Origin of the sequence: Peribacillus sp. FSL E2-0159 (assembly GCF_038643155.1) — a bacterium.
Taxonomy (GTDB): Bacteria; Bacillota; Bacilli; order Bacillales; family DSM-1321; genus Peribacillus; species Peribacillus simplex.
The window spans coordinates 5,453,620-5,684,305 of record NZ_CP152053.1; the positions used below are offsets into that span (position 1 = coordinate 5,453,620).

212 protein-coding genes, 1 tRNA gene, 1 pseudogene and 1 riboswitch (2 of these 215 running past the window's edge) are annotated in these 230,686 nt (G+C 41.7%); of the genes and pseudogenes, 39 read left to right on the forward strand and 175 right to left on the reverse strand.

What is annotated here, in order from left to right:
• The 4 genes from smpB to secG form a co-directional block, all read right to left on the reverse strand.
• Nucleotides 1-283, reverse strand: the 5' portion of a protein-coding gene (gene smpB / locus NYE63_RS26745; RefSeq protein ID WP_057912049.1) for an SsrA-binding protein SmpB. Its footprint begins 185 nt before the window's first position; 283 of the gene's 468 nt are visible here — the first part of the coding sequence; its start codon is at nucleotides 281-283; its stop codon lies off the left edge, out of view.
• 67 nt (nucleotides 284-350) lie between these two features.
• On the reverse strand, nucleotides 351-2,708 hold the full coding sequence (rnr, locus tag NYE63_RS26750) for a ribonuclease R (protein WP_342603440.1): 2,358 nt from the start codon (nucleotides 2,706-2,708) through the stop codon (nucleotides 351-353).
• A 33-nt stretch (nucleotides 2,709-2,741) separates the two neighbouring features.
• Nucleotides 2,742-3,488 carry a carboxylesterase gene (locus tag NYE63_RS26755; RefSeq protein WP_342603441.1) on the reverse strand — a complete coding sequence of 249 codons (747 nt, stop codon included), beginning with the start codon at nucleotides 3,486-3,488 and terminating at the stop codon, nucleotides 2,742-2,744.
• A gap of 140 nt (nucleotides 3,489-3,628) precedes the next feature.
• On the reverse strand, nucleotides 3,629-3,862 hold the full coding sequence (secG, locus tag NYE63_RS26760; protein ID WP_063233970.1) for a preprotein translocase subunit SecG: 234 nt from the start codon (nucleotides 3,860-3,862) through the stop codon (nucleotides 3,629-3,631).
• 176 nt (nucleotides 3,863-4,038) lie between these two features.
• On the opposite strand from secG, the gene NYE63_RS26765 reads away from it, so the two are divergent.
• Entirely contained in the window at nucleotides 4,039-4,581 is a 543-nt protein-coding gene (locus NYE63_RS26765) for a hypothetical protein (protein WP_342603442.1), read from the forward strand.
• A gap of 54 nt (nucleotides 4,582-4,635) precedes the next feature.
• Nucleotides 4,636-5,460 carry a M15 family metallopeptidase gene (locus NYE63_RS26770; RefSeq protein ID WP_342603443.1) on the forward strand — a complete coding sequence of 275 codons (825 nt, stop codon included), beginning with the start codon at nucleotides 4,636-4,638 and terminating at the stop codon, nucleotides 5,458-5,460.
• 235 nt (nucleotides 5,461-5,695) lie between these two features.
• On the opposite strand, the gene eno is transcribed toward NYE63_RS26770, so the two are convergent.
• The 9 genes from eno to NYE63_RS26815 form a co-directional block, all read right to left on the reverse strand.
• Complete coding sequence (gene eno, locus NYE63_RS26775) at nucleotides 5,696-6,991, reverse strand: phosphopyruvate hydratase (protein WP_063574712.1); 1,296 nt, start codon at nucleotides 6,989-6,991, stop codon at nucleotides 5,696-5,698.
• Nucleotides 6,992-7,021: 30 nt separating this feature from the next.
• Nucleotides 7,022-8,557 (reverse strand): 2,3-bisphosphoglycerate-independent phosphoglycerate mutase, encoded by a 1,536-nt coding sequence (gene gpmI, locus NYE63_RS26780; protein WP_342603444.1) that lies wholly within the window; start codon nucleotides 8,555-8,557, stop codon nucleotides 7,022-7,024.
• Complete coding sequence (gene tpiA / locus NYE63_RS26785) at nucleotides 8,550-9,311, reverse strand: triose-phosphate isomerase (protein ID WP_342603445.1); 762 nt, start codon at nucleotides 9,309-9,311, stop codon at nucleotides 8,550-8,552. Before tpiA ends, gpmI begins: the two co-directional genes overlap by 8 nt.
• Before the next feature lie 46 nt (nucleotides 9,312-9,357).
• Nucleotides 9,358-10,542, reverse strand: a complete 1,185-nt coding sequence (locus tag NYE63_RS26790; RefSeq protein ID WP_342603446.1) for a phosphoglycerate kinase — start codon at nucleotides 10,540-10,542, stop codon at nucleotides 9,358-9,360.
• A 248-nt stretch (nucleotides 10,543-10,790) separates the two neighbouring features.
• A complete protein-coding gene (gap, locus tag NYE63_RS26795; RefSeq protein ID WP_133351126.1) occupies nucleotides 10,791-11,798 on the reverse strand; it encodes a type I glyceraldehyde-3-phosphate dehydrogenase in 1,008 nt (335 codons plus the stop codon).
• Nucleotides 11,799-11,830: 32 nt separating this feature from the next.
• Complete coding sequence (locus tag NYE63_RS26800) at nucleotides 11,831-12,865, reverse strand: sugar-binding domain-containing protein (protein WP_063233961.1); 1,035 nt, start codon at nucleotides 12,863-12,865, stop codon at nucleotides 11,831-11,833.
• Nucleotides 12,866-13,004: 139 nt separating this feature from the next.
• Nucleotides 13,005-13,247, reverse strand: a complete 243-nt coding sequence (locus tag NYE63_RS26805) for a glutaredoxin family protein (RefSeq protein WP_101223716.1) — start codon at nucleotides 13,245-13,247, stop codon at nucleotides 13,005-13,007.
• 14 nt (nucleotides 13,248-13,261) lie between these two features.
• On the reverse strand, nucleotides 13,262-14,599 hold the full coding sequence (rpoN, locus tag NYE63_RS26810; RefSeq protein WP_342603447.1) for an RNA polymerase factor sigma-54: 1,338 nt from the start codon (nucleotides 14,597-14,599) through the stop codon (nucleotides 13,262-13,264).
• Nucleotides 14,600-14,916: 317 nt separating this feature from the next.
• Nucleotides 14,917-14,988, reverse strand: a tRNA-Arg gene (locus NYE63_RS26815).
• Between the two features lie 289 nt (nucleotides 14,989-15,277).
• On the opposite strand from NYE63_RS26815, the gene clpP reads away from it, so the two are divergent.
• Entirely contained in the window at nucleotides 15,278-15,886 is a 609-nt protein-coding gene (clpP, locus tag NYE63_RS26820) for an ATP-dependent Clp endopeptidase proteolytic subunit ClpP (RefSeq protein WP_063233960.1), read from the forward strand.
• Between the two features lie 97 nt (nucleotides 15,887-15,983).
• On the opposite strand, the gene NYE63_RS26825 is transcribed toward clpP, so the two are convergent.
• The 15 genes from NYE63_RS26825 to NYE63_RS26895 all read right to left on the reverse strand — a co-directional run bounded on the left by NYE63_RS26825 (nucleotide 15,984) and on the right by NYE63_RS26895 (nucleotide 29,876).
• Nucleotides 15,984-16,241: an HPr family phosphocarrier protein gene (locus tag NYE63_RS26825; RefSeq protein ID WP_048688029.1), complete on the reverse strand. Its 258-nt coding sequence runs from the start codon at nucleotides 16,239-16,241 to the stop codon at nucleotides 15,984-15,986.
• Nucleotides 16,242-16,261: 20 nt separating this feature from the next.
• Nucleotides 16,262-17,215 carry a DNA-binding protein WhiA gene (gene whiA, locus NYE63_RS26830; protein ID WP_063574708.1) on the reverse strand — a complete coding sequence of 318 codons (954 nt, stop codon included), beginning with the start codon at nucleotides 17,213-17,215 and terminating at the stop codon, nucleotides 16,262-16,264.
• Nucleotides 17,216-17,282: 67 nt separating this feature from the next.
• On the reverse strand, nucleotides 17,283-18,269 hold the full coding sequence (locus tag NYE63_RS26835) for a YvcK family protein (protein WP_342603448.1): 987 nt from the start codon (nucleotides 18,267-18,269) through the stop codon (nucleotides 17,283-17,285).
• On the reverse strand, nucleotides 18,244-19,158 hold the full coding sequence (gene rapZ, locus NYE63_RS26840; RefSeq protein WP_342603449.1) for an RNase adapter RapZ: 915 nt from the start codon (nucleotides 19,156-19,158) through the stop codon (nucleotides 18,244-18,246). The genes NYE63_RS26835 and rapZ overlap by 26 nt, the downstream gene beginning before the upstream one ends.
• 45 nt (nucleotides 19,159-19,203) lie before the next feature.
• Nucleotides 19,204-19,662 (reverse strand): 8-oxo-dGTP diphosphatase, encoded by a 459-nt coding sequence (locus tag NYE63_RS26845; RefSeq protein ID WP_063233957.1) that lies wholly within the window; start codon nucleotides 19,660-19,662, stop codon nucleotides 19,204-19,206.
• A gap of 557 nt (nucleotides 19,663-20,219) precedes the next feature.
• Complete coding sequence (gene trxB / locus NYE63_RS26850; RefSeq protein ID WP_063233956.1) at nucleotides 20,220-21,167, reverse strand: thioredoxin-disulfide reductase; 948 nt, start codon at nucleotides 21,165-21,167, stop codon at nucleotides 20,220-20,222.
• Nucleotides 21,168-21,270: 103 nt separating this feature from the next.
• Nucleotides 21,271-22,773: a tetratricopeptide repeat protein gene (locus NYE63_RS26855; protein ID WP_342603450.1), complete on the reverse strand. Its 1,503-nt coding sequence runs from the start codon at nucleotides 22,771-22,773 to the stop codon at nucleotides 21,271-21,273.
• A 526-nt stretch (nucleotides 22,774-23,299) separates the two neighbouring features.
• Nucleotides 23,300-23,956, reverse strand: a complete 657-nt coding sequence (gene hisIE / locus NYE63_RS26860; protein WP_342603451.1) for a bifunctional phosphoribosyl-AMP cyclohydrolase/phosphoribosyl-ATP diphosphatase HisIE — start codon at nucleotides 23,954-23,956, stop codon at nucleotides 23,300-23,302.
• Entirely contained in the window at nucleotides 23,953-24,711 is a 759-nt protein-coding gene (gene hisF / locus NYE63_RS26865) for an imidazole glycerol phosphate synthase subunit HisF (protein ID WP_063233953.1), read from the reverse strand. The genes hisIE and hisF overlap by 4 nt, the downstream gene beginning before the upstream one ends.
• On the reverse strand, nucleotides 24,712-25,446 hold the full coding sequence (gene hisA, locus NYE63_RS26870; RefSeq protein WP_144478118.1) for a 1-(5-phosphoribosyl)-5-[(5-phosphoribosylamino)methylideneamino]imidazole-4-carboxamide isomerase: 735 nt from the start codon (nucleotides 25,444-25,446) through the stop codon (nucleotides 24,712-24,714). It lies immediately after the preceding gene.
• Entirely contained in the window at nucleotides 25,443-26,075 is a 633-nt protein-coding gene (hisH, locus tag NYE63_RS26875; RefSeq protein ID WP_342603452.1) for an imidazole glycerol phosphate synthase subunit HisH, read from the reverse strand. Before hisH ends, hisA begins: the two co-directional genes overlap by 4 nt.
• On the reverse strand, nucleotides 26,076-26,663 hold the full coding sequence (hisB, locus tag NYE63_RS26880) for an imidazoleglycerol-phosphate dehydratase HisB (RefSeq protein WP_342603453.1): 588 nt from the start codon (nucleotides 26,661-26,663) through the stop codon (nucleotides 26,076-26,078). It lies immediately after the preceding gene.
• Nucleotides 26,664-26,756: 93 nt separating this feature from the next.
• Nucleotides 26,757-28,043: a histidinol dehydrogenase gene (gene hisD, locus NYE63_RS26885; RefSeq protein ID WP_342603454.1), complete on the reverse strand. Its 1,287-nt coding sequence runs from the start codon at nucleotides 28,041-28,043 to the stop codon at nucleotides 26,757-26,759.
• Nucleotides 28,044-28,069: 26 nt separating this feature from the next.
• Nucleotides 28,070-28,699 carry an ATP phosphoribosyltransferase gene (gene hisG, locus NYE63_RS26890; protein ID WP_342603455.1) on the reverse strand — a complete coding sequence of 210 codons (630 nt, stop codon included), beginning with the start codon at nucleotides 28,697-28,699 and terminating at the stop codon, nucleotides 28,070-28,072.
• Complete coding sequence (locus NYE63_RS26895; RefSeq protein WP_342603456.1) at nucleotides 28,692-29,876, reverse strand: ATP phosphoribosyltransferase regulatory subunit; 1,185 nt, start codon at nucleotides 29,874-29,876, stop codon at nucleotides 28,692-28,694. Before NYE63_RS26895 ends, hisG begins: the two co-directional genes overlap by 8 nt.
• A 493-nt stretch (nucleotides 29,877-30,369) precedes the next feature.
• Between NYE63_RS26895 and NYE63_RS26900 the strand changes: the two genes are divergently transcribed.
• From NYE63_RS26900 to NYE63_RS26910, 3 genes are all read left to right on the forward strand, one after another.
• The gene (locus NYE63_RS26900; RefSeq protein WP_342603457.1) at nucleotides 30,370-31,428 is read left to right on the forward strand and encodes a processed acidic surface protein; all 1,059 of its coding nucleotides are present in this window, start codon (nucleotides 30,370-30,372) and stop codon (nucleotides 31,426-31,428) included.
• Nucleotide 31,429: 1 nt separating this feature from the next.
• The gene (locus tag NYE63_RS26905) at nucleotides 31,430-32,068 is read left to right on the forward strand and encodes a class D sortase (RefSeq protein ID WP_342603458.1); all 639 of its coding nucleotides are present in this window, start codon (nucleotides 31,430-31,432) and stop codon (nucleotides 32,066-32,068) included.
• A gap of 70 nt (nucleotides 32,069-32,138) precedes the next feature.
• A complete protein-coding gene (locus NYE63_RS26910) occupies nucleotides 32,139-32,282 on the forward strand; it encodes a hypothetical protein (protein ID WP_342603459.1) in 144 nt (47 codons plus the stop codon).
• Nucleotides 32,283-32,317: 35 nt separating this feature from the next.
• Here NYE63_RS26910 and NYE63_RS26915 read toward each other — a convergent pair whose 3' ends face one another.
• From NYE63_RS26915 to NYE63_RS26960, 10 genes are all read right to left on the reverse strand, one after another.
• Nucleotides 32,318-32,836, reverse strand: a complete 519-nt coding sequence (locus NYE63_RS26915) for an acyltransferase (RefSeq protein WP_063233944.1) — start codon at nucleotides 32,834-32,836, stop codon at nucleotides 32,318-32,320.
• On the reverse strand, nucleotides 32,833-33,501 hold the full coding sequence (ppaX, locus tag NYE63_RS26920; RefSeq protein ID WP_342603460.1) for a pyrophosphatase PpaX: 669 nt from the start codon (nucleotides 33,499-33,501) through the stop codon (nucleotides 32,833-32,835). The genes NYE63_RS26915 and ppaX overlap by 4 nt, the downstream gene beginning before the upstream one ends.
• Nucleotides 33,491-34,435: a nucleoside recognition domain-containing protein gene (locus NYE63_RS26925; protein ID WP_063233942.1), complete on the reverse strand. Its 945-nt coding sequence runs from the start codon at nucleotides 34,433-34,435 to the stop codon at nucleotides 33,491-33,493. The genes ppaX and NYE63_RS26925 overlap by 11 nt, the downstream gene beginning before the upstream one ends.
• Before the next feature lie 27 nt (nucleotides 34,436-34,462).
• Nucleotides 34,463-35,275: a prolipoprotein diacylglyceryl transferase gene (gene lgt, locus NYE63_RS26930; protein ID WP_342603461.1), complete on the reverse strand. Its 813-nt coding sequence runs from the start codon at nucleotides 35,273-35,275 to the stop codon at nucleotides 34,463-34,465.
• Nucleotides 35,276-35,301: 26 nt separating this feature from the next.
• Nucleotides 35,302-36,237 (reverse strand): HPr(Ser) kinase/phosphatase, encoded by a 936-nt coding sequence (hprK, locus tag NYE63_RS26935; protein WP_063233940.1) that lies wholly within the window; start codon nucleotides 36,235-36,237, stop codon nucleotides 35,302-35,304.
• A gap of 357 nt (nucleotides 36,238-36,594) precedes the next feature.
• On the reverse strand, nucleotides 36,595-37,695 hold the full coding sequence (locus NYE63_RS26940) for a DUF4097 domain-containing protein (protein ID WP_342603462.1): 1,101 nt from the start codon (nucleotides 37,693-37,695) through the stop codon (nucleotides 36,595-36,597).
• Between the two features lie 771 nt (nucleotides 37,696-38,466).
• On the reverse strand, nucleotides 38,467-41,346 hold the full coding sequence (uvrA, locus tag NYE63_RS26945; protein ID WP_342603463.1) for an excinuclease ABC subunit UvrA: 2,880 nt from the start codon (nucleotides 41,344-41,346) through the stop codon (nucleotides 38,467-38,469).
• Between the two features lie 6 nt (nucleotides 41,347-41,352).
• Nucleotides 41,353-43,338 (reverse strand): excinuclease ABC subunit UvrB, encoded by a 1,986-nt coding sequence (gene uvrB / locus NYE63_RS26950; RefSeq protein ID WP_342603464.1) that lies wholly within the window; start codon nucleotides 43,336-43,338, stop codon nucleotides 41,353-41,355.
• 218 nt (nucleotides 43,339-43,556) lie between these two features.
• Nucleotides 43,557-43,787 carry a CsbA family protein gene (locus tag NYE63_RS26955; RefSeq protein WP_034309928.1) on the reverse strand — a complete coding sequence of 77 codons (231 nt, stop codon included), beginning with the start codon at nucleotides 43,785-43,787 and terminating at the stop codon, nucleotides 43,557-43,559.
• A gap of 190 nt (nucleotides 43,788-43,977) precedes the next feature.
• A complete protein-coding gene (locus NYE63_RS26960) occupies nucleotides 43,978-45,585 on the reverse strand; it encodes a catalase (protein ID WP_342603465.1) in 1,608 nt (535 codons plus the stop codon).
• A gap of 261 nt (nucleotides 45,586-45,846) precedes the next feature.
• Here NYE63_RS26960 and NYE63_RS26965 point away from each other — a divergent pair, with 261 nt between their 5' ends.
• Nucleotides 45,847-48,036 (forward strand): MMPL family transporter, encoded by a 2,190-nt coding sequence (locus NYE63_RS26965; RefSeq protein WP_342605877.1) that lies wholly within the window; start codon nucleotides 45,847-45,849, stop codon nucleotides 48,034-48,036.
• Between the two features lie 468 nt (nucleotides 48,037-48,504).
• Entirely contained in the window at nucleotides 48,505-49,038 is a 534-nt protein-coding gene (locus NYE63_RS26970; protein WP_305158498.1) for a YceI family protein, read from the forward strand.
• 56 nt (nucleotides 49,039-49,094) lie between these two features.
• Here the strand turns inward: NYE63_RS26970 and NYE63_RS26975 are convergent, their stop codons facing one another.
• Complete coding sequence (locus NYE63_RS26975) at nucleotides 49,095-50,150, reverse strand: iron ABC transporter permease (protein WP_342603466.1); 1,056 nt, start codon at nucleotides 50,148-50,150, stop codon at nucleotides 49,095-49,097.
• A complete protein-coding gene (locus NYE63_RS26980) occupies nucleotides 50,147-51,151 on the reverse strand; it encodes an iron ABC transporter permease (protein ID WP_342603467.1) in 1,005 nt (334 codons plus the stop codon). The genes NYE63_RS26975 and NYE63_RS26980 overlap by 4 nt, the downstream gene beginning before the upstream one ends.
• A 59-nt stretch (nucleotides 51,152-51,210) precedes the next feature.
• Here NYE63_RS26980 and NYE63_RS26985 point away from each other — a divergent pair, with 59 nt between their 5' ends.
• Together NYE63_RS26985 and NYE63_RS26990 are read left to right on the forward strand one after the other, a co-directional pair.
• Nucleotides 51,211-51,339: a hypothetical protein gene (locus NYE63_RS26985; protein WP_339201110.1), complete on the forward strand. Its 129-nt coding sequence runs from the start codon at nucleotides 51,211-51,213 to the stop codon at nucleotides 51,337-51,339.
• Nucleotides 51,332-52,321, forward strand: a complete 990-nt coding sequence (locus NYE63_RS26990; RefSeq protein ID WP_342603468.1) for an iron-siderophore ABC transporter substrate-binding protein — start codon at nucleotides 51,332-51,334, stop codon at nucleotides 52,319-52,321. The genes NYE63_RS26985 and NYE63_RS26990 overlap by 8 nt, the downstream gene beginning before the upstream one ends.
• A gap of 88 nt (nucleotides 52,322-52,409) precedes the next feature.
• On the opposite strand, the gene NYE63_RS26995 is transcribed toward NYE63_RS26990, so the two are convergent.
• The 9 genes from NYE63_RS26995 to secA (NYE63_RS27035) form a co-directional block, all read right to left on the reverse strand.
• Entirely contained in the window at nucleotides 52,410-53,603 is a 1,194-nt protein-coding gene (locus NYE63_RS26995) for a PDZ domain-containing protein (protein ID WP_342603469.1), read from the reverse strand.
• A gap of 215 nt (nucleotides 53,604-53,818) precedes the next feature.
• Nucleotides 53,819-55,243 (reverse strand): S41 family peptidase, encoded by a 1,425-nt coding sequence (locus NYE63_RS27000; RefSeq protein ID WP_342603470.1) that lies wholly within the window; start codon nucleotides 55,241-55,243, stop codon nucleotides 53,819-53,821.
• 142 nt (nucleotides 55,244-55,385) lie between these two features.
• On the reverse strand, nucleotides 55,386-56,777 hold the full coding sequence (locus NYE63_RS27005; RefSeq protein WP_342603471.1) for a peptidoglycan DD-metalloendopeptidase family protein: 1,392 nt from the start codon (nucleotides 56,775-56,777) through the stop codon (nucleotides 55,386-55,388).
• Nucleotides 56,778-56,872: 95 nt separating this feature from the next.
• Nucleotides 56,873-57,766: a permease-like cell division protein FtsX gene (gene ftsX / locus NYE63_RS27010; RefSeq protein ID WP_342603472.1), complete on the reverse strand. Its 894-nt coding sequence runs from the start codon at nucleotides 57,764-57,766 to the stop codon at nucleotides 56,873-56,875.
• Nucleotides 57,756-58,442 (reverse strand): cell division ATP-binding protein FtsE, encoded by a 687-nt coding sequence (gene ftsE / locus NYE63_RS27015; protein ID WP_076368273.1) that lies wholly within the window; start codon nucleotides 58,440-58,442, stop codon nucleotides 57,756-57,758. Before ftsE ends, ftsX begins: the two co-directional genes overlap by 11 nt.
• Before the next feature lie 292 nt (nucleotides 58,443-58,734).
• Nucleotides 58,735-59,076, reverse strand: coding sequence for a cytochrome c551 (gene cccB, locus NYE63_RS27020; RefSeq protein ID WP_342603473.1), 342 nt, complete (start codon nucleotides 59,074-59,076; stop codon nucleotides 58,735-58,737).
• 48 nt (nucleotides 59,077-59,124) lie between these two features.
• Nucleotides 59,125-59,988, reverse strand: a complete 864-nt coding sequence (locus tag NYE63_RS27025; protein ID WP_342603474.1) for a YitT family protein — start codon at nucleotides 59,986-59,988, stop codon at nucleotides 59,125-59,127.
• 152 nt (nucleotides 59,989-60,140) lie between these two features.
• Nucleotides 60,141-61,239, reverse strand: a protein-coding gene (gene prfB, locus NYE63_RS27030; protein ID WP_251426756.1) for a peptide chain release factor 2 whose coding sequence is annotated in 2 segments (ribosomal slippage) — nucleotides 60,141-61,175 and nucleotides 61,177-61,239 — 1,098 coding nt in all. Because the reading frame shifts where the segments join, the coding sequence is not laid out codon by codon here.
• Nucleotides 61,240-61,437: 198 nt separating this feature from the next.
• The gene (gene secA / locus NYE63_RS27035) at nucleotides 61,438-63,951 is read right to left on the reverse strand and encodes a preprotein translocase subunit SecA (RefSeq protein WP_342603475.1); all 2,514 of its coding nucleotides are present in this window, start codon (nucleotides 63,949-63,951) and stop codon (nucleotides 61,438-61,440) included.
• Between the two features lie 419 nt (nucleotides 63,952-64,370).
• Here secA (NYE63_RS27035) and NYE63_RS27040 point away from each other — a divergent pair, with 419 nt between their 5' ends.
• The gene (locus NYE63_RS27040; protein ID WP_063233922.1) at nucleotides 64,371-64,694 is read left to right on the forward strand and encodes a helix-turn-helix domain-containing protein; all 324 of its coding nucleotides are present in this window, start codon (nucleotides 64,371-64,373) and stop codon (nucleotides 64,692-64,694) included.
• 146 nt (nucleotides 64,695-64,840) lie between these two features.
• Here the strand turns inward: NYE63_RS27040 and NYE63_RS27045 are convergent, their stop codons facing one another.
• The 20 genes from NYE63_RS27045 to NYE63_RS27140 form a co-directional block, all read right to left on the reverse strand.
• Nucleotides 64,841-64,981: an anti-repressor SinI family protein gene (locus NYE63_RS27045; RefSeq protein WP_342603476.1), complete on the reverse strand. Its 141-nt coding sequence runs from the start codon at nucleotides 64,979-64,981 to the stop codon at nucleotides 64,841-64,843.
• Between the two features lie 31 nt (nucleotides 64,982-65,012).
• Nucleotides 65,013-65,098: riboswitch (cyclic di-GMP riboswitch) on the reverse strand.
• Nucleotides 65,099-65,755: 657 nt separating this feature from the next.
• Nucleotides 65,756-66,313 (reverse strand): ribosome-associated translation inhibitor RaiA, encoded by a 558-nt coding sequence (gene raiA, locus NYE63_RS27050; RefSeq protein WP_063233921.1) that lies wholly within the window; start codon nucleotides 66,311-66,313, stop codon nucleotides 65,756-65,758.
• 252 nt (nucleotides 66,314-66,565) lie between these two features.
• The gene (locus NYE63_RS27055; RefSeq protein WP_342603477.1) at nucleotides 66,566-66,910 is read right to left on the reverse strand and encodes a flagellar protein FliT; all 345 of its coding nucleotides are present in this window, start codon (nucleotides 66,908-66,910) and stop codon (nucleotides 66,566-66,568) included.
• On the reverse strand, nucleotides 66,910-67,311 hold the full coding sequence (gene fliS / locus NYE63_RS27060; protein ID WP_342603478.1) for a flagellar export chaperone FliS: 402 nt from the start codon (nucleotides 67,309-67,311) through the stop codon (nucleotides 66,910-66,912). The genes NYE63_RS27055 and fliS overlap by 1 nt, the downstream gene beginning before the upstream one ends.
• Nucleotides 67,312-67,335: 24 nt before the next feature.
• Nucleotides 67,336-68,844 (reverse strand): flagellar hook-associated protein 2, encoded by a 1,509-nt coding sequence (locus tag NYE63_RS27065; RefSeq protein WP_342605878.1) that lies wholly within the window; start codon nucleotides 68,842-68,844, stop codon nucleotides 67,336-67,338.
• A 17-nt stretch (nucleotides 68,845-68,861) separates the two neighbouring features.
• A complete protein-coding gene (flaG, locus tag NYE63_RS27070; RefSeq protein ID WP_342603479.1) occupies nucleotides 68,862-69,224 on the reverse strand; it encodes a flagellar protein FlaG in 363 nt (120 codons plus the stop codon).
• Between the two features lie 762 nt (nucleotides 69,225-69,986).
• Entirely contained in the window at nucleotides 69,987-71,210 is a 1,224-nt protein-coding gene (locus NYE63_RS27075) for a flagellin (protein WP_342603480.1), read from the reverse strand.
• Nucleotides 71,211-71,347: 137 nt separating this feature from the next.
• Nucleotides 71,348-71,581 carry a carbon storage regulator CsrA gene (gene csrA, locus NYE63_RS27080; protein ID WP_342603481.1) on the reverse strand — a complete coding sequence of 78 codons (234 nt, stop codon included), beginning with the start codon at nucleotides 71,579-71,581 and terminating at the stop codon, nucleotides 71,348-71,350.
• A complete protein-coding gene (fliW, locus tag NYE63_RS27085; RefSeq protein WP_342603482.1) occupies nucleotides 71,581-72,024 on the reverse strand; it encodes a flagellar assembly protein FliW in 444 nt (147 codons plus the stop codon). The genes csrA and fliW overlap by 1 nt, the downstream gene beginning before the upstream one ends.
• Before the next feature lie 11 nt (nucleotides 72,025-72,035).
• Nucleotides 72,036-72,611, reverse strand: coding sequence for a DUF6470 family protein (locus tag NYE63_RS27090; protein WP_342603483.1), 576 nt, complete (start codon nucleotides 72,609-72,611; stop codon nucleotides 72,036-72,038).
• 44 nt (nucleotides 72,612-72,655) lie between these two features.
• Nucleotides 72,656-73,534 carry a flagellar hook-associated protein FlgL gene (gene flgL, locus NYE63_RS27095; protein WP_342603484.1) on the reverse strand — a complete coding sequence of 293 codons (879 nt, stop codon included), beginning with the start codon at nucleotides 73,532-73,534 and terminating at the stop codon, nucleotides 72,656-72,658.
• 15 nt (nucleotides 73,535-73,549) lie between these two features.
• Nucleotides 73,550-75,109, reverse strand: a complete 1,560-nt coding sequence (gene flgK / locus NYE63_RS27100) for a flagellar hook-associated protein FlgK (protein ID WP_342603485.1) — start codon at nucleotides 75,107-75,109, stop codon at nucleotides 73,550-73,552.
• Nucleotides 75,110-75,139: 30 nt separating this feature from the next.
• Nucleotides 75,140-75,628 (reverse strand): flagellar protein FlgN, encoded by a 489-nt coding sequence (locus tag NYE63_RS27105; RefSeq protein ID WP_342603486.1) that lies wholly within the window; start codon nucleotides 75,626-75,628, stop codon nucleotides 75,140-75,142.
• A gap of 75 nt (nucleotides 75,629-75,703) precedes the next feature.
• A complete protein-coding gene (flgM, locus tag NYE63_RS27110) occupies nucleotides 75,704-75,967 on the reverse strand; it encodes a flagellar biosynthesis anti-sigma factor FlgM (protein ID WP_342603487.1) in 264 nt (87 codons plus the stop codon).
• 219 nt (nucleotides 75,968-76,186) lie between these two features.
• Nucleotides 76,187-76,651, reverse strand: a complete 465-nt coding sequence (locus NYE63_RS27115) for a TIGR03826 family flagellar region protein (protein ID WP_342605879.1) — start codon at nucleotides 76,649-76,651, stop codon at nucleotides 76,187-76,189.
• A gap of 47 nt (nucleotides 76,652-76,698) precedes the next feature.
• The gene (locus NYE63_RS27120) at nucleotides 76,699-77,391 is read right to left on the reverse strand and encodes a ComF family protein (protein WP_342603488.1); all 693 of its coding nucleotides are present in this window, start codon (nucleotides 77,389-77,391) and stop codon (nucleotides 76,699-76,701) included.
• Complete coding sequence (locus tag NYE63_RS27125; protein ID WP_342605880.1) at nucleotides 77,384-78,775, reverse strand: DEAD/DEAH box helicase; 1,392 nt, start codon at nucleotides 78,773-78,775, stop codon at nucleotides 77,384-77,386. Before NYE63_RS27125 ends, NYE63_RS27120 begins: the two co-directional genes overlap by 8 nt.
• Before the next feature lie 123 nt (nucleotides 78,776-78,898).
• Complete coding sequence (locus NYE63_RS27130; protein ID WP_342603489.1) at nucleotides 78,899-79,741, reverse strand: DegV family protein; 843 nt, start codon at nucleotides 79,739-79,741, stop codon at nucleotides 78,899-78,901.
• A gap of 202 nt (nucleotides 79,742-79,943) precedes the next feature.
• Complete coding sequence (locus NYE63_RS27135; protein ID WP_101223770.1) at nucleotides 79,944-80,627, reverse strand: response regulator transcription factor; 684 nt, start codon at nucleotides 80,625-80,627, stop codon at nucleotides 79,944-79,946.
• A 47-nt stretch (nucleotides 80,628-80,674) separates the two neighbouring features.
• Nucleotides 80,675-81,817 (reverse strand): sensor histidine kinase, encoded by a 1,143-nt coding sequence (locus tag NYE63_RS27140; protein ID WP_342603490.1) that lies wholly within the window; start codon nucleotides 81,815-81,817, stop codon nucleotides 80,675-80,677.
• Nucleotides 81,818-82,433: 616 nt separating this feature from the next.
• Here NYE63_RS27140 and NYE63_RS27145 point away from each other — a divergent pair.
• Entirely contained in the window at nucleotides 82,434-83,069 is a 636-nt protein-coding gene (locus NYE63_RS27145) for a YigZ family protein (RefSeq protein ID WP_342603491.1), read from the forward strand.
• Between the two features lie 178 nt (nucleotides 83,070-83,247).
• A complete protein-coding gene (locus tag NYE63_RS27150) occupies nucleotides 83,248-84,270 on the forward strand; it encodes an LCP family protein (RefSeq protein ID WP_342603492.1) in 1,023 nt (340 codons plus the stop codon).
• A 221-nt stretch (nucleotides 84,271-84,491) separates the two neighbouring features.
• Here the strand turns inward: NYE63_RS27150 and NYE63_RS27155 are convergent, their stop codons facing one another.
• The 3 genes from NYE63_RS27155 to NYE63_RS27165 form a co-directional block, all read right to left on the reverse strand.
• Nucleotides 84,492-85,595, reverse strand: a complete 1,104-nt coding sequence (locus NYE63_RS27155) for an MraY family glycosyltransferase (RefSeq protein WP_342603493.1) — start codon at nucleotides 85,593-85,595, stop codon at nucleotides 84,492-84,494.
• A 76-nt stretch (nucleotides 85,596-85,671) separates the two neighbouring features.
• Entirely contained in the window at nucleotides 85,672-86,775 is a 1,104-nt protein-coding gene (locus NYE63_RS27160; protein WP_342603494.1) for a glycosyltransferase family 4 protein, read from the reverse strand.
• An 18-nt stretch (nucleotides 86,776-86,793) separates the two neighbouring features.
• A complete protein-coding gene (locus NYE63_RS27165; RefSeq protein ID WP_342603495.1) occupies nucleotides 86,794-87,537 on the reverse strand; it encodes a WecB/TagA/CpsF family glycosyltransferase in 744 nt (247 codons plus the stop codon).
• Nucleotides 87,538-87,648: 111 nt separating this feature from the next.
• Between NYE63_RS27165 and NYE63_RS27170 the strand changes: the two genes are divergently transcribed.
• The 3 genes from NYE63_RS27170 to NYE63_RS27180 are packed head-to-tail and all read left to right on the forward strand — an operon-like array spanning nucleotide 87,649 to nucleotide 91,801.
• A complete protein-coding gene (locus NYE63_RS27170; protein ID WP_342603496.1) occupies nucleotides 87,649-89,079 on the forward strand; it encodes an O-antigen ligase family protein in 1,431 nt (476 codons plus the stop codon).
• Between the two features lie 4 nt (nucleotides 89,080-89,083).
• A complete protein-coding gene (murJ, locus tag NYE63_RS27175) occupies nucleotides 89,084-90,610 on the forward strand; it encodes a murein biosynthesis integral membrane protein MurJ (RefSeq protein ID WP_342603497.1) in 1,527 nt (508 codons plus the stop codon).
• A gap of 24 nt (nucleotides 90,611-90,634) precedes the next feature.
• The gene (locus tag NYE63_RS27180; RefSeq protein WP_342603498.1) at nucleotides 90,635-91,801 is read left to right on the forward strand and encodes a glycosyltransferase family 4 protein; all 1,167 of its coding nucleotides are present in this window, start codon (nucleotides 90,635-90,637) and stop codon (nucleotides 91,799-91,801) included.
• Between the two features lie 38 nt (nucleotides 91,802-91,839).
• Here the strand turns inward: NYE63_RS27180 and tagH are convergent, their stop codons facing one another.
• From tagH to NYE63_RS27205, 5 genes and pseudogenes are all read right to left on the reverse strand, one after another.
• Complete coding sequence (gene tagH, locus NYE63_RS27185; protein WP_063235696.1) at nucleotides 91,840-92,637, reverse strand: teichoic acids export ABC transporter ATP-binding subunit TagH; 798 nt, start codon at nucleotides 92,635-92,637, stop codon at nucleotides 91,840-91,842.
• 17 nt (nucleotides 92,638-92,654) lie between these two features.
• Nucleotides 92,655-93,452, reverse strand: coding sequence for an ABC transporter permease (locus NYE63_RS27190; RefSeq protein ID WP_342603499.1), 798 nt, complete (start codon nucleotides 93,450-93,452; stop codon nucleotides 92,655-92,657).
• 3 nt (nucleotides 93,453-93,455) lie between these two features.
• A pseudogene (locus tag NYE63_RS27195) lies at nucleotides 93,456-94,646 on the reverse strand (CDP-glycerol glycerophosphotransferase family protein); the annotation flags it as partial.
• A gap of 154 nt (nucleotides 94,647-94,800) precedes the next feature.
• Nucleotides 94,801-96,339 (reverse strand): glycosyltransferase family 2 protein, encoded by a 1,539-nt coding sequence (locus NYE63_RS27200; protein ID WP_342603500.1) that lies wholly within the window; start codon nucleotides 96,337-96,339, stop codon nucleotides 94,801-94,803.
• A 96-nt stretch (nucleotides 96,340-96,435) separates the two neighbouring features.
• Complete coding sequence (locus NYE63_RS27205) at nucleotides 96,436-99,765, reverse strand: CDP-glycerol glycerophosphotransferase family protein (RefSeq protein ID WP_342603501.1); 3,330 nt, start codon at nucleotides 99,763-99,765, stop codon at nucleotides 96,436-96,438.
• 966 nt (nucleotides 99,766-100,731) lie between these two features.
• On the opposite strand from NYE63_RS27205, the gene tagD reads away from it, so the two are divergent.
• The 4 genes from tagD (at nucleotide 100,732) to NYE63_RS27225 (ending at nucleotide 104,836) form a co-directional block, all read left to right on the forward strand.
• On the forward strand, nucleotides 100,732-101,130 hold the full coding sequence (gene tagD, locus NYE63_RS27210) for a glycerol-3-phosphate cytidylyltransferase (protein WP_034315711.1): 399 nt from the start codon (nucleotides 100,732-100,734) through the stop codon (nucleotides 101,128-101,130).
• Entirely contained in the window at nucleotides 101,123-102,286 is a 1,164-nt protein-coding gene (locus tag NYE63_RS27215; RefSeq protein WP_342603502.1) for a CDP-glycerol glycerophosphotransferase family protein, read from the forward strand. The genes tagD and NYE63_RS27215 overlap by 8 nt, the downstream gene beginning before the upstream one ends.
• A gap of 294 nt (nucleotides 102,287-102,580) precedes the next feature.
• Nucleotides 102,581-103,621, forward strand: a complete 1,041-nt coding sequence (locus tag NYE63_RS27220; RefSeq protein ID WP_342603503.1) for a LysM peptidoglycan-binding domain-containing protein — start codon at nucleotides 102,581-102,583, stop codon at nucleotides 103,619-103,621.
• A gap of 288 nt (nucleotides 103,622-103,909) precedes the next feature.
• Entirely contained in the window at nucleotides 103,910-104,836 is a 927-nt protein-coding gene (locus NYE63_RS27225) for an LCP family protein (protein WP_342603504.1), read from the forward strand.
• A 48-nt stretch (nucleotides 104,837-104,884) separates the two neighbouring features.
• Here NYE63_RS27225 and NYE63_RS27230 read toward each other — a convergent pair whose 3' ends face one another.
• The 3 genes from NYE63_RS27230 to secA (NYE63_RS27240) form a co-directional block, all read right to left on the reverse strand.
• On the reverse strand, nucleotides 104,885-106,651 hold the full coding sequence (locus tag NYE63_RS27230) for an LTA synthase family protein (RefSeq protein WP_342603505.1): 1,767 nt from the start codon (nucleotides 106,649-106,651) through the stop codon (nucleotides 104,885-104,887).
• Between the two features lie 242 nt (nucleotides 106,652-106,893).
• Entirely contained in the window at nucleotides 106,894-107,355 is a 462-nt protein-coding gene (locus NYE63_RS27235) for an SLAP domain-containing protein (RefSeq protein ID WP_342603506.1), read from the reverse strand.
• The gene (gene secA, locus NYE63_RS27240; RefSeq protein ID WP_342603507.1) at nucleotides 107,352-109,733 is read right to left on the reverse strand and encodes a preprotein translocase subunit SecA; all 2,382 of its coding nucleotides are present in this window, start codon (nucleotides 109,731-109,733) and stop codon (nucleotides 107,352-107,354) included. The genes NYE63_RS27235 and secA (NYE63_RS27240) overlap by 4 nt, the downstream gene beginning before the upstream one ends.
• Nucleotides 109,734-109,993: 260 nt before the next feature.
• Between secA (NYE63_RS27240) and NYE63_RS27245 the strand changes: the two genes are divergently transcribed.
• The gene (locus NYE63_RS27245) at nucleotides 109,994-111,427 is read left to right on the forward strand and encodes an alkaline phosphatase (RefSeq protein ID WP_342603508.1); all 1,434 of its coding nucleotides are present in this window, start codon (nucleotides 109,994-109,996) and stop codon (nucleotides 111,425-111,427) included.
• A gap of 239 nt (nucleotides 111,428-111,666) precedes the next feature.
• Here NYE63_RS27245 and NYE63_RS27250 read toward each other — a convergent pair whose 3' ends face one another.
• The 3 genes from NYE63_RS27250 to NYE63_RS27260 form a co-directional block, all read right to left on the reverse strand.
• Nucleotides 111,667-113,733 carry a SpoIID/LytB domain-containing protein gene (locus NYE63_RS27250; protein ID WP_342603509.1) on the reverse strand — a complete coding sequence of 689 codons (2,067 nt, stop codon included), beginning with the start codon at nucleotides 113,731-113,733 and terminating at the stop codon, nucleotides 111,667-111,669.
• A gap of 350 nt (nucleotides 113,734-114,083) precedes the next feature.
• Nucleotides 114,084-116,090: a penicillin-binding transpeptidase domain-containing protein gene (locus NYE63_RS27255; RefSeq protein WP_342603510.1), complete on the reverse strand. Its 2,007-nt coding sequence runs from the start codon at nucleotides 116,088-116,090 to the stop codon at nucleotides 114,084-114,086.
• A 392-nt stretch (nucleotides 116,091-116,482) separates the two neighbouring features.
• A complete protein-coding gene (locus NYE63_RS27260; RefSeq protein WP_342603511.1) occupies nucleotides 116,483-117,919 on the reverse strand; it encodes a hypothetical protein in 1,437 nt (478 codons plus the stop codon).
• A 460-nt stretch (nucleotides 117,920-118,379) separates the two neighbouring features.
• Between NYE63_RS27260 and NYE63_RS27265 the strand changes: the two genes are divergently transcribed.
• Nucleotides 118,380-118,523, forward strand: a complete 144-nt coding sequence (locus NYE63_RS27265) for a hypothetical protein (RefSeq protein ID WP_342603512.1) — start codon at nucleotides 118,380-118,382, stop codon at nucleotides 118,521-118,523.
• 28 nt (nucleotides 118,524-118,551) lie between these two features.
• Here the strand turns inward: NYE63_RS27265 and NYE63_RS27270 are convergent, their stop codons facing one another.
• Nucleotides 118,552-118,869, reverse strand: a complete 318-nt coding sequence (locus NYE63_RS27270) for a hypothetical protein (RefSeq protein ID WP_342603513.1) — start codon at nucleotides 118,867-118,869, stop codon at nucleotides 118,552-118,554.
• A 542-nt stretch (nucleotides 118,870-119,411) separates the two neighbouring features.
• Between NYE63_RS27270 and NYE63_RS27275 the strand changes: the two genes are divergently transcribed.
• From NYE63_RS27275 to NYE63_RS27285, 3 genes are all read left to right on the forward strand, one after another.
• The gene (locus NYE63_RS27275) at nucleotides 119,412-120,305 is read left to right on the forward strand and encodes a helix-turn-helix domain-containing protein (RefSeq protein ID WP_342603514.1); all 894 of its coding nucleotides are present in this window, start codon (nucleotides 119,412-119,414) and stop codon (nucleotides 120,303-120,305) included.
• A 536-nt stretch (nucleotides 120,306-120,841) separates the two neighbouring features.
• Nucleotides 120,842-122,467: a hypothetical protein gene (locus NYE63_RS27280; protein WP_342603515.1), complete on the forward strand. Its 1,626-nt coding sequence runs from the start codon at nucleotides 120,842-120,844 to the stop codon at nucleotides 122,465-122,467.
• Nucleotides 122,460-125,432: a DEAD/DEAH box helicase gene (locus tag NYE63_RS27285; RefSeq protein ID WP_342603516.1), complete on the forward strand. Its 2,973-nt coding sequence runs from the start codon at nucleotides 122,460-122,462 to the stop codon at nucleotides 125,430-125,432. The genes NYE63_RS27280 and NYE63_RS27285 overlap by 8 nt, the downstream gene beginning before the upstream one ends.
• Before the next feature lie 156 nt (nucleotides 125,433-125,588).
• On the opposite strand, the gene NYE63_RS27290 is transcribed toward NYE63_RS27285, so the two are convergent.
• The gene (locus tag NYE63_RS27290; RefSeq protein WP_342603517.1) at nucleotides 125,589-126,197 is read right to left on the reverse strand and encodes a LysE family transporter; all 609 of its coding nucleotides are present in this window, start codon (nucleotides 126,195-126,197) and stop codon (nucleotides 125,589-125,591) included.
• Nucleotides 126,198-126,319: 122 nt separating this feature from the next.
• Here NYE63_RS27290 and NYE63_RS27295 point away from each other — a divergent pair, with 122 nt between their 5' ends.
• Nucleotides 126,320-127,765 carry a PLP-dependent aminotransferase family protein gene (locus tag NYE63_RS27295; RefSeq protein ID WP_342603518.1) on the forward strand — a complete coding sequence of 482 codons (1,446 nt, stop codon included), beginning with the start codon at nucleotides 126,320-126,322 and terminating at the stop codon, nucleotides 127,763-127,765.
• Between the two features lie 144 nt (nucleotides 127,766-127,909).
• Here the strand turns inward: NYE63_RS27295 and NYE63_RS27300 are convergent, their stop codons facing one another.
• The 8 genes from NYE63_RS27300 to ssb all read right to left on the reverse strand — a co-directional run bounded on the left by NYE63_RS27300 (nucleotide 127,910) and on the right by ssb (nucleotide 139,381).
• Complete coding sequence (locus NYE63_RS27300) at nucleotides 127,910-128,326, reverse strand: hypothetical protein (protein WP_342603519.1); 417 nt, start codon at nucleotides 128,324-128,326, stop codon at nucleotides 127,910-127,912.
• 554 nt (nucleotides 128,327-128,880) lie between these two features.
• Entirely contained in the window at nucleotides 128,881-132,618 is a 3,738-nt protein-coding gene (locus NYE63_RS27305; protein ID WP_342603520.1) for a S8 family serine peptidase, read from the reverse strand.
• 205 nt (nucleotides 132,619-132,823) lie between these two features.
• Nucleotides 132,824-133,726: an ABC transporter permease gene (locus tag NYE63_RS27310; RefSeq protein WP_063235671.1), complete on the reverse strand. Its 903-nt coding sequence runs from the start codon at nucleotides 133,724-133,726 to the stop codon at nucleotides 132,824-132,826.
• Nucleotides 133,727-133,738: 12 nt separating this feature from the next.
• Nucleotides 133,739-134,743, reverse strand: a complete 1,005-nt coding sequence (locus NYE63_RS27315; RefSeq protein WP_148358361.1) for an ABC transporter permease — start codon at nucleotides 134,741-134,743, stop codon at nucleotides 133,739-133,741.
• Nucleotides 134,744-134,858: 115 nt separating this feature from the next.
• Nucleotides 134,859-136,475 carry an ABC transporter substrate-binding protein gene (locus NYE63_RS27320; RefSeq protein WP_342603521.1) on the reverse strand — a complete coding sequence of 539 codons (1,617 nt, stop codon included), beginning with the start codon at nucleotides 136,473-136,475 and terminating at the stop codon, nucleotides 134,859-134,861.
• A 42-nt stretch (nucleotides 136,476-136,517) separates the two neighbouring features.
• Nucleotides 136,518-137,486 carry a dipeptide ABC transporter ATP-binding protein gene (locus NYE63_RS27325; protein WP_342603522.1) on the reverse strand — a complete coding sequence of 323 codons (969 nt, stop codon included), beginning with the start codon at nucleotides 137,484-137,486 and terminating at the stop codon, nucleotides 136,518-136,520.
• Nucleotides 137,467-138,471, reverse strand: a complete 1,005-nt coding sequence (locus NYE63_RS27330; RefSeq protein ID WP_342603523.1) for an ABC transporter ATP-binding protein — start codon at nucleotides 138,469-138,471, stop codon at nucleotides 137,467-137,469. The genes NYE63_RS27325 and NYE63_RS27330 overlap by 20 nt, the downstream gene beginning before the upstream one ends.
• A 547-nt stretch (nucleotides 138,472-139,018) precedes the next feature.
• Complete coding sequence (gene ssb / locus NYE63_RS27335) at nucleotides 139,019-139,381, reverse strand: single-stranded DNA-binding protein (protein ID WP_342603524.1); 363 nt, start codon at nucleotides 139,379-139,381, stop codon at nucleotides 139,019-139,021.
• 358 nt (nucleotides 139,382-139,739) lie between these two features.
• On the opposite strand from ssb, the gene NYE63_RS27340 reads away from it, so the two are divergent.
• The gene (locus NYE63_RS27340; RefSeq protein WP_342603525.1) at nucleotides 139,740-140,174 is read left to right on the forward strand and encodes a YwpF family protein; all 435 of its coding nucleotides are present in this window, start codon (nucleotides 139,740-139,742) and stop codon (nucleotides 140,172-140,174) included.
• 116 nt (nucleotides 140,175-140,290) lie between these two features.
• Here NYE63_RS27340 and NYE63_RS27345 read toward each other — a convergent pair whose 3' ends face one another.
• The 8 genes from NYE63_RS27345 to NYE63_RS27380 form a co-directional block, all read right to left on the reverse strand.
• Nucleotides 140,291-140,581, reverse strand: coding sequence for a hypothetical protein (locus NYE63_RS27345; RefSeq protein ID WP_342603526.1), 291 nt, complete (start codon nucleotides 140,579-140,581; stop codon nucleotides 140,291-140,293).
• Between the two features lie 310 nt (nucleotides 140,582-140,891).
• Entirely contained in the window at nucleotides 140,892-141,320 is a 429-nt protein-coding gene (fabZ, locus tag NYE63_RS27350) for a 3-hydroxyacyl-ACP dehydratase FabZ (protein ID WP_034315755.1), read from the reverse strand.
• 127 nt (nucleotides 141,321-141,447) lie between these two features.
• Complete coding sequence (locus tag NYE63_RS27355; RefSeq protein WP_342603527.1) at nucleotides 141,448-141,702, reverse strand: DNA-directed RNA polymerase subunit beta; 255 nt, start codon at nucleotides 141,700-141,702, stop codon at nucleotides 141,448-141,450.
• 168 nt (nucleotides 141,703-141,870) lie between these two features.
• Entirely contained in the window at nucleotides 141,871-142,713 is an 843-nt protein-coding gene (locus NYE63_RS27360; protein WP_342603528.1) for a flagellar hook-basal body protein, read from the reverse strand.
• A 52-nt stretch (nucleotides 142,714-142,765) separates the two neighbouring features.
• Nucleotides 142,766-143,605 carry a flagellar hook-basal body protein gene (locus NYE63_RS27365; protein WP_342603529.1) on the reverse strand — a complete coding sequence of 280 codons (840 nt, stop codon included), beginning with the start codon at nucleotides 143,603-143,605 and terminating at the stop codon, nucleotides 142,766-142,768.
• Nucleotides 143,606-143,884: 279 nt separating this feature from the next.
• Entirely contained in the window at nucleotides 143,885-144,886 is a 1,002-nt protein-coding gene (locus NYE63_RS27370) for a rod shape-determining protein (RefSeq protein WP_214744185.1), read from the reverse strand.
• A 308-nt stretch (nucleotides 144,887-145,194) separates the two neighbouring features.
• A complete protein-coding gene (gene spoIIID, locus NYE63_RS27375; protein ID WP_034315767.1) occupies nucleotides 145,195-145,467 on the reverse strand; it encodes a sporulation transcriptional regulator SpoIIID in 273 nt (90 codons plus the stop codon).
• A gap of 435 nt (nucleotides 145,468-145,902) precedes the next feature.
• Entirely contained in the window at nucleotides 145,903-146,841 is a 939-nt protein-coding gene (locus NYE63_RS27380) for a peptidoglycan DD-metalloendopeptidase family protein (RefSeq protein WP_342603530.1), read from the reverse strand.
• A 152-nt stretch (nucleotides 146,842-146,993) separates the two neighbouring features.
• On the opposite strand from NYE63_RS27380, the gene NYE63_RS27385 reads away from it, so the two are divergent.
• Nucleotides 146,994-147,419: a VanZ family protein gene (locus tag NYE63_RS27385; protein WP_342603531.1), complete on the forward strand. Its 426-nt coding sequence runs from the start codon at nucleotides 146,994-146,996 to the stop codon at nucleotides 147,417-147,419.
• A 20-nt stretch (nucleotides 147,420-147,439) separates the two neighbouring features.
• Here the strand turns inward: NYE63_RS27385 and spoIID are convergent, their stop codons facing one another.
• From spoIID to NYE63_RS27615, 46 genes are all read right to left on the reverse strand, one after another.
• Entirely contained in the window at nucleotides 147,440-148,477 is a 1,038-nt protein-coding gene (spoIID, locus tag NYE63_RS27390; RefSeq protein WP_342603532.1) for a stage II sporulation protein D, read from the reverse strand.
• 203 nt (nucleotides 148,478-148,680) lie between these two features.
• A complete protein-coding gene (gene murA / locus NYE63_RS27395; RefSeq protein WP_034315774.1) occupies nucleotides 148,681-149,982 on the reverse strand; it encodes a UDP-N-acetylglucosamine 1-carboxyvinyltransferase in 1,302 nt (433 codons plus the stop codon).
• A 32-nt stretch (nucleotides 149,983-150,014) separates the two neighbouring features.
• Nucleotides 150,015-150,764 carry a YwmB family TATA-box binding protein gene (locus NYE63_RS27400; RefSeq protein WP_342603533.1) on the reverse strand — a complete coding sequence of 250 codons (750 nt, stop codon included), beginning with the start codon at nucleotides 150,762-150,764 and terminating at the stop codon, nucleotides 150,015-150,017.
• Between the two features lie 157 nt (nucleotides 150,765-150,921).
• Nucleotides 150,922-151,164 (reverse strand): DUF1146 family protein, encoded by a 243-nt coding sequence (locus NYE63_RS27405; RefSeq protein WP_192207241.1) that lies wholly within the window; start codon nucleotides 151,162-151,164, stop codon nucleotides 150,922-150,924.
• Between the two features lie 149 nt (nucleotides 151,165-151,313).
• Entirely contained in the window at nucleotides 151,314-152,840 is a 1,527-nt protein-coding gene (nuoN, locus tag NYE63_RS27410) for an NADH-quinone oxidoreductase subunit NuoN (RefSeq protein WP_342603534.1), read from the reverse strand.
• A 3-nt stretch (nucleotides 152,841-152,843) separates the two neighbouring features.
• Nucleotides 152,844-154,367 carry an NADH-quinone oxidoreductase subunit M gene (locus NYE63_RS27415; RefSeq protein ID WP_342603535.1) on the reverse strand — a complete coding sequence of 508 codons (1,524 nt, stop codon included), beginning with the start codon at nucleotides 154,365-154,367 and terminating at the stop codon, nucleotides 152,844-152,846.
• Nucleotides 154,364-156,238 (reverse strand): NADH-quinone oxidoreductase subunit L, encoded by a 1,875-nt coding sequence (nuoL, locus tag NYE63_RS27420; RefSeq protein ID WP_342603536.1) that lies wholly within the window; start codon nucleotides 156,236-156,238, stop codon nucleotides 154,364-154,366. Before nuoL ends, NYE63_RS27415 begins: the two co-directional genes overlap by 4 nt.
• 34 nt (nucleotides 156,239-156,272) lie before the next feature.
• Nucleotides 156,273-156,587, reverse strand: a complete 315-nt coding sequence (gene nuoK, locus NYE63_RS27425) for an NADH-quinone oxidoreductase subunit NuoK (protein ID WP_063236468.1) — start codon at nucleotides 156,585-156,587, stop codon at nucleotides 156,273-156,275.
• A complete protein-coding gene (locus NYE63_RS27430; RefSeq protein WP_342603537.1) occupies nucleotides 156,584-157,102 on the reverse strand; it encodes an NADH-quinone oxidoreductase subunit J in 519 nt (172 codons plus the stop codon). Before NYE63_RS27430 ends, nuoK begins: the two co-directional genes overlap by 4 nt.
• Entirely contained in the window at nucleotides 157,099-157,518 is a 420-nt protein-coding gene (nuoI, locus tag NYE63_RS27435) for an NADH-quinone oxidoreductase subunit NuoI (RefSeq protein ID WP_048685828.1), read from the reverse strand. Before nuoI ends, NYE63_RS27430 begins: the two co-directional genes overlap by 4 nt.
• A gap of 33 nt (nucleotides 157,519-157,551) precedes the next feature.
• Nucleotides 157,552-158,559, reverse strand: a complete 1,008-nt coding sequence (gene nuoH / locus NYE63_RS27440; protein ID WP_063236467.1) for an NADH-quinone oxidoreductase subunit NuoH — start codon at nucleotides 158,557-158,559, stop codon at nucleotides 157,552-157,554.
• Nucleotides 158,560-159,657, reverse strand: coding sequence for an NADH-quinone oxidoreductase subunit D (locus tag NYE63_RS27445; protein WP_048685832.1), 1,098 nt, complete (start codon nucleotides 159,655-159,657; stop codon nucleotides 158,560-158,562).
• A gap of 5 nt (nucleotides 159,658-159,662) precedes the next feature.
• Nucleotides 159,663-160,922 (reverse strand): NADH-quinone oxidoreductase subunit C, encoded by a 1,260-nt coding sequence (locus NYE63_RS27450; protein WP_342603538.1) that lies wholly within the window; start codon nucleotides 160,920-160,922, stop codon nucleotides 159,663-159,665.
• Nucleotides 160,923-161,399, reverse strand: coding sequence for an NADH-quinone oxidoreductase subunit B (locus NYE63_RS27455; protein ID WP_170946902.1), 477 nt, complete (start codon nucleotides 161,397-161,399; stop codon nucleotides 160,923-160,925). It abuts the gene before it with no gap.
• A 26-nt stretch (nucleotides 161,400-161,425) separates the two neighbouring features.
• Complete coding sequence (locus NYE63_RS27460) at nucleotides 161,426-161,800, reverse strand: NADH-quinone oxidoreductase subunit A (protein WP_342603539.1); 375 nt, start codon at nucleotides 161,798-161,800, stop codon at nucleotides 161,426-161,428.
• A 339-nt stretch (nucleotides 161,801-162,139) separates the two neighbouring features.
• Complete coding sequence (locus NYE63_RS27465; protein ID WP_342603540.1) at nucleotides 162,140-162,541, reverse strand: F0F1 ATP synthase subunit epsilon; 402 nt, start codon at nucleotides 162,539-162,541, stop codon at nucleotides 162,140-162,142.
• Nucleotides 162,542-162,566: 25 nt separating this feature from the next.
• Nucleotides 162,567-163,964 (reverse strand): F0F1 ATP synthase subunit beta, encoded by a 1,398-nt coding sequence (gene atpD / locus NYE63_RS27470; protein WP_342603541.1) that lies wholly within the window; start codon nucleotides 163,962-163,964, stop codon nucleotides 162,567-162,569.
• Between the two features lie 88 nt (nucleotides 163,965-164,052).
• Entirely contained in the window at nucleotides 164,053-164,913 is an 861-nt protein-coding gene (locus NYE63_RS27475) for a F0F1 ATP synthase subunit gamma (RefSeq protein WP_328113892.1), read from the reverse strand.
• Between the two features lie 37 nt (nucleotides 164,914-164,950).
• On the reverse strand, nucleotides 164,951-166,459 hold the full coding sequence (gene atpA, locus NYE63_RS27480; RefSeq protein WP_063234151.1) for a F0F1 ATP synthase subunit alpha: 1,509 nt from the start codon (nucleotides 166,457-166,459) through the stop codon (nucleotides 164,951-164,953).
• Nucleotides 166,460-166,483: 24 nt separating this feature from the next.
• A complete protein-coding gene (locus NYE63_RS27485; protein WP_342603542.1) occupies nucleotides 166,484-167,020 on the reverse strand; it encodes a F0F1 ATP synthase subunit delta in 537 nt (178 codons plus the stop codon).
• A complete protein-coding gene (atpF, locus tag NYE63_RS27490) occupies nucleotides 167,017-167,535 on the reverse strand; it encodes a F0F1 ATP synthase subunit B (protein ID WP_342603543.1) in 519 nt (172 codons plus the stop codon). The genes NYE63_RS27485 and atpF overlap by 4 nt, the downstream gene beginning before the upstream one ends.
• A gap of 150 nt (nucleotides 167,536-167,685) precedes the next feature.
• Complete coding sequence (gene atpE / locus NYE63_RS27495) at nucleotides 167,686-167,910, reverse strand: F0F1 ATP synthase subunit C (protein WP_034315818.1); 225 nt, start codon at nucleotides 167,908-167,910, stop codon at nucleotides 167,686-167,688.
• A 72-nt stretch (nucleotides 167,911-167,982) separates the two neighbouring features.
• Nucleotides 167,983-168,699, reverse strand: a complete 717-nt coding sequence (gene atpB, locus NYE63_RS27500; RefSeq protein ID WP_342603544.1) for a F0F1 ATP synthase subunit A — start codon at nucleotides 168,697-168,699, stop codon at nucleotides 167,983-167,985.
• 22 nt (nucleotides 168,700-168,721) lie between these two features.
• Complete coding sequence (locus NYE63_RS27505) at nucleotides 168,722-169,090, reverse strand: ATP synthase subunit I (RefSeq protein WP_342603545.1); 369 nt, start codon at nucleotides 169,088-169,090, stop codon at nucleotides 168,722-168,724.
• 286 nt (nucleotides 169,091-169,376) lie between these two features.
• A complete protein-coding gene (locus tag NYE63_RS27510) occupies nucleotides 169,377-171,605 on the reverse strand; it encodes a S8 family serine peptidase (RefSeq protein WP_342603546.1) in 2,229 nt (742 codons plus the stop codon).
• Between the two features lie 84 nt (nucleotides 171,606-171,689).
• Complete coding sequence (gene wecB / locus NYE63_RS27515; RefSeq protein WP_342603547.1) at nucleotides 171,690-172,832, reverse strand: UDP-N-acetylglucosamine 2-epimerase (non-hydrolyzing); 1,143 nt, start codon at nucleotides 172,830-172,832, stop codon at nucleotides 171,690-171,692.
• A gap of 23 nt (nucleotides 172,833-172,855) precedes the next feature.
• Complete coding sequence (upp, locus tag NYE63_RS27520) at nucleotides 172,856-173,485, reverse strand: uracil phosphoribosyltransferase (protein WP_034315825.1); 630 nt, start codon at nucleotides 173,483-173,485, stop codon at nucleotides 172,856-172,858.
• 236 nt (nucleotides 173,486-173,721) lie between these two features.
• Nucleotides 173,722-174,963 (reverse strand): serine hydroxymethyltransferase, encoded by a 1,242-nt coding sequence (gene glyA, locus NYE63_RS27525; RefSeq protein ID WP_063234158.1) that lies wholly within the window; start codon nucleotides 174,961-174,963, stop codon nucleotides 173,722-173,724.
• 373 nt (nucleotides 174,964-175,336) lie between these two features.
• Nucleotides 175,337-175,930, reverse strand: coding sequence for a TIGR01440 family protein (locus NYE63_RS27530; protein WP_342603548.1), 594 nt, complete (start codon nucleotides 175,928-175,930; stop codon nucleotides 175,337-175,339).
• An 82-nt stretch (nucleotides 175,931-176,012) separates the two neighbouring features.
• Nucleotides 176,013-176,459 (reverse strand): ribose 5-phosphate isomerase B, encoded by a 447-nt coding sequence (gene rpiB, locus NYE63_RS27535; protein ID WP_034315832.1) that lies wholly within the window; start codon nucleotides 176,457-176,459, stop codon nucleotides 176,013-176,015.
• A 47-nt stretch (nucleotides 176,460-176,506) separates the two neighbouring features.
• On the reverse strand, nucleotides 176,507-176,737 hold the full coding sequence (locus NYE63_RS27540; protein WP_342603549.1) for a hypothetical protein: 231 nt from the start codon (nucleotides 176,735-176,737) through the stop codon (nucleotides 176,507-176,509).
• Nucleotides 176,738-176,828: 91 nt separating this feature from the next.
• Entirely contained in the window at nucleotides 176,829-177,272 is a 444-nt protein-coding gene (locus NYE63_RS27545; RefSeq protein ID WP_342603550.1) for a low molecular weight protein arginine phosphatase, read from the reverse strand.
• A 145-nt stretch (nucleotides 177,273-177,417) separates the two neighbouring features.
• Nucleotides 177,418-177,984, reverse strand: coding sequence for a manganese efflux pump (locus NYE63_RS27550; protein ID WP_342603551.1), 567 nt, complete (start codon nucleotides 177,982-177,984; stop codon nucleotides 177,418-177,420).
• A 74-nt stretch (nucleotides 177,985-178,058) separates the two neighbouring features.
• Complete coding sequence (locus NYE63_RS27555; RefSeq protein WP_342603552.1) at nucleotides 178,059-179,108, reverse strand: L-threonylcarbamoyladenylate synthase; 1,050 nt, start codon at nucleotides 179,106-179,108, stop codon at nucleotides 178,059-178,061.
• A 289-nt stretch (nucleotides 179,109-179,397) separates the two neighbouring features.
• Nucleotides 179,398-180,333 carry a stage II sporulation protein R gene (spoIIR, locus tag NYE63_RS27560; RefSeq protein WP_342603553.1) on the reverse strand — a complete coding sequence of 312 codons (936 nt, stop codon included), beginning with the start codon at nucleotides 180,331-180,333 and terminating at the stop codon, nucleotides 179,398-179,400.
• A gap of 151 nt (nucleotides 180,334-180,484) precedes the next feature.
• Nucleotides 180,485-181,354, reverse strand: coding sequence for a peptide chain release factor N(5)-glutamine methyltransferase (gene prmC / locus NYE63_RS27565; protein ID WP_342603554.1), 870 nt, complete (start codon nucleotides 181,352-181,354; stop codon nucleotides 180,485-180,487).
• Nucleotides 181,347-182,417 (reverse strand): peptide chain release factor 1, encoded by a 1,071-nt coding sequence (gene prfA / locus NYE63_RS27570; RefSeq protein ID WP_342603555.1) that lies wholly within the window; start codon nucleotides 182,415-182,417, stop codon nucleotides 181,347-181,349. The genes prmC and prfA overlap by 8 nt, the downstream gene beginning before the upstream one ends.
• Before the next feature lie 160 nt (nucleotides 182,418-182,577).
• The gene (locus NYE63_RS27575) at nucleotides 182,578-183,033 is read right to left on the reverse strand and encodes a hypothetical protein (protein WP_342603556.1); all 456 of its coding nucleotides are present in this window, start codon (nucleotides 183,031-183,033) and stop codon (nucleotides 182,578-182,580) included.
• 208 nt (nucleotides 183,034-183,241) lie between these two features.
• Nucleotides 183,242-183,847 carry a thymidine kinase gene (locus NYE63_RS27580; RefSeq protein ID WP_342603557.1) on the reverse strand — a complete coding sequence of 202 codons (606 nt, stop codon included), beginning with the start codon at nucleotides 183,845-183,847 and terminating at the stop codon, nucleotides 183,242-183,244.
• A 139-nt stretch (nucleotides 183,848-183,986) separates the two neighbouring features.
• Complete coding sequence (rpmE, locus tag NYE63_RS27585) at nucleotides 183,987-184,187, reverse strand: 50S ribosomal protein L31 (RefSeq protein ID WP_034315847.1); 201 nt, start codon at nucleotides 184,185-184,187, stop codon at nucleotides 183,987-183,989.
• A 150-nt stretch (nucleotides 184,188-184,337) separates the two neighbouring features.
• A complete protein-coding gene (gene rho / locus NYE63_RS27590) occupies nucleotides 184,338-185,627 on the reverse strand; it encodes a transcription termination factor Rho (protein WP_063234168.1) in 1,290 nt (429 codons plus the stop codon).
• A 318-nt stretch (nucleotides 185,628-185,945) separates the two neighbouring features.
• Nucleotides 185,946-186,908, reverse strand: coding sequence for a class II fructose-bisphosphatase (gene glpX / locus NYE63_RS27595; protein WP_342603558.1), 963 nt, complete (start codon nucleotides 186,906-186,908; stop codon nucleotides 185,946-185,948).
• Between the two features lie 99 nt (nucleotides 186,909-187,007).
• Nucleotides 187,008-188,291 carry a UDP-N-acetylglucosamine 1-carboxyvinyltransferase gene (locus NYE63_RS27600; protein WP_342603559.1) on the reverse strand — a complete coding sequence of 428 codons (1,284 nt, stop codon included), beginning with the start codon at nucleotides 188,289-188,291 and terminating at the stop codon, nucleotides 187,008-187,010.
• A 209-nt stretch (nucleotides 188,292-188,500) separates the two neighbouring features.
• On the reverse strand, nucleotides 188,501-189,151 hold the full coding sequence (fsa, locus tag NYE63_RS27605; RefSeq protein ID WP_063234171.1) for a fructose-6-phosphate aldolase: 651 nt from the start codon (nucleotides 189,149-189,151) through the stop codon (nucleotides 188,501-188,503).
• 154 nt (nucleotides 189,152-189,305) lie between these two features.
• Nucleotides 189,306-190,163, reverse strand: coding sequence for a class II fructose-bisphosphate aldolase (locus NYE63_RS27610; protein WP_342603560.1), 858 nt, complete (start codon nucleotides 190,161-190,163; stop codon nucleotides 189,306-189,308).
• A 246-nt stretch (nucleotides 190,164-190,409) separates the two neighbouring features.
• Complete coding sequence (locus NYE63_RS27615) at nucleotides 190,410-190,781, reverse strand: response regulator (RefSeq protein ID WP_034315860.1); 372 nt, start codon at nucleotides 190,779-190,781, stop codon at nucleotides 190,410-190,412.
• A gap of 315 nt (nucleotides 190,782-191,096) precedes the next feature.
• Between NYE63_RS27615 and NYE63_RS27620 the strand changes: the two genes are divergently transcribed.
• On the forward strand, nucleotides 191,097-191,627 hold the full coding sequence (locus NYE63_RS27620; protein ID WP_342603561.1) for a DUF2529 domain-containing protein: 531 nt from the start codon (nucleotides 191,097-191,099) through the stop codon (nucleotides 191,625-191,627).
• 338 nt (nucleotides 191,628-191,965) lie between these two features.
• Here the strand turns inward: NYE63_RS27620 and NYE63_RS27625 are convergent, their stop codons facing one another.
• The 10 genes from NYE63_RS27625 to NYE63_RS27670 form a co-directional block, all read right to left on the reverse strand.
• A complete protein-coding gene (locus tag NYE63_RS27625; protein WP_342603562.1) occupies nucleotides 191,966-193,573 on the reverse strand; it encodes a CTP synthase in 1,608 nt (535 codons plus the stop codon).
• Between the two features lie 412 nt (nucleotides 193,574-193,985).
• A complete protein-coding gene (rpoE, locus tag NYE63_RS27630) occupies nucleotides 193,986-194,576 on the reverse strand; it encodes a DNA-directed RNA polymerase subunit delta (RefSeq protein ID WP_342603563.1) in 591 nt (196 codons plus the stop codon).
• A 212-nt stretch (nucleotides 194,577-194,788) separates the two neighbouring features.
• Nucleotides 194,789-194,950, reverse strand: coding sequence for a hypothetical protein (locus NYE63_RS27635; protein WP_155726484.1), 162 nt, complete (start codon nucleotides 194,948-194,950; stop codon nucleotides 194,789-194,791).
• Nucleotides 194,951-195,088: 138 nt separating this feature from the next.
• A complete protein-coding gene (gene icmF, locus NYE63_RS27640; protein ID WP_342603564.1) occupies nucleotides 195,089-198,355 on the reverse strand; it encodes a fused isobutyryl-CoA mutase/GTPase IcmF in 3,267 nt (1,088 codons plus the stop codon).
• 30 nt (nucleotides 198,356-198,385) lie between these two features.
• Nucleotides 198,386-199,018 (reverse strand): TetR/AcrR family transcriptional regulator, encoded by a 633-nt coding sequence (locus NYE63_RS27645; protein ID WP_342603565.1) that lies wholly within the window; start codon nucleotides 199,016-199,018, stop codon nucleotides 198,386-198,388.
• 115 nt (nucleotides 199,019-199,133) lie between these two features.
• Nucleotides 199,134-200,273: an acyl-CoA dehydrogenase gene (locus tag NYE63_RS27650; protein ID WP_230159190.1), complete on the reverse strand. Its 1,140-nt coding sequence runs from the start codon at nucleotides 200,271-200,273 to the stop codon at nucleotides 199,134-199,136.
• A 27-nt stretch (nucleotides 200,274-200,300) separates the two neighbouring features.
• Complete coding sequence (locus tag NYE63_RS27655) at nucleotides 200,301-201,437, reverse strand: acyl-CoA dehydrogenase (RefSeq protein ID WP_342603566.1); 1,137 nt, start codon at nucleotides 201,435-201,437, stop codon at nucleotides 200,301-200,303.
• A 34-nt stretch (nucleotides 201,438-201,471) separates the two neighbouring features.
• A complete protein-coding gene (locus NYE63_RS27660) occupies nucleotides 201,472-202,323 on the reverse strand; it encodes a 3-hydroxybutyryl-CoA dehydrogenase (RefSeq protein WP_342603567.1) in 852 nt (283 codons plus the stop codon).
• Nucleotides 202,324-202,354: 31 nt separating this feature from the next.
• Nucleotides 202,355-203,545 (reverse strand): acetyl-CoA C-acetyltransferase, encoded by a 1,191-nt coding sequence (locus NYE63_RS27665; RefSeq protein WP_342603568.1) that lies wholly within the window; start codon nucleotides 203,543-203,545, stop codon nucleotides 202,355-202,357.
• 201 nt (nucleotides 203,546-203,746) lie between these two features.
• Nucleotides 203,747-205,876, reverse strand: a complete 2,130-nt coding sequence (locus tag NYE63_RS27670) for a (Fe-S)-binding protein (RefSeq protein ID WP_342605881.1) — start codon at nucleotides 205,874-205,876, stop codon at nucleotides 203,747-203,749.
• A gap of 269 nt (nucleotides 205,877-206,145) precedes the next feature.
• On the opposite strand from NYE63_RS27670, the gene cls reads away from it, so the two are divergent.
• Together cls and uvsE are read left to right on the forward strand one after the other, a co-directional pair.
• The gene (gene cls / locus NYE63_RS27675; protein ID WP_342603569.1) at nucleotides 206,146-207,348 is read left to right on the forward strand and encodes a cardiolipin synthase; all 1,203 of its coding nucleotides are present in this window, start codon (nucleotides 206,146-206,148) and stop codon (nucleotides 207,346-207,348) included.
• A 28-nt stretch (nucleotides 207,349-207,376) separates the two neighbouring features.
• Nucleotides 207,377-208,330 (forward strand): UV DNA damage repair endonuclease UvsE, encoded by a 954-nt coding sequence (gene uvsE, locus NYE63_RS27680; RefSeq protein ID WP_342603570.1) that lies wholly within the window; start codon nucleotides 207,377-207,379, stop codon nucleotides 208,328-208,330.
• A gap of 48 nt (nucleotides 208,331-208,378) precedes the next feature.
• Here the strand turns inward: uvsE and argS are convergent, their stop codons facing one another.
• From argS to speE, 4 genes are all read right to left on the reverse strand, one after another.
• A complete protein-coding gene (gene argS / locus NYE63_RS27685; protein ID WP_342603571.1) occupies nucleotides 208,379-210,049 on the reverse strand; it encodes an arginine--tRNA ligase in 1,671 nt (556 codons plus the stop codon).
• Between the two features lie 3 nt (nucleotides 210,050-210,052).
• Entirely contained in the window at nucleotides 210,053-210,493 is a 441-nt protein-coding gene (locus NYE63_RS27690; protein ID WP_342603572.1) for a DUF1934 domain-containing protein, read from the reverse strand.
• A 276-nt stretch (nucleotides 210,494-210,769) separates the two neighbouring features.
• The gene (gene speB, locus NYE63_RS27695; protein ID WP_342603573.1) at nucleotides 210,770-211,648 is read right to left on the reverse strand and encodes an agmatinase; all 879 of its coding nucleotides are present in this window, start codon (nucleotides 211,646-211,648) and stop codon (nucleotides 210,770-210,772) included.
• Between the two features lie 14 nt (nucleotides 211,649-211,662).
• Complete coding sequence (speE, locus tag NYE63_RS27700; RefSeq protein ID WP_053348438.1) at nucleotides 211,663-212,490, reverse strand: spermidine synthase; 828 nt, start codon at nucleotides 212,488-212,490, stop codon at nucleotides 211,663-211,665.
• A 207-nt stretch (nucleotides 212,491-212,697) separates the two neighbouring features.
• Here speE and NYE63_RS27705 point away from each other — a divergent pair, with 207 nt between their 5' ends.
• Nucleotides 212,698-214,767 carry a PBP1A family penicillin-binding protein gene (locus NYE63_RS27705; RefSeq protein WP_342603574.1) on the forward strand — a complete coding sequence of 690 codons (2,070 nt, stop codon included), beginning with the start codon at nucleotides 212,698-212,700 and terminating at the stop codon, nucleotides 214,765-214,767.
• A gap of 150 nt (nucleotides 214,768-214,917) precedes the next feature.
• On the opposite strand, the gene NYE63_RS27710 is transcribed toward NYE63_RS27705, so the two are convergent.
• Both NYE63_RS27710 and NYE63_RS27715 read right to left on the reverse strand, forming a co-directional pair.
• The gene (locus NYE63_RS27710; RefSeq protein WP_342603575.1) at nucleotides 214,918-215,427 is read right to left on the reverse strand and encodes a YwhD family protein; all 510 of its coding nucleotides are present in this window, start codon (nucleotides 215,425-215,427) and stop codon (nucleotides 214,918-214,920) included.
• Nucleotides 215,428-215,468: 41 nt separating this feature from the next.
• Nucleotides 215,469-216,143 carry a site-2 protease family protein gene (locus NYE63_RS27715; protein WP_342603576.1) on the reverse strand — a complete coding sequence of 225 codons (675 nt, stop codon included), beginning with the start codon at nucleotides 216,141-216,143 and terminating at the stop codon, nucleotides 215,469-215,471.
• A gap of 141 nt (nucleotides 216,144-216,284) precedes the next feature.
• On the opposite strand from NYE63_RS27715, the gene NYE63_RS27720 reads away from it, so the two are divergent.
• On the forward strand, nucleotides 216,285-216,470 hold the full coding sequence (locus NYE63_RS27720) for a 2-hydroxymuconate tautomerase (protein ID WP_034315897.1): 186 nt from the start codon (nucleotides 216,285-216,287) through the stop codon (nucleotides 216,468-216,470).
• 29 nt (nucleotides 216,471-216,499) lie between these two features.
• On the opposite strand, the gene NYE63_RS27725 is transcribed toward NYE63_RS27720, so the two are convergent.
• The 3 genes from NYE63_RS27725 to NYE63_RS27735 form a co-directional block, all read right to left on the reverse strand.
• The gene (locus NYE63_RS27725; protein ID WP_034315899.1) at nucleotides 216,500-217,009 is read right to left on the reverse strand and encodes a hypothetical protein; all 510 of its coding nucleotides are present in this window, start codon (nucleotides 217,007-217,009) and stop codon (nucleotides 216,500-216,502) included.
• Nucleotides 217,010-217,041: 32 nt separating this feature from the next.
• Entirely contained in the window at nucleotides 217,042-218,349 is a 1,308-nt protein-coding gene (locus tag NYE63_RS27730) for an HD domain-containing protein (RefSeq protein WP_342603577.1), read from the reverse strand.
• Between the two features lie 236 nt (nucleotides 218,350-218,585).
• Complete coding sequence (locus tag NYE63_RS27735) at nucleotides 218,586-218,807, reverse strand: DUF1450 domain-containing protein (protein WP_048683566.1); 222 nt, start codon at nucleotides 218,805-218,807, stop codon at nucleotides 218,586-218,588.
• Nucleotides 218,808-219,098: 291 nt separating this feature from the next.
• Here NYE63_RS27735 and NYE63_RS27740 point away from each other — a divergent pair, with 291 nt between their 5' ends.
• The gene (locus NYE63_RS27740) at nucleotides 219,099-219,845 is read left to right on the forward strand and encodes an RsfA family transcriptional regulator (RefSeq protein ID WP_342603578.1); all 747 of its coding nucleotides are present in this window, start codon (nucleotides 219,099-219,101) and stop codon (nucleotides 219,843-219,845) included.
• 240 nt (nucleotides 219,846-220,085) lie between these two features.
• Here the strand turns inward: NYE63_RS27740 and NYE63_RS27745 are convergent, their stop codons facing one another.
• Together NYE63_RS27745 and pta are read right to left on the reverse strand one after the other, a co-directional pair.
• Entirely contained in the window at nucleotides 220,086-220,934 is an 849-nt protein-coding gene (locus NYE63_RS27745; RefSeq protein ID WP_342603579.1) for a lipoate--protein ligase family protein, read from the reverse strand.
• A gap of 34 nt (nucleotides 220,935-220,968) precedes the next feature.
• Nucleotides 220,969-221,955, reverse strand: coding sequence for a phosphate acetyltransferase (gene pta, locus NYE63_RS27750; RefSeq protein WP_342603580.1), 987 nt, complete (start codon nucleotides 221,953-221,955; stop codon nucleotides 220,969-220,971).
• A 257-nt stretch (nucleotides 221,956-222,212) separates the two neighbouring features.
• Here pta and hemQ point away from each other — a divergent pair, with 257 nt between their 5' ends.
• Nucleotides 222,213-222,962: a hydrogen peroxide-dependent heme synthase gene (gene hemQ / locus NYE63_RS27755; protein WP_063234194.1), complete on the forward strand. Its 750-nt coding sequence runs from the start codon at nucleotides 222,213-222,215 to the stop codon at nucleotides 222,960-222,962.
• Between the two features lie 414 nt (nucleotides 222,963-223,376).
• The gene (gene gerQ / locus NYE63_RS27760) at nucleotides 223,377-223,892 is read left to right on the forward strand and encodes a spore coat protein GerQ (RefSeq protein ID WP_342603581.1); all 516 of its coding nucleotides are present in this window, start codon (nucleotides 223,377-223,379) and stop codon (nucleotides 223,890-223,892) included.
• A gap of 74 nt (nucleotides 223,893-223,966) precedes the next feature.
• Here gerQ and NYE63_RS27765 read toward each other — a convergent pair whose 3' ends face one another.
• The 3 genes from NYE63_RS27765 to NYE63_RS27775 all read right to left on the reverse strand — a co-directional run bounded on the left by NYE63_RS27765 (nucleotide 223,967) and on the right by NYE63_RS27775 (nucleotide 225,568).
• Nucleotides 223,967-224,335 carry a DUF423 domain-containing protein gene (locus NYE63_RS27765; protein ID WP_098370223.1) on the reverse strand — a complete coding sequence of 123 codons (369 nt, stop codon included), beginning with the start codon at nucleotides 224,333-224,335 and terminating at the stop codon, nucleotides 223,967-223,969.
• A gap of 23 nt (nucleotides 224,336-224,358) precedes the next feature.
• A complete protein-coding gene (locus tag NYE63_RS27770; protein WP_076368544.1) occupies nucleotides 224,359-224,616 on the reverse strand; it encodes a YwdI family protein in 258 nt (85 codons plus the stop codon).
• A 271-nt stretch (nucleotides 224,617-224,887) separates the two neighbouring features.
• Nucleotides 224,888-225,568, reverse strand: a complete 681-nt coding sequence (locus NYE63_RS27775; protein WP_342603582.1) for a uracil-DNA glycosylase — start codon at nucleotides 225,566-225,568, stop codon at nucleotides 224,888-224,890.
• A 150-nt stretch (nucleotides 225,569-225,718) separates the two neighbouring features.
• Between NYE63_RS27775 and NYE63_RS27780 the strand changes: the two genes are divergently transcribed.
• Nucleotides 225,719-227,152, forward strand: coding sequence for a phospholipase D family protein (locus NYE63_RS27780; RefSeq protein ID WP_342603583.1), 1,434 nt, complete (start codon nucleotides 225,719-225,721; stop codon nucleotides 227,150-227,152).
• Between the two features lie 136 nt (nucleotides 227,153-227,288).
• On the forward strand, nucleotides 227,289-227,636 hold the full coding sequence (locus NYE63_RS27785; protein WP_063234200.1) for a general stress protein: 348 nt from the start codon (nucleotides 227,289-227,291) through the stop codon (nucleotides 227,634-227,636).
• Nucleotides 227,637-227,711: 75 nt separating this feature from the next.
• Here NYE63_RS27785 and NYE63_RS27790 read toward each other — a convergent pair whose 3' ends face one another.
• From NYE63_RS27790 to NYE63_RS27805, 4 genes are read right to left on the reverse strand one after another with little or no spacing between them, the layout of a single operon-like run.
• Nucleotides 227,712-228,731 (reverse strand): MoeB/ThiF family adenylyltransferase, encoded by a 1,020-nt coding sequence (locus tag NYE63_RS27790; protein ID WP_342603584.1) that lies wholly within the window; start codon nucleotides 228,729-228,731, stop codon nucleotides 227,712-227,714.
• 24 nt (nucleotides 228,732-228,755) lie between these two features.
• Nucleotides 228,756-228,989 carry a molybdopterin converting factor subunit 1 gene (moaD, locus tag NYE63_RS27795; RefSeq protein WP_342603585.1) on the reverse strand — a complete coding sequence of 78 codons (234 nt, stop codon included), beginning with the start codon at nucleotides 228,987-228,989 and terminating at the stop codon, nucleotides 228,756-228,758.
• Nucleotides 228,982-229,446: a molybdenum cofactor biosynthesis protein MoaE gene (locus NYE63_RS27800; protein ID WP_063234203.1), complete on the reverse strand. Its 465-nt coding sequence runs from the start codon at nucleotides 229,444-229,446 to the stop codon at nucleotides 228,982-228,984. The genes moaD and NYE63_RS27800 overlap by 8 nt, the downstream gene beginning before the upstream one ends.
• Nucleotides 229,436-230,071, reverse strand: a complete 636-nt coding sequence (locus NYE63_RS27805) for a molybdenum cofactor guanylyltransferase (RefSeq protein WP_342603586.1) — start codon at nucleotides 230,069-230,071, stop codon at nucleotides 229,436-229,438. The genes NYE63_RS27800 and NYE63_RS27805 overlap by 11 nt, the downstream gene beginning before the upstream one ends.
• A gap of 369 nt (nucleotides 230,072-230,440) precedes the next feature.
• On the opposite strand from NYE63_RS27805, the gene pdxK reads away from it, so the two are divergent.
• On the forward strand, nucleotides 230,441-230,686 hold the 5' portion of the coding sequence (gene pdxK, locus NYE63_RS27810) for a pyridoxine/pyridoxal/pyridoxamine kinase (RefSeq protein ID WP_342603587.1). It continues 582 nt past the right edge of the window; only the first 246 of its 828 coding nucleotides appear in the window; the start codon lies at nucleotides 230,441-230,443; its stop codon lies beyond the right edge, outside the window.

Genomic DNA, 230,686 nt, shown 5'->3' on the forward strand with positions numbered 1-230,686 from the left:
TCAGTTTACTGATTTCTTTTTTATGCAAAAGAAGCTTCCGTGTCCGCAACGGGTCATGGTTAAACTGGTTTCCTTGCTCATACGGGCTGACATGCATATTATGAAGATAAATTTCACCATTTTCTATTTTAGCAAAGGCATCCTTCAAATTCACTCGGGCCGCACGGATTGCTTTGATTTCGGTCCCTTTTAAAACGATTCCCGCTTCAAACGTTTGTTCAATAAAAAAATCATGATAAGCTTTTTTATTTTGTGCTAGTTGTTTACCTGAGCCTTTTGGCATCTAACTCTCCCCTTTTTAACATCCAATCGCGGCGAGAGAATGAAATGATCATCCCCCGCCTCAATCTTTATCTCTTTTTTGGTTTTCTCTTGCGCTTGGCTGCTGGCGCATTTTCAAAGAATTTTTTCTTCTTTTTAGGTTTTCTCTCAGAAGAAGGCTTATCTCCATTACGGCCGCCGCCTTTTCCTTCGTTACGTCCTCCATTGCCGCCTCGGCCGCGTTTACGTTCACCTGAATTGGCTTTGAATATTTTCTTCTCGCCAGATGGACGCGGACGGCTTACCTTCATGCCGATAATTTCAAAATCAATGGCGCGTTCCTCTTTATTGACGTTGGAAACACGTACGTCGATTTCATCGCCAATCCGGAACACATTACCTGTCCGTTCCCCGATCATTGCAAGCTGACGCTCATCGAAGCGATAATAATCATCCGTCATGAAGCTGACATGGACAAGCCCTTCAATCGTGTTCGGCAATTCTACAAACATCCCGAAATTCGTAACCGAACCAATGATCCCGGTATATTCTTCGCCGATTTTATCAAGCATATATTCCGCTTTCTTCAGATCATCCGTTTCCCGTTCAGCATCTACTGAGCGACGTTCACGTTTCGATGTATGATCGGCAATCTCAGGTAAAATGGCATTCCATTTCTCCTTCGTAGCTTCATCGAGTTTACCTTCCACCAAGTAGGTCCTGATCAACCTGTGTACGATTAAATCCGGGTATCGGCGAATCGGCGATGTGAAATGTGTATAAAATTCAGCTGATAATCCAAAGTGGCCTAAGCTCTCAGGATCATATTTCGCTTGTTGCATGGAACGAAGCATAACGGTTGATATGACCGTTTCTTCCGGTTTGCCGGCAACCGCCTCAATGATTTCCTGTAACGCCTTAGGATGAACGTCATTGGCCGATCCACGTACAATATAACCGAAATTCGTAATGAATTCGAAGAAACGCTGTAGTTTTTCCGGCTTGGGATCTTCATGAATACGGTAAATGAACGGAACCTTAAGACGGTGGAAGTGCTCAGCAACGGTTTCATTGGCCGCAAGCATGAACTCTTCAATCAGCTTTTCCGCAACAGACCTTTCACGTAAAACCACATCAGTCGGATGGCCCTCTTCATCAACGATAACTCTCGCTTCATTGAAATCAAAGTCGATCGCACCGCGGTTCATCCGGTTCTTGCGAAGGATGGCTGCTAACTTCTCCATGTCCTGGAACATCGGCACCAACGCTTCATAGCGTTCGAGCTGTTCTTCATCCTTATCCACAAGGATTTTGTTCACATTGCCATATGTCATACGTTCTGTCGTCTTAATGACACTTTCAAAAATCTCATGGTTGACGACTTGACCATCCGGCGTGATTTCCATTTCACATGATAGTGTAAAACGGTCGACTTGTGGATTCAAGGAACAAATGCCATTCGATAAACGATGCGGGATCATTGGAATGACCCTGTCCACCAAATAAACGCTCGTCCCTCTTTCCAAAGCTTCCTTATCGATTGGCGATCCTTCCGTCACATAATGGCTGACATCAGCAATATGAACACCCAGCTTGTAATTGCCATTTTCAAGTTTAGAAACAGTGACCGCATCATCCAGGTCCTTTGCATCAGCTCCATCAATCGTGACCAAAACGTCATTGCGCAAATCCCTGCGATTGCCAATTTCACTTTCTTGAATAGTATCCGAAACGGCATTGGCTTGCTCCATGACGTCATCCGGGAACTCCATCGGCAAACCATATTTATGGATCACTGAAAGAATATCTACACCCGGATCATTTTTATGCCCAAGAATCTCAATGACTTCACCTTCAGCACTTACGCGTCCTTCAGGATAAGAAGTAAGCTTGACGACAACCTTATGGCCCTCTACCGCTCCATGTGAAGCATGCTGTGGAATGAAAATATCGTTTGCGATCTTTTTATCATCAGGAATGACGAAACCAAAACTTTTACTTTCGGAGTATGTACCTACCACTTGTGTAATTCCGCGTTCAAGTATTCTGATGACCGTGCCTTCTTGCCTTGAGCCGGATGTTTCCGAAGATACTCGTACCATGACGACATCCCCATGCATCGCTGTGCCCGTTTCATTTGGCGGAATGAAAATATCGTCCATTCCTGGGTTATCTTCAGGTGTCACAAAGGCGAATCCCTTTGCATGTCCCGTTAATTTACCGCGGAACAAATTCATTTTTTGCGGCAGGCCGTAACGATTGCTCCTCGTTCTGACCACCAACCCCTTTTCTTCCATCTTTACTAAAGCCTTAACAAAATTCTTGAAATCCGCCGAGTCTTCGATTTTCAAAGCCTCTTCCAGTTCTTGTACCGTTAGCGGCTTATACGCTTCATCGGTCATGTACGTCAGAAGCTTATTAATATGTTCTTGAATGTTATCTTCCATGAAAACCCTCCTATTCAGGGTATGATAAATTTGTTATTCGGACCAATCCAGACTTTCTAAAAATTCCAATACATCTTCATGCAACTGGTTTTTTTCTTTATCAAGAGTTATGACATGACCGGATTCTTCATACCACTTGATTTTTTTGACCGGTGATTCAATGGCGTCAATAATAATATCGGCACTTTTTGGATTGATAACATCATCATGCCGACCCTGCACGACAAATGTCGGCGCGTAAATAAGGTCGACGTGCTCTCGTACATCCGTTATCAATTCCTGAAGGGCTTTCAATGTATTCATGGGTTTATCGGCAAGGAGGTCCATTTCAAGCTCTATTTGCTCTTGAGTTTTCCCTTCATACTTCTTAAATTCTCTGGCGTACTCCAATACTCCTTTAAACATCATTTCTTCACTTTTGATATACATAGGCGCACACATTGATACGATACCCTTTATAGGTACAGTGTAACCTAATTTAAGAGAAAATACGCCTCCTAATGAGAGTCCGGCAACAGCAATTTCTTCATGGCCTTTGCTTTTCAGAAAATCGTAGGCCATCATGACATCTTTCCACCAATCTTCCGGGCCCGTTTTCACCAGCTCCTCTGGCGGAACGCCATGTCCTTTATAGTGCGGGGCATGGCAGGTGTATCCCTGTTTCTCCAAATAACGGCCAAGCATCCGTACATCCGCCGAATTCCCCGTAAATCCATGTAAAAGTAAGACAGCTCTTTTTCCGCCTTCAAAAGTAAAGGGCTGCTGCAGCTTGATTTTCATGACTTTATGCTCCTTTATCAGTAAATAGAATTAAAAAAATTCCTATCCTATAATTAAGTACTAAAATCACTATATCTATTCATGCAACTATTGTGCAAAGAAAAAAGCCTAGCTATTTAGCTAGACTCATTTTTGATCCATTACACATCAAAGAATGCAACAAGTAAAGTTAAAGCAAAGAATAAAATCGCCAATACTATCGTTGCGCGATGTAAAACCAGGTCCAAACCGCGTGCCTTTTGCTTTCCGAATAGCTGCTCAGCACCGCCGGCAATCGCACCTGATAAACCTGCACTCTTACCTGATTGAAGCAATACCGTCACGATGAGGGCGATACTGACAATCACTAAAAGCGTTATGAGAAATGCATGCATGCAATTACACCTCCTGAAGAACCAATAAACAATTACTTTAACTTTACCACACCCACTAAATATCCACAATCTTTGTTATGCTATGATGGTAGGAATTCCTAAATATCCATAGTCATTTATTTCTTTTTGGAACAAAGTTTGAGATAATTTGCATAAATTGAGAAAGAGGTGTCAACATGTTTAAGTCCATACTTCGGATTCTTGATCTCCTGACCATCCTATTCTCGGCGGTTGCCGGCTATTCTTTATGGACAGGCGGAAGCAATCTTATCAGTGTCCTATTAATCATCCTATCACCGCTTTTATTGCTGTTGGCAAAGTATCACGGAAATCGATACTTATTATTTGCTGCATATATCACGACAACCGTTTATTTTACTGCTATTATTTATAATGGACTTTCCAATAGCGGTATCGACTTTTTCCAATCCAGCTTCCATGTCCTCCTGATCGGGGCAGCAGCCGCCTTGCTGAGCATCATAGCAGCGGTCATTGGTTTTGGGACCAATACTCTTACGATTCTTTGGTTATCGCTGCACGCCCTTGTCACATTCGAGACATTCAGGATGTCGTCAGGTTTCCTTTCGAACTTTTGGTCTGATCCCGTCGTGGAAACCGCAATCCGCAATGATTATCCTTTTTTGTTGATGGTCGTCTGGATTGGCTTATTTCTTGATAAATATCAAAGTGAGTTAACAAGGGATTACTTATCACGATAATTTTTAAAACTACTTTTATTGGAAATCTTATATTAAAAGCAAGGGGCCTTTCATATGTTAAAACCTATATTTGCAGCAACTGCTCTATCATCTTTCATTCTATTGTCCGGATGCTCATTCGACCAATCAAACGAGGATAAAAAAGAGCCAAAAGAAGAACAGCCGAGCTCCCAGGATACGGAGACAGAAACTGGTGAGAATAATGATTCAAAAGAAACGGCCCAACGCCAGGTGGAAGTTGATGAAACGGCTGAACCCGCACAGGCTGGCCTTCAGACGTTAGCCAACCCGGAAAGCATACCTGTACTCGTCAATAAACAATACAGCCTGCCGGAAGATTACAAACCTGATGACCTTGTCTATCCAAAAGTGGATTTCATCTTTCAAGATAAAATTGAAAAAAGAATGATGCGAAAAGAGGCGGGAGAAGCGCTTGAAGAGATGTTCCAAGCTGCCGAAAACGAAAACATGCACTTTGCCGGAGTTTCCGCTTACCGTTCACATCAAACGCAAATTGCTGTCTTTAACAACTATGTGGCTAAAGACGGGGAAGAAAAAGCGAGAACCTACAGTGCAATGCCTGGGACAAGCGAGCATGAAACGGGTCTAGCGATTGACGTCACGACCCATGATGGTGCATGTGCAGCCCAAGATTGCTTCGGTGACACGAATGAAGCGGCCTGGCTTGCTGAACACGCCCATGAATACGGATTTATCATCCGCTACCCGGAAGGCAAGGAAAACATCACAGGCTATAAATACGAACCATGGCACATCCGCTATGTCGGTGTCGATGCCGCAACTGAAATCTTTGGAGCGAAGATTACATTAGAAGAATACTATAATGCCGTACCAGTGGAAGCTGTGTCGAATAAATAACAAAAAGGTGCCCGGATGCGGCACCTTTTTGTTATGAAACGGTATTAATCAAACGTTTGATTAATACTATTTACCAACCCTGAACCAAGCTCAGATTAGTGACTGGACGAATTCTCGCTAACTTTATAAGCATAAAAAAACCTCCTATTCAATGTGGATTGCCACATTGAATAGGAGGGGAAAAGAAATTACTGTGCTGAATCCATCTTCTCGTCAGAAGCGTAATCCAAAATAATTACTTCTTCAAGTTATAGAAAGATTTCAAGCCGCCATATACAGCCAAGTCACCAAGCTGGTCTTCGATGCGAAGAAGTTGGTTGTATTTAGCGATACGGTCTGTACGGGACATTGAACCCGTTTTGATTTGTCCTGCGTTTGTTGCAACGGCGATATCAGCGATCGTTGCATCTTCCGTTTCACCGGAACGGTGGGAAACGACTGCAGTGTAGCCTGCGCGTTTAGCCATTTCGATTGCATCAAACGTTTCAGTCAGTGTACCAATTTGGTTCACTTTGATCAGGATGGAGTTACCGATGCCTTTTTCGATGCCTTCAGCCAATTTTTTCGTGTTCGTTACGAAAAGATCGTCACCAACAAGTTGAACTTTAGAACCGATGCGTTCCGTTAAAAGTTTGTGGCCATCCCAGTCATTTTCATCCAGGCCGTCTTCGATGGAGAGAATAGGGAATTCATTCACTAGCTCTTCATAGAAAGCAACCATTTCTTCGGATGTAACACCATTGCGGCCTTCGCCTGCAAGATCATATTTGCCTGTTTCTTTGTTATAGAATTCGGATGAAGCTACGTCCATGCCAAGGTAGATATCTTCGCCTGCTTTGTAGCCAGCTTTTTCAATTGCCTCGATAATGACTTGCAGTGCTTCACGGTTTGAACCAAGGTTTGGCGCAAAACCGCCTTCATCGCCGACTGCCGTGTTCAAGCCTTTGGCAGAAAGGACAGATTTCAATGCATGGAATACTTCAGCACCCATACGAACTGCTTCTTTGAAGCTAGGAGCACCTACAGGAAGAATCATGAATTCCTGGAAGTCAACATTGTTATCGGCATGTGATCCGCCGTTAATGATGTTCATCATTGGAGTTGGAAGTTGTTTCGCATTGAACCCTCCAAGATAACGATACAATGGTAAACCTGAAAATTCCGCAGCAGCATGGGCAGCAGCCATTGATACTCCAAGGATTGCATTAGCTCCCAAGTTGCCTTTGTTTTCAGTGCCATCCAATTCAATCATAGTAAGGTCAAGCCCTGCTTGGTTCGTTACATCCAAACCGATGACAGCTTCAGCAATGATATCATTTACATTATCGACTGCTTTTTGTACCCCTTTACCCAGGTAGCGAGATTTATCTCCGTCACGAAGCTCAACAGCTTCGTGTTCTCCTGTTGAAGCACCTGATGGTACGATTGCACGTCCGAAGTATCCGGACTCTGTTTGGATTTCTACTTCTATTGTTGGATTACCACGGGAATCTAGCACTTCGCGTGCATATACATGTTCGATGTACGGCATTATAAATCTCTCCTTTTCCTATTCACAATTTTATTTAGATAATAGGGATTTCCCTGTCATTTCAACAGGTTTTTCGACTCCAAGCAAATCAAGCATCGTTGGAGCTAAATCGCCTAGAATACCACCTGTTCTTAATGTTACCTGATTTTTAGTGATAATGACAGGAACGGGATTCGTAGTATGGGCTGTCATGGGATTGCCTTCAAGCGTTACGACTTCATCAGCGTTCCCATGGTCAGCGGTAATGATTGCTGTACCGCCTTTTGAGACGATTAAATCGACAATCCTGCCTAAGCATTCATCCACTGTTTCAATCGCTTTAATGGTAGGCTCAAGCATCCCTGAATGACCAACCATGTCCGGGTTGGCAAAATTCAAGAGAATGGCATCAAAACGGTCAGCCTCAATTTGTTCCACCAATGCATCCGTTACTTCATAAGCACTCATTTCCGGTTGTAAATCATATGTAGCGACTTTCGGAGAATTAATTAAAATCCTCTCTTCACCAGGAAACTTCTCTTCACGTCCGCCGCTCATGAAAAACGTCACATGAGGATATTTTTCAGTTTCAGCGATACGAAGCTGGGTAAGCTGGTTTTGGGAAAGTACTTCCCCTAATGTATTATCAAGATTTGTCGGATTAAATGCAACATATCCGTCAACTGTTTCTGAAAAATGTGTCAAACAGACAAAATGGAGATGCTTCGGATGTCCAGGGCCGCGGTCAAATGAGCGAAAATCCTCATTCGTGAACGTATTGGAAATCTGGATCGCACGGTCTGGACGGAAGTTATAAAAGATTACGGCATCATCATCTTTAATCGTTGCCACCGGTTTACCGTCTTCCGCCGTTATAACTGAAGGTATCACGAACTCGTCAAAAATACCATGTTCGTACGAATCCTCGACACATTCCATCGCAGAAGAGTAAGCAGGGCCATCACCATACACCATCGAACGATAGGATTTCTCCACACGTTCCCAGCGCTTATCACGGTCCATCGAATAATACCTTCCGGATATGGTCGCAAACTGACCAACACCGATTTCCTTCATTTTCGCTTCGGCTTCCTTAATATACCCCTGCGCCGTTTTCGGTCCAACATCTCGGCCATCTAAAAACGCATGTACATATACATTTTTAACTCCTTCTTTAGCGGCCAATTTCAGCAGGGCATACATATGATCAATATGACTGTGCACGCCGCCATCTGAAAGAAGACCGAAAAGATGAAGGTCCGTGCCTTTTTTCTTGGTATGGCTCATGGCATCGATCAAGGTTTGGTTTTGTGCAAACTCGCCTTCACGGATAGCCAGGTTCACACGGGTCAGACTTTGATAAACGATCCGCCCTGCCCCGATATTCAAATGCCCCACTTCTGAGTTCCCCATTTGACCGGCAGGCAAACCGACCGCTTCCCCGCTTGCAGTTAAATGGGAATGAGGATACTGTTCCCAATAACGGTCAAAGTTCGGTTTTTTCGCATGAAAAACAGCATTTCCTTTTTCTTCGTTACGGCAGCCAAAACCGTCTAAGATGATAAGTGCCACAGGCGACTTACTCATAGTGACCAGCCTCCAGCAATTGTAAAAATGAATCGGTTTTCAAGCTTGCACCGCCAACCAACGCACCATCTATATCAGGTTGTGCCATGTACTCTTTAATATTCTCAGGTTTTACACTGCCACCGTACTGAATGCGGATGGCTGCAGCTGCTTCATTTGAAAATTTGTCGGCAACAACTGAGCGGATATGCGAACAAACTTCATTCGCATCTTGAGCAGATGACGATTTCCCTGTTCCAATCGCCCAAATCGGCTCATAAGCAATAACGGCTTGTTTCAATTGATCGTCAGATAATCCTGCCAGGCCTTTTTCAATCTGGCTGCCTACGAAATCATTCGTTTCGCCAGCTTCCCTTTGCTCAAGTGTTTCACCGCAGCAAACGATCGGGGTCAACCCGTGGGCAAAAGCGGCATGAGCTTTTTTATTAACGGCTTCATCCGTTTCGTTGAACATTTCCCGGCGTTCAGAATGACCAAGTATGACGTAGGATACACCAAGATCAGCCAATGAGATTGGGCTGATTTCTCCTGTGAAAGCACCACTTTCTTCAAAGTGCATGTTCTGCGCCCCGATTTTCACATCGGTTCCTTTTGCTGCTTGAACCAGCTGATCCAAAAATAAAGCTGGAGCACATACAACCGTATCAATTACATCTTGCTTCGGAATCAAATTGCTCACTTCTTCTAAAAAGGCAGTCGCTTCAGATAGTGTTTTATTCATTTTCCAGTTTCCTGCAATAATCGGTTTACGCATTTGGTTTCTCATCCCTTCTAAAGTTGAAATATGTAACGGATTGATCTTATTTATCGTTCAAGGCCACAACGCCAGGCAACTCTTTGCCTTCCATGAACTCAAGAGATGCACCGCCGCCAGTTGAAATATGGGACATCTTTTCAGCCAGGCCAAACTTTTCTGCAGCTGCGGCTGAATCCCCTCCGCCTACAATGCTGTACGTATCTTTTGCTTCCGCCAAGGCTCTAGCAACCGTTCTCGTTCCATTCGCAAATTTATCGAACTCGAATACTCCCATTGGTCCATTCCAAATCACTAGCTTAGAACTTTTGATTACATCCGCAAATAAATCACTTGTTTTTGGACCGATATCAAGAGCCATTTTATCATGTGGAATAGCATCGATATCGACATTCTCTGCCTCTGCATCAGGTGAAAATTCAGCCGTTACGACTGCATCAATAGGCAAATGGAGTTTTACGCCTTTTTCTTTTGCACTTTCGATGAAAGATTTGGCCAATTCTATTTTGTCTTCTTCCAATAAAGAATTACCGATTTCATGACCTTGCGCTTTAATGAATGTATAACCCAGACCACCACCAATGATCAAGTGATCGACTTTTTCTAAAAGGTTTTCGATAACGCCTATCTTATCCTTTACTTTTGCTCCGCCAATTATAGCTGTAAAAGGACGTTCTGGGTTGAATAGAGCTTTTCCTAGTACAGAAAGTTCTTTTTCCATCAGCAATCCGGCAACAGCTGGGAGATGGTGTGCTATTCCTTCAGTTGAAGCATGTGCACGATGCGCAGCTCCGAATGCATCGTTAACATAAACATCAGCCAGTGCAGCAAATGACTTCGCCAATTCTTGATCGTTCTTCTCTTCTCCTGGATAGAAACGAACGTTTTCCAACAACAAGATCTCGCCATTTTGCATGTTATCAATGATTGATTGAACGCCCTCACCGTAAGCTTCTTCTGCCTTTTGCACATCTTTGCCACTAAGCTCGCTTAGTCGTTCCGCAACAGGTGCTAAACGTAATTCTTCAACTACTTGTCCTTTAGGACGGCCAAGGTGGCTGGCTAAGATGACTTTAGCGCCTTGTTCTGTCAGATAGGAAATCGTCGGCAGTGCAGCTTTGATTCTCGTATCATCCGAAATCTTTCCGTCCTGCATCGGCACGTTGAAATCAACACGGCAAAATACGCGTTTCCCCTTTAATTCAATATCTCTAATCGACTTTTTATTCATAATCCAAGAACCCCCTTAGATATTGTTATCATATTTTTGATTCTTTTAGTCAAAAAGGGAGAGGGTAAATTTCCCAACTCCCCTTTTCTCTTTTTCATTATAGTCGGTTTCCAAGAAATTATCCAAAAACAAGAAATGTAAACGCTTGACTGATTAATGACTTACTAATAATATCATCTTCTGCCAAGTTTTTTTAGAGGTGTGATAAAAAAAACCTCACCTTGGTGAGGTTTTTTTTATTATTATAATTACAATCCTTTTTTAGCCAAATAGTCGATTAAATCAACAACACGGCTAGAATATCCTGTTTCATTATCATACCAAGATAATACTTTAACCATGTTTCCTTCCATTACCATTGTGGAAAGAGCATCAATTGTAGATGATGATGGGTTACCGTTATAGTCAGTTGATACTAGCGGAAGTTCGCTGTACTCAAGAATTCCTTTTAATTCGCCTTCAGAAGCCTTTTTGAATGCTGCATTAACTTCTTCAACTGTTGTGTCTTTTTCAAGCTCTGCAACAAGGTCAACTACAGACACGTTTGGAGTAGGTACGCGCATTGCCATACCATTCAATTTCCCTTTAAGTTCAGGAAGAACAAGTGCAACAGCTTTTGCTGCCCCAGTTGTTGTAGGTATGATATTCTCGGCAGCTGCACGTGCACGGCGGTAATCTTTATGAGGCAAATCAAGGATTTGCTGATCATTTGTATATGAGTGAACAGTAGTCATCATACCGCGTTTGATTCCGAATTGTTCATGAAGCACTTTAGCAAATGGAGCCAAGCAGTTCGTTGTACAAGAAGCATTAGAGATTACATGGTGGTTTGCTGCATCATATTTGTCTTCGTTTACACCCATGACAATTGTGATATCTTCATCAGATGCAGGAGCAGAGATGATTACTTTTTTCGCGCCAGCTTCTAAATGCTTAGCTGCATCTGCACGTTTTGTGAAACGTCCTGTAGATTCTACAACTACTTCTACTCCTAGTTCACCCCATGCTAATTGTGCAGGATCACGTTCAGCCAATACTTTGACTTTATGACCATCAACAACAAGGTAATCTCCATCTACTGATACTTTTTCATTAAGAGATCCATGAATTGTATCGTATTGAAGAAGGTGCGCTAACATATTAGCATCAGTTAAGTCGTTAATAGCAACAATCTCTACCCCAGGATTACTCAATGCTGCACGAAATACATTACGTCCAATACGTCCAAAACCATTAATACCAACTTTTACTGCCATGAAAAATTCCTCCTTTTAAGTTCGCAAATATATTAAGGGGTGTAATTCCCCTGAATTAACTCTTGTGCAGCCGCTTCATCCGTGATCAACACTGTTGATGAAGGTGCGCCTTTCATGTAGGAACGGATAGCCTTTGCTTTAGTTTTACCACCTGCCACAGTTATCACTCGCTTTTCAGGGCTAAGATCATCTAACTGGATGCCGACTGTCAAAACTTTATGAACAACTTTGCCGTTTTCATCGTAATAATAACCGAATGCCTCTCCTACAGCATTTCCATCTAACAGCTTCTTTAACATTTCTGGCGAAGAATTTCTTCTCTCTGCCATCGCCATGGCATCACCGATTCCATGAATGATCATATCAGCAGATTTGATTTGGGAAATCACTTCTTTAATTGCAGGTTCCTTCTGAAATGAAGCATAAACCTCACCGCTTAATTGATCGGGTACATATAACACTCTGTATGAGGCTTGTGCCTTCTGTGCCATTTTTTCGACAATCGTATTGGCCTGATTCTGCACTGCTTCACCAATTCCCCCGCGGGCCGGGACAAATGTCAATTTCTTCGACGCTTCATCAGGTGACAGCGAATCAGCCACTTCGGCCATTGTCGATCCGCCAGTAACCGCAATGATATTCTTTGAGTTCCATTCTCGTTTCATACGGTTTGCACAAGCTTTACCCAATTCTTTTTTCACCCATGGGGTCTCATCACAATTTCCTGAGACAATAATGACTTCATCCACTTGTAACAAATCCTGCAATTGCCGTTCCATTATGTCTATACCCATTACTTCACGCATTATTCCTTCTAACTTATCCAGGATTTCAATCCCTTCATCAGTCAGCGTCATGCCAGAGCTGAATATGTTAACCAGGTTCTGACTTTTCAGAAAATCAACCTCGCCTCTAAGCGTCCGCTCTGTCAAATTAAGGCTCACGGACAGACTGCGCCTTCCAACCGGCTGCATCATTTTGATATAACGCAGGATATCATATCTTTTTTGCATAACCATAAGGAAATCTGGTAATAATTTTCTTTGTACCTCGAGTAATGTACGCATATTTAAAACTCCTAAAAAGTTAAGTTGGACATTTAACGTCCCACGTAGTCATTTTCTGTCCCACTTAAAACAAAAAAATATTCCTGCTACATATTTTATTCTAGCAGGAACGGAATGTTTCTTCAAATGATTTGAAAAATTATTTTTCCAAAAGCCTATTTAGAGCTGATTTATCAACGTTTCCGAATTGAACGATATCATCTTTCCATTCTACTACAGGAATCATCAGCCCGAATTTCTCAAGCAAATCATCATCGGTATGGATATCGATTTCCTTATAGCCTATGCCTGACTCCTCTTTCACTTCTTCTAATACCTGCTTGGCTTTATCACATAACGGGCATTTATCCCTACTATATAAAACAAACGCATTTGATTCCAAACCACTCATCCTTTTCAATCATATCTTTTTCGTTTCGATGAAGAAGGGATCCCTAATTGTTCCCGGTATTTCGCAACGGTACGGCGGGCCAGGATAATTCCATGCTCCTCTTTCAACCGTTCTGCCAGGTCTTGATCCGAAAGCGGCTTTTGTTTATTTTCCCCATTGATGGCTGCCTGTAGGCTCTTTTTTGCTTGCATGCCAGACATATCCTCATCAAGGCCGACTGACTGTAAAGAAGTAGTGAAAAACACCCGCATCTCTATCGTGCCAAATGGTGTCTGCACGTATTTACCTTTAACCGCCCGGCTTACTGTGGACTCATGTATACCAAGTTCGTCAGCGACTTCTTTCATCGTCATCGGCTTCAAATAGTTCAGGCCATGATGAAAGCACGCCGGCTGTTTATCGACGATGCACTGAATGACCCTCAATATAGTTTCTTTCCTCTGTTGAATCCCTCTGGAGATCCATTGGTATTCCTGCCACTTATCCTGGATAAACCGTTGAACACCCTGATCCTTATGGCTCTTCATTCGGTTTAAATACCCTTTATCCACATTAAGATTGGGAGTGTTACCATCATAATTCCCGACTAGAAGCATACCATCCCGAACTTCCACGACCACATCCGGCACTATATAAGAAGGTTTTTCCTGAAAAAAGAGTGAAGCCGGACGCGGGTTCAATGTCTGGACATAATCAAATACTTCTTGAATCTCCTTCATTGTAACGCCGATTTTCTTACTTAAGTCTTTCCAGCGCTTTTCAGCAAAACCGAGGAAATGGTTTTCTATGATCGATTCTGCCAGCAGATTCACCCCTTCTGCTTTCACCTGAAGCAAAAGGCACTCTTGAAGATTTCTCGCTCCAATTCCATGAGGCTCGAGTTGCTGTAAAATTGAGAGGCTTTCCTCCAAAACGTCCGAAGATATGCCTGGGATACATATATCATCCAGCTGCGTTCTCAAGTAACCGTTTTCATCAAGGTTATGAATTAATAGCAGCATTGCCTTCTGCTGCTCACCGGAAAGCAGCTGGTGATTCACCTGGGACATGATATGCTGTTCAAGCGATATTGTATCTTCACTGATCTGTTCAATCCAATAGTTGGCATCATACGTATTCTTAAGGGTCCGTTTACCCTTTTTCCGGTCAAAGGTTGGCTGAAATAAAGCAGATGTTGGCTGATCTATGGACAGTAATGGATTCTCCACCATTTTATTTTCTAAAAAAGCCGATAGCTCCTGCGAGGAGTATTGCAGCAATGTAATAGCTTGCATAAGCTCCTGTGTCATTGCCATCTTTAATGTTTGCTGTTGAAAAAGTCCCGCTTTCATATTCATACTCATCGATTCATCCCTCCCCCACTCCATTTTACATTATCAGGAGAAAATTCTACACAAAAACCCATGAAAACGCTTACGTTTTTTTCTGAATAGTTTATTTGTTTTTAAATACTATATGTTAGAAATGCAAATTTAACAACTACTTTTATTGAAAAATCACCTTTTTTTAATAGTGTGGGCGAATATTTTCAAGACAGGACTGACATTCCAGAATTCGATGAAATATTACAGAAACCGAGTAAATTCACCAAAAATCTTAGGAACACTCTTAAAATTGACCAATAAAAAATCCCCCGCTTTATTAAGCAGAAGATTGGTAATGCCCTCGGCAGGAATCGAACCTGCATTTCAAGCTTCGGAGGCTTGCGTTCTATCCGTTGCACTACGAGGGCGTAATAGAAAATATTTTTTCAACAGACTTCATTATATGATAGAATCCCCTCCTTTGCAAGGGTTATCAGGTTTAAAACTTCTTCTTTTGGGTATTATGGGTAATGTGGAAATTCATCCCTGCGCGGCATAATATATAAAGTAATCTATCAGGAAGGAGCCATAGCCAGAAAATTGTCGAACAAATTATCCATTATAGGGTTTGTTTTGTTTGACCTAAATTGACCAAAAAGTGTATCATACATACATAAAGAATTTAAATGATTCTCTTAATCGAAGGAGGAAATGAACATGAATTTAATTCCTACAGTTATCGAACAAACAAGTCGTGGGGAGCGTGCCTACGATATTTACTCCCGTTTATTAAAAGACCGGATCATTATGCTAGGAAGTGCAATTGACGATAATGTTTCCAACTCCATTGTTGCTCAATTACTATTTTTAGAAGCGGAAAATCCTGAAAAAGATATCACTCTATACATCAACAGCCCTGGTGGAAGCATCACTTCCGGTATGGCCATTTACGATACTATGCAATATATCAAACCTAATGTATCCACAGTATGCATCGGTATGGCCGCTTCCATGGGTGCTTTCCTATTGGCCGCTGGCGAAAAAGGCAAACGTTATGCGTTGCCAAACAGTGAAGTCATGATTCACCAACCACTTGGAGGAGCTCAAGGTCAAGCTACAGAAATTGAAATTGCTGCCCGCCGTATCCTTCACTTGAAAGATAAACTTAATCAAATTTTAGCAGAACGTACTGGTCAACCTATTGAAGTCCTTCAAAGAGATACGGAACGTGATAACTTCATGACTTCCGAAAGAGCTCTTGAATATGGCTTGATTGACAAAGTCATCACGCGCAGCATCCTTGATGATAAAAAAGACTCTAAATAATCATGCAACAAAAGGCTCCGGAGTTCGCATTAAGCGACCTCCGGAGCCTTTTTTACATCATAAAAGAAAAGGATGCACTTTTAGGCATCCTTTTCTTTTAACCCTCTTGCTGAACGAACTCTTCCAATGCCTCTAACGCTTCTTTTTCATCGCGTCCTTCGACGATTAACTTCACGGACACGCCAGAACTGATGGCAAGGCTCATTAATCCCATTATACTTTTTGCATTCACTTTCTTTCCTTCTTTTTCAAGAAAAACGTCTGAATGAAAGCGGTTAGCTTCTTGTACAAAAAGAGCTGCCGGCCGCGCTTGCAAACCCGTTTTCAATTTTACCTCAACTTGTTTTTCCACCATCTTGATCTCCCCTGTTAGCTTTATTTTTTCGCAGCAATAGCCTCTCCCCCACGGAGCCTGTCAGCTATTTCATCAATCTTTCGTAATCGGTGATTAATCCCGGACTTACTGATGGTTCCCCCGGATACCATTTCCCCAAGTTCCTTTAAGGTTATATCCTGAAACGCTATCCTAAGCTCCGCAATTTCCCGAAGCTTATCCGGTAAAATGCTCAGTCCCACCGTATCCTCGATATAATGGATATTTTCAACCTGGCGCAATGAGGCCCCGATCGTTTTGTTCAAATTGGCTGTTTCACAATTCACAAGCCGATTCACTGAATTACGCATATCACGGACAATCCGTACATCCTCGAACCTTAATAAAGCTGAATGGGCACCAACTATACTTAAAAACTCGGCAATCTTTTCGGCTTCTTTCAAATAAATGATGTACCCTTTCTTGCGTTCAAGCGTCTTGGCCTTCAAGCCAAACTTATTCATTAGCTCACAAAGGGCATCATTGTGCTCTTTATAAAGTGAGAAAATCTCAAGGTGATAGGAAGACGTTTCCGGATTATTTACCGACCCCCCCGCAAGAAATGCACCTCTTAGGTATGAACGCTTACAGCATTTCTTCCCTACAATGGTATCGGATATTTCATGGAGAATTTCAAAGCCATCTCCTAAAATTTCCAAATCGGTTAAAACCCGCTGCCCTCCGGATGACATCCTGACAATATACACATTATTCTTTTTAAGCTTCATCTTTTTACGGACCAACAGCTCGACCTGGACCTCATAACTTTTTTTCAGCAGCGTATAAATCCTTCTGGCAATCGCAGCATTCTCAGTTTGAATATCCACAACAAGCTTCCGATTAGAAAATGAAAGGGATCCGTTCATCCGGATAAGCGCACACAATTCCGCTTTACCGCAGCAATCCTTTCCCTCTAATGTAGTAAGCTCTTTTTTCGTTTCTGAAGCAAAAGACATCCATTTCACCCCCAATCGAACGCAGGTAATCTATTTTTATCAATCAAAAAACCGTCCCCGCTTATATCTACGGAACTATGTGGCTTTTTGTTTCATTTACAAGCATATTATAAAGCAAATCCGCCACTTTTTTTGTGTCATGGCGTATTACATTCCCTTCATAGCTAAAAATGCGTTCCTGTATGATTTCAAGCCCCATACGTTTTAAACTTTCCACATCATACATGACCGGTTTGGCATATTCAGCTTGATAGCGTTGCTGAATCTCGGTTGGTATTTCCTCATTATTAACAAGTATCCTGTCAATATATGCATTTCCCATATGGTCATATATCGCTTTTATATGATCGCTCGCACTATAATCCAGCGTCTCGCCGGCTTGTGTCATCAAATTGCAAATGTACACCTTCTTAGCCTTGGAACGGCCAACCTCTTCTCCTAAACCAGGGACAAGTAAGTTAGGCAGAATGCTAGTATATAGGCTTCCTGGACCTATGACAATAAGATCAGCCTGCTTGATTTCCTGGAGAGTTTCACTAAGCGGCTTTATATGATGAGGAGACAGAAATACTTTTTTTATTTTCTTTCCTGAGAAGGGGATCTTGGATTCTCCTGTAACAATCGTTCCGTCATCCATCTCCGCATGGAGAACCACACTTTGATTGGCAGCCGGAAGCACTTTACCGCGGACATTAAGAAATTTACTCATTTCCTGGATCGCATGGACGAAATCCCCGGTCAACGAGGTCATTGCCGCCAGTATCAAATTCCCCAGCGAATGCCCGGACAACTCATTTTTACTCTGAAAGCGATGTTGAAACATTTGTTCAACAAGGGGCTCTACATCCGATAACGCAGCCAGCACGTTACGAATATCACCCGGAGCGGGAATATCCATATCCTCGCGAAGGCGGCCTGAACTTCCACCATCATCAGCTACCGTTACGATTGCCGTTATATCCACCGGATGCTTCTTTAACCCTCTCAACAAAACGGGAAGGCCGGTTCCCCCTCCAATGATCACAACCTTAGGTTGTTTCTTTTTTACTAACATCTGCTTTCCCCTTACTTTTATCGATATCGCGATGTGATACTTGAACCCTGTAATCCTTTTTGAAGTGGTTTGAAATATACTCCGTCAATGCTACAGATCGGTGCTGCCCGCCTGTACACCCTATCGCAACAACAAGCTGTGCTTTTCCTTCACGTTTATAATATGGAAGCATGAAGGCAAGCAGATCTGTCACTTTTTCCAAGAACTTTTGCGTCTCACTCCATTTTAAAACGTAACTCGACACTTCCTGTTCCAAGCCAGTCCTTGGCCTCATATGGTCAATATAATATGGATTTGGCAGGAAACGCACATCAAACACAAGGTCGGCATCTATGGGCAGGCCATGCTTGAACCCGAAGGACATGACATTGACTGTAAAACCTACACTTTTATCGGCAGAAAATTCCGAAGCGATTTTCTCCCTCAATTCGCGCGGTTTCAGTTGGGAAGTATTAAAGATCAACTGAGCCCTTCCCTTCAATTCGTCCAAAAGTTCCCGTTCCATTTTAATGCCTTCCAATGGCCGGCCTAATGGAGCAAGTGGATGGGTCCTTCGCGTTTCCTTATATCTGCGGACCAAGGATTCATCATCAGCTTCAAGAAAAAGGATTCTTGGTGATACTGCAGTTGTATCCGTCAAATTATCCAGTGCAAGAAATAAGGAATCAAAAAACTCCCTTCCCCTCAAATCCATGACAAGAGCCACTTTATTCATCTTATTCCCGGAGTCCTTCATTAACTCCAAAAACTTTGGCAATAGCGTGGGCGGCAAATTATCGACGCAAAAAAAGCCGAGGTCTTCAAAACTTTGAACCGCCACTGTCTTACCTGCTCCGGACATTCCGGTAATGATGACCAATTGCGTTTCACTCATCTGCCCTGTACTCATAGTTTCTCCGCCCCCATGTATAGCAATCTTTTTTATATATGAAAATTAACCTGGATCCAATCGGTAAGAAAGTAGCTTAAACTCAGGCGTATAGGTAAAGGTACCATAGATGATCCCACTTCCATGAACCATATAGTCCAGGATGTGAAAATCACCTTCAGCCATCATCAGCTTTTTAACATCTTCAACCGGATGCCAGCTAAGTTCTCCTTCTTCACAAACATCCACATTTACACCATCGGAATCCGTTGCAAAGAAAGTGAACATCATCCATTCTGACAAAACCTTATCTCCGTCCTTCATAATGAAGGTGAAAATACCTTTGATGGAAGGGTTTTTCAAATAAACGCCCGTTTCTTCGCGATATTCCCTAATGCAAGCATCGCGTACAGATTCCCCAGGCTCCATCTTGCCACCTGGAGCTACCCACCATCCGCGTCTAGGCTTTTTCAATAAGAGGATTTGATTATCTTTGATCAATACACAGTTTGTGACACGTTGCACGTTCTTCACCTCAATTGGCTCTGCTCGACTATAGAAACCTTCACCCCCCGTGTTGAAGAGATTCAGTTCATATCCTTAAACCGCCGCTAGATATCCATTTGGCGATTTACAAATGCTAATAGTTCAAACAAGTTGTATTTTTCATCTTCTTACCATTATGAAAGTTATATATATGTTTAGTATATCTTATCATTATACTATTTTTGAAATGAGCTAACAATAAAGTAAACTTCCTGCATTGGGGGAATATTCATTCGCAAGGAATCACGGAGGTATACCTTTATCCTGCTTATCACCTATTCTTCTCCACTTTCGCTGCCTAAATGCACAGGGATGGCTTACTTCACATTAAAAACCATTTGAAAACATCCTAAAAATTGGAACTAAAGATATAGTCTCAAAGCAGGAAAACAAAAAAAAGACACAGAAACTTAATCTGTGTCCTTAAACGTTTATAATTAAAGGGGGTCAACTTCTACCCATACTATACCCAATCATTATTTCACACGTGTTACAACATCGTTAAAACGGAATTACGATTGTATAATCTTATGAAATCAAGCCTTTGGCTGTAATTTTTCTTGAAGTTCCTCAACAAAATGCTGAGCAGATTGAGCGGCAATGCTACCATCGCCTGTAGCTGTAACGATTTGGCGCAATGTTTTTTCACGAACGTCACCAGCAGCAAAAATACCAGGGACGCGTGTTTCCATCTGATCATTCGTTTCAATATAGCCTGTGGAATTCAAAATACCCAAGTTCTCAAATGGTTTAGTTAGCGGAAGCATTCCGATATAAATGAATACACCGTCTGCGTCCATCACTGTCTCTTCTCCGTTTTCAGTGGAAACTAGAGTGACACCGCCGACTTTGCCGCCTTTTTCATTGATTTCCTTCAAAGTATGATTCCAGATGAAGTTAATTTTCTCATTGGCAAATGCACGATCTTGAAGAATCTTTTGAGCACGAAGTTCGTCACGTCTGTGAACGATCGTCACTTTTGAAGCAAAGCGGGTTAAGTACACACCCTCTTCAACAGCAGAGTCTCCGCCGCCGATAACGAACAGTTCTTTTTGCTTGAAGAATGCACCATCACAAACTGCACAATACGATACACCGCGGCCGCCCAATTCTTTTTCGCCAGGAACGCCGATTTTCTTGTATTCGGCACCAGATGAAATGATGATTGAACGTGCTTTGAATTCCTTTGAACCGGCTTTGATCGTTTTGTACTCTTCACCGTCAATGATTTCCTTAACATCCCCATAGGCATACTCCGCACCGAATTTCTTTGCATGGTCAAACATTTTCGTTGAAAGTTCAGGTCCGAGTATAGTGTCGAATCCAGGATAATTTTCAACTTCCTCAGTATTGGCCATTTGCCCGCCCGGTACTCCGCGTTCTAACATCAATGTTGAAAGGTTCGCACGTGATGTATAGACAGCCGCCGTCATCCCTGCAGGACCAGCTCCAATAATAACAACGTCATAAATTTTTTCAGACATGTTTTCACTCCTCCATATTCCATTACAAATGGAACCTTCACTACGGTTAGTGTTCCCTACCTATTATCCTATATAACAAATAATTTTTCGTCCAAATATCTGCTCATTCCAGTAAGTTTTGAACCAACTTTACGTACTTCGTTAAGGTGGACACCGATATGAAATGTTTGTCTGCGATTGCCTGTTTGCTCGCCTTCTCATTTTTAAGCTGATTCCACACGTACTCCACCGCAGATGCCCAGCCTGCTGGATTATTTAACTTCTGCTCGGATTTTACCGCTTCGATAAAGACGGAAAACCACATTAAATAGAGCCCAGCTTCGTTTAATTGTATCGGTTGGAAATGCTGATATAATAACTCAGCTGTGCGATCGGCAAAATCAATCGGTGTTAATTGACGATCTTTAGCAGGAACTTGAACAAGTTCGGCATAATCACGTTCCAAATCAGTGAAATTCTGATTTAGGTTGAGGACCTGATTTTTCAATAGCTTCTGTTTATGAACCGAATGTTTCAGAAGAAAAATGGCAAACAGCCTTTCTTCGATGAATTCACTTTCCAGCCTTTTTATTATAGAAGGAAAATGATGTTCAAAACCATCTGAAGTTTCATTCATATCTCCCCAAGGCTCCATGCCTTCCTTTTCCGGGTTCATTTCCACGACCTTTTTCCATGCCTTTTTGGCAGCTTGTTCATGGCCTAAGTGGTAAGCGGAAATGGTAAGCCAATAGTAGAAGGTTCCATCTCCCTCGAACCCTTGCTTTTGGAGTACTTTCAGCCATTTATATGCAGAAGCATAGTTTCCGATCAAAGCGAAGGTCGCTCCAAGCTTGAAACGATGTTCGGATAGCATCGGCCGAATTTTCTCCAGCATCTGTATGAGCTCTTCAACCTTTGCTTCATCCTGTTGATAATGATGAAAAACAACAAGGTTACAAAGCGCATGCAGGTTTCCCGGACTTTTTTCCAGTACCTCATCAAGTGTTTCAAAAGCTTCATTTACTTGACCAAGATAGAAATAGGCAAGTGCCAGGTTATTATAAGCGGACCAGTAATCCTCGTACTCGGCAATCGTTTCTTTCAACACTTCGATCGCTTTCGGGAAATTGCCTGATTCAAGGTACTCACGGGCTTGTTCCTGTTTGGTAATGAGCCCATCATGCTTAAAGGGATTTTCTTCTGACTCATCCGACTCAAAAGTTATCAGTTCAAGCAGATCCTCTGCGTCATCGCAGAACTCCCCATCTTCTTCTTTATCAAGATAAGCACTGGCGTGACGATAAGCCTCCTTGAACATGCCTAAGTGGGCATAATTATTCGCCAGGAAGTAATGACATTCCGACATATAGGGATCCATCACATCCAAGATGTTTTCCAAAAGATTGTTTGAATAATTATATTCACCGATTTCCGAGCAAGTGATTGCCAATTGACAGGCTATCATCGGTTCAGCAGGTTCAAGTTCAAGCGCACGTTCCAGGTATTTTTTTGATTTAGGTAATTCTCGTCTATGATAAGCTTTTAAACCCTTGGTGAAATAATACTCACCTGTTGGGTGAAAGGTTAGAATTTTTGCCTGTTGGCCAAATTTAGAGTCTTTACTCATGTAATCCTCCATCTACAAGTTGATTAACCATAGTATTATAACATATTGGTGTAAATTTGCCGAATAATTCAAGAAAATGGAAAATGAGAATTACCCTGCTTCTTTAAGAAAAATTGAAGTATATTCCTAGTCAAATGAGAAGTCAAGATTGCGCTCATAGTTGTAAAAACACAAAAAAGCCCTCCGATTGATGGAGGGCACAGTTAGTAGACAAAAGGGGTTGGAAAATATCTCTTTCATCAATGATGTTCCCGAACAAAGCAACACCTTCAAATCTCAGGTATGGTTTCTACCAAAATTTTTCAGAAAAAGTTGATTAGTGAGGAAGGTGCGAGACTCCTGCGGGAAAAGCGCGTATAGGGGAGACCCCGCCGTAAGCCGAGGGCGGACCGCCCGCGGAAAGCGAGTGCCTGGAGTGGAAATCAACATCCAAATTGTACAAGCCATAAAAAACTGAAGACAAAATTGATTTTCATCGAGTTTGTCTTCAGTCTGAGCCCTCCTACTGAAGGAGGGCAATCAACATTCATTCGGTTTCTTTCGGTTCGTCCTTATCGGCATGTCTAGCCTTCAATACATCAAGCACTGCTTGGAAAGGCAGGTCCTGCTCCTGAAGAAGAACGAATAAGTGATAGAGTAGATCGGCACTTTCCATCGAAAGTTCCTCTGCATCACGGTTCTTGGCAGCAATGATCACTTCTGCCGCTTCTTCACCGACTTTTTTCAGGATCTTATCAACGCCCTTATCGAATAGGTAGGTAGTATATGAACCTTCAGGCATCTCCGATTTTCTTTTTTCAATCAATCTTTCCAATTCCGTCAAGAAAGTCACATTCGCCTTCACGTCTTGTCCAGCTTCACTGTTTTGGTAAATCGTTTCGCTAAAACAGCTTGTTGCCCCTGTATGGCACGCAGGACCTGCTGGAACGACCCGAACGACCAATGCATCTTGGTCACAATCATACTTCATTTCGATGATTTTCTGGGTATTGCCGCTGGTTGCTCCTTTATGCCATAATTCATTGCGCGAACGGCTGAAGAAAACCGTTTCACCTTTTTCAATCGACAATTGCAGTGAGTCTCGGTTCATATAAGCAAGTGTCAGCACTTCACCGGTTCCTGCATCTTGAATAATTGCCGGTATCAGACCTTTTTCGTCGTATTTAATAGTTTCAAGATTCATCGTACAACCACTCCTTGTTGTTTGAGAAACGCTTTGACTTCTTTGACGGATGTTTCTTTATAATGAAAAATCGATGCGGCTAATGCTGCGTCGGCTTTACCTTCTTGGAAGGCTTCCTGGAAATGCTCAGCGTTACCTGCCCCGCCTGAGGCGATGACCGGCACTGAAACGGCTTCAGATACCGCTTTTGTCAAAGCGATATTAAACCCTTGTTTCTCGCCGTCACAATCCATGCTTGTCAATAAAATTTCACCTGCACCGCGGATTACGGCTTCCTTCGCCCACTCGATCACATCCCATTCAGTCGGTTTCCGACCGCCGTGGGTATATACACGCCATGAACCAAGCTCTTCATCATATCGGGCGTCTATGGCGACCACGATACATTGGGAACCAAAATAATCAGCACCTTCATTAATTAAATCAGGGCGCAGAATGGCTGCTGTATTTAAGGATACCTTATCGGCACCGGCTCGTAAGATCTTCTTCATATCCGCCAATGAATTAATGCCGCCGCCCACCGTGAACGGGATTGCCAAGCTGCCAGCTACCGCTTGAACGACGTCGACGATCGTTTCCCTGCCTTCATGTGAGGCGGAAATATCCAGGAAGACAAGCTCATCGGCACCTTCTTGGTCGTAAAAGGCTGCAAGTTCGACAGGATCCCCAGCATCCCTAAGGGAAACAAATTGGATGCCTTTGACTACGCGCCCATCCTTTACATCGAGACATGGAATAATTCGTTTAGTGAGCATTTAACCACGCACCTTTTCTAGTGCTTCTTCTACAGTGAAACGATTGGTATACAGTGCCTTGCCAATGATTGCCCCTGCAATGCCTTGGGCTTCATACTCCTTGAGGGTGATAAGGTCCTCCAGTGAACTAATGCCCCCCGAAGCAATCACGTTTTTACCAGTTGCCTCCGCCATGGCCAATATACCTTTCACATTCGGACCTGAAAGCATGCCATCCGTCGCGATATCAGTCACGATAAAGGTCTCTGCACCAGCATCGGCCAGTAATTTACCAAGATCTATCGCAAGGGTTCCAGACGTTTGAAGCCAACCATGAGTGGCAACCCTGCCATCCTTCGCATCGATCCCGATTGCGATATGGCTTCCATATTTCCTGATCATATCTTTAGTGAAATCAGGGTCTGAAACGGCCGTGCTGCCTAGAATGACACGTTCCACTCCATTATCCAAGTAATGGGCTATATCCCGTTCCGTACGGATGCCGCCGCCGATTTGAATGCGGGCCCCTAACTCACTTGCAGCTTTAATTACGTATGAATCATTGATGCGTACTCCCTCTTTAGCTCCGTCAAGGTCGACCATATGTATCCAATCGGCTCCTTGGTCCGCAAAGCTTTTAGCCATATCGAAGGGGGAATCGCCATAAACGGTTTCCTGATTGTAATCTCCCTGGATTAAGCGGACACATTTGCCTCCACGCATATCAATCGCCGGGTAAATAGTAAAGTTGCTCATGCTTCTTCCTTCCCTTCTACTAATGACAGATAATTTCTTAAGAGTGACATGCCCATCTTCCCGCTTTTTTCCGGATGGAACTGCATGCCGAATACATTCCCTTTACCGACGATCGCCGGCACTTCCACATCATAAGTCGCCGAAGCGGTTACGAATGATTCATCCGTATCGACGTAGTAAGAATGGACGAAATAAACATGTTCCTCTTCCAGCCCCTCATTCACTGGTGACGCTTGTTTAAATTCAAGACGATTCCAGCCCATGTGCGGCACTTTATAAACCTGGTCATTCGCATCCACTCCTTTAAAACGAACGACTTTACCTGGGATGAGGGATAATCCTTTTGCTGGTCCATTTTCCTCACTTTCATCAAAGAGAAGCTGCATACCAAGGCAGATGCCTAATAGATAACCTCCATCGGCTACATATTCCTTCAAGAATTCATCCAGCTTTTGTTTTTCCAAGAGACTCATGGCATCCCTGAAAGAGCCAACGCCGGGAAGTATGATCCCTTTCGACTTTGAAAGTTCATTTGGGTCATCGGAAATGAATGAATCGGCACCAAGGCGCTCAAGCCCTTTACTTACAGAAAATAAATTCCCCATGCCATAATCGACGATCCCGATCATTTACAACATTCCTTTCGTCGAAGGGATGCCTTTGACACGTGGATCGATTGTCGTAGCTTCATCCAATGCACGTCCAAGCGCTTTGAATATTGCTTCAATCATATGATGTGTGTTGTGACCGTAATGAACGACTACATGCAGGTTCATCCTGGCTTCAAGAGCGAATTTCCAAAGAAACTCGTGCACCAGTTCTGTATCGAAAGTACCGACCTTTTGCGAAGGAAACTCGGCGCGGAACTCTAGATGCGGACGATTGCTTAAATCGATGACAACCTGGGCGAGCGCTTCATCCATAGGTACGAAAGCATTTCCGTAACGCTTTATCCCGCGCTTGTCTCCAAGGGCCTCCAATAACGTCTGCCCCAAGCAAATGCCAATATCTTCAGTTGTATGGTGATCATCCACGTCTGTATCCCCATTTGCAACTACTGTCAAATCAAACTTCCCGTGTTTCGTGAATAAATCCAGCATATGCGTCATAAACGGAACGCCCGTCTTAATGGAGGAATAACCTTCCCCATCCACACCAAACTTCAAACTAATTTCTGTTTCATTCGTCTTTCGCTCCACACTAGCAAAACGTTCCATTACAACTCCTCCTCAACGGGGTAAGACCCCTTTTCCCAAGATGTAAAAGCATGTCAAAAGTCTTTATATCAGTGATTTCACTTATTTAATAATTCAGGACTTTTTCCCGGATTCATTCACACCACGTGATTCAATGGCACGGGCGTGAGCCTCAAGTCCTTCCATTCGGGCAAATGCTGCGATTTTTTCTGCATTTTTGCGGAAGGCCGTTTCACTATACATGATGATGCTCGATTTCTTTTGGAAATCATCCACATTCAGCGGGCTGGAAAAACGGGCGGTTCCATTGGTAGGCAACACATGATTGGGACCTGCAAAGTAATCCCCGACGGGCTCTGAACTATAGCGGCCAATGAAGATTGCCCCGGCATGGCGGATTTTAGCCATGATTTCAAGTGCATCTTTGGCCACAATTTCCAAATGTTCCGGTGCAAGTTCATTAATCGCTTCAACAGCTTCTGCCATATTCCCGCATACAACGATTCTTCCATAATCCCTTATGGATGCTGCAGCAATATCATGGCGTGGAAGCAACGCCACCTGCTTGGTCACTTCTGCTGCCACTTCTTCTGCAAGAGACGTTGACGTCGTAACCAAAACACTGCAAGCCCGGGCATCATGCTCCGCCTGTGATAGTAAGTCTGCCGCAACTTCTGCAGCTACGGCTGATTCGTCCGCCAATATCGCTATTTCACTTGGACCTGCTATCATATCAATGGCTACATCTCCGAATACTTCGCGCTTCGCTAACGCCACATATATATTTCCTGGACCCACTATTTTATCCACGTTCTTAATTGTTTCCGTCCCATAAGCGAGAGCAGCTATGGCCTGAGCCCCGCCAACTTTATAGATTTCCTTAACTCCGGCAATTTTGGCAGCTGCCAATACCGCTGGCGATAATTTCCCATCTTTCCCTGGAGGAGAAACCATAACGATCCGTTCCACCCCAGCGGCCTTCGCAGGCAACGCATTCATCAATACTGACGAAGGATATGCCGCTGTGCCTCCAGGTACATAAATACCTACAGCATCAAGAGGTGTCAATTTTTGTCCTAGCATCGTTCCCGTATCATCAGTCGTAAACCATGAATTCCGAATTTGTTTCTCGTGAAACATCCGGATATTATTCGCAGCTTCTTGAATAATATCAAGCTGCTCAGCAGTTAAGGCCGCTGTCGCTTCTTCCATTTCCTGTTCCGATACAAGTAATTCCCCTGGGCTGACACCATCGAAACGTTCGGTATAGGTATGTAAAGCGGCGTTTCCGCTTTTCCTGACATCATAAATAATATCCTGAACCGCTTTTCTTTGATCGGCAGTACCTGCTTCAACCGAGCGTTTCAGTGAAATCCTTTCAGCAAACCGTTCTATTTTCATACCTTCACCTCATTAGCGATTCTTTACTATTCAATAATTTCTGCTAGCCGTTCCACGATTTCGGTAATCCTTGCTTCTTTAATTCGATAGCTGACAGGGTTTGCCACCAGCCTCGAAGTCACATTGGCGATTTTTGCATATTCCACAAGACCGTTTTCCTTCAATGTCCGCCCCGTTGAAACGATATCGACGATACGTTCAGCTAAACCAATTAACGGTGCTAACTCAATAGACCCATTCAACTTTATAATCTCGACTTGCTCCCCCTGCTCACGAAAATAACTGGAGGCAACATTCGGATATTTACTGGCTATTTTGGGAGCGATGTCACTTATTTTCGTACCCGGCAGTCCAGCTACAGCTAAATAGCAGGCACTGATTTTCAAGTCAAGTAACTCATAGACATCACGTTCTTCTTCTAACATGACATCCTTCCCTGCAATTCCAATGTCAGCGACGCCGTGTTCCACATAAGTTACAACATCCATCGGTTTAGCTAAAATGAACCGCAGATTCTCCTCTTCCACTTCAAGGATCAATTTCCGGGAATCATCAAACTCGGGAGGGAGACGAAAATCGGCCTTTCTTAATAGCTCTGCCGCTTCTTCAAATATTCTCCCTTTCGGCATCGCAATCGTTAAAAAGCTATTATTCATCTTTTCCATTCCCCCCATTCCCTACGAATAAATGAACGTCAGAAAATGTCCGTGTAAAAGCATCGACATTTTGGACGACTGTAATATCTTGAATCGTTACCGATTTCCCTTCGGAGCGTTTCATTCTTGCAAATTCAATTGCTTCCAATCTCCGTTCAGGACTGAATAAAATACATTCTGGTGCGACAGGCTGGATCGGCTCCCCAAGAGCTTCTGCAAGACGATCCACCCGGATTGCAAAACCTGTGGCCGAAGCATTCCAGCCGAACTTATCAAGCAGATTATCATACCGGCCGCCATTGCCGATTGGCGAACCAACTTGTCCGGCATACACTTCAAATAAAGTTCCCGTGTAATAACTCATATGACTGACCAATGTTAAGTCGAAGCTCACATATTGTTCAACGCCAAATTCTTTCAGCTGCGCAGACAATTCCTTCAGTTCAGCCAAAGAATCTTGCCCCTTATTATTTTCAACCAACCCTAGCGCCTTTTCCAAGGTTCCTTCACTGCCTCTTAATGAGGTAAATTCTATAAGCCGTTGTTTATCAATGGATGAAAGCGGCAGTGATTTAACATGCTCACGATAACCAACATAATTCTTTTCATACAAAAACTTCCTTAATATAGAGGCTCTTTCCTCCGTACCTAGAATGCTTAAGAAAAATTCTTGCAGAAATCCAATATGTCCAATGGAAATCTTAAACTCCTTAAGCCCGGCAGCCTTTAAAGCATCCGCAAGCAGGGCAATCATTTCAGCATCGGCACTTATAGACTTATTTCCGATACACTCAATACCAATCTGTTCGAATTCTGCCGGCCTGCCTCCTTCACGCTGCTGTGCCCGGTATACATTCGCGGAATAGGCCAATCGAAGCGGAATTTGCTGTTTTAACAGTTTGGATGCTGCGACCCGTGCAATGGGGGCTGTCATCTCTGGACGGAGTACTAGCGTATGCCCCTGGGAATCAAGAAGTTTAAACAACTGTTGATCCAATATTGCTGAAGCCTCGCCAATTGTTTCATAATATTCCAAAGCAGGCGTTTCAATAAATTGATAGCCCCACTTCTTGATTTCATCACTCATTTTATTTCTGGCCGACACTTTCGTTTCATACAGCACCGGCAATGTATCTCTCATGCCTAACGGTTTTTCAAACATAAATGGCTTTGTCACGACTGCACATCCTTTTGAAATATTGATTACTATCTATATCTAATCGGTCCGCCTATAGGCAAAAACCGATGCACCATTCCTTATTTTGTTTATCCCTTTATCTTTCCAAGGTTTCACGCTTAAATCCAAATTTCGGATAACATATAATAAAAATAGTACCAAATTAAATGACATAATCATATAAATACTCAAAATAATCTATTAAATCACTTTAGTTCGCTAATATGGTAGCAGGTTGAAGTTATTAATAGTTTACCCCTGCCCCTCCCTTACGTCAAGGAAAATATGCCTAGCCCCATTACTTCAATACCACGGTGGTCATGGATATTCTTCATGATCGGTTTAAGTCCTATCGGAAGGAGTTATACCATATTCCCCGGATAATCCTTCCTATCTTTAGCCGTTTTTCGTGATTAATGTATACCTTTTGGTTTAGCTGTTTTATAATGTTTAGGAGTTTGGTAACATTATTAAATTTTAGGAGGAAATGGAAATGAAGAAATATTTTTCATTTTTTGTGGCACTTATCGTTCTTTTTTCACTGGGTTTAAGCGGAACGAAGGGTTTTGCGGCAACTAAGATCAACCAGGATGAGCTTAATGCATACCTTTCTGAAGTTAGAATGACGCAAGAAGAATTGGAAGAGTATTTATCCTATTACGACTTAACATTGAATGAACTGGAATCGATAGAAGAGTTGCGTGATACATTAGGACAAACCGTCACTCCTGAGACCTTACAGAATCTACTTAAAGAATATGAAATGACAGAAGCTGAACTTACGGAATTATTAATAGAATACGGCGAACTGGAAGAAGGAGATTCCATCATCGATACCTTCCATTTCATTTACGACATTGAGGATATCATCGATTTAGAAATGGGCTATGATGAGGAAGAGATGGAATATGATGATGAAGAGCTCATCGATTTAATGGATGGTCTCTTTACTGAGATCGGCCTTACAGACGAAGAGCTAGACAGATTCATGAACCATCTTTTACCTATCGTCGAAGACCCTTCTTTTGAAGATCGTTTAATGGCGATCTCCGATAGGATGGATCAACTCGAGTATTTTGAAACAATTGATGAATTGTCAGCAGAACAAGTGGCTGAGTTGCTTTCTATATATAAAGATCTTCAAAGCTTGCTGCAAATTCAATTCAAATTCGCCTTAATTCAGGATGGTGTCACGACAAACCTATCCCTTGAGGCTTTATTCCAGCTTAAGGAATTGAAGAATGCTAGTTTACTAGTTTCCATTTATGATTTAAACGGCAATTTTTTGCTCGATTTCACATTAACAGGTGAAATGATCGGTTCCGATTTAGTGAAAGAAACCGGTAATGACATTAAACAGTCCACTGAGGTCATTTCTAAAGTGGTTGAGGTAAAAAAAGAAAAGAAGAAACCCGCAAAACCTGAACATAAAACGGAAAAAGGCGGAGTGCTTCCTAAAACGGCTGGTAATTACTTATTCGGTGCTTTAATCGGTTTAGTGTTGATGGGTATCGCTTTCGGATTAATTAGAAAAGCGAGACTCACTAATTAAGATGAGCAATAATAGGCAATTCAGGCATAAGAAAAAGTGGTTACTTATCACTGCTGTTTGCTTTTTAACCTTAGGTTTTTATTTTACAACGACAAATGCCTATACGCTGTTAAAAGGCTATGCCCTATATAAAATGAAATCTGACACAACGGAAGTGACGGCTAAGCTCCCCGAACCGAAGACGAAAGCAGATATTCCCGCTGGGCTTGAACTATATGAAGAACGACCGGAGACAGGTGATTTGATGGGTGAGCTTTATATTCCAAAAATCGAGGCAACACTCCCAATTTATCACGGAACAGACGAAGATGAACTCGAAAAGGGCGTCGGTCATTATGCGGGGTCCGTCCTCCCCGGTGAAAAGGATAATTCCGTTTTATCCGGTCACCGAGATACAATTTTCAGAGATCTAGGTGAAGTCGGCGAGGGCGACTTGCTGATTGCCAAGACAGAAGCCGGTTCGTTTACATATAAAGTGAGGAAGGTTCGTATCGTCGATGCAGATGACCGTACCGTGATCGTTCCCAAGCCTAAGGCCACACTTACAGTAACAACCTGCTATCCTTTTTCATATATTGGTAGTGCACCGGAACGGTACGTATTGGTGGCCGATTTATTGAAATCGGAAATAGATAAATAAGATATGGGGCTGAAGTTGTTCAGCCCCATTTTCATAAATCTTTAATAGAAGATAGGAGGACATCCTCAATATGGATAAACAGGCACAGGAAAGGTTTTTTCGAATTTTAAAAGAAACGTATGAAGCGACGGTGAACCAGGAAAATGTATCAATCAACGAAGTGATAGGGCATCTAAAGAATGAACTGACTCCGTTATACCCAAAATGCCATTAAAAAGGACCTGCCGCATATATGGGCAAGTCCTTTTTTCATAAAGAAGTTTGCTGCTCTCTCTCAAGCATTTCCTCTTTGGTATATATGATTTTCATTGGATTCCCCCCGACGAAAGCTCCCTCCGGAACATCCTTGTGGACAAGCGTCCCCGCAGAGACAATCGCCCCATTACCAATTGAAAGTCCTGGAAGAATGGTCGAATTCGCTCCAATCAATACTTCATCACCAATGACTACATCTCCTAAACGATATTCATGAATCAAATATTCATGAGCAAGGATCGTCGTATTATAGCCAATGACAGTATTTATTCCAACCGATATTTTTTCCGGAAACATCACATCCGGCATGACCATCAAGGCAAACGAAGTATGCTTCCCGACTTTCATATGTAAAAAAGTCCTGTATAGCCAATTCTTCATACCCAGAAATGGAGTATAACGCGCCAGCTGTATCACCACAAAATTCTTTACGACTTTCCAGAATGGTACGGTTTTATATACATGCCATAGTGAATTGGCCCCTTCAACTGGATAGCGGGACGTGCGTCTCATTTTCTTGCCTCCGTGAGCTTATCAACCTCAACGATATTCAATAAATCTGCCATCTTCTCAAGCATATAATCAGGGTGATAGCTTTCCAAGAATTCACGGCCTTTAATGGACCATGAGACCCCTGCCGTTTTTGTACCTGTATTTTTCCCGCCCATAATATCATGATAACTGTCGCCAATCATGATTGCTTCTTCAGGAACCGAACCGAGTTGATTTAAAGCTTTTACCAAAGGCTCTGGGTCCGGCTTTGCTTTTTCCACCTCATCCAGCGTGACCACCACTTCAAAGAATTGATCAAGTTTGCTTAAACGCAGGCCCTTTTCGACGACATCACGCTTCTTTGTCGTAACGACTGCCAATTTATAGCCGCTCTGCTTCAATGTTTGAACGGTTTCGAACACTCCGTCAAATTGTGTAACAAGCAAATCATGGTTCCTCCAATTATGCTCCCGATAGTATGCGATCATTTCTTCCACTCGTTTTGGATCAATGGAAGAGAAAGTATCGACCAAAGTCGGTCCGATAAATGGAATGATATCTTCCCGATTGAACTTTCCAGGACAAAAGTGGTTTAAAGTTTCTGTAAAAGAGGCGATGATCAATTCATTTGTATTGATCAACGTCCCATCAAGATCAAATAATAATGTAGTTATGTTACTGTTCATATACAGCTTCCTTTCTCTGTACCCTGTCAGTCCGATTCCATATATACGCAACGGCCATCGTTAAAACAATGGCAGTGAGTACCCGAATAAGTAACAACGGCAAGACCGGAATCCCCAGTGGAATAAAAATCAGTGTGTCTTCTACAACAGCATGGCAGGCAACTAAAAAGATGAATGCAATCGTCATATCCTTCTTCGAAACATTATCCTCTTTAGCCGCTTGAATCATTACGCCTGCTCCATATGCCAAACCGAGAGTCAGGCCTGTAACGAAAGGCATTGAGGCATTCGGCTTCATCCCCAGGACCTTCATGAAGGGAGCCAAGGCTTTCGAGAAGGCTTCCAGCCATTTTAAATCTTTCATGATTTGAACCGCCACCATGAGCGGAATAACGATGACCGCCAGCTGGCCGATTCCTGAAAGGGCCTGGATGACCCCATGTAAAAGGATTGCACCCGCTCCGTTAATCTCTGCAGCCTCCCCGATAGCCACTCCTTGGGCCATTTCAGATCCGCCCTGCCAAACAAGATTGATGACGACCGCGGATAAAAGCGCAAGCCCGATCCGCACTGTTAAGATGATCCATAGCTTGACACCGGTTTTCATCGCCACACCTGACTCGATCAATAAATTATGTGAAAAAGATAGCATCATAGCGATAATAAAAACTTCTTTCACAGTTAAATCCAGCGTTAATATGCCTGCGATCGCTGCGTACAAATTCAGGAAATTCCCTAACACGAGCGGAATTGCCGCATCCCCTGGAAGACCGATGAGATTCATCAAAGGCGCTATCAAGTTAATGATGAATGGCAAGACAGGCGTATATTGAAGCACAGTGACGATCAGAGTGACTGGGAATATCACTTTTCCCAAAGACCAAGTTGTATTCAAGCCTGAAAGAAGTCCCTTTTTAATCGAATCCACTAACACTATGCCCTCTCCCTTTACACATATTCCCTATGCATCTAAATATCTTTTGTCTGCATGCCCGCGGACCCTTCTATAGACCACTAAAGCAATGGCTACAGCTACCAACACAATCGAGATCACTTGTGCGATACGCAGCGTTTCCGTCAGCATCAAACTATCCGTCCGCAATCCTTCAATGTAAAAGCGGCCGATGGAATACCATAATACATAGGTTAAAAATAGTTCCCCCCTGCGCAAGTTCACCTTCCGTAAACTTAAGAGAATAATCACACCGACGATATTCCAAATCGATTCATACAAAAAGGTTGGGTGATAATACGCACCGTTTATGTACATTTGATTAATGATGAATTCAGGCAAATGCATATTTTCCAGGAATGACCTTGTTATTTCTCCCCCATGCGCTTCCTGATTCATGAAATTACCCCACCGGCCAATCGCCTGCCCCAACAATAAGCTTGGTGCAGCAATATCCGCCAGCTTCCAGAATGAGACTTTCTTGACCTTGGCAAAGACGATCGCAGTCAGCACCGATCCAATCAGCGCACCATGTATGGCAATTCCGCCATTCCATATTTTTATGATATCCCCTGGGTTTTGTGAATAGTACTCCCATTGGAAGATCACATAATAAATACGGGCACTAATGATCGCGATTGGGACAGCAAACAAAATCATATCCGTAAATATTTCCTTATCAAGACCTCTTCGCTCAGATTCCCTTAAAGCGATAATAAGACCCAATAACACACCGAAACCGATGATCAGTCCATACCAATGTACCTGGATGGGGCCTAGATCTATCGCTATTGGATTCAGCGGCTGTATTCCTTGTTCCATTTTGTCCCCTCTTTTCCTATAACCTTTTAAAATTCATCATGTTCCGGATCTGCAATGGCATGGTTCAAGCGATCTGAAAACTGTTCTGCAGCATTTACTCCCATTCGTTTCAGGCGGTAATTCATAGCTGCCACTTCAATGATAACGGCTAAATTTCGGCCTGGACGGACAGGCACTGTAATTTTCGTCACTTCCGTATCGATGATTTTCATTTTTTCTTCATCAAGACCAACCCGGTCATACTGCTTGTTTTTTTCCCATAGTTCCAAATTTATGACGATTGAGATCTTTTTATTGCTCCGGACTGCACCAGCTCCAAAAAGTGTCATTACATTAATGATTCCCAATCCTCTTATTTCAAGAAGATGTTCGATTAAATCCGGGGCATTCCCGACTAGCGTATCTTGGTCTTCCTGCCTGATTTCGACGCAGTCATCGGCTACGAGACGATGACCCCGTTTCACTAATTCTAGGGCTGTCTCACTTTTACCGACTCCGCTTTTCCCGGTGATCAACACCCCTAACCCATAGATATCCACCAATACACCATGAACAGCAGTGGTTGGCGCCAACCTGCTTTCAAGGAAATTGGTCAGACGGCTGTATAACCTTGTTGTCTTCATACTAGATCTCATCACAGGAACGGATTCCCGCTCAGAAGCTTCGATCAATTCTATCGGTACTTCCTGACCACGCGTGATGATGATGCCTGGAGTAAAGTCCCTGCATAACTCTTCCATCCTCTGTATTCGATCCGGTTCATTCAACCGATTAAAAAAGGACATCTCCGTCATACCTAAAAGCTGTACTCGATCTGCGGGATAATAATCAAAAAAACCGGCTATTTCAAGTCCGGGACGAGATAAATCACTCGTTACGATTGGTCGGTTAATTCCTTCTTCCCCACTGATAAGTTCTAGACCGAACGCTTCTACTATATCCTTTGTACGGACTTTTGCCATATATCTTTCCTCCTTTTGGAGTGATGCTATTTTTTGAGATACTTTTTCTATTTTAGCATTTTTCTGTTAATAACCAAACAAAGCATTATCGATTTACTGTTTTTTTATTCACTCCAACCGGATGACGGCAGTAGGAAGGTCCCCGTGAATAGGAAAGAGATGAGAGGAACATACAATAATTAAGAATCCTTTCGCTTGTTTCATCCTAAAAATTGGTGGGCTCACCTTGCAGACAAAGGGGGGGCACAAATCAACATCTAAATTGTACAAGCCATAAAAAAACTGTAGGCAAACTCAATTTCCATCGAGTTGCCTACAGTCTAGCCCACCAGTTATATCAGCGGACTTTCTTTTTCTTCAGGATACCGTTATCGCTGCAGTCTTGGTTTCTGCAAAGACATGAAGTACAGGAACCTCTTCTTTAACCGTCTTAAACTTAAGGACCTTCTGAACCACATCACTTTTCTCTTCGATGATGGTCATCCCTTCCAAAGTTACATTAAAGCTTCCTAAATTTGATTTCAACTCTCCTTCGATCGCCTTACCTGGTGGCAGGGTCAGCAGGACTTTTCCAGTGATTGACTTAGCATGGATCGAATCGCAATCCATCCCCGAATTCGTACAGATGATTTCCCCATTGAAAGTTTGGACATCCAATTTCTTGAAATATCCATCGGCATTAATTGCTCCATTCAGGGTCTCGGCTTCCAAGTCATTAAAGTTAGTATCCGAAATGGTGATCATCCCGTTAGCTGTTTCAAGCTCACATGAATCACCCGTACCCTGCATGATATGAATGGCACCATTCGCCGTCTTTGCTTTAAGGTTCTCTGACTTCAATGATTCAGTCGTGATAGCGCCATTGAACATCCTTACATGGATATCCTCATATTCCCTCCTTGGAATGTACATGATCGTATCAACCTTTATGGATTTTTCACGAACCTTGAACCTCAATTTTCCATTTTCAATCGTGAAATCGACTTCTTCCAAAAAGTTCTTCCTGGCTTCTTCTATATCTTCCACACGGTATACCTTAGCTTCACATTCAACCCGGACATCATTATGGTCCCATGCGGCGATTTTTATTTTCCCATTTGCTATATCCACATCAACTTCATTCAGGAAATCATGATCATGCTGAAAAATATGACTGACCTCTACAGATTTCCCGAAATTGAAATCAAGGTCCGTTTCTTTGATTTTCTTAAAAGCACTTTCAACGAAATCAATAATCTTTTCTTTCGATGACTGGATATTCTTCTTAAACGTATCCTGAGTGCTTCCTTCACTTTTATTATCCACAACTACCGTCGATAATTCATTTTGCAATTTCTGCTCTTTAGCTTCACTTTCCTGACTGGCTTTATCTAATTCTTCCAATAGGCCCATGGCTTCTTCCGCAGATAACTTTCCATCCTGAATCATTTCTAAAATCTTCTTTCTTTCCTCCTGCATGAACATTCCTCGCTTTCTTCTATCATTTTATTCATACATACGCCTAGATATCTAAAAAGTTTCATAAATACCGTTTTTCCCATCATTCGACAAAGGGAAATGACAATTTCCGAAAAGGAAGATGTATGATTTCCCCGGAAATATCTTGTTTTCCTATTCTTTAATCAAATGATTGATTAAATGCACACCGTCATTTTTCTACAAAAAAACAAGCCTGATGGCTTGTTCCAGACTGTAGATAAACTTGAAGAAAAGCCAGTTTGCCTACAGTTTTTTATAAAAACCATTCCAATTGATTTCAGAAATCCGCTCCCTTTCCGCCGACTGTCTGCCAAGCCTCCTCGGCGCAAGCGCCTGTGGGGTCTTGGCTAGCCAGTTATTCGGCAGGAGTGTCGCAAATTTCTTCAATCCAATAAGGATTACAGTAAAAAACATTAAGGATAATAATCTAGTCTTATCTTAAAATCATGGCTCGGGATGACGTTCCGAACCTCCGATTGTAGACAGATTCTAAGAATAGCCAGTTTGCCTACAGTTTTTTATAAAATCATTCCAATTGATTTCAGAAATCCGCTCCCTTTCCGCCGACTGTCTGCCAAGCCTCCTCGGCGCAAGCGCCTGTGGGGTCTTGGCTAGCCAGTTATTCGGCAGGAGTGTCGCAAATTTCTTCAATCTTGCGATGGTTTCATAACCCTGTTTTATTTCACCGATCGGGATGACCGTCTAAACCCTTTTTGTCTAATACCTGAACAAGCCTGATGGCTTGTTCTTTTAAGCATGTTCATGCTCAGTTTCTTTTTCTTCAATCCAATTTTCCATGCGAATTTGATCACGGGTAAGTACAGGTTTTAAGTATTTTCCCGTATACGATTCGGAAACTTCACATATTTTTTCAGGTGTTCCATAAGTGACGATCGTACCGCCCTTATCTCCGCCTTCAGGTCCCAGGTCAATAATATGGTCCGCCGTCTTGATGACATCCAGATTATGCTCAATCACCAAAACTGTATCCCCATTTTCAACCAGCCGCTGCAGAACCTGGAGCAGCCTGGCTATATCGTGGACATGAAGTCCGGTAGTTGGTTCATCCAAGATATAAAAGGAGCGCCCAGTGGAACGGCGATGCAATTCAGAAGCAAGTTTCACCCTTTGCGCTTCACCGCCTGATAAAGTGGTAGCAGGCTGTCCAAGCTTGATATAACCCAAACCAACGTCATAAATCGTTTGTAGCTTCCGTTTGATTTTTGGGATATTTTCAAAGAAACTAACACCTTCCTCGACTGTCATATCGAGAATGTCGGAAATGTTTTTCCCTTTATATTTCACTTCAAGAGTTTCCCGGTTATAACGTTTCCCATGACAGATTTCACATGGGACATAGACATCTGGAAGAAAATGCATTTCAATCTTGATTATGCCATCACCACGGCATGCTTCACAGCGGCCGCCCTTCACATTGAAACTGAACCTTCCTTTTTTATAACCGCGGATCTTCGCTTCATTAGTCGAGGCAAATACGTCACGAACATCATCGAATACACCCGTATAGGTAGCTGGATTCGATCGTGGGGTTCTGCCGATTGGTGATTGGTCAATATCAATGACTTTATCTAGATGCTCAATTCCCTTAATCTCACGGAAATCGCCTGGTCTGGCTTTTGCACGATTCAGCTTTTGAGCCAATGATTTATGAAGAATCTCATTCACTAATGTACTTTTCCCTGACCCAGAGACTCCTGTAACAGCTGTAAAGACCCCAAGTGGGAATTTTACATTAACGTTTTTCAAATTATTTTCCTTGGCACCTTTTATCTCAATGACACGACCATCATTTTTCCGGCGTTCCAATGGCAATGGAATGAATTTCTTCCCTGCTAAATATTGGCCCGTTAAGGATTTAGGATTATTCATGACCTCTTCCGGAGTACCAGCGGCCACGATTTCTCCTCCATGCGCTCCTGCTCCAGGACCAACATCGATCAAATAATCCGCAGCAATCATCGTATCTTCATCGTGCTCGACAACAATCAGGGTGTTCCCGATTTCGCGCATATTCTTCAATGTTTCAATTAATCGATCGTTATCCCTCTGATGCAGCCCTATTGAAGGTTCATCCAAAATATAGAGGACTCCCGTCAATCGGGAACCGATCTGCGTCGCCAATCGTATTCGCTGCGCTTCACCGCCTGATAATGTTCCCGCTGCCCTGCTCAACGTCAAATATTCCAAACCTACATTAGCCAGGAAACCAAGCCGCTCACGAATTTCACGTAAAATCAATTTCGCAATTGCAGCTTCCTTTTCAGTCAAATCAAGCTCATCGAAAAATACTAACGCATCTTCCACTGATAAAGCTGTCGTTTCACTTATATGGACCCCTTGAATGAGCACGGAAAGACTCTCTTTTTTCAATCGATGACCCTTACAGGTTGGACAGTGATGTTCAGACATATATTTCTGCATTTGCTCACGAATATAGTCTGAACTCGTCTCCTTGAAGCGCCTTTCGATGTTTCTTAAAACTCCTTCAAAAGGAATATATCCTTCTTGCACTCTTCCAAAATCATTTTTATAACGGAAATATATCTTATCTTTACCGGAACCAAACAAGACCTTATCCATTTTCTCTTCCGGTAAATCTTTAACGGGTACATCCATATCTATCTCATAATGTTTGGCTACCGCTTCAAGGAGCTGCGGATAATATTGAGAACTCGTCGGCTCCCATGGTGCAATCGCATGTTGACGGAGGCTTAAATCCTGATTCGGGATGACCAGATCACGGTCCACCTCAAGCCTCGCTCCCAAGCCATCACAATCCGGGCAGGCCCCAAACGGGCTATTGAAGGAAAACATTCTCGGCTCTAACTCTTCAATCGAAAATCCGCAGTATGGACAAGCATGATGTTCACTGAACAGCAGCTCTTCCTCACCCATGACATCAATGATGACTTTGCCTTCGCCAAGCTGCAAAGCACTTTCCAATGAATCTGCAAGCCTAGCCATGATACCCTCTTTAATGACGATCCGGTCTATGATGACTTCAATCGAATGTTTTTTATTTTTTTCGAGAGTGATCTCCTCACTGAGATCATGCATTTCCCCGTTCACACGAATGCGGACATATCCTTGTTTCTTAACTTCCTCCAAAACTTTTGCATGTGTCCCTTTTCTTCCTGAGACGAGCGGCGCCAATACCTGAAGCTTGGTTCGCTCAGGGTAATCAAGAATGCGGTCCACCATTTGCTCAATCGTTTGTGAGGTGATTTCAATATTATGGATCGGACAGGTCGGTCTTCCAACCCGTGCAAATAACAGCCTTAAATAATCATAGATCTCCGTAACAGTCCCTACGGTTGAACGAGGATTTCGACTGGTCGTTTTCTGGTCTATGGAAATGGCCGGTGACAAACCTTCAATCGCATCGACATCCGGTTTATCCACTTGGCCTAAGAATTGACGGGCATAAGCGGACAGTGATTCTACATAACGTCTTTGCCCTTCTGCATAAATCGTATCAAAAGCCAAGGAAGACTTTCCAGATCCCGATAATCCGGTCAGCACAACAAGTTTGTCTCTCGGTATCGTGATATCAATATTCTTTAAATTGTTGGCCCTGGCACCTTTTATCACAATTTTATCCATTGCCATGTTTCGTCACCCTTCCGCTTTTAACTCTAGTAATAAATCACGCAGCTCGGCAGCTCGCTCGAAGTCCAGTGCCTTTGCCGCTTCCTTCATTTCTTTTTCCATGCTTGCCATAACTTTTAAACGCTCTTTTTTAGGAAGCTTCGCGAGGCTTGGTGCAAGGTCTTCCTTATACTCTTCGCTTTCTTCGGCTACATGAGTCGCCCTTATGGAGTCACGGATATCCTTTTGAATGGTTTGAGGCATTATTCCATGCTCTTTATTATAATTTTCCTGGATTTCACGACGCCGTCTCGTTTCATTGATGGCAAGTTCCATCGAATTCGTGATGCGGTCTGCATACATGATGACGTGGCCGTTGGAATTACGGGCTGCACGGCCCATCGTTTGAATAAGCGAACGTTCCGAGCGAAGGAATCCTTCTTTATCGGCATCCAGAATGGTCACTAACGACACTTCCGGTATATCCAGGCCTTCCCTTAAAAGATTGATTCCAACGAGTACATCATATTTGCCCATTCGAAGTTCCCGGATGATTTCTATCCTTTCCAAGGTCTTCACTTCCGAATGAAGATATTGGACCTTGATGCCGATTTCCTTTAAATAATCAGTTAAATCTTCGGACATCTTTTTCGTCAAGGTCGTAATGAGCACACGCTCGTTCTTTTTGACGCGCTCCTGTATTTCACCGATCATGTCATCTATCTGCCCTTCAATCGGCCGCACTTCTACCGTCGGATCCAGCAATCCGGTAGGACGGATGATCTGCTGAACCATTTCTGGCGTATGTTCGAGTTCATATGGTCCCGGAGTTGCCGAAACGAATATGGATTGATGGACCTTTTTTTCAAATTCTTCAAATCTTAGCGGGCGGTTATCTTTTGCAGACGGCAGACGGAAGCCATGATCGACGAGCACTTGCTTACGCGCCTGATCTCCATTGAACATTCCGCGGATTTGCGAAAGGGTTACGTGTGATTCATCCACGACCAATAGGAAGTCCTCTGGAAAGTAATCTATTAAAGTGTATGGTGTCGCACCTGAGGGACGAAGGGTTAAATGGCGGGAATAGTTCTCGATCCCTGAACAAAAGCCCATTTCCCGCATCATTTCCAAATCATAACGGGTCCGCTGCTCCAAGCGCTGTGCTTCAAGGAGTTTTTCATCTTCCCTTAATTCCTTCAATCGCTCTTCCAATTCCGTTTCGATGTTTTGAATAGCTATCCGCATTTTCTCTTCGCGGGTTACGAAGTGGGAAGCTGGGAAAATGGCGATATGTTCACGTTCACCGGTAATTTCACCAGTCAGGGCATCGACTTCACGGATACGGTCAATCTCATCCCCGAAAAACTCGACCCGTACGCAATGTTCATCACGTGAGGCCGGGAAAATTTCGACCACGTCGCCGCGAACGCGGAAGGTCCCCCTTTGGAAAGCAATATCATTCCTCTCATATTGAATATCCACGAGTCTGTGCAGCAAGGCATTCCGGTCTATTTCCATGCCTTTTCGGAGGGAAACAACCATCTCCCGGTACTCTTCAGGAGAACCGAGTCCATATATGCACGATACACTGGCAATGATGATGACATCTTTCCTTTCGAACAAAGACGAGGTTGCCGAGTGACGCAGTTTATCGATTTCATCATTAATGCTTGCATCTTTTTCGATGAAGGTATCCGTAGATGGAACATAAGCCTCTGGCTGGTAATAATCATAATAGCTAACGAAGTATTCAACGGCATTATTAGGGAAGAACTCTTTAAACTCACTGTAAAGCTGCCCTGCCAACGTTTTATTGTGGGCAATGACAAGAGTCGGTTTATTGATTCTTTGAATCACATTGGAAACGGTGAACGTTTTCCCTGTCCCCGTTGCCCCCAATAACGTCTGCATTTCCTTGCCTTCCTTAACCCCTTCGACTAGCATTTCAATTGCTGCCGGTTGATCTCCTTGAGGAGAGTATTTTGAGACTAACTCAAACTTATCCTTCACCAAGCATAGCCTCCTATTGAAATATTTTTATATGAAGACGGGACATGTCTATATCCCTTCTATTTATTCCGGTTTAATAAAGCATATATACACATTCTACCACAATAGCCTTAAAACAAACCAGCAATAAGCGAACATCCATTCTATTTTTGAATTTTGGAAATCATGATGTGTTGAGGGGAATGACACGTTTGAGTACAAAAAAAGCACCTTTGGTGTCAGGCGCTCTTGGATGTACGTTTCATCATTCTTTTTGATAACCAAAATCCCACTGTCAGGGATAAGGCATCGACGATGATCAATAAGTTTGTATGCGTATAACCTTTATATGCGGAAGCTGTAATCAAGGCAACAGTTAAAACAAGGCCTACGACATTGTTATAGGTAACTCTTGAAAATAGCATGACAAGTAGACAAGGAAGGAAAAGGGCAGAAAGAATTTTAATCATTTTTTCATCTCCTTTATAAGAGAAAAATAGAGTAGTTTCAGTTTAAATGATTATGAAGCTTTTTGCCAATCAATTTCCCACTTGATTTTCAAGGCATCATCAGAAGAACATTCCACGCATCCATCAATTATGCCCATTAAAAAAAAGAGGCAAACCCCTTTAAAGGGAAGTTTGCTTCTTTTCACTCCAATCAATATGGATCCGCTTCATGTCCTTTTCTAACGGCGTCCTCAGGGTTATCCGTCCCACCCAGAGGTTTTGAAGAGTCCGTATGTTCAGAAGCCGAGGCCAGTCCCTCTTTCAATCTGCGGCCATACTCTTCATCGGCCTCTTCGGCAAGTGCTATCATTTTTTCCTGAATGCGCTTGTCGGCAGGAGCCAATGCCCCCACTAAATTGGAAATTAAATCGTCTTTTTCCCAATCCTCGAATTCACGGAATGTTTCACCAGCCTGTTTCGTATTGTTCTGGCGATCGATTGTCTCACGAACAAGTTTCCCTTCCACCATTGGTGTATACTCCTTGCCGGTCTGCTTGGCTTCTTTCAAGCCGCCGACAGTTGATGGTTCGTAGTTGATGTGGGGGCTTTGGCTGCCTCTGCCAACTTCATATTGCATCTGTCCGCCAGTCTGATTCGTGGCTGTTGGTTTCTTTGGAGCATTAATCGGCAATTGCAGATAATTCGCGCCAACACGGTGACGTTGTGTATCGGAATAAGAGAATGTACGCCCCTGTAACATCTTGTCATCAGAAAAGTCCAGTCCATCCACTAGGACACCCGTGCCGAATGCAGCCTGTTCGACTTCAGTGAAATAGTCTTCAGGGTTTTTATTCAATACCATCGTACCGACATGCAGCCACGGGAACTCATCTTTCGGCCAGATCTTCGTATCATCCAGCGGATCAAAATCCAACTCAGGATGATCATCATCACTCATGATTTGTACGTTGAGATCCCATTCCGGATAGTCCCCGCGTTCGATCGCTTCATATAGATCCTGTGTGGCATGATTGAAATTTGTAGCTTGAATTTCATTTGCCTCTTGCTGTGTCAGGTTCTTGATCCCTTGTTTCGGTTCCCAGTGATACTTGACAAGCACGGCTTTCCCTTCCTCATTCACCCATTTATAAGTATTGACCCCTGATCCTTGCATCATACGGTAGTTAGCTGGAATGCCCCATGGGGAAAATACAAAGGTAACCATATGGAATGTTTCAGGCGAACTCGAGCAAAAATCGAAAATCCTCCTGCCGTCCTGAATATTCGTGACCGGATCCGGTTTGAAGGCATGAATCAAATCCGGGAATTTCATGGCATCTCGGATAAAGAAAATTTTCAGGTTATTTCCTACAAGATCCCAGTTTCCATCTTCCGTATAAAATTTGACGGCAAATCCCCTGGGATCACGTAACGTTTCCGGGGACGTCCCTCCATGAATAACGGATGAAAATCTCACGAATACCGGGGTTTTTTTACCTTCTTCCTGAAAAACCTTCGCTCTAGTATATTTTGAAATCGGCTCGTCCCCCGCTTTACCGGTCGGTACGAAATAACCATGTGCACCTGCACCACGGGCATGCACAACCCGTTCAGGGATACGCTCCCTATCGAAGTGGCTGATCTTTTCAAGGAAATCATAGTTCTCAAGTGTACTAGGACCTCTGTTCCCTACAGTTCTAAGACTCTGGTTATTCGTAACCGGGTGCCCTTGCCTGTTCGTTAATGTTTCTTTCGATTCATCATTTGGTTTTTTGGATTTATCGGACAAAAAAACCCCTCCTCTGTTAATAAAAGCCATACCATACTTTCCCCTATTCCCTATATTTCACTCTTCAATCTTCAAATTTAATTGAAATTAGTTAAATAAGTACTTTTACCCTATGTATCGATGAGCATATTTTCATGTCATAAACAATTTGAGGCATTTAGTAGAATCATGGAGTAAGCATACCCATTTTTGTATATGCCAACAGCACTCAATTATAATGAACTAAGGATAAATAATTCAAAAAGCGGGGTGCCTTCATTGGACGAATCAATATTAGGAAGACTTGGCAAGATGATGACCGGAAAAACCAGTCGTTGGGTTGTCATTGCTGTGTGGATAATTGCAGCAATCGCATTAACCCTCACTTTGCCTGCCGTTAATGATCGAACAGCAAATAATGCCTCAGACTTGCCTGAGGATTCACCTTCTGTCGTGGCTGATGAACTTATTAAAGAAGAGTTTCCAAACTCCTCTGGACTACCTGCCCTACTTACATGGCATCGGGAAGGTGGACTGACAGAAGCCGACTTGGCCGAAATCCAGTACCTTTCCAAAGAACTGACAGATAAACCATTGTCACAGCAATCTTTTTTACCGCCGCTTCATGAAATTCCGTTGCCTGCTCTTCAAGAATCGGTTTCAGAAGATGGAACGACTTTCGTACAGCCGCTTTTCTTTAAAGAAAAGACCGAGACTGAAATTCTCGAAAAAAATCTTGAAAGCATTAATGAAGCAGTATCGGAACACATTGGATCGGACCCATTCAAGGTCTCGACGGATTCAGATGAATTATCCCTTCGAGTGACAGGCCCTGTAGGGATATCCGTCGATGCAACGGGTTTATTTTCAGGTGCAGATTTCAAATTGCTATTAGCGACAGTAATACTTGTACTTGTCGTGTTATTACTCATTTACCGCTCCCCGCTTCTAGCCATCATTCCTCTAATCGGAGTAGGCTTCGCCTATATTGTCACGAGCCCGATCCTTGGATTTATGGCAGATCATGGTTGGATTACAGTCGATTCACAGGCCATTTCAATCATGACCGTATTATTATTCGGTGCCGGAACGGATTATTGTCTATTTTTAATTTCTCACTACAGAAGTGAATTAAGAAATCATGAAAGCAAACGGAAAGCCATGATCGCCGCATTTAAAGATTCATCAGGCGCCATTGCGATGAGCGGCCTTACGATCGTCATCTCCCTGCTAACATTGCTTGTAGCCAAATATGGAGCCTACCACCGTTTCGCTGTACCATTCAGCTTGTCCATTTTAATCATGATGCTGGCAGCTTTAACACTTGTACCGGCATTGCTTTCTGTATTCGGAAGGGCTTCCTTCTTCCCAATCGTTCCGCGTACACCAGAAATGGAAGAAGCACGGGCTAGGAAAAAGGGAAAAGCCGTCAAAAAACATAAAGAAGGACGCATCGGTAACTGGATTGGTCATATCGTCACAACCAAGCCATGGACCGTCATTCTTACATGCCTGATCATCTTCAGTGTTTTAGCTGGATATTCTTCACAAATAAAATATTCATATGATATTCTCTCTTCCTTCCCTGAAGATATGAACTCCCGTGAAGGCTATTCTGTCATTTCCGACTCGTACTCACCGGGCGAACTGGCACCGGCCACAGTGGTTGTCGATACGGATGGTGAAGATATCGATTTAACGACGGCATTAGAGGCGATGAATATTGTTGAAAGTGTTGCCGATCCAGTCACAAGTAAGTCCAATAAAGATCTTCAGTCCTATGAGGTCACATTCAACATCAACCCATATGATATCGAGGCCATTGGTTCCATTCCGGAAATCCGCACTATGGCGGAGAAAGAATTGAAGGCCGCCAATATATCTTCCGTCGATGAAAAGGTTTGGATTGGCGGGCAAACTGCGACGCAATTCGATAAAAGGGATACCGTAAAATCCGATGAATTCATGATAATCCCGATCATCATCGTCCTGATTTCCTTGCTCCTTTTAGCCTACTTGCGATCTGTGACAGCGATGGTGTATTTAATGGGGACAGTCATTCTCTCATTCTTTGCAGCTATGGGCTTAGGTTGGTTAATCCTGCACTATTTCATGGGTGTCGATGCTATAGAGGGGACAATTCCACTTTATTCTTTCGTATTCCTGGTTGCACTTGGAGAAGATTATAACATTTTCATGGTTTCAAGCATTTGGCGTAAGAAAGAAACGATGCCTATCAAGCAGGCCATCAGAAAAGGCGTTGCCGAAACTAGCGGTGTCATCACATCCGCCGGAATAATCTTGGCAGCCACTTTTTCCGTTCTTGCCACACTTCCGATTCAAGTATTGGTTCAATTCGGGCTCATTACTGCTCTTGGTGTGTTAATGGATACATTCATTGTGCGGCCGTTCCTTGTTCCTGCGATCACCGCCCTACTTGGCCGCCATGCTTTTTGGCCGAGTAAAGTGACCAATCAAGAAGAGAAAGAACATGCCAATTAATTTAGGTAGTCGGCTTTACTCTTCTTCATAAGAAAAAACCCTGTGCCCCATAAATGCACAGGGTTAGAGTTTGTAGACAAAAGGGTTTTCCTAAAATTTCAAAACAAAGTTGATTGGAACGTAAGGTGCGAGACTCCTGCGGGAAAAGCGCGTCGAGGGGAGACCCCGCAGGCGCAAGGCGCCGAGGAGGCTCCCGGACCGCCCGCGGAAAGCGAGTGCCTGGAGTGGAAATCGACGTTCGAGGTTTTATAAACCTTCATAAAAACTGTAGACAAACTTGATTTTCATCAAGTTTGTCTACAGTCTGAAAACCCCGTGCCCCATAAGTGCACAGGGTTTTTCATGTTTTCAAAATTAAGGAAAACTTTCAGTTGACACTATTGCTTCCACCTCTTATAATTACATTAAGTTAAGATATCTCAAATTAAAGATATATAAATTCAAGATTATTAATTAGGAGGAATAAACATGACAAATACAAAATGGACAGTCGACCCGACTCACAGTGCTATTGAATTTTCCGTAAAACATATGATGATCGCTAAAGTAAAAGGAAGTTTTAATAAGTTCGAAGCAAGCATTCTAGCAAACCCATTGGATCTAACAACTGCTGAAATCGATTTTACCGTTGATGTGGCCAGTATTGACACACGGAATGCAGACCGGGATAATCACTTGCGTTCCGCTGACTTTTTTGATGTAGAAAAAAATCCTACATTAACATTCAAATCAACAAAAATCGTGAAAACGAATGAAGATGAATACGATGTAACTGGAAATGTGACTCTTAATGGAATCACACAAGAAGAAACTTTCAGCATCACCTTCGAAGGCCAAGGGAAAGATCCATGGGGAAATGAAAAAGCAGGATTTAGCGGAAAAGGGAAAGTAAAACGCAGTGATTATGGCCTAACCTATAACGCGGCATTAGAAACAGGCGGCGTACTGATCGGCGATCAAATCACGCTTACCATTGAAATCGAAGCAGCTAAAGAAGCTTAATGAAAAGAAGAAGCAGCCATCCCTAGGATGACTGCTTCTTTCTACATTTACCGGATTTACGAATTCCTCGTTTTATATAGTAAATAAATGAAGTATGGTGCCCCGATGCTCGCTGTGAAGACACCAGCCGGTATTTCCAAAGGTGAGAATAAGGTCCGCCCAATCAAATCCGCCACCATAACCAGGATGCCACCAAGCAAAGCTGAAGCAGGCAGTAGCACTCCAAAACTCGAACCAACCAGCCTTCTGGCCATGTGTGGTGCCATTAATCCCACAAAGCCAATTCCTCCAGCAAAAGCGGTAGAACCTCCAATCAAAGCCGTACTGATCATCAATAATGTAAACCGTTGTTTTTGGACATGTCCCCCAAGCCCCGTTGCAAGGTCATCGCCTAGCTCCTGTAAATTAATATTTCTGGCATACAGGAAGGCGATTAACAGGAAGAGAATCGTCCATGGTGCCAGTACAGCGATATTATTCCAGGTGGAGTTAGACACTGACCCCGTGATCCAAAGGTTTGCCTGGCTCGCTTGATAAACTGGGCCAAGAATCATCATCATCGTAGTGAGTGCCTTCATTAAAGCCATCACCCCAATCCCGATCAACACAAGCCTTATCGGGGGAACTCCATTTTTCCAGGCTAAAGAATAAACAAGAAAGGCCACGACTGTCGCCCCAATGAATGCAGCTAACGGCAGCCAATTGATGCTCACTGTTAAAGAATGATTCTTATCGCTAAAAATGGCCAAGAATCCAACAACCGCTACAGTCGCTCCTCCTGTTATCCCCAAGATATCAGGCGAAGCAAGTGGATTTCGAATCATCCCTTGAAGGATTCCTCCAGCTACAGCAAGGCCCATTCCTACCAACAGGGCAACAATTATTCTAGGCAGGCGGAAAGATTGGATAATAAGCCGATCGCTATCCGTCCCCCCTCCGATAAAGACCTGGAGGACACTTAGCGGATTTATATTCATTTCACCCACTCCAGTACTGATAACAAACACTAGTGAAGTGACTAAAAATAATATGGAAATCACGATCATAGCTTTTTTATCCATCAAGAATGATATTTTTTCATTAAACAAACGAAAGCTCTTATATGACTTCATCGACCGCTGAACCCCTTTCTAGCTATATAAATAAAGAATGGGGTCCCGATTATGGCTGTCATGACTCCAACCGGAATTTCTCGAGGCATCAGGATATACCTGGATATGACATCGGCTGCAATCAAAAGCACCGCCCCGAAAAGTCCAGAGAAGGGAATCAACCAGCGATGATCGATGCCTACTATAGAACGGGTAAGATGCGGAACGACGATTCCTATAAAGCCAATCGGACCCGCAACCGCTACTGATCCGCCAGCTAGCAGAATGATTGCCAGCCCCATAACCAGTTTAAGGAATACTATATTCAGTCCAAGACCTTTTGCGACATCTTCACCCATGGATAACACATTCATTTTACCGGACATGATCCAGGCAAGGCCCCAACCCACGACAAGATAAGGCAGGACGGCAACTAAATTGTCTAGACTTCTACCGGAAACGGACCCGGCAAGCCAGAACAAAACTTGATCTAATAGTGCCTCATTGGAAACAAGAAGACCTTGTGTAAGTGAAGCTACCATGGCCGTCATAGCTGCACCAGCCAATGTCAGCTTCATCGGTGTCAAGCCGCCGCGTCCCATGCTTCCAATCATATATATACTTATCGCGGCTATGGCCGCCCCTATGAATGAGAGCCATGTGAATACTTGAAGATTGCTTATCCCAAACACGGTGACCCCAGTGACAACCGCCAATCCCGCCCCGGCGTTGACCCCGAAGATATCTGGAGAGGCCAGAGGGTTTTTAGTTAGCGTTTGCATCAAAACCCCCGAGATGGCTAAACTTGCACCAATTGCCGAAGCAATCAAGGCACGCGGAAGTCTGACTGATTGAATGACAATGTGTTCATTCGTCCCATTGAAATGGGTAAAAGCATCGATGGCCATTTTCCAGGTTGTATCTGTATAACCGTATACAATGCTTGAGCACAGTAAAAACAGCAGCAAAAGAATAGTAATGAACAGCCCCATCCATTTCTGCCATGTATATTTTAATAACATATCCAGTTACCTTTCCAATCACGTTTGTATAGTAATATTTTACTGGTGGTAATGGGATTATGTCAACGAATTTGAGAATCATTTTCATTTATATATTGACAGAAAAGTATATTCATTTTATGATGATGCTGTTAAGTGCGAATGATTATCATTTGCTGAAAAATTGGGAGGGATACATAGATGTTTAGATTTAAGTCATTATTAACGATTTTTACAATATTTGCAGTCTTTCTTCTAGCAGCTTGCGGGAATTCGGATGATAAAGCCGATGGAAATAAAGCTGAAGACAAGAAAGAAGAGAAAAGTTACACAATTGAGCATGCCATGGGCACTACCGAGTTGAAAGAAACGCCTAAAAGAGTGGTAGTTTTAACAAATGAAGGTACTGAGGCATTGCTTGCTTTAGGAATTAAACCTGTTGGTGCCGTTCAATCATGGCTTGGTGACCCTTGGTACGACCATATTAAAGATGATATGGATGGGGTCGAAGTTGTTGGGGTTGAACATGAAGTTAACTTAGAAAAAATCGCATCACTGAAGCCTGACTTGATTATCGGAAGCAAGATACGCCAAGAGGCTGTTTATGATAAATTAAGTGCGATCGCCCCTACCGTTTTCTCGGAAACGCTAAGAGGAGATTGGAAAGAAAACTTTAAACTATATGCAAAAGCCTTGAACCTTGAAGAAAAAGGTAACGATGTAATTGCAGAATTCGATAAAAACACAGAAGATCTTAAAGCTAAATTAGGTGATAAAGTAAATCAAGAAGTTTCCATTGTTCGTTTCATGGCTGGAACTACTCGTATTTATTACACAGATTCATTCTCTGGAGTGATTTTCGATCAATTAGGATTTAAACGTGCAGAACAACAGAAGGAACTATTCACTGCAGATAATAAATTAGGTAACCTTGCCATTGAGGTAGGGAAAGAAGTCATCCCTAAAATGGATGGAGATATTCTCTTCTATTTCACATACGCTCCTGAAGGGGACAAACAAGCTCTAAGCACAGCTAAAGAATGGACAAACGATCCACTTTGGAAAAACCTTGATGCAGTCAAAAATGGAAATGCTCATGAAGTTAGCGACGCAACATGGAATACAGCTGGCGGAGTATTAGCAGCTAATAAAATGCTGGAAGATATAGAAAAGATCATGCTTGAAAAGTAATAACACGTTTCTATTGAAAACGGCCTTTCTCGATATAATTCGAGAAAGGCCGTTTTATTTTTTATTCATGCTCACTGCTTTTGAGGCATTACCCTACTTGTCCGCTTTCCTTTAATTGATCGTCAACGAACAAGATGCCCAATTCGTAATGCTCCCCGTCAAAAAGAGCTCTTTGCACAAAACGAATCTGTTCATTATTATCGATGACCTCAAGCTTGCAATGTGCCCGGTTTATTTGGAGCGCCCTGTATAACTCTTCTTCTTCCCTGACGACGACCCCATTTATTTTCGAAATGACCTCGCCTTTTAGCAACCCCATTTTATCTGCCGGAGATTGAGGGATAACGCCTAAGATCTGGACACCCAGCTTACTTTTCGAAAAGTAAAAAGGAAGCTTTTGATCCATTGCCTTTTGGGAATAATGCAGGAATTCACGACCGAGGATTGCTAAAACGGCCGTTATTATTGCCAATGGCGGGTACCAGTAACCCACTACCGCCAATAGCGTAATCACCAATCCCAATGCCCCTACCTTTTTGCCTTGTGCCCTAATGGCCAGTTCCGGGAGCGTCCCTTGAACTTTTTGCTTAAAGCCAATTAAAATGGGCAGCACAATCGGCGACAGGGACATGTCTCCGATTGAAAAAACCGGATACCATTCGAAAGGCATCGGAAGTTGTCCTCCAGGAATCATGACGAACATGGGAATTAGCCAGATTCGCTGTGAAACATACACACCTATCGGCTGCCCCCTCCTGGATACCTCCAACTGAGGAGAGACCTTTTTACTTCCATTGCCAACAATCAAAAATCCTTCAACAATCAGTAATAACCCTATTAAAATAACAAGTGTCGGATATACGGACCGATCCAGCTGATTAAAAGCATCCTGGAATAACGTCAGCTTGATATCTCTATCATATAAAAAGAAAAGGATAAAGAAGGTGAGCCCCACTGTATAAACGGGGGAAACAAACCTCTTCTTCATGGATAGCATGGCCAAAACCGTAACCACTAACATGATGAACAGCGCCGCCAAAGGAATGGCGAGTCCAGTAGACAGCGTGAGGAAGGAAAGGATCAATCCCCATACCAATCCTTGAGGTAACATGGAACGAAGCTCCATGGAAAAACTGTAGATCTTCGTATTAAAATCATGGCGTTCCCGTTTAACGCGAAGATAGCCGATGAATAAACAATAGGCAATCGAAACATAAAGCAAAGGATGAAGGAAGAGTTTTCCTAATCCCATTAAGTATGCAATCAGCCAATCCGTTGTCAATTTCTTTCCACCATCCTCAAAAGTAATCAAAATTTTGTCAAATTTCGTTCTGGTCAGTTACCTCCTATTCTATCAAAAATGTAACCTTCATGCCTATTAAGATGCAGAAAAAGTAGCATTCCCTTAAGTTTCTTCTATACTGCCTTCATGTTCGCAGGCGGGGCTCGATCAAATGCAAAAAAACACCGCCCCCAAAGGGGAACGGTGCCATCGAGTTATTTCACTAAATAATTCAAAGCCGTGCGTAACTGAATATCATTATCTTCATCCTGGATCTTTTCCAGAATGGCGGATTCCAAATGTGCTGCGGTTTTAGCGTCCAGCTTACCCGTCACTTTCAGGCCAAATTGTTTTTGGAATGCTTTTACTGCGATTTCTGTACTCCAATCATAATATCCATCCTCACGACCAGGTTCAAATCCAAGTCCTTTCAGAATGCTTTGGGCATACTGGATTTGTTCATCATTCATATCCCGCTCCAAGACCCTCTCAATGGCCAGCTGATGGGCACCAAAATAATCCGGCTGTTTTACTTTAATTGTCGGTTCGATCCCTTTTTTATGAATCCAGTTCCCTGAAGGCGTCAGCCACTTATATAACGTAAGTTTAATCTTACTGCCATCACCCATAGGAACAGCTTGCTGTACTGTGCCTTTCCCGAAGGTCTTCTCGCCGACCAATGGATAGCCTCCAGCCTCTTGCATCGCGCCGGCAAGGATTTCCGAGGCTGAGGCGCTGCCTTTATCCGTCAAGACGGCAATGGGATAACTTTTCGCTTTCTTAAGGCTTGTAAAAAACGATTGTGTCTCCCCCGTTCTTTCCGCAATTTGCAAATAAGGCTTGTCTTTTGTGATAAACTCGCCAAGAATCGTTTCCACACTAGAAAGAAGGCCACCTGGGTTGCCGCGTACATCTATGACCAAGCCCTTTATTCCCTTCTTTTCCAGCTCCTTCATCTGCTTTTTGAAATCACTCGCAGTATTTTCCGAGAATGTAGTCAACTCGATATAACCGATTTGTTCTCCAGCGACTTCCTTAATTGATGAAAATACGGTATCCAATGGAATTTCGGCACGCATCATATTGAATTCAAGCGGATTATCCACCCCTGCCCGCTTTATTTCCATTTTGACAGGTGACCCTTTTTTGCCGCGGATTTTCAGGCGTGTTTCATATAGATCCAAACCTTCTACACTCTCACCATTCACCTTAAGGATTTGATCTTTCGGCTTTAATCCAGCTTTTTCAGCAGGCGAATCTTTGTAGGGAGAAACAATTATGACCTTACCATCTTCCATTCCGATTTCAGTCCCTATTCCTTCAAAAGAAGAGTCCAGGGTTTCGTTGAACTGCTTAGCGGTCTCCTTGTCCATATATACGGAATAAGGATCTTTCAGCGCTGACAGCATGCCTTGGATGGCACCCTCCACCAGGTTGGAACCATCCACCTGTTCTACATACTGACTTACGATTAAACCGTAAGCTTGTTCCACCTTTGCCCATTCCTTATCCTTTAATATTGCTTGGCCTTCATCCTTTACTTCATTCTTGGCCGGGAGGCTTGTCCAATATATCCCCCCCACTGCTCCAATGGCTAGTGACATGACGATTGCTAGAGGAAGTACCCATTTTTTAACCATATTTATCCCCATTTCTGACCTGATATGTATTTCACTATATGAGGGGATTGGAAGGAATATGCTTATAGAAAATGGTGACACCACGCAAAAAAACAGACCAGGAATTTATCCTGGTCTGTTTTTTTCGTTGAGATATTGTGTATTAATTAGGTATATAGTTTAATGGATTAACAGCATTTGACTTGCTATAATTCCATGGGCCTTTATGTAGTTCAAAGTGTAAATGCTGACCGTATGAATGTCCTGTGTTACCCATGATGCCAATTTGTTGGCCTTTGGCAACAACAGCACCTTCGCTTGCTTGTCTAGAGCTTAAGTGTGCATACACAGTAGTCCATTGCTGACCGCCGATCGAATGGGTAACGAAGATGACGTTACCGTATGAACTTGAGAAGTAAGAACGGCTTACGACTCCGTCCGCTGCCGCTACAACTGGAACCGTTCCACTAGCAGCGATATCGATGCCGGCATGCTGTTTATTCCAACGTTCACCCATTGTTGAAGATACATATCCTGCACTAGGTCTAGTGAAAGTACCCGATGATACTGCTGGCGCTTGACTTACATTAGCCGAAACTTGTGAAGATGATGGTGCTGATGATGAACTGTTGCTTTTTGCACTATATCCCGAAGAAGTGGATTGTTTTTTTGATTCGGATGCTTGTGATGCTGCTTGGGCTGCCGCTTGTGCCGCTTCTTGCTCTGCACGTTTTTTCGCTTCGGCTGCCGCTTTTTTACGAGCTGCTTCCAATTCGGCAAGACGTTGATGCTCTAAGCTGATGGCTGATTTGATGGCTTTTTCTTGAGCAGCAAGATTCGCTTTTTCTTCCTCTAGACCCATCTTCTCATGTTCATGCTTTTCAGTTTGTTGCTTTAATTTCTTAACTAAAGCATCCTTTTCTTGCTTCTGCTGTTTTTGTTGCTTTTGAATTTCCAATAGTTCAGCTTTTGCCACTTCTAAACTGGCAAGCTTCGTTTCAACAGCTTTTTGCTTTTCTTCCAGATCCTTTTTATCCAGCTCATGCTCTTTTAAAATATCGCGGTCGGCTTCAGCGATTGTCGCTACAGCTCCGACACGGTCAACTAAATCCCCAAAACTGGATGATCCGAATAATACTTCAAGGTAGTTCACGTCCCCGCCAGTCTCCTGGAAAGAAAGTGCCCTTTCCTTCAATACTTCGTTACGTTTGGCGATCCGCTCTTTTAATACTTTAATCTCTTCTTTCAATGCCTCGATTTCTTTTTTCGTTTGTGTAATTTCAGCATTTTTAGCATCGATTTTTTTTGCGGACTCTGCAATTTTCGCTTCAATGGCAGCGATTTGGTCTTCTGCTGTCATTTGCTTTTCCTGCAGGTTATCGATTTTCTTCTCCGTTTCGGAAATATTCGATTCAACACCCGAACGTTTTTCCTGGATGGATTCTTTCTGTTTTTCTAAATTCGAGATCGACTCGGCATAAACCGAAGGTGCCGCTAAAATGCTTCCCAACCCGATCATAATGGAGGCATTCATGGCAATGATATTTTTTTTCAACGTTTCATTTCCCCTTTCAACCCGTTACATCCTTGCCTTGTAACTTCTCTCTATTTAAATCCGGCTTCTTTTGGCTTTCGAGTAAACATACTCTTTTATACTTTCAAGAACTTCCTGACGGACATCAAGCTGCCCCATATCCCGATAACGGCACCAATTACGATGAGGATGCCCGAAACTTGATAAATAAACGGATTTGCAGGCAGGAAATCTATGAATTTGAACGTAATCTGCGGTGCTGCATATTTATAAAGATTGTAGTAGAGTACTGCAATCAGACCAATGGGAATGATGGAACCGAGGACTCCCAACCAGAGACCCTCCAAGAAGAATGGCCAACGGATGAACGTATTCGTTGCTCCTACCAATCTCATGATCTCGATTTCTTTTCTTCTGGCTACAATGGTAATTTTAATCGTATTCGAAATTAGGAACATTGCAGTAAATAGTAAACCTACAATAAGAACGATCCCTATGTTTCTAGCAATATTAACAAAGCTGAATAGTTTCTCGACGTAGCCTTGTCCATATTTAACACTTTGGATATACTCAAAACCTTCGATTTTTTTTGCCACCTTGATGACATCTTGCGGAGATTTCGTTTTGATAACATAAACGTCCCTTAATGGGTTATCTTGTTCAAATGGTTTAAAAGCCTCACCATTATCTCCTAAATCATCTATTAAATTAGTAAGCTCTTCATCTTTTGGAGAGAAAATCACTGATTCAATGCCGTCTATCTCCGTAATTTGCTTACCGATAGCTTTTATATCGTCATCATTCGCCGCATTATCAATATGTGCACGAACTTCGACATCTTTCTCCACATTTCCCGCGATATGATTTAAATTCATCATGAGCACTAAAAAGACGCCAACCAATGTTAGAGTGACCGTTACTGCACTGACTGAAGCAAACGTCATCCATCCATTACGGCCAATATTTTTAAAACTTTCACGGAAGTGACGGAGCAATGTTCTAAATTTCATATCCGTAATCACCTCGATGTTCATCGCGAACTATTTTTCCACTTTCAATGGCAATGACACGTCGTTTAATATTGTTGACGATGTCCCTATTATGAGTGGCCATGACAAGTGTAGTTCCGCGTTTATTAATTTCTTCAAATATATTCATGATTTCCCATGACGTTTCGGGATCAAGATTACCTGTAGGCTCGTCGGCTATGACTACCTTAGGATCATTGACGATCGAACGGGCTATTGCAACCCTTTGCTGTTCCCCACCAGATAACTCGGAAGGCAGCATTCTTGCTTTATGTTTAATGCCAACCAGATCCAGGACTTCCATGACTCTCTTTTTGATTTCTTCTGGTTCCTTTTCAATAACTTCCATGGCAAAAGCAACATTTTCATATGCAGTGAATGTTTGAAGGAGTTTAAAATCTTGGAATACCATACCGATATTACGGCGGAATAGAGGAACTTTCGAATTGCGGATACTTGGCAGGCTAAGGCCATTGACCAAGATATTACCGCTTGTAGGCTTTTCTTCCCTATACATCATTTTGATGAAGGTCGATTTTCCGGCACCGCTCGGACCCACTACATAAACGAACTCGCCTGCCTTTATTTTCACATTGATTCCATTAATGGCAATTACGCCATTTGGATATGTCTTTTTCACATCTATCATTTCTATCATTCTAAAACCACCTAATTTGCTTGGATTATCACTATGTACCTACAGCTTTTTCGACAATTTTCACTGAAATCTGACAGGAATCTCTCTTACTTGAGCACAGGAACATTATAACATCATATTTTGTCAAATTAAGCATAAAAAATATTACAGTTTCATTTCAGTTAGACATATATCAACATCTATGTAATAATTCCAGGATTTGATTGCTTGATAAGGGTTTAAAAGTGAGTTTTTTCGAGGTTTAATGGAGGTTAAATGAAACGTCCTGCTAAGCAGAACGTTTCATTAATCATTACTTATGTCCAGCAAGCCATTCAGCGACCATGCTCGCTTCCTTGCCCTGGATTATTTCTTTTGGCATTCCACCTTGGCCATTAGCAATGACTTTTTCGATGTCTGCTTTCGATAGCTTCGAACCGACCTTCGTTAAATTCGGTCCAACGCCGCCTTCAAGATTTACTGCATGACAACTTGAACATTTGTTTTCATAAATTTTTGCGGCATCACCAGCACCTGCCGTAGTCGTTTCATTATTTTCACCTGCAGGCTCTTTATCTGCAGCATCATCGTTCCCACCGCATGCAGCCAAGGTCAAAGCAGTACCCAAAACTAAGGCTAACCATTTCATTTTCATTGAATTACCCCCTCTGATTTATACCAGTACAAGAACATTATACCAATTTCAATCTAGTTTAAAACCCTCCCCGAGTACCTCCGATGCGTCCATTACAATTACAAACGCTTTAGGGTCAACGAGTTTCACCAATTGTTTCAATTTGGTGAATTCCGACTGGTCTATTACGCACATCAAAATTGGACGAGTATCATCCGTATAGCCGCCATACCCGGATATGCCTGTTACTCCCCGGTCCAGCTCATGTATGATAGCATCCCTTACTTCCATTTCTTTATTCGTGATAATTAGTGACATCTTAGACCGGTTCAATCCAATCTGGACGAGGTCGATCGTCTTGCTTGTCACATATAATCCTATTAATGCATAAAGCCCTTTTTCAATATCAAAAACAATGGCAGCACTTAAAACGATGATTCCATCAATGACAGCCACACATGTTCCTAATGACAGATGGGTATACTTATGGAAAATCTGTGCCGCTAAATCGGTCCCCCCTGTGGAACCCTTTCCGCGAAAGACGATCCCCAGCCCCAGTCCGACCATCATCCCCCCGCAAATTGAACCAAGCAATGCATCATTCGTCCATGCATCCCAATCCTTTGTCAGAAATACCACTAAAGGCAAAAACAAGGTTCCAATCAGGCTTTTGGCTCCGAAATGTCTTCCAAGGATAATAAGCCCCGCAATAAACAAGGGGATATTAAAACCCCAAAGTACATAGGCCGGCTCCCAACCGAGGGTTGAATCCAGTATCGTGCTAATCCCGCTGACCCCGCCAGATGCGACCTGGTTAGGCAGTAAGAATACATTAAAACCAATGGCAATTATGGCCGAACCGACAATCACCAATCCATACTCCATTAACTTTTGATTTAAAGGATGCTTCCGCTCCCGGTATCTTTTCTTCATTTTGCATAAGTCTCCTCGAACCATCATTATTATCTAGTATTGGCCTAACGAGGTAGAGCATCCCTTTTCAATCCTGTAAAAGTCAGCCAGAAGATTTGTTAAAAAGGAAAACAAAAAAAGCCGGACCGGGAAACCGGTCCGACTGGCTGATCTTATAATTTTGAACGCAAGTACGCATCAATGAACATATCGATATCCCCATCCATGACTGCACCCAAGTTTCCGGTCTCGGCACTAGTACGGTGATCTTTAACCATGGAATACGGATGGAAAACATAAGAACGAATTTGGCTTCCCCAGCCAATTTCCTTTTGCTCACCACGGATTTCATCCAAATCCGCTTGTTGCTGTTCAATTTCACGTTGATACAATTTGGCTTTCAGCATATTCATGGCTTGGGCCTTGTTTTTGATTTGAGATCTCTCGTTTTGGCACGTTACCACGGTGTTCGTAGGTATATGGGTGATCCGGACTGCCGAGTCAGTTGTATTGATATGCTGACCGCCTGCACCACTTGCCCGGTACGTATCGACTTTCAAATCTTCCGTGCGGATTTCTATATTGATCGTTTCATCGAATTCCGGCATGACTTCACATGAAACGAATGAAGTATGGCGTCTCCCTGATGAATCGAAAGGAGAAATCCGGACAAGACGGTGTACTCCTTTTTCCGCTTTCAAATAACCATAGGCGTTATGGCCTTTGAAAATTAAAGTGACACTCTTGATTCCAGCTTCATCTCCTGGAAGGTAATCAAGGGTTTCCACTTTAAATCCTCTTTTTTCACCCCATCTTGTATACATACGCAGCAGCATGGAACCCCAATCCTGGGACTCCGTTCCCCCTGCACCAGGATGCAGTTCAAGAATGGCATTTTTCGAGTCATATTCTTCACTTAGTAAAAGTTGAAGTTCAAAGTCATTCATCTTTTGTGAAAGAATCGTGATTTCTTCTTCCAGCTCAGCCAAAAGTTCTTGATCATTTTCCTCTTTCACTAATTCATATGTCAAATCCAGATTTTCATATGATTCATTCAGATCGGACAATTGATTGACTTGTTCTTTCAAAGCATTCGTTTCATTGATGACAGTTTGAGCTTTTTGCTGATCATTCCAAAAATCGGGATGTGTCATCTCATTTTCAAGCTGTGCGATTCGTGCCTCTTTTTCATCTAAGTCAAAGAGACCCCCTAAAGTCCGTTAATCGTTGCGCTGTCCGTTCAAGTTCATTTCTTATTTCTGCTAATTCCATTTCTCTTCACCTCATTAAGTATGTTAAAAAAAATCCCTGAAGAAGTATGTTAAAAAAAATCCCTGAAGAAGGATTCGCTTCATTACACAAATAAACCTCTTCAAACTATATGCAAATATATTGCTTTATGCAAACTAAACATGAAAAGAGGCGGCAAGCCTTACACTTAACCGTCCCATAATCATTATACACCTAACTTTAGCCTAAATTGCCATGGCAATTCTTATATTTTTTTCCGCTGCCGCATGGGCATAAAGCGTTTCGGCCAACGTCTTCCTTTTTACGTGCAGGGGCTTTTTTCACTTTTCCCCCGTCTTCTTCCTTCGGATTGACTGCTTGTCCTTTTATGACTTCCTTACGCTCCAAATTATTGCGGATTTCAGCCTTCATGATGTATTTGGCGACTTCATCTTCCATTGAAGCAATCATGGCTTCAAACATTGCGAAACCTTCTGATTGATATTCACGTAACGGATCGATTTGGCCATAAGCACGAAGGTGGATCCCTTGGCGCAATTGCTCCATTGCATCAATATGGTCCATCCACTTACTATCGACTGCACGAAGAACGATTACTTTTTCGAATTCACGCATTTGTTCTTCAGATAGCTCTTCTTCTTTTTGGTCATAGCTTTCTTTCACTTTCGCTAAAATGAAATCAACCAATTCCGATTCATTTTTCCCTTCCAAATCAGCTACAGTGATTGAACCTTCATTGAATAGGTTACCATTCAGGTAATCGACAAGGCCTTGTAAATTCCAGCCTTCCTCATCGCCCATTGGTGCAAACGCGACAACATTTCGCTGGATGGATGCCGTAATCATCGTTTCGACGATTTCACGTAAGTTCTCACTTTCCATGACATCGAAACGCTGTTTATATATAATTTCCCGTTGTTGACGGAGAACATCATCATACTGCAGCAATTGCTTACGTGAATCGAAGTTATTGCCTTCGACTCGTTTCTGTGCGGATTCAACGGCCCTTGTCACCATTTTACTTTGAATTGGCTGGGAATCATCCATTCCAAGGCGTGCCATCATGTTTTTCATGTTATCCGAACCGAAGCGGCGCATCAATTCATCTTCCATTGATAAATAGAATTGAGTGACCCCTGGGTCTCCCTGACGTCCGGACCGACCACGCAGCTGGTTATCTATACGCCTGCTTTCATGACGTTCCGTGCCGATGACAGCAAGGCCTCCAAGCTCCTTGACACCTTCACCAAGCTTGATATCCGTACCGCGCCCTGCCATGTTCGTAGCAATTGTAACTGAACCTTGATTACCTGCATTCGCAATGATTTCCGCTTCACGCTCATGGTTCTTGGCATTCAAAACATCGTGAGGGATTCCTTTTTTGGATAAATAGGCAGATATGACTTCAGATGTTTCGATGGCAACCGTACCGACAAGCACAGGCTGACCCTTTGTATAACGTTCGGCGATGTCTTCCACAACAGCTTTGAACTTCCCATCAGTTGTCGCATATATAAGATCTGCCCTGTCATCCCTGACGATATTCCTGTTTGTCGGGATCGCAATGACATTCATATTATAAATATTGCGGAATTCCTCTTCTTCCGTTTTAGCTGTACCGGTCATACCTGAAAGTTTTTCATACATCCTGAAATAATTCTGGAATGTGATCGTCGCAAGAGTCATGCTTTCATTTTGAATTTCAAGCCCTTCTTTCGCCTCGATCGCCTGGTGAAGACCTTCACTGTAACGGCGGCCTTTCATCAAACGGCCAGTGAATTGGTCAACGATGACTATCTCGCCTTCCTGGACCACATAATCCACATCCAAATGCATGGAAACATGCGCCTTTAACGCCTGGTTGATATGATGATTCAAAGTAACGTGATTAATATCGAACAAATTATCGATATTAAACGCTTTTTCAGCTCGATTCATCCCATCTTCAGTCAGCTGAACACCCTTTGTCTTTTCATCATATGTGTAGTCCGTTTCTTTTTTTAAGGTTCTCACAAACGCATTGGCCTGGATATAAAGCTGAGCCGATTTTTGTGCGGAACCGGAAATGATCAATGGCGTTCTCGCCTCATCGATCAAAATTGAATCGACCTCATCAATGACAGCAAAGTGCAGCGGGCGCTGTACCATTTGTTCTTTATATAACACCATATTGTCACGAAGGTAATCAAAACCTAACTCATTATTCGTGCTGTACGTAATGTCCGCATTGTACGCCTCTTGCTTTTCTTCTTTGGAATGACTATTCAAATTCAAACCGACTGTCAAACCAAGGAAATCATACAATACACCCATCTCGGTGGCATCCCTGTGTGCCAAGTATTCATTGACAGTAACGACATGTACACCTTTACCGGTAAGCGCGTTTAAATAAACCGGCATGGTGGATGTTAAGGTTTTACCTTCCCCTGTTTTCATCTCAGAGATATTTCCATCATGAAGGGATGCCCCACCCATGATTTGAACACGGTAAGGGTATAAGCCCAGAGCACGCTTTGCCCCTTCACGCGCAACTGCAAAAGCCTCAACAAGCAAATCATCAACGGTTTCACCATTTTGATAACGCTCTTTAAACTCACCCGTTTTGGCACGCAACTGTTCATCCGATAACGCAGCCGTCACATCAGCCAGCGCTTCGACCTGATCAGCGATTTTTTCCAAACGTTTGATTTCTCGCTTATTCGGATCAAAAACTTTATTTAATATATTAAGCATTCAATAACGCTCCTCTATTATGGTAATGATCGTTCAATGACAAAATTCATATAAGTAAGAAGAAACACATCTTCTATTATTACTAATGCACGCTTAATTTTACCACTTCTATCCTAGAGGTACAACTTCATGTCACTTCCCTGGTATAGACCTGAATTCAATTCTTGCGAAAAACAATGGATAAATGAGGAGTAAAACTGTTAAAATAGAAGGAAGTATAAAAAATATGTTGCAAACTCCCCACTATTCCATATGCAAATGAGAATTATCCATAACCTTCCATCACTAGATGATGTGTCCTCACTAGAGATAGCATGTCAAGGTAATCCAACCTTACAGCCGTCATGTTTTGAATGATAAGGTGGGCTACTGAAACTTAATAGCGGAAGATAAATAGAACATGTTTCGAGGTGGTATTGATGATTGGTGAACGTGTAAAAAAACTGCGAGAAGAAAAAAAAATGTCGATGACTGAACTTGCCGATAAAGCGGGTGTGGCAAAGTCTTATTTAAGTTCGCTCGAGCGGAACTTACAAACGAATCCTTCTATTCAATTTCTTGAAAAAATCTCCGCCGTACTTAACATTCCTGTTGATGCCCTGCTTTATGATGCTCCAAATAAGGAAACCTTGGACACTGACTGGATGAAAATCGTTGAGGAAGCCATGAATTCAGGTGTTTCAAAACAACAATTCAGGGAATTCATCGAGTTTAATAAATGGAGAAAAGATAAAGAAGAGTAGAGTGGTAGTGCACTAGTTTACCTACATAATCCTGACTAATACAGTTTGAATAAGCTAGACTCACTAGAATCTCAAGGAAGAATAAACCCTATAAACAGATGTATCGAACCACTGTTTATAGGGAAGTTCTCGATCTTGTTCGGAACCTATTTTCCATCGTGCTCCTCTAATGTAGCCTCAAGGCTTTCCCGTTTAAAAAAAGCACTGATTTCCTCTTTTTTGAACCCCAAGCTTCTTGCTTCTGAAATCAATTTCACCCATTCTTGATCCATTTCCACATTAGCCACCTCTTCTACCTCCTAAAATACTCTTTGTATTTCAGGCAGACCAGCCATCGTAGTCACAAGGACCTTAGACCTGTGCCTTTGCGCCCTCATCTTTCAATAAGTTTGCCTTTGTCGTGGTATTTATTACCAAATACATTACTCATAACCATATTATAACGGATACACACTCCATATATTGCTATTTTATGTCGGTAATCCACATAATTGCAAAAACTTTTATCCGACAAAATATTACAATATTAAGAAAATTCAAAGGGCAGGTGATTTATCATAGACTAATTCAATTTCGTTTTTTTGTATAATAGTAAATATTACTCTTCTTAGTATTTTGTTGGGGTGTATTGATTCTCTCAATTGTAAGTGCATCCAGGTCTTTTTGCGCAGTTAAGTTCTCACCGCAGATCGGGCAAAGCCACTTTCCATACTCCGCACTGCTAAAAGAAGCCCTATGGCATGTATGGCAATTCTTTCGATACAAGTAATCCAACCCCTCTGCACCTTGATCAAATTGCTTTTTATAAATAACTAGTTGTTCTTTTTAAAGAACCAACAATTCGAGTATAGTGCAAAAGATAGAGGCAATTAAATAGATGAAACTAACTATTTATCTTAATAAAGAACAAAATTTGTTCTTTAAAATGGATTTTTAATAAATTTTTATTCTTTAGAGAACAAAAGATTACTTTTCTAGTAAACTCAACAGCCAACGAATTCTATCAACATGCATTAAAAAAGCACAACCCTGGGGCTGTGCTTTTGATCTTAGATTAATATTTAACTAGGTTCAATCAATCCATAGCGTCCATCTTTTCGGCGGTACACTACGTTCGTTGTATTAGTATCCGCATTCGTGTAAACGAAGAAACTGTGACCAAGCATATTCATTTGTAAAATCGCTTCTTCACTGTCCATCGGCTTTAAATCAAAACGCTTATTGCGGACCACTTCAATATCATTATCATCTTCGAATTCATCCACCACTTCGTCAACTTCCGTATTGAAGGCGAATGCATCAGGTGTAGTCGATAGATTGTTCCGGAATTTACGATTGACCTTCGTTTTATGTTTACGAATTTGGCGTTCAAGCTTATCATTGATCAAGTCAATGGCAGCATACATATCCGCATTTTCCTCTTCAGCGCGAAGAACCAAATTCTGCATAGGAATCGTCACTTCGACCTTTGATGTATTATTGTTCACTTTTAAATTCACTAACACATTTGCATCTGGTGTATTGTTAAAATATCGTTCTAACTTGCCAATTTTCTTTTCGACGTATTCTCGAATTGCTGGAGTTACCTCAATGTTTTCACCGCGTACGTTGTAATTCATAAAGTGAGTCCTCCTTAAATTAAGACTATACAGTTAGATTCTACAATACCCCTCCGGTTCCCTTTAGAAACACATCATGAAATATGTCGAAATAATGAAACAATTGTCGGAAGGTTTTGAAAGGGTTGATGTCTGCCCTAGCTTCATTATATCAAATGCTATGCTATAAAGAAAAATTTAAGCCTATATTATTTACAGAAAATTTAAAAATATTTAACATAAAAACCATTTGGAGTCCAAACGGTTGGGTAATTAATTTCTTTTATCGTAGAACATGCCATCCACTGATAGACTTTCATACGGGTTCGTGTATTTATTAGATGATCGTTTCTTCTTATTTATTTCTTGGATTTCCCGCTGTATCTCCTGCTTTTGAAGCTTCAGCAAGTGATCGACCTGTTGGTTAAGCAACACGGTTGCACAGCCCAGTTGCTGCTCTTCAACAGTAAAAGGCGGTTTGATTCGAGAAAGAATTCCATCTCGCTGATCAATCAGCTGCGTGACCCTTTCTATTTTATCATCACGTTCTGTAATCGTGCGATCTTCCAGAACGGCAAGTAATTCAGCAGTCAAATCATGAAAGGTTCTAATCACCATTACACTTGACCGCTTTGGGTAAATAGTTTTTTCCGATTGATTTGAATTACTTCCTTCCAAGTATTCCGGAACTCAGCAACAAGTCCCTCCACCTCTTCCAAGGCAGCAACATCATTTTTCATGTTCGCTTCTATCAGACGCCGGTTCATGAAATCATACAGACTCATCATGCCTTTGGATACATCCGCATCCATATTCAGCGTCACCATCAATTCGCGGATAATATTTTGCGCCTTTATGATGTTCGTATTCTTCGCTTCGATATTTCCTGCTTCAATGGCTTTCTTCCCAAGCATGATGAACTTCAAACAGCCATTATAAAGCATTAATGTAAGCTCCCCCGGTGATGCTGTATTGACTGAATTTTGCTGATATGATTGATATGGATTATTTATCGCCATATTTAACTTCCTTTCCGACCTACCTTAACTAAAATAAGAAGCCAACGATGCACTTTGGCTGTTTGCCTTTTGAATCGCTTTTTCCATCGCCGTGAACTGGCTGTAGTATCGTGATTCCAATTTCGTTAACTTTGCTTCAAATGTTGAAATCTTCTTATCCAGCCCATCAACCAATTTTCCAATTGTAAAATTGTTATTAACATATCCGGCCTTTCCGGCTTTTTCAGTAATCAACTTCATGGATGATTCTATATCAACCCTTAATCGGCGCGCGAGGCCTTTGTCGCTCTTTTCCATTCCATTGGCCATGAACATATCATAAATCGCATTGGGATCCTCACTAATGGCTGCCCGGAGCTTGTCCTCATCAATCGTTAATTTGCCGCCCTCCAAATAATTTTTGGTGGTCGTGATTCCCAAACTGCTGAGATTGTTTTTTCCTGTGATCCCATCCACCGAGGTGTATAGAGATGACCTCATTGTGGTCAGAAGACTCTTTAATGTCGAATCGCTTTTTAACGTTCCGCTCTTCGCTTTTTCTTCCCACAACTTCACTTCGTCCTCTGTCATTGCCTTCTTTTGCTCAGAGGTAAGCGGGGTAAAGGAGCGATATTTCGCTTCACCGGTTTTATCTTGAACCTTTTTAATGACTTCATTGTATTTATTCACAAACTGTGTGATTGTATCCAAGATGGCATCCACATCAGCTGTTGAAGAGAAAGTGACTGTATCCGTCGTTTTTTGCTTTACCGTTATTTCCGCTCCATTAATCTGAAACGTATTCGAAGGCCGGGAAATTTCCAGTCCATTATAAACAATGGACGTATTTTCCCCTTTTGAGCCGCCAGTTCCTTCATTGTTACTGCTCATTTTTAACGTAGCAAAAAAATCTCCGGTGCCCCCTAATTCAATTTCAGCCCGATCTTTAACATCACCGGTATTTTTAGCAGTGATGGAAAAATTCTGGGACGTTTCATCTAAAAATAGAGTCACTCCCGAGTTAGCATTAATTTTATTGATGACACTCTCTAACGTATCGTCCGCATTAAGGGTAAGCGTGTACGGTTTTTCCACTGTCAATCCATCTTTTACTTCCGTATCAAAACCGCCGTCTTTATTGATGGCCAGTATCGTAATATCTTGTGGTGTCATGAAACCCAATTCCGATAATTTCTTTTTAGGGTCGGTAACAGCTGATTTTTCCGTACTTATCATGGTTGCTGCTTTGGCAAGTCCATTCACTTGTATATTCCCGGGAAAATCACTGGTCGAATTCACATTTTTCACTGATACAGCATTTGGATTCGAGACCGACACCTTCTTTTTAATGAAGGAAGACTGCTTCCCAATTCCATCACGAATGAGCGTATCCAATTCTGATAAAGATGTATTTATCGAGCGGTAATCATCCCGTTGCCACTCGGAATACTGCTTTTTCTGTGTTAATTTATCCAATGGCACCCGTTCTGCCTGCATCATGCTCTTAACTAATTCATCAATGTCCATTCCGCTTGCTAAACCACTGATTCGCACCAAAATTGATCACCCGCTTATATTTTTTCATCCACCATGATTCCGACAAACTCCGTCATTGCCGCATAGAAATCCAATAACTTCTTAGGAGGAATTTCCCTGATCGTCTCATCCGTTACATCATCGACTACCTTGACATAATACTCATTCAGCTTCTCATGATATTCAAAACGAACGGCCGTATGTGTTGGATCGAGGAAAGTGTTCAAGCCATCTACTACTTCCTGCACCTTTTCTTTTGAAGGCTCATCAGTAGATTCCACACTTCGCTCCGAATAGGCAAGCGTATTCATTTCCCGCTGATAATATGTACTGATTCCTTCCGAGATTGCTGTTCTAAGTTGTGAGGAAAGAATATTCGTGGACAAACTCTCCAGCATCTAAATAGCCCCCAATATGATGTCTTTACTTTTTATATCGGTTCTTACAGTTTTATATTTAGAAAAGCTTTTTGATTTTGGTTTCAACTGTAGACTATCATGAAATGATCTTTTTATATAAAAGAGATTCTACTAAAAAACTCCAGAAGAATAACTGGAGTCTAGTTGATTTCCACTCCAGGCACTCGCTTTCCGCGGCCGGTCCGGGAGCCTCCTCGGCGCTTTTGCGCCTGCGGGGTCTCCCTTGGACACGTATCTCCCGCAGGAGTCTCGCACCTTCCGTTCCAATCAACCTTGTTTTAACATTTAGGTAGAAATCATTTTATCTACAGTCTTTTTTTAAAATTAGAAAGATTAAAATTGAGGGTGATAATCACTTCTCTACGTTCGGAAAAAATTATGACTGAGATTTTAATTTATAGAACTCCCTTTTTATTCAAATGAATCTGCGAACATACTAGGAATGGATATATCCCATCCAGCTTGTGATTGATAGCTGTGTTCACCAGTCATTTCACCATACACAGTAATGACATCTTCATCTACATATTTTGTAGTACCATCATACTCAAAGAAGATAATATCATTAGGATTGTAGCCATAAGATTCCTTGGTGACAGATAAACGAATGGCCCCTTATTTTTTAAGGGTCAGTAATCCCTTTTTTTCTACATCGTAGTGTTCCTTACACCCTTCAATCAGTACAAATAAAAGAGCCTAACACAAAGTGTCAGACCCTTTATTGTTAGGCTAACTATTCAATTAACGAAGTAACTGAAGAACGCCCTGCGGTTGCTGATTTGCTTGAGCTAGCATTGCTTGAGATGCTTGCGCCAAGATAGAGTTTTTAGTTTGCTCCATCATAGTCTTAGCCATATCTGTATCACGAACACGTGATTCAGCAGCAGTCAGGTTTTCAGAAGAAGTACCTAAGTTGTTAATAGTGTGCTCTAAACGGTTTTGGTTCGCACCTAGTTTAGAACGTTCAGCTGATACGTTATCAATTGCTGTTTGGATTTTTGTGATAGCCGCTGATGCATTTTTAGCATTTGAAACATCCAGGCCGGATTCAACACCTTTAGAATCTGTACCATTGCTTACATTTGTAGTTGCAGTGAATCCATCGCCAGTACCAGTCAATCCAAGATTGCTTGCACGCATGTCACCAATTTCAAGTGTCAGGCTTTGGTTTTCGTTTGCACCGATTTGGAATTGAAGACCAGCACCTTTTTCAACAGCTTCTTTAGCTTCTACAGCTGCTTTTCCTGCTGTATCTTCTGTGAATGTTGCACCTGTTGGTGCTGTCGCAGATTCAAAACCTGTTTTTTGAGTTAAAACTAGTTTACCTGAATCTTCACTTGCATTGTACTTAGCTGACAAAGTAGCATCTGCATTCACTAAAGCAGCTAATTCAGCAGCATCACTAAATTCGCCTGCACCTGGTGTACCGTTATAAGTAAATGATTTTCCATCAATCTCAATGTCGCTTGTACCCGGTGTAAGGGAATATACACCAGCAACAGCAGGAGCAGCTGGTACTGCAGGTTGAGCTGCAGTCGCTGAATCCTTAGAACCATTCAATAATTTCTGTGTATTGAATTCAGTAGTGTTACCGATACGGTTGATTTCAGATGTTAATGAATCCATTTCCTTTTGGATTTCTCCACGGTCACTAGTTGTATTAGTATCCGTTGATGCTTGTGTAGCAAGTTCACGCATACGTTGAAGGATGTCAGTCGTTTCGTTCAATGCACCTTCAGCAGTTTGGATCAAAGAGATGGCATCTTGTGAGTTACGTGATGCTTGGTCCAATCCACGGATTTGTCCACGCATTTTTTCAGAGATTGCAAGACCGGCTGCATCATCGCCTGCACGGTTGATGCGCATGCCTGATGCAAGTTTCTCCATTGATTTGGATTGTGCATTCGTTGCACTTGATAATTGACGGTGCGTGTTTAGAGCTGAGATATTGTGATTGATAATCATTTATGTTTCCTCCTTGAGTCTTAAGTCCCCACGTCCATGTGGTTGTTTACGATGGGCAGTGAATAAGTCGGCCGCCTATTTCACTGTCCATCGTTGTATATTTAATATCGACCTGCTTGGAAACATATTTAGCGGATTTAAGATTTTTTCTTGAAATACTCATTTATCCCATCCAGAAAATTGGTTTCTGTTTTGGAGGCTTTTCTATTTTCCTGCTGGATGGAAAGGTAGACTTCCTTCCTATGGATATAGACGTTTTTAGGGGCATTGATCCCCAGTTTGATCTGTTCCCCCTCGACGGACAGGATCGTAATTTCGATATCATCGCCAATCATGATCGCTTCATTTGGTTTTCTGGTCAATACAAGCATCATTTCCCCCCCTGTTCTTTTAGAGGTTCAAACAGTCTGTGCTTTGTACGATATTCACTAGCGTTCATGATAAATTGCTTTCCGACTTTTTTAGGCCCATTTATGATGATGGGAGCCTGGAGATTTGCCGTCGTTTCATTGAAAGGGTCCTGGATCGTTAAGATGACGAAAGTGATGACTTCCAGTTCCGTTTCAATTTGTAAAGAAGATAACACCTCATCCGTAAGTTTCACTTCGTAATCATGAAACACTTCAAAAGGGTCTGTCACAATGAAGGCATTCTCTTTTGTTTCTATCGATTGCAGGACGAAAAATGGCGTGTCATCCAAGGTTAGCAAGCAAAACTGTTTTTCTTCTAAAAATCCTGGTATCCCGCTTTCAAATACATAAATCTCTTTCTCTGCCATTTCGATTTCACCATGAAATTTTGTTTGTATGATCATCTATGTTTTCACTACCCTATCTCTTCCGGAAATAAATTGATGAAATCTATATCCAGCGCATTTTTTTGTAGAATTTCGACATCCACACTGCCTGGTGTGCATGTATGGTTCGCCCTATTGATTTGAGCATCGATGATCGGTTTTTGAGCGGATGCTTCAATCTTCACTTCGGCTGGCTGGTAGTCAAGCTTCACGCTGGATGGAGATGGGATCCAGCCGAGATTGAACTGCTTCTCATTCCCTTTGCTGTTTTGCTTGGCCTGTTCAGCGAGTGGGTTACCTCCATTTTCAATATGCCTCAGCTCCGTTCCCTGCTGGGCACGTCTTGCCATACCCGCCAGCCAATCTTGATATCCCTGCTGCGCAAATTCATCGACTCTTCTTGAGAGGCTTTTCAAATCCATGTCTTCCCTTGCTTGTGACTGATCGATCATCAGCTTGCCCGGGGTCGTTTGAATCTCCAGATTTGCTTGCGGCTGTTCGATTGATTGGACCGCCGCCTTCTGTTCGATTTGCTGTACAGGCTGTTCTATATTCAATCCAATCTTCATTGGGGTAGATTGCAATCTAATTTGTGGAATCTGCATCATCAACACTCCTTATAGAAAAAAGCTATCCATTTAAGAATAGCTTAGCGAAGAAAATCCAATAAACTCGGTTGCATGATTTTTGCTCCGATACTTAATGCAGCACTATGGACACTTTCCTGGGTCGTCAAATCCATGATTGCCTTCTCGATATCGATATCCTCATTTTTCGAAAGGATTTCAGTGGCAAAAACCTCCTGCTGCTTGAGACGGTCCGTCATCAGCTCAATCCGATTCTGCCTTGCGCCAACCTGGGCCTGCATGCCTAAGAAGGTATTTATCGTTGCGTCAAGTCCTTCAAGCGTGCCGCTCACGTCGCCGCCGTTTTCCAGTGCATCGATTGTTTGGTCGATGTTTCCGCCTGAAGCAAGTGCATCTCCAAAAGTCTTGGAACCATCCGTATTGATTTTAAGCGAAATCCCGGAAAACACTTCAAGGTTTATGTCCCCTATACCATACACCGTATTTCCATCCCCATCTTTAACGGACGATGGTCTTACATTCGTATCCTGACCGTTGAAAATATATTTCCCGCCTATTTGTGTGTCGCCAAGAGTTATGAGATGTTCCTTTAATTGTTTAATTTCTTCAGTTATGGTTTTCAGTTGTTCGCCTTCATACGTCCCATTGCTGCCTTGAACCGTTAGCTCACGAATCCGCTGCATGGCGGAAACCGCTTCAGTAATGGCATCATCCGTGCTGTCGATCCAATTGGTCGCCTCGGCAATGTTGCTTTGATATTGCCCTATTTGATTGAGATTTGTCCGGTACCCCATTCCCATCATGGCTGCAACAGGGTTATCGGATGGTTTGGAGAATTTTTTTTGAGAGGAAACCTGCTCTTGCAGCTTGGACATCTTTTCGTAACTGCTGCTTAAATTGCTCAACATATTATTGGTTAGCATCGATTGCGTTACCCGCATGTTCGTCCCCTCCTATTATCGGCCTACTGTACCCATTCCGTTTATGATTTTATCGAGCATTTCATCCATCATCGTCATCATTCTTGCAGATGCGTTGTATGCCTGCTGGAATTTAATCATGTCAGTCATTTCTTCATCAAGGGATACGGAACTGACAGACTCCCTATTTTGATTGACTGAGGCAGCAAGCACGACAGAGTTGGAAAGGTTCTTTTGGGCGCTTTGGGAATCCACACCAAGCTTTCCGATGATACCGGAATAATAAGTGTCGAAGCTACCTGTCAATTCGTTAGAGTTTTGGTCTTTAGTCGAGTAGTCACTAAACGCCTTCTTTTTAAGATCAGCCAGGAGTTTGGCATTTTCATTATCTCCGGAGGCCCCTCCGCTTTTACCGCCAGCGGCAATTTTTGTTGGATCTTTTACGATTTCACCATTCACCTTGATACTTTGGGCGGCACTCTTACCAGGTTCAAGTTCAAAGAAGTTCAATGTTGAATTGTTGTCATCACCTAAGGCATAACCTTGTTTATGGATGGCATTGAACTCATTCACAAAAGCCGTCGTCATATTATCGAGCTTTTTCAGCATATCAGGATACGCTCCGCCGAACGTGCCATCAGCCTTCTTATAGCCGAAGCTTTTGATCAAACCTGATAGTTCACCCGAGAATTTGTAATCGGTCAATGCTTTCGAACCAAACTTCAATCCGTCTACCATACCTGTCTTTTTATCATGGCTAACCTCAACTTTCGAAGTTCCCACCATCCCGGTTTGGTTAACACTGACTAGATTGATGGGCGGCGCAAAAGACGAACCGTCTTCTTGCATCAATTCGATGTTGTATAGCCCTGTAGCGACATCGCTGGCTCTGCCGTAATCCGTTGGAATGACGTTATTCACTTTAATGCTGATAAGCTGTGAGAGATTGTCTACGAGTACATCACGTTTATCATAAAGGTCATTGGGGATATAACCATGCGGCTCCACTTTGCTGATCTGTTGGTTAAGCTGATCGATACTGCTGATGAGGGTATTGATTTCGTTCGCTTTGACGTTTATCTGATTGCCGATATCCGTTTGAACGTTCGTTAGCGAGTTGTAGTAGTAGTTTAAGGTATCCGCGACCATGACGCCCGTCGAGGCAACGACTTCACGCGCCCCGGAGTTTTCCGTATTCGCCGTCAGCCCCTGCAGCGAATTCCAGAACTTCTCCATTGTGGCGGCTAATCCGCTGTCGGTCGGTTCGTTCATGACGCCTTCCATTTTCGTCAGGGATTCACTCATGGCCCCGTAATAACCGATTTTATTACTTTGTGTCCTGTATTGTGCGTCCAGGAAACTGTCGCGGATCCGTTGAACCGTTTCAGCTGCCACCCCTGTCCCGATTTGGCCGGCAACGCGCGGGCTGTTCAATCCGACAGTAGGGAAGCCCGGCGTCTGGACCAGATTGACCCTCTGCCTTGAATATCCTAATGTATTGGCATTGGCCACGTTATTCCCTGTTGTATACAAGGCCCCTTGCGAGGTGGATAATCCTCGTTTGGCAGTCTCAAGACCCATAAAGGTTGAAATCATTTGCTCGCACCTCCATCTTTTTTCTGCTTCTTATGCTTTGGAATCAAACATTCCCATGCCGATTTTCGCCGTTTTCCTAACCGAATCGCCGTAATTCAGGTTCTGGTTCTGAGGCCTCAGAATATCCAAAGAGACATTGATGAATTGAAGGGACTGATAGATTAATTGCTGATTTAAACCGTTCCGCTCCTTCAGCTTTGCCACTTCATCAATCAATTCCGCTTTTAGCATTTCAAGGACTTCCGTTTCTTCTGGTCCTATCAGTTCCGTTACGGTATGGATGGAGGCCGGCTGTCCCACAGTACCATTTGCGCCAAGAAATTCCTCGACTGCCCTTTCTCTTTCCTTATCCGTTTGACTGATTGCTTTAATATGCTTTTGTTCCGAAATCAGCAGGGCAGTAATTGCCTCGGTATCATTTGCTTTCAAAATGGCCGTTTTTCTTATCGCTAATTGATTGAAGCTCTTATGAAGCTTGATCAATTTTTCAAGCGATCCGATGATGTTCCGTGCAGACATTTTGCTGCCTCCTCCGCTCATAAATGAAGGACGGAAAATGGCTCCGTCCACAACATTCAAGCTTTCATTGAAAATTCATTTCCGGTAAAAATCGATGAGACCCTTAGCCGTTGCTTGTGCATTCAATTTATAATTTCCTTTTTCAACTTGGATTTTCAGTTCGTCCACTTTTGCTTGTCTTGCAGCAAGAATCGAAGATGATTTCTGCATTTCTTTTGCCGCTGAAGAAATTTCAACTTTATCCGAGGATTTGACCTTGGATTCTTTGATATTCCCCGTTTTATTGGCTTGAAGATTATAAGGGTTAACACCTGTCATACCGACGTTATTGATTTTCATATTCCAGATCCTCTCCTTCAGTTGATTTTATAAATCCCATTATGTTTCAATACTTAACACATGAAAATGGCTCTGGACTGTGTTATTCTCCCTATCTTTATTATCGACAAGGAATGGATTTCTTTAATTGTTTCCTGCAATCTTTCCTTCGACACCCATTGTCGAATCTTGTTCTCAATATCGAATATTTTAACAAATATCGCATCATGTTTCCATGATTCATCCCTTTTGTTCATCCTTCATGTAGTACGTATTTTTTTTATCATTTCCCTGAATTTCATTCAGGCGCTTTTCCTCATTTTCAAATGCCTGCAAATCCGATCGCAGTGAATCGCCGCATTTGCCGCATAACCTTCCGCTCTTTATGTTAGCGCCGCACTTTTCACAGGGAACTCCTAGATTGGGAAACTGCGCCAGCTTACCGATTCTCACAAATTTAATTATTAACGTTTCTTTAACGCCAGTGCCCTTAACCACCTGCGTCATGGATGCCGTTCTATTTATTTTCTTGCGAATATATGCATACACTTTATCATATTGGGCTTCTTCTTCTTTATAACAGGCATCGCATACATCACGGAATTTCGTCATAACGAATAACGAATTACAGTTTGGACAGTTGAATACTTCTATCGAGGCCCCTCCTTCACCATCACAGCGATTATTCTTCAGTACTGTATATATCGAATAATCCTAGCGATACTTTAGGATGTTTATTAAAATAAGCTGTTTCACCTAGCCAGGGTGATGGATGATACTTCTTTGGCCCCAGCCGTTATTAAGGCTTTGGCTGCATGCCTGAGAGTTGTGCCTGTTGTGTAAATGTCATCGATGATCAAAATAGATTTATTCTCCAGCAAATCAGATTGCATGGCCTGAAAAACCTGCGGTAATGACATTCTCTCTTGACGTGATTTTTTTGATTGTTTTTCCGTATGGATTCTTGTCAAGATCTCAACCGTGTGAAGTCCAAGAAGATCTGCCAAAGCCTGTCCCTGGTTGAATCCCCGCTCCCTAAGCCGTTCATGACTAAGCGGGATGGCCGTTACCAGGTCAAATTCCATGTCCTTTAGCCTTTCTTTCAAAAAAGGGACGAAAACCTCAGCTAATACATAATCTCCCCGGTACTTATATTTAGCAATAATATCTTTTAAGTATTCATTATAATGAAATAGCGATATGTTCTTCGACAAATAGCCTCCCCATTCCCTATCCCTTTCCCATCTTGAACAATCCAGACAGAGGTCACCGGTAGTATGATCCCCGCCCAGCTCCCTTGAGCACATTGAACACGTTTCTCCGGTTATCCTATTAAGTTTCCCCTCACATCCTGCGCAGATTGCCCTTGCCTCAGCCCGCGCAAAAAGGCTCCTCCATGTCAATGCTTGCTTCATTCCTTCATCACAAACAAGGCATCTATTCATCCAGCAGCCCCCTTTTCCTGGCATCTTTATTCATCATTTGTATATGGCGAATCGCCTCGACCATCGCTTTACTTTTACCGTAATGAAAAAAGGTGATCGTCCCGGCAGGGTTAGCAAAGCTTCTTCCTACCCTGCCAGCTATCTGAACGAGGGCACTATCAGAAAACACTTCATGTTCAGCACCAATCACGGCTACTTCCAACCGCTCAATTGTCACGCCGCGTTCCAGGATTGTCGTGGTCAGTAATCCTGGAACCATTCCATTCCTTAGTGCCATTACTTTTTCCTTTCGATCAGGGTGCCGGGAGTGGACAATCGATAATTTAGGGGACAGCTTTTGAAACAGCGGAATGACCTGCTCCATCACTTGAATGCTTGGAAAAAACAATAGGAAGGGGATATTACGCTTAAGGCGTTCACTTACCCATCCGTTGATTGCGAGGGGAATGTTTTTTTGAAGAAATTGTTTTTGCCAATTGCCGCTCCACTTCATTTCAGGGACCGGAATTGGCTGACGATGATAACGGGCCGGGATTATGAAGGCTTTCAATTTGCCGCTTCGATATAACCGCTGCATCCGTTTCGAAGGTGTGGCGGTCAAGTAAATGGTTGCCGCAGAAACCTTTTTCGATTTATTAACCGCATAATGCAGCGATTCATCAATTGAGTAGGGAAACGCATCGACTTCATCAACGATGATGACATCGAAAGCTTCAATAAAACGGAAAAGCTGATGTGTCGTGGAAACGGTTAGCGGCGAAAAACCATGTCGATCGGCACTGCCGGCAAAGAGGGTCGTGACTTCAATCGCAGGAAAAGCTTTTTTTAACCTCGGGGAGAGTTCGAGAACCACATCGGTCCGCGGTGTTGCCAAACAAATCCTTTTCCCGGAATGCAAAGCTGCCTCAATCGCTGGAAATAGGACCTCCGTCTTCCCTGCCCCGCATACAGCCCATACCAGAAATTCATCTTTTCCTTTTACGGCTTCAACGACACAGTCGGAGGCATTTTGTTGACCTTCCGATAAAGTGCCTGCCCACCTCATTACATTGTCAGGAATCGTAAACCGAATGCTGGGACCGGTCCACCTATAAAGCATTGCACATTCACTGACCCGTCCCATCATGATGCATGAGCGGCAGTAAGTGCAATCTTGCTTGCAAATCTTGCAAGGGAATGTATAAAACAAAGTTTGTTCTTTATTACCGCAGCGTACACAGTGATAACTGCCATTTCCGGATTGCACGCCGCAAGTTTCCGAGACATACCCATTCTTGAGGTGCTCTGCGAGGAGTTCTTGGGAGAAGGGGATTTCGAAGGCCAAAAGATGTTTGCCGGTGAGATGGTTCTGAAGTTTCGGGGAATAAGGGGGGGAAATGCTCATTTTTTCCAAACTGCAACCTCCATTACTTGATAAATTAGACTCCTCCTTATCATTCGCTTTTTACTCCCGGATTCCTTTTTGCTCCATAAAAAAATGCCTTTCACTTAGGAAAGGCGTCACAGCTTAAATTTTATACCAGCCCATCCCCATTGAACCTTCGCCCAGATGCGTTCCGATTACTGGACCGAAGTAGCTGATGTCGAATTCGACATTTGGGAACCGAGCTTCAAGTTCGGCTTTCCAGTCTTTAGCTTCACTTTCCCGTTTTGCATGAATAATGACGGCTTTATATTTCTCGCCGCTCGCCGCGTCTTCTCCAAGTAAATCGGCAATCCGTTTCATCGCTTTTTTTCTAGTACGGATTTTTTCGAATGGGACGATGACTTTATCAACAAAATGGAGGACCGGCTTCACTTGAAGCAGACTGCCAATCAATGCTTGGGCACTGCTTAAGCGTCCGCCGCGCTGCAGATGGGATAGGTCATCTGCCATGAAGTATGCCCTGACCGATGGTTTCATTTCTTCGAGCCTATCCATGATTTCTTCTGCACCTTTACCATCAAGTGCCATCTTTGCCGCCTCGATCACGTAAAACCCCTGTACCATGCAGCTGATTTCCGAATCAAAGGCATGAACCCTAATTCCCTCGACCATTCCACCTGCAGATACCGCTCCTTGATACGTTCCGCTGATGCCGCTCGATAAATGAATGGAAATAACATCATCATATTCGTTTTGCAGCTCCTCGAACTTCTCGACAAACTTCCCGATTGGAGGCTGTGAAGTGGTCGGCAATTTCTCCTGCCTCTTTACTTCCTCATAAAACTCATCCGCAGTAATATCAACTTCCTCCCGATAAGCTTCATTGGAAAAAATAACATTAAGCGGCATCATATGTATATGTAAACGATCACGTATTTCCTTAGGGATATATGCAGTGCTATCTGTTACGACTGCGGTTTTCATAATAGTACCATCCTTATAAAAATTTACTCTGTTTCATATTCACCATTCTATCTGAAAATGCCTTTATTTGCATTAAATAGCATTCTTCATTACCAAAAATATGAAAACATAAATTTGAATATAGTCTTCCCTCCAACAAAAAAATCCAGCCCTTCAGCACGCATTGCGGAATCTGAAGAGCCGGACTTATCAAACGCTTTAATTACTTCACTTCTACCCAGCCGTTTTTAATAGCTAGGACAACCGCTTGTGTACGGTCATTCACATTCATCTTCTGAAGAATGTTACTCACATGGTTCTTGACTGTTTTTTCACTGATATATAGAGTTTCGCCGATGGCACGGTTGCTTTTCCCGTCCGCTAAAAGTTGAAGCACTTCACATTCGCGTCGAGTCAATAGGTGAAGCGGCCTTCTGATTTCTATTGTATGTACGGAATCACGATCAGCACCCTCTTCAGCTGCTAAGCGGCGATATTCTTTAACTAAATTATGGGTCACCTTCGGATGAAGGTATGAGCCGCCTTCAGCAACTACACGCACAGCATCAATCAACGCATCTGCGTCCATTTCTTTCAACAGATAACCTTGTGCTCCTGTTTTCAATGCGTGCTGCACGTAGTTTTCATCATCATGAATGGAAAGGATGATCACTTTTGTTTCTGGGTAACGATTCACGAGCATTTTTGTTGCTTCGACCCCATTCATGTTCGGCATGTTGATATCCATGATAACAACATCAGGTTTATGTGTTTCAACGAGATCCATAGCTTCGCTTCCGTCATCACCCTCGGCAACAACATCAAAGGATGATTCAAAATCTAATATGCGCTTTACGCCTTCACGGAAAAGCTGATGGTCATCGATAATGATGATACTAGTCTTCAACGGCTTCTTCCTCCTAGTTTCTATTTAATATGTCTAATCTCTATAATTTATAAATGGTAGGGAATTTGTATAAATACCAAAGTGCCTGCCCCCGGTTGTGAATCGATCGTCATTTCACCTTCCAGCAGCTCGACTCTTTCTCTCATTCCTACCAAGCCAAATGAACCTTCTTTTTGAATCGAAGAGTCAAACCCCTTTCCATCATCTTTGACGACGACGGTCACCATCTCTTTGGAAATGGACAATTTAACTTGAACCTGTTTCGGGTCAGCATGCTTCAATGAATTTTGTACAGCCTCTTGAACCAGCCTGAATAAAGCGACCTCCATATCGGAAGGAAGCCTTTTGACCTGTCCAAGGTTGACGAAATTCAGATTCACGCCATTATTATAGTCTTCGGTCGTTTGCAGGTACTTTCTGAGGGTAGGTACAAGGCCTAAATCATCAAGCGCCATAGGGCGAAGGTCATAGATGATTCTGCGCACTTCATATAAAGCATTCCTTACCATGACCTTTAAACTGCGGATTTCCACTAACGCTTCATCCGGACCTCTCTCCCGTTGCACTCGTTCTATCAGGTCTGAGCGCATCATGACGTTTGCCAGCATTTGCGCCGGACCATCATGAATTTCCCGTGAAAGCTTTTTACGTTCCTGCTCCTGGGCTTCGATTATTTTCAGGCCGAAGTCCTGTTTGCGTTTCGCTTCTTGAAGGGCTTCTCCCACAAATTTAAGATCCTGCGTCAAATAATTCTGCACTACCGATATTTGCGAGACGAGATGCACCGCTTTATCTATCGTCTGCTGTAAACCCCTTAACCTTAACTCAAGCTCATCCCGGCGATTACGGAGCTCTTTCTCCAATTGCCGGTTAATTTGTAAATCGACTTGGAGCTTATGTGCCCTTTCATAAGCATCGCGCACCTGTTCTTCAGAAAAATGGTTGAAGTGCATACTGACTTCTGAAAGCCTTTTTCGAGCAAACCTGGCTTTTGAATCCAGTGCATCGCTGTCGGTTATCACAATGGCAACCCTGATTTTCACATCATCAAGCTGTTTTGATAATGACTCGAAATCCTTTCGGCATTGTTCGCCGATATCAAAGACTTCATCCTTACTTTCACTAACAGTGCTCACCATTGTTTCTAAGATCTTGTCCAATGCTTTAGCATCAACCTTTTTTATGGACATTAAGATCCCTCCACTTAAATCAAAAGACTTAAACAATTTATTGTCTTAAAGACTATGTATATGGAAAAAAGTTCTTTTCCTTTTTCATGAATGGTTAAATTTCAGGAAACTTTTGTATGAAGTAACCTTCATGAACATATTGTACCAAAAAAAGATTAAAAATACGTTAATTTCCTTTTATGATTCCCATAAAATGTACATATTTACCATACAACTCATATTCCCTGCCATTAAGTCTGCCTATTAAAGGCAGAAAGCCATTTCTATTATCCTAATACAAAATATCCTGTTCAATCAACGGGATATTCCGCTCCATTGATTATCATATGAAACAGATGCATTTATTAAATGGCAAAATCCTTGAAATGAGAGGACACGTTAAGGTAAAGCCAGGATAATGGCACAGAACTCAAGTTTTTCCTACAATGTTATTCTTTTAAGCATATATGACCAGCTAATAACAATAACAGGCAATGAAATTAATTATAACACGTACAGCTTTTTCTTATATTAAAGTTTCTTTACACATGCGGTATGTAAATGAATCGTCATTGCCACTTTTTCCGCAAAGCCTTATAATAAATCAACTAATAGGAAGTACGAAGGTGGAATAGTAATGCTCACTCAATATTTAACGGTGGCAGGCCGCGGCGAACATGAAATCGTCATTGAAAAATCCCGTTTTATTTCCCACATCGCCCGGGTCGAAACCGAAGATGCCGCACAGGCCTTTATCCAGGAAATCAAGAAAAAGCACAAAGATGCTACACATAATTGTTCAGCCTATATGATCGGGGAACAAAATCAAATCCAAAAAGCCCTCGACGATGGAGAACCGAGCGGAACCGCAGGCGTCCCTATCCTAGAAGTGCTTAAGAAAAAAGAACTGAAAGACACCGCTGTTGTGGTCACACGGTATTTTGGCGGCATCAAACTTGGTGCTGGCGGTCTCATTCGCGCTTACAGCAAAGCGACTTCAGAAGGAATAAATACCACTGGTGTGGTCATCAGAAAACTAATGCGGGTCATTTCGACAACGGTCGACTATACCTGGCTTGGAAAATTGGAAAACGAATTGCGATCTTCCATTTATCAAATAAAGGAAATTCAGTACCTTGATCAGGTCAATATTCTTGTATATGTTGAGGAAACACAAAAAGAGACATATACCGCTTGGATTACAGAGCTGACAAATGGTCAAAGCCACATCATTGAGGAAGAAATGCTTTATTTGGAAGAGAAATTCGCCTGATATACTCCTGCATATTTTTCCTTTTTTATGCTGTAATATAATTGAAAAGAAATATTTATTTTACGAAATTATTAAATCATTGTAAAATTAGGTGTAATATATGACGAAAAATAAACTGCAGGATTCGAAAAATAGCGATATATGTCTGATGTTCGTTATTTAAAAGGAGAATAAAAAGATGTCTACTACTAGGCGTGTTTATAAAATTAAAAAAACAAAGAAAAAAAGGCGAAAGAGGCTTTGGTTATTGCTTGTTCCCCTGCTGGTACTTGGTCTGGGAGCTTCTACGTATGCTGCAACCCTGTATATGAAAGCCCAGAATGTATTCAATGATTCCTATGACCCTGTAGAAGCATCAGCAAAGCGAGAAGCAGCGATCGACCCGCTCGAAGATAATTTCTCGATCCTTTTCATAGGAATCGATGATAGCAAGGACCGTGACTTAAAAGGAAATTCCCGCTCGGATGCTTTAATTCTGGCCACATTCAATAAAGATCAAAAATCTATAAAACTATTAAGCATTCCACGTGATTCATATGTTTACGTGCCAGCCAAAGGCGTAACTACGAAAATCAACGCGGCCCATGCAGCCGGCGGACCAAAAGCGACGATGGACACCGTCGAGGAGTTATTTGATATCCCTGTCGATTATTATGTTCGCATGAACTTTAATGCTTTCATCGATGTCGTAAATTCATTGGATGGTATCGAAGTCGACGTCCCTTATGAAATGTATGAAATCGATTCACATGACAAAAAGAATGCCATCCATCTCCAAGAAGGATTACAGACCGTTAATGGTGAAGAAGCATTAGCGTTTGCACGGACACGTAAAAAGGACAGTGATATCCAACGTGGTGAGCGTCAGCAGGAAGTCCTAAAAGCCATCATTGCCAAAGCAACCTCTGCTGGATCACTGACGAAATATACAGACGTAATGGAAGCTGTCGGTGACAATATGACAACGAACCTTAAATTCTCACAAATGAGAGGTTTCATAAAATATGTAACTACCGATAAAGGCCTCAATCTTGAAACCATCAAACTTGAAGGTCAGGATTCTACCATTAACGGAACCTATTATTACCAGCTGAATGATACATCATTAGCAAACACTAAGCTGTTACTTCAATCCCACTTGAATCTGGGATCAGATGAAAGCAATCAAACTGAATCAGTTCAATCACAAATACAAGAATAAAGTGCCCCCCCACTCATCATGAGTGGGGGGTTCCTTTTTTGATGCATTCTGCCCCATATCGTTATCTTATATGAAATCACATGCTGCGCAGGTAGCCTTTATATGATCAAGCCCTCCAGTTAGCAGCAAAAAAAAGCCACCAACCGTTATTTAAACGATCGGTGGCTTTTCATATATACACTAGCGAATTTAGCTAATCTAGTAATCTATTTCCCAAAAAATCATGGCTTGTTTTTAAAGTTGAGCATCTTAAGCAACGGCTGGTAGTTTGAATTGACCAAACCAATTTTCTCCACAAAAATTTCTATGATCAGCAGGAGTCCCGTTACAAGGATCAAAGCTCCCCACACCGTTGCAAATTGAAAGATTATTGCCGCTAAGCCAAAGCAAGCAGCTAAAGCGTAAATGAGCAAGACAGTCTGCTTATGAGTGAATCCCAAGTTTATCAAACAGTGATGTAAATGGGATTTATCAGCAGCCGAGATCGGCTGTTTATTGACGACCCTGCGGATAATCGCGAAAAAAGTATCCGAAATGGGAACACCCAAAATGATGATCGGTACGATCAATGAAATCATCGTAACGTTTTTAAACCCTTGCAGGGACAGAACGGCAATGATGTAACCTAAGAATAATGCGCCTGTATCTCCCATGAAAATCTTTGCCGGATGAAAGTTATATTTCAAAAAGCCAAGAGTGCTTCCAATCACGATCAATGCTACCATAGCAACAAATAGGTCCCCTTTAATAAGGGCCATTGTTGCAATTGTCACTAATGCGATCGTTGAGACACCGCCTGCAAGACCATCCAGTCCATCTATTAGGTTAATTGCATTAATGATGCTGACAATCCACAAAATGGTTATCGGTATACTTAAAACACCAAATTCAAGTGTATCTATAAAGAACGGCAAATTGATGAATTCCACTTCAAGACCGCCCCATAATACGATAATGAGGGCAGCCAAAACCTGGCCCAGGAATTTGGGTGCAGCTCTTAATTCAAAAATATCATCTGCCATCCCAATCAAAATGATGACAAGAGCTCCCACCAGAAGGGGCAACTGCTCCCAAAAATCATTCATGAGGGGCAACTGCTCCCAAAAATCATTCATGAAAAGTAAGAAAGTAATGAAAAAACTCAAAAATATAGCTAAACCGCCCATGCGCGGCATAACTTTACTATGCACTTTTCGCTCATTCGGTTTATCGGTAGCTCCTAATTTAAAGGCCAGCTTTCCGACAAAAGGAGTCAAAAAAATGGATAATAAAAAGGATACCAACAAGGATACCAACAAGGCCCCTATTAACATCAGGAACGACATCAAAAACCACCTCAATTCAACTAAAAATCTAATACCCGTAACGATCTATAAGAAAACCTATATATAAATGCTTATTTTAATTTTTCATCCTCAAATAAACATTATATACGTTATTGGCTAAAATCTCTATAGAAAAGTTGTTTTTTGCAAATTTTTGTAAATCCGCCCCTATCTTTGTCAGGTTCCCGGATTTTTTTAATTCTAAAGCATTGCAGATGGCCAATTTCAGCTGTTCGATATTGCCGATATCCGTAATCCAGCCCTTGCCCCGATCGGGAATCAATTCCTTTACACCGCCGACATCACTTGTGATTACCGGAAGACCCGATCTTGCTCCTTCAAGTAAAACCAGTGGAAAACTTTCGCTTAAGGAAGTCAATAATGTGATATCCCCCAACGGGTAGATTCGATCTAAATCTTCACGATACCCTAAAAAGTACACGTGATCTGATAATCCCTTTTCCGAGACCATCTCTTCCAAAGCGGATCTCCTGCTCCCGTCCCCTGCAAGCAACAGCTTTACATGGGGGAACTCTGATACAACTTCACTTAATGCTTCTAAAGCAAATTCATGACCTTTCACCGGCTCAAGCCTTGCAGGCATGATGACGATGAAATCGTCTTTCCCAAACCCAAAATCTTCTCTTTGAAATGGGAAAGGCAATTCCTTTTCAAAGTCAATTCCGTTTAGGATCTTTGTTATTTTGGACGAATGGATTCCTTGGTCAATCAAGTCCTGCTTAAAGCGGTCGGAAACTGCCAGTATATGATCGGCATATTGAAATGACCTTACATGAAGGCCCGTAAACAATTTCCCTTTTACACCCTGCCCCAAAAAGTCATGATGAGGTGAACTGTGAACAGTAAGAAGCCAAGGGCATTTAACGAGGCGCTTTATAAAGGCACCATATATATTCGCCCGCGGACCATGTGTATGGATGATGTCTATATTATTTTGACGGATAAAGTCCCTTAAAGGTTTCAAAATTGAAAGGTCATATTTGGAATGCTGCTTAAAAAGTTTGGTTTGTATCCCGGAGGACTTTGCCCGCCGGTAAAGTTCACCGTCTTCAAATAAACCAAGCAAACACTCCTCTTTATTCAATTGGTTCAGTAAGGACATAATATGAAACATACCGCCGCCAGTTTCATTACCAGCGTTTAAGTGCAAGATTCTCATCCAGTCCACTCCTTATGTTCAGGAACGCTGCACCGTTTTCCTTAACCGCCTAACCTTTAATACGAATCTCGGCAGAGCAAGCATCCGTTTCCACCGTGAAGGTTGCTGGATCAGTCGGTACAACCATTCAAGACGCATCTTTTGCCAGAAAACCGGGGCGCGGTTCACCTTTCCCGCAAGGACATCAAAGCTTCCCCCAACTCCCATGAATAACCCCTTATTGAATAACGCATAGTGCTTGGAAACCCATTTTTCCTGCCTAGGGAACCCTAATGCAGTCAATATGATGTCAGGCTCGAGTTCCGCTATCGACTTAGGCAGGGTATTATCCTTGATATCAATGTAACCATGGTTGTATCCCACCAACTCGAGTCCCGGGTATAATTCTTTTACTTTCAGGGCCGCTGCTTCAATCACGTTTTCCTCCGCTCCAAGCAGGTATACCTTCAGCGCTTTTTCATCAGCTACCCGAAATAATTCATTCATCAAGTCGAATCCTGTAATCCGCTCTTGTAAAGGTTGATTTAGCCATTTAGAGGCCATAATAATACCAACGCCATCCGGAGTGATGTAATCAGCCGATATAATGATGTCTTTATAATCCTGATGTTCATTTGCATACTCAACTATTTCCGGATTTGCCGTAACGATAAACGTTTTTTCCTGATTCATCAATCTTGGATAGATCATTCCATTCATGAATTCATCCATATTGCTATCAATGAATGGTATGGATAGTATCTCAACAAACTTTTCTGTCATTTCACTTCAGCCTTTCATATGTACTATACATCTAAAGGGTGGGGTATTATTCAAGAAATTTTTTCATACACATCATAGAACGTGATTTTTGATTCAAAGGTGGTTAATCAATTGAAATTTATAGAAAAACAATCGTTACCCATTCTATTTCTGTGCCTGCTCGTCCCATTGGCAGTGCCTCACCCTATCGCCGGTTACATGGCAACGGCGTTGATGCTCGCTTTTATCGGTATAAATAAAAAAAACCTGTTATTAATTCTATTCATTTATTTCCCTGCCCGTCCCTTATTGACGGAACTGAATAGCGGCTTAACCTATACAGGTGACCTGATCATCCTCACCTTATTCATTTCTTTGCTTATTGAAAGATTAAAAAAGGACGAATGGCAATTTTCGAAATATCATTTTACTGCGCCCTTTTGGTTGTTTTGTTTAATTGGTGCCGGGGCTGCATTCATAAACGGAGTAGGAACCCTCCCCATCCTATTTGAACTCCGTGCATTACTTATTACATTCTTGCTTCTTTACATTATCGGTGAATTAAATCTAGAAAGAAAGGATATCTTTCGCTTTTTGAAGGTAATCCTAATATTTACAATCTTACTTTGCCTGCATGGCATAGTGGAGAAAATCTTTTCACGTACGCTACTGCTTCCCCATGCATGGGAAATGTGGAATCTTTCTCCAACAAATCGGATGAGGATTTATGGAGCAGCTGCCAATCCCAATGTATTTGCCTTATTCTTAAGCATCCAGTTATTCCTTAGTTTCTTTCTATTTCAGTCGCTGAAAAAATATAAATGGTTCGTCTTTCTGGCAGCCATCCTGCTTTCCGGAACGTTACTGCTTACCTATTCACGGGGCACGATGATTGCATTCGGATTCGCTGCGCTTGTCTTTATGATATGGACTAGAAATAAACCATTTCTGAAATATACAGTAGGAGCATTTTGTCTCGGCCTGCTTCTTATTTATTACCCAGTTTTATTTGCATCAAGTAAAGTGGAGGTATCCGCATCGGTCCCGATGGAAAATGTGGTAATTGGCAGCACCCCCTCGTCTGAAAACGAAAATGCCCTCTCCAATCGTTTTTCAGAAATGTTCTCTGATAAGACTCTGCACCAGAGTACAGAATGGGGCCGGTTATATGTCCTAATCAAGGGAATTGAAATTTTTAAAGATCACCCAATAATCGGTACAGGGCTAGCGACCTTCGGAGATTCAGCCACACTTTCCTTTCCCTCACCAATTTATCAGGAATACCAAATTGGTGAAAGGATGTATACCGATAATCAATATATCCAGATTCTGGTCCAAACTGGTGCACTGGGCTTTCTTGCGGTTCTTGCATTCATCTTTTTTTCCTGCCGTAAAATCCTTAAATCGGGAAATGGCACTTTGGCAGCGTTCACCATCTGCCTGATGTTGGCCGCATTATTAGCAGGACTTTTCTACAATATTCTCGAAGATAAAACGTTTACGCTGATATTTTATAGTTGTTTGGGACTCTGTTTACAGAAGGACATCATTTTAAAGGATTGAAAATATGCCTACTCTTTCACATGTCATTAAATCGGTCGGGCTCGTCACTATTATTGCGGCCATTGGAAAAGTCCTCGGATTCGGGCGGGAATCGATCATAGCCGCCTATTTCGGGGCATCATCAATGGCAGATGTTTTTTTCGTGGCAAGCCTCATACCAACCATTCTTTTTACGGCTCTCGGCAGCGGTCTTCAGGCCGGCGTTATTCCTATTTACTTGGAAAAGAAGGCCGATAACCCATTGAAAGCTGATGAATTCATCAGTGTTTTAGGTTCATTTTTTATGTTGGTAGCCGGAGTCATGACCATTGCCTGCATGATTTTCATAAAGCCGCTTGTCATGTTGACAGCCCCGGGTTTCTCTGAGTCAGAGCTTGCCCTGACAGAGTCACTGACCCGGATCATGCTGCCAAGTTTACTATTTTTCACGCTTTCTTACATGGCGACGGGAGTCCTGAATGCGAATAAGCGTTTTATTCTGCCGGCACTCACTTCAACTGCACAAAACACAGTCATTATAGCAGCTACCGTATTGTTCGCTGCTCCGTTTGGGATTGAAGGGTTGGCTTGGGGGTTTGTGTTCGGTGCAGCAAGCCAGTTCCTTATCCAATACCCATCATTGAAGAAATACGGAATCCGGCCCATCGTCTCTTTCCTGCCTCATAAAAGGCAGATCGTGCAAACACTGTTCACCTTTTATCCAATCATTATCGCTGCTTTGGCAATCCAGTTGAATAGTGTCGTCGATCGGATTATTGCGACCTCGCTCGAAACCGGAAGCGTATCGGCCTTGAACTATGCGAATCGCCTGCTGTGGCTGCCATTAAGCATTGTCCTCACTCCGCTGATTACCGTATTGTACCCTTCAATCGTCGAGCGGGCGCTTATAGGCTATCAATCTTTCCTTAATTTGACCTTAAAGGGGTTGAAATCGCTATTATTTTTAGCGATTCCGTTCATGGTCGTCATGTTAATCAGCGGAAACAGCTTAATCACTCTGGCTTTCCAGCGCGGGGCTTTCGATGCTTCAGCAACCGAAATGACTTATAGAGCATTCATTTTTTATTCAGCTTGCCTCCCGTTCTTTGCACTGAGGGATTATCTGATGAACGCCTTCTACGCCTTGAAGAAAACGAAAGTGGCCATGTATTCCTGCCTGATTGCCGTATTGCTTAACGTCCTGCTTAGCTGGGTCCTATCACGTTATCTCGGCGTCGGTGGAATTGCTTTAGCATCGGGCATTTCCATGCTCCTGCAATCTCTCTACCTTTTCGGCTACCTATGGCTAAAGACAGAAAGAACGGACAAGACCGCTTTCAGGGATGTTTTTCAGGAAAGCAGCAAGCTTGCCATCATCGGAACCATCATTTACGGAATTGCTTTCTGGATTCATCCGCTTACACTGACATTGCCCATCGTCATGGAATTAGTGATCATCTCGCTGCTTGTATTCGGATTATATCTCGCATTATCCATTCTTTTTAAAGTAAGCAGCCTGCAAGCGATGAAAAGGATCAGATCATCAAAGTAATACATTAGAAGAAGGAGTGCCATTATGGAAATTTTAATCACTACGATTTTCCACTACCCTCATGAAGGAGGGCTATCGAGCCATATCACTACGTTAAAAAAGGGTTTAATGTCGCGGGGCCATAATGTTGACATATTATCTTTCTCTCAATTACCACCATTCAAGAGGAAGATGCTCGCCCAGGCTCCAGGATTTTTATTAAATAAAGTAAAACAGGGGAGCGGCCAGCTTTTCAATGACCGACAACGCCAAAAATTATTGGCTTCATCTATTAAAGCCTTGAGAAAGAAATATGATGTCATTAATGCTCAAGACATTTTTGCAACGCTTGCCTCCATCGAATCCGGGATACCAACGGTACAAACCGTTCATGGGTATTATTCATTCGAGGCAGTCAGCAGGGGCGCACTTCTTCCGGATAGTGAAGAAGATTTGATCATTCGCGAGCTAGAAAGAAAAGCTTATCAGTCTGCTGCAAAAGTCGTGACGGTCGATCAAAGGATCAAAGACTATATAAATCATTTGGCACATATCGAGGCGGATACGATCAAGAACTTCATTGACGTGTCTGCTTTCAAACCGGAAATGGCAAAGCGGGAGCAAACTCGCCGGGACTTTCAAATACCCATACATAAAAAGATGCTTTTCGTTCCGAGAAGAATGACGGAAAAGAACGGTGTCATCTACCCGCTCCTTGCTCTGCCGGAGGTGCTGCAAAACCATCCTGAAACGGTATTGGTCTATGCAGGTACAGGAGAACAGCGAAGCCGGCTTGAGGACACCGCAGCCAGTCTCAAAATATCCGATTCCGTGCTTTTCCTTGGTTCAGTGCCGTTCGAGAAAATGCATAACCTCTATGAAGCATCTGACATCGTACTCATCCCAAGCGTTCATTCCCACGGGGTGGAAGAAGCTACTTCTATTTCTGCATTAGAAGCGATGAGTTGCCGCTCACCCGTCATTGCAAGCGCGATTGGAGGTTTAAAGGAGATTCTCATTGATGGTGAAGATGGTCTGTTAGTAGAGGAAAAAAATAAAGAAGCACTTGCACAAGCCATCACCATTCTGCTTAAAGACACTAAATATGCAACAAAGTTAGCTGCGAAAGCAAGATATAAAATGGAAAGCGAATACTCTCATCTTACTGCTGCCGAGCGGTTTGAGAAAGCTTATGATGAAGTGCTTAACTAAAAAAAAGCAGACCCGAAGCCCGGGTCTGCTTTTCACTATCATACCAGTGCTGAACTACGTCTTTTCATTTGTTCCTCACGGTATTTTTTCTGTTCTTGTTTAGACATGGCGTTATATTCTTTTAAGAATGCTTCATATTGCGGCATTACTTCGTTCATGGCGCCGTATGCCTTTAACTCTCCATATTCAAGCCATAAAGCCTTTTGGCAAAACTTCTTCATCTGACCGATTGAATGGCTGACAAAGAACATCGTTTTGCCCTTCGCCTTAAATTCGTTCATCTTCTCTAAACATTTTTCAGCAAAGTTTTTATCCCCGACAGATAAGGCTTCATCAATAATCAGGATATCTGGATCGATATGCACGGAAATGGAAAAACCAAGCCTGGATTTCATGCCGCTTGAGTAGGATTTCACCGGTTGGTCAATGAACTTACCAAGTTCTGAAAACTCAATGATCTCAGGCTCAAGTTCTTTGATCCGATTTTTATCGAATCCAAGCATCAGCATTTTCAGCTCGATGTTTTCTCTGCCCGTCAACTGATTATTCAGACCCGATGAAACGGCAATCAAAGCCGTTTTCCCGTTAGTTTGGACATTTCCATCCGTAGGCGGGATAATGCCTGCAATAATATTGGACAATGTGGATTTACCTGATCCGTTGACCCCTACAAATCCTATTACATCGCCCTTTTCTGCTTCAAAACTTACATTCCTCAGAGCAAAGTACTCTTCCCCATAGCTTTTGGGCAAAAGGAGATCCAATAATTTTTCCGAGTTTTTATTATATAATTTATACTTTTTCGTTATATCTTTGACTATTACCGATTTTTCCAACTTTTCTCACTTCCAGTTTACTTAAAGTCAACAAAGCGATCTCTAAACCTGACATGCAGCGAGGAACCTATCAAAAACAAGATGATAATGACTGCCCAGAAATAAAGGGTATATTCCCAATGCTCTATCAGATACCATGATTCCCCCAACAATGAAGCTCGATACCCATCCACGATATAATATAGTGGATTCAGCTTCATGATATTGACTATGATAGGGTGCTCCTTAGCATCCAATACCCAAAGGATTGGTGTTAAATAAAACAAAACTTTCATTAAGGACACGATTATATTGTGAACGTCACGAATAATGGTTGATAATGTTGAAGAGATTAAGCCAAATGAAAATAACAGCGCAACCGTCGCGGCAACATAATACGGCAGTTGTATGATATAAACTGTTGGGAGGTATCCAGTAAAACCTAACAGGATGATGATGACTCCCAGCAGCATGAGATGCTGATACAACTTAGCAAAGATGACATACGAAGGAATGACACTCATCGGAAAGCTCATCTTGGATACCATATTCAGTCGGGAATAGACGGATTTGGACGTTTGGGTTATTGAAGGATTCACAAAAAACCAGACAACGATCCCTGCCATCAGCCATGGAAGGAAATTTTCACCGCGATTTAAAATTATAAATCCGAATACAAACCAATAAATCGCAATCTGTATCATCGGATTGATGATTTCCCATAGGATTCCCAGGTAGTTATTGCTGTTGGCACTTTTCATCTCATAAACAGATAAACGCCTTACCAAATAAAAATTATTGATTTGTTCTTTTAAAACGGTCAAAGCTGAACTCATAAATTACACAGACCTTCCTAAAAACACTTTTTCTACGACACGGCGTGAAGCCTGGCCATCCTCGAGTGCACAAAACCGCTCGTGAAAATGATTGATATCATTGGTATTTTCATATTTCATCGTCTTGATACTATCAATGACCGCATCAGATGTTTTTACTAACAAACCAGGTGCATTCTTTTCAAAATCAAAGTAAAATCCGCGAAGCTTGTCCCTGTAATTTTCAATATCATATACATAGAAAAGCATCGGACGCTGTAAATTTGCGTAATCAAAGAATACGGATGAATAATCAGTTATTAATAAATCCGAAATAAGATACAAATGACTAATATCTTCGTAACTGGATAAATCATAGGCGAATCCTTGATACGCCGATAAATCCAAGTTCTCAGAAACCAAATAATGAAGACGGAGCAAAATGACATACTCCTCCCCCAATTCCTGTTTCATTCGATCCAGATCCAGTTTTATTTCAAACTTATATTTTCCCTTGCTATAAAACTCATCGTCCCTCCAAGTTGGGGCATATAAAACGATCTTTTTCTCTATTGGTATACCCAACTTCTGTTTCAATGAGTCGATTGTATCACGATTATTCCCATTGTAAAGTATATCATTGCGAGGATAACCGGTTTCCAGAATTTTAGAAGTATCGACATTGAAGGCACGGGCAAAAATTTCACTTGAATAAGCGTTCGGTGAAATTAAATAATCCCATTTACTTGATTCGGCATGGAAATTTTCTTTATATTTATCCGTCGTTGTTCCAGGCATATGAACTTCATCCATATCCGCCGCAAGTTTCTTTAATGGAGTCCCATGCCACGTTTGCAAATAGATCGTGTGCTTCGGCTTCGGAATCCAAAGCGGGAGCCTGCTGTTCGTTACCCAATAATGGGCTCTTGTCATTTTGAGCAGCCAACTAAATGAAAAACGATTGAGATATGGGATACCTGCCTCTTCGAAATGAGCTGTATATCTTTTATCTACGCTCCAATACATTTTATATTCAGGATGGTGACTCTGCAAGTATTCATAAATCGCCCGGGGATTGCAGCTATACTGCTTGCCCAAAAAGCTCTCAAAAATAACAAGCTTCCGGTCCACTGGCATTACTGTGCCCGCCAATGCAAAAGCCATTTTATATCCTCTTAAAAAAATTGCTTTAGCCTTATTTTTAACTAGCGATAGAAAGGAAGTCCTCTTTGAGGTTTGTATTTTTTCATTTGACATATCCGATCTCCCTTTTTATTGATTAATGATATTGGAACCATGCTAATAAATCGAATTAAAAATAAGCTCACCCAATAGAAGGGAGAGCTTATTTTTGGTGTACTTCTAACAGCTACTCCAAAGACTTTATTGCCAGTCCCAAATTATTTGCCACTGTTGTATAAAACTCCACATTTTTCTTATTATACGTCATTTTATTTTTCAGGATCCTTTTAATATTCACCAATTGATAATCATTGTAGCGAATGAACACCGTAAATAATGACTTTTCCATTTTATCAATTTCATCTAATGAAACAGTGAAATGGCCTCTGTTACCTTCTATTTGAACTCCGCAATTGATTTCATTGTCAATTCTTGTTCTATCACGTATCAATACAGTATCTATGTTGTTTATATCATCACCATAAATCTCAAACCTTTGGTGGTAGACATTATCCATAATATAAGAATCCAGTGCACGGGCAAGCATCGGTATCCTGACAACGCGATATTCATCCTCCAGAAAAGGAAGTTCATAATAAGGTAAACCATCTTTTATATGATATTTTTTATTGGAATCTTGCTTTAACCATTCAAACAACTTTACGAAATCATCAATACGATCCTCCATGAATAATTCAAGTGCTAATTTATAAATAGGTACTTTAAATTCATTCTTGAAGTCATATGACAAGTTTTTCGCAGTTTCGACAGCTTCACCTAATATTTCAATAAAATCTTCTTTATTCTTGGATTTCACAAAGGTTTGACTGTCGAACGTTTTTACAATATCGTACTCATAAATCCGGTTAAGAGCCACCCTTTTCAATTCAATTGCAATATCCTTGGATTGAATATACTTTATTATGTCAACATCCGCTTTTCTTTTGTCCAACACATTCGTAACACGTGTTAAAGAAGAGGAGTTTTCCGAAGTTCTATTGACATAATAAATAGGTTTTATAGTAGTTGATACTGCTCTAACTTTAAAGAAAACATCTGTAAAAAACCATTTATCTTCACCGAATTTCATATTTGGAAAACCAATTTCATTTTCTTTAACCATAGGCAGATTCATCATCCTGGCCGTTGGGCCCATATGATAAAAAAAGTGCGGAACATCCATTGGGGTGATGCTTCTTCTTTCTTTAATGGAAGCAAACTCACCGATAACACTCTCTGACTCAGATTCGACTTTTACCGTTTTGCCCACTACATAATCATCACCGGTTTCCTCCAGGATGTTATAGAGGCTTTCCAGTCCATCATGGGCAAGCCAGTCATCCGCGTCTAAAAAAGTTATATATTTGGATGTTCCCATTTCTATTCCAATGTTTCTGGGGGTCCCAGGTGACCCAGTAGTTTCTTGAAGGGTAACTGAACAGATATTTTTATATTTTGCTGTATACTCTTGAATGATTTTTTTGGTGCCATCAGTCGAACAATCATCAATGATGATATATTCAATCTGATCTATGCCCATAGTTTGATTTATTACTGATTCAATCGTTTTTCTGATGAATTTTTCAGCATTGTATGCAGCAGTGACTACAGTGACTTTTTTTCCTTTTCCTAAAAATTTATTTCTTAAGCTTACAGGATTATTTTTTATTGAAATATTACCGCTCTTTAAAAGTTCCCTCGCCTTTTGACGTACCATGAAATTCATACGATCCCTCTCCTTTACTAGAGGTAACATAGATGATTCGACTAGGCAGCCAGTTCACCAGTTACTTAAAGGCAACAATACCCTTTATTCAAGGAATCAATCATTAAAAAATTTATCCACGATTCTCTGTGTAGCTTTACCATCCTCTATTCCACAATACTTCTCTCTAAATAAACCATATCTCTCTTTGTATTGCATGTTTATTCCATCAATATTGGTAATAGTATCGATAATCTCCTCAGTTGTTTTTAAAAATGGACCTGGTGCTTCCTTTTCAAAATCCATATAGAATCCACGGATGTTATCTCTGTAATCTTCCAAATCATAAGTGTAGTACAAAATCGGCCGAGCAGTATTAGCAAAATCGAACATCACTGAAGAATAATCCGTAATCAATATATCAGAAATCAGGTAAAGTTCCTGAATATCTGAATAATTGGATACATTTATCACGAAATCCTCGAATTCGCTCGGGATGCTGAGATTATTACTTATAACAACATGCATCCTTAACAACAGGATATATTCATCCCCTAGTTCTTCCTTCATTCTTTCCAAATCAAATTTCAGCTCGAAAATAAATTTATTGTTTTTCGAAGTTTGATTATCCCGGAATGTAGGAGCATATAAGATGACTTTTTTTCCTTTTGGTATCTTCAGTTTTTCCATCACTGACTTGGCAATTATTGAAGCATCTTCCCTGTAAAACAAATCATTTCTTGGATATCCCGTTTCTAATATTTTTCCTTCATATTTGAAAGCACTTCTAAAGGCCTCGGATGCGTATGGACTTGGTGATATTAAATAATCCCAAGTTCTCGTTGCACCATGCACTCGATTTAAGTACCCCTCGTCTCTTCCTTGAATATTGTCTATATCAAACAGCATTTTTTTCAAAGGGGTACCATGCCAAGTCTGAATATATGTCGTTTCCTTCCTTTTGCTTAAATAGGTAGGGAAGTTTTGATTGTTTATCCAATAACCTGCTTTGGCTAAATAATAATAGTATTCCGGACTTAAGCGTTTTACCAGCTTCGTATTCTTTCCTTTAATCGGTAAATTACCATTATACACCCAAACTTTTTTATATTTATTATCCCTTTTGACCAGTTCTTCATAAATATACTTGGGGCTATCGGCGACTTGCTTCCCTATCCCACTTTCAAAAAGAATAAGGTTCCGGTCAACCGGGATAAGCCTGGACATAATTTTATAAACTTTTTTCATGACAGGGAAATACATTTCACTTTTCCTAAATCGATTCAAAATGAGTTTTGATATCGGATGGTTATATAATTTAATTAGTGAATTTTGATCTTTTTCTGCATTTTGAATCACTTCGAATATCCTTGAATTAGAATGGACATCGCGATATTTAATAAAACGGTTGGCCTTACCCATATACTTTTTCTTCATGACAAAATCAGTGTTGGCATATTCGGCTAATACATCTAACAATTCATCCAATTCATCAACTATTTCACCAGGAAGATCGTTATCCAAATCCAAATGTGACGGTCTTTTCCCTATGAAACGATCTCTATCAAATTGATAGTAAATAACCGGTTTATGCAGGAAACTAAAGTCAAAAGCTACACTTGAATAGTCCGTAATCATAATCGCACTTTCCTTAATTAATCTTTGGACATCCACTTCACCCTGACTAATCACCCGAACTGGAGAATCCTTAAAATAAGACGTGAATTTCTGCATATTAGGGTGTAGGCAAAAAATGATTTCAAACCCATTGTTTTTAGATAACTCATGTAAAACCGGGTGATTCACTAATTTCTGATACCTTTCAAAATACTCGCTTTCCAAAAATATTTCATCGGATGTAATCCAATCTCTCCATGTTGGAATGATCAATAATTGCCGCTTTGTTAAAACATCATCCTTAAACAGTGAGTCGAACCTAGAAAGCCCGGTTGTGAATACTTCCTTTTCGTTGTAGCCAAAATCAGTTACAATCATATCCTTTTCGAAGTCTGAACTTACTAGAAAAACATCCGTACTAAAACCGGAGACTGCATTTTTCCCGTAGTTTGCCACCATATTCTTAGTGCCCATAACACCATGTTGAAGAAATACCTTAACTCCTTTAACACGATTTTTAAATTCTGATGTTCTTAAAGGATATAAATAATCCGGATGATGTGATGAAATAATACGTGTCGATTCCATTGTCTTTTTAATATGATCCTTTGACTTGAAATAAAGTATATTTCCAAAGGGCTCGACGTTCTTGGCTTCCACGGAATTTTCTTCTATTACATAATACACTTCTTTTTCAGGGTGGTTTTCCCTCATATATTTAAAAAAGTGATATCCGGTATCCTGGGCTTTATAAGTTCTTTCACCAATTAGCCAGACATCCTTTTTCTTTTTAAATAAAGCCAGAAATCTCCTCCACCCCATCATCCTTTTTAAATATCGATAACTTTCTGTGGAAAAGTTAAACACTTCCAAAGATAAATTGGATGCTTTAAACGTATAATATGGATTAACGATAGCAACTCCATTATTCGAGCTGACATCGGTCTTTTTAGTAAATAATTTAGTTCTGGTGGTTGGTCTTCCAACGCGAACCATTTTCGGCTCTTCCTGATCATGTAAATGTAATTTCATGTAAATGTCATATACATCATCTTCCAAATCCGCACTGACTAATTGCTCTAAATCCAATTTCAAATCATATATATAACGATTCAGTCCATATTTCTTAATATTCATTTCCTTATTATGAATAAAAGATATATTCGCCTGATATTCTTTGTCACTTTGTCTTCCTTTTACTAGGCCCTCACCTTTTATGATCGTTGAATGCTTGGTGAAAATTTGACCATTAATTTGCATAGTTTTCGAATTGTTTTTGATTTTTTCAATTTGAGACTTAATCTGAACTTTAGGGCATTTATTGAAGTAAAGAGATAAATTCCCTTTATTCGTTATAGAGAATATACTCTGTTTATCTTCATAGTTGTAAATACTCAAATTGTTCATGTGCGTTTCCTGAAAGCGCCCTAGACGAATTGGATATTCGATATAAACCTGCTCGTTCACTTCTACATATTCAGCTTTATGTTCGATACTAAGTATTGTTTTTTTGCTCAGTTTTTCAACCGGAACGGCAACCTTTATATAACAGTCATAAACAGTCGGTTCATCTCGTTCTAATTTCCGCATTAAATCTTTCATATCTACATTAAAATCAAATTTAGATGAGCTTTCTGATTCAGCTATTTTTATTTTTTGATCTTCGTTTTCCCTAGAATATAGCCATAGTTCTTTTGCGCAATAATGTTCTATTGAAAATTCCCCTTTTATCAATAGATTATTTTCCTCTTGCACAATGGTCAGAACTTGTTTCAGCTTAATTTTAGGAGTTTTTTTTGCTTTCCCTTTTCCAAGAAGCTTTTTAATCATTTTAGACCACCTATAACAAATTATTTATTTAAATAAAAATGAATCAATCATTGTACTTTAAAATCATAAACTTTTTTCGGTTTTTCCTCAATATCATTAAACAGACAGGCTAAACGTCCATATATTCCCTATATTTCCTTCAATGTACTAAAAAAACAATATTAGTTATTTTGATGTCGAAAACGAACCATGCTAAACGAAAAAACATTCCGTACATATAGGACCTCCAAGGAAGTACTGACGTAAAAATCATATGCACGCCCTTCCATGTTGCCAGAATGGAATGGGAATAGCAAAAACATGTCTTTTAATTGCAAAGAAGTCTTCTTGTAATCAAAGTGAACGCTTTCAAAACAGGATATAGGATCCAAATCATCAAACCGCTTTTACTTGCACTTCATTAATTGGGCTATTAAATGTTAAGCATAGATTGATGGCCTATAAACCTCTGTCTTCATACGATCCTGCCATTTCACCTTCAAACAGGGATTTATGAAGCTCCTCTAGTTGTTCTCTCCTAAACGTGGTAAAATTGTGAATGGCTTATTCTGATTGCAGCAAAATGAAATATTTCTATAATATCTTTCATCAGCTTACTTAAAGTAATGTGATGAAAATTATTTTTTAAAACCATTCAGTATAAACCATACACTTCTATAGCCACTTTATTATGCCCTACAGAATAATACAAATTAGTCAACATTTAATTTTAACTTAAAAATTAAAATTTACAATAATCATCAATGTAAAAAAATGTGGTTTATTTGTAAAAAAATTGTGGTTTATTTGTAAAGCTATTAAGTTATAATTAATTAAGAGAAAGTCATTGCCTAAAAATATAAGAAAACAACAAGCAGAATTGAAATGCTAGTTGCCTGTTTGATTGTTCCATTTCATATTCTAATAGACCAAATATATATTAATTTGATTTAATTACAGTTTAAGAGTTTTAAAGGAGGAATAAAAATGAAGAAAGTAATCACTTACGGAACCTTTGATTTGCTTCATTGGGGTCATATCAATCTATTAAAACGCGCTAAAGATTTAGGGGATTATCTGATCGTTGCCATTTCCACGGATGAATTCAATGCTTTAAAGGATAAAAAAGCTTATCATAGCTTTGAAAACAGAAAAATGATCCTTGAATCAATTCGCTATGTGGATGAAGTTATACCTGAAGACAATTGGGAACAAAAGAAGGAAGACATCGTTCGTGAGGGTGTAGATATCTTTGTAATGGGTGATGACTGGAAAGGCCAATTCGATGAATTATCCGAAGTTTGTGAAGTGGTCTACCTTCCAAGAACAATCGGCATTTCGACTTCCCAAATTAAAGATGACCTTTTACAAGTTACTAATGGCTAAAGAATTCGCGATAGGGATTTATCTTTTTTGTTTCAAAGTTTTATTCTCTATCTTTAAACTTTTCCCTTTATATGACAAAACGACCTTTGTCACATCATTCGGGGACAATTGCCAATATATCGCAGATGAAATGGACAAGCAGGACATTTCGGTTCAAAAAGTATTTTTAATGAAATCAAGCAGTTCTATACAAGTTAAGGACGATGGGAAAACCATCGTCCTTCCGTTTGAATCAAAGAATATCATGGCTATGATCCGATCGATTTATCATCTGGCTACATCAAAATGGATTATCATCGATAATTATTTTGGCTTTCTTTCTGCTATTGCATTCAAAAAGGAAGTGACATGTGTCCAAGTGTGGCATGCGGCCGGTGCCGTTAAGCAATTCGGGGCAAAAGACCCTTCCATTCAAAGCCGTTCAGCAGGTGCAAGGAAAAGATTTTTAGATGTATATAATAAATTCGATTATGTTACGGCAGGTTCAGAGAAAATGGCCGAGATTTATCAAGAAAGTTTTCAACTACCGGCATCCCATATCCTAAGGACCGGGATACCTCGGACCGATTTCTTTTTTAATGATGAATCAAAAAGAACTGCCCGTAATGCTTTACTGGCCAAGTTTCCAGAACTTGAGCATAAGAAAATCATTTTATATGCCCCTACATTTCGTGATGCCGGCTTGAACAACGGAGAGATTGCACTTGATTTGGAATTGCTCTACAAGGAACTTCGGGGCGAAAATTATGCGTTATTACTAAAACTGCATCCCGCTGTAAAAGCAGAGCATGATATACAAGATAAATTCCCAGGGTTCATTTACCCTGTCAATAGTGAATTTCACGTTAATCAACTGCTGATCAGTACGGATCTTTTAATAACTGATTACTCTTCGATTCCATTTGAATTCTCTTTTTTGGGAAGACCTATGATATTCTTTGCATATGACTTAGATAAGTATGTGCAGGAACGGGGATTCTGGGAGGATTACTCTTCTTCCATGCCCGGACCCGTGGTATCTACCACAGAAGAGCTCTTAAAGGAAATCCGTACCGCCGATCATTCATTAATGAAGATCGCTTCCTTTAACCACAAATGGAATGAATACTCCACGGGAAATTCAAGCAGGAAATTAGTTGATTTCCTTTTTAAATAAAACCACCCACTTCGTAAAACGAAGTGGGTTTTCATTTTTTTCAATAACCCCTCAATGAAAATGCGCACCCCAAAAACAGGGACATTTTTACAGCGAATGACAAATGAAAACATGAAACTCCACAATGTGAAAAAAGTCTCACAATATAGAAAATATTGTAGATTATAATACTCAAACCCCACCAATATAAACCAGTAAAATACTACTATTTTCCCCTTGTAACAAAAATGTAATATATTTAAATCCATTTATTTTGTTAGAATAGGGAAAAAGACATATTAGAGGTGGAAAACCGTGAAAAAAAGTGTTGTCGCATTTTCGACATTAGCCATTTTATCTTCGACTTTTGTTTCTCCTGCCCTTGCCGGTACATATACAGTCAAAAGCGGTGATAACTTAAGTAAAATCGCCCAGAAGCATAATACGACGGTAAAAGACTTAAAACAGCTTAATAACTTAAAATCAGACTTTTTGAGAATCAATCAAAAATTAACTACACCCAACTCCAAAACAACATCAAATGCTTCTTCAGTTTCCGTGAAAAAAACAAAGAAAACCACATATACCATTGTTTCAGGTGATACCTTAACCAGGATAGCAAACAAGCATAACCTTACACTTGCTGAATTGATGAAAATGAATAACTTAAAATCCGATAGAATTTATGCAGGCGCCAAACTTATCGTATCCAAATCTACCACCACCACTACCATTGATTTACCCGGCAGCTCCAAACCATCCAATGTTACACAGACCCCAGCCAATTCGTCTACATACATTGTGGTAAAAGGTGATACTCTTTCCAAGATTTCCAGAAAAACCAACTTAACTGTAGCCCAGCTTAAATCAACCAACTCGTTAACGTCCGATTTAATCAGAGTGGGTCAAAAACTAAAATTAAGTAAATCGGCAAGCACTGCCCCTGCAGATACAAACGATGATGGAAAAGTGGAAGCCCCAAGTTCGGGGAATAAATTGGCCAAGCTCGTTTCCGAAGCAAAGAAATTAATTGGTACACCTTATTCGTGGGCCGGTGCCTCCCCATCAGGTTTCGATTGCAGCGGATTTATTTACTATACGTTCAAGAAGGCTGGGTATGAAGTGCCGAGGCTTTCATCTTCCACATATTATGATATGGGTAAAAAAGTTACTTCACCGAAAAGCGGCGATCTCATCTTCTTTGCGACAGGTTCCAATAAAGCAGTGGTAAGCCATATGGGAATCTACTTGGGCGGCGGGGAATTCATTCATGCCTCATCAAGTAAGGGAGTAACAATCAGTACTACTTCAAACTCTTATTTCAAAAGTAAAATCATCGGTTATAGAAGTTTATAAGATTTACTTGCCAGACTTTCTCTTAAAGTCTGGCAATTTCATGTAAAAGAATCATAGTTTTTTAGCCATGGTTATACAATTAAGGAAAAATTCGAATGATGTGCCAACGAAGGAATTCGGTTTCTGAGAATCCTTCGTTTTTTTTTTGAATGAAAAAAGGAAAATATGCACTCTATCTACAAAAAGAAACTATTCTATTTTTGACAAAAAAAAGGTATAGTTAAAAATACCGACTAGGTACTTTTTCACACCTTCCATTTTGTGGGATGGTTAAGGGAGGAATATTAAATGAGATCCGAACATAAAAAAAAGAAAAAGAAACGCAAAGCGTTTAAAATAATAGGCTTCACCCTTCTTATCCTTTTCATTGGCGCAGGTGTTTATGGCGCTTCAGTTTATAAATCATTAGCAGGTGCGGTTCATACTATGCAGGGTACAGCGCATAAAACCGATAAGCGTGTAGAGGACATCAAGTTCAAAAGCAAAGATCCATTTTCATTACTAATTCTTGGTGTGGATGAAAGAGAAAATGACTCAGGTCGATCAGATACGATGATTGTCATGACGGTTAATCCTAAAAAAGAATCGATTGAGTTATTGAGTTTACCGAGAGATACGCGTACAGAGATCATCGGTAAAGGTATAAATGATAAAATGAACCATGCCTATGCATATGGCGGAGTTGCCATGTCGATAAATACAGTGGAAGCGTATTTGGATATTCCAATTGATTATTACGTCAAAATGAATATGGAAGGCTTTCAGGATATTGTGAACGCAGTTGGCGGTGTCACAGTCGATAATGACATGGACCTTGCCTATAAAGGATATACCTTCAACAAAGGCACGATCGACTTAAATGGTAAAGAGGCCTTGATTTATTCCCGAATCCGTAAAGAAGATCCCCGCGGGGATTATGGACGGCAAATGCGGCAGCGTCAGGTTATCCAAGCTGTCATGAAAAAAGGGTCAAGCCTATCAACACTTACCAATTATGACGATATATTCGAAGCTCTAGGTAAAAACGTGGAAACCAATTTAAGTTTCAATGAAATGTTGAGTATCCAAAATAACTACAAATCATCCCTCAAAAATATTGAACAATATACACTTGAAGGTGACAATCAACGGGTAAATGGCGTTTGGTACAACATCGTTCCAGAAGATAAAAAGCTTGAAGCCCAAAACCGTGTGAAAGCACATCTGGGATTATAATGGACGGAGGATGGCTTTTAACAGTCATCCTCTTTTTTTACCTTATTCTCAATCCTTCATTTGTTTAAAGTAATCAGAACGTATCACTTGATCACTCAGATCAATCTCCTTTTGGTCTGCTGGTGAAAATCCATCGACCTTGCCTTCCCCATTTATTTTCATTTGAGAACCATAATCCCCTTTTAATATCAAAGCATCGCCCTCTTCGCCATTCAGCATGCTCTCTCCAAAGTATGAAGAACTCTTAATATTGAACAGATCATATAGAGTTGGTAGAATATCGATTTGTCCCGCTACTTTATCAATCGTTCTTCCTTTCATATCCTCCTGATAAATGATCACGGGAATGGGCATATATTTTTCAATCCACTCTTCATCGCTAATTTTACTGCCATAATACGATTCAACCTCGTGTTTATCTTTTAAAAATAGCCCATCATGATCTCCATAAATGACAATCACGCTGTCTTTCAATTTCCCGTCATCCTTCAACTTCTTTACAATATCCCCGATGGCTGAATCTGTATAATGAATTGCTTCAAAATATTTAGTCAGGTAACTGTTCTCTTTTCCAACTTCAGGCTTCAATGTTATCTGTTCCTTCGGTAATGAAAAAGGTACATGGCTCGTCAAAGTAACAAAAAAAGCGTAATAGGGATTTGGTTTATCTTTTAAGAAATCATAGCTTTGATTGAAGAAACTGCGGTCTCCCAAGCCCATCGAAATCATCTCATCTTGCTGCATATCCTCTATGGAAAGATAATCATCAAACCCTAGCGAGGGATAGGCATGCTGCCTATTCCAAAAGTCTTCTTCATCTCCGTGGAAAGCAAAGCTTTGATAATCCCACTTCTTTAATTCCTTAGCAAGACCAGGAAAATCATTATAAGGGAATCGAAAAAAGGTCGCGCCCTGCTTTAAAGGAAATAGCCCGGTATTCACGATAAGCTCTCCGTCAGATGAATTTCCAAATACCGTCTGTGGATATACATGGGGGAAGTACAAACCCCCTTTCGCCAGTTCATTCATGAATGGGGTGACTTCCTGCCCGGCACTGCTTTGAAATAGCGGAAACGCCTGTAAAGATTCCACCTGGATGATAATGAGATTCTTCCCTTCCAACGAGCCTGAATGGGCATTTTCCTTTCTTTTCTTTTTATTGAAGTAATCAGAAACGGCCTTCTTTTCTTCCGAAGACATTCCATGCCTTCCCGAGTCAGTAAAGTAGGCATACGTATCCAATGCATGATGACCGATCGGGCCCCAATTTCGCAAGAAGGTATTCGCCTCATAACGCCGGGTTATATCTACTTTGTCGATAAAGATATTTTTGACCGGCTTTAATCCTGCTATCATCAGGAATATTACGGCCGGCACAAGTGCCATATGCTTGAGGGGGTATTTTTTCTTCACAAATGACTCAGCAATTGGAATGCCTACCAGCAGAAAGATTGCATCCTTCATTTCCATCATACTGAATATACTTTCACCAAGCCCATTCAGATTGCTTTTTTGCATCCACATATAGGAAGTTATAGGTGTCGAATAATAGCGATAAAACCAGATGTCCCCAAGGAAAAAGACCATGATCGAAAGAAGGAAAACTGAAAAAATGATGCCCTTTACGGTCTGATTCGGTATTATTTCCTTCAGATAAACAATAAAACCGGCAACACCGATGATTATCGTAATTATCCCAATAGAAAGATCGTTACCCATCCTATCATTCGTATAAATGAAAAGTATGGCCACGATTGAAAATGACAATATCTCAAATAGCCTCTCCTTCAATCGTTGATTCAGGTTATTCTTCATGCTCCTGCCACTTTCCTCTTCATTATTTCCAAGCCTTGGTTAAGCCTGATTGCGGAAGATTACTTATAAATATTACTTAGCGTTGCCATTTATGAGAAATTGCACACAGAAAACAGTATAAATATTTGGCTCTAATGACTTCCATAATAAACAAATAGCCTTCATCACTAAAAGGATGAGGGCTTTGCTTAGGCACTCTGGCATAAAAGCTACGGGTGCCTGCAGATCATGCGGTTGTTTTTCTACTTTCTCTTCCATTCAAAAGCAATCTTCCATCCTTGGTCAGGAATCGATTCCGCCAACATATCTCCTTCCTCGAATAAGAAACGCCATGGCATGCTTGAAAGTGCCGGTATCTCACCAAGCTCTGTAAGATCGAATGCCTTTTTCGCGAGAAATTTTCCATCACCATCCACTAACAGTAAATCCACGATATCAAACATGACAGCTTTCACTAATGAATTTCGTAGAAAAGCCTCTATGATTACATCGTCTTCCACCCTAGTCAATTTGATGCCGGATATTGAAATTTGGTTCGGTTTTAATGCAGGCAGCCTTTGATGATGGAATTTATATACGTATTCCTCTTGCTTGGAAGTTTCCCACTCCTTGTGAAACATCAGGGCAGTATGAACGGTGTCATCCTGATTTAGTAACTCATGTACATCTGAAACTGTATTATCCCTTTTTCCATATAAACTCATCGTTCCTCCCCCTCCAAGGCAGCTGCATCTTCCTGATTACTTTTCATATATTCCATAAAACGGATGCTTATCTCTGACTCAATTTTACTTAATAGAAGGTTGAATTGACTGAGAGCGACCCTTTCAAAAACAGTATATGGGTCCTGCTGACCATATCCGCTTAAACCAATGCCTTCCTTCACACTGTTCATTTCATCTAAATGGTTCATCCAATTTGTATCAATCTGCTGCAGCATGAAAGCTCGCAACTGGTTTCCCCAGTCTGCATCGTCTTGAAAGATCACCAGTCCCGATTCCAGTTCACCTAAAGCGTCCAAAGCTTTTCCTTCAACTATATGACCTTCTAAATCCTGCAAATCACTAGCCTGCCAACCCAACTTCATGAAAACAAGGGAAAGCTCTTCAATAAAGGCAGAGGGATCAGGTTCCACTATATGTTCAGGATAATATTTCGCTGTGAGCAGAGTAATGTATTTTTCGATATATTCAAGTAAAATGGTCGACATCCGTCCAGTCTCCATATCAAGAATCCGATCTCTCATTGCATAGATGATTTTACTCTGCTCATTTAATGCATGTTCTAACTTCAATAAATGGTAACGGCTTGATTGATGCATCTGCTCTACCGTTTCCTGAACCATTTTAACGAATTTATCGGGAGCAGGGCCCAGCACCAATCCTTTTTCATCTATTTTGATTTTCTTGATATAACGTTCGATTTCTTCTTCATCATAGTAATCAAACAAATCATCTTCCAATGAAATGATGAATTGTGTTGAACCAGGATCACCCTGCCGGCCAGAACGTCCTCTTAGCTGCATATCTATCCGACGGCTCTCGTGTCGCTCCGTACCGATAATATGAAGGCCGCCTAATTCCTTGACATCATTCCCAAGTATTATATCCGTTCCTCTCCCAGCCATGTTCGTAGCCAGCATCACTTGATTTTTTTTCCCGGCATTCGCGATAATTTCCGCTTCATCCTCTTCCGTCTTTGCATTAAGGATTTGATGCTTAATTTTCCCCTTCTCTAGTTGAACCGAAATTTTTTCAGATTGCTCAATGGAGGTCGTTCCGATCAGAATAGGTCTACCTCCAGCATGAATCCGTTTTACTTCAGTGACGATTTTTCTGATTTTGCTGGTTTCATCTTTATAAATCAAATCAACCTCATCACCTCGAATAATCGGCTCATTAGTTGGAATTTCAATGACGGGAAGCTGATATATTTCCTGGAATTCAGCCTTTGATGGCATGGCACTTCCTGTCATCCCAGACATTGAATGATATAATCGAAAATAATTTTGGATGGTAATCATAGCCTGTGTTTCATTCTCTTCCGAAATCTCTAAGCCCTCTTTTGCCTCAATAGCTTGATGAAGCCCATCACTAAAGCTTCGCCCTTCCATCACCCTGCCTGTGAATTTATCGATGATTGCAATCTTTCCATCGATGATAATGTAGTTCACATCCAATTTCATGATTGCATGGGCTTTTAACGCCTGTGTAACATTATGTAATAACACTTGATGTTCCATACCATACAGATTGTCGATACCAAAGGCTTCTTCAATCTTGGAAGCCCCTTGATCCGTGAAAAAAGCAGACTTTGACTCGATGAAAATCTCGTAATCATCATTTTCTATAAATGTCTTCATGATTTGTGCCGTAATCTGGTGAAGATCGGTTCCGTCGCTTGCAATGCCAGCAATGATTAATGGTGTCCTCGCTTCATCAATCAAGATGCTGTCAATCTCATCGACAATGGCAAATCGGTGTCCTCTTTGAACCTTTTCTTCTCTTCGGTAAACCATGTTATCACGCAAATAATCAAAGCCGAACTCTGTTGCCGTCCCATACGTGATATCTGCAGCATACGCTTCACGTTTTGCGGAAGGCCCCATTTGGGAAATGTTCAAACCAACCGTCAATCCTAGAAATTCATGAACTTGTCCCATTAACTCTTTATCACGTCTGGCCAAATATTCATTGGCCGTTATAATATGGACACCATTCCCGTACAGTGCATGTAAATAGCTAGGCAAAGTAGAGACAAGCGTCTTCCCCTCGCCCGTATTCATTTGTGCAATGCCCCCTTCACTCAGGACAAAACCGCCTGCAAGCTGAACATCATGGTGCCTAAGATTCAACACTCGTTTAGAAGCCTCGCGCACGACCGCAAAAGCTTCGGCTTGTATATCCAATATATCATCGCCTGCATCCAATTCGCTTTTAAATCTATCCTTCATTCCGCATAATTCTTGATCTGAATATCTTTCATACTTACCCTCTAGCCGATTCACATCTTCTACCAACTTATAAATTCTCTTTAAGTCTTTTGAGCTTTCATTGAAGAACTTTTTCATACTGGATAGCATAGGGTTTTCTCTCCTATTATTTCAATTGAACTTTAATGAAATTATATCAGTTATATATTTACTGTTTATAAATTATCGCCTGCACATTGTAATTATATAGAAATTCTTTCTTTTTTTGAAAGATTAAATTACGCAAGAAAGCGACTGGATGCCCGTCCATAAAAGGCTAAAAAGATAGCACCATCCTGAATATCAGGAAGGGGTTTTTTTATCGATTTATACAAATAATAGGAAGACTTTCACCCAATGGAGGATTACAGATGAATAAGACATCCAGAAAATTCATTCATAAACTTGTACAACAGCCTCATCAATTAGGATTATTCGTTCTTATCTGCCTTATTTGCTTGAGCTTCCCTATTCAAGCAGAGACAAAAAACACCCCCAAGAATGTCATATTGCTGGTTGGCGACGGCATGGGGTTAGGGGCAATAGAAATTGCCCGGCAATTGGAATATGGAAAGACAGGTGTTTTACATTTGGAAAAACTGGAGCACGTTGCCCTGATGCGCACGTATTCCGCCAATAATTTCGTCACCGACTCGGCAGCAGGAGGGTCCGCGATTGCCACTGGTATAAAAACCAACAATGAATCGATCGGTGTCGATGCCAATGGTTCAGAGGTTGATAGTGTTTTGGATGCATTTCAGGCCAATGGAAAAAAAGTCGGGATCATCTCAACCAATATGGTAGTCGATGCCACACCAGCAGCTTTTGGTGCAAGTGTCCCTAACCGCTGGACAGGTGGCGCAAATATCGCGAGACAGCTCTTTGATAACCGGATCGACGTCATTCTCGGCGGAGGTGCCAGCTATTTCGAGGCAAAAAAGCAGAATGGCGAGGATTTAATCGCTAAATTCAAACAAGCTGGCTATGGAATTACTACCACTAAAGAAGAACTTAGTTCCATTAATAAAGCGGAAAAACTTTTAGGATTATTTCACCCTTCCTATATGAATTTTAAACTGGATAAAGAAGTATTACATTCTCAAGAACCATCCCTGCCCGAAATGACAGCCAAAGCAATTGATATTTTATCCCGTAGTGATAAAGGATTCTTCTTGATGGCCGAAGGTGCTCGTATTGACCATATGGAGCATGCAGCCGATATCACTGGAATATGGAAAGAAACGATCGAATTTGACCAAACTGTGAAAGAGGTTGTAAATTGGGCAAAAAATCGAAATGATACGTTGATTGTTGTACTTGCAGATCACGAAACGATGGGGACCTCCGCTTCTGAAACAATGGATATCACTGCATTGAAAAAAATCAAGGTTTCATCTGAATATATGTCCAAACAGCTTACATTCGATAAAAATAATGAAATCAATCCAGAAAGTGTCGTTTCCACATTCAAGAAGTATGCACATATATCCCTTACGGATCAGGAGGTCGATCAATTCATCGATAACGTAAGAAAAAATAGAACGCTTGTCTATCCACAGCATCAAATTGATTGGGAAATCGGAAGCACCATCGCCAGGCATCATAAAGCGGGTGTAGCTGATCGAAGCATACGGGCGGCCAGTTCCACAGGAGGGCACACAGCCAATATGATTCCCGTTTTCGCTTCAGGTCCAGGCAGTGAAGCCTTTGATGGGGTCATTGAAAATACGGATATTTCGAAAATCATCACAAAAGCCGCCAGTGTTCCGTTCACACCCGGTCAGCATAAATCAAAAGAGGAATGAATTCATTCACTCCTCTTTTAGATTCTATTAAATGGATTTTTTCGGTATTCATTTCTATTGTGGCCCGTTAACTCAAGTTTTGGGCATTTACTCACGAAATTGTTGCGATAGAGATAAGTGGATTTTGAATTTGAGGCGTTTACTCGTGAGTTTACGCCGTTTACTCGTGAATTTGATAAAGAACCTAAATACCATTTATACATGAACAAAAAAGACGCCATAATTGACGTCCTACTCGTTCATTTTTTTACATGTTTTTTTAAAACATACCCAATTTGGCTACCCTTTTTCACTTTATACCATTCATCTTGTTGAGCCAGGATCGTTACGGCTTGGTCCCTATATAGATTCCCGACTGTTTCAGAAGATGCATTTCTTTTTTCTTTAATATATAATTCGCTTTCTGTCACTATTCCTGTCGTCTTCCTAATGGAGATTTTCGTTGAAATGGTTTTCTGATTGTCACTCTCATCCTTAGCGGAGATTTTCACCGTAAACATCCCGTTGGACATATTTTTAAAATCCCAGGTTGCGGATTGCCTGCCTTTATTGAGCTGCCTTTCAGAAAGGATGCCAACAACCTTACCTTTACTGTTCTTTATTTCCACTGTTGCTTTAGCGTTTTCATTAATTGTATACGTTATGTTCGCTTTCTCGGTACTATAATCACCTGATGTATTGACATCGGTGATTTCCAGTGCCGACGTATCTTTACTGATCTTAATCACCGTTGTTGCCAAAACTTCCTTCCCGTTTCGGTCCATTGCTGATATTTCTGCTTCATATGTACCGTTACTTACCGCTTTTGTGTTCCAGATTGCTGAATGGGTACCCTTTTTCATTGTTTGGTCACTGACTGGGGTAGCTAAAGCTTTCCCTTTACTATCTCTAATCGTGAGTGTTACCACAGCATCTTCTTTTAGGTAATATGTGATTCCTACCTCATCATTTAAATGAGTCTTCGCTTTCATGTTTACTGAATTCGTTTCCGCCTTTACGACAAGATCCGTTTTAGAACCAGCACCTGGTCCATATTCCTTTTCTATAGTTGTTTCAGGATAATAAAACCCCAAAATATCTTGATATGATTGTCCTGCTTCCGCTCTGTTTTTCGCCCCAAACTGACTTAGCCCGACACCATGCCCATATCCTGACCCTTCAATCAAAATTTTGGAAGGACTGGAGGATGAATGGTCAACCAGATAGCTTTTCATCACCTCTTGCCCCACCATGCCCCTGATTTTGGAAGCCGCTACATTAGTAAGCTTAACCGTTTGCTGCAAAAGTTTCCCCCTGTCATCAACGAGATCCCTTACATAGAAATTCAGTTGGATGGAGCCTTTCGTAACACGGCCTCCCGTTTTTTCATCTGTAAATGTTAATAAGGGAATCTCCGTTATTTTAATATCTTTCTTCGCATATCCATTATTCTTCAGCCAAAATTTCAGCTTCGGCACAACCGCTTTATCTTTTTCCTCTACACTTGTCCACCATTCTTCCGGTTTTGATAAATCTATTTTTGACAGGTCAATTTGCTGCTTATCCAGCGTTATCTCCCAATTGGTTTTCGGATCATAGAAATCTTCTTTTATAGATAAATATGCTAGGGGGTTGCCTCTTGACCAAACATTTGAATTCGATTCGGTCATTCCTCCATTGCTTGAGGAAAAGAACGCTTCGATTATTTCTCCATCATGTTTGATTACCATGCCCTTTGTCTGTTCGATGGCTGAATTAGTTCGATAGTGACCGGCAGCCCCGCCGTATACTTGGTAAGAAACCGTATCATCAATTATTGTGGATTGATGGCGAAGTGCATAAGTCCGGGCGGCAATCGCCTGTGCTTTTAAGGCTTCGGCATGCCATAGTGCGGGCATCTCCAGCGGGACAACGCCCTTTAGATAATCTTCCATGTAAACATGATTGATTGGCCGGATGTAACCGTCCTCCGCTGTAAAGGAAAATGAGCCTTGATAGGGACGGCCGTTTATGGACAATGAAGCATCAGGTTTAACTGGGATTACCTTAAAGGAAGCATAAGATCCCGTTTTCTTAGAACCTTTGTAAACGGCAAGTTTAGCCGACTCCACTTTCAAAGTCAGATTTTCACCCGCCTTGATGAATATCTCTCCCCCTGAAGTACGGTAGTCCCCGGCTGCATTTATTTTAACGCTGGTTCTATTCCCCAAATAATTCTTCAGTTTCACTTCCATCGTTGTATTCTCTTCTGCTGCCGTTGCCTCATGAGAAGGAAATGCAAAAAAAATGATAAAGAAAGCGATAAACCAATACTTTAGACTTCTCATTCCTTTTCATCCTCATTCCTATTCCATTTATCTTTCAATGATTTTCGAATTAACCCTGTTCAATCCATTGGCATGAGGAAACATTATGGCCTGGATGATGTCACTGCTACTGAAAGCATGATTTCAGGACCACATTGAGATCGCGGGCTTACTTGGTAGGTTACTGAACTCTCTTTTTACATTCTGTATGTACGGCTCATTATCCTTCAAATCCAGCTTTATTGTCGTAACAAATTGGAATCCACAACGTGTAAAAAAATAAAAGCAGGACATGGAAGAAACCATGTCCTGCTTTTTAATGGTAAATGCTTGCTGCACTTTTCCCCATTTCTGTTGGGTGACTTTTTTCTTTACTTCAAATACTTCTTCAACACCGGTTTCATATGATCGACAGCGACATGGCTTCCGCCTCGTCCTTTTACATCTTCAATCATCCATGCCATGAGAAGTTCCGGGTCTTCTGTGTCCATGGCAACGAACCAGCCATTTTCTGTTCCGTCTGCATTTTTGGATGCCTTGATTTCAGCAGTTCCCGTTTTGGCAGCGATTTTGATGCCAAGGTCGTTTATTCCATGTCCGCTTCCCTTAGGATGTTCCACTACTTGTGTCAGCATCTTGGTGACCTGATTTGCTTGGTCTGCTGATATAGCATTTTCTTTCCATATTTTCTTTTCTATTTTATCTCCTGTTATTAACGAAGGTGCCAGGATGTTTCCTTCATTCAAGAAGGCTGAATAGGTCATGGCGAGATGAAGCGTGCTCATTTGGACTTGTGCTTGACCATATCCAGCGTCTGCCAAGCGTCCCTCACTGTCGATCTTACCGATGCTCGATGCTTTGATCGGATAATCGTAATTCAAAGGCTCATCAAATCCGAATGCCTTGAGCCCATCTGTGAATTTTTCCTTCCCTAGCCCCAAAGCTTTTTGGGCAAAGTAAATATTGTCTGAATAAATTAGTGCCTTTTCCATATCGATTGGAACACCTGGGTCCGAAACCCTTGTAATGGAATGATCTTTCCATGTCGATTTGGCCCACGTTTTCCCTTGGATATTGATTGACTCTTTCGGATCCACACCATTTTTCAAAGCGATTGCCGCAGTGATGGCCTTAATGGTTGAACCAGGTGCAAATGTCGAACTGAAGCGGTTCAGAAGTGGTTTTTTCGGGTCTTCTTCAAGTGCTTTTTGTTCCGCTTTTGTTATCCCGAAAATATATTTATTAGGATCGAACGACGGACTTGAAACAAGCGCAAGCGTTTCTCCTGTCTTCGGATCGAGTGCCGCTGCCGATCCAACTTCGTTCTTATATTGCTTAAAGATATCCTTTTGAAGCTCGGCGTCGATGGTCAATGTAATTGTTTCTCCCTCTTCAGCAGGCTTTTCAGCAATCACTTTTTCTTCGCCTTGTTCGGTTTTAATAAAAATTTTACCGCCAGGTTCACCTTTAAGCCGCTCTTCCAACACTTCCTCAAGACCTCGCTTGCCAATAACGTCACTTGCGGTATAACCTTTTCCTTTCAATTTCTCCAGATCTTCGGCCGATGCCTCACCGACATATCCAATTAGATGGGCAGTAGCCTCTTTATACGGATATATACGTTCTTCCGTATTATTGACAGATACCCCAGCAATGCTCAGTAGCTTTTCCAAGGTTGCGTTATTATCATTTGACATTTTCTTGATGGGCACGAAATAGCTTGGCTTTACCCATGACTGTTTTAATTTCTGATTCACTTCGTCGGTGGACATATTGAGGATTCCAGCGACCTTTTTAACCGTTTCGGTTTCGTTAGCCATTTTCTCTGGCACGATTCCCACTTCTGCTACCGTTCCATTCATGGCAAGGCCGCGTTCATTTCGATCGACGATTTCCCCGCGAATGGCTGGATACGATTCAACCGATACCTTCTCGCCAGCCTCCAATTGAGGGAATATGTAGCTTTCATCCCACTTGATGTACCAATTTTCTTCCTCACCTTCCCCTTCCTTGACAAGTGTCGCTTTATGGTCAGAGGTGACAGCACCCGCCATAGTGGACATATCAACGGTATATGAAAGGCTTACCTTTTCTCCATCTTTATGATCTTTTTCTTCTTTTGGCTGTTTATAGTCCACCTTTAATTGGTCGGCTTCTATGCCCGTATAGATTTTTTCATAACGCTGCGCAAATTCATCCGCACTGATTTTCTTCTTTGTCTCAGGTGACAGATACTCGTACATCTTCGCAAAATCCTGTTTATTCCAAAGCTTCGTGTATGCCGCAAAGCGATCTTCGGGACTTGGCTCATCCGAGCATCCGGCCAGAAACAATACGCTCATCAACAATAAGCTGGAAACTAAAGCTAGTTTCTTCATGATTTCCTCCTAATGAATAGTTAGAATGATATACCTATAGTTTAGCAAAATATTAGGGGAATGGGGGATTTTGCATACCGAATTTCTTCATTTTTCTAATTAACCATGTTTTTTCTAAAACAAAAGTCCTGTACATAGTGTACAGGACTATAGACTGAAGACAAATTGGCAGAAGAGCCAGTTGATTTCAGAAATCCGCTCCCTTTCCGCCGACTGTCTGTAAGCCTCTTCGCCGTAAGCATCTAGCGTGCTAGCGAGTTATTCGGCAGGAGTGTCGCAAATTTCTTCAACCTTAAGAGGATTTTAACCATATAAAAAAACAAGGATAACCCAGTTTTCTTTTAAAATAAGGGTTTGGGTAAGGCCATTCCAAAAGCCCCCTTGTCGACAAACTAAAGCATTCTTTTTTTTCGGCTTTTTTTCTCTTGCAGCCATTTTTTCAAGAAGAAAAAGCCCAAGATGCCAGAAATGACTAGACCGCTTGTCGTAACAATGACAGCTACCCATTCGTATAAGGTGTAATTCATATAAGCTTTCCACGGTAATTTCCCTTTCCAATCTTCAATATATAGATTCATTCCGAATATCCCGGAGACAACCGTATAAATTGTTAGTATTTGCAAGAGATAATTACTGCTTTTACCAGACAGTTTATCCTGATTTTGATAAAGGTAGGAAAGGGTTTCCTTCACTTCATTATAGAGAGGGGTAATCCTGAAGGTTTCATCCGTCTTTTTGAATAGCTCCTTACCGATAGCCGTACTATTGACTTCAGTGAATAAGTACTTTGCAGAAAACTCAGTGATCATGAAAATCAGCTGTTCCGTATCAGATTGATCTTTTTCCACATCTATCTTGGAATGCTCATGAGCCAATTTGAGCAGTACGATCTTATAATAGAAGAAAAGCAACACTGTATAAAAATGCTGGCCATACATTTCGCTTGCCAGTTCCTCTTCCAGTTTACCTGTCGCTTTCGTGACACACGCGAAATGATACATGCTTGTTACATAATAGGTTTCCTTGCCCCACCTGTCATATACCCTTTCTTGATAATACTTTTCTATATAATCAGGGTTTAATGCGCCTATATATGGCTCACCATCATTGTCATACCCGTTCAGCTCACTGATCCGGAATAAGTCATTTTTAGAAATATCACGATTCTCAGGGAATGCAATATAACTGATCACGTACATTCTTTCATCGATGAAGAAAGGCAAACTGCCAAAATATGTCGGGTCCGCTTGTTCTTCATCCATATATTCTTCCATTGGCGGCAATAGTTCATTGAAGATGAAATCCTTCACCTGTTCATACTGATTTTCCCGACAGCCGACTTTCGTTTTTTCTTCATCATCAGCAATCGGTTCGAGGATTCGGAATGTATCACCAAAATAGAGCACATCATCATGTGAAAGCCCTTCAGGTAATGTAACACGAAGATTCATCATCCCAATATGAAATGGGCATATGAAGATATCTATAGAGTTAATAATAAATGGGGTATTTAGATAGGGTGATTCGAAGGTACAATCAATATCCAGTTTTTTCGTGAAACGCCGCAAGCCTTCTTTCTGTTTTGCATTACCCGGAAATAAGATCGGCTCGATGTAAGGCATGAAATACTTTTCCAATTTACGGTGCGAAACTTTATGCCCACCGTAAAATTGATTTTGTTGTTCCATATCTTTCAAGTTCAAAAAAACGAAATTGTTCTCAATCAACTTTTTCACAAACTTTTCAATCATATTTCCTTCAAGCGTAAACGGAAAAATGTACTGCTGGAAAGTTCGCTTCGTGGGATCATTCTTTACTTTCACATCCATAAAATATATGCCTCCGATTAAACTGCTAAAAACAGGTTTAAATCATCTTGTTTCTTATATTTACCCATGTATATACAAACAAAACGAAACATATTATAGAAAAAAAGTGGACAAATAATCCAAATAAAAAAAGATCCCCCAAGCAAGTGCTCGGGGGCCATCGAAAAGAGTTCTTCAACCCTCTTCACTTTAGGGTACTAGAAACTGATGTTTCTAATGAAAAATCCGATATTCGGACCATTTTAGCATTTATTTTAAGTATGATAAAACACGAAATTCCTCCATATTTAGGCTTTACCACTTATTATTATCTAATTAATCCTCGTATACAGAGATTCACAGATGAAAATATAACTATAGGAATAATTACAAGATTTCTTTATTTCCTCCCTTTATCATGGAAATCACGTTTTAACTAAAAAAAAGATGGGTAAATAAAAAAAAGCAAAGGAGAGACATCATGAAATCAGATAGCAATAAAGAACACTTTAAATTTTTTGAAAGAACAAATAACGCTAAACCAAGTGCACGAAAACAAATGAGCGATTTCATCAAAAGGAAAATGAATGCTCAAAACTCTCATTTAAATGGTAAAAACTCATGACAAGTGGGATGTCATGAGTTTTTATCGTTTAAAATGCGATTTCATTTCCCTGAAGGTTGTGCTTCACACATTTCTTGATACCGATTACATTCAAAAAATGTTGAATTTTCTTCATCGAGGTTGCCTGATATTCATCCACAATGGAAAACTCTTTAAGATAAGCGATTTTTTCTTGTACATCTGTATCTATATGATCTTGGCTGTATTCTTTTTCATCTGATTTTTGGCATGTGTACACCACAGCTTCACCAATTTTCCTTGTTGCCTTATCAAAATAAAAAGAAAACACAATGGCACATTCATCATCATAAAAAGAGGGCTTAACTTTCATATTAATATCAATCATTAACCTTACACCTCTCTCCGTTTCGTTATTTACACTATAACAAAATCAGTAAAAGGAAATAGGCGTTACAAACTACGCTCACGTTTCTTCCACACCTACCAAATGGACCTTACACTCCCCATTCATAGATAATTATAACTACAGGAATATGCGCAAAAGAATAATCATTTAACATAATAAAAAAACATCTTCAATTGAAGATGCTTGAATGATTAATAGAAAGCTTCATTACTTATTTATATAAACCTGGAAGTTCTGCGTAAAGGCCTGGTAATTCGCTTGGGACAATAACAAAAGCAGCGATGATAAGAAAAGATACGACTAATGCTTTAGTACTTTTTTTCATAGGTCATTCCTCCTTTTCTTTTAAAAAAATATTGGTTAAAATAGAAATTAATTCTATAGTTATATTTAACCACACTTCTTAAAACCATATATTTCGACTAAAGATTCTATTTAAACCGTTCAGGACCTGTACATACCGCTTTCACCGATTTTTCATAACAAAATATAACTCTAGGCATATTTTAAGGAGAATCAAAATGGATTTTTTTGCAGTTGGACAAAAGATCAAGGAGCTACGTAAACAAATCGGGCTTTCCCAGGAAGAGTTGGCATCCGGTATTTGTACACAAGCACAGATCAGTAAGATTGAAAAGGGCGATGTCTATCCATATGCATCCACTCTCTATTTAATTTCCCAACGTTTAGGCGTTGATGTAAACTATTTTTTCGATATTGGAATGACCCCTAGGCTGGATTACGTGGAAGAAGTGATTTATCAATTAAAAATAGCCAGAAGAACCCGAAATTATGAGGAAATGCAGCAAATTGTAAAGGCTGAGGAAAACAGTCCCCTCTTTCTTCAAAATAAAAAGAATCATCAATTGATTCTTTGGCACAAGGGAATATACGAATATGAAAAAAATAAAGATTTAGATAGAGCCATAGAATTCATTAATCAGGCCATCGCCATTTCTCATACGACCGACAAAATTTATTCGGAACGGGAGCTTGAAATCTTAAGCAGCCTTGGTGTAATGTATGTTGCCGAAGAACAGTACGAAAATGCATTCGCCTTGTTAAAGAAAGCTTTAGATCACTTGAAAGCCCTGCCCTTTTTGACGGATAAAACGCTAAAGACACGACTTTCCTATAATTTTGGCAGAGTGTTAACACGCCTGGTCCGATACGAAGAGTCCATTGCCTGCTGCCAAGATGCCATAAAGTGGTGCCTTGAACATGATCAATTATATGCTTTAGCGGATTTACATTACCATTTAGGTTACAATTTTGAACTCGTGGGTAACTTTGAAGAGGCAAAAGAGTATTTGGAAAAGTCAGCGTTTCTATTCAAATTACAAAAAAATCATACCTTTGTCACATTCATCAACAAAAAGTTGGACAGTTGGAAGAACGAAATGAAAATAAACTAATTCTTTAATTTATAGCCATTCCCCACGGGAATGGCTCTTCCCATTCACCACGAATATGTATAATCTCACACTCATCATTTCCAAAACCTCTATTCTACATTTTAAATTCCAAGCCAAAATGAAGTATAATAAAGAGATGCTTCAAAAACGCACTTTTAAAAAAGGTCCGGACCCTCATCACTTAGTTTTGTGAAGCGTGATGATGATGAAGGATTTGAGACATGGTTAACGTGAAGCCCAGTTATTCCTGTTTATATCCGAACCGCTTATATTCAAGGGGATTTTTGACGATATTGACTTTTACAGGGTTTTTATGAATATACGGCTAGATGCAGTGATGGTTTGTTCAATTAAATGGATTAGAACGTAAAGAGAACTGCCATGGAAAAAGTCCGGCATTCGATCTCGGGACTAAGTATATGCACAGCCCGCGAGTGTAAAATCGGCTTGACTACGATAAGTTAAAGAACTGATGGTTCATGATCATACAAAAATATAATTTTGGTAAACAGGGCTTGTCCCTGAAGGAGGAGAGTATGGAGCGGGAGTTGTTGTTAGTTGGGGAACGGCTGGCGGAATTTTTGGAGGCCGGGAATTCGGAAGATTCGGACGTTGTGAATCAAGGGCTCCAGTTATACCGTCAGGGGCTCGTTGATATTAAAGAAGAAGCGGTGGATACGATTGCTGCTGAGGTACAGGATGAGACACGCTTCAAGGCCAGGCTGAATCTGCTCTTCCCTCAGGATGGAAGCTGTACTTGTGATTCAAGGTTCATTTGCCGGCATCAAATGGCCGTTTTCTTTTCTGCGTATTCAGAACACGCTAGTGTTTCCGAATGGCTGAGCGAATGGAAAGCACCAAAAAGCACCACAACCGCCCAAGCACTGCAGCAAGTGCAGCGGGCGAGTGAATTACTGAAACAGGCGGCGGGAAACTCCATCACCTTAGATAAAAGCTATCCATCATGGAAGCAATTCGTGAGTGATGCCTTTGCGGAACATGTCGAGCCTCATATAGGCGAGCCTACTTATATGATTGAAAATCATATACAAACTTACTTTAAACGCCTTAGCTCAAAGGCTCCGATGGAAAGGGAATGGAAATTGCTTTATCATTTCGTTACGCAATTTTGCACGATGCAGCAGACACTGAGAATGATTCAGCTGCATAAAAGTGAGACGCAAACGATCAGGGTCTTTTATGCACTTGCAGTTGACCTGGCAGAAGAGCTGCACGAAACGGTACAGCCGCTTAGCAGGCAAGCGAGGCCCTTCGCCTTTGATCCATTCGTTTTCAGCATCAAGGAAGATGTAGCTAAACTACTGGATGGAGGGGAAGGTCTGGAATACGAAAAGATCGACCTCTATCGGGAGATATGGAGCTACTTATTCTCCAATTCCTCATGGCGTAAAGAGGAACTGGGACGAATCAATAATGAACTTCCCGAGAAGTATATGGGCACCACTGAGAGGACGTCCTATTCCCTCGCAGCCATTCACCTATCCCTTTTGGAGAACCATGATAAACAAGCGGTTGAGCTTCTTCATGAATTGAAGAAGGAGGCCTGTCCATACATTTTTTATTGGCTGAATCTCCTGGCTGAATCAGACAACCGGTCACGGGCCATCCCTTTCATTGAATTCATCAATAATAATGTCCAGGAATTCCTTGCCGGTTTATCCGATTATTATAAACGGGTAGATTTCGTCCGGACCTTTACGACTTTAATTAACAGTTGTTGTTATAAATTAAAACGGACCGATTTGCTTGAGAAATTTTACAGGGCCACCCTTCCGCACAGCTATTGGAACTATGCAAATTTCCTTTTTGAACAAGGACAATATAAAAAATGGGTGGAGATGCATATTTACTCTGAAATCAGCATTGACTTAATCAGCAGTGAATCCATCAAAGAAGTGGTCTCAAAAGAACCGGAACTAATCCTGCCACTTTATTATCATGCGGTCCAGGAAAAAGTTTCTTTAAAAAATCGGCCTGCTTATAAGCAAGCTGTCCGTTATTTGAAAAGAATGCGCACCATCTATAAAAAGAGCAAAAAGGAAGACGTATTTGAACGTTATATACTTTATGTAGCAGATTCAACCAAACGGCTTCGCGCTTTCCAAGAAGAACTAAAAAGGGGTAAGCTTATCGATGTTTAATCCAGGGAAATTAAAAATCAAAATAGCGGCTCTCGAAAACGGAACTTACGCCCTTGGTGTCATCAATGAAGAGAATACCTTCCTCACTACGAACTATATACGCAGGCTGTTATTCAACTGGGATGACGCAAGCTTTTATGGTACTAAAATGACTACCGATATAGTGGATGGAAATCAAGTATTCATTCTTGACGCCTGGGGACTTCTCAACTTTTTTGCGAGGGAAAGCTTTAACTCCTTCATAGAATGGGAATGGTCCGAGATATCCTCCCTTTGCCTATCAGCAGCGCCCGTTCTTCATGAATCCATTGAAGCTGGAATCCCCGTACCGGATTTCACTAATCTTCAGTTGGACTCCATCGGGTGGAAGCTGCCGGAAGAAGTGGAAGAGGAATTCGTCCCTTCCTTTTGGGAAGAAGAAATATCTTTGGATCTCCCTTCACCTGAACTGGAAACCAACCGTACTTTTATCGAAAAGTGGTATAACGGTGCCGCTAATATGTATTTAAAAAGCTATTCACCCATGCAGCACAAATGGAGTGAAGCCGTCGGGGCATTAAAGGATACACGACTTTCTCCCGAAGAACTGCAGGCCTTTTTTGACAAAGACAGCTGGCAGGAATGGCTCGGTACCCTGCCCGATCCCAAACCATTCACTATAGGTCTCCGTTTAACTGAGCCTCCTGATGGTAATGGGCCTTGGATACTCGATGTTACCCTTCGCTCCAAAAGGGATGAGAACATCATTGAAACATATACAGGAAAAAAACTGCCGCGCGGCTGGAATAAGTATGCAAGTGAAGTGGTGCGTGCTACGAAACGCTGGCAACTCGTCGTGCCATGGCTTGGGGAGAATGGCCGTCTGAAAAGGGAGATTTCGGAAACGGATGCATGGGAGTTCTTGACCGACGCAAGCGAAAAACTCCTGTTTCTTGGCGTCGAAATTCTTCTTCCATCGTGGTGGCTTGCCTTGAAAGAGTCCTCATTGAAGGTCAAGGCGAAAGTGAAGAGCCAATCGAACCGCGGCCCTTCTTATGTCGGGTTAAAAGCTTTAATGGACTTTGATTGGCGGTTCTCATTAAATGGCAAAGAGCTCACTGAGGCGGAGTTCGAGGAGCTCGTCAATGAAAAAAGGCGGCTTGTCTTCATCCGCGGCCAATGGGTCAAGCTTGACCCAGCTTTCATTAAACAAATTCAGGAGCTGATGGAAACAGCTAATGAAAAAGGCATCCAACTGACTGACTTGCTGCAGCAGGAACTGTTGAATGGCTTAAATGAAGATGGCGATAACGATTCTGAAAACGACGAAATGCTCCGGATTCAATTTGAATTGAACCAGGAGCTCCGTAAAATGGTGGGAAGACTCCGGGAAACCAAAAACATATCCATCCTGCCTGTCCCTAATGCACTTCAAGGTGATTTACGCCCCTATCAAAAACTTGGCATGAGCTGGCTCCTTTTTTTAAGGGAGCATGGTTTTGGTGCTTGTCTAGCCGACGATATGGGACTTGGAAAAACCGTCCAGATGATTGCCTACCTACTTCATGTGAAAGGCAAAGAAGGAGCCGGTAAAGAGCTGCCCACTGCCCCCAGGGACGAACAAAAGAGTGAACCGATCATTGTCGAAGAGGATAGTAGCGCAGAAAGCAGTGATGAGGCTGAGGTCATTACCACTGCCTCCGAATCCGTCTCAGTACAATCGGCGCTCATCGTCTGCCCGACATCGGTCCTTGGCAACTGGCAAAAGGAATTGGAAAAATTCGCACCATCACTTAAAGTTCACCTTCACTACGGATCGAATCGTGCTAAAGGTGAAGCATTTACTAAGCTGGCAGCCGATCATGATATTGTCTTAACATCATATGGACTGACCCACCAAGATATGGCTGAACTGACCTCCATCCATTGGAGCAGCGTAATCCTTGATGAAGCACAAAACATCAAGAATGCCCAAACGAAGCAATCCAAAGCCGTCCGCAAGCTAAATGGCAGACATCATATTGCTTTATCGGGTACGCCGATGGAAAACCGTTTAAGTGAGCTATGGGCGATTTTCGACTTCATCAATAAAGGTTATCTTGGAACGCTAGGTCAGTTTCAGGAAAAATATGTGGCGACCATTGAGCGTGATGAACAGAAGGATAAAATCAAGGAATTGCAGCGTTTGATTCAGCCCTTTTTGCTTCGCCGTACTAAGCGAGATAAAGAAGTCGCTCTTAATCTTCCGGATAAGCAAGAACAAAAGGAATTCGTACCGCTTACCACCGAGCAAGCATCGTTGTATGAACAACTGATAAAGGATACATTCACTGATATCGAACAGCTGTCTGCCTTTGAAAGAAAAGGCATCATCCTTCAGATGCTGAATAAGCTAAAGCAACTTTGCAATCATCCAGCTCTTTACTTAAAAGAGACGGAAAAGGAAAACATCATGAAAGCGCCTAACCGATCAGGCAAACTCGAGAAACTGACCGAGCTAATCGATGCTGTCCGCGAACAGGATGAAAGCTGTCTTATTTTCACACAATATATCGGGATGGGCAATATGATAAAAGAATTGCTGGAAAAACGATATGGCTTTGAAGTTCCATTCCTCAACGGGAGTGCGAACAAGAAGCAGCGCGATGAAATGATCACCCGATTCCAAGATGGGGAATTCCCTATTTTCATACTCTCGTTGAAAGCAGGCGGCACTGGTCTTAATCTTACAGAAGCAAACCACGTGATTCACTATGATCGCTGGTGGAACCCAGCTGTTGAAAATCAAGCCACCGACCGTGCTTACCGAATTGGGCAACAGCGTTTCGTTCACGTTCATAAGCTAATCTGCACAGGGACCCTGGAAGAAAAAATCGACCAGATGCTTGATAAAAAGCAAGCCCTGAACGATGAGATCATCAGCAGTGACAACTGGATCACCGAACTTTCCACAGAGGAAATCAAGGACTTAGTTGCTCTTCAATAACCCGCTCTAACGATATGAAGATGAATGAGAGCAGATTGTTGTTAGCTTATCAAGTCAAAAAAAAGGAGAATGCATATCGTATATGCATTCTCCTTTTTTATTCATAAGCGTCCTGTAACTTTTAAACTCTTGAATACTCGAATACGTTTATCTGATTCAAAAAAGCGATTTAACCATATAAAGAGCCGTGATCCAAATGATGATTGCAGAAATTTTATTTAATATTACAAGGAATTTGCCAGATGTATCAACCTTTTTTAGCAAACGGCCCGCAAGACATAATCCATGGAACCAGCACCATGAAACAAAGATGCACGTTATGGTGAAAATCATTTTATCTTTTCCTGAATAAACAAGTGAGCTCGAACCGATTACACCTATCGTATCCAAGATTGCATGCGGATTCAGTAATGATACGGATAGGGCAAATACAATTTGTTTTTTGGTGGACATCTGCATAGATTGGGCACCTGACTGTGAGTTCGATTTGGCAAGCCAAATCTGAAACCCCATATACAATAAAAATATAACTCCGATCATGATTAAAGCAAGGCGCAACCAATCATATTGCATGACAATCAACGAAACACCTAAAACGGCTAACAGAATGAGCACCGTATCACAAATGGCAGCTGTAATCGTTGCTGGCAATGCTTTTTTAATGGTAGGTTGGATTGCTCCTTGATTAAAAATGAATACATTTTGCACTCCCAAAGGAAGTATTAGTCCTAAAGCCAATAATAATCCATGAAAAAATGGTCCCATACGAATACCCCTCCCCTCATATTCAGTATAATGAAATAAACAAAGGATTGACCATCCAATTGGTTGGTTTTCAAACCAACCAATTTATAATGAATATAGAACATGAAAGGAGTGGTTTTTGTATGTTTATCGAATGGAGACCAAACCGGACTTCCGACCAATCACTTCACCTACAGATAGTAGAATGGATCAAACAACAAATTACCCGAGGGGAATGGCCAGTTGGTACTAAGCTTCCATCACAACGCTCATTGGCCGATTCTTTTGGTGTAAACCGAAGTACAATCATCACAGCCATAGATGAGTTGATTGCAGAAGGATTATTGGAAACTAAGATTGGGTCCGGCACATTCGTTTCGAACAATACATGGAATGTGCTCGTCTCCAGCAAACAGCCCGACTGGAAAAACTATGTCCGAAATGGCCTTCATGAACCAAATTTAAAAACGATTCAGGACATTAATCAGTATGAAACGGACACTGCCATCATCAGATTAGGTACAGGCGAACTATCTCCATCTCTATTGCCTACAAAACAAATTGAAAAGACGTTGCAATCCACTTCTTTTGATGCTCACTCTTTAGGTTATTCCGAGCCCAAGGGTGATAAGAGGCTTCGCCAATGTATAAGTGTTTATTTAGAAACAAAAGGGATCAACGCAAGTCCCAGCTCCCTCATGATCGTCTCTGGCGGGCTTCAGGCACTCCAGTTGATTTCAGTTGGTTTACTTCAAAAGGGATCTATGATTTTACATGAATCCCCTTCTTATTTAAATTCCGTTCACCCTTTTCAATCTGCGGGCATGCATTTAGTAGGTTTATCAAAACAATGCCGGGAAAGTATCCCGACACAAATAAAGCGCATCAACGGAAGGAAGAAAGCGTCACTGTTTTATACTGTTCCTACGTTTAACAATCCAACAAATTCTACATGGACAAAAGAAGAAAGACTAAACCTATTATCACTATGCAAAAAAGAACAGATCCCGATTATTGAAGATGACGTATATAGTGATTTGTGGTTTGAAAAGGAACCTCCGCCGCCTTTAAAATCCCTTGATGCAGATGGCCTTGTATTGCACATTGGCAGTATATCCAAAACATTAAGCCCCGGATTGCGTATCGGATGGATTGCTGGCCCAATAACCGTGATTGAACGTTTAGCGGATATTAAAATGCAAATGGATTACGGTTCCAGTGCACTTTCCCAACACCTTGTAGCAGAATGGTTAGCAAATGGTCAATATTCAAAGCATTTAGAGTGGCTAAGGCATGAGTTGATAGCACGTAGAGATTTTACATTAACTCTTCTCAATCAATATTTTAAGGGACTGGCTGAATGGCAAATACCTCGAGGCGGGTTTTACATATGGTTAAAATTATGCAAACCCATCGTGAATCCAAACCTTTTCAAGCAAGCGATAAAGGAGAACATACTTCTTAATCCGGGGTACATATACGAACCAAATAACCATACACATATACGGCTTTCATATTCATACGCCTCGGAGGAACAATTAGCTTATGGCATCCAAACCCTTTCAAAGATCATTCGGCAGTTGGTTTGACATCTTGAAGGATTGGAGAAGCTCATCATGTTGAAACAGTAATGGAGCTGCCGTGGCAGCTCCAACCTTATTGAGTAAAGTATCTTTTCGAATTACGTTACACTTAACGGAAGTCTCATACCTATCAATGCCTAGAAGATGATATCACGGAGTAGCAGCTATCATTTTTACGTTCCGCTCTTTTTGCTGGATGATGAAAAAAGAATGGTGATTGCCATGATTGATCATGATATGATCGAGGATTGCTGTAAGCGCCTCACCCTTATTCGTCTGATATGTCTCTGAACTTTCCTCAATGATGATTTTTTCTTGGTGGGGGTCATAATTAATAGATGTTTTAGCACCTCTTTCAAAAAAAGAAAGGGTTATCTCCTGACATAGTGGAAAATCCTGATAGGGTGAATCAGAGCGGGGATCCTTGTCAAAAGGAGAATTGACGTGCTGAAGTGCATCAAAGAAACTTGGCTTTGTAAGATTTGACCTTCCGCTTCCTCTCCTTTCGAATTTCACTGTAATTCCACGAATAGTTACTTTATTGCTGGATTTCTTCTTATAATTCATAAATACCCTCCTTTTATTAGATTCTTTATACCTAATTCTTTTATCCTGTACCATATACCTGCCGGATAATGAAAATACTTCCTCAATAATAGATTTTCATATTAACACGGTGAAAACGCAGCAAACTACTCCATAATCATCACGAAAGAATTCAAAATCCGGAAATCTTATTACGCAAAAACAGCCCTCTTGGATAAGAGGGCTCATACTGTAGACAAACTCGCCTTTCTACGTACAAAAGGAGGTTCGGAATGGATTACCCCAAACAATGATTAGAAAGGAAGACTTGGTTATCCTTCATGAATTTTTACCTTTTTATATGGAATGAAACCCTCATTAGATTGAAGAAATTTGCGACACTCCTGCCGAATAACTGGCTAGACGAGACCCCACAGACGCTTGCGGCGAGGAGGCTTGGCAGACAGTCGGCGGAATGGGAGCGGATTTCTGAAATAAGCTGAAACGTTTTTCAAAGAAAAAAACTTTAGGCAAACTCGCTTTCTTCGAGTTTGTCTACAAACTGAAGCCCTCTTGGATAAGAGGGCTTCCTTTCGTTATTTTTTTGCTTTATTGATGTTAAAGGATTTCTTCGATTCATTTCCTGCAAGATCGGTCACCTTAAATTCAAACTTGTTGTTGCCTGATTTAAGCGGCAGCTCCAAATCCTCTATCTTCTTCTTATAGGCACGCATTTTGTATGGCTCCTTGAATTCATGATAGAATACTTCGCTTCCGTTCAGGTAAAGGCGAATTTCATCAAAATTATCTTCTACCGTCACGTCCACTTTTGGATTTTTGCCTTTGACTCCCACAGTTTCCGGAACACCTTTAACTTTTAAACCTGGCTTTGTTGCATCGATCATAACTGTCCGTTTAAAGGAAACCGTGTTATCCCATTTATCGGTTGCTTTAACCGTGAAGCTTTGGACACCATCTTCAAATTTCTTTTCATATGAGAATTCATATTTATTATTCGTCTTGTTATACGTTGCAGGTACCGTTTTATTGTCGATTTTAAATTCCTTTATTTCCGACGCTTCTTCAATTTCTCCTGTTATTTTGATTTTATTTTTATTGTTCACACTCAAGGCTTCAGGACTCTTGATCTTTACAGCCGGTGCATGATTATCGATTGGAGCTGAATCACTGGCTAATTCGGTTTCAGCCGTTTTTTCATTACCTGCAAAGTCAATTGCCACAACCTGAACCTTTTCCCCTTTTACATCAGGTAGGGTGAATTGTTTCGCATTTGCCGGGAGCGGTTCTTCCATGATGGATGCTCCATCGACTTGTACATCGTAATAAGCAAGTCCTGAACCATTCAAATTATCCTTACCTTGGATGGTTAATACATTTCCTTTTTTCGAAATCTTGACTGTCGGCTTTACCGTATCGATTTTGATAGGCATTTTAAACTTCTGCCATTTTGCACCCTCGTAATCTATCATCGCTTTGATTTCAAAATAATAGACCCCGTCCTTAGCGAGTGCATTATTGATTTTACCGTCCCATTTACGTGCAGGATCCAGGGTGTATGCAGTCCCTTGTCCGCCATCATAATAGTCCTTACGTACATTATTCTCTGTGTGAAGTTTCCGGATTGATTTGTTTTCACCATTCAATATATTGTATTCTACCTTTTTCGCATTCCTTAAGAATGATAGGACCGGCACGAAGTCATCCTGTGCACCATCACCATTTGGGGAAATCGCAATATTTTTGCCATTGAATGTTTTTCCCGCAGGGTCATAGCCAAGATAAGTGAAATCTTCGCCCGCTGTCGATACTCCTCCTGCCATGCCATAGAAAGACTCTTTGTCATATTTAGTGCCATCCAGGATCGGGGCCTTGTCCCACTCCCCCTTAAACCCTACATATGGGACATGCAGTTCCGGATTCGTGTCGGCTGGATCCTTCAATGAAATGAACCCTTCAACGAAATATCCGTTTGGAAAAACCTTGTCAATGTCTACAAGAGTCTGAAGGTCATCGCCAAGTACTTTTGCATTGGATATGTCCACTTTCACTTCGAATGTAACCGATTTTTTTGCAGGAACGGTAATCTTATTTGTATTTTTATTATTGATTTTAATTGAAGCGTTCTTAATTTCCTGCGCTTCCAGCTCATTAGCGGAATAACCCAGTTGTCCCTGAATTGCATAGTCTGTTTGGATATTTCCTTTTACATCATACTTGACTGCTTTGTTGCTGAAGTTTTCAACCTTTAAAGTAAAAGCGAACTTATTGCCGATCTCCTTCATTGCAACCTTTGCTTCTTTCGTGAATGCCTCAGTCACGACAGCAGGTGTGGACAATGCGGACTGTAGCTGCATGACTCCGGCTCCCTGCCTGCGAGGCGAATAAGGGTTTTTCCAGTCAAGGGCCTTATTGACGACACCCTGATCCGTTAATGGTTTTGATGTATTCATCATCAGGTTCTTCGCTAAATTAGCCCGGGCAGATCCGTCTAATTTAAATTCTTTATCCACTCTTTCAAGAACTAATGCCGAGCCGCCTGAAACATGTGGTGCAGCCATCGAAGTACCGCTCATCATCCCATATTCATCGTTGTTCAGCGTCGAATAAATTTGTCCGCCCGGAGCAGTGATTTCTGGTTTGAAATCCAAGTTCGGCGCGACTCCCCATGAACTGAATGAGCTCATTTTCCCTGCTTCTGGATTTACAGCTTTTGTTTTATCACCATTAAAGGTAATCTTCACCTTTTCTCCATCCGTTAAGGCCGCTTTCAGCTTTGCACCATCCGACTTCAACATGAACAGCTGTGGAATGGTGATGCTTGGATCTGTGGCCATGGAAATATATCCGTCAGCATTATTGTAAATAATGACTCCTGTCGCTCCTGCTGCCTGGGCATTTTGCGCTTTTTCTATAAAAGAAAGCGTGCCGCGTTCGATGAGGGCGAACTTGCCTTTAACATCCACTTTCGAAAGCTCCTCTGGCGTCCCAAGACCTGCAGCCACTAAGTCATGTGTTTTAACCGTTAATGCATTGGGATGTACACTTGAAGCCGACATGAACGGAGCTTTTCCTGATTGTCCGTTTATATCATAAGTCGCTGCATCCAAATCCATATAGTTATTCTCTACCGATGCCACTTGTACCGAATCATAAGCAAGTCCCGGTGAACCTGAAACGCCAATATCCGGGTTAGAGGCTGATGGGTTTGCAAATCCATTTCCAAAGTGTGCCGAGTTTCCTGCTGAAATCGACATGAGGATCCCATTATCAACAGCTCTGGATACCGCCTGCTGCTCCGGATCTTCTGCCGATACAAAACCTGCAGTGGAGCCGAGGCTCATATTCAGCACATCCGCCCCAAGGATGATGGCATCGTCAATCGCCTTAATATATATATCGCCCCATGTTGTCTGCATGTCGGGATCATTACCGAAGACCTTTAAAGCAAGCAGCTGGGCTTCAGGAGCAACCCCTTTAATGCCGCCATTCTCTTCATCTCCATTGGCACCAGCCGTACCTGCTACATGCATTCCATGCATGGAAGCCCCTTCACCAAGGTCAAGGATTTCTTCATTTTCATCCATGTAATTGTATCCATAAGGAACCTTCGCCGTATAATAATTGCCTAATAGATGGCTAGATTCCTTCATCCCGCTAATTTCACTTTCAGTCAGTTCAGCCTTATTCTCGTCGTTCAGGACCATATCACGGTGAGATGGGTCGATTCCAGTATCAATAATCCCGACGACCATCCCTTCCCCTTTATATCCATATTCCCGCCAAGCCTCCTGGGCTTGGACAAGTTCTTTACTATAAAGCATCTCGGGTTTTTCTACAGGACGTTCATATTCATTCGCAATATGTACTTCAGCTACTTCAGGCATGGCTTCCACCTTTTTGATTTCACCATACTGAAGTTCACCACTGAACCCATTGACAACTGTCGTAAAACTTTCAAGTTCCTTGAAAGCTATTTTTTTCTCCTTCACCTTTTTTTTCAATTTCTTCTGATTAGCTAGCTTTTCGGACTTTAATTGTTGTTTCTTATTTTTCGATAGCTGTTTAAAAAGTTTCCCTTCTTTCGAAGCTGTTTCTATTGCCGGGGCTTCCTTCATCTCTACGATGACCCTGACCTTCTCGTTGCTTTTGTATTTCTTCCCCAAATCATTTTTCTTCAGCTTTATAATACTTTCTTGATTCTTCTTCCCCGCTCCATCCGAACCCGTCGGGGGATCTGGGAGCTTGGCTGCGGAAACGCTTGCAGTAAATACTAATAGAAAGATTGCTAGAATGGACAAGCTACGTTTAATCAATGAACTTTCCTCCTCTAAAATAATCAATTTTTGGAATATTCTTACTGAGTATAAAAGTATCACAACTTTTGGGGTGATTTTAAGAGGTAATAGTCACTATTTTCCTATTTCCAACTAGGATTTTATTATTATTTTTCATATTTTAATAGATTTTCGCTAAACGACAAAAAGATGGTGATGTTAAACTAACATCACCCTTTTACTTCTAGTTTTTCATTCTTGGATCCAAGGCATCGCGCAGCCCATCCCCCATAAGGTTAAAGCCGAGTACCGTAAGCATGATCGCAAGACCAGGGAAAAGAACCGTCCATGGTGCTTGAATGATGAACGCCCTGGAATCGGCAAGCATTTTTCCCCACTCTGGTGCTGGCGGCTGTGCACCGAGACCGAGAAAGCCGAGTGCTGCACACTCAATTATGGCAGTTGCAATCGCCAAGGTACCTTGAACGATAATCGGTGCAAGGCTATTCGGAAGGACGTGGTGGAGGAGAATGCGGCCATCCCCCATTCCAATTGCCTTCGCAGCCGTTACATATTCCTCTTCTTTTACCGTTAAGACCCGTGAACGTAAAAGCCGGCCGAATATCGGGACATTGACGATAGCGATGGCAATAAGTGCGTTGCGAAGGGAAGGTCCCAAAACGGCTACTACTGCAATCGCAAGCAAGATACTTGGAAAGGCCAGAATGATGTCAAAGACCCTCGATATGATCGTATCTATCCACCTGCCGTAATAACCGGCAATGATTCCCAAAAAAGATCCAACCACTACAGACCCTGCCACAGATAAGAAGCCGACCCCTATTGATATGCGCGAGCCATAAATGACCCGGCTCAAAATATCACGGCCAAATTCATCCGTTCCAAACCAATGCTCCGCAGACGGGGCCAAATGTTTATCACTTAGCTTTTGCCCCTCAAATGAATAGGGTGCTATAAGGGGCGCGAAGATGGCGATTAAGATGAAAAATGTAACAATCCCCAGACCAACAAGGGCTACCTTATTTTTCCTAAAGCTTTTCCACCCTTCCTTCCAGGGAGAGATGACTTTTTCCTCTGCCTCTTTGGGAGGAAGGATTGGCGATGTATTCGTTGCTATTTCAGGCATGAGTTTCCCTCCCTATTTATACTTAATCCTAGGATCGATCGCTGCATACAACAAGTCCACAACCAGATTAATCATGACAAACAAAAAGGCGATGACGAGAATTCCGGACTGTATCACTGGATAGTCCCGAGATAGTATTGCATCATAAATATATGTACCGATACCCGGCCATCCAAAAATGTTTTCTGTTAAAATGGCGCCGCCTAAAAGTAATCCCGTCTGCAGACCGATAACCGTAACCACTGGAATCAGGGCATTCTTAAAGGAGTGCTTGTAAACAACCCAAAACATTCTCATCCCTTTAGCACGAGCCGTACGAATGAAATCCGATCTCATAACTTCCAGCATGGACGAACGTGTCATCCTTGCAATAATGGCCATCGGAATGGTCGCAAGCGCAATCCCCGGCAAAATGAGATGTTTGATCACTTCGAAAAATTGATCAACCCTGCCCTGCATAAGTGTATCTATCAAATACAGGCCGGTTATGGCCTCAACGGGATCCCTGATATTGTCCCGCCCTGTCGTCGGAAGTAAATCCCATTGAATTGAAATGATGTATTGCTCCATTAATCCCAGCCAGAATATAGGCATGGACAAACCAATCAAAGCGATCACCATGGCTACATAATCAAACCATGAGTTTTGGAACCAAGCTGATATTATCCCTGCATTCACACCTATGACAACTGCGATGATCATGGCGATTAATGCCAGCTCTATCGTTGCCATTAAGTATGGCCCAATTTCTTCCGAAACCGGACTATTCGTTTTTAACGATACACCCAGATCACCCTTTAACAGGCCTGATAAGTAATCCCAAAATTGAATGAACCAAGGTTTATCCAGACCAAGTTCCTTTGTCATTGCAGCGACTGCCTCTTCTGTTGCTTGCTGCCCTAGAATCACCTGTGCTGGGTTTCCGGGAATCGCCCGAATCATCATGAATACAATAAACGCCATTCCGAGTAACACTGGAATGAGTGATCCTAAACGTCGTACGGTATAGGAAAACAAAACAATCACCCGCCTTTTAAATAAGGGTCCTTCGAAGCGCCCTCGATCATTTTGAAATGCATTCCATAACAAAACCGGGAAGCATGCAAGACTCCATACTACCCGGTTCGTACGGTTAATTTTCTAGAGAAACATTAACAAGGGATTGTGAACCAGTTGGATGTGGAACAAACCCTTTGACCGTCTTAGATCCGGCTAGCTGCGGTAAAGAGTGGACAAGTGGTACCCATGGTGCTTCATCATGGATGATTTCCTGGGCTTTTCCATATAACTCATTACGCTTGGCTTCATCTGCCGTTGACTGAGCTTCGATCAATAGATCATGGACTTCATCGTTTGCATAACGGGCATAGTTGTTGGAGCCGATATTATCTTTATCCAATAACGTATAAAGGAAGTTATCCGCATCTCCATTATCGCCTGTCCAGCCCATCATGAAGGATTGGGCTTCACCAGCCTGCACTTTCTCTAAATATGCAGCCCATTCGTACGAAACGATATTCGCTTCGATACCGACCTGTTTTAGGCTTGCTTGAATGGCTTCAGCCACTTTTTGACCATCTGGCATATATGGGCGCGGTACCGGCATTGCCCAAAGGTCCATTTTAAATCCGTCTTCAAGTCCAGCTTTTTTCAGCAGTTCTTTAGCTTTTTCTACATCATAATCATAGTCTTCGACTTTGTCATTGTAGCCAGAAACGGATGGCGGCATAGGATTCTTGGCTGGCTCTGCTGTGCCTTCATAAAAATTATCAATAATTTCCTTTTTGTTGATCAAATGCGAGATGGCTTGACGCACTTCTTTCTTGTCGAATGGCGCTTTCTCAACATTGAAAGCAAAGTACCCGACGTTCATGGATGCCCGTTCGAATATTTGCAGTTTTTCATCTCCTGTAACTTTACTGATATCACTTGGGTTCAACCCGTCCATCAGGTCGACTTCACCCTTGATTGCAGCATTTAAACGTGCAGAGTTATCTTTAATGACCTTAAACGTGATTCCATCAAGTTTTGGCAGTCCATCTTGCCAATAGTCATCGTTTTTCACCACTTCAATCGTATCGCCAGGTTTCCATGATTTGAATTTGAAAGGACCTGTACCAGATGGGTTTTTAGTGAAGCCGTCACCCTCTTTTTCAATTGCAGCCGGACTGGCTATTGCAAATGTAGGCATGGCAAGGTTTTTCAGGAACGGCGCCTGCGGACGGTTCAACGTGAATTCCACCGTGCTGGCATCGATCGCTTTAACTTCTTTGATCACATGGCCCTCATCACCTTCAAACCCTCCGAACATGGACGCATAGTAAGCGAATTTACCCTCATCCTTACTTTGTGCCCAACGTTGAAAGTTTTTTACGACCGCATCTGCATTGAAATCCGTACCATCATGGAACTTGATGCCGGTTTTCAATTTGAATGTGTATGTTTTTGCGTCATCGGACACTTCCCATGATTCTGCAAGACCTGGATTGATTTCCGTATTATCTTCCCCATATTTCACAAGCGTTTCAAAGATCTGCTGTGTGACGATGAATGATTCCCCATCGGTTACGATAGCTGGGTCAAGACCGACAGCATCTCCGCCTTTACCGTATATCAATACGCCGCCCTTCGCTTCACTCGTACCCCCTTTACCCTCATCTTTCTCTTTTGATGTAGACGAGGAGCATCCCGCAAGCGCTAGCGAAAGAGCCAGGATACCAGTCAGCAATAATGCCAATGTTTTCTTCATATTCTTCCCCCTTATTATTTGCGAATTTATGTATACGTCGTGTCAATTGTATAGATGACAAGCAACGTAGTGACCAGGTTTATGTTCATTCAGGATTGGCTTTTCCATTTTGCATTCTGCCATCGCCTTCGGACACCTCGTATGGAATGGACAGCCAGCAGGCGGGTTTGATGGGCTTGGAACATCTCCCTGCAGGATTACCCTATCTCCCTTGTAATCCACATCCGGGATCGGCACGGCTGATAATAAAGCCTGCGTATATGGATGAAGCGGATCTTCATAAAGACCTTCACTTTCCGTCAATTCAACTATATGTCCAAGATACATGACACCGACACGGTCGGAGATATGCCTTACCACTCCAAGGTCATGGGCAATGAACAAGTAGGTCAAATCAAAATCTTCCTGCAAATCCTGCAACAGATTCAAGACCTGGGCCTGAATCGACACATCCAGTGCAGATACCGGCTCATCGGCAATGATCAGTTTCGGGTTGACTGCAAGTGCCCTCGCGATGCCAATACGCTGCCGCTGGCCCCCGCTGAATTGATGCGGATACCTTTTAGCATGGTAACTGCTTAAGCCAACAACCTTAAGGAGTTCCTGTACACGGGCCTTTCGCGTCTTTTTATCTTTAACCCCATGAACGATGAGCGGTTCTTCCAATATTTTTTCAATTGTATGCCTGGGATTGAGGGAAGCGAATGGGTCCTGGAAGACCATCTGCATTTCACGCCGCATCTTTCTCATTTCACTGGAAGATAAAGCCGTCAGGTCCTTTCCTTCGAAATAAACATTACCCTCACTCGGCTCAAGCAATCGAAGCAATAATCTTCCCGTCGTAGACTTTCCGCAACCGCTTTCACCGACAAGTCCTAAGGTTTCCCCTTTATAAATGGAAAAAGACAAACCATCCACTGCCTTGACCTCTCCAATGGTCTTTCCCAGAACTCCTCCTTTAATCGGAAAATGCTTCTTTAGGTTTTCTACCTTAACCAATGTTTGATTCATGCAAGGCGGCTCCTTTCCCATCTTCATACAGCCAGCAGCGTACATGCTGACCCTCATCGAATTTCAAAAGAGACGGGGTCTCACTTATACATTGCTCCATGGCATGGGAGCATCGAGGGGCAAACTGGCACCCGAGGTTGCTTGTCCCAGGTTTCGGCACATTACCCGGTATCGAGTAAAGACGCTCTTTCTTTATTCGCATATCCGGAATCGACTGAAGTAAACCGACAGTATAAGGATGCTTAGGGTTTTGGAAAATCGTTTGCACATTTCCTTCCTCTATTACCTTGCCTGCATACATGACAATGACACGTTCACACATTTGCGCCACTACCCCAAGATCATGGGTAATCATCATGATTGCCGTGTCGGTTTCTTTATTTAAATTCTTCATTAACTCTAGGATTTGTGCCTGGATCGTCACATCCAAAGCCGTTGTCGGTTCATCTGCTATAAGGAGTTTCGGCTCACAAATCATGGCCATTGCTATCATTACCCTTTGTCTCATTCCGCCTGAAAGCTGATGCGGATATTCTTTGAGCAATTCCTCGGCACGGCCAAGCCCAACCAGCTTCAGCATTTCAACCGCTCTATGGCGTGCCTGTTTTTTGTTCCATTTTTTATGTATCCGAAGCGTCTCGATCAACTGCTCGCCAATAGTGAACACAGGATTCAAGCTTGTCATCGGTTCCTGAAATATCATCGCTATATCATTCCCGCGAATTTTTCTCATTTTCGCTTCAGAGGCATTTGCGATGTTCTCTCCTTTAAAAAGGATTTCCCCCTCCACCTTACCAGCCGGTGAAGAAACCAGACCCATGATGGACAGAGAAGTTACGCTTTTTCCGCATCCCGATTCTCCTACAATCCCTAAAACCTCACCAGGATTGACGTGAAAATCGATTGAATTCACGACAGGAATCACCCCATCGTCAGTACGAAAACTGGTTCGCAGCCCATTCACCTTAATAATTGGTTCGTCCATCAAATCACTTCCTATATATAACTTTTTTTCCAATTATATTATTGGGTTTATTATTGCATCAAAATTAAAATATTACAATATATTTTCTAAAAATTCTAATTTAACAGAATTATTTTTTTATTTTTTCTATTTACACACATTTTGGCACAAAAAAAAAGACTGCTTATTTGCAGTCAATACAAGGGGGAAATCAGATATCTCGATTTTATTGAGGGTAAATCGGGGTTTCTAGCGGGGAAAAAGCTATATTAGCTTTGGGGAATAAATGGATGAAAATGAATTATATATACTACTATCAAGTTTTATTAAATAGTGCTGAAATTCTTTGGATTTATTTTTCATTATGGTCATATAAATACTTTTTTTGTGTTTCCAATTGATTTAGCATCAAATGAATCCGTCCTAATATTCATTATTAGAAGTATTAACATTGGCCTTCACCGCATGACGGAATAAATCACTAAGATTATTTCACTCTTACATATCCTTTAAAACAATCTTGCTTCAGTCCGTATAGGCAAGCTATCATACCTAACCCAACGTATCACTATAAACCAATATGTTCAAAATCCTTGGGCTTAACATCAGTTTGTTTAGACCCAATGAATTGAACCCTCTCGGCGACCACTTCAGTTACATATACATATTTACCTTCCTGATTTTCGTATCTCCTTGTTTGTATTCTGCCAGTTATGCCGATTATGGCACCTTTTTTACAATATTGAGCAGTATTTTCAGCCGACTTTTTCCATATGATACACTGTACAAAGTCTGCCTCATAGTTACCGACAGTATTACGGAAGTTCCGGTTGACTGCTAACGTGATATTGGAAACAGCCTTGCCATCGGGTGTGTATCTTAATTCGGGATCCTTCGTAAGCCTGCCGACGAGGGTAACTTGGTTAATCATTTTTTCACTCCTTCCTCTTTAATATGCTTTAATCATACTCTTTCTTCCATCGATTAAAAAATGAAGGAAATGGCCTTATTACACACTTTTTCTTCATAAAAAACCGTTTGAATGGATGCAAAATCATTTTTTATCGATTAAGATCAGTTGAAAAACGAATAGTTAACAAAATTAAATATTTTGCAAATTTTTATTCTATCCTTCATAATTTAGACAAATGTTGGGTTTTCATTTCATTAAGAGACTTTTTTTTAGTATGATATAATTACCTTTAAAAGGATTAATCGATATGTACATTTCAAAATTTACGATTAAGAGAGGTAATTACCGCTCTTCTGGCAAGAAACGGAGGAATTAGATGAAATCATTTAAATTGATCACGTTGCAAATTGTTACTGAGAATTTAAACTTGATTGATATTGCATTAACAGATGGACTGATTATAAATAAAGAAAACGACGCTAGAACATGGTTATTGGAAGCCTTTGTAGAAGAAAACCATTTCAAGGAGCTTGAATCCTCACTTCCCAAGATTGACGGAGAGGTGTATATCCAGGCCGTTATTACCAAAAAGGACAATGAACCGGCTTTGTTTCACACTGTTTTACGCACAATAAGAAAAGTGGGTAACCATTATAGCCTTTTATTCGTTGGTCACATCCAAAAAACACGGAGCAAATATGCAGAACTCCTTCTTGAAGATTTAGTTCAAAAAGGTCTATCCGGCGATGAATTATTAAAAGAGTTCAAGCAAAAAATCCGCTCAAAGCCTAAATTAGCAACTAATAAATAAAAACCCTTCCCTTAATTCCCATTCCCTAATCGAATGCACATAAAAAAGACTGACTTAGACGAATAAGGATATTAATCCTCTTCTTATCTAAGCCAGTCTTTACCATTCTGTGCTAATTACTTATTGTCGTCGCCTTTTTTATCATTGTCTTCAATCAAGTCATCCGCATCATTATCGACGTTATCATCAACTTTATTATCGTCGTTGTCAAGCACTCCATCATCGTTATCATTCATGTCGTTATCATCCGTGCCGTTGTTATCATCTACATCATTGTTATCATCTTCAATGATGTTGTTATCATCTTCTGGTGCGGGATTGTTGTCATTATCATCAGTTCCACATCCAGCAAGGAACATAATAGATAATAAAGATCCCCCAATTAGTGCAAAAATTTTCTTCATCATTTTTGGCAACCTCCCTTCTTTCTTTATCATTAGCTATTTTGCCCGAATGTGAAAATAACTTGCGTCCTATTTTAAAATTAAAAAGAAAATTCGCTTAGCTCGTATTTATTGGAACTTAATCATAAAAAATTGCCGGACATTTAAAATGTCCGGCATTCAAAGGGAGAATAGAAAGTTCTAAAAACCGCTCTTGCTTTTAAAAAGCAATGCAGTGCTTTATATATACACCGCTTCACGATTCCTTAAACCATTTTTCGAGAAATATAATTAAAATATTCTATCTCCCTTTCAAGGAAAATGAATGCACTTCTTATTTGTCACCAAAAGCAAACATGATATCGGCTTCACATGCTGTTTCTCCATCTACCGTTGCCACTGCTTTCCCTTTACCCATTGACCCTCTCATACGCACTATTTCCACTTCCAGACGCAGCTGATCACCTGGTTTAACTTGCTTTTTAAAGCGGCAATTATCAATCCCAGCGAAAAATGCAAGCCGTCCTTTGTATTCTTCTTGTTTCAAAACGGCTACAGCGCCAACTTGCGCTAATGCCTCTACAATTAAAACACCAGGCATTACTGGATAATCGGGGAAATGACCATTAAAGAATTCTTCATTTGCTGAGACATTCTTCAATCCAACCGCTCTTTTCCCTTCGTCTATTTCTATGATCCGGTCGACTAATAAGAATGGGTAACGATGCGGGATAATTTCCTTTATTTGTGTGATATCAAGCATACTTGTTCCTCCTATGACTTAAATATTTCAAACATAACGTAAACTCGCCCCTGTCATGAAGACAGAGGCGTAGTTGCCATGTAATATAAATCCGATAACGACAGCAACTACCTCAAAAAACATGGAACTACGCGCCCTTGTTCACTATATCAATAATATGGGTCCATGTGGATTTATGGAAAACATCCATAGCATTCCCTCCACCAATCACACTGTATCCTAATAGTGCCCCAGATAATACAGCAATGAAAATCAATCCGATAACAATGAGTACACGAAGCCAAATTGGCAAAAGACGGACCTTGATTCTACGATTCGGTTTCGTCTCAACTTCCTTTATCTCTTCTTCAATTTGTTGTTTCATTACACGATTTTGTTCCATATAGAATGTGAAAGCTCCTTTTAAGAAAACTCGCCGACTGATTTTCCCTATACACCAGAAATTCAGCAGCTATGCAAAATGGTCGGCACGAATGATTCTCTTTGTTATGAATTCATTATAACCGATTTGCTCTAATTCCGCAGGGAGACATTTTATTTACCAGATACTTTAACGGATTCCATTGACTAATCCGTTCATTTGATCAGCCATAGTTACCGCCCGGGATTGAAATTGGTAAGACCGCTGAACATTGATTAGTTCCGTCATTTCTTTGGAAAGATCGACATTTGAGGCCTCCAGAGTGCCTTGACGGACTGCTGCCTGGTTGCGGGAATCCCCAGTTAATGAAGTCATGATATCGTCTTCAGTTACACCCAAGGCATTGATGGTTTCCGGCAGGCCAAGTAAATTTCCTCCTAGCCGCTCAAGAAACTGCGGTTTCTTTACCGAGACGATTCCGAGCCCAAAACTCTTTTCGCCATATTCTTCCGTATCCACTATCAATAAGCCATTTTCCGAAATCTTTATATCTTTAATATTTCCCTCAATAAGGATCGGTTCACCATTTTCATCAAGGACTTTATGTCCAGCAGAGGTAACGAGCATCATTTTGTCGTTAGCATTAGGAGATAAATAAAAGGCACCATCCCTTGTAAACCTTGTATTGACTCCATTATCGTCCTGAACGCTTACGGTGAAGAATTGGCCCTCCCGGATGAATGCAGCATCAAGATTGCGGTCCGTCGTCTTTAAGGCTCCCTGAGAAAGCACCAATTGAGATTGGCTTATCATAGCACCTGTTCCCTGCCGGATGCCAGGTGTGGTCAACCTTCCTTTTTCCTTGGTCTCACTCGGTTGATTATTGAAACTCTGAGTCAATAAGTCATTGAAACTCGTTTGGGTCTTTTTGTAGGCAGTCGTGTCCACATTCGCAATATTATTACTTATTTGGTCGATTTTACTTTGAAGTTGGTTCAGCGTATTCGTCGCCGTCATCATCGTCCGATTCATGGTTTTTCCCCTTACATGTTCAAATTCCCAAAATCATTTTTCTACATTTCAATTAAAGCCTGCCAACTTCATTGACCGCTTTATCCAAACTTTTATCATAGGCTTGAAGAACCTTCTGACTCGCTTCAAAAGAGCGGTATGCCGACATCATTTCTGTCATCGTTCTCGATTGGTCAACATTGGAGCCTTCAAGAAAGCCTTGCTTAGTAGAAAAACCGACATCTGCAGCCGCGTATGCGCTAGGTAAATCACCATCACTCACAGCCTTATATAGGCCTTCCCCATCCTTTATGAGCTGAAATGACGGATCGTCTGAATAACCGATGCCCATACGTGCCGTTTGAACATTCCCTTCTAAAATAACACCGTTTTCCGCTACTGTGAACTGATCGCTATCAAGCTTGATTTTTTCATTATTTTCGTTCAATACATAATGACCAGAAGCCGTAGTCAGATAACCTTGACCATCCAGGGTGAAACTGCCGTTACGCGTATATCGGATAGCACCATCACCATCCTGGACAGTAAAAAACACCGACCCTTGCCGGCCCATTTCTTCATTGATCGGAAGATTTTCATCAACCAAGGAAATATCCGTATTGAGCTGGGTTTCCTCCAATGTGCCTTGGGTAAATAAAGGATTCGCCTCCTGTACGTAAACCCCCGTACTGAGCCCCCCAACCTGGGATATGCTAGACATGCTCAATTTGTTCTCCGTAGGAACCGTTTTATCACCTATGTTGCTGATAAGCATTTCCGGAAAAGACCTTACACTCATTTGATCCGCTTTATACCCTGTTGTATTCGCATTGGACATATTGTTTGTGAGCAATTCTGTGCGCCTTTGTTGTGTAAGCATCCCGGAAGCAGCCGTATAAAAACCTCTTAACATCTTCTTCCCTCCTCAATCTACATAACTTACCCCGTTCAAGTTCTCATATTTATCTTATCGGTCATGAACATCAGTATCTTAAGGAAAGGGAAAAGCATTAGGCAGAAGAATTTGTCTATATCGTAGGCTAGGTCAGATTTAAAGGAATGGTGTTAAATTCTTGACTAAAAGAAGAGGGCCTATTGCTCATCTGTACTAGAACTGCACGCACTTTCACTATGCTTCACGTTTGTCTGAACCTTAGACCCCTATCTTATGATGCGGAATTCCATCCGCTTTTTAGTTGAATTTGTGCCGTGGCAATTTATCCATATTATCAAGCATGATACCAGTTCCGATTGCTACACAATCCATTGGCTGCTCGGCAACGAGTACTGGGACCTTAAGTTCTTCAGCAAGGAGTAAATCAATACCGTGAAGCAATGCTCCCCCACCTGTTAAAATGACGCCGCGGTCAATGATATCAGCAGAAAGTTCCGGAGGCGTCCGCTCAAGTACGCTTTTTGCAGCTTGTACAATGATGGAAACCTGTTCGCGAAGAGCTTCCTCAATTTCTTCCGAATTGACTGAAATGGTTCTAGGCAATCCCGATACCATATCACGTCCACGGATATCGATGACTTCATTACGAGATCCAGGGAAGACGGTTGCAACTTGGATTTTAATGTTTTCCGCTGTACGTTCACCAATCAGGAGCTTATACTTCCGCTTGATATAATGTAAAATTTCATTATCGAATTTGTCACCGGCCATTTTAATAGAAGAAGATGTAACGATATCCCCCATTGAAAGAACGGCAATATCCGTTGTACCCCCGCCAATGTCTACGACCATATTACCGCTTGGTTGAAAAATATCCATACCAGCACCGATTGCAGCCACTTTTGGTTCTTCTTCAAGAAATACTTTCTTCCCGCCGCTTTTTTCGGCAGCTTCTTTAATCGCCTTTTGTTCGACACTTGTTATGTTAGTCGGGCAGCAGATTAAAATTCTAGGCTTTGAAAGGAAGCCTTTCACATTCAATGTATTGATAAAATGCTTAAGCATCGATTCTGTTACATCAAAATCCGCAATGACACCGTCTTTTAAAGGACGAATTGCGATGATGTTTCCTGGAGTACGGCCTACCATTTTACGAGCTTCTTCCCCGACGGCAAGAACACGGTTCGTATTCTTATCAATCGCAACTACCGAAGGCTCATTTAACACAATTCCTTTACCTTTGACATGTATAAGAACATTGGCTGTTCCAAGATCTATCCCAATATCTCTAGCAAACATTTCTTAAATCCTCCTTGAATATCCTCACATATAACCTACTTCTGTCCTAATTGTTTATTTTACCATATTGCATTGACACAAGTAAGTATGAATTATAAATAAACACTAATATAGACTATTTTTTCCTATTTTGCCAATTTGTAAAAAAAATCGATGCCTTATGTACTACCTTTCCGTATTTTCCCACAAAAAAATCCCGGCATGGAACCGCAATCAAGGTTAAGAAAAAAGCTGACACTCACTTTCATGTCCCCTTATTCATTCCCCGATTGCCCGATTCACTTCCAATTGCCGGAAAGATTCAAGTATCATTTAACGATTTCTTCTTCTCTTTCAGAACGTTTATATTTTAATTTTGTCGCTTCTCCACCTCTAAGGTGACGAATGGATTTATGATAATCCAATATATCCTTCACTTCGTTAGCCAAATCAGGATTAATTTCTGGCAGCCTCTCAGTTAAGTCTTTATGCACTGTGCTTTTAGAGACTCCGAACTCTTTTGCAATGACACGGACTGTTTTTCTAGTTTCCACGATATACTTTCCTATCTTGATAGTTCTTTCTTTGATGTAATCGTGCACACCACTCGACCTCCCCAAATTGGATGTGAGAAGTGTGAAATGAGATTCGTATTTTTCGAATCGAATACCGCTGCCCTATAAACAATGAAAGATAGAATTATTCACCTATTAGATAATTTGTAATAAACGATTCCTCACCTCAAACACTCTCTTTGCATGGTTTATAACATCTTATTAGCTTGGTTAAGAATATATGCCTAATGGGACAGGAGGTTTGGATTTATTTCTGATTTTCATCTGTTTATTTTCATAAAGCGCAAATTATTTCCCGAGAAATTTGTCAGAAATTCAAAGGTTTCAGCATATTGGCCAATATTTCCTCGAAAGAAAAAAAGGAAGCCGTTCAAAGTGAACGGCTTCCTTTTACCAAATTTTCAGTTGTTGTCATTCGTAACGCTCTAGGTTTTTGTTTTGATTTTATTAAAAATCTTAATCTTAATTAGATTGATTTAACGAATCTTTTAAGGAATCGCTTTCTTCAGTTGTATCTTCACCAGGGACAGAGCCTTCTTCATCAGTGCCACTCTCTAAATCAGTGCTCTCGTCAGTTTCGTCAACTGCTGGCGCTTCTTCCGTGCCAGTTTCAGATTCTTCGACTGCAGGTGTTTCTTCTTTATCAGCTTCAGATCCTTCGACTGCAGGTGTTTCTTCTTTATTAGCTGAATCTTCAAGTTCGCTGCCTTCGGTTTCAGTTGCTGATTGAATCGCAGAAGCTTGTTTATCAACAAAATCAAGTGGGTTTAACGCAATGTTATCTTTTCTGATTTCGAAGTGGACATGTACGCCAGCCTCTTCATTGATTTGGCTTTTTCCAGCTGTAGCAATTGCTTGTCCTTGTTTCACTTTGTCACCAACTGCAACCTTAATGTCCTTAACAGATTGATAACGAGTAACCACGCCATCTTCATGCTCTACTTCAACTAAATTTCCAAGTAATGCATCATCTTGAACTTTCGTTACATTTCCACTTAGGGAAGCTTTTACATCGAAAGACTTTCCATCTTCCATTGCAATGTCTATACCTTTGTTTTGCTCATATCTATTGTTGTAGAAAACCAATGCTTCTTCTTGTGCCTTTTCATCCGCATTCACATCATAAAACTGTTTCTTGATAACCGATTTGTCTGCATCGGCTACAGGCATCTTGATTGTCTCAAGATTACTATTAACCTCTACAGAAGGCTGATCATAGTTTTTTCCTGTTTCAGCTGATTCCTCTTTGCCATCTTTAGCTGAATCATCAAAACTATTTTGTAATAAGAAGGCCGCGGCTAAGATTATGGCTGCACTTGCGATATAGATTGCTGATAATGCCCAACGTTGTTTTAGTATACGTCGGATTGTGGAAGTTGGTTTCTTTTCTTCCTCTCTCATATTAATCACCTCAGCAATCATTCTGAACATTTTGTTAAGATTATATACATTCAGGAAAAATTTTTTTTAGATTTATTTTGTGGAAATGAAACCGATTTTATTCGTAGAATGGTAAAATGTTTGGTATCTTACTGTTGAAGGATGTTTAAATCATGAAAAAAGCTTTTAAACTTGTGTTAACGTTATTGCCTTTTCTATATATGATTGCCATTTGGATAATGTCGAGCAACCCCGATGATATGATTCTTGATCTTCCCTCATCCTCAATTGACCGATTTATCAAAGAGGCACTTCATCTGGTCGAATTTGCCCTTTTGTATATATTATTAGTTTCCGCCCTTGCTGCAAACCAAAAACTGAAGCCTGGTTTAAGCCTGTTGGCGGCCATAGTAGCTTGCCTTTACGGAGTTATTGATGAATACCACCAATCTTTCGTCCCATACCGCTCCTCTACCTTAATAGACCTCATAAAAGATATCATAGGAGTAGCTGCAGTCTATTTTCATGTCCAATATCATTATTTCAAGCGTGAACGGGGCTTTTTGACCATTATAGAAAAATTAAGCGCAAAAAAATGAGAGATGGGGATTCCCATCTCTCATTTTTTTGCCGTCATCGTATTCAGCCACTTACTTGAAGACTGAACTTTGACGCCTTTATAATAATATTTCACGATGTCTTCATAGGTTTTCCCTTCCCTGGCCATGCCATTAGCACCGTATTGACTCATTCCAACTCCGTGTCCGGATCCTTTTGTCGTGATGACAATCTGGTTACCTTGTCGCTCCCAGTCAAAATCGGATGATGTCAGCCCGAGTTTCTCACGAATCTGTTTTCCTGTCATTTTCTTTCCTCCGATTTCCACTACACCTACGCGATTACCTGATGTTCTTTCAATGACAGTCCCTATCGAGGTTCCCGAAGAAAGACTTACACCCAGTTTTTTTTCAAAATCTGCAGTATCGACTACAACTTTATTATAAAATTTTGGTGATTCTTCTTTATCCCACGGACTGGATACACTTTTTAAATAAGGAAAATCAGCTTGCCAATAGTCCTCGGAATTCTCCGTGTAGCCATTGCTTGTAGAAAAAAAAGTGGCTGTAATCGGTTTTCCTTCATAGGTTAAGATTTGACCCGCTGTTTCTTTTATGGCCTTGTTAATTTTTTGTATCTTCGATTTATAATCAGAGCCCCACTGTTTTTTCAGCTCATCATTATTCTTATAAACTTGGTGCATGACCGTATCGCTTACATCGGCACCATCCGGCAAGCCTAATCGACTTTCGCTTATGAGCTGATTGACAATGTAGGTTCTCGCTGTCAATGCTTGTGCCTTCAGCGCTTCTTCTTCAAAATCTGCTGGCATTTCAGCTGCAACCACACCAGTCAAGTACGATTCAATCGGCAGTTTTTCAATCTTTTTTGCAGATGTGCGGTAAACGGCAACTTCTACGGAACTCATTTCATTTGCAGCTACCTCTTTACCTTCATTCTTCACTTTCTTTTCTAATTGTTCGGTCAACTGCCCACTTGTCTTATCATTTGAAAATGGAAGCACAAGCACTGCTGGAATCATGATAATTACGAATGCTACTGCTATGAATAGTACGATCATCGGTTTGATTGCTTTCAAATTCCTGAGCCTCCCTACACTTGTTTTCTCTGCCGTATAATCGTATCCAGCAGGTATCTTTACATAACAAATGTATGTCGAAGGACAAGCATTTATGAATAGAAAAACGACAACTAATTAACTGTAGGCGATGAATTCGGAACAAGACAAAAAAAACCATTCACGGTTCAATGACTCGAACGTGAATGGTTTTATAAGCTTTTTTATGCGTTTAAATCTGCAATTTTTTTTGTTTCAGCAGGTACATCTTCGTTAATACGTTCCACATCAGCACCTAGAGATGCCAATTTACCATGGAAATTCACGTATCCTCTGTCAAGATGCTTCAATTCTGTAACACGTGTAATGCCATCTGCAACCAATCCAGTCAAGATGAGCGCTGCCGCGGCACGTAAATCTGTTGCAGCTACTTCAGCACCTTGAATGTTAGTTGGTCCATTAACGATAACGGAACGACCTTCTATTTTAATATTGGCATTCATGCGACGGAATTCCTCAACATGCATAAAACGGTTCTCGAAAACGGTCTCCGTTATCATACTTGTTCCTTCAGCACGCAGTAATAATGCCATCATTTGCGATTGCATATCAGTCGGGAAACCAGGATGCGGCATTGTTTTAATATCAATGGCCTTCAAGGTTTTTGGACCGATAACGCGTAATCCATCTTCTTCTTCAAGAATTTTAACGCCCATTTCCTCCATTTTAGCAATAAGGGAAGTAAGGTGTTCAGGTACAGCTCCTTGAACAAGAACATTGCCACCAGTAAGAGCGGCCGCAGTCATGAATGTACCAGCTTCGATACGGTCAGGTATAATCGTATGTTCAGTGCCATATAATTTATCGACACCTTCGATTCTCATCGTACCAGTACCGGCACCTCTGACTTTGGCACCCATTTTATTAAGGAGATTCGCAAGATCTACAATTTCAGGCTCTTTGGCCACATTTTCAAGAATAGTTATACCTTCAGCAAGTGTTGCTGCCATCATGATGTTTTCAGTGGCACCCACACTCGGGAAGTCAAGATATACTCTTGCACCCTTAAGTCTGCCTTCTACTTCGGCATCAATGAAACCATTGCCGACCTTCACTTTTGCTCCCATCGCTTCAAAGCCCTTTAAATGCTGGTCGATAGGACGTGATCCGATGGCACAGCCACCAGGAAGAGCAACGCGGGCCCGGCCATTCCTTGCTAGTAATGAGCCCATCACTAAAACGGAAGCTCTCATTTTACGTACATATTCAAATGGTGCTTCTTCTAATAACTCTCTTGATGCATCTACAGTTACTTGATTGTCATGAAAGGCAACATCTGCATTTAAGTTGCGCAATACTTCATTGATTGTATATACATCGGAGAGCGTAGGAACATCTTTAATGATACTTTTCCCATCACTTGCTAATAATGTTGCAGCGATAACTGGCAAAACGGCGTTTTTAGCACCTTCTACTTTAACTGTCCCGCTAAGCCTTTTTCCGCCGCGGACGATGATTTTTTCCAAAAGTATTCCCCTCCGCGTCCATTTTCTCTATATTAATATTCAAACGTTATGATTGGTGTGCCAACTACAAAGTTCGTTCGGTCACCCAATCCTTCTGTCCGTAGCCCAAACTGCAAATTTAATTTTTCTTTTGTCAAAGGTTGTTTAAACAATGTTGAATGTGCAGATATAGATGTAAAGTTTGTTTCGTGCACACTCTCAATTTCCCTTGCTTGGAACATATCTAACAGGTCTTCAGTTTTAGAGTTTAAAACCGAATCCATATTATCATTGATAGACCCTTTAATACAAGAAAAAATTGAAGGAGTCCCTATAAATAGGTCATTCACCCTGTTTTGGAACGTAGCAGTAAAAAATGCCGCATTGGATTTCTTCCACTTTTTCCCCTTCACTTCGTAAATAACATAGGTAACCTTATCAAATTTCTCTTCCGTTGTCATTATTTTGATAGACTCGGTCAGACCTGAATCGACATTGTAAGTTAACGCCTCAGCCTTCCAGCCGGAAGCATCATCTTTCCGGTGCCATTGAAATTGAGGGTATTTTCGTTTTAAAGCTGTAACTTCGCTTTCAAACTCTTGTTTAGTTGTAATCTCTTTATTTATTTCTCTAGTGAGTACAGACCAATCCCCTATGTCTAAATCTTTATCGTTTTGTAACAGTCCAACCAATTTAACTATATCTGGTTTATTTTCTGCCACAATCGTACTATTCCCAATTAAAATCACCATCAAACCGAGAAATACTATGTATGTTAACATTTTTTTATTTAAAAAATACATGTTAAATCCCTCCCCTGTTACACATTCTTTCCATAAAGAGAGAGATCATACTTCGAGTTTTCCGACAATTGGTGACATCTTCCCCTTAAACTGGCAGGAAGCATGGCGAATACAAGAGTAGAATCATATTTTGCTATAAGAAAAGTCTTACAGCTTATCAGTCATTACTAAACATATACGGGAGTTGGTTTGCAAATCCCAGGTAGTCAAGGAAGAAATTACTTACAGCTGAACCGATGGCAACCGTTAATAAAATATATAAAACCCTGGCCTTGATGACCGAATTGGATCTTAACATTTTATCAAAATGTAATGCCTGTAAAGCCCACCAGGTAACTGCGATGAAAAACAAGTGTGCAATTATTCCCGTTAAAGCCTGCTGTCCCATTGCTGAAAACATGTACATACCTCCTAAAAGACACCCAAATTCTATTCTAACACAAAACCCCATCATATTTGGAATTTAAAAGGAAGAATTACAAAATATCTTTTTAAAACTGTAAATAGAGGCTTGATCCAATGGAACAAGCCTCTGATACAGGCATTATATCATTTACTCGAAATAAAGTCTGTAAATTCGCCAAATTGATCATGAATAAAATCAAAGGCAATATTTGGCGCCACCCCGAAAAGTATGGTGCCTATTACGCAAATGATCAACACGGTGTAAAGACCCGGACGAATTTTAATGGCCTTCTCTGAATGAATGGGCCGGAAAAAGACCTGCACCAATAATCCGAAATAATACACATAGGACACAATGGTACCTGCAATCATGATTCCCGCAAGGACAAAATGTCCTGGCTCCGTTATGAATGTTCCTAGAAAAATATTGAGTTTGCCAATGAAACCTGTCGTCCCGGGAATACCGGCAAGCGACAAAATGAATACAGTGAATGCCATGGCAAGATACGGTGATTTCTTCCCCAGTCCTGCAAGAATGCTAATATCTTCTGACCCACTTTGACTGGAGAGCAGCTGAATGACTGCAAATACACCGATATTCATTAATACATAAGCCATTAGGTAAAACCAGACAGTATCCAGCAGGAAATACCCCCCGCCCAAGGTTGCCACCGCTACAAGCAGGTAACCCGCATGAGCGATGCTTGAATAGGCGAACAATCGTTTTAAATTTTGCTGCCTTAACGCAACCACATTTCCAATGATGATCGTAAGCCCTGCCAATGAAGCTATATAGATATTATTTTTTTCCAAAAAGTCGAGCGCTCCGAAGGTATCACCGGAAGCTGTTAGGAACAACGAAAGAAAAATGCGCAGGATGATGACGAAACCCGCCATTTTCGAAATTACACTCAAAAAGGCTGCGACCGGTGTCGGTGCCCCCTCATAGACATCCGGCGCCCACATATGAAATGGAGCGGCAGCTATCTTGAAGGATACACCGACAAATACCATGAAGAAAGCGAGGCCCATAATGTATTGCAGCTGGCCGTCCGTCATCGCAGCCATCGTCCGGCTCATTTCGCCTAGATTGACGGAACCGGTCACTCCATATAAATAGCTCATCCCAAATAAAGTGATGGCTGTGGAAATGCCTCCGTTTATCACATACTTCATGGACGCTTCGTTGGACTTCCGATCATGCTTACGTATTCCGACTAATATATAAGATGAAAGTGAAAGAAGTTCCAGTCCAACGAACAGGGTTATCAAATCTCCGCTTGAGGACATGACCATCGCCCCCAGCAAAGCTGTCAGGAACAGATAATAAAATTCCCCCCGGTGCTCCCGCAGCCCCTCTTGCGGTTCATATCCTTCAGCCAGAAGGATGATTAGGGCTGCTCCGAATAATAGCAGCAGCTTAAAAGCTTTTGCAAATGAATCTAAACGAAACGTATCTGATAAGATACTGACTGTCTCAAAGGATAGCAGGCTAATCAGTGACAAACATGACAAAATGATTCCGGTTAGCGCCAGCCATGCCAGTCTTCTCCGATTAAAGTGCTTCGGCCAGAATAAATCCAATAACGAAAGAATCATGGCCGTTCCAAGGATGATGAATTCCGGCATCATCGCTCCCCAATTATAAGAAAGCATTGTGTTCAAATCCATCCTTCATCGCCCCCCTAGAGCAAGCATCATGGCTTCAATCGTACCTTGAAGAGGCCCGCCTAACAAATTTGGGTATAGCCCAACAGATATTATCAAACCGAGAAGAATCAACGCCGGAAAAAACTCCCAGCTCCCAAGGTCCCGTTTCTCTTTTTCTATCAAGCTATCATTTTTCCCGAAGGTCATCAGCATGACCGCCCTCAGTACATAGACAGCGGTTAATACCAGCCCGATCACCCCTATTGCCGCAAGCAACGGCTGACTCTTGAATAAGCCAAGAAATACCATGAATTCACTGATGAAGCCGGACATTCCAGGCAAACCAAGTGAAGCCATCCCGCAAGCTAACATGAACCCTGAAAAAATCGGCATCGACTTGGCCAATCCTCCAAGCTTAGGAAGCATGGTGGTTCCCGTCCGCTCGTACAACACACCCACCAAGAAAAACAACAATGCAGCAATTAGCCCGTGTGAGATGACTTGAAAAATGGCTCCCTGAATGCCCGCTTCATTCAAGGCACCCAGCCCCATCATGACGATACCCATATGTGAAATTGATGAATATGCTAAAACGAGCTTGAAATCCGTTTGTACCAATGCTAGAAATGCACCATATAAAAAACTGAGGACCCCAAACAGTACAATGGTAAAGGCCAGGCTTTTATATTGTTCAGGAAATATCCCCATTCCAAACCTGATGATTCCGTATGCCCCTATTTTCAATAGTACACCCGCATGTATCATGACTATGGATGGAGGTGCTTCTGCATGGACCCGCACCATCCAGCTGTGAAAGGGAAAGACGGGCAGCTTTATTGCAAATGCAACTAGAAAGGCGAGACATAAACCATATTTCATCGAACCGGATATGGGGGCAAAAAGCGAAACCCCGCCCATTGTCATCATCTGTGTCAATGCTGCAATATTGGTCGTCCCTGTCCTGGCAAACAAAATCAAAATGGCCACCAATAAAACAGCCGAACCAATGCCGTTATAAATCAGAAAACTATAAGCAGCTTTCTCCCTCTCCAGAAAGCCCCATCTACCAATTAAAAAGAAGGCAGGAATCAAAGTCATTTCAAAAAAGATGAAAAAAAGGATCAAATTTTCTGCCGTGAAGACACCGAGCATTCCAATCTCCAAGATCAAAAATAACAAATAATACCCTTTCCAATCCTTTTTTATATAAATGGATGCGATTGCGGCCAGTGATGAAATGATTGTTGTCAGTAATATGAAAATGAGACTTAATCCATCCAGCCCCAACTCAAAGTCAACCGTAAAGAGCTTGGGATCATACATCTCCAAATTTCCAAACCTGATCCAATTCAACTTAATGTCAAATAAGGACAGGGCCACCCCCGAATAATATTGGCTGAATAGAAAGAACGATAGGAAAAGGGGAGGCAGTGTTCCGAAAAAGCCAAATTGTTTAATCGTCCTTTCCTCTTTTTTCGGCATAAGGGCAACCATTACTATGCCCAGCAGCGGTGAAAACACTAAAAGCGAGAGCAAATAGACATTCATCTTAGATACCCCCCAGTTACTGCAAAAATTACCAACAGTATCGCAAGTCCCAGAAAGGCCATCATGCCATATTGCTGTACCTGTCCCGTTTGCAGTTTAGACCCTAATTTCCCCAATCCTTCTATTGAACTTGTTACAGTGGAAACCAGACCACCGACAATGAACCTTTCAATATATGATAGGAATATACTAAAACCTTTGATTGCATAGCCTGCAGTAAAATGGTAAATCTCATCAATATAATACTTATTTTCCAAGACCCTATAAACCTCGGAGTTGTCTTTGACAAGCCATTCCCGAGGTAACTTCTTTTTAGCGTATATCATATAAGCGAGGTATATACCAGCCAACGATACAAGCACGGCCAACAACATTATCCAAACGGGCCCCTCACTATGGCTGGCGCCTAGAAGAGATTCATTTCCCTCCACAAGCCACTCCCCAAGGAAAGTTCCAAACCACGGTGTTTGGATATACCCACCGATTACAGCAAGCAAAGCCAATGCGAGCATGGGGATTAACATGATGGAAGGTGATTCCTTGACCTGCTGTTTTACTTGACTGCGCGAATCGCCTGCAAAGATCATGAAAAATAGCCGGAACATATAAAACGCAGTTAAAAAGGAGGTAACCACCGCTAGACCAAACAATATATAACTACCATTCTCCCAGGCTGCCATTAGAATTTCATCTTTACTGAAAAAACCCGAGAGTAACGGAAACCCGGATATCGCCAATGTACCAGTCAAGAACAGCGGCCCAGTCCAATTCAACTTACCCCATAGGCCGCCCATCTTTTCCATATCCTGTGTATGTATAGCGTGAATAACACTGCCTGCTGCCAAAAACAGCAATGCTTTAAAAAAGGCATGGGTCATTAAATGAAACACCCCGGCCACATATCCCGAAGTACCCAAAGCAAGCATCATGAAACCAAGCTGAGAGATTGTCGAATAGGCCAATACACGCTTAACATCCTTTTGCACTATGGCAATGCTTGCGGCAAATATGGCTGTAATTCCACCTGTTATTGCTACGACCTGCATCGCTGCTTCACTAGCCACGAATAACGGAAACATGGCCGCCACCAGGTAAACCCCTGCAGCAACCATGGTTGCTGCGTGTATCAATGCGGAAACCGGAGTCGGGCCTTCCATTGCATCTGGAAGCCATGTGTGAAGCGGAAATTGTCCAGACTTCCCAACCGCACCGATAAAAATCAAAATAGCGATTAAAGTCAGTTTTTCACTTGATATCATGCCCGATTGAACAGCTTGAAAGATCTCTCCATATTCAAAGCTGCCTGTTTCCCAGAATAGAAGAATGATGCCGATTAAGAGTCCTACATCCCCAATCCTGGTCATGATGAATGCCTTCTTTGCTGCAGCCTTAGCTTCCAGTTTATAAAAGTAAAACCCAATGAGCAGGAAAGAACCCACCCCGACCAGTTCCCAGAAGATATAAAGTTGTAATAAATTAGGTGCCATGACAAGTCCAAGCATGGCAAAGGTGAAGAAGCCCAGATAAGCATAAAAAATGGAGAATCGCACTTCACCCTTCATATACCCCTTCGAATATATCTGGACAAGCAGGCTGACTAGGGAAACGACCACAAGCATCAAGGCATTAAGCTGATTGATTTCGAAGCCAGCTGTAAGTTGCGTCCCTCCAAAGGAAAGCCAATCTATCGATATATTATAAGTAGGTTCTTTAAATCGTTCTATCAGGACAAGCAACGATAAAACAAACGAAGCCAATGTACATATTATTCCTATAAAAGCCCCTCGTTCCCGCAACCGCCCGCCTGATAGAAGCAGAACCAGAAACGTGACGAGTGGAAAGATCGGTATGAGCCATGCGTGCTCCATCATCGTATCAAATCCCCTTCTTCATTTATATAAACCTTCAATGCTTCATAATTTCCATTTCATCGACATTGACCGTCTTCCGATTGCGATAAAGGGACATTAGTATAGCCAGCCCTACAGCTGCCTCGGCCGCAGCGATCGTAATCGTGAATAAGGAAAAAACTTGACCCGTAATGGATGGCGTTACCCCGAATTTACTGAAGGCAACTAAATTGATATTCGCAGCGTTCAGCATCAGCTCGATTGAAATCAAAACAATGACCGCATTTCTTTTCGTCAAGGCCCCATACAGCCCTATACAAAATAAAACGAGTGCCAATACAAGGTAAGCCGACAAGGGAACTCCCGTCATGGTTGATCTCCCTCCTCATCATCTTTTTTAGCCAATACGATTGCACCGACTAAAGCAACAAGCAAAAGTACCGACATCACTTCAAATGGAATCACATATTTCGAAAAAAGTTCGATTCCTATTTGCTTCGTATTTTCCTCGTGCAAGGCCGTTGGCTGTACAGGTATATCCAGATTATAAATCCCCAGATAAACCGCCACAGCAAATCCCGCAATCGCTGCCAGCAAAGAGAAATTCCCCCAGCCCCCTTTAGCGGGTGCATCATTTTCTTGGTGTTTTGTCAGCATAATCCCGAATAGCATCACGATCGTAATTGCACCTGAATAAATAAGGATTTGGACAATGGCGACAAACTCGGCCGAAAGCAACATATAAATGCCTGCAATGCCCAAGAAAGTAAAAACAAGTGCAATTACCATGTGTACCACTTTTGTTAAGGTAATCAGCAGCACCCCGCCTACTATCGCGACGAGTGCCAAACCAATAAAGGCAATTAATTCACCCGACAAACTCATACTTTATTCACCTTCCGGATATTTTCATCATTTTCATCCAGCCACTCCAGATTTTTAAATAGATGATCACGGCTATACTCGGCCAGCTCGAATTGATTCGTCATCACGATTGCTTCTGTAGGGCAGACCTCCGTACATAAATCACATAAAATGCAAATCTCGAAATTGATGTCATACGTATCGATGATTTTCCCTTTTTTTGACGGGTCCGGATGTTTCTTACCAGTTAATTGAATGCAATCCGTTGGACAAATCGTCACGCATTGATTGCATACAATACACTTTTCAGGATAGAATTTTTGGATTCCGCGGAATCGGTCAGGGAGCGGAAGCGGCTCATTCGGGTAGTCATAGGTCACTTTTTTCCTCGTCAAGTTCTTTAATGTATAGGTTAAACCTTTTGCTAAACCAAGCATATAAATCCCTCGCTTTCCGACCAGCTTAAGTTTCTAAAAAAGGTTAATCAATTCTTTTATTAGTGCCGTCAAAAATATATTTGCTAATGCAACCGGAAGCAGCACTTTCCATCCGAATTCCATCAATTGATCGGCCCTTATACGAGGAAAGGTTACACGAATCCAGACCAATACATAGAATACGGCACTGAACTTCAGACCGAACCAGATGGCTGCCGGAATAAAATCCAAAAACGGAATAGAATTCCATCCTCCTAAAAATAATACAGTGGTTAGCGTTGCCATTGCAAACATATACACATATTCGGATAACATAAAGAAGGCCCAGCGAAATCCAGAGTATTCAACATGATAGCCTGCAACAAGTTCGGATTCCGCTTCTGGTAGGTCAAAAGGAACCCTGTTCAACTCGGCAACCGATGCAATAAAAAACACGATAAACGCAATCGGCTGAAGAAAAATGAACCAAATCTTTTCCTGGGCTGCAACTATATCATTCAAGTTTAAACTGCCTGTTATAAGGACGATTCCCACTAGCGACATCACCAAAGGGATCTCATAAGATATCATTTGCGCGGCTGCCCTCATCCCGCCAATCAAAGAATATTTATTATTTGATGCCCAACCCGCAGTGACGATGCCGATGGTCGATATACCGGAAATCGCAATATAATAAAGCAGTCCGACACCTATATCAGCAAATTGGAAGGCATCGGTGAACGGCAAGGTGGCAAGGACCATGAAAGCAGGTGCAAAAGCAATTACCGGAGCTAAAATATATAACGGCTTATCAGCTTTTTTGGGAATCGTATCTTCCTTGATCAGAAGTTTCAAAACATCAGCAACGGTCTGCAAGAGACCCCATTTCCCCCCAATTTGGTTTGGGCCGACACGCATCTGCATGAATCCCATGATTTTCCGCTCTGAAAGGATTCCATAGGTAACAAACCCTAATACTACGAACAGGAGCAGGACTGCCAAACCAAAAAAAATGCCAAAATTCAGTAGGCTTGGAGCGGAGTGGAGAAGATCTTTGATCATTTATCCATCCACCTCCCCTAAAACGATATCGATTGCACCTAATATCGTTATCAAATTCGCCATATTTTCCCCTTCCAATAATTTCGGAAGAATTTGCAGATTATAAAAAGAAGGTCTGCGAAACTTCAAACGGTATGGCTCCTTTTTCCCTTCACTCGCGATATAACACCCGATTTCCCCTCTTGGTGATTCAATTCGGACAAACGCTTCACCCTTAGGAACCTTTATTATTTTAGGAACCTTAGCAAGGACCGGCCCTTCTGGAAATTGCTCAACAGCCTGCTCGATGATTTTCAGTGATTCTTCGATTTCTTCCATTCTGCAGTGATAGCGTGAGAAGGCATCACCCTCTTCCCTTGTAGGAACATCAAATGTAAACCTGTCGTAAATGGAATATGGTTCATTTTTTCGTAAATCCCATTTCACACCTGTACACCTTAAGTTGGCACCGCTAAGCGAATACTGCAAGGCTTCTTCCTTCGTATAGATGCCCACCCCTTTAACCCGATTAACAAAGATTTCATTCCCTGTCACAAGCTCATGGTAACCGGCAAGCTGCTCCCTCATATAAGGGACAAACTCGGCTACCTTCGCAATCCAGTCTTCAGGTGCATCCCATTTCACACCTCCGACACGCATATAATTGAATGTAAGGCGTGCCCCTGACAATTCAGTCAATAAATTAACGATCATTTCACGCTCTCGAAAGGCATATAGGAAAGGGCTCGTGGCACCTATATCCAGCAAGTATGTCCCCCACCAGACAAGGTGGCTTGCAACTCTGCCCAATTCCATTGCGATGACACGCAAATATTCTGCCCTTTCGGGAATCTCCACCCCCATCATTGTCTCAACAGCATGGCAAAGCACATAATTATTTGTCATTGCCGCTAGATAATCGAGCCGATCGGTATATGGGATTATTTGTGTATATTGCAGATTTTCCGCTAGCTTTTCCGTACCGCGATGCAGATACCCAATGACAGGTGTAGCCTCTTTTATAATTTCACCGTCAATCTTGATGACAAGCCGAAAAACACCATGTGTACTCGGATGCTGCGGCCCGACATTGAGAAGCATTTCTTCCGTCCTTAACATTGGGCTTACACCTCCACATCATAAGGCTGATAATCTTTTCTAAGGGGATACCCTTTCCAATCTTCACCAAGTAAAATCCGCTTTAAATCAGGGTGTTCATAAAAGTTAATGCCTAATAAATCATACGCCTCACATTCTGGCCAATTTGCTCCTGACCATAATGGGACCAATGATGGAATAACGGGAGAATCCCTATCAAGCTTCACCTTCAAGGCAACTGATTGGTTCATTTTGAATGAATGTAAGTGTACATAGATTTCCATATGGGACTCAAAATCCGTACCATGAAGTTCCGATAAATACGAAAAGTTAAGCTGCTCATCGTACCGCAGAAATTTTGCTATTGAAAAATATGTATCCGGATTAGCCACTAAAGTGGGTACATCTTTTGATAATCTATTAATATAGTGCTCTAATAATGCCCCTTGTCCTACATGGCTTTCAATAGCAGAAACTATTTGATCGAGTTTCAACTGATTTGGTGAAAGTTCGCTAGGAGTGTTAACTTCGTTACTTTCCTTCTCAGCAGTCCTGTTCTTCGCAGCAGCCACCGCTTTCGCTTTTGCAGCAGCGGCTGCCTTCGCCTTGGCTGCTGCCGCTGCCTTTTGCTTCGCTGCATCCATTTCGCCTTCCGGTTTTTCAGTCGCTTCCTCTTTCGCCTGTTTTCGGGCCAGCGCTGCTGCTTTTGCCTTGGCCGCTGCCGCCGCCTTTTGCTTCGCTATATCCATATCGCCTTCCGGTTTTTCCGCACTTTCAGCTTTCGCCTGTTTTCGGGCCAGCGCTGCTGCTTTTGCCTTGGCCGCTGCTGCCGCCTTTTGCTTCGCTATATCCATATCGCCTTCCGGCTTTTCCGCACTTTCAGCTTTCGCCTGTTTTCGGGCCAGCGCTGCTGCTTTTGCCTTGGCCGCTGCTGCCGCCTTTTGCTTCGCTATATCCATATCGCCTTCCGGCTTTTCCGCACTTTCAGCTTTCGCCTGTTTTCGGGCCAGCGCTGCTGCTTTTGCCTTGGCCGCTGCTGCCGCCTTTTGCTTCGCTATATCCATATCGCCTTCCGGCTTTTCCGCCGCTTCTTCTTTCGCCTGTTTTCGGGCCAGTACTGCAGCCTTCGCCTTGGCCGCTGCCTCTGCTTTTTGTTTCGCCATATCCGTTTCGCCTTCCGGCTTTTCCGCACTTTCTTCTTTCGCCTGTTTTCGGGCCAGGGCTACGGCCTTCGCCTTGGCCGCTGCCTCTGCTTTTTGTTTCGCTAAGTCTTCCTTTTCACTCATCTATATCACCCGCTTTCCGGTTTTCGCTTCGTAACGGATTTTTTCTTTTAATTTATTGATCCCATAAATAAGTGCAGCTGGGTTTGGGGGACAACCCGGTATATATACATCGACAGGTACAATTTGATCTACCCCCTTGACCACTGAATAGGAGTGAACATAAGGTCCGCCAGCAGTTGCACAGGACCCCATTGCAATAACCCATTTCGGTTCTGGCATTTGTTCGTATAATCTGCTTATTATTGGAGCCATTTTTTTCGTTACCGTTCCTGAAACAATCATGACATCCGATTGTCTGGGTGATGTCCGAAAAAATGAACCAAATCGGTCCAAATCATAATGAGAGGAGCCGACACCCATCATTTCAATTGCACAACATGCCAAACCGAAAGTCATTGGCCAGAGTGAGTTACTTCTAGCCCATCCTTTTATTTGTTCAAGTGTGGATAAAAAAATACTGTGGCGCATTTCTTCCATTTCTTTAGGGGTAAGTTCATCCAACTTCAATTCCACTTTAACACCTTCTTTTTCCAAGCGTAGATTAGCCCCAGCATAAGGATCAGGACAAAAAACAACATTTCAATCAATGCAAACAGCCCGAGTTCATCATAGGCTACCGCCCATGGGTAAAGAAAAACCGTTTCTACGTCAAATATGACGAACATCAATCCAAATAGATAATACCTGACATTGAATTGAACCCTTGAATCCTGAAAAGGTTCGATTCCACTTTCATAAGTCGTATATTTCATTTCTGTCGGTTTATAAGGCCTTAGCAGTCTACCGAGAAATAAAGCGATCACAGGTAATAAAATGCCGAGACAAAGGAAAACAAATACAATTAAATAATTATTTTGGTAAATATGCAGCTGTCCCATGTTCATCTCCCTTTATGGATAAATCATGTTAAATAGGTGCAATTTAAATTTGCTTGTCTTCTTTTTGGATACCGTTTTAAATATTATGCAGGGTAACATTCTTTTAGAAGCAACGTGAAAGGAGGGGTATGAAGCAATAAATGTAAGCGTATACATTATAACATTAGGATAAAAGCATGTCGACGAGTTAAGGTTTAATATGGAAAATACTTTACTCTATAATTCGACCTTTTTTACCTAATTCCGATATTAAATGTCAATAATTTTCAAAAACATTTTGGATAAAAAAACACCTGATCTTACCACGAATGGTCTGATCAGGTGTTTCTTCATTTAAAGTTATCGCATTTCTGCAATTTGGATACGGTTGATTGCACGTTTAAGCGCTAAATCAGCTCTTTTCGTATCATTTGATCCATCATTGTTCTGCAATCTTTGTTCCGCACGTGCTTTTGCTGCTTGAGCTCGTGCAAGATCGATAGTTTCAGCTCTTTCAGCAGATTGAGCTAAAATGGTTACCACATCAGGGCGAACTTCCAAGAAGCCACCGTTTATAGCTACATAGTCTGTGTTGCTTCCATTTTTAAGACGGACAGCACCGATGGTAAGAGGAGCTACAGTTGGAACGTGTCCAGCCATAATTCCCAGCTCACCACTTTTAGCTTTAGTGCTTACCATTTCAACTTCTGCATCATATACTGGGCCATCGGGAGTAACAACATTGACTTTAATGGTCTTCATTTCATTCCCTCCTAGGTCCCTTTAATTAAGCCATTTCTTTTGCTTTAGCAACAACTTCTTCGATGCGGCCAACTAGACGGAAAGCATCTTCAGGAAGTTCGTCATATTTTCCAGCTAGGATATCTTTGAATCCTTGGACTGTTTCTTTAACTGGTACATAAGATCCTTTTTGACCAGTAAATTGCTCAGCCACGTGGAAGTTTTGTGACAAGAAGTTTTGAATTCTACGAGCACGTTGCACGATTACTTTTTCGTCTTCGCTTAACTCGTCCATACCCAAGATCGCAATAATATCTTGAAGTTCTTTATATTTCTGTAAAGTTGATTGAACTTGACGAGCTACTTTATAGTGCTCAGTTCCAACGATTTCTGGGCTAAGAGCACGAGAAGAAGAAGCCAATGGATCAACTGCTGGGTAGATACCCATTTCAGAAAGTTTACGCTCAAGGTTAGTTGTTGCATCTAAGTGAGCGAAAGTTGTAGCTGGAGCCGGATCCGTATAGTCATCGGCAGGTACATAGATCGCTTGAATAGATGTAACAGAACCTTTATTAGTTGATGTGATACGTTCTTGTAATTGACCCATTTCTGTAGCAAGGGTTGGTTGGTAACCTACCGCTGAAGGCATACGGCCTAGAAGGGCAGAAACCTCTGAACCTGCTTGAGTGAAACGGAAGATGTTATCGATGAAGAAAAGAACGTCTTGTCCTTGTTCGTCACGGAAATATTCAGCCATTGTCAAACCACTTAGAGCTACACGCATACGTGCACCTGGTGGCTCGTTCATTTGTCCGAATACCATCGCTGTTTTCTTAATAACACCAGAATCAGTCATCTCGTAGAAAAGGTCATTTCCTTCACGAGTACGCTCACCTACACCAGCGAATACTGAAATACCGCCGTGCTCTTGTGCGATGTTATTAATAAGTTCTTGGATAAGTACAGTTTTACCAACACCGGCACCACCGAAGAGACCGATTTTACCACCTTTGATGTAAGGTGCAAGTAAATCTACTACTTTAATACCCGTTTCAAGAATTTCAACTGTTGTTGATAATTCCTCAAAAGTTGGTGCTTGTCTGTGAATTGGATCACGACGCACCTCTGCTGTAAGTGGTTCAAATAGGTCAATGTTTTCCCCTAATACGTTGAAAACGCGACCTAGAGTTACTTCACCTACAGGAACGGAAATTGGAGCTCCTGTATCAACAGTCTCTGCACCACGAGTTAAACCATCCGTGGAAGACATTGCTACAGTACGAACTGTATTATCACCTAGTTGAAGGGCTACTTCAAGAGTTAGTCCTGTACCAGACGCTGTATTTTCGATTCTTAACGCATTATAGATCTTAGGAAGTTGTCCGTCTTCGAATTTCACGTCAACAACCGGACCCATAACTTGAGTAACGCGTCCTATATTCATCGTTTTCCCTCCTAACGTTGCTTATAACGACAATCAAGTTTATGGAACGGCCAGCATATCGTCCGGGCCGACCGTCCCTTTAATAATTTTATTCTAAAGCTGCTGCACCGCCGACAATCTCAGTAATTTCTTGAGTAATCGCTGCCTGACGTGCACGGTTATATTGCAATGAAAGTGAATCAATCAATTCTTTCGCATTATCAGTTGCATTTTTCATTGCAGTCATACGTGCAGAGTGCTCACTTGCTTTACCATCTAGCAAAGCACCATAAATTAAACTTTCTGCGTACTGAGGTAGTAATACCTCAAGAATTTCTTCTGCATTCGGTTCAAATTCATAAGAAGTCAATGCTGCATTGGAAGTATTAAAGTCAGCTAAAGGAAGGACTTGCGTTTCCGTTACATCCTGCTGGATTGGGCTGACATAATGGTTATAGTACATATAAAGCTCATCACACAGTTCATTTAGATACAAATTCACTGTTGATTTAGCAAGGGAGCTAATGTCAGCGAAAGATGGCTGATCAGGAACACCAATTACTTCAAGCTCTACGTGCATATTACGGCTGACAAAGAAATCACGGCCAACCCTTCCGATTGCGATAATGACGAACTCATCATTGGATTTATGGCGTTCAAGAATAGTTTTATGAACGTGGCGAAGGATACTACTGTTGTATGCTCCTGCCAATCCGCGGTCCGATGTGATTACCAGGTAACCGGTTTTCTTCACTGGACGTGAGACAAGCATTGGATGAGATGCACCCGTACTTCCGTTCGCAATACTTGATACTACTTCTTGAATTTTTTCCATATATGGAACATATGCTTTAGCATTAGCTTCAGCACGGTTCATTTTAGAAGCAGATACCATCTGCATCGCTTTTGTAATTTGACTCGTCTTTTTCGTTGAAGTAATCCGAGACTTAATATCGCGTAAAGAGGCCATTCATTCTCACCACCCTTTATAAATTAGTTAGACCTTATTATTCAGAAATAACGAAGTTCTTTTTGAACTCGTTAATTGCAGCAACGATAGCAGCGTCTTCAGGAAGACCTTTAGTTGTGCGAATGTGATCTAATAATTCTGGATGAGAACGATCTAGGAACACATAGTATTCTTCTTCAAAACGAAGGATATCCGATACTGGAATATCATCTAAATGACCTTTAGTTAATGCATAGAAAATCATGACTTGTTTTTCAACTTTAATTGGTTTATTTAGATCTTGCTTAAGAACTTCAACTGTACGAGCACCACGGTTAAGTTTTGCTTGAGTAGCAGCATCAAGATCAGAACCGAATTGAGAGAATGCTTCCAATTCACGATAAGAAGCTAAGTCTAGACGTAATGTACCAGCAACTTTTTTCATCGCTTTAATTTGTGCAGATCCACCAACACGGGATACAGAAAGACCAGCGTTAATCGCAGGACGTACACCTGAGAAGAACAAATCGGATTGTAAGAAGATTTGTCCATCCGTGATGGAAATAACGTTTGTTGGAATGTAAGCAGAGATATCGCCTGCTTGTGTTTCAACAAATGGAAGCGCAGTGATTGAACCGGCACCTAAAGTGTCATTCAATTTAGCTGCACGCTCAAGTAAGCGGGAGTGCAAGTAGAATACATCCCCAGGGAATGCTTCACGACCTGGAGGACGGCGAAGAAGCAAGGAAAGTTCACGGTATGCTGATGCTTGTTTAGAAAGATCATCATATACCACTAAAACGTGCTTGCCAGAGAACATAAACTCTTCACCCATAGTCACACCAGCATATGGAGCTAGGTATAAAAGTGGAGCTGGTTGAGAAGCTGATGCAGATACAACAATTGTGTAATCTAGTGCACCATTTTTACGTAGTGTCTCAACTGTTCCACGAACTGTTGATTCTTTTTGACCAATAGCAACATAGATACAGATCATGTCTTGGTCAGCTTGGTTAAGGATTGTATCGATCGCAACTGATGTTTTACCAGTTTGACGGTCACCAATGATTAACTCACGTTGTCCACGTCCGATTGGTACTAGAGCATCGATTGCTTTAATCCCTGTTTGTAATGGCTCATGAACAGATTTACGGTCCATAACACCTGTAGCAGGGCTTTCGATTGGACGAGTTTTTGTTGTAGCGATCGGACCAAGACCATCCAAAGGTTGTCCTAGCGGATTCACGACACGTCCGATTAATTCTTCTCCAACTGGTACTTCCATGATTCTTCCTGTACGGCGTACTTCACTGCCTTCTTGAATGTCTCTGAATGGTCCAAGAATAACAACACCTACGTTATTTTGCTCAAGGTTTTGTGCCAATCCCATTGAACCATTAGAAAATTCTAAGAGCTCCCCAGCCATTGCATTATCTAAACCATGAACGCGAGCGATACCATCACCAACAGTGATTACTGTACCTACATCGCTTACTTTAATTTCCGACTGATAGTTTTCAATCTGCTTTTTAATCAGCGCACTGATTTCTTCAGCTTTGATGCTCATGAATTTCACCCCTATCTGTGAATATTAACCTAATAGTTGTTTGCTAAGGCGATCAAGCTTCCCGCTTATCGTTCCGTCATAAATACGGTTACCGATTTGAAGTTTGATGCCGCCAAGAATATTGCTATCCGTAACATTAGTGATACGCAAATTTCGTTTGCCGATTTTTGCAGCGAAAGCTGAAGACACAGCTTTTGCTTCAGCTTCAGTTAAAGGATTAACTGTATATACAGTCGCATCTGCAACTGAATTTTCTTCATTCGCAAGTTCAATGAACTCTTGTGCCATTGCAGTCACTTCATCTGTACGATGACGCTCCACCATTAACATTAAAGTGTTTTGAACGGAAGATGATAGCCCTGCAAATGCATTTGCCAACAAATCACGTTTTGCATCGCTAGTCATTTTAGGATGAGCCAAGAAGTTTAATAGCTCTTTATCATTTGTGAAAACTTCATTCACTATGCGAAGCTCTTCTTCAAGTTGGTTAATGAGATTTTGCTCTTTCGCAATTTGGAAAAGAGCTACAGCATAACGTCCTGCTACAGTTATATCGCTCATTTACCTTCTCCTGCCTCTTGAATATAATCATTGATTAGTTTTTCTTGATCAGCTGATGAAAGTTCTTTCTCAATCACCTTAGATGCGATCATAACAGATAAAGAAGCAACTTGCTCACGTAAGGCGGCAACTGCTTTTTCTCTCTCTTGAACGATTTCACGTTTTGCTGATTCTTTAACACGTTCAGCCTCTGCACGCGCTTGATTAATAATATCTTCGCGTTGTGCTTCGCCTTGTTGCTTAGCATTCTCTATAAGTTGTCCCGCTTCAGTGCGAGATTGTTTTACGATTTCACGCTGTTCTTCTAAATACTTCAGTGCTTCTTTTCTACTAACTTCAGCTGCTTCAATTTCATTTGCAACATGCTCTTCACGTTCTTTCATGATGCCCATTAACGGACCCCATGCAAACTTCTTAAGCAACGCTAACAAAATAATAAAGATTACAAGCTGGTATATGATATCCCCACCATTAAAGTGGCCTGCTTGACCAAGAACAAAATTGCTTGTTAACACGCTCGATTCACTCCCTTCATGAGATTCACTATTGAAGTTCTGTATTTTCAATTGACAGTATCACTGTCATAAATGTTCACTTTAACACAGAGCAATGGCGAAGGGTCTCCTTGGATCATCTTCGCCATTATTGAACTTTTTCAAGTTATCTTATTTACCCATTACAATAAACGCGATAACTACAGCGATGATTGGAAGTGCCTCAACTAACGCAATACCAACGAACATTGTAGTTTGTAGCATACCACGAGCTTCTGGCTGACGAGCCATTCCTTCAATTGTACGCCCAACGATAAGACCATTACCAATACCCGCACCTAGTGCACCTAATCCAACTGCGATAGCAGCAGCTATAAGACCTAAAGAACCTGTCATGATAAATTTCCTCCTTGAAATGTTGTTTTATTTTTTCATCAATATAATGTTCAAAATGAACAATATTTATAATTAATGGTCGTCACTTACTTTATGGGAAAGATAAACCATCGTTAACATAGTAAAGATAAAAGCTTGAATGGAGCCGACAAAGATACTAAATCCTTCCCAAGCTAACATTGGTAATGCAGCAGTAGCCGCACCCAAAACACTACTTGTTCCTAGTCCAGCAAGTAAAGTTAATAGTAACTCACCCGCATAAATATTCCCGTAAAGCCGCAATCCTAGAGTTAACGTATTAGCGAACTCCTCAATAATCTTTAACGGAAACAAGAAACCCATTGGTTGGACATAAGTTTTGGCATAATTTTTCATGCCTCTCATCTTGATACCATAATAATGAGTTAAACCCATTACCATAACTGCCAAGGTTAATGTTATTGCTGGATCAGATGTAGGTGATTTCCACCAAAGCTGATCTCCTATTACAATCGAGAACGGCAATCCTAACATATTTGATACAAATACGTACAATATTAACGTCATTCCCAACATAAGGAACTGACCACCCGTACGCCAATCCATATTGCTGTTGATGATGTTTTTCACAAAATCCATAACCCATTCGATAAAGTTTTGGATTCCTGTTGGCCTCATCGCAAGTTTACGAGTTGCTGTAACAGCAATTATGAAGACAATGAGACTTGCGATAGTCATCATAAGAACATTAGCCAAGTTGAAATGTATTCCGGTATCCATAAATTCCCACATAGGAGCTTCATGATTCAACAGTATTCACCTCTCTTCTTTACTACCTACGTATGTTTTGCATAAAATAATCTATCATAATGACAAAGTAAACTGTCATTAATCCCACAACCACGCAGACCACTTGAAACTCATTAGGATATCTCAATGCAATAATTGCAGCTAAACCCGCTACAGACATTCTAGTTAAACTACCAAGGGAGCGCGTTTTCTTACCTTCGGCAACCTCTTGAGCGAACTTTTTGTTTTTTTTGACCATTGACCAGAATATAAATAGGCTGAAGGCAGTTCCAAGCAATAATCCTTGGAAGACTGAATCATGTGAAGTGAAGCCCACCCCAAGTACATAAATACCCATTAAATACAACATGTATTTTAGCTGCCTATTGAACATTTTTTCCAATTCTAGCATTTTGTCATGTAATCTCCCTAGAAATATTGTAGTATCTGTGTTTAGCTAGGAGAATTTGCCCGTAACAAGTCCAAATAGAAGGTCAAAAACTTACTTCTATTTGACACGTTATTAACGTATGAAACCCCTCTCATTTTACATCCTTAGTTAGCATACAATAGGCAAGAATCAATGTCAATGAGTGGTTAGTGAAATTTGTCACAGGTTTGTAATTATTAACGAATTGTTCACAAATTATATTTTTTATACTATTGACATCCTTTTTATTTTACTTATTGTCCTCTGTTCACTCAATAAGTAACGTCTTTTCTATCCGATCTTCCCTTCCGCCCCTTCTCGCAAAGATTATCGCTTTATACACTCCTTTGGGGGGCAAGTTCTTTTTCAATACATCTTTTTTGATCAAACCGGAAGGTGCCGATCTCGACCAATCCAAATATCCAACGAATTTCAAGCTATCTTCCTCATAAAGGGCAATACCGAATTCTTCAGCCCCACGCGGAAGGTACATTTCGTATCGATATGTGCCTTCCTTGTCCCCTTGACCAAAATCAAATCCCATTATCCTTGGATAATCTGGTTCTTCTTTTACGTATAAATAAGGAAGGGATATTCTTTTGGTTCCTTCCATTATAATGAGGTATCCATCAAAGACTCCCTTTTTAAGCACGGCTGGGTTGACCTGCAGTCCCACTTTTATCCGTTTCTTTTCCTTAGGATTCAAAGTAAGTGATTTTGGCAATTCCCAAGTGAGTCCCGTCTCTTTTAATGGAACCATAAAAGAGTACTTCCTCCTTTTCGTTCCGGTATTTTCTATGACTATCGTTTCATGATGCTCTTCAATTCCTTCTTTTTTTGTATACATCCCAAAGGACAATGAGCTTGGATACAATAGCGTGTCCGCTTTTAAGGCTTCGTCGACCTGGATGCGTCCAGCCCCCTGCTCATATGTGTGATACAATTGATTTGCAGATTTCCTCAATGGCTTGGAAGTGCTCATCAATGCAGACTTCACTTGATCAGGAGTCCATTCCGGGTGTTTTTGCAGGATTAATGCGCATGCTCCTGCAACATGCGGTGCGGACATACTTGTTCCATCCAGGGACATATATCCTTTAGGAATGGTGCTTTCAATTTCCACTCCCGGCGCCAATACGTCAGGCTTTATTCCCCATGATACGGTTACCGGTCCCCTGGAGCTAAAATCTGCGAGCCTATCCTGCTCGTTCTTATAGACAAATTGAACGGTTTTGTTCTGCCCTTGCTCCATGATTTGCTTAAGCTGCAATCCATCTCTTCTATTAATAGAAGCAGCTGGGATGCTCATTTCTTTTTCCAAGCTTCCAGTAAAGGTCCCGCTCGTATTATTATAAACAATTACCCCCTTTGCACCTGCCTTTTCTGCATTGGATACTTTCTGCTGGAAAGTGAGTGTGCCACGTTCCAGCAAAACAATCTTATCCCGAACATGTTTCAGGTCCTTTTTATTACCCAGTCCCCCATATATGACATCCTCGGAAAACGTCAGGTTCCATTTTTTAGAGCCTTGAAACAAGGTTAAATTCGATTGATACTTTTTTGATCCTAGGCCGTAAATCATATACGGAACCCTTAAGGGAGGAGTCGATGCCCCAACGGAAATCGCTTTTTCCGCTGTTCCGGGTGAGCCGACAGTCCATACCGCCGGACCGGAATTTCCGTTTGATGTCACTGCAACGATGCCGCTTTCCACAGCCTTGTTCAATGCAAGGGAGATAGGTAAATCAGGGCCATTGACGTTATTACCAAGAGAGAGGTTCAATACATCCACCTTATCCTTCATGGCTGACTCAATAGCCGTCAAGACTTGATCTGTATCTCCCGCACCACCTGGACCCAAAGCTCGATATGCGTAAATCTCCGCTTCTGGTGCAACACCTTTCATTTTTCCATTGGCTGCAATGATGCCTGCCACATGAGTGCCATGTAATGTATCCAAATCGCCTTGATTTTTGGTTTCCATCGGATCTTCATCACCATCAACCAGATCACTCCCTCCTTTATAAGCACGTTGCAAATCTGGATGTGTATAATCGATACCAGTATCGATTATTCCTACTTTCACCCCTTTACCGGTGATCCGGTGATTCTCCTTATCAAAGAACCCCCTGACCCGGCCTCCTCCTATGTATGGGACACTTTTATCCAACACGGCTTGATAAACGGATACTTCCGTTACAGCCCGAATTTCATCCTCCTTTTTAAGTTGTTCTATCTCATTCTTTTTCCCATGAAGGGAAAATCCATTCAGGGCAACCGAATAAACATTCCTTAATTGAAGGGATGGATATTTTTCAAGCAGTTTTTCGATCTTTTTTCGTTGAAACGCCTTATCCATCGTGACAACAACCGTTACTTCCTTAGATTCAGATAGTTTTGGTAAGGGCGGCAGAATGACCGATGCCAATCCCTTTTCATTTTGATAAATAAATATAAAAAGGAAAACTAACACTATGAACGTTTTCTTTCCCAACATAATCATCCCCTTAGCAGTTATCTTTTCTCAACAACCTTGGAGTATGCAAATAAAAAAAGGAAAAGCGCGTGGCTTTTCCTTTTTTTATGAGTCAAATCTAGTTGGTGGCATGTTTACTTGCTTAAAATAGTAACGGATAGCTTCAGCTATGCGGACCGAAGCATTTCCGTCCCCATATGGATTTGAAGCTTTGGACATTTTTTCGTGCACCTCTTGATCGGTGAGCAATTCATGTGCCAAATCATATATGGTTTGTTCATCGGTACCAGCTAATCTTAAGGTTCCAGCCGCGATCCCCTCAGGACGTTCGGTCGTATCCCTTAAAACTAGGACAGGTACACCAAGTGATGGTGCCTCTTCCTGGATTCCTCCAGAATCAGTCAAAATCAGATAGGCTCTTGAAGCGAAGTTATGAAAATCCAATACATCAAGCGGTTCGATCAAATGAACCCGCGGATCGTCCCCGAGAATTTCGTTTGCCAATTCCTGAACAAGCGGATTTAAATGAACTGGATATACCACCTGCACGTCATCATGTTCAGCAATGATTCTCTTTACGGCCCTGAAGATATTCCTCATGGGTTCCCCTAGATTTTCCCTGCGATGGGCGGTAAGCAAAATGAGCCTGTCTTCTCCAAGTCCATTTAAAACCGGATGGGAATAAGTGGATCGTACAGTCGTTTTTAAAGCATCGGTTGCCGTATTTCCCGTCACGAAGATATTATCCTTCTTGTTTTCGTTCAGCAGATTCTCCTCCGCTTTCGAAGTCGGCGCAAAATGCAAATCTGCCATCGTACCGGTAAGCTGTCGATTCATCTCTTCCGGATAGGGTGAATACTTATTCCATGTGCGCAGCCCTGCTTCTACATGCCCAATGACAATTTGATTATAAAAAGCTGCCAGACTTGCTACAAACGTTGTGGTTGTATCACCGTGTACAAGGACAATATCAGGTTTAGCTTCCTTCATTACGGAATCAAGACCATTTAATGCTCTTGTTGTAATGTCAGCAAGCGTTTGCCTTTCCTTCATTATGTCCAAGTCATAGTCCGGCTGTATAGAAAATAGTTCGAGAACTTGATCTAACATTTGGCGATGTTGAGCCGTAACAGCAACGATCGGCTTGAAATATTCTGGGTGTTTTTGAAATTCGAGTACTAAGGGAGCCATTTTGACAGCTTCTGGTCTCGTACCGAAAATGGTCATGACTTTTATCGGTTTGTTCATTCGTGACACCTCAGTTTCTTTCCTTATTTTGTGCCGAATAAACGATCTCCTGCGTCTCCAAGACCTGGAACGATATAACCATGTTCATTCAGTTTTTCGTCAAGACCCGCAATATAAATATCAACATCAGGATGGGCTTCTTTTAATGCTTCTACACCCTCTGGAGCTGCAATCAAACACATGAATTTAATATTGACTGCACCGCGCTTTTTAATGGAATGGATCGCTTCGATGGCTGAACCGCCAGTGGCTAACATCGGGTCAACGACAATGCATTCCCTTTCTGCCAAATCACTTGGCATTTTCGCATAATATTCAACCGGTTTCAATGTTTCAGGATCACGGTAAAGACCAACATGTCCGACCTTTGCAGCAGGAATCAGCTTAATGATTCCGTCCACCATGCCTATGCCTGCACGTAAAATCGGGACGATTCCCACTTTTTTACCAGAAAGCATTTTCACTTTCGCTGTGCTTACAGGGGTTTGGATTTCCACCTCTTCCAGCGGCATATCCCTCGTGATTTCAAATGCCATCAATGATGCAACTTCATCCACTAGTTCCCGGAATTCTTTTGTTCCTGTATTTATATCACGTATATAGGCTAATTTGTGTTGAATTAACGGGTGATCGAAAACATAAACTTTTCCCATTTAGCATCTCTCCAATTCCATTGCTTAGTTTTGCGCTCTTTTATGATTTCCCTAATCGAATAGAAAAATTTTCGTGTCTTTTAAAATTCACTTCAACCTATTTTACAGAAAAATGTTTCAATCTTCAATAAAGGTTTAGATGTCAGACCTATTTTCACTATTCGGATTCTTCTAAACAAACTAACCTTCTTTAGGCACAAAAAACCGCTCCCTTTAAAAAGGGAGCGGCTCCGATATTACAATGAAGGATATAATTCAAATTTGTTCGCTAATGATTCAACACGCTGTTTTGCTTCTTCAAGTTTAGCTGCGTCTTCATTATTTTTCAAAACAAGTCCGATGATTGCAGCTATTTCATCCATGTCTTCCAATCCGAAGCCACGTGAAGTCACTGCCGCAGTCCCAATACGGATACCACTCGTAACGAATGGTTTTTCCGGGTCATAAGGAATCGCATTTTTGTTCACGGTAATGCCGATTTCATCCAAAACATGCTCTGCAATTTTTCCAGTTAATCCAGTAGAGCGCACATCAAGTAGAATCAAGTGATTGTCCGTTCCATCAGAAACAAGGGTGAACCCTTCTTTCTTCAAACCTTCGCCCAAACGTTTAGCATTGTCGATGATTTGTTGTGCATACTCTTTAAAATCAGCTTGAAGCGCTTCGCCGAATGCAACAGCCTTAGCGGATATAACATGCATCAATGGACCGCCTTGAATTCCAGGGAAGATGGATTTATCGATCTTCTTACCGAATTCTTCTTTACAGATGATCATCCCTCCGCGTGGTCCGCGAAGTGTTTTATGAGTAGTTGTCGTTACAAAGTCAGCATAAGGAATTGGACTTTGATGTAATCCAGCCGCAACTAAACCTGCAATATGCGCCATATCGACCATTAAATAAGCCCCGACTTCATCTGCAATTTCACGGAATCGCTTGAAGTCAATTTCACGAGGATATGCACTCGCACCCGCTACGATTAATTTCGGTTTGTGCTGACGCGCTTTTTCCAATACATCATTGTAATCGATACGGTGATCTTTTTCGTCTACACCATATTCAACAAAATTGTAGTTAACACCACTGAAGTTAACTGGACTTCCATGTGTTAAGTGACCACCATGCGAAAGGTTCATCCCAAGCACTGTGTCGCCAGTTTGAAGCACTGTAAAGTAAACGGCCATATTGGCTTGAGCTCCAGAGTGAGGCTGTACGTTCACATACTCTCCTCCGAAAATTTCTTTCGCACGCTCACGTGCTAGATCTTCAACGATGTCTACATACTCACATCCGCCATAGTAACGTTTTCCAGGGTATCCTTCTGCATACTTATTAGTCAAGACCGACCCTTGCGCTTCCATGACAGCTTCACTCACGAAGTTTTCAGAAGCAATAAGCTCAATTTTACTTCTTTGACGCCCTAATTCCAGTTGAATTGCGTTAAACACTTGCTCATCTTGCTTTGCTAAACGATTCATTCCGTAATTCCTCCTCAAATTGTGCGTGATTCGCTTTTTAGTATTTATGTGCAACATGCTTTCAAATAAGCATGAAAAAGCCTTACCAATAATTTATTAGAAAATTCTACTCCATTTTAACATGTCTAATTTAGAAGTGATAGTCTATTTTTATCGAACATTAAATGTTTTTTCATTTAAAAACGTTCGTATTTAACATCGAAATTATGATAAATAGCTCTTTCACCCTATATTTCATGAGCGAAATCACCATTCTATTAGCACTACAAAGTAAAGATTTTTCTTGTGAACCTCATCTTGAGCTTTACGATTTTGCTCGCATTCAGTTAAAAAACAGCATTCCCCATCCGAGAAATGCTGTCTCACTTACCCATTAAGTACAACTCTTGTTTTCAGAGATGTCCTGATAAACGGCCCGCTCCCCGCCAATCAATTTCGGGCGGGTTTTTGCCATGGTCACATGTGCATGTCCTATTTCTTTAATGGCAGAGCGAATTGGAACCGCCACATGCTTCAGATGCATGCCAATGAAAGTGTCCCCAATGTCTATCCCCGCATCCGCTTTGATATGTTCAACGACGACAGCATCTTTCCATTGCCGATAGGCGTAAGTCGCCATCGATCCCCCAGCTGTTCTTACAGGTACAACCGAAACTTCTTCATAATCATATCGAACCGCGGTTTCCCTTTGCAAAACCAAGGCCCTGTTTAGATGCTCACAACATTGATATGCAACCTGAACACCCGTTTTTTCTTGAAAATTTCTAACTACGGAAAAAATCATCCCCGCAACATCGAGCGTCCCTTCAGTACCGATCTTTTTCCCGATCACTTCACTTGTACTGCAGCCGATTACCAGTAGCTGTTTCTCTTTTAAAGCTGTCTGTTCTTGAAACTCATGTAATAGTTCCCGTAACTGGTTTTCCCATATCTCAAGCTCATTTGAAAATGTAGCATCACTTATCATGAAAACGCATCCTTTCAATAAGAAAACTTGCTATCGGAAGAAAAGAGGGGTCTCTCTAGATCCTTTTCAAAAACCATAATAATTAACTGTGCTTACCTTCATACTCCGCGATCTTACCGATCCTGTTCTGATGACGCCCGCCTTCAAATTCCGAAGTCAGCCATGTTTGTGCAATTTCCCTGGCAAGACCCGGGCCAATGACTCGTTCCCCCATCGCTAACATATTGGTATCATTATGCTGGCGGGTCAATTTCGCACTATAGACATCATGAACCAATGCACATCGTATTCCTTTGACCTTATTAGCAGCAATGCTCATTCCAATTCCAGTTCCACAGATTAAAATTCCCCGATCGAACTCACCCCTTGCCACTTTTTCAGCAACCGGCAAGGCATAATCAGGATAATCCACCGACGTACTGCATTCACAGCCAAAGTCCTCAAATGGAATCTGTAACTCATTCAATAAATTCTTTATTTCTTCACGGATATGTATACCACCATGATCCGAAGCAATCGCAACTTTCATCATAATCCTCCTCTAGCATTTTCATTTGATTTTATTGTGTCACAAAATTATGAAAAGATAAAGGATGTCCATCCTTTTCCCCGTAAAGAAGCAGGAAACCCACTCGGGTTTCCTGCTGTAAAATGGCAAGTGTGAAAGCGGGTACTGGTCCCGTTCAACTTTTCTGCTTGCACTTTGAGTTGCGTTATCGATTTTTCGACATTTTCCATGACTTGTTCGCTTGCTGTAGCCGTAACTTCTTCCGCTCCAGCAGATGTTTTTTCTGCGATAGCAGCCATTTCTTGGACTGCCTTGATCCTACACTTTGCATTTGACGGTCAACAAGCTTAGTAATATCTTTTACTGTAGCGACCACATTATGTACCCTGTTTATTCTTTAAGCCTATTGACTAATTCTTCTATTAATTCCTGCAGCTCCCTGAACGTTTCCCGATAAATGCCTTCAGAACCGCCAAACGGATCTATTATGTCTCTATCATATTTATCGTCAATAATGAATTCTTTTAAAGTAAAAGTCTTATCGATCATTTGGGGGTATGCACGGGTAATGACCGATTTATGCCCTTCCGTCATGGTGAAAATATGAGTCGCCCACTCCATTTCCTTCTCGGATAAAGGCGTTGAATGATGATTATGCACGATGTCATTTTCAACCAATACATTTTTAGCATGAATCGAAGCATCCTGGCCTGATGAAGCATACACGCCTGCGGACTTCACTTCAACACCCGCAATATTCTTATTTTTCAATATCGCTTCTGCCATCGGGCTTCTGCATGTGTTACCTGTACATACAAATAATACTCGGATCATTTTTAACGCCTCCCTTTTAATTCATTATAAGCTATCGCCCGTTTATTATAGTCAAAAAAATCACTCTCATTATGTCAGAAGAAAAATAAAAACCGCTCCTTTAATCGGAACAGTTGAGGAAGGAATGATATGAATTCAAAGTGGATCAAAAAGAGAACAATAATTTCAATCCAAACGCACACAGGATGCTTCCGCCAAGAATCTCACTATACACGCCAAGCAAACCCTGCATTTTTCGACCCAGTAAAAGCCCTGTCCACGTTAATAGAGTTGCAGCAAACCCAAAACAAAGAACGGTTAAAATCGTTTTTGCACCGTAAATTCCCAGTGTTAACCCTACCGAGAAGCTATCTAGGCTTACCCCTAAAGCAAAAATGAATAGACCTTTCCCCACAGGAGCCAGCATCTTATTCTCCCTGATACCAGCTCCATCCTTTTTACCAGGGATAAACATCTGTATGCCAAGAATAATCAACAATAGACCGCCGGCGTATGTAGCAAAGGTCCCGAATTTTTCTGAAATGAAACGGCCTGCCCCCATTCCAAGCAAGGGCATCCAAATATGAAAAATGCCTACTGTCAGCCCTATAAAAAGTATTTGCCTCAACCTCAGCTTAAACATTCCCATTCCAAGGCCGACTGAAAAGGCATCCATTCCCAACGCGAATGCCATTAGCATTAAGGTGATGATTTCTCCAGCAAATGTATTCATTTCAATCCCCCTCGGACGTGCCTACTACATGTTATGCATGTCCGAAAAGAAATAGAAGGATAAATCAGTCCTTATTACATATGTTCCTTGATGATTTGATGACCTGCAGCCTTCTCAAGCCGGTTCATGACCGCAGCTCCTATTCCATGGTCAGGAAACATTTCACTAAAAATCACATCGACCTCCAGCTCATCAAACTGCCTTAAAGCATCATATAAGCCTGTCGCAACAGAATGTAAATCCGCTAATGAACCTGGGACAACCACATAATCCGCCTTATAATCCTGTTGATGTTCATACGCCGTTATGATGCCCACCTTTAACCCGTCATTTCTTTTATCATCCACAAGCTTCTGAAGGAAAGCTTGATTACCCTTGACTAAATATAGAGGAGCCTTCGGAGCATAGTGGGTATATTTCATGCCCGGGGCTTTTGGCGCCATTTCCTGATTCTTCAATGCGACATCTTGCCTGACTTCCCCTATTACCGCTTCCAGCTGTTCCAGGGTCACCCCGCCAGGTCTTAAAATAACAGGGACTTCCACAGTGCAATCAAGTACTGTGGATTCCACGCCCACACCCGTAGTCCCTCCATCGACTATGCCTGCTATCCGGCCCATCAAGTCATCTTCAACATGTTTTGCTGAAGTCGGGCTTGGTTTACCAGAAGTATTTGCACTTGGAGCCGCAATGGGTAAATCACTTGCACGAATAAGGCCAAGGGCAACCTGATGATCTGGCATCCTGACAGCGACCGTATCCAATCCAGCTGTCACAAGATTTGATAGTTGGCCCGGTTTTCGTTTCATGATCAAAGTCAAAGGACCCGGCCAAAATTCTGCCATTAGCTTCCGGGCCTGTTCAGGAATCTCTTCTACAATACCTGTCAACTGGTCATCGGAGGCTATATGAACGATTAAAGGATTATCACTCGGACGTCCCTTTGCTTCAAACACTTTTTTGACCGCCTCGTCATTTTTGGCATTCGCTCCTAGTCCATAAACGGTCTCTGTAGGAAAAGCAACCACTTGATTAGCCTTTAATAATTCAGCTGATTGTGTAATCTGGGGATAACTTTGTAAATTATCCACATTTTTATCCACTGACCAAATTTTCGTTTTCATCTTGAACACCATCGCCTTTTAACATTTCTTATTTTATATAATCGCTTTATATGAACGATATTTTCAACTTATCATACTAATTTCACTTAAAAGATACTTTGAAAGTATAAAAGAAGTATACACATAATTCAAGTGTTATCCACAAATTGGGGATAACCATATCGAATCCGTGGATAACTTTGTGGATATTAATGATTAATGACAGACTTTTTTGATTTTTTGTTAATAACCCTGTGGATATGTTTTTTAAATTGTCTGACTTTAAAAAAATAGGGCAGCTGCCTCCTTTTTAAAATAGATCATTAAAGATCTCCGCAAACAAGGACTTCACTTCCACCTCAGGCTCCTTTTCCCCTTCATATAATTGTTGACCTTGTTCATTGGATGCCGCAAGTTCAACCTTGTTTTCCTCAACATTCCCTTCTACGACTTCCTCTGTAACTTGTTCCTTATCTTTTACTTCTGTCACTTCCTCTTTTACCTCTGGCTCTACAACCTTTTCTTTTACCGTTTCTTCCGGTACCTCCTCTTTTACGCTCTCCTCCATTACCTTTTCTTCAACTACTTCCTCTGGCCCTTTTTCCTTTTCAACCAACACTTCTTCTTCAACTTCTTCCTCTGCAACAGGTACACTCTCTTCATTTGTTGCAGCATACGCCTTCCCTTCCGAATTAATGGATCCTTCATCTTCATCCTCGACTATCGGACTTTGACTTACAGCCGTCCCATTTGAAAAATCCAAGAAACACAATGGGGGAAATAACACACACCACCAATTAGCGCCATCCCCTTCACCAAGTGTGATAATCACTGCTTCATAATCGCCTGCCGGATATAAATACTGCCCGTAGAGTTTTGTCGGAAATTCCGCTTGTCCAAAATCCACTTTTACTGACTGCTCCAAACCCTGTTCCTTTATAACTGCCTCAGCCGTCGCCTGGATATCCGGTAGATGCGAGGTGATCACATCCCTCGCTTCATCCAAAGAAGTAAGCTCCTCGACCCACTTTGTGATATCTTCATTTACCTCATCCCTAATCAGCCGTTTAACCGCTTGATCCTCTTCCGCATCACTATTAGCGAGTATCCGCAGACGAATCGCCTCATCTGGGATCACCTTCGTATCTTCTGCACCAACCATCTCCGCTTTAGGCATATATATACTTACGATCGTTCCTATAGTTAAGATTAATAGATAAATAATGGCTAAATGTTTAGTTTTCATCGCCTTCGCCCCCTCACATGAATTAGTCTCACCATTTTCCAGCTATCTTAAACTAGTAAAAACAAAAAAAGTTGATAGCTGGAAAAATAGATTCAAGAGGATAATGAGGGTGGCGTCCCTAAAAAAATCCGTCTCACATAAGGGAGACGGATCATTTTAATACAGCAAAGACCATTCGATCTTTCTCATTAATGTCATTTACAACGGATACTTCTGCGGCAGGAAACGTTCGCTTCAATAAATCGGCAACCGCCTTACCCTGTCCAGTGCCCACTTCAAAACCGATCAGCCCAGGCACCTTCATGATCAGAGGTAACTGCTCCATAAAGCGGCGGTAAAAATCCAGCCCATCGATACCGGCAAATAATGCACGATGTGGTTCATGACCCGTTACGACTACCGACATGGATTTTTGATCATCATCTGGAATATATGGCGGATTCGATAAAAGGATGTCCACCTTCTGGTTTATCTTTATGAAAGGCTGAAGCAAATCACCTTGCTTGAACTGCACTTCGGCACCGAGTGATTCGGCATTTTTCCTCGCCACCTCAAGTGAAGGTTCCGCTATGTCCGTGGCCGTCACCAACAAGTTTGATTTTTCAAGTTTCATCGTTATGGCAATTGCGCCGCTGCCCGTCCCAATATCAGCTAAACGGAGCTTCTGTCCCTCCATAAAAATGGTCGGGAGTTTACGTAATGTATAATAAACCAATTCTTCTGTTTCAGGTCTCGGTATAAGCACTTCTTCATTCACAAAGAAGGTCCGTCCATAAAAATCTTCACTGCCGATTATATATTGGATGGGCGTTCCATCAGCATGCATCTCGATAGCCGCCTTAAATTGCCCAAAATCGGCTTCACTAAGCTCATCATGAAGGTTGGCCAGCATTTGTGAGCGAGTTTGTTTTAAAAAGTGCTGTAACAGGATTTCCCCAGCATTGGCATCACGATCATTTTCCTTTAAAAAAGAAGAAGCCCATCTCAGGGCTTCAAACACTTTCACGGCAGAATTACTCATCTGCATTTTCCAGCCTTGAAGATTGGTCTTCCATGATTAATGCATCAACGACTTCATCCAGTTTACCTTCCATGATCTGATCCAGCTTTTGAATCGTTAAACCAATTCGGTGGTCGGTAACGCGGTTTTGCGGGAAGTTATAAGTTCGAATCCTTTCGGATCGGTCCCCCGTTCCAACAGCAAGCTTCCTATTTTGATCATATTCCGCCTGTACTTCGCGATGAATCTTATCGTACACCCTGGCACGCAAAACCTTCATTGCTTTTTCTTTGTTCTTGATTTGTGATTTTTCATCTTGACAAGATACAACCGTATTAGTCGGAATATGAGTCAAGCGCACCGCTGACATTGTCGTATTGACACTTTGTCCACCAGGACCGCTTGATGCAAAGGTATCGACACGAACATCCTTATCATGGATTTCAACTTCCACTTCCTCAGCTTCTGGTAAAACGGCAACCGTGGCTGTAGATGTATGAATCCGTCCGCCAGATTCAGTTTCAGGTACTCGCTGAACGCGATGTGCTCCATTTTCGAACTTCAATTTTGAATAAGCGCCATTGCCATTAATCATGAATATGATTTCCTTGTAGCCGCCAAGCCCTGTAGGACTTGCTTCAATGACTTCAGTCCGCCAACCCTGCACCTCAGCAAAACGGCTATACATTCGGTATAGACTACCTGCAAATAAGGCCGCCTCATCTCCGCCTGCCGCTCCGCGGATCTCCATGATTACGTTTTTATCATCGTTAGGGTCTTTCGGAATAAGCAATATTTTCAGTTTATCCTCAAGGCCTTGTATGGTCTCATCAAGTTCATTGATCTCTTCTTTTACCATTTCACGCATATCCGCATCAAGCTTATCCTCCAGCATCGCCTTCGCTTCCTTGAGTTGCTCACGAACCGCTTTATATTCTTTATAAGTCGATGCGGTCTCTTGAATGCTGGATTGCTCCTTAGAATATTCCCTTAACTTCTTAGAGTCATTAATGATCTCCGGGTCACTTAATAGTTCATTCAATCTTTCATATCTATCTTCTACTGCTTGCAATCGATCAAACAAATTATTCACCTCATAAAATTCCCAAAACATTTGAAACGAATTGGAAGTAATCCATCTTTTCTAACTATAAATAAGTAGTTCAGTGCCCCAGCTCAGTTCACTTCTAGGTTAATTATAGTATAGGTGAATAATCAACGTCAAAGAGGATTCAAAAATGTCGTTATTTCTTTAATTTTACATCTATATTATATTGAGGCACAGCCCTGTTTATAATGCCTTGTATTCGCTGTATTTCCTCATTTCTTTCTTTTTCCGTCTTGATTTTGCCTTTATCATGGACCGTAACATGTATGGTATTTCCATTAAACCAAACGGAGCCCGCCTCATAATTGGTTTCCGATTCAATGGCTCCTCGGATATCATCAATTTGCTGCCCCATGGATGGTGAATTATTGGATGTATGATGCGGTGTATTAAGGATTTGATCTGATGGCCGTTCCGCTTCATTGTCCCAATCATTATTGGATACACGTTTTAAACCATTGCCAACAAAATCCTTGCCATCCCGAGATTGATCCCCATATTCCGAATCATTATTTATTGCATTGTCATTTTGACCGCATGCCGTTAGTGCAGCAAGCAGTATGGCCGTCATAATAAACAGTTTTGATTTCATGTTTTTTCCCTCCATTTTGACTGGTTAAGATGAACATTTCCTCGTTAGCCTACCCAAAATGGGGCAATATTTATCTTTTATTTCCCTTCCATGTATTGGTCATCCACCTGAATAACTCCAGCAGTTTTTCTACCTTAATTATAATTCCCAACCATTTCTTCATAAAAAAAGCACCCTACGATCTCATCGGATCATAGGGCACCATCATTCAAATATGTTCTTTAATCCCAACAGACAGCTTACCCGGAACTTCGTGATGATGGCGGCAGCGGGGCTCGTACGATTCCGATGCACCCACAAGGATGATCGGCTCATCATAGGAGGCCGGCTCCCCATCTATCAAGCGCTGTGTCCTGCTCGCAGGCGATCCGCACACTTCACACACAGCCTGCAGCTTAGTCACCGATTCTGCAAGCGATAATAGAACAGGCATAGGACCGAATGGTTCTCCTCTGAAATCTTGATCGAGTCCAGCCATAATCACTCGATAACCGCTGTCCGCAAGATGCTGGGCAACCCCGATAATTTCATGATCAAAAAATTGCACTTCATCTATTGCAATAATATCCAGGGGCTTGTCCAAATACTTAAAAATATCCGTTGAATGGGCAATCGGTTTTGCCATCACAGAAGAGCCATTGTGTGATACGACAGCCTCTTCCGCATAGCGATTATCAATAGCTGGTTTAAATACAGCTATTTGCTCTTTTGCAAATTGAGCACGGCTGACTCGTTTAATCAATTCCTCAGATTTACCCGAAAACATGCTTCCGCAAATAAGCTCGATCCAGCCTGTTTGTTTCATTACATACATGGAAACAGCTACTCCCTTCCACCTGTCGATCCCTTGGCCATAATTTGAAGTCGACCCGGCTTTATATAAATTCTTACTTGTTTATGAAAAAGAAAAAACAGGCAAGAAAAATACTTGCCTGTTTTTTAAAAAGTCCGGCTTATTTAATACCGTATTTTTTGTTGAAACGATCAACACGTCCGCCAGCTTCAGCGAATTTTTGACGACCAGTATAGAATGGATGGCACTCTGAACAAGTCTCAACTTTGATCTCTTCTTTAACTGAACCAGTTTCAAAAGTGTTTCCGCAAGAGCAAATTACTTTTGAAAGCTTATAATTTGGATGAATTCCAGTTTTCATTCTTTTCAGCTCCTTATGCCCTGAATCATTCGAAACAGAGTTATATACTTCAAGTTGAGGGAAAAAACACCCTCACATTTATTGTAAAAACACATGAACTCATTATAACAACTTAAAACTAGTTGTGCAACTGTTTGTTTCTTACAGGGTTTAAGAACGTTTTACGCTCGCTGGTCCCTTTTTCATTTCTGACATCTCTTCATCCAGCTTACTGAAAAATTCTTCATTACCTTTTGTCTGTTTAAGACGGCGAAGGAATTTCTCCGAGAAATCAGGTGAATCTGACATCGTTTTCCTAATGGCCCAAAGTTTATCCAGGCGATCTTTCGGAATTAACAATTCTTCTTTACGAGTGCCTGAGCGACGAATATCGATGGCCGGGAAGATGCGTCTTTCGGCAAGGGCACGATCTAAATGCAGCTCCATATTGCCCGTACCTTTAAATTCTTCATAAATGACATCGTCCATTCTTGAACCCGTATCCACCAATGCTGTAGCAAGGATCGTCAGGCTTCCGCCTTCCTCGATATTCCTCGCCGCACCGAAAAAGCGTTTTGGACGGTGGAATGCAGCAGGGTCAATACCCCCTGATAGTGTTCGCCCGCTCGGCGGAATGACAAGGTTGTAAGCACGGGCAAGTCGAGTGATGCTGTCCATTAAAATGATGACATCCCGTTTATGCTCCACAAGGCGCATGGCTCGTTCTAACACCAGCTCAGCCACCTTGATATGGTTTTCCGGCACTTCATCAAAAGTTGAACTTACCACGTCTCCTGCAACGGAACGTTCAATGTCTGTCACTTCTTCCGGGCGTTCATCGATCAACAGCACAATCAATTCCGATTCGGGATGGTTTGTGGTTATCGCATTGGCAATTTCTTTGATGAGCATCGTTTTACCGGCTTTTGGCGGTGCGACAATCAGACCACGCTGTCCAAAACCGACCGGTGCCAGAACATCCATAATCCTGGTTGATATGTTCTTCGGTGTCGTTTCCAGTTTAATTTGCCTGTTTGGATACAGCGGTGTTAAACCTGGAAAGTGGACACGCTCTTTAGCTGATTCCGGATTATCGCCATTGACCGCTTCAACATGCAGCAATCCATAATAGCGCTCGTTTTCTTTTGGTGGCCTTACCTTACCGGACACTTTATCTCCATTTCGCAAATCGAATCTGCGGATCTGTGAAGCAGAAATATAAATATCCTCCGAGCTTGGAGAATAATTAATTGGACGCAGGAAACCGAAGCCCTCTGAAGGGATGATCTCTAAAACGCCCTCCATGAATAGGAGACCATCCTGCTCAGCTTGTGCTTTCAGGATAGCGAAAATAAGTTCCTTTTTTGAAAGTTTGCTGTAATAGGAAACTTTATATTCACGCGCGTGCTCATAGAGATCCTTTAGTTTCATGTTTTCTAAATTAGAAATAGTTAAATTCATTATGACACCACACTTTTATTAATTAAACGTTTTCACCCATACTGAAAAAGAAATGGTTTGTTAGATGGAAGAAAAACCGCAATCCATGTACCCGACCAGAGTTTTCTTAGAAAGGATGATACATTTTTACATGCAAAGAAGAAAATTATTTGAAGGCTTCTTGAAGTTTGGAGTGAAAGGGCAGATTTTAAATTATTAATAGTAGACCAAGCTTTATTTTACTTTTTTTATTTTAATTATTCAACTTAAATTTTTTAAAAGAGAAAGCGAGCGATGAAACCGCTCGCTTTTTAAAAGTGATTTTTCTAAAAAACGCTATCAGTCGATCAAACCATTCGGTTTAATTTTAAGACTGTGACGCCCATCAATGAATCGAACGGTGCCAGATTTAGCACGCATGACTACGGATTGCGTTTCGCCGTAATGCCCTTTAAATTGCACACCGCGTAAAAGTTCTCCATCAGTCACACCTGTTGCAGCAAAAATTGCGTCATCTCCGCGAACAAGATCTTCCATTCTGAGGACTTTTCCTAAATCAAGGCCCATTTTTACACAGCGTTCCACTTCTTCATCACTATGAGGAACCAGCTTACCTTGAATTTCCCCTCCAAGGCATTTCAAGGCAACGGCTGCAATAACTCCCTCTGGAGCTCCGCCAGATCCGAATAAGATATCAACACCAGTAAGATCGAAAGCCGTATTTATGGCTCCTGCTACGTCTCCATCGTTGATCAACTTGATACGTGCCCCTGCCTCACGAAGTTCATGAATGATCTTCGAATGACGATCGCGGTTCAATACTGTTGCAACCACGTCTTGGATATCTTTATTTTTTGCCTTGGCTACCGCTTTCAGGTTGTCCAACACGGAAGCATTGATATCAATCTGACCAACAGCCTCGGGTCCAACGGCTATTTTATCCATATACATATCCGGAGCATGAAGCAGGTTCCCCTTATCGGCTATCGCCAATACAGCCAATGCATTCCAGCCGCCAGATGCCACGATGTTCGTACCTTCTAAAGGATCAACCGCAACATCCACTAGTGGACCAAGACCTGTACCAAGTTTTTCACCAATATAAAGCATTGGCGCTTCATCCATTTCCCCTTCACCGATTACAACCGTTCCTTGCATGGGAATAGTATTGAAAACATCCCGCATTGCAGTTGTTGCTGCATCATCTGCTTCGTCTTTCTTTCCTCTTCCCATCCAACGAGCTGAATTCAGTGCCGCCGCCTCTGTTACGCGGACAAGCTCCATCGATAAACTTCTTTCCATTTCCGGTTCCCCCTCATGTACACTAGCATGATTTATTTATATATTAGTATAACACATTATATCATATATAGTAACACAATGAGGTAACAAGAAAAGGGATCAGCTTTTAAGCTGCTCCACTTCTTCTTGGGTCATTTCTTCACGCCAAATCGTCGCTCCCAAACCTGAAAGTTTTTCAACAAGATGGCTATATCCGCGATCTATATGTTCAAGCCCGGTCACTTCTGTAATCCCTTCAGCCATTAAACCAGCAATTACCAGAGCTGCTCCGGCACGTAAATCGCTTGCCTTCACTTTTGCCCCATGAAGTTGGACAGGACCATCGACGATGCCTGCTCTGCCCTCGACTTTGATCTTCGCATTCATGCGTCGCAGTTCATCAATATGCTTAAATCGTGCACCGTATATCGTATCGGTCACCATGCTAGAACCGCTTGCTTTTGTTAAAAGGGAAGTGAAAGGTTGCTGAAGATCTGTTGGGAATCCAGGGTAAACCAACGTCTTGATATCAACGGATTTATATTTTTCTCCCGGTGAGACAAATATCTGGTCATCACCCGCTTCAATATTAATCCCCATTTCCCTCAATTTGGAAGTCAATGACTCCAAATGCTGGGGAATGACATTATCGATCAGAATTCCTTCACCGACAGCAGCGGCTAAAATCATGAAAGTACCGGCTTCAATCCGATCCGGTATGATCGTATGCCTGCACCCATGCAAACTTTCCACACCATCAATACGAATGATATCCGTTCCAGCACCCTTTATTTTCGCTCCCATATTGGTCAACAATGTGGCAACATCGATGATTTCCGGTTCTTTCGCAGCGTTTTCAATCACAGTGCGGCCTTTGGCCAAAACAGCGGCAAGCATGATGTTAATCGTTGCCCCTACACTAACGACATCCAAATAGATGCGCGCTCCCCGTAGCTCGTCCGCCCTAAGGTAAATGGCTCCTTGTTCATTCGTCACTTGTGCGCCTAGTGCTTCGAAGCCCTTAATATGCTGATCTATCGGACGGGGTCCTAAATGGCAGCCTCCAGGCAAGCCGATCACTGCCTTTTTGAACTTACCAAGCATTGCCCCCATTAAATAATAAGAGGCACGTAACTTCTTGACCCTTCCATTGGGAAGAGGCATTGAAATCATCCTGCTAGGGTTGACTGTCATTTCTCCTTCATCAAAGGATACCTCACCGCCAATTTCCTCCATTAACTCTTTCAGCATCTGTACATCCGAGATATCAGGCAGGCCTTCAATCGTTACGGGAGAGTCCGCTAAAATTGTTGCTGGAATAAGGGCAACCGCACTATTTTTTGCTCCGCTGACACGAATGCTTCCCTTTAGAGGGTAGCCACCGGCAATTTTAAGTTTTTCCATAATAAACTCCCTTCCACGCTAAGCACTTAGAAGCTACTTTCAAAAAGTAATATTTTACCACAAGGAAATTGCATAATCCGACAACATTTACTATCTAGTTCTTTAGTTTACACAAAAGTAGCAAATTCATGTAAAAAAAAGATAAAAATTTCTAATTTATGTTAATTTTATTAAAAAGGTGCAATCTATAGCGACTTAGCGGCAAGGCATTATGCTTCAGTGCGTGAATTCCAATCGTTCAAGAAAGCTTCAATCCCTTTATCCGTTAATGGGTGGTGGAATAATTGGATTAAAACTTTATAAGGGATCGTTGCAATATGTGCCCCTTTAAGAGCCGCTTCTGTAATATGCATCGGATGGCGAATGGAAGCTGCAATGATCTCAGCGTTGATATCATGGATCGCAAATATGTCAGCAATATCCGAAATTAAATCCAAACCATTTTGGCCGATGTCATCCAAGCGTCCTAAAAATGGCGAAACATAAGTTGCTCCTGCCCTAGCTGCCAATAATGCTTGGTTGGCACTGAAAATAAGCGTGACATTTGTTTTTACACCTTGTTTTGTAAGTGCTGAAACAGCCTTCAAGCCGTCCGGAGTCATTGGCACTTTAATCGTGATATTAGGTGCAATCGCAACGAGTTCCTTGGCTTCAGCCATCATTCCTTCAAAATCAAGCGCAATGACTTCAGCAGAAACGGATTCCTTAACAAGGCTTGTGATTTCTTTTAGCCGGTCATGGAAAGAAACTCCTTTTTCTCTTGCAACAAGGGACGGGTTAGTCGTAACACCTGCTAAAACGCCAAGTTCGTGGGCTTGTTTGATTTCTTCCATGTTTGCTGTATCTATAAAGAATTTCATAAAATAGCCTCCGTATGTAATCGATTTTTTATTTCTCTATATGTCTCTGAATTCTAATTGTTCGAAAAATAGAGCCCGGATTTCAGCCCTGCATCTAAAAGAAACCATTAGGGGGGGACCCCCCAATGGGAATATTGCCTTTATCATCTTACAATTATGCTTTGCCGTTTGAACCGAATTCACGTATTTTACCGATGACAGTTTCTTTAATAGCTTCACGGCCAGGAACCATGTATTTACGAGGATCGTACACTTCAGAATCGTTATTCAGAATTTCACGAACCGCTTTTGTGAACACAATTTGATTTTCCGTATTCACATTGATTTTTGATGTTCCAAGAGAAATCGCTTTTTGGATATCTTTTGTAGGGATGCCTGTACCGCCATGAAGAACAAGAGGTTTGTTCGTTAAATCGCGTACTTCTTCCATTTCTTTATAGCCTAGGTCAGGTTCACCTTTGTATGGTCCGTGAACGGATCCCAAAGCTGGAGCAAAACAGTCGACATTCGTTTCTTTAACTAACTGTTCACATTCTTGAGGGTCTGCATATACAACTCCATCAGCGATTACATCATCTTCTTGTCCGCCAACCGTGCCCACTTCCGCTTCAACCGAAACATTCCGTGCGTGAGCGAATTCGACAACCTTCTTGGTTGTTTCAATATTCTCTTCGATTGGATGATGTGAAGCATCGATCATTACTGAAGTGAATCCGGCTTCGATAGCTTCTTTACATTTATCAAAACTTGAACCATGGTCAAGGTGAATGGCCACAGGAACAGTGATTTTCATGTCTTCCAACAATCCTTGAACCATCATGACAGTCGTTTTAAAACCACCCATATGACGGGCAGCACCTTCGGAAACACCAAGGATAACTGGAGATTTTTCTTGTTCTGCAGCAGCTAGAATAGCTTGAGTCCATTCAAGGTTATTGATATTGAATTGACCTACCGCATATTTTTCATCAAGGGCTTTATTCAGCATATCTTTCATAGAAACTAAAGGCATTTGATTTCCTCCTACTAGTGGGTGTTATAATTTTAAAGTTATTTCTTTCTAGATATTCCCTAAAACCAACGTAGCATACGCTTATAAATCAGAATATCTCTCCTCTTTTAGCATATCAATACATCAAAAAAACAGCAACAATTACACTATACCAAGCCTCAAATTTTATTCCAAAAAAACACGGCCCATCTAAAAAAAGATAGCCGTGGCAACTACTCCGTCAATAATATTAAATTTTCAAGACGTTTAACTTGATTGAATCGGCAAGTATTCACGAACGGCTTTTCTAATATCATCAATATCGAACGGCTTTGCAAAGTGTGTCATTGCCCCTAGATCCTTTGCTTCTTGAATCATATCAAGTTCACCATACGCCGTCATGATTATGACCCGGATGTCCGGATCGACGACTTTCATCCTTTTCAAGATCTCAATGCCATCCATTCCCGGAATCTTCATATCCAGCAATACAAGATCAGGTGAATGATTATTTAGCACTTCCAATGCTTGAATGCCATTAGCGGCTTGAAATGTTTCATACCCTTCTTTATGTAAAACCTCGTTCAATAAAATACGAATCCCGAATTGATCATCAACAATCAATATTTTCCCTGGCATTTTATCACCTCTCCCCTTCCCGATTCATCAATTTAAATATATTAGCCTATTCGGCCATATTACCCGAAAAAGGGTAGTTACATAGATTGCGTTAAATTACTTGAGGTCCAACGCATTTATTCCATTCGTGAATTCTATGTTCATATTCGATAATTGTAACAAAATTCCTGCTGTATAGCTAAAAGGAATTTTAATTTTTTTGTTTTTTCGACCGATTTAGTAAATTCAGCACTTTGGATCAAAAACCCTGAAACCTGTCAATGCAAAGGAAAGTCCTTTATAATAAGTATATTATTTTTAAAGGAGTCCCTAATCATGTTAAAAATTTTTTCGACACAGATAAGCGGTTTATTTAAAAAAATGATTGAAAATGAAGCCTTTGAAATGGAAGATGCCGGACGCTTGCTGGCTCAGGCTGCGGTTGGGGATGGATCCGTTTTCATTCACGGTTTTGGTGAAATGCAGGGCGTCACTGCCGAGGCTTTGGATGGGGCAGAACCCTTTATTAAGGCAAAAAGATATGAATTAGGAGAAACCATTTCCAGGGAGGATCGATTTCTTATATTCAGCCGTCATTCGGATGATTCAGAAGCAGTGTTGCTGGCAAAACAGCTAAAGGAAAAAGATATCCCATTTGTTGCGGTTTCTACATCCGTCGCTTCTGAAGAAGATTCTCTTTTGGAGTTGGCTGACGTTCATATTGATTTACGTATCCAACGGGGATTGATTCCCGATGAAACCGGAAATCGTTATGGGTTCCCTACCCTCATTGCCGCTCTTTTCGCTTATTATGGGGTTAAATTCACTCTTGAAGAAATCATAAAAGAATATGAAGATGAAGAATGATAAATTCATCTAAAAAAAGGGGTTCGGAAAACATCAAATGTTGTTCCCGAACCAACTGACCCAAAGCAGCACCTTCGACTCCTCAGGTATGTTTACTATCTAAATGTTATAACAAAGTTGATTGGGAAAGGTGCGAGATTCCTGTGGAAAAAGCGCCTCTAAGGGAGACCCCACAGGCGCAGGCCGAGGAGGCTCAATGACCGCCCGCAGAAAGCGAGTGCCTGGATTGGAAATCAATGCCCAAATTGTACAAGCCATAAAAAAACTGTAGGCAAACTCGATTTTCTTCAAGTTTGCCTACAGTCTGAAACAGCCCAATGGGCTGTTTTTTTTATTTATTAAAGATTTTTGCCGCGTTTTAATGACATACCGACAAAGTCACGGAATAGCGGCTGTGGGCGGTTAGGACGTGACGTGAATTCCGGATGGAATTGAGAAGCCACAAACCAAGGATGATCTTTCAGTTCAACGATTTCAACTAGACGACCATCTGGACTTGTACCAGAGAACACGAATCCTGCCTCTTCCATAGCTTGACGGTAGTGGTTATTGAATTCATAACGGTGACGGTGACGTTCATAAACTACCTCGTCATTATACGCTTCGTATGCTTTAGTTCCTTCGATAAGCTTACATGGATACAGACCAAGACGCAGTGTACCGCCCAAATCTTCTACATCCTTCTGCTCAGGAAGAAGATCGATAATTGGATCTGGAGTATTTTCATTAATTTCAGCTGAATGTGCTTCTGGCAATCCCAGGACGTTGCGTGCATACTCAATGGACGCTAACTGCATGCCTAAGCAAATTCCGAAGAATGGTGTTTTGGTCGTGCGGGCAAATTCGGTCGCTGCAATTTTCCCTTCGATTCCACGATCTCCAAAACCGCCAGGGACAAGGATTCCATCTGCATCTTGAAGAAGTTCTGCAACATTTTCTTTTGTTACATCTTCAGAATTCACCCAGTCGATTTCAACATCTGCATCAAATGCGTAACCTGCATGCTTAAGTGCTTCCACTACAGAAAGATAAGCATCTTGCAATTCAACATATTTTCCGACTAAGGCGATTTTCGTTTTCTTTGATAAAGAAGTAACCTTTTTAACTAGTTCCTTCCAATCTTCCATATCCGCTTCGCCACAGTCCAATTGCAAGTGATCACAAACGATTTGGTCCATATTTTGTGCTTGAAGCGCAAGAGGGATCGAGTAAAGTGTATCCGCATCAAGACATTCGATAACAGAATTTTTATCGATATCGCAGAATAAAGCGATTTTATCCTTCATATCTTGTGAAATCGGACTTTCTGTACGGGCAACGATGATATTTGGCTGAATGCCAAGACTGCGTAATTCTTTTACACTATGCTGTGTCGGTTTTGTTTTCATTTCACCAGCAGCTTTGATGTAAGGAACCAGTGTACAGTGGATATACATAACATTATTGATGCCGATATCACTCTTGATTTGGCGAATCGCTTCAAGGAATGGAAGAGACTCGATATCCCCTACAGTACCGCCAATTTCAGTGATGACTATATCGGCATTCGTTTCATTACCTGAACGGAAAACCCGTTCTTTAATTTCATTCGTGATATGTGGAATGACTTGAACCGTTCCACCTAGATAATCGCCACGGCGTTCTTTTCTCAGGACGGTTGAATAAATTCTGCCTGTAGTCACATTGCTGTGTTTACCAAGGTTGATATCAATGAAACGCTCATAGTGCCCTAAATCCAAATCCGTTTCAGCACCATCATCCGTTACAAACACTTCACCATGTTGATATGGACTCATCGTACCAGGATCCAAGTTGATATAAGGGTCAAACTTCTGGATCGTAACATTCAATCCCCTATTTTTTAATAATCTACCTAAAGAAGCGGCCGTTATCCCTTTTCCCAAGGAAGAAACTACTCCACCTGTCACAAAAATATATTTTGTCATCTTATATCCTCCTATAGAATGTTTTCTTCCAATTCTGTTCTTCACATCATTAAATCGGAACTTGAATCAAATCTTCCGCCACATGAGCGGTTAAAAGCTAAAAACCGTAAACCAATACAAACCATTAATCACTTAAAGGTCTTTAGTGAGAGTCATGCAGGATACATGAACAAGAATAAATTTCCTTAAATGACAGTAAACATAAATAGGTTCTCTATAGTTTTTACAATTCTACGAGAAATCATTTTTAAAAATAAAAAAATGATGTCATTTATTCATTCCATCATTAAAAACAAAAACGCTCCGCTTACAATAAAAGTAAGGGAGCGATATAATTTAATCATTGTGTCCTTTTTTAAGGAGCCCAAAAATGATTCTACAAATTTCGCCTCAAAAAGTCAAGGGCGATTATTTATTTCTCATCCTCTTTATCCAAGTCATCCAAATCATCTTCGTCTTCATCTTCGTCCTCATCATCTTCCAGAACAAATGCATCATCTTCGATTATTTCTTCTTCCAGATCGTCGTCATCATCCACGTCATCATCCAAAAGCACTTCGTCGATGACTGGAGTACCTAGAATATCATCATCGTCATCATCTTCATCCTCGTCCAGATCATCGATATCTTCCTCAAAGTCAAGGTCTTCGTCTTCAAGTTCATCGAAATCGTCGATAACGACAGCAGCCTTTTTGGCTTTCTTTTTCTTTTTAGGTTTTACAACATGTACGACTTCTTCTTCGATTTGGTCAACCGGGTACCATGTTTTCAATCCCCAACGGTTGTCCCCAAGTGAAGTGAAGCGGCCATCCACATTTAAATCCGTATAGAATTGTGCGATTTTCTTTTCCACTTCCGCTTTAGATAAATGGTGCAGCGAAGCTAATTCACTTATTAAATCTTTAAATGGAATCGGTTCATTTCTTTCCACTAACAAATCATATGCCATCTCTATTAAGGACATTTCCAATAATTGCTCTTTTGAGTATTGTTTTAAACTCAAATTCCGCACTTCCCTTCTCTATTCAAACACTGAATTCCGTGTTTTTTCACATAAAAAAATAATCTAAAACAGTAGTTCGATAAAATAACGACAATTCCTGCTAGACATATACTCCATTATAAACAATCTAAATGGGTTTATGCTAGTTCTATATGATACTTTCACAGATTTACCTTATTGTCTATCATTCACAGGAAACCAGAAGCTAAAAATCATTCCTTTTTCTTTTTGGATTTCTGACGATAGGCTGCCGTAAAAAAGACAACAGTCAGGATAAAAAAAGAAATGGCACCCAGTTGATGCTCATACAGCTCAAATAGAAAAATGATGGCAAGAATGTAACCTATGATTAATCCAATCATTTTCAGGTTCATTTTCTCAACTCCAATAGGGCTGATTCTTCATTTTTGCCCCTTTTCCAAATAATTATAAGGTAAAATCTTCATTTTGTTAAAAAAGACAGAAATTATTTAAAAAAGAGGCCCCTAAACGTTCGGAGCCCCCTTCTTAGTTTACATATTTCTTCGATATTGACCGCCTACATCATATAGCGCCCTCGTTATCTGACCCAGACTGGCCACTCTCACGCAGTTCATGAGTTCAGCAAAGATATTTTCCCCATTCATGGCTGCCAATTTTAGTTTAGTTAGCGCCTCATCCGTGAACTCCTCATTTCTTTCCTGGAATGCCCGGAGATTTATGATTTGCCCTTCCTTTTCTTCCTTTGTTGCACGGGCAATTTCCATGCTGTTCACTGCTTCTTCGGAAGGAGGGTTTGGGTTCAAATACGTATTGACACCAATGATCGGCAATTCTCCCGTATGCTTTTTCATTTCGTAATGCATCGATTCATCCTGGATTTTCCCACGCTGATACTGCGTCTCCATTGCACCCAGCACACCGCCTCGATCATTGATGCGATCGAACTCTTGCAGTACGGCCTCTTCAACCAGATCCGTCAATTCCTCTACGATGAAGGCACCTTGCATCGGGTTTTCATTTTTTGAGAGACCATGCTCCTTTGTAATGATCATTTGTATGGCCATTGCCCGGCGCACGGATTCTTCGGTAGGCGTCGTGATGGCTTCATCATACGCATTAGTATGCAGGGAGTTACAGTTGTCCTGTAGTGCCATTAAAGCCTGAAGTGTCGTTCTGATATCATTAAAATCAATTTCTTGCGCATGAAGGGAGCGCCCAGAAGTCTGTATATGGTATTTGAGCTTCTGGCTACGGTCATTCGCACCATATTTATCCCGCATGACTGTCGCCCAAATCCTTCTTGCCACCCTCCCGATAACCGTATATTCCGGGTCGAGCCCATTTGAGAAGAAGAACGACAAATTCGGGGCAAAGTCATCAATATTCATTCCGCGACTTAAATAATATTCGATGTAAGTAAAGCCATTCGCTAAAGTAAAAGCCAGCTGTGAAATGGGGTTGGCACCGGCTTCTGCAATGTGATAGCCAGAAATGGATACAGAGTAGTAGTTCCTGACTTTCCGATCGATGAAATATGCTTGAATGTCCCCCATTAACCTTAAAGCAAATTCCGTAGAGAAGATGCATGTATTCTGGCCTTGGTCCTCTTTCAGAATATCCGCTTGAACAGTTCCGCGTACCGTTTGAAGGGTATAAGCCTGCACTTCTTCAGCCTCGGCATCCGTAAGGGGACGGCCTAACTCTTCTTCTTTCCGTTGAATCTGCTGATCGACTGCAGTATTCATATACATGGCCAAAATGATTGGTGCCGGTCCATTGATGGTCATGGATACAGAGGTTGAGGGGTGGCAAAGGTCAAAGCCTGCATACAGCTTTTTCATGTCATCCAACGTACAGATGCTGACTCCGCTTTCCCCTACCTTTCCATAGATATCAGGCCGGTGATCAGGGTCCTCGCCATATAAAGTTACAGAATCGAAAGCCGTACTTAGCCGTTTAGCATTATCGTCCTTTGACAAATAATGAAAACGCCTGTTGGTTCGGTCGGGCGATCCTTCACCGGCAAATTGCCGCTTCGGGTCTTCCCCTTCACGCTTGAAAGGAAAGACTCCCGCTGTGTAAGGAAAGAAGCCCGGAACGTTCTCACGGAATACCCATCCTAAGATCTCTCCATAATCGGCATATTTAGGAAGAGATACCCTTGGAATCATTAAACCTGATAAACTTTTAGTTTTCAGCTTTGTGACGATTTCTTTATCCCTGACTTTCGTTACAAACTGCTCCCCTGCATACTTTTCTTTTAAATCCATCCATCCAGAAAGGACTTTTTTAGATTCAGGTGATAAATTCGAAGCGGTTTCCTTTTTCAGTTTTTCTAAAGAAGCCACCATATCGTCGTTGTTATCATTTTCCTTAATTGCATCAATTGCTCCTTCAAGCTGGAAAAGCCTCCGGGCAATACGTACTTGTTCAGCCGCACGTTTATGATACGATCTGACCGTATCACTGATTTCACGTAAATAATATCGACGGTCAGTAGGAATGATGACATTTTGCTTGTAAACATCCGCTTCTTTCGAAAAGGACGTACTCCAACCCGTCCCTGATTTTTCATTAAGCTTTTCAATCAGGGCAGCGAATAGTGCATTGGTGCCTGGGTCATTGAATTGGGAAGCGATTGTACCGTATACTGGCATTTCAGATGGATCTTGATCAAAGAGTGTACGGCTTCTTTGGTATTGCTTCTGAACTTGGTTTTTTGCATCCTCGGAGCCTTTGCGCTCGTATTTGTTAATGACTATCAAGTCTGCATAATCAATCATATCGATTTTTTCAAGTTGCGAAGGAGCACCGAATTCACTGGTCATTACATACATGGATACATCGCATATCTCGGCAATTTCTGCATCCCCCTGACCAATTCCGCTCGTTTCGACGATGATTAAATCGAAGCCAGCTGCCTTCACGACTGAAATGGCATCTTTTATTGCCAAAGACAACTCACTTTTTGAATGGCGCGTGGCTAGGCTCCGCATATAAACACGCTCAGAAAAGATCGAGTTCATTCTGATCCTGTCACCAAGCAGGGCACCGCCCGTTTTCTGTTTGGTCGGGTCGACAGATAGAATGGCGACTCTCTCGTCTGGAATTTCGTTAATGAACCTTCGTATCAATTCATCAGTCAATGAACTTTTTCCAGCGCCGCCAGTTCCTGTAATTCCCAGAACAGGAACCTTCTTTTCGGAAGTCTTGATCTGCTCAAAAAGACTCTCCACCGCGGCCGCTGATTCCTGTGAAGCATCCAGTCTATTTTCGGCAAAGGTAATAAATTGGGCAATGGCATTTGTTCCCCCAGCAATCAGTTCATCAAAACGTTCCTGTAAAGATGGTTTGACTGTCGAGAAATCACACTCCTCCATCAATACGTTTATCATTCCTTGCAGGCCATATTCCCGCCCTTCATCAGGCGAAAAGATACGGGCAATCCCATAATCATGGAGTTCTTTAATTTCCCTTGGGATGATGACCCCGCCACCGCCGGCAAAAATCCGAATGTGCTCGGCTCCCTTTTCCTTCAGCAGATCATACATATATTTAAAATATTCCACATGTCCGCCTTGGTAAGATGACATGGCTATGCCTTGAACATCTTCCTGGATAGCCGCATTCACGATCTCTTCCACCGAACGATTATGACCTAGGTGAATAACTTCTGCCCCGCTGGACTGAAGGATTCTCCTCATTATATTGATAGATGCATCATGTCCATCAAATAAACTCGAAGCAGTAACGAATCTAATATGGTTCTTCGGTTTATACACCTCAACTGTACTCATTTAGCTCCTCCTTATTGAAACCTATTTATATCAGTGCTTTTTGAAACCCGATACATTTTGAATCAATAATTGCGTCTGCAGTTCAACATACTCTTGAAGCGTATACTGTTTATGCAAGGCCCATCTTCTAAAACTCCACATCTGTCCCTGAACGAAAATGTTATGTGAAATAAGGCTTATTTGTTTTTCCGTCAACGATAGCTCCCCATTCTCGACACATTTCGTTATCACCTTTTCGAACATGCCCACCATCCGAATTTCTTTGTTCAGAACATACGGTAAAGCGTCTTTCGTCAGGGCTTTCACTTCCTGATACATGACCAGCACTTCGTCCTGCATATCATCCATCACTTTATAAAAATAGGCGATCGTCAGCTTCAAACTTTCAAGTGTCCCATCACTCTGTTCTATTTCTTTCTGAAGCTTTTCCTGGACTTCATCATAGATAAAGTCACAAACGAGATATAATATATCTTCCTTGGTTCGGATATACTCGTATAACGTGCCAATACTAAAGCCGGCAGCTTTTGCAATTTCCCTGGTAGTCGTACGATGAAATCCCTTTTCCTTAAAAAGGTTGACCGCTCCTTTAATCATTTGTGTACGCCTTTTTTCAACCAGCCGCTCATCCTTTACAGATGCAAGAACTTCTCTTTTTTCCATTATAAAACTCCTTTTAGAAAGCCCATCATTCAATTACCTAAGACAATCTTCTGAAGAAATTGAAAAGGGAATTCCGGTAAGAACAGTGCCTCATCGGAAAACCTCAGTTTCAAACCTATTTAGTAATCATCCTTGAGATGACCAGCTTTTGAATTTCCTGTGTACCTTCGTAGATTTGGGTGATTTTCGCGTCACGCATATACCGTTCTACAGGATAATCCTTTGTATATCCATAACCTCCAAAGACCTGCACGGCTTCTGTCGTCACTTTCATGGCTGTATCTCCAGCAAAAAGTTTAGACATTGCCGACTCTTTTCCATATGGAAGGCCCACAGATTCCAACCATGCAGCCTGATAAGTTAATAGCCTTGAAGCTTCAACACCCGTTGCCATATCCGCCAATTTAAAACCAATTCCTTGCTGTGCAGAAATTGGCTTGCCAAATTGGACGCGCTCCTTTGCATAACCCACCGCGGCATCCAATGCACCTTGGGCGATCCCAACGGCCTGGGCGGCAATTCCGTTACGCCCGCCATCAAGTGTCATCATCGCTATTTTAAAGCCCTCTCCTTCTTTACCAAGGAGATTTTCTTTAGGCACTCGGCATTCATCAAAGATGATTTCCGTGGTCGGTGATGAACGGATCCCCAGCTTCTTCTCTTTTTTGCCGACACTAAAACCCGGGAAATCTTTTTCAATGATAAAGGCACTCGTTCCTTTTTGTTTCGATTCAGGGTCAGTCAAAGCAAAGACAACATATGTATCCGCAATCCCGCCGTTTGTAATGAAAATTTTTGAACCGCTGATGATATATTCATCACCTACAAGCTTTGCAGTCGTTCTCATACCGCCTGCGTCTGAGCCTGAACTAGGTTCAGTCAGGCCATATGCACCGATTTTTTCACCCTGTGCCATCGGGCGAAGGTATTTTTGTTTTTGTTCTTCAGACCCAAATTTATATATTGGCCACCCTGCAAGCGATGTATGGGCTGATAAAGTCACCCCAGTAGAAGCGCAAACGCGGGAAAGTTCCTCAATCGCTATGCAATACGCTAAGTAATCACTTCCAATTCCGCCGTATTCCTCAGGCCACGGAATCCCAGTCAATCCAAGTTCAGCCATTTTATCGAAGATCTCTCGGTCAAATCGTTCTTCTTCATCCCTCTCGGCAGCAGTCGGAGCCACTTCATTCTGGGCAAAGTCCCTCACCATTTTTCTGATCATTTCATGTTCTTCCGTTAGTTTAAATTGCATAACTATCCCCCCCGAAATTTTTCGTATTTATAGATTCTTACTGATGACCATTCTCTGTATTTCGCTGGTACCCTCATAAATTTCAGTTACCTTTGCATCCCTGAAATAGCGTTCGACCGGATACTCCGTTGTATATCCATAACCTCCGAAAACCTGGACTGCTTCTATCGCCACATCAACAGCCGTCCTCGAAGCGAATAGCTTAGCCATGGCCGCCTCTTTACCGCACTTTAATCCCTGTGAGCGCAAAAACGCCGCACGATAGACGAGTAACCTTGAAGCTTCTATACTCGTTGCCATTTCAGCAAGCTTGAAACCAATCCCCTGTTGTGCTGCAATAGGTTTGCCAAATTGAACTCTGTCTTTTGCATATTGGACGGCATGTTCCATGGCGCCTTCTGCAATTCCCAGAGCTTGAGCAGCAATGCCGATCCTTCCAGCATCCAAGTTGGCCATTGCGATCTTAAAGCCTTCACCTTCTTTGCCAAGGAGATTGGCAGCAGGCACTTTCATATCCTCGAACGTCACCTGTACGGTGCTCGAGCCATGAAGGCCCATTTTACGTTCATCTTTACCGATGATTAAACCTGGCGTCCCTTTTTCTACAATAAAAGCAGAGATTCCCTTGCTTCCCTTCTGAGGGTCCGTTGAAGCAAAAACAATGAACACATCCGCTTCCCCGCCATTAGTGATAAAAACCTTGGACCCATTTATTCGATATTCTCCGTCTTCCTTTACTGCCACTGCCTTCGCTTTCAAACTCGCAGCATCGGAACCTGAGCTTTGCTCAGTCAAGCAAAATGCGCCTAAATATTTACCAGCGGCTAACTTAGGCACATATTTTCGCTTCTGCTCTTCCGTTCCAAAATAAACGATTGGATTTGTTCCAACAGAAGTATGAACGGACAGTATGACACCGAGAGTTGGACTAACTTTGGAAATCTCATTGATGGCGATGATATAAGACATGAAGTCCATACCTGCGCCACCGTATTCTTCTGAAATCGGGATTCCCATCAAACCAAGCTCACCCATTTTTTGCAGAATCGTTTTTGGAAACACGCCTGTTTCCATTGCCTCGATATGAGGGGTAATCTCTTTCTCCGCAAAAGCGCTTACCATTTTCCGCATCATTTCCTGTTCTTCTGTAAACTTTAAATCCATCCTTCATTCCTCCCTAGCTGCACATCTTCTATGATTAGTTATATTCATAAAAGCCCCGTCCTGATTTCTTGCCTAACCACCCAGCTTTTACATATTTCCTTAACAGCGGACACGGTCGGTATTTATCGTCTCCCAGCCCTTGGTGAAGGGTTTCCATTATGTACAAGCATGTATCTAGCCCAATGAAGTCAGCTAGCGTAAGCGGGCCCATCGGATGGTTCATTCCCAGTTTCATTACGTCATCGATCGCCTCTTTAGTAGCGACGCCCTCATAAAGTGTATAGATGGCCTCATTGATCATCGGCATTAAAATCCGATTCGCTACAAAACCTGGAAAATCATTGACTTCCACCGGTACCTTGTTCAAGGATTCAGCCATCTTTTCAACATCTTTATAAACTTCATCCGATGTAGCAAGGCCACGGATGATCTCAACCAGCTTCATGACTGGTACGGGGTTCATAAAGTGCATGCCAATTACCTTTTCCGGCCTTTTCGTGGCAGCGGCTATCTCGGTAATCGGAAGCGAAGAAGTATTGGATGCAAGAATGACGTGTTGTGGCGTGATTTCATCCAACTCGGCGAATATTTTTGTTTTTATTTCCATGTTTTCCACTGCAGCTTCAATCACTAAATCTACCTCAGCCGCATTTTTCAAATCCGTCGATGAAGTCAACCGGGAAAGTGTTGCATCTTTCTCCTCGGATTCCATTTTCCCTTTTTCAACCTGCCGGGAAAGATTCTTGGTAATTGTCCCTAACCCCTTTTCTACATATTCACCTTTTAAATCGTGTAAAAGAACTTTATAACCGCTCATTGCACAGACCTGGGCAATGCCAGATCCCATCTGTCCCGCACCAATGACCATCACTTTTTGAATGCCCATGAAAATACCTCCTCATTTATCTATGAAACTATTATCCTTGCTTTGGCACTTCAATTAAAATGGCATCCCCCTGTCCGCCGCCACTACAGATCGCTGCGATGCCCAATCCCCCTCCGCGGCGTTTAAGTTCATGCATCAGCGTAATGATGATGCGGGCACCACTCGCCCCGATTGGGTGGCCTAATGCTACAGCCCCTCCGTTTACATTCACTTTTCCCGGCTTGACGTTGGCAATTTTCCCACTTGCCAATGCAACCGCTGCAAATGCTTCGTTCACTTCAAACAAATCAATTTCCTCTATTGATTTTCCTGTCTTCTTCAGGAGTTCATTTATGACCAAACCTGGCGTTTTAGGGAAGTCCTTTGCTTCCACTGCCACTTCTGCATGAGCTAAAATATAGGCAAAAGGCGTTTTTCCTTCTTTTTCCGCACGTTCCTCACTCATCAAAACGAGTGCACCTGCCCCATCATTGACACCCGGAGCATTACCTGCCGTAATGGTCCCCTCATTATTGAAAGCTGGACCTAATTTAGCTAACTTCCCGGCAGATGTATCTTTTCTTGGGGCTTCATCATGTTCGATGGTAATTGGTTCGCCTTTTCGCACAGGCACCTGTACGGAAATGATTTCTTCTGCAAGAAAACCGCCATCGATTGCTTTTACCGCTTTTTGATGACTCTCGTAAGCCCAGCTATCTTGCTCCTCTCGGGTGATTTCAAGATCCTCGGCAGTACTGTTTCCGTAAGTCCCCATATGAACGCCCGTAAAACTACAGCTAAGTCCATCCGAAATCATGGTATCCTTCAGTTCTCCATCACCCATCCTTAGGCCCCACCTTGCTTTCGGAAGGATATAAGGCGCATTGCTCATCGATTCCATTCCGCCGGCAACAATGATTTCTTCTTCACCTAAGCGAATGATCTGATCAGCCAATGTGACACTGCGAAGTCCTGATGCGCATACTTTATTAATGGTTTCCGTTTTCACTTCCCAAGGCAATCCAGCATGACGGGCTGCCTGGCGGGACGGTATTTGGCCTTGGCCTGCCTGAAGCACATTCCCCATGATGACCTCGTCTACTTGGCTACTTTCAATCCCTGCCCGAACAAGTGCCTCTTTGATTGCTATTCCACCAAGTTGTGATGCCGTCAAACTGCTAAGACCGCCGCCAAATTTTCCAAAAGGTGTTCTCACACCGCTAATAATCACTGTTTTCGCCATCATTATTTCCCCCTATAAGTAACATTGATTGAACGCTCGCTCAATTTGGAGTTAAAAAAATAGTGTTGTAAGCGCTTTAATATTATATTATATTACACATTTTTCTCAAAAATGAAAATATTTAGTTTATAAATATTTAAAATATTGCCTGCTTCCATTTGATTCATTCCATATCGGAGAAGCAGGCAATTTCATTTTAAATTAAGAGGCAATCGATTTGTTTTCACCAATGACCGCTTTTTCGAGCAGTTCAGCTACATCATACGTTTTAACATTTTCCTCAACTTCTTTTGCTTTCGTCCCATCAGATAGCATGGTCAGGCAATAAGGACATCCTGAACTGATCACTGTTGGACTGACGGCCAGCGCTTGTTCGGTACGGGCCACATTAATGCGGTTTCCTGTTTCCTCTTCCATCCACATCAAACCGCCTCCAGCACCACAGCACATACCCTTTTCACGGTTACGCTCCATCTCAATAAGTTTCACACCATCAATGGATTGTAAGATTTCACGCGGCGGGCTGTAAACTTCATTGTACCTTCCCAAGTAACAGGAATCGTGGAATGTAATCGTCTCATTCACCGGATACTGAGGCACCAACCTGCCTTCACTGACAAGTTTGGCTAACAGTTCAGTATGGTGATACACTTCCGCTTCCAAGCCAAAATCCGGATACTCATTTTTGAAGATATTGTATGCATGCGGATCGATCGTTACGATTTTCTTTATTTCATTCTTCTGGAATTCTTCTATATTTTTCATTGCAAGTTCCTGGAAAACAAACTCATTACCCAATCGACGGGGAGTATCCCCTGAGTTTTTCTCCTTATTTCCGAGAATTGCGAATTTCACGCCCGCTTCATTCAATAATTTAGCAAAGGAAAGGGCAATCTTCTGGCTACGGTTATCGTACGACCCCATTGAACCTACCCAGAATAAATACTCGAATTCTTCGTCTGCCTTTTGTAATTCCTTCACGGTAGGGACGCTGACATCTTCCCGAAGGCTTCGCCAACCTTCTCTCTCTTTACGGTTCAGTCCCCACGGGTTTCCTTGTCGCTCAATATTCGTCATGGCACGTTGCGCATCAGGATCAAGTCTGCCCTCTGTCAACACTAGATAACGGCGCATATCGATGATTTTGTCGACATGTTCATTCATTACCGGGCATTGATCTTCACAGTTCCGGCATGTGGTACAAGCCCAAAGTTCTTCTTCGGTAATGACTTCACCAATCAGGCTCGGACTGTAAGCTTCGATAGCTGCAGCAGATTCCTGCGCTCCCTGCGTGGCACCAGCCAATGCTATCTTATTTCCCTTCGTATTTCCAAAAACAAAAGATGGCACCCATGGCTGCTTCGTTGTAACAGCAGCGCCTGTATTTGTTAAATGGTCACGCATCTTGATTATGATATCCATCGGTGACAGCATTTTACCGGTACCTGTAGCCGGGCACATATTCGTACAGCGCCCGCACTCCACACAGGCATAGAGGTCCACCATTTGATACTGCGTCAAATCTTCGATATATTTGGCACCGTAATATTGATTGCCTTCTTTGTCGAGAACCTCTTCTTCCAAATCCACCGGTTTCAATTTCCCCGGATTGTCCAGGCGATTCAGGAATACATTTATCGGACCGGCAATCAAGTGAGCATGCTTAGATTGCGGGATATAAACAAGGAAAGATAATATGATCAGTAAATGCAGCCACCAAGCTACATAAAAAACGACTGTTGCCGCTGTAGTCCCCATCCAGCCGAATAGGAAAGCAATGCTTGATGCGACTGGCTCTGACCAAGTTGCATCGTGTCCATGCCAGATCATTCCCATTCCATTCCCCAGTAATACGGTAATCATGATACCGGTTATGAAGATGACAACCAAACCTGCTTTGAAATCCCTTTTCAAGCGAACGAGCTTTTCGACATAACGGCGGTATGCCGCCCATAGGATTGCAACAAGAACGGTAAGCGTCACAATTTCCTGGAAGAAAGTAAAGGCCGGATAAACAGGGCCAAATGGTAAATGCCACCCCGGTCTTAAGCCTTTAACGAAAAAGTCAAGTGCACCAAATTGCACTAAGATGAAACCATAAAATAACATGGCATGAATGATCCCGCTCTTTTTATCTTTAAAGAGCTTCTTCTGACCAAATACATAAACCCCTATTTTAACAAGACGATCTTTCACACGGTTATCGAATTCCACTTTTTTGCCAAGCTTTATATAAGCTATACGAGTCTTTATCAAATAGACAAACAAACCGGCGGCGTAAGCGGTTACAAGCAGGAACGCAACTAAGTTGATCCACAGTAAACCATTCATTTCCATGCAGTCTTTCCCCCTCTTTGGTAAATTGCAAAATTGGCATTTTTCTGAAATTTGATTAATTCCATTATATAATGAATGAGCATTCAGTCAACTTTTTTCTTTCTAAAACTATTTAATTTTTCTGCACCTTAATATATAATTCGACAATTCCGTCTATTACCCTTCTGCATTCTAAAAAAATGAGGCCCCTTTCCCCGCTTTTTAATGGTTACTAACAGGGAATTAGAGCAAAACTAAATATAATCATTTAGGGGGGATTTTCTTTGAAGATAATCACTACGATTGCCTCTATATTTTTATTGATCTTCTCTTGGTGCTGGGTTGATCTTAAGGTAGGGCATAAGCGATATTTGAAGCACGCAACCAACATTAAATTTCCGCCTCGGAACAGCGACATGACTGTATTCACATCAGGGAAAACCCTGTTTGAAGATTATATGAAGGAAGTCAAGCAAGCTCAGGATTCCATCCATATCCTTTTTTATATTGTAAAAAATGATAAATTCAGCAAGGACTTTTTGAAGTTACTGCAGTCAAAAGCGGAAGAGGGCGTGGAAGTGCGGCTTTTAGCCGATTGGATAGGAAGTAAAAAGATGTCCCGCCAAACCATTGAGGAGCTAACTAAAAGCGGCGTTCATTTTTCTTTCAGCTTTAAACCGAAACTCCCCTTCCTTTTCTATACAATACAAAAAAGAAATCACCGTAAGATCACGGTGATAGACGGAAAAATCGGCTATCTTGGCGGCTTTAATATCGGTAAGGAGTATATAAACCAAGGGGAGAAGCTGAACCCTTGGAGAGATTACCATTTAAAAATGACCGGGGAAGGTGTAAAGGACCTTCAGGAAGTCTTCCTCATGGATTGGTTCTATGATACAAACGAGGATTACAGGGGAACACCTGCCTATTTCCCGACATTGACTCCCGGGACGCAGGCACATCAGGTTGTCGTCACGAATGGCAGTGATCTTGAACAGTCACTGACACACATGATCAAGCAAGCCAATAAAAAAATCATCATCGGGACTCCATACTTCATTCCCAGTGAAACTTTATTTCAAGAATTAAGAGGTGCCCTTGCACGCAATGTTTCGGTTACGGTCATCGTACCTGAAATTTCTGACCATACACTTGTCAAGGAAGCTTCTTTTCCCTACTTCCGGGTACTATTAAAAGAAGGGGCGGAAATCATGCAATTTCAAAGAGGGTTCTACCATTCTAAAGTGATCCTGATTGATGATAAAATGTGTGATATCGGTACGGCTAATTTTGATAAACGCAGTTGTTTTTTAAATAGTGAAATCAATTGCATCGTATTTGACCGGACATTTATAGAAGATGTAGAGAAGGAATTGGCAGTGGACCTGGCCGAATCGAAGCCGCTAAACGAGGACGCGCTTTCTAACTTGAATGTAGTCCGTTCAGCAAAAGAATCGCTGGCTTCCATCCTTTCTCCTTTTCTTTGACATCCCGTTGCTCAAGGAGAAAAATATAATGAAAATAAGATTTGGATTTGTATCCAATGCCACCTGTTTATGGGAAGCTTCTCCGGCTAAGACACTTACTTTCAAACGATATAGCACACTTGGCACAGAAAAAGGAATGGAAAAACTCCTGGATGTGACAAGGCAGAACATTGAAAATACCTTAAGGGTCCTTCAATATAACACGGCACACCAAATAGAAATATACCGGATGTCCAGTTCCATTGTTCCTTTAGCCACACATCCCGAAATAGAATGGGATTTCGTCACTCCTTTTAAAAAAGAATGGAAACAGCTTGGCGATTGGGCAACTGCTCACAAGATGAGGATCAGCTTTCATCCCAATCAGTTTACGCTGTTTACCAGCCCTAAGCCCGAGATTACACAAAATGCCGTAAAAGATATGGAGTTCCATTATAAAATGCTTGATGCAATGGGCATTGCGGACACCTCTTTCATCAATATCCATGTCGGTGGGGCCTATGGTGATAAAGAGTCCGCCCTTGTAAGGGTTCATGACAACCTTAAATCGCTGCCTATGCACGTCAAGGAAAGAATGACTTTGGAGAATGATGATAAAACCTATACAGCATCTGAAACCTTGAGCGTATGTAAGAAGGAAGGCATCCCACTTGTATTCGATTACCACCATCATCTCGCAAACCTTTCAGATGAGCCGCTTAACGAGCTGCTCACCGAGGTGTTCACCACTTGGAGTCTGGCAGGGGCGGTACCAAAGATTCATATTTCATCCCCAAAATCGGCAGGTGAATTTCGCTCGCATGCAGATTATATCGATTTGGACTTCATCATGCCCCTTTTTAAAGTTCTTAAGGATCTTGGACAGGACGTGGATTTCATGATCGAGGCCAAGATGAAGGACCGGGCAATGTTGCAGCTGATTGAAGATATAGCTAAGGTTCGTGGTGTGAAAAGGATGAGCGGCGGTGCCGTTGAGTGCTAATTAACCTAAAAAAAGCGGCTGTTTCGCTAGAAACAGCCGCTTTTTCCTTTACATTTTTTCCGGTGCAGAAACCCCAATTATAGCTAATGCATTCTTTAAAGTAATTTGGACGGATTTGACCAGTCCAAGACGCGCCTTACTTCTTTCCATCTCTTCAACATCCAAAACCTTATCTGCATTGTAGAAGCTGTGGAATGTAGAGGCCAGATCGAAAATATAATTCGTCATGCGGTGAGGCATCCGTTTTTCGGCTGCTTCAGCTATTGCCTGCGGGAACTCTCCTAATTTCTTCAAAAGCTCTACTTCTTTTTCAGTAGATAGGGCAGAGAAATCAGTGACTCCTTCATAGCTGATCCCTTGTTCCACACCTTGTCGTAAAATGCTGGAAATACGGGCGTGGGCATACTGTGCATAATAAACCGGGTTTTCATTGGACTGTGATACCGCAAGATCCAAATCGAAGTCCATATGAGTATCCGCACTTCTCATCGCAAAGAAATAACGTGTTGCATCCAGCCCTACTTCATCAATAAGGTCACGCATCGTAACTGCTTTACCGGTACGCTTACTCATCTTCATTTTCTCGCCATCTTTGTACAGGTGAACAAGCTGGATGATTTCCACTTCAAGCTGCTCGCGTTTGTACCCTAATGCTTCGATCGCTGCTTTCATACGCGGTATATAACCGTGGTGGTCTGCACCCCAGATATTGATAAGCGTTTCAAAGCCACGCTCCAATTTATTACGGTGATAGGCAATATCCGGTGTCAGATATGTATAAGACCCATCCTGCTTAATAAGCACCCGGTCTTTATCATCGCCTAATTCCGTAGAGCGGAACCATGTAGCCCCATCTTCCTCGTAAACATGGCCCCTTTCCCTCAACACTTTAAGTGCTTCATCAATTTTACCGTCTTGATATAGAGAGGTTTCGGAGTACCATACATCAAATCCGACACGGAAATTACCCAAGTCCGTTTTCAGTTTTTCCATTTCATATTTCAAGCCGTACTCACGGAAAAATTCAAAACGTTCCTTTTCATCGGCATTTATATATTTATCACCAAATTCACTTGCAAGCGTCTTACCGATGCCAATGATATCTTCGCCATGATAACCGCCCTCCGGCATATCCTTTTCGAGGCCAAGTGCCTGGAAATAGCGGGCTTCTATGGAAATGGCCAAATTATTAATTTGGTTTCCTGCATCATTGATATAGTATTCACGTGAAACATCATAACCTGCTTTAGACAGGATATTACATAACGTATCACCCACTGCTGCACCACGGGCATGACCAAGATGGAGATCACCGGTCGGGTTCGCGGAAACGAACTCCACTTGGATTTTTTCGCCTTTACCAAAGTCACTTTCCCCATATGCTTCATCCACTTCCAAAATGACAGGAATCAATTCTGTCAAATAGGAATTATTCATGTAGAAGTTGATGAAACCAGGTCCTGCAATTTCAATTTTTTCGATGGATGCTTTTGAGTTGTCAAAGTTTTCGATGATTGCCTCTGCTATCATCTTTGGCGCTTTCCTTGCAATCTTCGTTAATTGCATGGCCATATTCGTGGAATAATCTCCGTGTGTTTTATCTCTTGGCAGTTCCAATACAACATTTGGAATCTGCTCTTCCGTCGCTAAACCGGCTTTAATGACTGCCGCTTTAATCTCTTCTTTCAGTTTTTCCTGTACCTCTTTTACTATATTCATGCGCTATGCTTCCTCCTTGTAGGAAATCGTCATCTCATATTGACCGGGTTCGCTTCCCTGCATATGTAACGTATATTTAAGGACAAGTTTCCCTTGTTTGGTCTGCTCATCCCATTGATGATGTATCTTCTTCGCGGTCGTCCGTAATCCTAACCTGCCATATATACTTTCATAATGTCCATTTGTCGCTTCCTGCAGGCGGAATAGCTGCCTCATTTTAATGACACCATTTCTAAGCAGGATCGTTTCATCCGGTTTGTGCTTAATGGTCGTTTGTGTTTGACCGACTTCATTTTCCTCTTTATATTGCAAATATAAATCTGCACCTTTATACATTTTTGTACCAAATGTGACCAGCTCATACGTTTCCGTTTCTGAGCCGTGCTTGATTTTTGTCTGTAAAGTCACTTTAATGGCCTGCTTATCTATATCATGAAGAGTCAAAGCTACACTTCCTTCAACATGTCGTTCTTAACTTTATAAGTATAAATATTCTTCAAGGAAGTTTCAACTTGGAGCGGAAAATAAAGTGTAAATCCAAAATGTGAGGATAAAATGTCGACATCATGTTGTTGCAATTCATTTGATTTTAACGCAATAATGACTCATTGGGGCGGAATTATTCAAAAAGAGTCCCTCAGAAGATGTAAAGTTCTTTTCTGAATGGATAAAAAAAGACCATTCCCACTAAAAAACAGGAACAGTCAAGTCTTCCATCCATTAACCTTTTTGAACCCAACCTAAAATCATTTCACGAATCAGCTTGCTCGCCGTGTTCGCAGTTTGCTCGGATGGATCATAAATCGGTGCGACTTCAACTAAATCGCAGCCGACTACATTAATTTCAGACCGTGCTATCTCATGAATCGAAGCTAAAAGCTCTTTGGAAGTGATGCCTCCACAATCTACGGTGCCTGTTCCCGGCGCATGCGCAGGATCAAGAACATCGATGTCGATCGTCACATATACAGGACGACCAGCTAATTGCGGCAGTACTTCTTTCAGAGGTTCAAGAACTTCAAATTTAGAGATGTGCATGCCATTTTCTTTTGCCCATTGGAATTCTTCCTTCAAACCGGAACGAATGCCGAAAGAGTATACATTTTTCGGACCGATAAGCTCTGCGGATTTACGAATGATGGATGCATGGGAAAGCGGCTCCCCCTCATAATCCTCACGTAAATCTGTATGGGCATCCATATGGATGATTGCCATATCCGGATACTTTTTGTACATGGCTTTAATGACAGGCCATGTGACAAGATGTTCCCCTCCCATACCCATTGGGAACTTACCTGCATCCAACACGCTGTCGACAAATTTTTCAATCATATCGATACTGCGCTGCGGATTGCCGAATGGTAATGGAATATCCCCGGCATCAAAGAATTTAACTTCCTCTAATTCACGATCTAAATACGGGCTGTACTCTTCCAAACCAATTGAAGCTTCACGAATCCGTGTAGGGCCGAAGCGAGAACCCGGGCGAAAACTTACCGTCCAGTCCATCGGCATTCCGTATAGCACAGCTTCCGATTCCTCAAAAACAGGGTGACTTTTAATGAATACATTGCCTGAATAGGCTTCATCGAATTTCATGGTCCATGCCTCCCTTATTTCACTAAATCTTGAACGAATTTAGGCAGAACGAAAGCTGCTTTATGAAGTTCTTTTGTATAATATTTCGTTTCTATTTCATGGAAACGGTCTTCAGTCACTTCTAATGGATTATATTTTTTCGATCCAATCGTGAACGCCCAAAGGCCGCTTGGATAAGTTGGGATATTCGCTAAATAAAGGCTGGTGATAGGGAATATTTCTTTCACATCACGTTGTACATCACGAATTAAGTCCGCTTTAAACCAAGGATTGTCGGATTGTGCCACAAAAATCCCATCTTCTTTCAAAGCTTTGGAAATCCCGGCATAAAAACCTTTTGTGAATAAATTGACAGCAGGTCCGACAGGTTCAGTTGAGTCAACCATGATCACGTCATATTCATTTTCACTTTTTGCGATGTGCATGAAGCCATCCCCAACTTGTACGTCTACACGCGGATCTTCAAGCATGCCTGCAATTTCAGGCAGGAATTTCTTTGAGTATTCGATGACTTTCCCATCGATATCCACCAATGTAGCTTTTTTTACGCTTGGGTGTTTCAGGATTTCACGGATAACTCCTCCGTCCCCTCCTCCTACAACCAAAACGTTTTCTGGATTAGGATGGGTAAATAAAGGAACATGGGCTACCATTTCATGGTAAACGAATTCATCGCGCTGTGAAGTCATTACCATGTCATCCAGCAATAGCATATTGCCCCACTCTTCCGTTTCAATCATATCAAGCTTTTGAAACTCAGTTTGCTCCGTATGTAAAGTACGATTCACTTTCATCGTAATACCAAAGTTCTCTGTTTGTTTTTCAGTAAACCAAATGCTCATTTATTAACGCTCCTTTTCCATTTCATATTGTCAGTCACCTTATAGGTTCCCCAAAATCGGTATAGTCATTAGCTAGAAAAATTATAGACGAATCTAGCAGAATTGCAAGATAAATTTCTTAAATGCAGTTCTTATGTTTAAAATTTTCTTTTTTTTCCATAATAGTAATAGATGATAGATTCTTATGTGATAAGAGAGGTGAAAGCAATGGAATTGATTCCAAGCGAACGATTTAAAAGGACAACTAAATATGTACGGGCCTTCATTATCCTTGCCACAATCGGGCTCACAATACTCTTTGTATTGCTTCTCTCTTTACTGATTTATGCAAAAATATTAGGTCCGCCTCCTTTGGTCGTGCCGCAGTCCACTCTCTATTATAGTGATAATGGAAATGTGATCGGTGAAACGGATAATGGCCAGAAACGTTATTGGGCCGGAATGGAGTCAATTTCACCACAGCTCATCAAAGCGACTGTCGCCGTTGAGGACCGTCAATTTTACACTCATTATGGATTTGATATAAAGCGGATCGGCGGTGCCATCCTTGCTGATATTAAGGCAATGTCCAAAGTCCAGGGGGCAAGCACCATTACCCAGCAATATGCCAGGAACCTGTTTCTTGGGCATGACAAAACATGGTCGCGTAAACTTAATGAGGCCTTTTATACGATACGTTTAGAAATGAACTACTCCAAAAAGGAAATTCTAGAAGGCTATTTAAATACGATTTACTACGGCCATGGCGCATATGGAGCCCAAGCTGCAAGTCAATATTACTTTGGTAAGGATGCCAAGGATTTGACTCTTCCTGAAGCGAGCATGCTGGCCGGAATACCAAAAGGGCCGTCAAACTATTCTCCATTGGATAACTTTGAAAAAGCGAAATCACGGCAGAAAGTTGTCCTGCAAGCCATGAAAAGCAAAAACTACATTTCAGGAAAAAATATTGCGGAAGCGTTGCGAACATCCCTAACATTAAAGGGTGAGCACGGAACGGTCACCAATAAGACCGCTCCCTATTTTCAGGATGCCGTCAAGCAAGCTTTAAAATCTCAGCTACATTTAGATGACCGGACGATTGAGCTGGGCGGGCTTAAGGTCTATACCACACTGGACGAAACCCAGCAGGACGCTGCCGAAGAGGTTCTTTCCAATACCATACCCAAGTCTTCAGGCATTCAAGCCTCGATAGTGGCAATGGATCCGGATACCGGGGAGGTCCGTGCGCTGGTCGGCGGTAAAGATTATTCCGAGTCGCCATTCAATCGAGCTACACAGGCCGTTCGCCAGCCTGGTTCCACAATTAAGCCATTGCTATACTATTCAGCGCTGGAGAATGGTTTCACACCGTCCACCACCTTAAAAAGCGAGACAACTACATTTTCTTTTGATGATGGTCACTCATCTTACACACCGCATAATTACAATCATCAATATGCGGAAGGCGAAATTACGATGGCTCAGGCCATTGCTCTTTCCGATAATATCTTCGCCGTAAAAACGCACTTGTTCCTTGGGGAACAGTCATTGGTCGATACCGCGCATCGTTTCGGCATCACGGCAAAGATGGATGCGGTTCCTTCCCTGGCACTCGGTACGTCAGGTGTAAGGGCGATTGAGATGGTGAACGCATACAGCATTCTGGCTAATGGCGGCAAGAAGGTTGAACCCGTGTTTATCAAAAAGGTTGAAAATCAAAAAGGTGAAGTGATTTTTGATGAAAACGAGAAACCGGAACAGATTCTGGATGAGGACAAGGCATTTGTCATGACCCAGATGCTTACAGGGGTTTTCGATGAAACCTTAAATGGCTATACGAAAGTGACCGGCAGCACCATCAGTTCCCAGCTGACCCGCCCATATGCCGGCAAATCAGGCTCCACCCCGACTGATAGCTGGATGATTGGTTACACACCGGAGCTTGTAGCAGGAGTATGGACTGGATATGATCAAGGCAAAAAGATCGAGATCCCTGCTGAAAAAGGCTATGCAAAGAAAATCTGGGCTTCCTATATGGAAAAGGGCCTACAAGGGAAACCGGCAAAATCGTTCAAGGAAACCGAAAACGTAATCGGGGTAAACGTGAATCCAGTAAGCGGAAAATTGGCAACAAAGGATTGTCCTGTCTCAAGATTGACTTATTATGTTAAAGGAACCGAACCTGTCGAATACTGTGCCGAGCACTTTAAGGGTGAGAATCCGAAACATGCCCCAAAAGAAGAAGAGCATAAAAAGACCCCGTGGTACAAAAAAGTCTTAAAACCTTGGGGATAACGAAAAACCCCCGAAGCCGGCAGCGGCTTCGGGGGTTTTTCTGTCCTAGTTCCACAGTGACTAAACTGCTGTCTTTAAGTTTACTGATTTTATCGCTTTCCTACAAGTGCATTTTTCACTAAACTTAACATTTCATCCATTAAACGAAATTCAAACCGTCAATGACTCCTTCAGCTGATTTGAAGAACGCTCCCACATTCCTGCATCATGGTTTTTCAGGAAGTCTGCAAGCACACGTTTTGATTTATCGTCCATGTCCTCGACGATGATTTGTCGTTTCAGCGATTTATCCATCCGGTTAACATGCTCCGGAAGCGATTTGTAACCGCGTCTAATTGGCCTGTCGACCATCATTTCACATGCTGTCACACCTGCATAGTGCGGACCATTTTGAGTGGCTTCAATGGTTACCCAAACAAGCCAGTAAGGTTTGGCATTCGGGACTTCCTCTTTAGTCTTTAAAAATTTGATCCCTTTTTCCACTGCACTTCTTGCATGCATCGCGCCGATATCGACCTCTGCTTCACCTGCATCCACATCGATGATGACCGGAGAAATATTATCGAGCGTTAAAACCCCTGCTCCATATCCTCCATGACCTTCTGTCGGGTCGTTTTTTATAATATTGAAGCCTACCTTTTTCTTTGGTTGTTCTTCCATGTTTGTATCCCCCTTTATCGTTTGTCATTCCTTATTATTGGTTAAAAAAACAAAAGTGAAAAAAATTGACTCAAGGTGCCACCTACAAATAGAATTCCAGTATCCAAAATCGGTCTTATTGTATATTGACTCAGCGGTGTGATGATCAGAATCAAAAAGATCAGGGAGCCATATTGTTCATACTGGGTCATTTTTGCCCGTAAGTCTGCGGAAACAAGATCCTGGACGATCCTATAACCATCGAGCGGCGGCAGCGGTATCAGATTAAATACAAATAAAAGGACATTTAAATTTATGAGTATATTTAAGAAGGGCTCGACGAAAAATGGTAAATCAGGTCCAGCGCCTGCCGCAAGCAACCCGTAAAAAATTAAATACCCTAAAATTGCAACAATCAAATTACTGATCGGACCGGCAAAAGAGACGAGCACTCCTGCCAACTTTGGATTCTTGAAGTGGAAACGATTAACAGGTACAGGTCGCGCCCAACCGAACCCGGCTATTAATATCAACAATGTTCCGATCGGATCCAAATGAGAAATCGGATTCAATGTGACTCTTCCTTCATTTTTTGCAGTCGGATCACCGAACTTATAGGCCACATAGGCATGGGAAAATTCATGAACCGTAAAGGCGATTAACAGTGACACAATGACATATGGAAGCTTTTCCAAAGGATAAGCCAAAAACCGTTCTATTTGATCAAAAAATTGCATCGATAGCTTCTCCCCCATTGTTTATTACCGTTAGTATACATCAAAAGTGTAAGAAGTGAAAAAACTCTGACTTCCGTGTCTTGCAATTCTTTTTCCATTGTGAAACACTACAAGATAAGAGAGGAAGGGGGGATAAAAGAGATGCCATATGTAACAGTCAAAATGCTTGAAGGCCGTACAGACGAACAAAAAAAGGCTTTAGTCGAAAAGGTGACTGCAGCCGTTACGGAAACAACTGGAGCACCAGCTGAAGCCGTGACGATTTTCATTGAAGAAATGTCAAAAAATCATTTAGCAGTAGCCGGTGTCCGTAAAAGCGATTTATAAGATTTACATAATGGGGAAAAGCTAAGCCATCAATTCGGCTTAGCTTTTGTTTTTAACTGCTCAATATATTCATATGCCTCATCAATTTCTTCAAGCGTATATTTTTGTTTGCTTTTCAACGTGAAAATTTTCTCGGTGACTTCCTCTTTTTCAAGCGTGTCAAAGTATAATACCGTTGAAACCAGCTCCAAAAACCTGGCATTCTGTTCGTTCATATCCTGTAAGCATGCCTCAAGTGCCGGCATCTCCACTTCCTGTATGGATAGGAAATCCTGGCCGGCATCCGTTATCGAATAACAATATTGATAATAACCTGCTTTTTTTTCCCTTACTTCATTCAAGTAACCCATTTCGCAGAGCTCTTCAATCCGTAAGGTCAGCTCCTCCGAATACGGTCCATAAAAGTGAAACTGAAACTTTTCATGAAATGGGAAGGACAGCTTCTTTGCGATATAAACGATTTTTTGTAATTTTTTCCGACCCGAGATTTCACCGGCAGTAGAAATTGCATTGATAATGTTTGCATGATCCTTAAACAAGGCTCGTCACTCCTCACCAAAAATGTACCACTTTAATCCGATAGCTCCAAAAGCTTTCGAATCTGTTTTTTTATATTTTTCTTCGTAGATTCATCACGCAATAAATCCGCTGGATAATACAACTTATGATCCGTTCTTCTTTTCCCTGAAATTGCATCGACAATTTCGGATTCACGCGATAATTCACGAATTTCGCCATTATTTTTCAGCAAGTGAATCGGCAGTCTCTCCTCTTCCTCACCTGGCCGGTAAAAATCATACGGCAGATCTGATGAAGAATCGACGACAAGATAATAATCCGGATCGATTCCTGCCTTCTTGAATAGCGTCCTTAACTCCATCAATCTGTTCATTTGATTGTTCGATGGATGGAATTCCACATATTTAAATAGTTTACGGTTAACGAAGCGAGTGCATAAATCTTTTAAAATCGCATCGTTTTCCTCTTCCCATGCTTCGAAATAATAGAGCATCACCGCTTCATCCATTTTCAAGTAGTCCGTTAAAGTCACTTCTCCCTTGAACAATGAATAAAAATGGTGCGGTGCTTGAGCAAACTCATACCCGGATTCATATAAATGTTTCGCTCTATGTAGAATCTTGGTAAGTATGACCTCCGCACTTCTCGTAACTGGATGGAAATAAACCTGCCAATACATTTGGTAGCGACTCATGATATAATCCTCAACCGCATGCATCCCACTTTGTTTTATGACGGCATGTTCTTCCCTTGGCCTCATTACACGCAAAAGCCTTTCCATATCGAAATGTCCATAACTCACGCCAGTGAAGTAAGCATCACGCTGTAAATAGTCCATTCTATCAGCATCGATCTGACTTGAAATCAGGCTGACTACTAATTTGCCTTTATAGGTTTTCGCTATGACTTCTGCCACTTTTTTAGGAAAATCACGTCCAACTCTAAGGAGGATCTTATTCACTTCCGTATCGCCGAGGATTATCTGCCGTGTGAATTGCTCATGATCCAGGTCGAACACTTTTTCAAAAGAATGAGAGAAAGGACCATGACCCAAATCATGCAGAAGGGCTGCACACAAGGATAGTAACCGTTCCTCAGGTTTCCATTCCGGTCTGCCCTCGAAAACATCATCCACGATTCTCCGGACAATCTCATATACTCCAAGCGAATGGCTAAGCCGGCTATGTTCCGCACCATGAAAGGTTAAATAAGTCGTTCCCAGCTGTTTGATCCTTCGAAGACGCTGGAATTCCTTCGTCCCTATTAAATCCCATATAACCCGGTCACGAACATGTATATATCGGTGCACCGGGTCCTTGAATACTTTTTCTTCTTGTAATTTTTCGCCGGAATATTCCATGAACTACCCTCTTTTTCATAATCTCGATGCACTCATTATAGCGTGTTTTGACAAAAAACCCTAACATCCACCCCGCTAGTAAGAGAGGTCATTTTGTAAGAAAACGGAAGTTTCAATCAGGTTTCGTCTCGAAAATAAGGAAATAAAAAATCACCGCAGTGTGTCGAATCTGGGTGATGATTACTTGTTCCATTTATCAAAAGCAAACAATCCACTCTACCTATATATCATGGATCTTACTTTAGTTTTTTATTGATTTTATCTAGTAACTCGTCTTCTGTCGGTGCAGCAACTGGACGGTTATTGACAAAGGCAAAAGACTTCTTTCTGCCAGGACCGCAATAGGATTGACAGCCCACTTCAATTTTCGCGTCGGGATCAAGCTTTTCAAGACGCGGGATCAATGTTTTAATGTTTACCGCCAAGCAGTCATCGCACACTCTGAATTCATTGGACATCCTCCGGTCACCATCCTTTCCATGACAAACTATTTTTCATCCATTTATATGACTAAAGGGTATTTTACCGTTTCTAATTATGAATATCAAGAGGGCTGAATGCTGTGATAAGGAAAGGGCATCCGCTGGAAAGGGATATAATTAGCCAAAAAACTAGTATCCTTTTAACCTTTTTGTATAAAAAATCCAGATTTTGTCCAAAATGCTAGTAGAACACTCCATAAATCACTGCCACACGATATTTTATATAGTTATTTATTTTAAAAGTTACCAGAAAGGGAGTATGTAGAAATGAAGGTTCGTCAAGACGCCTGGACAGAAGAAGATGATTTGCTTTTGGCAGAAACGGTATTGCGCCATGTGAGGGAAGGCAGCACTCAGCTTAATGCTTTTGAAGAAGTAGGAGATAAGTTGAATCGCACCTCTGCGGCATGCGGATTCCGCTGGAATGCGGTTGTCCGCCATAATTATGACAAAGCGCTTTCCCTTGCCAAGAAACAGCGTAAGCAGCGGCAAAGGATCCTTGGAAAAGATCAAGGAGGGAAAAAACGGCTTCTTTATACACCGCCGTCCCCAACGATTTCCGACATAATAGTTCCCCATGTCCAAGAAGAGGAACTAGAGTTGAAATCCGAAGTCGATACTATCAATTATGAAGCAGCAGAGGAATTCGTTGTGGCTGAAGCCCTCGCTCCTAAGACACAGCACACACCAGTAACTTTGGAAACGGCCATAAGCCTTGATACCGTAATCGCCTATTTGGAATCTATGAATGGCCGCATGCTTCAAGCCGAAGTATTAAAAACCGAAAATGAAAGATTGAAGCTTGAAATTAAAGGGCTGAAAAAGCGAAACGAAGAATTGGAGAATAAAATCAGCCATCTAGAACAAAACAGCGGCTTAATGCAGGAAGATTATGAAACTTTGATGAATATCATGAATCGAGCAAGAAAGCTGGTCTTGTTAGAAGAAGAAGAACGTCCGGCAACTAAGTTCAAGATGGACCGGAATGGCAATTTGGAAAAAATGGCCGAGTAATGAGATAATGTGGGGTTCTGTTATATAGATCAACCACATGCCAAAGGCCGTTTCGCCCAGGTTTATCCGAAAAAAGGAGCCAGCAAGGCTCTTTTTTTCATTGTTTTAAGAAAGAAGGAATAATATATCCCATGACGCCGCTGTCTATCATACAATCCTTTTACAGTTTCAGTGAATGCTAAAGTCGTATTAAATGAAAGAAGCCATTCCTGAATTACTGGAACGGCTTCTTCTTTCATATCAATCCTTTAATGCATCGAAAACTTTATCATTGCGTTCCACCACTCTTGTCAAGTATGCCTCATACATCGGCCATTCCTGAACGGAAAGAGTGTCAGAGAATATCCTTTCGCTATGTTCCTTCAATACATGCAGGAATCTGAGCATAACGTCCTGAACACTTAATTGCACGCCCAACAATTCCGTTAGGGACGCCATTACCGAAGGGACGATATCAGGATAAGCGAATTTGGTTTCTGCATTTCCTTTAGCTGCATCATAAAAACCCTTCACGAGACTGGCACGTTCAGCCCCGCTTCCATTGACACACAAATAGATTTGCACCGCTACGCCATTGCGGATCCTGCGTTGGGATATACCGGCGAACTTTTGCCCATTTATACTTAAATCATAACTACCAGGACAATAGGAACCGACGATTTCCCTTGCCTCCATCGTGACTGGGAAATCGGAAAACATCAATTGGACAAGCTCCCACATCGCATCATATCCACGATTGATTTCAATTTTCTGCTCGTTTTCAGGAAAAATGAGCGAAAAATTAAGGACCCCCTCATCCAGCACGACCGCCAGCCCTCCGGAATTCCTCACGATGGCCTGAAAATCATGTTCTTCTAAATGTTCCAAACCCTTTTTAAGAAAAGGCAACTTCGTATCCTGTATACCCATGACGATGGTTCGATGGTGTACCCATGCCCTGGCTACTGCCGCTGATTTACCTGACCCAACGGAAGCGCAAAATGTATCATCCATCGCAAAGGACTCCAGAGCAGGAAACTGAGGTCCAACGGAAGATTGATCAATAATCCTCCACTCTTGCTGCATTAATAATGAATCTGTCTCACCCATACGAATCTCCCTCTACATTTAATCCTCAAGCTGCCTATTGATACTGCGCCACAAACCCCTGTGCCGCTGTAATGACAGCCAGTTTATATACATCCTCTTCACTGCATCCCCTCGAAAGGTCATTCACCGGACGATTCAGCCCCTGAAGGATCGGACCCACCGCTTCGAAGCCACCCAAGCGCTGTACCATCTTATAGCTAATATTCCCTGCTTCGAGACTTGGGAAAATAAAAACATTCGCATCCCCCTGAATAAGGGAATCCGGTGCTTTTTTTCTTGCTACCGAAGGAACGAAAGCCGCGTCAAACTGAAATTCCCCATCAAGAATGACTTCAGGGTCCATTTCTTTTGCCAAATCCACAGCATCAACCACTTTTAAGGTCTCGGGAGATGTTGCCGATCCCTTCGTCGAAAAGCTCAGCATCGCCACACGCGGTTCGATATCGAACATTCGTGCAGTCTTCGCACTTTCTATAGCAATTTCAGCCAGGTCCTGGGAATTGGGGTTTATATTGATAGCACAATCCGCGAACACATATTTTTCTTCATCCCGGACCATGATGAATACTCCCGATGTTTTTTGGACGCCTGGCTTTGTTTTGATGATCCTTAAGGCGGGACGAACCGTATCTGCAGTCGAATGCGTTGCCCCACTCACCATTCCATGTGCCAGTTTCATATGGACAAGCATGGTTCCAAAATAGTTCTCATCCAATAATATTTCACGAGCTTGTACATCTGTCGCTTTACCATCACGGACCTTCACGAACGCTTCAACCATTTCATCCATCATAATATAATTCTTCGGATCATATATTTCGATTGCCTCAAGGGAGATTTTCAAATCTTTTGCCTTCTCTTGAATCAACCCGATGTCCCCGATCAATACCGGTGTCACCAGTTTAGCCTTGGCAAGCCTTCCTGCCGCTCCCAAAATCCGTTCATCCAACCCTTCTGGAAAAACAATCTTCAAATTATGCCCCATAACTTTTGATTCCAATATTTCGAATAAATCACTCACTGGCTCATCCTCCTTTTTAGATACGTTTCCCCCGTTTTCTCTATGTTTAACCATCCGGTGCTAATCCATTGTCGTCTTCTTTTAAGAATACTCTAGCAGCCAGGTAATTTCCAGCCACTTTGGTACCCTGCCAATCTGCAAATTTGAAAATTGTTTGAACACCGAAAAACAGTGATGGTGTTTGCGGGTTGATATAAATTTCCTTATACTGAAACTATGTTATATTAAAGTTATAATAAGACTTAGGAGTGATCGTAATGAGTGAAGCAGCACAAACACTGGACGGCTGGTATTGTTTACATGATTTCCGTCTGATTGACTGGGCTTCTTGGAAAACGTTATCAAGTGACGAACGCCAATTGGCCATCTCAGAATTCCAAGGTTTACTGGATAAATGGAATATGACACAAAGCGACAATGAAGGCAGCCATGCCCTATATTCCATCGTAGGTCAGAAAGCGGACTTCATGCTTATGTTTGCCCGCCCAACCATGGAAGAATTGAATGCAATTGAAAACGAATTCAACAAGACGAAGCTTGCCGAATATACAGTTCCCGCTTATTCATACGTTTCCGTCGTGGAATTAAGCAATTACTTAGCTGGAGGAGATGGTGAGGACCCTTACCAGAACCCTCATGTCCGTTCCAGACTTTATCCGATACTTCCAAAAGCGAAACATGTATGCTTCTATCCAATGGACAAGCGTCGTGATGGCGATGATAACTGGTATATGCTTTCCATGGAAGAGCGCAAAGGCTTAATGCGTTCCCACGGCTTGATTGGCCGCAGTTATGCCGGTAAAGTAAAACAAATCATTTCGGGTTCTGTCGGTTTTGACGATTATGAATGGGGTGTTACACTATTCGCAGATGATGTCCTTCAATTTAAAAAATTAATCTATGAAATGCGTTTTGATGAAGTGAGTGCACGTTACGCTGCATTTGGTTCTTTCTTTGTAGGCAATATCCTGCCGGAAGAAAACGTACCTTCATTCCTATACGTATAAGACGATGGGCTTCCGGTTTCCGGAAGCTTTTTTTACGTCCCCTCCTTTTTATTTTTCCCCGGCTGTGGAATAAATCCAATCCACATCCCATACATTTTCAATAGTGATGAATTTATTTTTTCACAGTCCCATTCAGCTTCAGGAAAATTGATCAAGGCAATTCCTGACTCCAGCGAGGTGAAGGAACGTTACTTCTATTCATTAGCCGGCAAGAGGATATGGTTTATATCATGAACGGCAGCCGTTATGTATCGCTTAACTTTCATTGTGGTTTTTTAAGCCACCCGGGGATTGTCCAGAAAACATATACAATACTACCGGTCGCTATAAATCGCACAGTTTCTCCCAGTCCACACTCTCGGATTGTCCAAATTCCACAGCATCAACTAAACCTTGAATTTAGGAGGGAATGCAATGTCACAAAATAATCCTTATGGTAACTACCCGTACGGGGGAAGCCCCTATTACCCCTATGAGAATAATGAGCATGAACTAAGGCAGCAGAATCCTAACCAGCAACAAGGTTACCCACAGCAAGGATACCAACAACCATCATACCAGCCACAACAGCCCACTATGGCAGGCACGCCACAACCAGTGCCGATGCAGGTGAGTCCAGCCACTTCCGGACCACAGATACCCGGCATGCTTCCGGTCGAACAGTCGTACATCGAGAACATCTTGCGTTTGAATAAAGGGAAATTGGCCACTGTTTATACAACGTTTGAAAACAACAAGGAATGGAATGCCAAGATCTTCAAAGGAATCATCGAGGCTGCAGGACGCGATCACTTAATCATAAGCGATCCTCAAACGGGAAAACGATACTTAATCCCGATGGTATACTTAGATTATATAACGTTTGATGAAGAAATCGAATATGAATATCCATTTGGAGGCACTGGGCTTACCACCTATTCGCCAAGGTGATTAAAATCCAATAAAGAAGAGCCTCAGAATCTATTTGATTTTGAGGCTCTTCTTATATTGGAATGACTTTTTCTTTACAAGTATTTATATGCAGCAATGATCATCAAGACCCAAGCAACCAAGAATGAAACCCCGCCAAGCGGTGTGATGGCACCAAGGACTTTGATTTGCGTAACGCTTAGAACGAATAGGCTTCCGGAAAACAGGATAATTCCTATTAGCATAAGCCAGCCGGACCAGTTGATCAGCGGACTTGAAATCTTCCCAGCCAATATTCCGATTACCAATAAACCAACCGCATGGAACATTTGATATTGAACAGCGGTTTGCCAGGTTTCTAAATATTTATCAGGAATTTTCCCTTCCAGCCCGTGTGCACCGAATGCACCTAGTGCCACAGCAATAAACCCATTCAATGCACCTAAAATGATGAACAGTTTCAATTATTTCGCTCCCCTTCCCTAATTTAAAAATCGAACAAGGACTCCCCATTGGCCTCATCCATTTTAACCGGTTCTACATTCGGTGTAGCCGACATAACGGGCTGGGTCAATGTGATTGGCTTCGGCATGCTGATGTTCGCTGCTTTTTCATCCACCATCACTTCACAAAGGGACTTAATGGCGATTACATACCCCTGCACCTTATCCTCTGAATTTGCCTGTTTCGCTTTCAAAACAAGCTCTTCGATTTTATCTAACATTTGTCTTGATGAAATATCCAACTTTACCACCTCGTCTATATACAGGTCAAAACTATCATAACTAGCATAGCAAAAATCAGAGAAGAAAACACCTTGCATATTTCCTACCTCTTAATTGCCTTGGCTTGAAATTTCCAAGCATGGCTGTCCTGAAGAATGAAAGACATCAAGAGAAGGCTAGTTTGATGTTTTAAATTGAAAAGCACGGCAGTCCTTTGGAAAACTGGGATCCCAAGTTATTTAGAAATGACGGCATGCCATACAATTCACCCGTTTCGTTTTCTTGCCCATATCATCGGTTCGAGATTTTCCAATCAATTGGGGATTCCCCCATTTCCATCAGCAATTGATTTGTTTTGGAAAAAGGTTTGGTGCCAAAGAAACCACGGGAAGCCGACAGCGGACTCGGATGTACGGACTTAATGACTTTATGGCGGGTTTCATCAATCAAAGGGATTTTGGTTTGAGCAGGTTTCCCCCACAGGATGAATACAACCGGTTTCGGACGGTCATTCAATAGGCGAATAACTTGATTCGTAAAGATTTCCCATCCTTTTCCTCGGTGTGAGTGGGCTTCTCCCTCACGTACAGTCAAGACGGTATTCAATAGGAGCACTCCCTGTTTTGCCCATTCGGCTAGGTAACCGTTATCAGGAACCTCATAGCCTAAATCGGTGTGTAACTCTTTAAAGATATTTCTTAAAGAAGGTGGGATTCGAACCTCCGGCTTAACTGAAAAACTAAGGCCATGCGCTTGACCCTGGCCATGGTAAGGGTCCTGTCCAAGGATGACAACTTTTACGTCTTCATAAGGAGTATAGTGAAGCGCATTGAAAATATCGTCCTGATCCGGATGAATGACTTGCTGACTGTACTCTTGCTTTATGAATTCCCTTAGCTCCTGGTAATATTCTTTTTTGAACTCCTCTTTCAATAGAGGCCACCAATCATTTGTTAATAACTGCTTTGCCATCTGCCACAGCCCCTCTCCACTTTTTGAAACTATATTATATCAAACTACATCCTAGCCTTTTTCCATAGATTACGATTTATGTTTCTATATACCCCAAAAGTGGGAAAGTAGAAAGTTAGCAAGCAATTTAACTATGTTGGAGGATTCCCTATGAAAAAATGGTACAAAAGAAAACGATTTTATCTGCTTGTCAGCATTTTGATCGTCATTGCACTCGTAATCTTCTATAACAGCTACAAGCCTCTCCCCGATGGTGTTTCCTATGAAGGAAAGGTTCACCATGTCGAGGATATCGATTTCATCTATGACCTTTCCTATCACGATGAACAAGGGGATCTGCAACATGAGCAGCGAATTTTCCAAACCATAAATCAAGCCATAGAAGAGGCTGATTCTTATATCGTAATCGATATGTTTTTGTTTAATGCTTTTTATGATGAAAAGATAAACTTCCCGAAGCTAACCGAAACTCTGAAGGATAATCTGGTTGAACAGAAGAAAAAGAAACCTGACCTCCAGGTTATATTCATTACTGATGAAGTGAATACTTCCTATAATGCCTACCAGTTAGAGGCATTGGAAACGATGAAGAAAAATGGAATTGATGTCATTGTTACCAACTTAGACCGCCTCCGTGATCCGAATCCTCTCTATTCAGGTGTGTATCGGACCTTTTTCCAATGGTTCGGTGAAAGCGGGAAAGGCTGGATTGTGAATCCAATGGCTAAAAGCGCACCAAAGGTCACCTTGCGTTCTTATCTTAGACTGATGAATATCAAAGCCAATCACAGAAAAGTGGTCGCTACTGAAAAAACGGCCATCATCTCATCTGCCAATCCTCATGACGCAAGTGGATTCCATTCCAATATTGCGTTCCAGATGGATGGGAATATCATCGGCGATTTTGTTAAAGCCGAAGAAGCCGCTTCGAAATTCTCGGGAGGACCAAAGTCATTTCCTGAGTTCAAAGGGACATCAGCAGATAAAGGACCGATATCGGTACAACTGCTAACGGAAGGTAAAATCAATAAACACGTCCTTAAAGCAATTAAGGATGCAAAAAAGGGTGACAAGATCCATCTTGCCATGTTCTACATTGCCGATCGTGAGGTTGTCGAGGCATTTACGGATGCAGCTAAACGGGGTGTGAAAATTGAAATGATATTGGATCCGAATCAAAACGCTTTCGGAAGTGAGAAAATCGGACTTCCCAATCTTCCGGTTGCCGCCGAATTCGAAAAATTGGGGGATAAAAACATCTCGATCCGCTGGTACAAAACAGATAAAGAACAGTTCCATACAAAGTTGATGATGATCCAAAAGGCTAATGAGACGGTTATCCTTGGAGGATCGGCTAATTATACCTCACGCAATCTGGATGATTATAATCTTGAAGCGAATGTTGAAATCCATGCTCCAAATGATGCGGACATTTCCATGGATGTCGATAGCTATTTTCAAAGACTTTGGACAAATCAAAATGGAACATACACGGTGGATTACAGTGAATATCAGAAGAAACTGCCTGTCTTTAAATACTTGACCTACCGCATTCAGAAGGTGTTCCGCTTCACCACTTACTAAAATTTCCTTCGATATAAATGTTTATCAGTGCCCAAATAAGGTTATATACTACTATAGCCAACAAGCAACTGTAATAAGCAAGATTCCATTTACCTATATCCAAGAGAATCTTACTAAAATTCAAGGAGGAGTTTATATGTATCAAGTACATGTAGTAGAAAACGGTTTACAAGCAAAGGAAAAAATCGATGAATTAGTTACATCAGGTTATACGAAAGACGATGTATATTTGTTTGCCCATGATAAAACCCGTTCAAAGCACCTTACCGAGAATACAAATACAGAAGGTGTAGGCATGAAGGAACAAGGTTTCCTTGATAGCGTCGGAAATCTCTTTAAATCACGAGGAGATGAACTTCGTAACCGAATGAGCAACCTTGGCCTTAGTGATATGGAGGCAGAACGTTACGAGGAAGTGCTTGACGAAGGAAAAGTAGTCATCGTTGCTTCCAAACAAGATAATAAAGACGGGGTTACACACTAATACCCGATAACCATTTCCCTATATGAATATAAAAAACGAGGCACCTTAACCGGCAGCCTCGTTTTTTTATATTCATTATCCAAGGATTCTTTGGTATATGGCCTTTGCATGGATCATGTCCTTCGTACCGTGAATCAACGCCCTGCCATCCTTGAAAATGACTATACGCTCCCCATTTTTTTCACAAGAGAGAAGAAATGGATTGAATTTCACCAAATAGCCGCTGCCGTTCAGATCTTTGGCTAATTTATCGAGTTGCAGTTCCAAAGGTTTTGGCGGTCTTACCTGTACAGTATCCCTCCCGCAAAGAACAGCCGTTTTCGTTGCATTTTCCATTGTTAAAAAGGGATATGTCCTCTGCTCTCCGCATGAGAGACAATCTTTCTTTTTCGCTTTTGTTAATTTAACGGTTTGGTATTGATTTCTCCACAGATCAAAAGTAACAAGTGCAGGCCGTACCGATTCCCAATCTTCAACAAGTATTTTCAAAGCTTCGGCAGTTTGGTGTGCCACTACCATCGTTACAGCTGGTGATATGATTCCTCCTGTGTCACAGGTCATTCCTTGAATGGGGATTGCTTTAAGCAAACAGTGCAAACATGGAGTCTGTCCGGGAAGGATCGTCAAAGTCATGCCGACACTCCCCACACATGCCCCATAAATCCACGGTATATGAAGCTTTTGTGATAAATCATTAATAATCATCCGTGTCTCAAAATTATCGGTTGCATCCAATATCAAATCCACATCACCAAGCAGCTGTTCGAGGTTCTGGGCAGTTGCGTCCATGATGATTGCATTCACTTCAACTTCATGATTGATATCAAATAAATGACGCTTTGCCGCTTCTGCTTTTGGCAGTTTCTCATCGACATCCCGTTCCGTATACATTTGTTGGCGCTGTAAATTACTGGTCTCGACATAATCCCTGTCGACAATGGTAAGCTTCCCTACTCCTGCACGAGTAAGGGCCTCGGCATTAGCAGATCCCAAAGCCCCTGCCCCAAGAAGCAAGACATGCTTCTTCATAATTTTCAATTGGCCCCCTTCACCAATGGGGGCGAATAAAGTCTGCCTTGAAAATCGCTCTTTCACCGTGAACCCTCCCTTCCGAACGCTTTAGCCTCCACTGACTGGTGGAATGAAAGCAACTGTATCTCCATCAGATAGAATCGTGTCATCATCGGCAAATTCTTCATTGACCGCTGTCATCACGGTTTCAAGACCTTCTAAATGAAAATCTACCTTCATTTTTCCTTTTAGCTGGGCTACACTCATTCCATTTCCTTCTATAGAAAGAGTCTCTTTGCCTAGCTCATCTTTCAATTGGGCAAATAAAAGTACATTAATCATCAATATCCCCCTCTTCCGGTTTCCCCGTTGGATATGGAACAGTTTCCAGCTGGTTTCCGACCCATGTCTCCCCATCTTCCCAGTGTTCTTTTTTCCAGATCGGGACGATTTCTTTAATTCTTTCAATCGCATACCTGTTTGCCTCATATGCATCATTTCGATGTGGCGTACTAACGGCAATAACCACTGCGATATCCGTGATTTCAAGTTTACCTACACGATGGGTGATCGCCGTTTCTGCATCAGGCCATCGCTCCTTGATCTCAGATCCAATTTGCTCCAATTTCTTGATAGCCATCGGTTCATACGCTTCGTAAATTAGGAAGAGAGTCTTTTTCCCTTTCGTCATTTCCCTCACTGTACCAATGAAGGTCGTGACGGCACCTGCATTTCGCTTGACTACTTTATCTATCACTTCCTGGATGACAATGGGCTCTTTTGAAATATTATAATTCATGTCTACCATCCTTTATATATAATTCAGTTTGATCAATATAACCTGCCTCTTGATAATCTTCCCTCGTATTCATATTGAAAAAAAGGTATTGAAAATGTTCAGGATTCTCGCGATATAACTTAAAGTCAGTTTCTTTCATGATTTTCACCGAAATCTTTTCCAAAAATAGACTCATTTTTAATTCTTGTTTTAATAAACACTCCGTCAGTACAGGAAGACACCTTTTATGGTAAACAGCAAAAAGCGGCTGGAGCCTGCCATTTATTTCTGGAATGACGGCATCGAATTCAGGTTCATAATGGGAAATGATATCCTTTATGGCATCTGCACTCACAAATGGCATATCGCAGGCTACAAGGAACTGAAGCTCCGTTTTCGATGAGGTCAACCCTGCATGCAATCCGCCAAGAGGGCCTTGATCCTTATGTAAATCCGGGATTAGCGGAAGTTGCAGAAAATGATATTCTTCAAATGTATTCGTAATGACCATAATGTTTTCTGACACCTTTTTCAATTCGGATGCCACTCTTGAAATGTTCACAACGCCACCTATGGTCAAGAGGGCCTTATTGACTCCCATCCGGCTTGATTTCCCACCAGCTAAAAGCAACATTGTCCATTCCATAAGAATCACCCTCCCTTTTTTGGGTTTAATCCAGCATTTAACGGTAAAGCTAAACTAAATGAGTCCACTATATTTAAATATTTTAAATCAACTTTGAAAATAATGACACTTACACAAACTTTGCTTTGTATATTAAAAGATGGAAAATAGGATACAAAGCTAAAAAACAGGCCACCCCTCCACCCTATTTCCTGAATCCCAGGTCCGAAAAATGACTTATGCGAGGCCAATCCATTACCTTCTCTAAGGTACTCATATTAGGGTGAAAACTAAGTTTTACATAAAAGAAATTTTGGTATATTCTAAAAATAGCATATTATCTGGTATGCTGATAATATCGATATCTAATTCTCCTGAGGAGGTCACATAATGACTATGAAAAGAGCTATGACAGTTGCCGGATCGGATTCGAGCGGCGGCGCGGGTCTACAAGCAGATTTAAAGACATTCCAAGAATTCGGCGTATACGGCATGTCCGCTTTAACGACAATCGTGACGATGGATCCGAAGAATGGCTGGTCCCATAATGTATTCCCTACACCGGTCGAAGTTTTGGAAGCCCAAATCGAAACGATCCTGTCAATCGGCATTGATGCCATGAAAACGGGAATGCTT

What these genes read in the sequence shown, in the direction of transcription:
- rnr (WP_342603440.1), bottom strand. Translation starts at nt 2,708, where the DNA reads ATGGAAGATAACATTCAAGAACATATTAATAAGCTTCTGACGTACATG.
- NYE63_RS26755 (WP_342603441.1), bottom strand. Translation starts at nt 3,488, where the DNA reads ATGAAAATCAAGCTGCAGCAGCCCTTTACTTTTGAAGGCGGAAAAAGA.
- secG (WP_063233970.1), bottom strand. Translation starts at nt 3,862, where the DNA reads ATGCATGCATTTCTCATAACGCTTTTAGTGATTGTCAGTATCGCCCTC.
- NYE63_RS26765 (WP_342603442.1), top strand. Translation starts at nt 4,039, where the DNA reads ATGTTTAAGTCCATACTTCGGATTCTTGATCTCCTGACCATCCTATTC.
- NYE63_RS26770 (WP_342603443.1), top strand. Translation starts at nt 4,636, where the DNA reads ATGTTAAAACCTATATTTGCAGCAACTGCTCTATCATCTTTCATTCTA.
- eno (WP_063574712.1), bottom strand. Translation starts at nt 6,991, where the DNA reads ATGCCGTACATCGAACATGTATATGCACGCGAAGTGCTAGATTCCCGT.
- gpmI (WP_342603444.1), bottom strand. Translation starts at nt 8,557, where the DNA reads ATGAGTAAGTCGCCTGTGGCACTTATCATCTTAGACGGTTTTGGCTGC.
- tpiA (WP_342603445.1), bottom strand. Translation starts at nt 9,311, where the DNA reads ATGCGTAAACCGATTATTGCAGGAAACTGGAAAATGAATAAAACACTA.
- NYE63_RS26790 (WP_342603446.1), bottom strand. Translation starts at nt 10,542, where the DNA reads ATGAATAAAAAGTCGATTAGAGATATTGAATTAAAGGGGAAACGCGTA.
- gap (WP_133351126.1), bottom strand. Translation starts at nt 11,798, where the DNA reads ATGGCAGTAAAAGTTGGTATTAATGGTTTTGGACGTATTGGACGTAAT.
- NYE63_RS26800 (WP_063233961.1), bottom strand. Translation starts at nt 12,865, where the DNA reads ATGCGTACATTACTCGAGGTACAAAGAAAATTATTACCAGATTTCCTT.
- rpoN (WP_342603447.1), bottom strand. Translation starts at nt 14,599, where the DNA reads ATGAGTATGAATATGAAAGCGGGACTTTTTCAACAGCAAACATTAAAG.
- clpP (WP_063233960.1), top strand. Translation starts at nt 15,278, where the DNA reads ATGAATTTAATTCCTACAGTTATCGAACAAACAAGTCGTGGGGAGCGT.
- NYE63_RS26825 (WP_048688029.1), bottom strand. Translation starts at nt 16,241, where the DNA reads ATGGTGGAAAAACAAGTTGAGGTAAAATTGAAAACGGGTTTGCAAGCG.
- whiA (WP_063574708.1), bottom strand. Translation starts at nt 17,215, where the DNA reads ATGTCTTTTGCTTCAGAAACGAAAAAAGAGCTTACTACATTAGAGGGA.
- NYE63_RS26835 (WP_342603448.1), bottom strand. Translation starts at nt 18,269, where the DNA reads ATGTTAGTAAAAAAGAAACAACCTAAGGTTGTGATCATTGGAGGGGGA.
- rapZ (WP_342603449.1), bottom strand. Translation starts at nt 19,158, where the DNA reads ATGAGTACAGGGCAGATGAGTGAAACGCAATTGGTCATCATTACCGGA.
- trxB (WP_063233956.1), bottom strand. Translation starts at nt 21,167, where the DNA reads ATGTCTGAAAAAATTTATGACGTTGTTATTATTGGAGCTGGTCCTGCA.
- NYE63_RS26855 (WP_342603450.1), bottom strand. Translation starts at nt 22,773, where the DNA reads ATGAGTAAAGACTCTAAATTTGGCCAACAGGCAAAAATTCTAACCTTT.
- hisIE (WP_342603451.1), bottom strand. Translation starts at nt 23,956, where the DNA reads ATGAATCTTGAAACTATTAAATACGACGAAAAAGGTCTGATACCGGCA.
- hisF (WP_063233953.1), bottom strand. Translation starts at nt 24,711, where the DNA reads ATGCTCACTAAACGAATTATTCCATGTCTCGATGTAAAGGATGGGCGC.
- hisA (WP_144478118.1), bottom strand. Translation starts at nt 25,446, where the DNA reads ATGAGCAACTTTACTATTTACCCGGCGATTGATATGCGTGGAGGCAAA.
- hisH (WP_342603452.1), bottom strand. Translation starts at nt 26,075, where the DNA reads ATGATCGGGATCGTCGATTATGGCATGGGGAATTTATTTTCTGTAAGT.
- hisB (WP_342603453.1), bottom strand. Translation starts at nt 26,663, where the DNA reads ATGGAACGTTTTGCTAGTGTGGAGCGAAAGACGAATGAAACAGAAATT.
- hisD (WP_342603454.1), bottom strand. Translation starts at nt 28,043, where the DNA reads ATGAAAATAGAACGGTTTGCTGAAAGGATTTCACTGAAACGCTCGGTT.
- hisG (WP_342603455.1), bottom strand. Translation starts at nt 28,699, where the DNA reads ATGAATAATAGCTTTTTAACGATTGCGATGCCGAAAGGGAGAATATTT.
- NYE63_RS26900 (WP_342603457.1), top strand. Translation starts at nt 30,370, where the DNA reads ATGAAGAAATATTTTTCATTTTTTGTGGCACTTATCGTTCTTTTTTCA.
- NYE63_RS26905 (WP_342603458.1), top strand. Translation starts at nt 31,430, where the DNA reads ATGAGCAATAATAGGCAATTCAGGCATAAGAAAAAGTGGTTACTTATC.
- NYE63_RS26910 (WP_342603459.1), top strand. Translation starts at nt 32,139, where the DNA reads ATGGATAAACAGGCACAGGAAAGGTTTTTTCGAATTTTAAAAGAAACG.
- NYE63_RS26915 (WP_063233944.1), bottom strand. Translation starts at nt 32,836, where the DNA reads ATGAGACGCACGTCCCGCTATCCAGTTGAAGGGGCCAATTCACTATGG.
- ppaX (WP_342603460.1), bottom strand. Translation starts at nt 33,501, where the DNA reads ATGAACAGTAACATAACTACATTATTATTTGATCTTGATGGGACGTTG.
- lgt (WP_342603461.1), bottom strand. Translation starts at nt 35,275, where the DNA reads ATGGAACAAGGAATACAGCCGCTGAATCCAATAGCGATAGATCTAGGC.
- hprK (WP_063233940.1), bottom strand. Translation starts at nt 36,237, where the DNA reads ATGGCAAAAGTCCGTACAAAGGATATAGTAGAAGCGTTCGGTCTAGAA.
- NYE63_RS26940 (WP_342603462.1), bottom strand. Translation starts at nt 37,695, where the DNA reads ATGCAGGAGGAAAGAAAGAAGATTTTAGAAATGATTCAGGATGGAAAG.
- uvrA (WP_342603463.1), bottom strand. Translation starts at nt 41,346, where the DNA reads ATGGCAATGGATAAAATTGTGATAAAAGGTGCCAGGGCCAACAATTTA.
- NYE63_RS26955 (WP_034309928.1), bottom strand. Translation starts at nt 43,787, where the DNA reads ATGATTAAAATTCTTTCTGCCCTTTTCCTTCCTTGTCTACTTGTCATG.
- NYE63_RS26960 (WP_342603465.1), bottom strand. Translation starts at nt 45,585, where the DNA reads ATGGCTTTTATTAACAGAGGAGGGGTTTTTTTGTCCGATAAATCCAAA.
- NYE63_RS26965 (WP_342605877.1), top strand. Translation starts at nt 45,847, where the DNA reads ATGATGACCGGAAAAACCAGTCGTTGGGTTGTCATTGCTGTGTGGATA.
- NYE63_RS26970 (WP_305158498.1), top strand. Translation starts at nt 48,505, where the DNA reads ATGACAAATACAAAATGGACAGTCGACCCGACTCACAGTGCTATTGAA.
- NYE63_RS26975 (WP_342603466.1), bottom strand. Translation starts at nt 50,150, where the DNA reads ATGAAGTCATATAAGAGCTTTCGTTTGTTTAATGAAAAAATATCATTC.
- NYE63_RS26980 (WP_342603467.1), bottom strand. Translation starts at nt 51,151, where the DNA reads ATGTTATTAAAATATACATGGCAGAAATGGATGGGGCTGTTCATTACT.
- NYE63_RS26985 (WP_339201110.1), top strand. Translation starts at nt 51,211, where the DNA reads ATGTCAACGAATTTGAGAATCATTTTCATTTATATATTGACAGAAAAG.
- NYE63_RS26990 (WP_342603468.1), top strand. Translation starts at nt 51,332, where the DNA reads ATGTTTAGATTTAAGTCATTATTAACGATTTTTACAATATTTGCAGTC.
- NYE63_RS27000 (WP_342603470.1), bottom strand. Translation starts at nt 55,243, where the DNA reads ATGGTTAAAAAATGGGTACTTCCTCTAGCAATCGTCATGTCACTAGCC.
- ftsX (WP_342603472.1), bottom strand. Translation starts at nt 57,766, where the DNA reads ATGAAATTTAGAACATTGCTCCGTCACTTCCGTGAAAGTTTTAAAAAT.
- ftsE (WP_076368273.1), bottom strand. Translation starts at nt 58,442, where the DNA reads ATGATAGAAATGATAGATGTGAAAAAGACATATCCAAATGGCGTAATT.
- cccB (WP_342603473.1), bottom strand. Translation starts at nt 59,076, where the DNA reads ATGAAAATGAAATGGTTAGCCTTAGTTTTGGGTACTGCTTTGACCTTG.
- NYE63_RS27025 (WP_342603474.1), bottom strand. Translation starts at nt 59,988, where the DNA reads ATGAAGAAAAGATACCGGGAGCGGAAGCATCCTTTAAATCAAAAGTTA.
- secA (WP_342603475.1), bottom strand. Translation starts at nt 63,951, where the DNA reads ATGCTTAATATATTAAATAAAGTTTTTGATCCGAATAAGCGAGAAATC.
- NYE63_RS27040 (WP_063233922.1), top strand. Translation starts at nt 64,371, where the DNA reads ATGATTGGTGAACGTGTAAAAAAACTGCGAGAAGAAAAAAAAATGTCG.
- raiA (WP_063233921.1), bottom strand. Translation starts at nt 66,313, where the DNA reads ATGAATTACAACGTACGCGGTGAAAACATTGAGGTAACTCCAGCAATT.
- NYE63_RS27055 (WP_342603477.1), bottom strand. Translation starts at nt 66,910, where the DNA reads ATGGTGATTAGAACCTTTCATGATTTGACTGCTGAATTACTTGCCGTT.
- fliS (WP_342603478.1), bottom strand. Translation starts at nt 67,311, where the DNA reads ATGGCGATAAATAATCCATATCAATCATATCAGCAAAATTCAGTCAAT.
- flaG (WP_342603479.1), bottom strand. Translation starts at nt 69,224, where the DNA reads ATGCTGGAGAGTTTGTCCACGAATATTCTTTCCTCACAACTTAGAACA.
- NYE63_RS27075 (WP_342603480.1), bottom strand. Translation starts at nt 71,210, where the DNA reads ATGATTATCAATCACAATATCTCAGCTCTAAACACGCACCGTCAATTA.
- csrA (WP_342603481.1), bottom strand. Translation starts at nt 71,581, where the DNA reads ATGCTTGTATTGACCAGAAAACCAAATGAAGCGATCATGATTGGCGAT.
- fliW (WP_342603482.1), bottom strand. Translation starts at nt 72,024, where the DNA reads ATGATCATACAAACAAAATTTCATGGTGAAATCGAAATGGCAGAGAAA.
- NYE63_RS27090 (WP_342603483.1), bottom strand. Translation starts at nt 72,611, where the DNA reads ATGCAGATTCCACAAATTAGATTGCAATCTACCCCAATGAAGATTGGA.
- flgL (WP_342603484.1), bottom strand. Translation starts at nt 73,534, where the DNA reads ATGCGGGTAACGCAATCGATGCTAACCAATAATATGTTGAGCAATTTA.
- flgK (WP_342603485.1), bottom strand. Translation starts at nt 75,109, where the DNA reads ATGATTTCAACCTTTATGGGTCTTGAGACTGCCAAACGAGGATTATCC.
- NYE63_RS27105 (WP_342603486.1), bottom strand. Translation starts at nt 75,628, where the DNA reads ATGTCTGCACGGAACATCATCGGATCGCTTGAAAAATTGATCAAGCTT.
- flgM (WP_342603487.1), bottom strand. Translation starts at nt 75,967, where the DNA reads ATGAAAATCAATAACGTCGGTATGACAGGTGTTAACCCTTATAATCTT.
- NYE63_RS27120 (WP_342603488.1), bottom strand. Translation starts at nt 77,391, where the DNA reads ATGAATAGATGCCTTGTTTGTGATGAAGGAATGAAGCAAGCATTGACA.
- NYE63_RS27125 (WP_342605880.1), bottom strand. Translation starts at nt 78,775, where the DNA reads ATGAGCATTTCCCCCCCTTATTCCCCGAAACTTCAGAACCATCTCACC.
- NYE63_RS27130 (WP_342603489.1), bottom strand. Translation starts at nt 79,741, where the DNA reads ATGAAAACCGCAGTCGTAACAGATAGCACTGCATATATCCCTAAGGAA.
- NYE63_RS27140 (WP_342603490.1), bottom strand. Translation starts at nt 81,817, where the DNA reads ATGTCCATAAAAAAGGTTGATGCTAAAGCATTGGACAAGATCTTAGAA.
- NYE63_RS27145 (WP_342603491.1), top strand. Translation starts at nt 82,434, where the DNA reads ATGCTCACTCAATATTTAACGGTGGCAGGCCGCGGCGAACATGAAATC.
- NYE63_RS27150 (WP_342603492.1), top strand. Translation starts at nt 83,248, where the DNA reads ATGTCTACTACTAGGCGTGTTTATAAAATTAAAAAAACAAAGAAAAAA.
- NYE63_RS27155 (WP_342603493.1), bottom strand. Translation starts at nt 85,595, where the DNA reads ATGTCGTTCCTGATGTTAATAGGGGCCTTGTTGGTATCCTTGTTGGTA.
- NYE63_RS27160 (WP_342603494.1), bottom strand. Translation starts at nt 86,775, where the DNA reads ATGAGAATCTTGCACTTAAACGCTGGTAATGAAACTGGCGGCGGTATG.
- NYE63_RS27165 (WP_342603495.1), bottom strand. Translation starts at nt 87,537, where the DNA reads ATGACAGAAAAGTTTGTTGAGATACTATCCATACCATTCATTGATAGC.
- murJ (WP_342603497.1), top strand. Translation starts at nt 89,084, where the DNA reads ATGCCTACTCTTTCACATGTCATTAAATCGGTCGGGCTCGTCACTATT.
- NYE63_RS27180 (WP_342603498.1), top strand. Translation starts at nt 90,635, where the DNA reads ATGGAAATTTTAATCACTACGATTTTCCACTACCCTCATGAAGGAGGG.
- NYE63_RS27190 (WP_342603499.1), bottom strand. Translation starts at nt 93,452, where the DNA reads ATGAGTTCAGCTTTGACCGTTTTAAAAGAACAAATCAATAATTTTTAT.
- NYE63_RS27200 (WP_342603500.1), bottom strand. Translation starts at nt 96,339, where the DNA reads ATGAATTTCATGGTACGTCAAAAGGCGAGGGAACTTTTAAAGAGCGGT.
- NYE63_RS27205 (WP_342603501.1), bottom strand. Translation starts at nt 99,765, where the DNA reads ATGATTAAAAAGCTTCTTGGAAAAGGGAAAGCAAAAAAAACTCCTAAA.
- tagD (WP_034315711.1), top strand. Translation starts at nt 100,732, where the DNA reads ATGAAGAAAGTAATCACTTACGGAACCTTTGATTTGCTTCATTGGGGT.
- NYE63_RS27215 (WP_342603502.1), top strand. Translation starts at nt 101,123, where the DNA reads ATGGCTAAAGAATTCGCGATAGGGATTTATCTTTTTTGTTTCAAAGTT.
- NYE63_RS27225 (WP_342603504.1), top strand. Translation starts at nt 103,910, where the DNA reads ATGAGATCCGAACATAAAAAAAAGAAAAAGAAACGCAAAGCGTTTAAA.
- NYE63_RS27230 (WP_342603505.1), bottom strand. Translation starts at nt 106,651, where the DNA reads ATGAAGAATAACCTGAATCAACGATTGAAGGAGAGGCTATTTGAGATA.
- NYE63_RS27235 (WP_342603506.1), bottom strand. Translation starts at nt 107,355, where the DNA reads ATGAGTTTATATGGAAAAAGGGATAATACAGTTTCAGATGTACATGAG.
- secA (WP_342603507.1), bottom strand. Translation starts at nt 109,733, where the DNA reads ATGCTATCCAGTATGAAAAAGTTCTTCAATGAAAGCTCAAAAGACTTA.
- NYE63_RS27245 (WP_342603508.1), top strand. Translation starts at nt 109,994, where the DNA reads ATGAATAAGACATCCAGAAAATTCATTCATAAACTTGTACAACAGCCT.
- NYE63_RS27250 (WP_342603509.1), bottom strand. Translation starts at nt 113,733, where the DNA reads ATGAGAAGTCTAAAGTATTGGTTTATCGCTTTCTTTATCATTTTTTTT.
- NYE63_RS27255 (WP_342603510.1), bottom strand. Translation starts at nt 116,090, where the DNA reads ATGAAGAAACTAGCTTTAGTTTCCAGCTTATTGTTGATGAGCGTATTG.
- NYE63_RS27260 (WP_342603511.1), bottom strand. Translation starts at nt 117,919, where the DNA reads ATGGATGTGAAAGTAAAGAATGATCCCACGAAGCGAACTTTCCAGCAG.
- NYE63_RS27265 (WP_342603512.1), top strand. Translation starts at nt 118,380, where the DNA reads ATGAAATCAGATAGCAATAAAGAACACTTTAAATTTTTTGAAAGAACA.
- NYE63_RS27270 (WP_342603513.1), bottom strand. Translation starts at nt 118,869, where the DNA reads ATGATTGATATTAATATGAAAGTTAAGCCCTCTTTTTATGATGATGAA.
- NYE63_RS27275 (WP_342603514.1), top strand. Translation starts at nt 119,412, where the DNA reads ATGGATTTTTTTGCAGTTGGACAAAAGATCAAGGAGCTACGTAAACAA.
- NYE63_RS27280 (WP_342603515.1), top strand. Translation starts at nt 120,842, where the DNA reads ATGGAGCGGGAGTTGTTGTTAGTTGGGGAACGGCTGGCGGAATTTTTG.
- NYE63_RS27285 (WP_342603516.1), top strand. Translation starts at nt 122,460, where the DNA reads ATGTTTAATCCAGGGAAATTAAAAATCAAAATAGCGGCTCTCGAAAAC.
- NYE63_RS27290 (WP_342603517.1), bottom strand. Translation starts at nt 126,197, where the DNA reads ATGGGACCATTTTTTCATGGATTATTATTGGCTTTAGGACTAATACTT.
- NYE63_RS27295 (WP_342603518.1), top strand. Translation starts at nt 126,320, where the DNA reads ATGTTTATCGAATGGAGACCAAACCGGACTTCCGACCAATCACTTCAC.
- NYE63_RS27300 (WP_342603519.1), bottom strand. Translation starts at nt 128,326, where the DNA reads ATGAATTATAAGAAGAAATCCAGCAATAAAGTAACTATTCGTGGAATT.
- NYE63_RS27310 (WP_063235671.1), bottom strand. Translation starts at nt 133,726, where the DNA reads ATGCCTGAAATAGCAACGAATACATCGCCAATCCTTCCTCCCAAAGAG.
- NYE63_RS27320 (WP_342603521.1), bottom strand. Translation starts at nt 136,475, where the DNA reads ATGAAGAAAACATTGGCATTATTGCTGACTGGTATCCTGGCTCTTTCG.
- NYE63_RS27325 (WP_342603522.1), bottom strand. Translation starts at nt 137,486, where the DNA reads ATGAATCAAACATTGGTTAAGGTAGAAAACCTAAAGAAGCATTTTCCG.
- NYE63_RS27330 (WP_342603523.1), bottom strand. Translation starts at nt 138,471, where the DNA reads ATGGACGAACCAATTATTAAGGTGAATGGGCTGCGAACCAGTTTTCGT.
- ssb (WP_342603524.1), bottom strand. Translation starts at nt 139,381, where the DNA reads ATGATTAACCAAGTTACCCTCGTCGGCAGGCTTACGAAGGATCCCGAA.
- NYE63_RS27340 (WP_342603525.1), top strand. Translation starts at nt 139,740, where the DNA reads ATGAAATCATTTAAATTGATCACGTTGCAAATTGTTACTGAGAATTTA.
- NYE63_RS27345 (WP_342603526.1), bottom strand. Translation starts at nt 140,581, where the DNA reads ATGATGAAGAAAATTTTTGCACTAATTGGGGGATCTTTATTATCTATT.
- fabZ (WP_034315755.1), bottom strand. Translation starts at nt 141,320, where the DNA reads ATGCTTGATATCACACAAATAAAGGAAATTATCCCGCATCGTTACCCA.
- NYE63_RS27355 (WP_342603527.1), bottom strand. Translation starts at nt 141,702, where the DNA reads ATGGAACAAAATCGTGTAATGAAACAACAAATTGAAGAAGAGATAAAG.
- NYE63_RS27360 (WP_342603528.1), bottom strand. Translation starts at nt 142,713, where the DNA reads ATGAATCGGACGATGATGACGGCGACGAATACGCTGAACCAACTTCAA.
- NYE63_RS27365 (WP_342603529.1), bottom strand. Translation starts at nt 143,605, where the DNA reads ATGTTAAGAGGTTTTTATACGGCTGCTTCCGGGATGCTTACACAACAA.
- NYE63_RS27370 (WP_214744185.1), bottom strand. Translation starts at nt 144,886, where the DNA reads ATGTTTGCTAGAGATATTGGGATAGATCTTGGAACAGCCAATGTTCTT.
- NYE63_RS27380 (WP_342603530.1), bottom strand. Translation starts at nt 146,841, where the DNA reads ATGAGAGAGGAAGAAAAGAAACCAACTTCCACAATCCGACGTATACTA.
- NYE63_RS27385 (WP_342603531.1), top strand. Translation starts at nt 146,994, where the DNA reads ATGAAAAAAGCTTTTAAACTTGTGTTAACGTTATTGCCTTTTCTATAT.
- NYE63_RS27400 (WP_342603533.1), bottom strand. Translation starts at nt 150,764, where the DNA reads ATGTATTTTTTAAATAAAAAAATGTTAACATACATAGTATTTCTCGGT.
- NYE63_RS27405 (WP_192207241.1), bottom strand. Translation starts at nt 151,164, where the DNA reads ATGTTTTCAGCAATGGGACAGCAGGCTTTAACGGGAATAATTGCACAC.
- nuoN (WP_342603534.1), bottom strand. Translation starts at nt 152,840, where the DNA reads ATGGATTTGAACACAATGCTTTCTTATAATTGGGGAGCGATGATGCCG.
- NYE63_RS27415 (WP_342603535.1), bottom strand. Translation starts at nt 154,367, where the DNA reads ATGAATGTCTATTTGCTCTCGCTTTTAGTGTTTTCACCGCTGCTGGGC.
- nuoL (WP_342603536.1), bottom strand. Translation starts at nt 156,238, where the DNA reads ATGATGGAGCACGCATGGCTCATACCGATCTTTCCACTCGTCACGTTT.
- nuoK (WP_063236468.1), bottom strand. Translation starts at nt 156,587, where the DNA reads ATGACGGGAGTTCCCTTGTCGGCTTACCTTGTATTGGCACTCGTTTTA.
- NYE63_RS27430 (WP_342603537.1), bottom strand. Translation starts at nt 157,102, where the DNA reads ATGAGTTTGTCGGGTGAATTAATTGCCTTTATTGGTTTGGCACTCGTC.
- nuoI (WP_048685828.1), bottom strand. Translation starts at nt 157,518, where the DNA reads ATGCTTGGTTTAGCAAAAGGTTTAACCTATACATTAAAGAACTTGACG.
- nuoH (WP_063236467.1), bottom strand. Translation starts at nt 158,559, where the DNA reads ATGATCAAAGATCTTCTCCACTCCGCTCCAAGCCTACTGAATTTTGGC.
- NYE63_RS27445 (WP_048685832.1), bottom strand. Translation starts at nt 159,657, where the DNA reads ATGTTAAGGACGGAAGAAATGCTTCTCAATGTCGGGCCGCAGCATCCG.
- NYE63_RS27450 (WP_342603538.1), bottom strand. Translation starts at nt 160,922, where the DNA reads ATGAGTGAAAAGGAAGACTTAGCGAAACAAAAAGCAGAGGCAGCGGCC.
- NYE63_RS27455 (WP_170946902.1), bottom strand. Translation starts at nt 161,399, where the DNA reads ATGGAAGAAATGCGCCACAGTATTTTTTTATCCACACTTGAACAAATA.
- NYE63_RS27460 (WP_342603539.1), bottom strand. Translation starts at nt 161,800, where the DNA reads ATGGGACAGCTGCATATTTACCAAAATAATTATTTAATTGTATTTGTT.
- NYE63_RS27465 (WP_342603540.1), bottom strand. Translation starts at nt 162,541, where the DNA reads ATGAAGACCATTAAAGTCAATGTTGTTACTCCCGATGGCCCAGTATAT.
- atpD (WP_342603541.1), bottom strand. Translation starts at nt 163,964, where the DNA reads ATGAATATAGGACGCGTTACTCAAGTTATGGGTCCGGTTGTTGACGTG.
- NYE63_RS27475 (WP_328113892.1), bottom strand. Translation starts at nt 164,913, where the DNA reads ATGGCCTCTTTACGCGATATTAAGTCTCGGATTACTTCAACGAAAAAG.
- atpA (WP_063234151.1), bottom strand. Translation starts at nt 166,459, where the DNA reads ATGAGCATCAAAGCTGAAGAAATCAGTGCGCTGATTAAAAAGCAGATT.
- NYE63_RS27485 (WP_342603542.1), bottom strand. Translation starts at nt 167,020, where the DNA reads ATGAGCGATATAACTGTAGCAGGACGTTATGCTGTAGCTCTTTTCCAA.
- atpE (WP_034315818.1), bottom strand. Translation starts at nt 167,910, where the DNA reads ATGACAGGTTCTTTAGGTCTTATAGCTGCTGCTATCGCAGTTGGATTA.
- NYE63_RS27505 (WP_342603545.1), bottom strand. Translation starts at nt 169,090, where the DNA reads ATGCTAGAATTGGAAAAAATGTTCAATAGGCAGCTAAAATACATGTTG.
- NYE63_RS27510 (WP_342603546.1), bottom strand. Translation starts at nt 171,605, where the DNA reads ATGTTGGGAAAGAAAACGTTCATAGTGTTAGTTTTCCTTTTTATATTT.
- wecB (WP_342603547.1), bottom strand. Translation starts at nt 172,832, where the DNA reads ATGAACAAACCGATAAAAGTCATGACCATTTTCGGTACGAGACCAGAA.
- upp (WP_034315825.1), bottom strand. Translation starts at nt 173,485, where the DNA reads ATGGGAAAAGTTTATGTTTTCGATCACCCGTTAATTCAACACAAATTA.
- glyA (WP_063234158.1), bottom strand. Translation starts at nt 174,963, where the DNA reads ATGAATCGTTTAGCAAAGCAAGATGAGCAAGTGTTTAACGCAATTCAA.
- NYE63_RS27530 (WP_342603548.1), bottom strand. Translation starts at nt 175,930, where the DNA reads ATGATAAGTGATGCTACATTTTCAAATGAGCTTGAGATATGGGAAAAC.
- rpiB (WP_034315832.1), bottom strand. Translation starts at nt 176,459, where the DNA reads ATGAAAGTTGCGATTGCTTCGGATCATGGTGGTATACATATCCGTGAA.
- NYE63_RS27540 (WP_342603549.1), bottom strand. Translation starts at nt 176,737, where the DNA reads ATGGCTGCTATCGCAGAAAAAACATCTGCTGGAGCGGAAGAAGTTACG.
- NYE63_RS27545 (WP_342603550.1), bottom strand. Translation starts at nt 177,272, where the DNA reads ATGATCCGAGTATTATTTGTATGTACAGGTAACACATGCAGAAGCCCG.
- NYE63_RS27550 (WP_342603551.1), bottom strand. Translation starts at nt 177,984, where the DNA reads ATGAATACATTTGCTGGAGAAATCATCACCTTAATGCTAATGGCATTC.
- NYE63_RS27555 (WP_342603552.1), bottom strand. Translation starts at nt 179,108, where the DNA reads ATGAAAACGAAAATTTGGTCAGTGGATAAAAATGTGGATAATTTACAA.
- spoIIR (WP_342603553.1), bottom strand. Translation starts at nt 180,333, where the DNA reads ATGAAAACTAAACATTTAGCCATTATTTATCTATTAATCTTAACTATA.
- prmC (WP_342603554.1), bottom strand. Translation starts at nt 181,354, where the DNA reads ATGAGTAATTCTGCCGTGAAAGTGTTTGAAGCCCTGAGATGGGCTTCT.
- NYE63_RS27575 (WP_342603556.1), bottom strand. Translation starts at nt 183,033, where the DNA reads ATGAAATCAAAACTGTTTATTATGACGGCCATACTGCTTGCTGCACTA.
- NYE63_RS27580 (WP_342603557.1), bottom strand. Translation starts at nt 183,847, where the DNA reads ATGTATGTAATGAAACAAACAGGCTGGATCGAGCTTATTTGCGGAAGC.
- rpmE (WP_034315847.1), bottom strand. Translation starts at nt 184,187, where the DNA reads ATGAAAACTGGAATTCATCCAAATTATAAGCTTTCAAAAGTAATTTGC.
- rho (WP_063234168.1), bottom strand. Translation starts at nt 185,627, where the DNA reads ATGAATTTAACTATTTCTAATTTAGAAAACATGAAACTAAAGGATCTC.
- glpX (WP_342603558.1), bottom strand. Translation starts at nt 186,908, where the DNA reads ATGGAAAGAAGTTTATCGATGGAGCTTGTCCGCGTAACAGAGGCGGCG.
- NYE63_RS27600 (WP_342603559.1), bottom strand. Translation starts at nt 188,291, where the DNA reads ATGGAAAAACTTAAAATTGCCGGTGGCTACCCTCTAAAGGGAAGCATT.
- fsa (WP_063234171.1), bottom strand. Translation starts at nt 189,151, where the DNA reads ATGAAATTCTTTATAGATACAGCAAACATGGAAGAAATCAAACAAGCC.
- NYE63_RS27610 (WP_342603560.1), bottom strand. Translation starts at nt 190,163, where the DNA reads ATGCCTTTAGTTTCTATGAAAGATATGCTGAATAAAGCCCTTGATGAA.
- NYE63_RS27615 (WP_034315860.1), bottom strand. Translation starts at nt 190,781, where the DNA reads ATGCCAGGGAAAATATTGATTGTTGATGATCAATTCGGGATTCGTATT.
- NYE63_RS27620 (WP_342603561.1), top strand. Translation starts at nt 191,097, where the DNA reads ATGTTAAAAATTTTTTCGACACAGATAAGCGGTTTATTTAAAAAAATG.
- NYE63_RS27625 (WP_342603562.1), bottom strand. Translation starts at nt 193,573, where the DNA reads ATGACAAAATATATTTTTGTGACAGGTGGAGTAGTTTCTTCCTTGGGA.
- NYE63_RS27635 (WP_155726484.1), bottom strand. Translation starts at nt 194,950, where the DNA reads ATGAACCTGAAAATGATTGGATTAATCATAGGTTACATTCTTGCCATC.
- icmF (WP_342603564.1), bottom strand. Translation starts at nt 198,355, where the DNA reads ATGAGTACAGTTGAGGTGTATAAACCGAAGAACCATATTAGATTCGTT.
- NYE63_RS27645 (WP_342603565.1), bottom strand. Translation starts at nt 199,018, where the DNA reads ATGGAAAAAAGAGAAGTTCTTGCATCTGTAAAGGATGAGCGGCTGGTT.
- NYE63_RS27650 (WP_230159190.1), bottom strand. Translation starts at nt 200,273, where the DNA reads ATGCAATTTAAACTAACGGAAGAACATGAAATGATCAGAAAAATGGTG.
- NYE63_RS27655 (WP_342603566.1), bottom strand. Translation starts at nt 201,437, where the DNA reads ATGGATTTAAAGTTTACAGAAGAACAGGAAATGATGCGGAAAATGGTA.
- NYE63_RS27660 (WP_342603567.1), bottom strand. Translation starts at nt 202,323, where the DNA reads ATGGGCATTCAAAAAGTGATGGTCATTGGTGCGGGACAGATGGGATCT.
- NYE63_RS27665 (WP_342603568.1), bottom strand. Translation starts at nt 203,545, where the DNA reads ATGGCGAAAACAGTGATTATTAGCGGTGTGAGAACACCTTTTGGAAAA.
- NYE63_RS27670 (WP_342605881.1), bottom strand. Translation starts at nt 205,876, where the DNA reads ATGAATGGTTTACTGTGGATCAACTTAGTTGCGTTCCTGCTTGTAACC.
- uvsE (WP_342603570.1), top strand. Translation starts at nt 207,377, where the DNA reads ATGAAAATAAGATTTGGATTTGTATCCAATGCCACCTGTTTATGGGAA.
- argS (WP_342603571.1), bottom strand. Translation starts at nt 210,049, where the DNA reads ATGAATATAGTAAAAGAGGTACAGGAAAAACTGAAAGAAGAGATTAAA.
- speB (WP_342603573.1), bottom strand. Translation starts at nt 211,648, where the DNA reads ATGAAATTCGATGAAGCCTATTCAGGCAATGTATTCATTAAAAGTCAC.
- speE (WP_053348438.1), bottom strand. Translation starts at nt 212,490, where the DNA reads ATGAGCATTTGGTTTACTGAAAAACAAACAGAGAACTTTGGTATTACG.
- NYE63_RS27705 (WP_342603574.1), top strand. Translation starts at nt 212,698, where the DNA reads ATGGAATTGATTCCAAGCGAACGATTTAAAAGGACAACTAAATATGTA.
- NYE63_RS27710 (WP_342603575.1), bottom strand. Translation starts at nt 215,427, where the DNA reads ATGGAAGAACAACCAAAGAAAAAGGTAGGCTTCAATATTATAAAAAAC.
- NYE63_RS27715 (WP_342603576.1), bottom strand. Translation starts at nt 216,143, where the DNA reads ATGCAATTTTTTGATCAAATAGAACGGTTTTTGGCTTATCCTTTGGAA.
- NYE63_RS27720 (WP_034315897.1), top strand. Translation starts at nt 216,285, where the DNA reads ATGCCATATGTAACAGTCAAAATGCTTGAAGGCCGTACAGACGAACAA.
- NYE63_RS27730 (WP_342603577.1), bottom strand. Translation starts at nt 218,349, where the DNA reads ATGGAATATTCCGGCGAAAAATTACAAGAAGAAAAAGTATTCAAGGAC.
- NYE63_RS27735 (WP_048683566.1), bottom strand. Translation starts at nt 218,807, where the DNA reads ATGTCCAATGAATTCAGAGTGTGCGATGACTGCTTGGCGGTAAACATT.
- NYE63_RS27740 (WP_342603578.1), top strand. Translation starts at nt 219,099, where the DNA reads ATGAAGGTTCGTCAAGACGCCTGGACAGAAGAAGATGATTTGCTTTTG.
- NYE63_RS27745 (WP_342603579.1), bottom strand. Translation starts at nt 220,934, where the DNA reads ATGGGTGAGACAGATTCATTATTAATGCAGCAAGAGTGGAGGATTATT.
- hemQ (WP_063234194.1), top strand. Translation starts at nt 222,213, where the DNA reads ATGAGTGAAGCAGCACAAACACTGGACGGCTGGTATTGTTTACATGAT.
- gerQ (WP_342603581.1), top strand. Translation starts at nt 223,377, where the DNA reads ATGTCACAAAATAATCCTTATGGTAACTACCCGTACGGGGGAAGCCCC.
- NYE63_RS27775 (WP_342603582.1), bottom strand. Translation starts at nt 225,568, where the DNA reads ATGGCAAAGCAGTTATTAACAAATGATTGGTGGCCTCTATTGAAAGAG.
- NYE63_RS27780 (WP_342603583.1), top strand. Translation starts at nt 225,719, where the DNA reads ATGAAAAAATGGTACAAAAGAAAACGATTTTATCTGCTTGTCAGCATT.
- NYE63_RS27785 (WP_063234200.1), top strand. Translation starts at nt 227,289, where the DNA reads ATGTATCAAGTACATGTAGTAGAAAACGGTTTACAAGCAAAGGAAAAA.
- moaD (WP_342603585.1), bottom strand. Translation starts at nt 228,989, where the DNA reads ATGATTAATGTACTTTTATTTGCCCAATTGAAAGATGAGCTAGGCAAA.
- NYE63_RS27800 (WP_063234203.1), bottom strand. Translation starts at nt 229,446, where the DNA reads ATGAATTATAATATTTCAAAAGAGCCCATTGTCATCCAGGAAGTGATA.
- NYE63_RS27805 (WP_342603586.1), bottom strand. Translation starts at nt 230,071, where the DNA reads ATGGAATGGACAATGTTGCTTTTAGCTGGTGGGAAATCAAGCCGGATG.